The sequence below is a fragment of the Sinorhizobium fredii NGR234 genome (assembly GCF_000018545.1).
Lineage (GTDB): Bacteria > Pseudomonadota > Alphaproteobacteria > Rhizobiales > Rhizobiaceae > Sinorhizobium > Sinorhizobium fredii_A.
The window spans coordinates 1,881,245-2,109,885 of sequence record NC_012586.1; the positions used below are offsets into that span (position 1 = coordinate 1,881,245).

Consider the following 228,641-nt stretch of genomic DNA (forward strand, 5'->3'; position numbering starts at 1 on the left):
GCCGGGCGAACCAACCATAACCGTAGGCGTCACCGGAAAAGTAGGAGTTCGTGTGCGGCTGCCACGAAAGAGCGATCCAGTCCGCCGGCACGATCTGCCGTCCGTCGCCCGTCCGGCCGCCCGTGCGGTATAGTTCCCCAAAGGCGAGCAGCGATCTCGCGCTCATCGCCATCTGATTGCCGCCGAGATAGATGCCTTGCGGATCGCGTTCCCAGGCACCGATTCTGAATCCCTGAAGCGGACCGAGCCAATCCCGTGCGAGAGCGAGCGTCGACTTGCCGCCAACCTTGGTGAGGATCGCCGAAAGCAGATGCGTGGACGCGGTCGAATAGAGCATCCGTCCGCCCGGATCGTCGGCGAAAGGCTGGGCGAGGGCGAAGCGAACCCAATTGCGGCTCGATACCCAGCGGCCGTAGTTCGGCCCCGACAGACGGCCAAGTCCGGCCTGCATCGAGAGCAGGTTGCCGATGGTGATGTCGTTGATCCGCGGATCCGCGGGCGACGGCAGATCTTCCTTCAAAAGCGGGGCGATCTTCTGCTCGGGGCCGTCGAGAAGGCCCTTGTCGATCGCGATTCCGACGAGCGCCGATACGACCGATTTCGATGCGGATTTGATATTGGTCGATTCGCCGGGCGAGTGGCCGCGATATCCCTTTTCGGCAATCGTCTCACCGTCGCGCGCGACGATGACGGTTTTCAACGGCTTCAGTTCCTCTCGGTCGGCAAGCCCGTCCAGCAGGTCCGGAACGGCGCCGGACGGGTCGGCCGCGGCGGGCAAAAACGACAGCAAAAGCGCCAGGACAGTGGCCATCAACCGGATCATGCCTTCGACCTAGTGCGAACACATGGTGAAGTCATCCTTATGATGGAGAACTCACGACGAAGTGAAAATCCGGGCCTCTCCCAGCGGCCTCCGCCCGGACGGTTCCAAGGGAGGCGAGCGCGATTACCGCACATTGAGGTGCCCGGCCGGGCCTTGGACGATGATCGTTCCGAACCGACCGCTTTCGCGCGCAAGCGTTTCGCCTATCCACTCGAGGTCCGTGCCGGAGGGATAGACGAGGCTGAAGCGGTGAGCCCGCAGTGGCACGATATCCAGGGCCGAGAGATCGCCATTTGTCCTGTTGATATCGGCGACGCACATCAGGCGCAAATCGCCTCTGAATTCCGCATGGCCGGAGATGCCCTCATAGTCGTTGATGAAATCGCCGCAGCCATAGAGGATCAGGCGGTTCCGGTAGACTTCGATCGCCTTCGGGTGATGCGAGGAGTGTCCGTGGACGATCGAGACATCCGCTTCGTCGATGAGCGCATGGGCGAATTCTCGCTGGGCGGCACGTACATGATAGCCCCAGTTCGGGCCCCAGTGAACCGATACGACCGCGACATCCCGCGGCCGCTTGCTATGGCGGATATTTTCGACGAGACCGGCAGTGCAAAGCCGGTCGAGAGACGGCAGAAAATTCACTCCTGCCCTGCCACGTCCGGCCGCCCAGCCTGGAGGCACTCCGCTCGTCGGGATCGCAAGCGCGAACAAGAGCACGCGCTGCTCGGCGCCGATATCGAAGGCCGCATGCTTGCTGGCCTCGTCCAGGTCGCGGCCGGCGCCGGCTGTCGTGATCCGCAGGCGATCCAGCGTCGCCAAGGTGTCGAACAGGCCCGCGACCCCCCAGTCCAGAACGTGGTTGTTGGCGAGGACGCAACAGTCGACGCCAAAAGCAGCGAGGCAGGAGGCATTTTCCGGACTCATCCGATAGTTGATGCCTTTTGGAGCGTGGTCCTTGCTGCGAGTGATGGCCGTCTCGAGATTGATGACGCGGAGGTCGGGCTGGGCGCGATCGCATTCGTCGCGCGCCACGCCCCAGACAAGCGCCGGGTCCATCGGCGCAGGAATCGGACCGTTTGCCTTCTCCGCCAGGCGGACATAGTCCCGCGCCGACCGAATGTAATCCTCGTACAATATCGGATCGCTCGGAGCCGGCAGGACCTGATCGATGCCCCGTCCAGTCATGACGTCACCGCACAGGAACAGGCGGATCGTGCCCTCCCTCGGGCTTGCACCGGAGAAACGCTCGCTGGTGGCGGTCATGCTGGCCGGCCTCTCTGCTGGCCATTCTACGGAGCCCGCACCCGCAAGAAAAGGTCGCGCTGCCGCGTGCGGCGGCGGATATCAGCCGCTCCAAAGAAACGCAAGTGCTGCGTCATACACAGTTTGTAGACTGCAGATATCCTGTTTGAAGGCCGGACGCCCCAAGCATTGCCGCAATTTACTGTTCTCACTGAAGGCGCTGGCGACAGCGTTCGGGTAATAGGAGCCGAAATAGCCCCTCAGGACGCGCTACCTTTCCGGCGGCCGCTGCAACTATTGCGTAACATCGGAGGCGACCCAGTTTCTGAAGGTATATGAACGGACGTACCATCTTTCCGCTTGTAAAGCGCCGTTTTGTTGCATAAGCGCCCGCTAACAAAACCGTGACGTGACCAGGACGGCGGCACCTCGGTGGATCGTCAGCCGCGGTGGCAGCTGGTCATATCCTCTATTTCTCTTTGGGAAATTGCGATGCAGGGGCAGAAACAGGGGATGAGACTCTCATATCTCGGCAGCGACGCCGAAGAGATATCCGATGTGCTGACGCGATGCATTGGGCCTGTCAGGGTACAGCAGCCACCGAAGACCGATCTTTCCTATAGCTACGAGTTCGTCGCCGCCGGACGCGTTGCCTTCAGCCGCGTCGCGTCACAGGGCAGTCTCAGTATCGGCCAGAGGGACGAGGTCCCTAAGCTCCTGATCTTGCTCCCACTGCACGGCTCTGCCTGCGTGAAGATCGGAAAGGAAAGCGTAATTTCCAAACCCGGTCACGCAGCGATTCTCGATGGCAACAGGCTGTCCGAACTGCAGGTCGAGAAAGTCCGCAGCCACCTGTCGCTCGTCATCGACCAGAGGGATATCTTCCGCCAGCTCGGCACCGTACTGGAACGACCGGTCTACGGCGCGCTCGACTTCGTGCCCGAGCTCGATCTTGCGGACGGGACGGGCGAAATCATCTTCAAGTTGTCGCAGATCATCGCGGGCTCCCTGGGCTCGGACTCCGGGATACCCGACATGCCCCACGCCCTTTCCTATCTCTCGGGAAGCATCGTCAGTCTGCTCGTCGATACGGTACCGCATCGCTTCTCAGGGGCGTTGAGCCAGGGCGAGTGGCTGCCGTCCCCGAAACATGTGAAACGCGCCGTCGATTTCATGCATGCCAATCTCCGTGCGCCGATTTCGATGAGCGACATTGCAGGGGCGGCCGGCATCGGCGTTCGGTCGCTGCAGGAGGGCTTCAAGCGGTTCAAGGGTACGTCGCCGATCAGCTATCTCGCCCAGTTGCGGATGGAAGCCGCTCACCGCGATCTCCTGGAAGCGGATCAAAGCGTATCGGTGGCGGAGATCGCCCGAAAATGGGGCTTCAGGCACATGGGACGTTTCGCGACCGAGTACCGCAAATGCTATGGTTGCCCACCTTCGGAAGCGCGAAAGGGACGGGCGCCTTCCTAAGACCTCCAGCGCTGCGCGCAACAGGCGCGTGTGCCTTTGTCCTTGAGCGGACGTCGGTCCAAGGAGACATGCAGCAGGAGCCGGGCGACCGGGCACAGGCGAGCGGTGCACCGCACCGCCCGCCCATTCCCTGCATGCGCAACACCGCTGCGTCCTTCAGCTTCCTGGCGCTGGTCGATCTAACGAGACACGCAGTAGCATTAGAACTCGTCCCACACGGCCGCGGCTGTTGCCGCACGACCGCCGAAGGCGCCGGCGATCTTGCGGTTGAGGGCCCGGGCGGGGGAAGCCGCCGGCGCGCTGCCGTGGCCGGCGGCGGCGAGGCGCGCTGCAGCGCCGGCCTCGAGCCGGAAGCGGGCGATCAGTCGGGCGAGATTGGCCGCCTCGTCGGCCAGCCGATTGGTGGCCGCCGTCGATTCCTCGACCATCGCGGCGTTCTGCTGCGTCACCTGGTCCATCTGGTTGACCGCCGTCGAGACCTCCGACAGGCCGGTCGACTGCTCGCGCGCCGCCGTGGCGATCGAATGGACGTGCTCGTTGATCTTGACGACATGCCCCTGGATCAGCGTCAGCGCCGCGCCGGTCGCCGTCACCAGTTTCACCCCGGCGCCGACCTCCTCGCCGGAGCGCGAGATCAGCGCCTTGATGTCCTTGGCCGCATTGGCCGAGCGCTGCGCCAGTTCGCGCACCTCCTGGGCGACGACGGCAAAGCCCTTGCCGGCCTCGCCGGCCCGGGCCGCCTCGACGCCGGCATTGAGCGCCAAAAGGTTGGTCTGGAAGGCGATCTCGTCGATGACGTTGATGATCTGGCCGATCTCGCCGGAGGCCTCTTCGATCCGCCCCATCGCCGACACCGCGTCCTTGACAACGGCGCTCGACTGCTCGGTGCTCTTACGCGCCTCGTCGACCATGTGGCTGGCCTCCGTCGCCCGCTCGGTCGAGCTCTTCACCGCCGCGGTGATCTCCTCGAGCGCCGAGGAGGTCTCTTCCAGCGAGGCGGCCTGCTGCTCGGTGCGCTTCGAGAGATCGCCCGAGGCCTCGCGCATCTCGCTGGCGCCGCCATTGATCGTGTCGATCGCGCTGCGCACCTCGGAAAGCACCGCGCGCAGGTTGGTCATCGTCTGATTGACATTGTCCTTGAGCTCGCCGAAGGCGCCCTGGAACTCGCCGCGCATCGTTTCGGTGAGGTCGCCCTCGGCGAGCGCCGAGATCACCCGCCGAGTCTCGGCGATGCCGCGGTCGACCGAGGTCACCAGTTCGTTCACCTGGGCGGCGAAGCGGTTGAGGTCGGCATTGTCGTAGTCCTTGTTGATGCGGCGGGTGAAATCACCGGCGACGGCGGCCTGGACGACCTCGCCGATGCTCGATTGCAGGTCGGCGCTTTTGGTCTGCAGCGCCGCCTCCTGGGCGTTCAGGTCGCGCACCTTGATGCCGTTCTGCTTGAACACCTCGACGGCCCGGGCCATCTCGCCGATTTCGTCGCGCCGCGCCGTGAACGGCACGTCGACATCAAGGTCGCCGCCGGCCAGCACGTTCATGTTGCCGGTGATCCGGCCGATCGGCCGGGCAATCGCCCGCGAACCGAAGACCGCTGAGACGATCAACAGAAGCACCATGGCCGCCGCCATGCTGTGCTCGACGGTATCCGCAAATTGCTGAGCTTGCTGCCGCTTCAGCAATGTCTCCTCAGCGATCTTTTTGGCAACCGCGACCCCCTCATCGATCAGCGGCGCCATTTCGTCGGCGACCTTCTGCATTTGCCCGACGATCAGCGCAACGTCGGCATCCGATTTCGTCGCGAGCAACCGCTCCAGCTTCGCCGCTGCGGCGTGGTAGCCCTCGACAAGGGCTTTGATCGTAACGACCCGCTGCTTGTTTTTCTCAATCACCAGCGGCGCAAAGGCCAGATCGAGATATTTGACCGCCGAGTCGTGTCGAGCATTCAGAGTGGCGAAGGCGATCTCCAGTTCTTCGGGCGATTTTGCAAGCAGCATGTCGCGGGCCGCCACCTGCATGCCGCGCGACGACGCCTTGGCATCAACAAGATCGCGCGAGACCCCCATCTGGATTTCCCTCCAGGTGATCGCCTCGTCGACGGAATGTTCGATCGACCAACCCCCAATGATGATCGTCAACATCAGGAAAATCCCGGCGCCGGACATGAGGGCGAGCTTGGTACTGATGCGCGAGAAGATCGGCGAGCGTTCCATGATGATGCTCCTCTTACATGAACAGGAAGTCGTCATGGCTCCGGGTGTTCGGTGTGCTTAGGGCTATCCGGCGCGATTCATTCCGCCGGTCGGTAACGGTCGTCAGGCGACGGGGCGCTGACGAATTGTCGCATTTTCTGCGGAAATGGCATTGGAGAACTGCGGCCGTTGCGCAGCGCCCTCGGGAAGTCAGCGAGCGCGATACCCATGGGGTTTCGGCCAACGCAGTGAACAGGAGGTCATAAGCAGATGAAAACGGTACTCAAATGAAAGGCGGTGTGTCGGCAGCGTTTTACTCGGATAAGTTTATTGGCGTGACAATGGCGCAGAATGGTTGATGAATCCTCAACATTGCAAACAGATCGGAAATTCAACTTCTCGATGCCGCCCCAACCGAGAAAGGCGCCTATGATCGACAAAAGCCGCGGCTGATCGACATCCCCGGCTTTGCGCACACGACGCTGCCGCGGCAACGCCCGATCGGTGGCTGGCAAAAAGCGGAACCGTTCTTACGAGGCGATCGTCCTAAACGGATCGCCGTTCATCAATGATAGCCTGCGTCGGCGGCAAAGAGATCGTTCAGCTTGTATGCCACCTCGGTCCGGTTCGTCGCCTTCAGCTTTTTCATGATGTTGCGAATATGAACCTTTACGGTGCTTTCGCGAAGATTGAGCTCGTAGGCAATGATTTTGTTCGCCTTGCCCTTGCGAAGGGCCTGGACGACTTCCGCTTGACGAAGCGTGAACATTCCGGCGAGCGGCGGGGCATCCTGCCTTCCCGTCTCGATCAGGTGTCGGACCGCGAGTACGCTGCTGGCCGGAAGGAAGATCCCGCCGGCGATCGCCAATCCGATCGCTTCAATGCAAACCCCGACGCCGACGGACGTAGGGATATATCCACGCGCACCGCATTCAAGCACCCGCAAGATCTGGCCGAGCTCATCGATGTCGGACAGGACGACGACCGGCACCGGTCGGAACTCCGAGGCGAGCTTTGCAATCTCGGCCGCGACATCGGCGACCTTGCGGGCGCCGATATTGAGCAGAACTGCCCCGACTGGCGGGCAGGTGCCCTTCTTCTCTCGCCATTCATCGACCGAACCAAAGGCGCCGACTTCCATGCCGAGACCATGGGTGGTCAAGGTCCTGGCCAAGCATTCCCGGTCCAAGGCTCTGCTATCGAGGACAAGCAGACACCGCTTGTCTGCCCCTTCCAGCTGCTGCATTTCCCCCTCTTTGGCGAACTGTGGAAGGCTGCTGGTGCCGTGCGGCTCCTGCGCAAACGCCGGCACTTTCTCAAATCTCGAAATCAAAGAACCCATTGGAAAATCCCCTTAAAAAACGGTGTCTTATGGAGACAATTCCCCAGACCGACGGTCCTACCCATAAGAGTTTCTCAAAAATACTATGAATACTTCTTTCTAATTAATACTTTTGGCGTCGCTCTTCTGGACGAAATCTTCTCATCGACACTGCATCATCAGAAATAAACATGTAATGCACGATAGTCTAGTATAACGCCCCCAAAAAAAGAAGGGGGAATACGCACGAAGATCGAATCGTCGCGCTCGTAGGCGACGAAAGCCGCCCGAGTGCGTGGCGCGACGCGGCCGGCCGAGCCAATTCCCCGAAGGAGGTGACGGCGGGCAAGAACAGGCCTGTCCCGAGAGATAGGGGAAGCTGTTTCTCCCCTCGAACGCGCCGTGCCATGAGATCAACCCCCGATCCTTCAGGCGAAGCATCGGATTAAGTGACACGGCGTGGTGTTTGACAATTGACGAAATGGGAGGATGGCTAACCCCTTTGGCTGCAGGCCGGGCATCTATCAATCCGCCTTTCGGAGGGCCCAGAGCCAGCACGCGCCACCAGGCTCGGATCGGCATGGCCTAGCCGGATGTGCTCAGATCGAGGAGCGCAACTCCTTGAGCGCCGATGACCTCCGGTCCTGGAAGCTGCGATATCTGGCCGCTGCCTCGGTCCGGTTGTGAGCTCCCAGCTTGGTGATGATGTTATGCAGGTGGATCTTGACGGTATGTTCCGACAACCGGAATTCAGCGGCAATGAGCTTATTCTGCAAGCCGCGCGAAACCATCTCGAGAATCTGCAATTCGCGAGCCGTCAAATCCGCGACGCCTTCGACCTCTTCACGCGAGGTTGCTGCGACACCGTTATGGGACGGTGAATGGTGATTGCCTCTGCCTGGCTGAAGCATAAGCTCGGGCGGAAAATACGCGCCGCCGCAAAGCATCAGCCGGATCACCGACAGCCATACATCAAGCTTGACGTTCATCGGCAGCAGGCCGCGAATGAGGGGCGACCTCAGAATATCGGCGAAGGCCGGATTGTGGCCCTGTCCATATGGCTCGATGACCGCCGTAAGAGCCTGAGGGTGCAGCCGAAAAATTCGGGTCGAGGCCACCTCAACGTCCTTTACGAGGCCGATGTCGACAAGGATCAGCGACACCGGATGCGAGAAGGCTCGACACGCCGCGTCGACGTCGTCGACCTGGTCAACGAGAACCCATGGAAATTCGCGTTCCATCGCCTCGATCAACCGTTCCGAAACACTTCCGCCGCTCGATACGATCAGAATGACGCGCCGTGGTTCGGCGCGCCGTCTTCCCTCTGCAAAGGCCCCACCCCCGACCTTGCCCTGCTCAGCCACGTTCCGTAACGCCATACCCCTCACCCGCTCTATCGATCGGCAACTGCTGGTCGATCGAAGCTGCGCAATCCACGTCGCTTCGGCAAACTCTAGCCCACGGCGCGCGCAGTCGCGACCACGCAAAAGGTGTGAACCATCCATTGAAAGTTGACCTGGCGGGGGAGCTTTGTTCTGCTCCGCTTCATCCAAATGAATGAGACCTCCACTGCGGCGACATCCATCTTGTGAAGCCTTGCGACGCTCCGCAACTGCAGGTAGGACGGCCGCTACCCCGCGCCCGAGGACGGCAGTACCCTGACTATGCCGGGGCGCATGGACGCGGGGATTGCTTGACGACAGGAAATGCGTTTCGGAAGTCTTCTTCCCCACAAATATAGCGGCCCCCAATCTATTCTTCGCTGCACACACTAAAGCGCGTCACATTCCTGCATATTAATGCGAGGCGCTTTGGGGACCAGGCCGTTGTTTCCGCATATCGTTATCCCGGGCACGAACTGCATCACGAGGAGCGGATATTAAAGGCCCGCCTCAAAAGTGGTACGCAATTTCACACTTGCTTGCCTCAAGAGTACGCATATTTTGCACTGTTCACAAAATTACAAATGACCGATACTTAAGACCATGATCAGTGATATCTCATTTTGAGACGATTTCCGCTGATCTCCATTTTCAGTAAGCCATGCTTTATTTGTTTTTATTTTGTATTTTTTTTGAGGCGAATGTGGTTAGCGAAGCGGGCGTATCAAGTAAATATGCAAAAGCAACCCTCTCGACCGCAACGGACGTTGCACGAGCTGCCGAGGGGCCACGGCCATGAACTCAGCGAGCCCGAGGGATGGCGGGGAAGCCCAAACCAGGCCTGCTCACGAGGAGGCCGGCGATGAACCACTGGCAATGGATTCAGACGTGCGGCCGCTGCAAGAGCGGCCGCTTGTCATCATCGACGGGCGGGCTCTCTGGCGCGACAGCCTTGCGCGAAACATCGCCGCCGACAATCCGGACAGACCCATTCTGACGTTCGAGTCCTCCGAGGAATGGAGGCGGGAGCGCGAGGAGGACACGCCACCCTCGGCAATCCTCTTGAATATCGCCGACAGGAAGATCGACGATCCGGTTGTTGAACAGGAAATCACAATACTCGCATCGGAGCTCGCTCCGGTTCCGGTAATCGTCCTGGCGGACAGGGAAGACCTGACTCAGATCGTGAAAGTACTGGAATGCGGAGCAAAGGGATATATTCCTTCCTCCGTCAGCGTGGACGTCTGTATCGAGGCCGTCTCGCTTTCCCTGGCTGGCGGCATCTTCGTTCCCGCGCGCAGTGTCTTCGCGATGCGTCACCTGTTCGAGACGGGAGGCGTCGCCGAACGACCCCTGGCCGGTTTGTTCACCGATCGTCAGGCGGAGGTCGTGGAGGCCCTGCGGCGCGGAAAGGCGAACAAGGTCATTGCTTACGAGCTCAACCTGCGGGAAAGCACGGTAAAGGTTCACGTCCGCAACATCATGAAGAAGATCAAGGCGGCCAACAGGACCGAGGTCGCCTACAAGATCTACGATCTTTTTCCGGATCACCCCCCGGCACCGGAACCAGACCGGACGAACGACCGAGATTCCGGCTCCGATAACCGTGATTGACGGAAAACCGCTTTGTGCGGCGCCTGCTGCATGTCTTTGTTCTTAAAGTGAGTTCGATCGCAGGTAGATCGCCCCGCCGGCTTCCTGAAACGCAATATCCACTGCGCGCAAATACTGTCCGCATGGCGCCGAGATGTCTTTGCCGTGCAATATTTTTGTAGAGCTTTGAACCTTCCAGAACGACGAATAACGCCATGCGATTCTTGCTTCGCAGAGAATGGCATGGGCGGGATAATTTCACGAACCCGGGATCTGGAAGGTAGGGTAACGCGGCAGCTGCGGCCAGCGGCCCTATGTCAGGTTCGTCTCCGTGGTCAGCCCGCCTCCAGAGGGAGGGAAACCGCGAAGTGGACAGGATTTCTATTACAGCCACGTCGTTTCGCGGCTACGATCCGGACGAACTCGCGACTGTCTTGTCCACACCCGCCTCTCCGATCAAGGTCGAGCGGCTGAGCGGCGAAGCTCTCTCGTTCGACTGCGAATTCTTTTCGACCGGGACGATATCCTTCGGCAGTTGCGCCTATGAAGGCGACCTGCAATGCAAAAGGCAGGCACCAACCGACAAGCTATTGATCTTTCTTCCGACGCGGGGAACCGCCCTGTTCGACCCCGGTACGAAGGAGATCTGGTCGCGGCCCGGTCAAGGCACGATCCTTGACGGGGCGCGCAGCGAAAGCGTCCGGCTGTATAGCTCCCGCCGACACCTCACCCTGTTCATTGACCACCGCAAGATCGCCAACCACCTGATCAACATGCTGGAGCGGACGATCACTGGCAACCTCGAATTCCACCCGCACATCGATCTTGCCGCCGGCCCGGGGCTCGCCTTGGCACAGCTTGTCGAAAACCGCGTGCAACGGCCTGCGTGGAAACGCCCCGCTGCGGCAGTCCCCGTTGGCTCTTGCCTCGCTCGGCGATGCAGTGACCCATCTCCTGCTTGAGGCCGCTCCGCACCGCTACTCGGACCAACTCGGAAGCCCGGTTCCGCTACCGGCGCCGCGGCATGTGAAATGGGCGATCGACTTCATGCATGCGCACATTTCCGAGCCGATCACCATGGCCGATATTGCTGCGGCGGCGAAGGTGAGCGTGCGAACCCTGCAGCAGGGATTTCGACAGTTCCGCATGACCACGCCCATGGCCTATCTGCACGAGTTGCGGCTGACCGCTGCGCACCAGGATCTCATGAACACGCATGAGGCCCAAAGCGTCGCCGATATCGCGCTGAAATGGGGGTTCACGCATCTCGGCCGCTTCGCAGCCGACTACAGGAAGCGCTTCGGGCTCCTGCCTTCGCAAACAATGCGCAGCGGCAAGGGCTGAGACCGGGGTTGGAAAGTGCACCCCCGGGTCGGGCTGCTCTGGAGCCGCCTGTTCCCGAAGGAACCCCAGCGCGGCACAGGGCCAGATAAACAGGAATCACGCCAAATCGACGAACGAAGGCCTGAAACCGATGACGCCCGAACGTTTTACCGAATGTCTCGCCCGTTTGAGGTGGACGACGATCGATATCACATCCGCCCTCCAATGCCAGCTTTCCTGGGTCGAGGCCATGGAAAGCGGTCAGGCAGAGATCCCGGAGGACCTGGCTCGCTGGTTGGAAGGTCTGGCCAGATGCCATGAGGCCGCCGGCACTCCAACCCGCTATCGCGGCCTTGCGAATTTTGACGCGAGGCGCGCGCACTTTGGCGACGCCTGAGGCGCCTCCGCCAGCCTCAGCCGATCCGCGCGCCACTGCTGTCGAAGTACCGCCGCCGGTCGGGCGGTACCGTCAACCATACCGTCGATCCTGACGGAATGTCGTCGCCTTCCCGCAGCTCCACCACGACATTCTGCGCATCGCCGAGCTTGCAATAGACATAGCGCGTGCCGCCGAGATACTCGGTGAATTCCACGGTCGCCTTGACCGCATCCGGCCCGCCGGCGACGATCCGGATATGTTCGGGCCGCATGCCGACGACGATCCTTTCGCCGGCCTGATGCGCGTGCAGGCAGGCCCCGATCTCACTGTCGGCAAGCCGTACCCTTCCCGCGCCTCGCCATTCCGCATCCAGGAGGTTCATGCGTGGCGAACCGATGAAGCCCGCAACGAAGGTGTTGACGGGATTTTCATAGACGTCGCGCGGCGTGCCTGTCTGCTCGATCCTTCCGTCACGCAGGATGACGATCTGGTCGGCGAGCGTCATCGCCTCCGTCTGATCATGCGTCACATAGATCATCGTGTTGCCGAGGTCGCGATGCAGCCGGGCGATCTCGACCCGCATCGAGACGCGCAGCTCGGCATCGAGGTTGGAGAGCGGCTCGTCGAACAGGAAGACGTCCGGCTTGCGCACGATCGCCCGGCCGATCGCGACGCGCTGGCGCTGACCGCCCGACAATTGTCCCGGTCGCCGGTCGAGCAGGTGGTCGATCTTGAGAATTTCGGCGGCCTGCCCGACGCGGCGCTCGGTTTCCGCGCGGTCAGTCCGCGCCATCTTCAGTCCGAAGCCGAGGTTGTCGCGCACGCTCATGTGCGGATAAAGCGCATAGGATTGAAAGACCATGGCGATGCCGCGCTCGGAGGGATCGAGATCGGTCACGTCGCGTCCCTTGATGGCGATTTCGCCGTCGGTCACCTCCTCGAGCCCGGCGATCATGCGCAAGAGCGTCGATTTCCCGCAGCCCGACGGGCCGACGAAGACGACGAAGTCTCCGTCCCGGATCGTCAGATCGATGCCATGAACGACCTGCAGCGCGCCATAGCTCTTGCGCACCCCGTTGAGCGCTACACCAATCCTGTCCTGTTCCGTCATCTAGGCGCCACGCCTTTCGGCCTGCAGCCAGACGAGCATTTCGCCGGCCGCGCGATTGTCCCAGAGGTGGTAGGGCACCAGACGCAGGAGCGCGCCCCTCCTCGCCGCCGGCGCCGCGCGATAGAGCGTGTTGCCCCAGTCGGCCGTGTCCTCGCGCTCGACCGGCAGCTCGACGGCCACCGCCCCTTCGAGGTCCTGCAGGATCGCCGTCTTCGCCTCGGGCAGTTCCTCCGGCACGACGATCGTGTTGAGATCGCCGCCATTGTCGACCTCCTCGGCACAATAGACCAGCGGTCCGCGCATCAGCGCCACGCGGCCGGCATCCTGCCGGACCTTTGGATTGGCGTATTGCGGCCGAAGCCTCAGCGGCAAGTCGAGCGAAATCTCGTCGCCATCGGACCATTCCCTCTCGATCAGGGCATAGCCATCCGTCATCACGCCATCGAGGTCGATACTGCTTCCATTGACCGCGACACGAGCGCCATCCGCCCATTCCGGAATGCGCAGCGACAGCGCGAAATGCCGTGGCTCGTCGAGTTCGATCCTGATCGAAACCGCACCCTCCCACGGATAGTTGGTGACCTGCCGCAACGTGACCTGCGAGCCGCCCAGTTCCAGCCGCACAGTACTCTCCCCATAAAGATGGACGGCGATCTCGTCGGCCGCCACGCCGTACATGTAGGCGCCGACCGAGGCGACGAGCCGGGCGATGTTAGGCGGGCAGCAGGGGCAATTGTGCCACTTCCAGCGATGGTGCTTGCCGGTGCTCTCCAGCGGATTATCGTAGAAGAACGTTTTGCCGTCCAGCGAAAGGCCGCTGATCGCGCCGTTGTAGAGCGCCTGTTCCATGATATCGGCAAAGCGCCGGTTCGGTCCGCGCCCCAGCATGCGGCTTGCCCAGAAGACCAAGGCGACCGAGGCGCAGGTCTCGGCATAGGCCGTGTCATTCGGCAGGTCGTAATAGTCGGTAAAGCCTTCGTTTTTCGCGGAGGGGCCAATGCCGCCCGTCACGTACATCTGCTTCGTCGTCAGGTCGTCCCACAGCGTTTCGAGCGCTTCAGTAAGCGTGTCGTCCTTGTACTCGGTGGCGAGATCGGCCATGCCGGAATACATGTACATGGCGCGGACCGCGTGACCGACGACCTTCTTCTGCCGGCGCACGGGCTCGTGGGACTGGCTGTATTCGTGGGTCTTCTGGATGTAGTCCTTCGGCGAACGCCCATCGCGGATCGCCTCCTCTGTAAAGAAGTGCGGCTCCTGGCCGCGCTCGTCGATGAAGAACTTCGAAAGAGCGAGATATTTCTTCTCCCCGGTGACGCGCGCCAGCTTGACAAGCGCGAGCTCGATCTCCTGATGGCCGCAATAGCCGGGAAGCTGCCCTTCGCCGTGGCCGAATTTGCCGATCATGTAGTCGGCAAAGCGGCACATGACGTCGAGCAGCTTGCGCTTGCCGGTCGCCTGGAAATAGGCGACCGCCGCCTCGATCAGGTGCCCGGCGCAATAGAGCTCGTGATGGTCGCGAAGGTTCGTCCAGCGCCGATCCGGCTGCATCCGCTGGAACCAGGTGTTCAGATAGCCGTCCTTGTCCTGCAGCCGTTCGTACATGTCGATGATCTCATCGGCCCTGTCCTCCAGCCGCGGATTGGGCTGACGGTAGAGCGAATAGGCGATGGTTTCGATCGATTTCGCCAGATCGCTGTCCCAGAACATCTGCGTCGTTCCGCCCCAGGGCTGGATGGGGATGATGATCCCCGGGTTGGGGCGCCTCACATCGAGCGCCTGCAGCATGCCCGCCTCGACGCAACGGTCGAGCAGGATCTCGGCCGTGGCGTTGCAGACGGCATCCTGCCACTTGCCCCAGAATCCCCCGACCCGGACATCCGGTACGGCCACGGGCCTGAACTGACGGTCCTTGTTGCTCATGATGTGCCTTTCTCTGGTTATTTGACCGCGCCGGCCATCAGCCCGCGCATGTAGTAGCGTTGCAGCAGAAGGAAGACGATGAGGCAGGGGACGACCATGACGGCGACACCCGCCTGAACCGCACCCCAGTTGATCGCGCCGAGACGGCCGGCACGCACGGCGGTCATCAGCACCGGGAGGGTATAATTGTCGTTGCTGGAGAGCAGCACGAGGGCCGCAAAGAACTCGTTCCAGGCATTGAGGAAGGCGAAGATCGACACGGTCGCGATGCCGGGCATGACAAGCGGCAGCAGCACCCGGACGAGAAGCCGGAGATCGCGTGCGCCGTCGATCCGGGCGGCTTCCTCGATCTCCTTCGGCACGGCATCGAAGGCATTGCGCATCATGAAGACCGAAAAAGGAAGTTGCAGCGTCACATAGACGAGCATGAGGCCGAAGAGCGAATTGTTGAGGCCGAGGCGCGCCAGAATGATGAAGAGCGGCGTCAGGATCGATTGGAACGGGATCATCAGCGTCGCGATGACCAGCACGAAGAGCACGTTCTTGAACGGGAAGCGGTAGCGCGAGAAGCCATAGCCGGCGAGCACGCTGACGGCGACCGTCAGCAGCACCGTGCCGATCGATACCACCAGCGAATTGAACATGTGCTGCCAGATGCCGGAACCGAAGCCGTCGAGCGCGCGATAGGCATCGAAACTGAGGCCGGAACGCGGCCATGGCGGCAGTGGCGGCGTGACGGATTCGCTGTTCGGGCGGAAGGACGACAGCAGCGTGACCGCGAAGGGCGTCAGGAAGAAGAAGGCCGTGCCGATCCCGATGCCGTGATAGGCAAGCCTGTCCCACATCGCCTTGCGGGCACGGATTTCGCTTCGCGTCCTCATGGGCGGTCGTCTCCCACCTTGAGCAGCCAGAGCTGCACGACGCTGATGGCCACCAGGATCGCCAGCAGCGCGATCGACAGGGCGGCGCCATAGCCCAGATTGAAGGACACGAAGGACTGGTTGAAAATATAGTACACCACGGAGATCATCCGGTTCTGCGGCCCTCCGCTCGTCATGATGTAGAACTGGTCGAAGGCGAGGATGGAGCCCGTGACCGACAGGATCAGCGCCAGCGCCATTGTACGGCGCATCAGCGGCAGCGTGAGGTAGCGGAACCGCTGCCAGCGCCGGGCGCCATCGATGCGGGCAGCTTCGGTAAGCTCGGCCGGTATGGCCTGCAGGCCGGTGACGAGAATGATCATGGTGAAGCCGGCGATCTTCCAGACGACCATGGCGATAATGGTGAGGAAGGCCGCGTCGAATGTTGCAAGCAGGTTGAGGCGGCCGCTGGTCAGCCCGAGCCGCTGCATGAGCGGCGTAAAGAGGCCACTGTCGACATTGGCAAGCCACACCCAAAGCAGCGAGGCCGAGGCCAACCCGACGACCACCGGCAGAAAGATGATCGTTCGATAGACGGAAACCAGCGGCCGTTGTTTCTCGACGAAGATCGCCAGCGGAAAGGCAACGGCGAAGATCGCGATGGTGACGATGATCGTATAATGCGCCGTAAAGCCGAGCGCTGTCATGAAGCGCGCGTCGCTCATCATGCGAACATAGTTGCCGAAACCGATCCAGGCCGGTTGCCCGAGCAGCGGCCACTTATGCAGGCTCATCCAGACGGTGAAGAGCACCGGCAGGACAAAGAACACGATGACCAATGCCATTGCCGGCGCGATGTAGAGAAGACCGCGCCAGCCCGACCGCCGACGCGTGCGCCGCCGCCCTGTACTCGAAGTGAGAGCAGCCGTCGTCATGGTTCTGAGACAATTCGCAATGCCGCAAGCACGCCTGGGTTTGCGGGGACCGAACGGCCGGGTCTCGGGTAGCGCAACATCGCTGGTCGGTCCAGGGTAACACCCCCCTCTGCCCTCCCGGGCATCTCCCCCACAAGGGGGGAGATCGGGGAGGCACCGCTATGCGTCGAGCCTACCAGGCGCAGCGAGATTGACCTTGTCGAGGTGAGGAGGCGAAGAGCTCGCACCCTCGTGTTCTCCCCCCTTGTGGGGGAGATGCCCGGCAGGGCAGAGGGGGGTATCGGCACCCGCTTTTTCGGTTCTCGCCATTCCAATGTGATCGACCCCGAAGAGTTGAAGCGCGGGGCGTGGACGGCGAACCGCGCACGCTCCTCCCACGCGGGCCATCTTACTGGCCCGCGTCGATGATCGACTGCATCTCGGACTGCGCATTCGAGAAAGCGCCGTCGACGTCCTCGCCGTAGATCGCCGCATTGATGAAGGTTGCCCAAGGGCCATTCGACGAGTTGATCAGGTCGTTGAACTGCAGCGTATAGGGCGTCTTGGCGACGGCGATCGCCTCAATGCCGACCTTGAGGCGCGGATCGAGCCCTTCGAGAACCTCACCGGCGATATCGCCGCGGGTCGGCAGGCTGCCGTATTTCGCCATGATCTTCTGGCCTTCCATCGAATAGGTGTATTCGAGGAATTTCTTGACCGTCTCCAGCTTCGGCGTTCCCTTGGTGACGACGAAGTTGTCGCCGCCGGCAAAGGACGAGGGCTTGCCGTCGACCCCGGGGATCAGCGTGACGCCGAAGTCGATCTCCGGATGCTGGGTGACCAGCGTTCCGATGGCGAAGGCACCGATGCTCTGCTGGCCGATCTTGCCGTTGGTGAAGGTCAGGAAGTTGACGCCGTTGTCGCTTGCCGAACCGGCCGGAACCGTGTCCTTGGCAACGAGGTTGCGATAGATGTCGACCGCCTTGCGCATTTCAGGCGTGTCCAGCGTGGCCTTCTTGCTGTCGGCGGAAAGGATGTCGGCACCCGCACCCCAGACCAGCGGCGTGAAGGTGAAGATCATGCAGCCGCCGCAGCCGCCGCCCGAGAAGTAGAAGCCGTAGGTGTCGCCGCCGAGCGCGCGGATCTTCTCGGCATTGGCGCTAATCTCCTCCCAGGTCTTCGGCGCCTTTTCCGGATCGAGGCCGGCCTTGCGGTAGAGTTCCTTGTTCCAGGCGAAGATCGACGTCTCGACCGAAAGCGGCAGGCCGTAGACCTTGTCCTCATAGGTGCCGAGCTTGACATGCGACGGCGACAGCGAGTTGAAATAGGGCAGCGCTTTCGCCCAGTCGGTCAGGTTCTCGAGCTGGCCCGCGGCGGCGAAGGCGGGCGTGTAGATCAGGTCCAGCGACAGCGCGTCCGGCGCCTGTCCGCCGGCGATGGCGGTGGCGTATTTCTGAACGAGTTCGGAAAAGGGAACTTCGGTCAGTTCGACCTTGTCCTCACCTTTTGCATTGTAGGCCTTGACGACTTCCTTGAAGGAGTCGCCGATGCCGGTGCGAACCCACATGCTGATCGTTTCGGCAGAAGCAACGGAGAGCCCGAGCCCGTAGGCAAGCGTCGTTGCGGCAAGCAATCTTTTCAACACTTTCCATTCCTCCTCTTGACCGGAGCCGCTTCCAATGCAGGCTCCTCCTCCTCGTTCCATCGCCCTCGACCGCCACCTCTATTCAGGCCTGGCGGCTCCACCACAGGAGTGCCGGACGACCAGCTTGCAGGGCAATTTGCGCAAACCCGGCTCGGTCGGGCGTCCCTCGGCGAGCGCAAGCACCATCAACCCGGCCTCCCTGCCGAGTTCCTTCAAATTCATGTCGACCGTCGTCAGCGGCGGGCGCGTCTGTTCGGCGAGGATTTCCCAATTGTCGAAGCCGATGACGGAAACGTCGTCCGGCACCTTGACGCCACGCTCCCTCAGGGCATCGATCACGCCGCGGGCGATCTGGTCGTTTCCGCAGAAAATGCCGTCCGGCGGCCCTTCCTCGGCACTCCAGAGTTCGGCGATCGCCTCATGTCCCCAGCGCTCGGACCAGACACCGTAAAGCACCGGCGCATCCTCGCCCGCCTCCCTTGAGAAGGCGGCGGCGCGCTCGCGGACGGAAACGAAATCCTCAGGCCCCGTGATATGCACGAGCCGCAAACGGCCGAGCTTCTTGAGCCAGGCCGTTGCAAGGGCCGCACCCTGCGCGTCGTCCGCCATGAGCGTCACGCTTTCGGGAGCCCCCGCGGTGAAGGCATAGACGACGGGCACCGGCAGGCCAGCGAGATCGACCGGGAGAGACCTGTCGATCCGCTTGCCTGTCGCGATGATGCCATCCACCTGCTTGTCCAGCATGGCGTCGACATGGACCTTGCCGAGGGCCGGATCGTCTTCGATCGCGCATAGGAAGACCGAGACGCCGTGATCGACCAATGCCTCCGAAATGCCCGCCATGACCGGCAGGGTGAACCGGCCATAGGTGTCGTTCGTCAAGAGCCCGATGGTGAACGACCGGCTGGAAAGCAACCCGCGCGCCAGGGCGTTCGGCCGGAAACCTATTTCGGCGGCGATCCGCTTGATCCGCGCCCGGGTCTCGGCGGCCATGCGGCCGTTGTCGTTCAACGCCTTCGACACCGTCGAGACGCTGACGCCGGCTTCCCGTGCCAGATCGTGGATCGTCACGCGTCCGCTTTTGGCCCGCTGCGTCGTCAAATCGGCTCCTCACCCAAGAATAGACATGAGAAAACGTTTTCTCATGTCTACTTATGTTTGCCTGGGGTCGTCAAACTGGTTGAGGTGGATAGGAAGGCCCCGCTCACGACGCCCCACTTTCCTGCATCAGCGCTCTCGGCCCGGAACAACCAGCGCCTCTGGGGCTTCGTCGCCGCAAACTGGATGGATGCGATGCGGACGTGGCCCTTTTCTTCCGCTTCCACTCCCATAGGTATAGCTTCGTATCCCAACGCAACAGGAGCGGAAATACATGTCCTTACTGATCAGCGTGCTTGTGACGTTTCTCGTCGTTATCCTGGTGCTCTACCTCGTCAACCGGCTTCCGCTGGACGGGCGCACCAAGCAGATCGTCCAAGCCATCGTGATCATCATCGGCGTCTTGTCGTTGCTGAGGTATCTGGCGGTTTTCTAGGGGCGTGCTGCGAACGGCAGTCACCCGCGGCGCAGTCCGCCGCGGGTGTCTGCGGACGCGCAGGAGCCTGAATCAGGCAACTGGGTTGCGAATCACCCTGATCAAGGGCGATTATGGCCGCGTCACTGATCTCTGATTGCAAAGCAGACTGGCCGCTCCAATAATCGAGTCGAGACTCGTCAACCGAAGATGGTCTCCAGTATCGGAGGAACTACGCAATGAACAGAAACGTGATCATCGGTATCATAGTGGTCGCGATTGTCATCCTCGCGGTAATTTTCCTGATGCCGGGTGGCACCGAACAGACAGCCGAAACGCCACCGGCACCGGCACCCGCAGAACCTGCACCTGCACCGGCGGAACCTGCGCCTGCGCCTGCGACACCCGAACCGGCAACACCAGCACCAGCAACACCCGCGCCGGCGACACCGGAACCGGCTACCCCGGCGCCAGCCACGCCCGCGCCCGCGACGCCCGCACCGGCGCAATAGTCCGGCGGGCCACCTCGTTTGGGAAACCTCGCGCCCGCCCCGGGCGCGAGTGTTTTCTCCCTCGTTTTCCGAGCGGGCTTGAGAGCTGCGCCCGCGTGGCCGATGTCCTTCGCGAGCGCCGCTGCACGGGCGCCCGTCAGTCCGTCAGGGCGTGGATGCCCAGCATCTGAACGGTCGCCGTCGGCGCCTCTACCGCGATATGACAGGCCTCGATACTGCCGCCTCTCCCCCATTGCGCGGCAAGGCTCATCAGTTCCTCCTGTTCCTTCCGGAGCCGGTGCCAGGCGAGGATATCGTCGGCATGGGGGGCGTTCAGCCGCGGGTCGTAGAAGCGGTCGATTTCTTCATCGGCATCCTTGCGGGCGGCCTCCAGCCGCTGCTTCAAAGCATTCGTCTCGTCCTTCACCAGAAAATACCGGCGCATGACGGCAATCAGCGCAAGATCGTTCGGACTGGCGTTCAAGGGCGTTCCTCCGCGTGTGTTGCTGATAACAATTCCGCCGGAAGGCTCTCCGGGCTCACCGAGGCCTTCGCCCGAAACTGTGACGCTTTTCCGGCAAGGACAGTAGGAAGAAAGATCTAGATCTGGCGCTTGCCCCTGCTCATTCGGGGCCGTCTCCACCGCAAAAGCAAAACGGCCCGGCAGGGATTGCCGGGCCATTTTTTTCTGACAGTCGCGATGAGATCTACGCGTGCAGCCGCCGTTCCGGCTCGCCCGCCATGGTCTCCTCGCGCCGGTTGTGGCGAATCGACGACCAGAGCGACAGGCCGATGAGGCCCGCGCCGCCGAGCCCGGTGATGACTTCCGGAATATGGACCAGCGTCTGGAAGTACATCACCACGGAAAGGACCAGGATCGCATAGAAGGCGCCATGCTCCAGGTAACGGTATTCGCTGAGCGTTCCCTTCTCCACCAGCATCACCGTCATCGAGCGGACGTACATCGCGCCGATGCCAAGGCCGATGGCGATGATGAACAGGTTCTGGGTCAAGGCGAAGGCGCCGATGACGCCGTCGAACGAAAAGCTGGCATCGAGCACTTCCAGATAGAGGAAGGCGCCGAAACCACCCCTGGCCGCAGCGCTCATGGTCTGCTCCGTGGCGTCCAGGAGACCACCGACGATCTCGACCACGAGGAACGTCAGCAGGCCGTAGACCGCCGCATGGACGAAGGCGACCGCCTCTTCTCCCTCGAGCAAGGTCGAAAAGCCGAGAATAAGCGCCAGCACGAAGGCGATCTCGATGCCCCTGATGGTCGCAAAGCGCGCCATCTTGCGCTCGATCCAGGCGATCCAATGCACGTCCTTCTCATGGTCGAAGAAATAGTTGAGCCCAACCATCATCAGGAACGTTCCGCCGAAAGCGGCGATCGGCAGATGCGCATCGTGCATGATGCGGGAGTATTCCTCCGGACGTGCCGCAGCCAGGATGACCGCGTCGATGGGCCCGATATTTGCAGCGATCACCACGATCAACAGCGGAAAGACGATGCGCATCCCGAACACAGCGATGATGATACCCCAGGTGAGGAACCGCTGCTGCCAGACCGGCGTCATGTCCTTGAGCTTGTTGGCATTGACGATGGCATTGTCGAAAGACAGGGAGATTTCGAGAACAGCAAGCACGGCACAGACGAAGAAGACCGTCATCATGCCGCTGAGGGTGCCTGTCGATTGCCAACCGACCCAGGCGCCGAGTATCAGACCGGCAGCCGTGGTGAGAAAAGCCCACTTGAAGTAATCAAGTGTGCTTGATTGCGAGCGCGACTGTGTCATTGGCGCGCCTCCCCTGCCCGCGAATCCGTCGCGTCTGCAAATGGGAGATTGTTGAAAGGAAAAATACGCATGGCCGAACGGCCACATGCGTGCGGCATGAGTCGAATTTTCATGGTAGCGTCTTCCGCCGGCTGATTTGCTGGCGGTACCGACATCACGAGAGCGCCGTAAAAAACTCTCGCCAGAGGGGCCCGGCACCAATGTTCCTCCCGCGATCCGGTGTTTGAGAGCGGGAGCGTTTCTTTACTTAGCGAGATCGTGCTCTGCGTCAAGGGGAGTGGTATCATGCCCGTCCACTCGCCTCCCGCCTGCTGCAAGGGAACCAAACGCCGGCTCGATCAGTTTGACTTCCACCGGCAACCGGCTGCGAGGCAAGGCGTCATGCACTGTTTCTGGTGGGACAAGAGCGTCGATTTGGAGCTCGGCGAAACGGGCGGATATCGGTCCGTGAAAAGTACGCGGGAGGCCGTCGAATGCCTGCTGTTGCGCTGGCCGCAGCAAGATGGCCGCGCCCTCGCCGCCGCCAAACGGACTTGCCTCCAGGCGCTGGACGGCAAGATCAAGAGCGAGAAGGCCCGCAGGGCCTTCATCAAGGCGGCGGAGGAGGCGCACCTATCGATTCGCAGCCAATAGGGGCACCGAACGACGCCTCGACACCGGCCGTCCGTAGGCGGAGCTTAGCATTTGCTGCCTGCTTCCAGAGATCCTAGCCGATTCATGGATGAAAACTTGCAGCGGATCAAAGTGCTACAGCGACCTTTGTGCGCGTGAAAGACGCACTGCGCTGTAGGTACGAAAGGGACAGCCATGCTTGAGATTCCCTGGGATAAGCCGGTCAGCCTCAACATGCTGAACGGCAAATGCCGCACCGTCATCGGGCCGCTCGACGCAGTGAAATGCCTGCAAAGCGAGTGGCCGGTACGGAATGGTGCCTATTACGGCTGCGCGGTGCGCGCCTGCAACGCGGCGCTCAAACACCGAAAGAGACCCGAAGACGCCCGTGCCGCGTTCCTCGCCGCTTCCCGCGAGGCCTTCCTGACCATCGTCGCGGAGACGGGGCAGGACGGCGCTGGCGATAATTATCGCCGCGTCGAGTGAGCACCCGTCCCTAGCGTGCCCATTCTGCCGGTCTTCCTTTCTGGCGACGCGGTGCGACATCCTCCTCCGGGAACTCTTTTTTGGTTTCAGGCATTTACAGCGAGCCGACGTGAAGTGTCCGGCTCCGGCCACGCGCCGGGACAATTCCAAGTACCATCGCAATGTTAAGAGACGGGTCTCTCGGATGGCCAACAGCTTCAGCAGATTTTCAACAGCCGTTTCGGAATATTCCGGCAGGCCAGTCACCTTCGTGATCGCGGTTGCAACGATCGCCCTTTGGGGCATCACCGGACCATTTTTTGGCTTTTCCGAGACATGGCAACTCATCATCAATACCGGCACGACGATTGTCACCTTTCTGATGGTCTTCGTCCTGCAGAATTCGCAGAATCGCGATGGCACCGCGCTCCAGGCGAAGCTGGATGAACTGATCCTGACGAGCGAGGCCGAAAACCGGTTCATCGGGATCGAAAAACTCGATGATCGGGAACTGAAGCGCCTCAGCGAAATCTTGAAGGAGCATGCGGCGAGCGAGGACGATCATGCGCTGCACAGGAAGATCACCGCGGCATCCGGTCGGCAGCCGAAACGGGCCGGCGCCCGCTAGTCTCGCTCCGTGGAACCAAAAACAACCATGACCGTTTGCCTGAAGGCAAAGGACCACAGGAACGCAAGCCGGCCTTCACCCGGTCAATGAATTCGTCATTCGCCCGAGGCTGGAAGCGCGACAGGAGGATGAGCATATGCACGTTGTCGGCACACAGGTTATTCCGGAACAGGGCGGAAGGGCAGGTTTCACCGTCGAATTCGTCGGCGAGGGAGGGGAAATCGTCTCCGTATCGCTCCGCAACGACGCCGGCGGCAGCCTCAACCGTATGAATGCGGTGGAGCGCGCCAAGGAGGTGATGATGGAACTCGCCAACACCGAGACCAATGATCTCGAGAACGGCGAAAGCCCGACAGGCCAACCGAACATGCGCCGCAGCGCTCGCTTCAACAAGGACACCGACGAGATGGAACGGCAGCTCGACGAGGGGCTCGAGGACAGCTTCCCGGCCAGCGATCCCGTTTCGGTGACGGTTTCGACAATCCCGACCGACCGGGCGAAAAAGCACTAGCATGACCGGTCGCCCGTCTGTCGCGCTGGTCACCGGCGCCGGATCCGGCATCGGCAGGGCCACGGCATGCGTGCTCGCTGCACGAGGCACCCAAGTGGGCGTTCTGGGCCGCACCCGGCCCGAACTCGAGGAAGTGGCCGCTGAAATCGATGCGCTGGGCGGAACGGCGCTGGTCCTCGAGGCTGACGTCTCCGAGGAGATCCCCATGCGCGAGGCGGTGGATGAACTCGTCTCCGTCTTCGGCGGTCTCGATATCGTCGTCGCCAACGCCGGCATCAACGGCGTCTGGGCGCCGATCGACGATCTGAAGCCATTCGAATGGGACGAGACGATTGCCGTCAATCTCCGGGGCACATTCCTGACTTTGCACACGACAGTCCCCCATCTGAAACAAAACGGCGGTGGCGCAATCGTGGTCGTCTCGTCGATCAACGGGACGCGAACCTTCACGACACCGGGCGCCACGGCCTATACGGCCACCAAGGCTGCCCAGGTCGCGATGGTCCAGCAACTGGCTTTGGAATTGGCCAGGCACCAAATCCGCGTCAATGCCGTCTGCCCGGGCGAGATCGACACCAGCATTTCGGAGAATACGAGCCTGCGCCATGAAGAGGAAACGGCGATACCGGTCGAGTGGCCGGTCGGACAGGTTCCGATTACCGGGGGCAAGCCCGGACGCAGCGAGGACGTCGCCGAACTCATCCGCTTCCTCGTCTCGGACGAGGCGCGGCATATCACCGGCAGCCCCGTCTGGGTCGATGGCGGACAGGGACTGCTGCGCTAAGGCGCCAAAGATCGCTGTAGTTTTGCTCGTGCGTATGGCGTTGTCCCAAAACCGCTGCGCACTCTCGGGTGACGGACGCTGGAATTTATCACACCGGCCCAACAGGAAGCCCCGCCGGGAGGGGCGGGGCCATACCGCATCAGCGATTGAACGCCCGGAACCGTAGGGGCTTGCGGAGAGGGAACTGTTCCGCGCGTTCCGGGGGTTAAACCGGAAGCGCTCCGAATTGTTCCTGGTGATGAGAAATAATCGCGGCCTGCGCCAGCGCGAAGCCGCTGCTGCAACTTGAAGCGGCCGGGCCGCCCTGCGGCGAAGGAATCGTTAACCATCTTGCCGATAGAGCTTTGCATTAAGCGAGTGCGGGGTGATTCGATGGAAGCTGAAGTCAACGAGCGGACGAGTGTATTCAAGGCCGGCGGGATCGTCGCGTTTCCTCTCGGGGCCCGCACCGGCGAGATCGATCGCTGCGCTCGGGAGCTCGATCGGGTCCACGGAAATGCCGCTCTGCAATTCTGGAAAGCGGAGTGCCGGAAGCTTGCTGACGAACTCTCGATGCTTGGCTTGGGGGAAGAGCAAATCCGCAGCCAGGTCCTTGCCTTCCAGGCGGAAGTCCAGGCCGCCATCGCACGCCGTTACGAGGCGCCCGCCGTCGAACGAAATCGGTCCGACAGCAGGACATGATCATCGATCGGTCTTAATGAAATGCCCGGATCAGGCGCCTTCACTGCCTGTCCAACTGTGGACGGCGAAATGCGCCTCCTCGGCCGCCTTGATGAAGGCAGCGCGGGCGACATCCGGCTCGTCCTGTCCGTCGATCACACGGTCACAGATGGCGATCGCCGCGCGCCTGGCGCTACCATCGCCATCCGGCAACGGCCAATGGTTCTTGAGGCAAAGGAACGCATCGCGCGTGCTTTGCACGCGAAGCACCCGGTTCGGCGCTTCCAGGATCACTGCTTCGCTCCACAGGCGGTCCTGCGTCAGGCCGGGCATGGCGACATTCCTTCAAGCTGTTGATCTGCCGGTTCGTGGGGGCGGGACATGCCCTCAAGCACGAGCTCGCCAAGTTCCGGGCTGACGCGAATGATATCCGCCAGTGCGATGATACCGGCGGCGTGACGCTTTTCATCCACGACCACAAGCTGGCGTATCCTCAGATCGTGCATCTTCTGAGCGGCGAGCAGGATGCTGTCTCCCTCCTCGCAGGATTCCGCCGCCACCGTCATGAACTCGAACACCGCCGTCGATGTCGAAAGGGCCTGGGCCACGACCGAGGTGAGGATGTCGCGATCGGTGACAATCCCCAGGATCGTGCCAACTCCCGGAACCTCCACCGGCAATGCGCCGACACCGGTTTCCTTCATCAGTCGGGCAACGGACTGCGCCGTGTCCGTCGGCGAAACCGTATAGACCTGACGGGACATCACGTCGCGGACACGCATCGCCTTGTCCAAGGGCGCCTTGTCGTCAGGGCCGGCCATCTACAAGGCTCCTGCCGTTGACCGAGGCCGGCACCGCGATTTCCTCATCCGGCGTTTTCTTGAGGGGAAGATCGACCTGGTGCGGGACGGTGACCTGCGGTTGCCATGCGTTGCGCGGCGCCTTTTTGCCGGGATTTGGATTTTCAGGCGGCCGGGCAAATCTCGGACGCATTTTCTTTGCTCGTTGTCGCACGATTCAATCCCTTCTGTTGACGTGGACCTGCGCGGCCGAAACCGCGGACTTTTTGTTAACGCGCCAACAGACAGGGCGGTTCCCCACAAATTTGCTCGGCTTTGCAGTTTATTCACGTCGCCGCCCCTTCCGGATCCTGTGCAGCACGCATCGTGGCCGCCTGCAGGATGGAGGTGATCTCCTCGGTTACGGCATTTTGCCTCGCGAAAGCCTCCGAGGGGACGATCCCGGGATCTTCCTCATGATCCTGGACGATCCGGACTTCGTCCAGAACGCGGTTGATCTCCGGCCATACGTCCTGGTGGCGGGCCAGCGCCGAGAGGAGGGCGATCAGGATTTCCCGATGGGCTGCCAGCTGAAATGCCACATCCTGCATGGTCGCCTCACTGCGTGAACGACGGGAAATGCGGCATGGAGGCAGTCCGCCGTGCCGCATAATCCGGATTTACTGGACGATTTCTACCACCGCGCGGGTCTTGGGATTTATGACCACGCGCTTTTCGTTCACGATCGCATAGCCAAACTCCGGCTGATCGGGAATCGTATGGATCTCGACGGTTTCCGGCAGGGGCTGTCCAACGACGATCTCCCCCTCGTACACGACCGACGGCGTCTGCTGCTCCATGACATAGGTCCTGACTTCGCCCGGCAAGACGACGGTCGTCTGAGCGATCGCCGATGCAGGGAGCATCAGGGCGGCACAAATCAAGGCAAATTTCTTCATGATTTTCTCCTTCCTAAGGCCCACCTAACCGGGTGCGACGGCGTTTGGTTCCCGCAAGCCGTTTGGCCCCTCCTCGCAAACGTCCTTTGTGCCAACCAGAGACATCGGGATTTCTGGCCAACGGGCGATGCCAACGCTGTTCCGATGCCAAACGCCGTGAATTGTCCGCCTCGCTAGGAACCAAAACCGCAGACAGGCATTTTCCTTCGCGTCACCAAAAAATACTCACGGCCAGAAGGGCGATATTTGATATGCCTGCCACCGCCGGTCACGCGTCGCAGCCATTACCGCAAATTGAAGAGCAGGTCGTCGACCTGATACCGGCGTTGCGGGCTTTTGCCCGGACTTTTACGTCGGCGTCATTCGAGGCTGACGATCTCGTGCAGGAAACGCTGCTCCGCGCTCTGCGCAGCATCGATCAGTTTGCGCCGGGCACGAGCCTCAAATCCTGGCTGTTCACGATCATGCGCAACGCGTTCCGCACGCAATACAAGATTCGTACCCGCGAAGGGCCCGGAAGCACCAACTGCGCGGAATTGCCGATCCCGACCGCTCCGTCCCAGGAGTGGTCTGTGCTCAATGGCGAGCTTCGGATAGCCTTGGGATGTCTTTCTCCCGAGCACCGCGAAGTCCTGGTGCTCGTTGCCGGTTTCGGCATGAGCTATAAGGAGGCAGCCGATATTTGCGATTGCGCAATCGGAACGATCAAAAGCAGGTTAAGCCGCGCTCGCGACGAATTGACCGTGCAGATGCACGGGAACCCCTTGAACTAGACGATGGTTTCGCGGCGGTTGCGGTCATTTCTTGCGCGCGTTGAGCGCTTCCTGCAACTGCTGCGCCAGCTCTAGCAGACGTTGCGGCACCGGTTCCTTCTCAATCTTGTTCAACAGGAATGCGATCCGCTCCTCGACGGCCATGTCTGCGTCCGCATCGGTGCTGGCTTTGGCTTCGCTCATTCGTCCGTCCTTCTACCGGGATGCCGAACTTAAAATATGGTCCCCGGTTCCTGGTGTAAATCACCAAAACGAATTCGACACGAAAACCGTATCCCCTTGAATTTACGCCATCTTTTCCGTCACCGGCGTGGCGGATCCTATCCAACCGAAGATTGACGACGCCAGAACCGGAGCGGCAGATAAGGCATCGAGAGCGCTCAAGACTTCGAGACGTGTTCCTTCTTGCCCTTGCGCTTGGTCGACGCCATTTCCTCGAGTTCCTTTTCGCTCATGGACTCGGCCATGCCCTTGGAGGCGCCCTTGAGCTCACTTTTCTTCATGTCGCCACGCTTGGCGGCGAGTGCAGCGCCGGCCGCCTTCTGCTGTGCCTTCGATTTTGCAGGCATCCTGACTTCCTCCGCTTCACGCGAGCCGGACGGCCGCGAGCGTGTCGATCTTGCGACATTCCGCGCCCTGGCCATTCGGTGATTTCGAGGCTTTTGGAACCGGCGAGATCGAATTATGTTCCGCGAACCGCACCGCGTCGGGGGATGTTTATTCCGGCTCGACGAGACTCGTCGCGAGGATCTTGTCTATCCGCCTGCCGTCCATGTCGACGATCTCGAATCGCCAGCCGTCGAACTCGAAGCATTCACCGGCATCGGGCAGATGCCCGAGAATGTGCAGCGCGAAACCGGCGATCGTGTGATAGCCGCCGTCCTGCGGCCGGTCGTGCAGCTTCAGTCTGTCGAAAGCGTCGTGGGCCGACATCATGCCGTCGATGAGGAGAGAGCCGTCCTCGCGTTCTATCACCGCCCGTTCTTCCGCCTCGATGTCCGGCAGTTCGCCGGCGATCGCCTCCAGAAGATCGGTCTGCGTGACGATGCCTTCGAGGCTTCCATATTCGTCGACGATCGTCGCGAGGCGGACGGGCGCGGACTTGAAACGCTCGAGAACGCGGAAAACCGGTGTCGCCTCATGCAGGATCAACGGTTCACGGATAACGCCGAAGGGGTCGACGGGCTTGCCGTCGAGCAATTGATCGAGCAGGTCCTTCTTCAGCACCATGCCTATCGGCTCGTCGATATTGCCCCTGCCGATCAGCAACTGCTCGTGCCGACAGTCCCGGATCGTTCTTAAAACATCCGCCGGCGGGTCGTCGGCATCGATCCAGTCGACATCGACACGCGGGGTCATGAAATCGGAAATCCGGCGATCGCCGATGCTGAAGATACGCTGGACAAGTTCCTGCTGGGCTTCATCGAGGAGGCCGGCCTGGTGGCTCTCCGCAACGATGAGCTTCAGTTCCGCAGGCGAGTGCAGCGAGGCTTCACCTGCGCCCGGCCTCAAGCCGGCGAGACGCAGCACGAGATTGCCAAGGCCATTCAACACCAGGATTGCCGGTCGCAGCAGAAACAGAAACATTCCGAGCGGCCGGACGACGGCGAGCGCCGTGCCCTCGCTGCGCTGCAGCGCCAGGCTCTTCGGCGCCAATTCGCCAAGCACGATATGAAGCGCGGTGATGATCACGAAGGAAACCACCGATGCGATGGCATGCGATCCGGCCGTGGCCCAGAACTGCGGCAGGATCGACAAGAGCGGCTCGATCAGATGGGCGAGAGCGGGCTCGCCGATCCATCCGAGGGCAAGCGACGAGATGGTAATGCCGAGCTGCGTTGCGGCGAGATTGGCGTCGAGGTTATCGACGGCGCGTCGAAGCGCGGTCGCATTCATCCGCTTCTGCGTGACAAGCTCCGCGACGCGGCTGCGCCGAACCGAAACCAGCGAGAATTCGGCCGCAACGAAGAAGCCGTTCGCGGCCACAAGCAAGAACACTGCCATGATTCCGAGGAAATCGAACAGGCTACTGTCAGGGGTGGGCATGTTCTCCCTTTCGGCCCGCAAAAAGGCCCAGCCGTTTCACCGAACCGGGAGTGTAACACGCCGTTTCCGGGCGGGCATGCCGTCAAACCGCCCGCCGCGAGGGCATCAATCGTTGTGGATCTCGAGCGTCTTGCTGAAGATCAGCGCGGCAATGGTGCAGAGGGCGCCGGAAAGCAGGTAGTAGCCCGCAAAAGCCAAGCCGAAACGGCTGGTCAGACCCAGCGCCACCAGCGGCGCGAAGCCCGCACCTATGAGCCACGACAGGTCCGAAGTGAGTGCCGCCCCCGTATAGCGATAGGCCCGGCCGAAGCGCGAGGCGACGGCACCGGCGGCCTGGCCGAAAGACAGGCCCAAAAGGCTGAAGCCCACGATCACGAATGCGTTCCTGCCGGCGACGCCGGCCTCGAGCAGCATCGGAGCGACAAAGCTGAAAATCGCGATCAGCACGGCGCAGACGCCGAGGTGATACCGGCGGCCGATGCGATCGGCGATGAGCCCCGAGGCGACAATCGCGAGGATGCCGCAGATCGCCCCCAGGAACTGCACCATCAGGAATGAGCTGGCGCCATGATCGGTGTAGATCTCCACCCAGCCGAGCGGGAAGACGGTGACGAGATGGAAGAGTGCGAAGCTGGCCAGCGGCACGAAAGCACCGATGAGCACATTGCGCCCATGCAATCGCAGCATTTCGGTGACCCGCCTTGCCTGCAACTCGTGCTCTTCCAGCAAGGTCCCGAATTCCTTGGTCATAACAAGGCGAAGCCGTGTGAACAACGCCACGACATTGATCGCGAAGGCGACGAAGAACGGGTAGCGCCATCCCCAGCCGAGGAAATCGGCCTGCGAAAGCGACATCAGGAAATAGGCAAAGAGCGCACTCGCCAGCATGAAGCCGATCGGCGCGCCGAGCTGCGGGATCATCGCGTACCAGCCGCGATGGTGCTGCGGCGCGTTGAGGGCGAGCAGCGAGGCGAGCCCGTCCCAGGCGCCGCCGAGCGCAAACCCCTGCCCCAGCCGGCAGATCGCCAGCATCACTATCGCCCATGCCCCGAGCGTCTCATAGCCCGGCAGAAAGGCGATCGAGGCAGTCGAGCCGCCGAGAAGGAAGAGGGCGATGGTCAGCTTGACGCCGCGACCGTAGGTCCGGTCGATCGCCATGAAGACGAGCGAGCCGACCGGCCGGGCGACAAAGGCCAGTGCGAATATGGCGAAGGAATAAAGCGTTGCGGTCAACCGGTCGGGCGCAAAGGGAAAGAAAAGCTGCGGGAAGACGACAACCGAGGCAATGCCATAGACGAAGAAGTCGAAAAATTCGGCGGCACGACCGATGACGACGCCGATCGCGATGTTGCCAGCCGAAACGGGCCTGTCGTCGTGCATGCGCCGCGCGTCGCGCTCCATCGAGGAAGACGACGGCCCCAGGGACTGTTGCGACACACTGCTCATAAAAGGCCTCCCATCGCTCGGAGCCGCTTTGCCTTGCGCCTCTCAAGGGGGGATGTTGATCAATCGCCCGATCATATCAAGTGTTGAATTGCGAAATTGCGGTTTGCCGTAGTAAAAATCCCGGTCCTCCGGGACAGGACTACCGGCAGCCGACGTGCCTCGACTTCCCGCCGCAATGCACAAGATTGCTGCGGTGCGACCAAAAACCTCATACCGCTTGATCCACTCCTACTTTAGTCGCAGGGCGATCGTCATCAGAAAGGGCTCAGAGACGTGCCAGGATTTCTGAAGTTAACCCGCCGCATCGCCCTCTTGCCGCCGTTTCTGCTGCTTGCGGGCTGCGACATGGTGGTCATGGCCCCCTCGGGTGACATCGCCGCCCAGCAGCGCGATCTCATCGTCATTTCGACGATCCTCATGCTGCTAATCATCGTGCCGGTGATCTTCCTGACGCTTCTCTTCGCCTGGCGATACCGCCGGGCAAACACGGCCGCGACTTACGATCCGGAATGGCATCATTCGACGGCGCTGGAAGTGGTGATCTGGTCGGCACCGCTCGCCATCATCATCGCGCTCGGCGCCATCACCTGGATCAGCACCCACAAGCTCGATCCCTACCGGCCGCTCGACCGGATCGATGCGGCGCGGCCTATCCCGGCAGACGTCAAGCCGGTGACCGTCGAGGTCGTCGCGCTCGATTGGAAATGGCTGTTCTTCTATCCCGCCCAGGGGATCGCCACGGTCAACGAAGTCGCCGCGCCGGTGGATGTACCGATCAACTTCAAGATCACCGCGTCCTCGGTGATGAACTCGTTCTACATTCCGGCGCTTGCCGGCCAGATCTACGCGATGCCCGGCATGCAAACGAAACTCCATGCCGTCATCAACAAGCCCGGCGAGTACGATGGCTTCTCGGCAAATTACAGCGGCGACGGCTTCTCGCACATGCGTTTCAAGTTCCACGGCGTCGACCAAGAGGGCTTCGATGCCTGGGTGGCACGCGTCAAGTCGCAGGGGACGGCGCTCAATCGCGATGCCTATCTGAAGCTCGAAAAGCCGAGCGAGCGGGAACCGGTGCGCTACTTCGCAACGGTCGAAGCGGGCCTCTACGACGCGATCCTCAACATGTGCGCGACACCCGGCAAGATGTGCATGCACGAGATGATGCACATCGACGCGATGGGCGGGGCGGGCACGGAAAGTGTCGAGAATCGTGACCGTCTCGAATACGACAACAGGCACGCCACGGAAGAAGGCGCGCCGGCGGCAACGTTCCCGGCGACCGGCACGCCTGCGCGCAGCGAGGAGCAGCCGGAAGGCATGGACGAGCCGATGCAGCATGAGACGCCCGGAACGGGAGGACACGAGGGGCACTCGATGCCGGGCATGCAAGAGGGCAGCGACCCGGCCCCGGCGCAGCTTAGAAACTGAACCCGGCGCCTTCGGCGTCGCAAGGACACCAACGAACGGGTTTCCCCATGTTCTCCGATCCATATCTCCTGAAATTCGTCTTCGGCCGGCTGACCCTCGAGGCAATCCCCTACCACGAACCTATCCTCGTCGCGACATTTGCCGCCGTCGTCATCGGTGGTATCGGGCTCCTCGGTCTGATCACCTACTACCGGTTCTGGGGACCGCTCTGGCGCGACTGGCTGACCAGCGTCGACCACAAGAAGATCGGCATCATGTATGTGATCCTCGCGCTGGTGATGCTGCTGCGCGGCTTCGCCGACGCGATCATGATGCGCCTGCAGCAGGCAATGGCCTTCGGCGACTCGGAAGGCTACCTGCCGCCGCATCACTACGACCAGATCTTCACCGCGCACGGCGTCATCATGATCTTCTTCATGGCGATGCCCTTCGTCACCGGGCTCATGAACTTCGTCGTGCCGCTGCAGATCGGCGCCCGCGACGTCTCCTTCCCGTTCCTCAACAATTTCAGCTTCTGGATGACGACCGCCGGCGCGGTCATCATCATGCTGTCGCTTTTCGTCGGCGAATTCGCCCGCACCGGCTGGCTCGCCTATCCGCCGCTCTCCGGAGCGGATTACAGCCCCGGTGTCGGCGTCGACTATTACATATGGGGCCTGCAGGTCGCCGGCATCGGTACGACGCTGTCGGGCATCAACCTCATCGCGACGATCGTGAAAATGCGCGCCCCCGGCATGACGATGATGAAGATGCCGGTCTTCACCTGGACCTCGCTCTGCACCAACGTGCTGATCGTCGCAACCTTCCCGGTGCTGACCGCGACGCTGGCGCTGCTGACGCTCGACCGATACGTCGGCACCAACTTCTTCACCAACGACCTCGGCGGCGACCCGATGATGTATGTCAACCTCATCTGGATCTGGGGCCATCCGGAGGTCTACATTCTGGTACTGCCGGCCTTCGGCATCTTCTCGGAAGTCGTTGCCACCTTCTGCGGCAAGCGGCTCTTCGGCTACGCCTCGATGGTCTATGCGACGGTGGTCATCACCATCCTCTCCTACATCGTCTGGCTGCACCACTTCTTCACCATGGGTTCGGGCGCCAGCGTCAACGCCTTTTTCGGCATCACGACGATGATCATCTCGATCCCGACGGGCGCCAAGATGTTCAATTGGCTCTTCACCATGTATCGCGGCCGCATCCGCTACGAGGTGCCTATGCTGTGGACGGTCGGCTTCATGGTGACCTTCGTCATCGGCGGCATGACCGGCGTGTTGCTCGCCGTGCCGCCGGCCGATTTCGTGCTGCACAACTCGCTGTTCCTGATCGCCCATTTCCACAACGTCATCATCGGCGGCGTCGTCTTCGGGTTGATGGCCGGCGTTGTCTACTGGTTCCCGAAGGCCTTCGGCTTCAGGCTCGATCCGTTCTGGGGCAAGATGTCCTTCTGGTTCTGGCTGACAGGCTTCTACTTCGCCTTCATGCCGCTCTACGTGCTCGGCCTGATGGGCGTCACCCGCCGCGTCAGCCAGTTCGAGGATCCGTCGCTGCAGATCTGGTTCCTGGTCGCCGCCTTCGGCGCCTTCCTCATCGCGCTCGGCATCCTGTCGATGCTCGTCCAGCTCGTCGTCAGCTTCATCAAGCGCGAAGAATTGCGCGATACGACCGGCGACCCCTGGGATGCCCGCACGCTCGAATGGTCGACCTCCTCGCCGCCGCCGGACTATAATTTCGCCTTCACGCCGGTCGTCCACGATCAGGATTCCTGGTGGGACATGAAAAAGCGCGGCGCCAGTCGCCCGATTTCCGGCTTCAAGCCGATCCACATGCCGAAGAACACCGGCACCGGCGTCATCCTCGGCGCAATCAGCGTCGCCTTCGCCTTCGGGATGATCTGGTACATGTGGTGGCTCGCCGGCCTTTCCTTCCTCGCCATGGTCGTTATCGCGATCGCCCACACTTTCAACTACGACCGCGACTTCTACATCCCATCCGACGTCGTCACGCAAACGGAGGGCAAGCGCACCGAACTGCTTGCCAGCGAGGTGTAGGACCATGACCGAGCTTCACGCCGATCAAGCCTTCCAGGAAGGCAAGGCACCGACCTTCTACCTTGAGGAAGAACATCATCCGGAAGGCAGCACGATGCTCGGCTTCTGGCTCTATCTGATGAGCGACTGCCTGATCTTCGCGGTGCTTTTCGCCACCCATGCCGTGGTCGGCCGCAACTACGCGGCCGGACCGTCGCCGGCCGATCTCTTCGACCTGCCGCTCGTCGCCGTGAACACGTCGATGCTGCTGTTCTCGTCGATCACCTACGGCTTCGCCATGCTGGAGATGGAGAAGGCCAAGAAGAGTACGACGCTCGTCTGGATGGCGGTCACCGCCCTCTTCGGAATGGCCTTCGTCGGGCTCGAACTCTACGAGTTCGCGCACATGATCCACGAGGGCGCCGGACCGCAGCGCAGCGCCTTCCTGTCTTCCTTCTTCACGCTCGTCGGCACGCACGGCCTGCACGTGACGTCCGGCATCATCTGGATGTTGGTGCTGATGGCCCAGGTGGCAAAACGCGGGCTGATCCTCGAAAACAAGCGCCGGCTGATGTGCCTGTCGATGTTCTGGCACTTCCTCGACGTCGTCTGGATCGGCGTCTTTTCCTTCGTCTATCTGATGGGAGTCCTCTTGTGAGCACGCACGCACCTTCGCATGAGGATGCCTTTGAGGCCCACCACGGCCATAGCCACGGTCACGAAGCGGGCCATGGTACGCTGAAAAGCTATCTGACTGGCTTTGTCCTCTCCGTCATCCTGACCGCCATTCCCTTCTGGCTGGTGATGGCCGAAGTCCTCGACAGCCCGGTGCTGACGGCCGTCATTATCATGGCGCTCGGCGCCATCCAGATCGTCGTGCACATGATCTTCTTCCTGCACATGAACACGCGATCGGAAGGCGGCTGGACGATGATGGCGCTGATCTTTACCATCGTACTCGTTGTCATCGCGCTGTCCGGCTCGCTCTGGGTCATGCATCATCTCGAAGAGAACATGATGCCGATGAGCCCGCAGATGATGAAGAACATGCCGTGACAAAGGGGCCTCAGCTTCGCCCTCTCCTCGGGTTTAACCCGAGGACCAGCCCTCTCACCGCGAGCGGGGGGCAGGAACGGTGCGGCATATCCCTTCTCCCCGCCTGCGGGGAGAAGGTGGCGGCAGCTGGATGGGGGGCGGCACTGATGCAAGCCGCATGCATTTTCACCTCCCCCCTTTCAGTCGACAACACGCCGTGAGCAACCCCGAAAGTGCGCCTCCGCCGCGTTCCCGGCTGTCGCTCGCGATACTCACCGTCATCGGGCTCCTGCTGGTCGCCGGCCTGCTGGCGCTCGGGACATGGCAGGTCAAGCGCCTCTCCTGGAAGCTCGATCTGGTCGCCAGGGTCGAGGAACGCGTCCACGCAGCGCCCGTCCTTCCACCGTCGCGCAGTGGCTGGGCGGATATCAGTGCGGCACGCGACGAATACCGGCGCGTGCGGGCCCGCGGCCGTTTCCTCAATGAGGAAACGCTGGTCTATGCCGCGACCGAGCTCGGCGCCGGCTACTGGGTGATGACACCGCTGGCGCTTGACGACGGCACGACGGTGCTCGTCAATCGCGGCTTCGTGCCGGCGGACAAGCGCGAGGCATCGACGCGGCCGCAGGGCCGGGTGGAGGGCGATACGGAGGTCACTGGCCTGATGCGCATGGATGAGCCGGAGGATTCGCTGCTGCGCTCCAACAAACCTCAGGAGGAGCGCTGGTACTCCCGCGATGTCGGCGCCATTGCTATGGCACGCGGCCTTTCCGACGTCGCACCCTATTTCATCGACGCGGATGCCACGCCCAACCCCGGCGGTCTACCGGTCGGCGGACTGACGCGCGTCGTCTTTTCCAACAATCACCTCGTCTACGCCGTTACCTGGTACTGCCTGGCTGCAATGAGCGCCGCCATGCTGGTCTTCTTCTGGCGTTCGGCGGGAAGAGACAACCGCGGCGCGTCGTGAGAGAATAGGGAGGGCGCAAGCTCACGGTCGCTGCAACGGAGGGAAGACATCACGAACCCTCCAGTCGATACAACCGTATACCACCGTGATCGCATAGTCGCTGTAACGACTCGCCGCGGAGGCCCGCCAGTTCAATTGACCGAGTTGAGGGTCATCGACGTGCCGGCGGCCGCGACGTTCAGCCCGAGCTGACCGGTGACGCTGACGGTCTGCAGGTGGATCGACCCGGACGTGCCGCCGACGAGCACATTGGCACCCACGCCGGCACCGACGGTCGCCTCGGCGGTGGCGCCCTTGTAGAGACCGCTCAGCGAGCCGTGATGGTAACCGGCCGTCGGCGCGAATACCGCCCAGAGCAGCCGGCTGCGCATGGTAAAGCCGATATCGACGCCGAGCTTGCGGATTTCGCCCGTATAGCGATCCTCGATCTCATCGCCGCCCAGCGACCGGAAGACGCACTCGATCTCCTTCGACGAGCCGAGCACATAGCCGGCGCCGCCGCTGATATCGCATTCGAGATAACCGATCTTGACGCCGTCTTGCTCGTCCAGTGCCGGCGGCGGCGCGGGCTCCCGATAGGGCGCAATATCGGCTGCCTGGGCGGCCATGCCGACGAGAGACAACGACGCTGCGGAAAGAGCCGCGACAAGATTCGTGTTCATGCATACTCCCTTCTCGGACCGGCGACGAGGCTCGCCCTTCCGACAACAAATTCAGCAATAGGTGGCCCGCATCGCCACGGAGGATGGACGACGCGCGCGTGTAACGCCGCCGCACAGTTCAACTCCATTGAGACAATTCGGGGGCGTGTTTGTGGCCGTCACCAGCTTTTTGCGTGTATCTATTGCGGCCTGCCGGACCATGCCTCTTGCCGGAGGAAGTCTCTATCCGCCGTTCACCAGATCGAGGATGAGCCGGTGAATATTGCCGCCGTCGTTGAGTTCCGCACGGTCGAAATCCCGGCTCTGCTGGCGCTGGGCGTTGGACAGCGCCCCCAGCCGCTTGGTCATTTCGGACTTGATCTTCCGGCATTGCGGGTCAGCCGGAACCGTGAGGCCGACAGTGGCAATCTCGATCTTGTTGACCATCTCCTTGATGAAATCGCCATGCACCAGTTCGTGCTTATGGACCCCGGCGATGAACGCCTCCCAGTGTTCCCGTGTGGCGACCGGCAAGGGCATGGCCGGTTTTGGCAGGGTGTAAGTGATGGCAAGCTTCGGCAGAGCCGAAACGAGAACGCAGGCATCGCCCTGCACCTCGTATTTTCGCGACCAGGTGAGCTTGAAGCTCGTATGTGCGATGGCGCGCGTTGGCCCGAGCTTCGGGCCGCGCTCGCCGATCGAGGCGTAGAGTTCCGGGCCGGATTGGCCGGCGATCGTGTAGCTCTTGACCTGCTCGACCGCCCGCCAGTCCGCCTTGGCAGCCGAAGGCGACGATGCCAAACAGGCGAGCAAAAGAATAAATCGGCGCTCTCTCTTCACGCGAACATCCCCGACCGGGCTCAGTTGATTGCGGCCGGAACCTAATGGCGGCGGGCTTGGCTTTCAATCGCCGATTTCGGGAGAACTGGTCAAACGCTGCTCAGCAGCAGGCTGGTTTCGCTGTTGGCCACGCCGTCGATCATCCGCACCTCCCGCAGGATGCGGTCGAATTCGGAAAGGTTCGCGGTGCGAATATTGGCAACCAGATCCCAATTGCCGTTGGTGGTGTGCAGCGTGTGGATTTCCGGGATGCCGCGCAGCTTGCGGATGACCTGGGTCGTCGATTTCCCGACCACCTCGATCATCATCACCGCATGGACGGTGTTGAGGTCGTAGTCCTCGCGGACGCGCACGGTAAAACCCATCAGCGTGCCGGTTTCGATCAGGCGGTCCAGGCGGTTCTGCACGGTGCCGCGCGCGACGCCGAGCACATCTGAAAGCTTGGACAGCGAGGCACGCCCGTCGACGCGCAGGTGCGCGATGATCCGGCGATCCAGGTCATCCGGCGTATACTTCGCAATGATCGTCCCGCTCGATGCCATTTTGGAAAAACTGCACAATCCGACTGGTAAAACTGTTCAAATGGATGACGAAAATAGCACAGCTTTGCCCTTTCGACCAGCAGCGCCCGTCATTAACATCCTGGAATATTCAGCACATGCAGGAGGAACCTCGTTGCTTTCACCGCTCCCGTCCGCCAAGGCCATGGTGCCCTTCGTCAGCGTCGAGAACATGATGCACCTCGTCCACCATCTCGGCGTTGAGACGGTTCTGGCCGAGCTTACGGATGCGATCGAGGCAGATTTCCGCCGCTGGGAGAGCTTCGACAAGACGCCGCGCGTCGCCAGCCATTCGCGTGACGGCGTGATCGAGTTGATGCCGACCTCCGACGGTGCCGTCTACAGCTTTAAATATGTCAACGGCCATCCGAAGAACATCGTCGACGGGCTGCAGACCGTCACCGCCTTCGGCCTGCTTGCCGAAGTCTCGACCGGCTACCCGGTGCTGCTGACCGAAATGACGCTGCTGACGGCGCTTAGAACCGCCGCGACCTCGGCGATGGCGGCGCGTCATCTGGCACCGAAGGGTGCGCGCACCATGGCGATGATCGGCAACGGCGCCCAGGCCGAGTTCCAGGCGCTGGCGATGAAGGCGGTCTGCGGCATCGACACGGTTCGGCTTTACGACATCGATCCCCGCGCCACCGAGAAGACGGCGCGCAACCTTGCGGGGTCCGGCCTCGAGGTCGTCGCCTGTCCATCCGCCCAAGCGGCGATCGAAGGCGCCGAGATCATCACAACCTGTACGGCGGACAAGCAGTTCGCGACCATTCTCACCGACAACATGGTCGGATCAGGCGTCCATATCAACGCGATCGGCGGCGACTGCCCCGGCAAGACGGAGCTGCACCGCGACATCGTGCTCCGCTCGGACGTCTTCGTCGAATATCCGCCGCAGACCCGCATCGAAGGCGAAATCCAGCAGATGGCGCCGGATTTTCCGGTGACCGAGCTCTGGAAGGTCGTGACCGGCGCAGCACCCGGCCGGCGCGACGCAAGACAGATCACGCTTTTCGACAGCGTCGGCTTCGCCATCGAAGACTTTTCGGCGCTCCGCTACGTGCGCGACCGGCTCTCCGGAACCGACTTCTATCAGAATCTGGACATGATCGCCGATCCGGACGATCCGCGCGATCTGTTCGGAATGCTGCAGCGCGCGAAGTAAGCGGGGAAAGCGACGTGCGTGGCCGTACCAGCTATTCCATTCAGGCTCCCGCCGCGGTCGTCATGGTGCGGCCGCACCATTTCACGGTCAACACCGAGACGGCGGCCGACAATCGCTTCCAGGCGGAGTGGGCAGCGGGCGAGGACCTCGGCCCTCTCGCCTTCGCCGAGATCAGCCGCGCCGCCGAGACGCTGAGAAGCCATGGGGTGGACGTCCACCTCTTCGAGGATACGGGCACCGATACGCCGGATTCGGTCTTTCCCAACAACTGGTTCTCGACCCATGCCGGCGGCCACGTGGCAATCTACCCCATGAAGGCCGAAAGCCGCAGGCGTGAGCGGCGCAGCGACGTCGTCGAGATGCTGAAGGCCCGGTACAGGGTGCAGGAAGTCATCGACTATTCCGGCCTCGAACCGGATGGGCTGTTCCTCGAAGGCACCGGTGCCATGGTGCTCGACCACATCGATCGTGTCGCCTATGCGGTGCGCTCCGACCGCACCGACCCGATTGCACTCGAACGCTTTTCGACTCATTTCGGCTTCGAGCCTATGGTGTTCGACGCCCATGACGGCGACGGCGTCCCCGTCTATCACACCAACGTGCTGATGTGCGTCGCCACCGACTTTGCGATGATCGGTCTCGACATGTTGACGGATCCGGCAAGGCGGCGCGAGATCGTCGCCCGGCTGGAGCACTCGGGCCGCCGGGTGATCGCGCTCAGCAACGAGCAGATCGCCCGCTTCGCCGGCAACGCCCTTGAACTCCATGGGCGGCAGGGCCGCATCCTGGCCTTGTCGGCAACGGCGCTTGCCGCCTTGGACGGGGAGCAGATCGCCGCGATCGAGGAAAGCGCGACCCTCGTGGCGCTTGACATTCCGACCATCGAAAGGGCCGGCGGATCGGTCCGCTGCACGCTGGCCGGCGTCCACTTGACGCCGCGGCCGTGAGCCGACCTGGAACGTCGCGCGAGCCCTACTCTACTTGAGCCGCGCCAGCGCTTCTGCCGCCTCCTTGACCAGTGGATGGTCCGGATGGCGGCGGATGAAGCGCTCGTAGGCTTCCACCGTATTCTCCGCCCTGACCCGCTCGAATTCCGCCCGGACGGCCGCCTCGTGATCCGGAGGTTTCTGCATGTCCACCCCGCTTGCCTTTGTCGTGCCTGATGCAGTAGGAGCAAGGCTGATTGCTGCCAGCATCACCGCGGCAAGATACGACAGCAATTTCAGGAACGGCACGATTCTCTCCAATCTTACTGATCTCGTTACGACGATCGTAGGCATTCGGAGCCTAACGTCGCCGCCACGATCTGCGCTTTTTTGAGCCGAGGCAACGCCTGGCGCTCTTATGATGGGAATTTGGGATGAGCGGTACCGGCAAAACCGTACAAACTTTGGATACGACCGGCAATGAGTTGGTCGATGGACTGCTGTCGGGTTACGCTTGGAGCGGCACGATCACCTATGCCTTCCCGACTTCAGCCAGCGCCTACAACTACGGGCCTGAAAAGTATGACGGTTTCAATTCCATATCGCAGGCGCAGATAAATACTGCGCGCTTCGCGATGGTAGTGGGGTACGGTTCAGCCGCGAACGATGGTTTTTCCGTCGAGGGCTTCACCAATGCCAGATTCGCCGCCGGAAGCGCGTCCAGCGCGACAATCCGCTTCGCACAATCGAACGAACCGGACACGGCTTACGCGTACATGCCGGGCAACTATTCCCAGGCCGGTGACATCTGGTTCGGCACTGACTACATCGGCACCGTCGCCGACTACCGCAAGCCGGTCGCCGGAAACTACGCCTGGCACACTCTGCTGCACGAACTCGGCCATGCGCTTGGCCTGAAGCACGGGCACGAGCAAGAGGGAGCCTTCGAGCCCCTTCCTTCCCAGTACGATTCGATCGAATATTCGATCATGACTTACCGCGGCTATGTCGGCGGCTACGGCTACGCCTATGAACAGTACGGCGCGCCGCAGACCTTCATGATGGCCGACATCGCTGCGCTGCAGGAAATGTACGGCGCGGATTTCAGCACCAATAGCGGCAATACGGTCTACAAGTGGACGCCCGGCAGCGGCGCGACGCTCGTGAACGGAGCGGTCGGCATAGCTCCCGGCGCCAACCGAATCTTCGCGACCATATGGGACGGCGGCGGCAGCGATACCTACGACCTCACCGCCTACAAGATCGCCCTCAAGATCGACTTGCGCCCGGGGAAGGTCTCGACCTTCAGTGCCGATCAACTTGCCTGGCTCGGCGGCGGCTCCAACGATGGCTATGCTGCAGGCAACATCTTCAACGCGCTGCTCTATCACGGCGATACGCGATCGCTGATCGAGAACGTCTTGGGAGGCTCCGGCAACGACGCGATTACCGGCAACCAGGCGGCCAACAAACTGTACGGCTATGCCGGCAACGACATTATGAATGGAGACACCGGCCATGACACGCTTTACGGCGGTGTCGGCTCGGACAAGCTTTACGGCAGCAGCGGCAATGACGCCCTCGTGGGCGACGCAGGGAACGACGCGCTCTATGGCGGCACCGGAGCAGATAGGCTCTATGGCGGCTCCGGCAACGATACCTTCGCGTTCCGGTTATTGGCGGAGAGCACCGTCGGCGCAACGGGTCGCGACACGATCTACGATTTCGCCGCCTCCGACAGGATCAATGTTTCCGCCATCGACGCCAACTCGACCGCGAGCGGCGATCAGGCTTTCACCTTCGTCGGAACCGCCGCTTTCAGCGGCAAGAACGGCGAGTTGCGTTACGACCGCGCTGCCTCCGACACCTATATCTATGGCGACGTGAACGGCGACAAAAAGGCCGACTTCGCCATCCGCCTCGATGACGCCGTCACCCTGCAGAAGGGCTACTTCCTTCTCTAGGGCCAGAGGGTAGGGCGCGCGCCCCTATCGCCCGGCTGACGGCCTCCCAAGAAGTAGTCCGGTGCTCCTCGGTGGAACTGTTTCCGCCCGAGTGCGGTTTTCGCCCGCATTCCGCTCCCATCATTCAGAACGATCCGCTTGGACGCCTGATCTGGCGTATCTCTCGCGCGCGCCGCTTCGAATCTCTCTCCCATTCACCTGCAGTTTCCGAGCCGCAAGGCGCAATGGCCTGCAATTGACAAGTGTTGCCTATCGGATTATGACTGACGAAATTCGAAAAACGTCACCAATCATGAATGCGAGCCCATGACCGAACCGGCAGAAAGCAGCATCGACGCCAGCAGACAGGAAAATATCGCCCGGATCCTCGAATCCGCCGAGCGGCTTTTCCGGCATTACGGCTACACCAAAACGAATGTCGCCGACATCGCGCGCGACCTCGGCATGTCGCCCGCCAATATCTACCGCTTCTTTAGCTCCAAGACGGAGATCCATCAGGCGCTTTGCGCGCGGATGCTGGAGGCGAGTTATCAGCAGGCCTACGAGATTGCCCGCCTGCCCCTGAGTGCTCCCGAGCGCCTGCGGCGCTATGTGCTGGCGCAGCACAGGATGACCGTGGAAACCATGCTCGATGAGCAGAAGGTGCACGAGATGGTCGTCGTAGCGATCGAGCAGGAATGGCACGTCATCGAAAAACATCTCGACCGCATCGACAGGCTTCTGGCCGGCATCATTCGCGAGGGTATCGAGGCCGGTGAGTTCGCCGAGCAGGATCCGGAGATCGCCGCCCGATGCTTCGGTGCGAGCATCGTGACGCTCTGCCACCCGCAGATCGTCGCCCAGTGTCTTGCCAAGGAAAACCGCCCCACCCCCGACGAGCTGATCGAATTCGCCGTCAGAGCGCTGAAGAAATAAGAGCCGCCAATAGCGGGATCAGGAGTCCGAACGATGCTTGCACCTTTCAACCGCCCCTTCATTGCCCGTGCGCTGGCCGTGATCGCACTTGCCGTCGCGGTCTCCGGCTGCTCGGAGGAAAAGGCGGAAACGAAAGAGACCATTAGGCCGGTCAAGGTGATCGAAATTGCCGGTACGGGTGAGGCGCGCCGGCTCGACTACGCCGGTTCGGTGAAGGCGCGCACAGAGATGAATCTCGGCTTTCGTGTCGGCGGCAAGATCACCGAGCGGCTCGTCAATGTCGGCGATCGGGTCAAACCGGGCGATCGTCTCGCTCGTATCGACCCGACCGACTATCTGCTTGCCGTGAAGAGCGCCGACGCGACCCTTTTCGCCGCCGAGAAGCAGGTGCAGACGACGTCTTTGACAAAAGAACGGGCAGCGCAGCTCTTTACCAAATCTTTTTCCTCCAAGGCTGAACTCGACCAGGCGACCCTGCTCTACGACCAGGCGATCTCGACGCGCGACGCGGCCGCATCCAGCCTGAGCCAGGCGAAGAACCAGGTGGCCTATGCAGACCTCACGTCGGACCAGAGCGGCATCGTGACCGCGATCAATGCCGATGTCGGCCAGGTCGTCGGCACCGGCACGCCGGTGGTCACCGTCGCTGTCGACGGCGAGAAGGAAATCGAAGTTGCGGTTCCCGAACTGGACATAGCCGAGTTCAAGCCGGGCAAGGCGGTCAGTGCCCGGTTCTGGTCCAACGACATGCTCACCCTCGACGGCCAGGTGCGCGAAGTCTCCGGCAGCGCAGACCGGCAATCCCGGACATTCGCGGTGCGCATCAGCCTGCCCAACGATCCCCGCGTCCTGCTCGGCATGACCGCCACCATCGAGGCGGCTGCCACCAGTTCCGAGAGCCTCGTTTCCGTTCCACTCAGCGCGCTTGCACAGAAGGACGGCAAGGACATCGTCTGGGTGGTCGATCGCAGCGCCTCGACCGTGCACGCCCGCCCCGTCCGGCTCGCCGACTACGCCGGCGACCAGGTGCGCGTTGCCGAAGGGTTGCGGCAGGGCGATCTCGTCGTCGCCGCCGGTACGCAGTTCATGGCCGAGGACCTGAAGGTCAAGCTGCCTCTCGCCGAGCAGCAGTCCGCCCGCGCCGAGACGCGCGAAATCGTCCGCTAGAGCGGGATGAGGAAAAATGTGCGCGGTTTTCCGCCCGCATCCTCTGACCTTTTAGAATCAAAAGCCAATCAAGCAGAACGGAAATAAGCCGATGCACGCCTCCACCGGGGACAAGAAGCCGTTCAATCTGTCGCGCTGGGCGATCGGTCATCCGAGCATCGCGCGGTTCCTGTTCGGACTGATCATCATCACCGGCGCGCTTGGTCTCGTTCGCATGGGGCAGCGCGAAGATCCGGAATTCACCTTCCGCACCATGGTCGTGCAGGCTGTCTGGCCGGGCGCCTCGATCGAAGAGATGCAGGACCAGGTCGTCAACAAGATCGAGCGCAAGCTGCAGGAAACGCCGCATCTCGATTTCGTGCGCTCCTACACCCGCGCCGGCAGCGCCGTCATCACCGTGCAGATCGAGGGCGACACGAACGCCGACGATGTTGCCGATGCCTTCTACCAGGTTCGCAAGAAGGTGGGGGACATTGCCAACGAACTGCCTGACGGCGTCCTCGGCCCGTACTTCAACGACGAATTCGGCGATACGTTCATCACGCTCCACGCGATCAGCGGCAACGGCTATAGCTACCCCGAATTGAAGCGCTTCGCGACCGAAGGCCGCGACATGCTCTTGACGACGCCCGGCGTCGAGAAGGTCGTCATCCTCGGCGATCAGCCGCGGAAGATCTATATCGACGTTTCTTCCAAGCTGCTCGCCGCCCGCGGACTGACGCTCAATGACCTGCGCAACGCCGTCGCCGGACAGAATACGGTCGATCCCGCCGGCACTGTCGAGACGGGCGTCCGCTCGGTTCGCATCTCCGTCGACGGTGACGTCAGGCGTGCCGAGGACATCCGCGAGCTGAGGCTGCGCGCCGGCAACGAGACGATCCGGCTTGGTGACATCGCCACCGTCACCTCGGGCCTCGAAGATCCCTATTCGCGCAAATTCCGCTTCAACGGCCACGACAGCGTGCAGATCGGCGTGGTCATGGCCAAGGGACACAAGGTTACTGACGTCGGCAAGGCGGTGGAGGCAACCTATGAGCGCTTCGAGTCGGCCCTTCCCTACGGCGTATCGGTCGAACAGATCTCCAACCAGCCGGAAGTCGTGACCGAGGCGATCAGCGAATTCAGCCACGCGCTCGTCGAGGCGCTGATCATCGTGCTCATCGTCTCGTTCCTGTCGATCGGCTGGCGCTCGGGCCTGGTGATCGCCATCGCCATCCCGCTGGTGCTCGCCGCCACCTTCGCGATCATGTACGAGCTCGGCATCGACCTGCAGCGCATTTCGCTCGGGGCGCTGATCATCGCGCTCGGCCTGCTCGTCGACGACGCGATGATCGTCGTGGAAATGATGGAGCGGAAGCTCGAGGAAGGGTTGGTGAAAATCGAAGCGGCGAGCTTTGCCTACTCCTCCACGGCCTTTCCGATGCTGACGGGCACGCTGATCACCACGGCCGGCTTCATCCCCGTCGGCTTCGCGGAATCGACTGCGGGCGAATATGTCCGCTCGCTCTTCTACGTCGTTGGCATCGCTCTCGTCGTGTCGTGGTTCGTGGCAGTGTATTTCACGCCTTGGTTCGGTTACATGATCCTGAAGCAGCGCCACCATGCGGGTAGCCATCACGACGCGTTCGACACCCGCTTCTACCGGCGCCTCCGGTCGACCGTCGGCTGGGCCGTGCGCCATCGCGTCATCGTGCTCGTCCTGACGCTGGCAACCTTCATGACGAGCCTCTGGGCCTTCCAGTTCATTCCGAAGAACTTCTTCCCGCAGTCCTCGCGGCCGGAAATCCTCGTCGACCTCTGGCTGCCGGAGGGCACCAGCATCAAGGAAGTCGAAAAGCAGGCCAAGGCGCTCGAGGCGCGCATGATCGATGACGAGGACAAGCGCTTCATCGCCACCTATATCGGCGAAGGCATACCGCGCTTTTTCCTGCCGCTCGACCAGCAGCTCCGCAATCCCAACTTCGCGCAACTCCTCGTCATGGCGAAGGACGAGCCGGCCCGTGAAAGGCTGATCGCCAAGCTGCGCACGATCCTCGCCGAAGACTTCCCCTCGATCCGCGCCAAGGTCGATCGCCTCTTCCTCGGTCCGCCGACCGGCTGGCCCGTGCAGATCCGGGTCATGGGGCCCGATCGCCAGGAGGTACGCGGCATCGCCGATCAGGTGAAGGCGAAATTTCAGGAGAATCCGCTGCTCGGCGCGGTCCATGACGACTGGCTGGAGCCGGTGCCGGCGATGAAGCTGGTGATCGACCAGGATCGCGCCCGGGCGCTGGGCGTCACCTCGCAGCGCATCCGCCAGATGCTGCAGGCGGCGATGTCCGGCGTGCCGCTCGACGATTTCCGCGACGGCGAAGAGACCGTCTCGATCGTGGCCCGCGAGCCGGACGGCAACCGCCAGCTGCTTTCGGCGGTCAACTCCGTCTATGTGCCGACCGACTTCGGCAGCTTCGTGCCGGTGTCCCAGGTGGCCAAAGTGGTTCCGGTCCTGGAGCAAGGCATCGAATGGCGGCGCGATCGCCTGCCGACCATCACCGTGCGCGCAACACTGCCCGACGGCATCCAGCCGAACGACGTGACCCTGCAGATCTACAACGAGCTGCAGGGCCTGCGGGACGGTCTTGCCCCGAGCTACAAGGTCGAGATCCAGGGCGGCGCGGAGGACAGTGCCGAGAGCCAGGCCTCTATCGCCGCCAAGGCGCCGGTCATGCTGGTCGTCATTGTCATCCTGCTGATGGCGCAACTCCAGCACTTCGGCAAGTCGATGCTGGTGCTCGCAACGGGGCCGCTCGGCATCATCGGTGCGGCCGCGGCCTTGCTGATCAGCGGCGCCCCCTTCGGCTTCGTCGCCATCCTCGGCGTCATCGCACTGCTCGGCATCATCATCCGCAATTCGATCATCCTCGTCGATCAGATCGACCAGGATATTGCGGCCGGCATGGAGCGCTCCGAGGCTATCATCGGTGCGGCGGTGCGGCGCTTCCGGCCGATCGTGCTCACGGCGCTGACCGCCGTGCTCGCGCTGATCCCGATCTCGCGCGGCGTGTTCTGGGGACCGCTGGCCTATGCGATGATGGGCGGCATTCTTGTTGCGACGGTGCTGACGATCCTGGTGCTGCCGGCCGGCTACGCGCTGTTCTTCGGCAAAGAGCCCAAGGGGCGCGAAACGGAGGGCGAAACCGCCGAGCCGCACAGGCAGGCGCCTGAGGCCCGCGCCGCCCAACCCACACCGATTGCCGCCGAATGATCCGGACGGCAAGCGGCGCCGCCGCGCGGCGCGTCGCGGCGGCAAGGCCGTTAAGCCAAGCTACTTCATGATTGCTTAAATCGCAGCCGGTTTAAGGATGAAGCATGCAGCAAATCCAAGTGCTGCAGTGTCCTTTGTGCGCAGCCGGTGGCTTTATTCTTCGAAGGCCATCGCTGCGGTCAGTGCGGCTTCCGAAGGTGCCAGGGCCTTGACGAGCGCCACGATCTTCCGCCGGACCTGCGGATCGCTGAGCCGGGCGAAGGCCCGGTTGAGAGCCACACCCTCCTCGGTCGCAAGGAACTGCAGCATCTCGTCGCTGGACGTCACCGCGGCACTCTGCTCGCCGCCGTTCGAGGTCTCGGGGCCGCCTTCGAAGAAATAGGAGACCGACACGCTCAGGACCTCGGCGGCGCGCTGGAGGCGGCTGGCGCCAACGCGGTTCAGGCCCTTTTCGTATTTCTGCACCTGCTGGAAACTGACGTCGAGCGCCTCGCCGAGCTTTGTTTGACTCCAATCCAGGGCCAATCGGCGCAAGCGGATGCGGTTGCCCACATGGATGTCGATTGCACGCGGTTCTTTCTTGTTCGGTCTGACCAGCATTCGTCCTTGTTCCCATCTTTTTGCAGCGTCCTGCGTTCAATGAACGAAAGCGCCATGGTTTGCCTCGCTCGACACCACGCTCAGTAGAGGCCAGCGGCGGCGAGAGTAGTTTTCAACTTAAATTCACGGCTTCCTTGAATATGTCGGACCGCTTACAAAAGACATATGGAAACAAGCTCTTCAGTATCCGCATAGCGCATGGCTTATCCTGAAGACGACGCTTTTCGTCGGCGGGAACGGTCGCGGGGTCGCCATTGATGCTCATCGGATAGGCATGAACCTGCGGCTCCCCGGTTGGCCAGCCCAAATCAATCGGTCTGCCGCGCCGCCTGCAGCGCCCGTCGTAGCGTCGCCTCGCCTTCATCGCTTGGACGCTGCGGTCGATCTTGACCTTGCCGACTGCATGCCGCTGGCGGTTCGGCCCACACACGCTGTCCCGTTGGATGTAGCGGCGCGAAGCTTTCCCAAGGGGCGACGCGCTCGGCAATTCCTGCGAAATCCGGCTTCGATTTTCGCTTTTTGGATATTCGGGCACACATATCCCTTTGCGAGAAAGCTAATATAGGGCTTAATTGTACGACAATTGAAGACGCGGCAAGCGCCCTTGAAAGGGAGGTGACGTGATCCTGATACGCAAAAATGTCCGCCGGGGCGCTGCCCTCGACAGCGTCGGCGTTATTACGGAACTTGAATGAGGTACGTTCCTCATCATCCAGTGTTCCGCATCCTCAAGGCAGATGCCGACGAAATGTCGGAGCATTATGCAAGGACGTTGTCGCCCGCCAAGGTTGAGCCACTGGGTGGGGGGCAGCGGATCTCGGTCGAGGATCGGCACTATTCTGCCGGACCTTTCAGCATCTGGGCCGGCATGTGCCACTCGGGCATGAAAGTCACATTCTCGCAGCCCTCCGATGCCTTCGTGCTCTACCTGCCGCATTCGAGCGTCATGGAGATCGATGTCGGCCGCAAGCGCCTCCTGTCGACCCCGGGAACGGCGATGGTCGGCAATATGGCGCACTTCGAAAGGCTGACCATCCACGAGAATCGCGGCCATATCGGCATCGCCTTCGACAAATCGGCGATGGTCGGCCAGCTCAGTCAACTCCTGGACGCCCCGGTCCTCGGAGATATCGGCCTTTGTGCGACAGTCGAAACGGACTCCGCCATCGGCTCGCGGCTCGCCGCTCTTGGAAGTTTGCTCTGGGATTGTTTCGACGGACCGGGCGGAAACCGTGTCTCGACGACGGCGACCACGCATCTTTTCCAGGCTGCGATGGTCATGATCCTCGAAACGCTTCCCCACAACTACAGCGCGCGACTGCACAAGCCCATGTCCCCTGCCATGCCACGAAACCTGAAACGCGCGATCGAATATATGGTTGCCAATATCGCCGAACCCATGAGCGTCGCCGATATCGCCCGGGAGGCAGGCACGAGCGTGCGGGCCCTGCAGACGGCCTTCCAGCAGTTCAAGGATACGACGCCCTTGAACTATCTGCGCCAGATGCGGCTGGAGGGTGTCCGCAAGACCCTTTGCGACGATGCCAATACGCTGTCGATCGCGCAGGTGGCGCGCGCCTGGGGCTTCACCCATATGGGCCGGTTTTCCGCGGTGTACCACGACGCCTTCGGCCAGACGCCGTCCGAGACCCTCAAGCTTCATAGCCGGCGCGGCATCGGCATTGCGCCGTCAAGCTCCCCCGACGCGAACCGCTAGAAACTGCGCGTTGTTCGGGCAGCAAGCGGCGAACCCGCGCTGCCGGCGGAACGGTCTCGCACCTCAAGAGTCGTTTCTTGCGCTATCCGGATAGCCCCGCGTCAATCGGCTAGCCAAGCACCGCGCTAATTTACATCCGAATAATATTTCCCAAGCACGATCAGCACGCAAAGTAACAGAGCTGGTCACTGAAACATGCATCTTAATTTCGGCTTTTTCCGTCAGCTGATCGCCGGCCGAATGGCAACAATGGTCAGCGACCGGGGCGGCAATGTCGCCCTAACGGTCGCCATCTGTATCATTCCGATGATCCTCGCCGTCGGCGCCGGCCTAGACTATACGCGCGCCTACAACGTCCAGAGCAGGATGCAATCGGATCTCGACGCCGCGCTGGTGGCGGCCATCAAGGAGATCGACGAGTACGACGAGGACGAGATCGCCGAAAAGATCAAGGATTGGTTCGACGCCCAGTCGGAGAAGCAAAGCGCCACCTATGACTTGACGGAAATCACCGTTGACAAGAGCGGCCACACGATCACCGCCAGCGCAAGCGGAACGGTACCGACGACACTCATGACACTGGCCGATATCAAGACCGTTCCGGTCGGCGTCATCAGCGCCATCGAGGGGCCGGCGACGTCCTACCTCGAAGTCTACATCGTCATCGACAAGTCGCCGTCGATGCTGCTCGCGGCAACGAGTGAAGACCAGGCGATGCTGCGCGCTGACGCGAATATCACCTGCGAGTTCGCCTGCCACGACACGAAGGATCCAGTGAAGAAGAACGGCACCGTCATCGCATCGACCTACTACAACTATATTAAGAGCCTCGGTGTAAAGCTCCGAACAGACGTCGCACTCGATGCTGTCGAAGAGGTACTCGACATGGTCGACGCGGCGGATGAGGACCATGCGAGGATCAAGGTCGGTCTCTACAGTCTCGGCGAAACCATTTCCGAAGTCCTCGAGCCGACCTATTCCACCAGCACAGCTCGGAAAAAACTTTCTGACGATAGCAGTGGACTAACCAGCGCGACCTCCATGAGTGCCACCTATTTCCAGACCGCGCTGAAGGCGTTGAAGAAAAAGGTCGGGACAGCCGGAGATGGCACGTCGGCCGCTTCACCGCTCAAACTCGTTCTCCTGCTTACTGATGGCGTCCAGTCGAATCGCGACTGGGTCATCAAGTGGAGTGGAAAATACTGGGGCCGAGTGACGCCGTTGAACCCGGACTGGTGCGACTACCTTAAAGACAACGACGCAACAATGGCCGTTCTCTACACGGAATATCTCGCGATCCCCGCTGACTGGGGCTACAACGCGACGCTTGCCAAATCGATGGGAAATAGCGATTGGACCTCGACCTGGGGCGGCACGCTGCATAGCGGCGTGAGCAGCAGCACCACCAGGCACGACTATATCCCGATCGCGCTGCAGGACTGCGCCTCTTCCTCCGACCTCTTCATCTCCGCCGCCTCCGAAGACGAGATCACCGCCGGGCTCTCCACCCTCTTCAATCAATATCTGACCTCGGTGCGGCTCACCCAATGAGGAAACGCAAGGGATCCACGCTTCTGCGCCGGCTGCTTCGCGACAGGTCGGGCGTCGCCGCCATCGAATTCGCGCTTCTCGCGCTACCGTTGTTCACGATCATCTTCGGCATTCTCGAATGTGCGGCGATGTTCTTCATCGACTCGGCGCTCGATGCGGCGGTTCACAAGGCCGCCCGGCTGATCAGGACCGGCCAGGCGTCGAAAGGCAATATGACCATCACCGGCTTCAAGACGGAGGTCTGCGGCAACCTGCTCTATGTGCTCGACTGCGGCGACAAGCTTCTCGTGGCAGTCGATACGATCACCGACTCTTCCTCTTCCGGCGCGATGAAGGCGCTCAACAGCAGCGGCGCCGTCTCGATCACCGAGGGCTTCGAAATCGGCAAGGGCAGCGACTACGTGATGGTCCAGGCCTTCCTCCCCTGGAAGCCGATCGTCAGCCTCTACTCGCTTTCGAGCTCGACGCTCGCGGACGGCAGCTACCTGATGGGCGCCTCCGTCCTGCTGCGCAACGAACCGTTCTGAGGATCTCCGCATGACCCCGATCGCCAAGAGAATAGTCGCCCTGTCGCGGCAGTGCCTGCGAAGCCGCGACGGCGCTTCCGCGATCGAATTCGCTTTCCTGTTCCCGATCATGCTGCTGCTGCTCGCCGGACTGGTCGATCTCGGCCAGGGCCTGACGGTGCGGAGAAAGATCAATCAGATCGCTTCGACGAGCAGCGAGATCATTGCCATGCAAAGCACCTGGACCGAAGCGAGCGTCGAGTCGATCCTCGACGGGGTCAGCACCATCGTGCAGCCCTATGAAACCGACGACCTCACGATCCTTCTTTGTGTCATCGACGTCGACAGCAAGGGCAAGGCGACCGTGAACTGGTCTGCCGCCTATGGCACGACCGCCCTTTCGGCAGGACAGGACTCACCCGTCGAGGTGCCCGAGGAATTGCGGACCGAGGACGTGCAACTGGTGGTGACGCGTGTCCAGTACAAACTGGATACGATCTTCTCCAGCCTGTTCGAAAGTTTCACCGACGACGGCGCTTACGAATATGACCAACACTTCTTCATCCGGCCCCGGAACGGCAACACGATCACCTACAGTTAAGCCTCATGCAAACCGCGCGTGTCACTTCGTAGCGGATTGGACTCGTTGGGGAATTTGCCTTGCCAACAAGTCATTCGAAACGACGCGGGAGAAGACTTGCGTAATTAGGTGATATCCGTGCGCCACAATACGGACATCAGCAACCCACGTTTGCGCCGCATCGTTGCCGGTCGCGGGCCGAATTGCACGATTTAATACATAAAAGGAAACATTACATCCTCTTGTTGATGTTTTACTATCTGTTTCACACCCGCCCCAGACATTGACGCAATTATGCGTTAACCGTATACCCTCTGCGCAATGCGGATATGGATTTAATCTTCGAACTGTAGCCTAGCGCCGCCCCGTCCGCTTACACTCCTTTTTGTGGGTGCAGGGCAGCCTTGGGCATGATGCCCTGGGTATCGTGCCAGCGGCTTGGCTTGCCGCTGGCACGTGCCGCCGCCTTCCGGCCGCTGGCAAATTGAGCCGCTGACACACTCATGCCGCGCGGCGCGCACGCCCCGCATTCGCCTTCACCTGAAACCGCTCGGCAATCCTGTCGAGATCGAGCACCTCTTCGCTGAGCGCGCGGCAGGCGGCATTCGTCTCCTCGACCATGGCTGCGTTCTGCTGGGTGACCTGGTCCATCTGCTGCAAAGCGGCATTGATGCCGTCGAGTGCGCAGGATTGCTCGTCGGCCGCGGTGACGATGGCGCCGATCAGGCCGCTGACTTGCAGCATATGTCCTTCAATACCGGTCAGCGCCGACCCGGTCTGGTTGACCAATTCGACTCCGTCTGCGACCTCGCGCGCCGAGGTTTCGATGAGTTGCTTGATTTCCTTGGCGGCAGCGGCCGAACGGCCGGCAAGTTCGCGAACCTCCTGCGCGACGACCGCAAAGCCCTTGCCGGCTTCGCCGGCGCGGGCCGCCTCGACCCCTGCATTCAAGGCCAGCAGGTTGGTCTGGAACGCGATCTCGTCGATGACATTGAGGATCTGCCGGATGCGTGTCGAAGAGCCGGCTATCCGCTCCATCGCCGCCACTGCATCGCGGACGACAGCAGCAGAGCGTTCCGCTCCGTCCTTGGCAGTCCGCATCACCAGGCTTGCTTCGCGGGCACGCGCCAGCGAGCTGCGCACCGTCGCAGTGATCTCATCGCAGGCCGTGGCCGTCTGCTCCAGGGACGCCGCCTGGTGCTCGGTGCGCCTTGCCAGATCGTCGGTGGCACCGGCGATCTCCGACGAGCCGGAACGCAGCCGGCCGGTTGCGTCGAGCACGCCTGATATTGCTTCGGCAAGCCGCTGGACGCTGTCGTTGAACTCGGTACGCAGCCGCTCGAACTCGGGAGCAAAGCCGACGTCGATCTGCGCCCCGAGATCGCCGATCGACAGGCGCCCCAGTCCGGCGCTGAGGTGATCGATGACCTTTCGCCGTTCCTTTTCCTCGGCTGCCCGCTGCTCGCGGAGAACTGTCTCCTGCTCTTCGCGCCGGCGACGTTCTTCCTCGGCGCGCTCACGCATGGTGCGACGCTCCATGGCCGCCTCGCGGAAAACGGCGACGGATTTTGCCACCGCGCCAATCTCGTCCGCACGATCGGAGAAGGGGACGGTTCGGCTATAATCGCCCGCCGCCAGCGTCTCCATATAGGACGACATCGTCGCCAACGGCTGAACGGCACGGCGGCGGAAATACCAGAGACCGGCGGCGAGCAGGGCAACCGAGATCACCGAGCTTGTCGTGGCCGCAATGGACAGGCGGTCCGTATCCAAGGCCGCGGCGGCCTCTTCGCCCGCCTGGAAGGCGACGGCCATCTGCACCAGTTCGTTCACGGCAATCTCGTGATGATGGAAGCTGCCCTTCAAGGCGTTCAGCGCCTGGCCGGCGCCGGCAAGGTCGTTCGCCTGCAGCGCAGGAAGAAACTGTTTTTCCAACACCTGCCAAAAGACGTCGGCCCGGGCGAGCACCTCGTCCTCCAGCTTCTTCATCAATGTATCGGGCGCGGCTGAAAGCTTCCAATAGGACCGCCGCTCCTCATAGGCGCGTTTCAGCGCGGCAATCTTTTCCTGGTTCCTGGCAACGAGTTCCGGGCTGGAGATCGCCTCCATTGCCAGCATGTAGGATTCGACCGTGTACAAGGGCGGCGGCAGGATGTCGGCGACGAGATCCTTGCCGTAGACGATCTGCGTATAGACCGGACCATTCACCCGCAATTTGTCGAAAGCGTATGTCTTGATGCCGATCGAGACCAACAGGCCGACCGCAATGATTCCGCCAAACACAATCATGCCGCGTGCAATGTTGAGTTTCATATATTCCCCCCGAATATACTGCCCCCGCAGGGAACCCTCGCAAAAATGCAAAAATCTACTGTCCGCAAGCCGTGATATCGGGCGTCGGCACGTATGAAACAGGTGTCATGTGCAGGAGGAATCCTGCCTGCGCCACACTATTTAGTTGCAGTCCATGATTGCAAAATGGTTAAGAGCGCGGCAGCAGCGGATTAAATCGATACAAAACTGCGTGAAGTGGATATCGCGGAGCATTTCGCAATCTTCCCGAGAGTGCGGGACGGGCCGAGTGCGGTGCGATCAGGCTCCGTTCAGGGCATCGACCAGGAAATCGATCGCCGCGAAGACATCCATCCGCTCCCCGTCCGCCGGGTTGCGGTAGCTCGGATAGAGACCGAGCGCTGCAGCGGCGAGTTGGTCGGTCGTCGGCGTTGCAACGGCACGGCGCGCCAATGCGAATTCTGCTCCGGTGCTCACCCGATCCTCCGTCAGCCCCCAACCGCCGTAGAAGGGCGCCGCGTAGCAGCGCACCGGTATTCCCCTCAACAGCGCATCGAAGCCGACCTGGCTGGAAACGGTCCAGACCTCGTCGACGACGTCGAGGATCGAGGCGACAGACACTTTGTCGGCAAGCAGGATGACGCCGGGAGTCCTGGCGGCGCGTTCCGTCATGTAACCCTTGCGATAGCCCGCCATCACATCCGGATGCGTCCGCACGACGCATTGCGCTCCGCTCGCCAGCGCGTCGTCCAGCATGCGATCGAACGAACGGCGGCTGCCGAGCGCGCACGCCACCGAAACATCGCCGAAAACCTGATCCACGAGCAGGATGCGCCGCCGGCTGCTCGGCTCGATCGACGGTTGGCGATGCGGCAGGTTGTTGTATTTGGAGAGCTTGTGTTCAACCATTCGCTCGCGGATGCGCCGGCCGAACGCGTCATGTCCGCCGCCGGCCGCCTCGGCGATCAACAGCTCGAGCCGCGACGCCCTGCCCCCGTCGACCGGCAATGCCAGATCGTCGGCGATGATCGAGACGGGCGCGGCTCCATCCTTGCCGAGCCCAACCGAACGCAGGAAACCGTCCTCAAGGTGCCAGTGCGGTAGCCGCCGGGCGCGGGCGACCGCCATCGCAGTCTTTGCCGGGATACGCCCGCCCCAGGAAACGACGCCGTCGATCCCCGGCGACAGGGTCGAGGCGAGCGGCCGGCCGCCGAAATAGCGTCCAAGCCACGGAAAGGCCTGGCGCACGAAGAAAGTCGCGCCGAGGCGGCTGCCTTGCCTTGGCCACCAGGTCTTGCCGTCGATTTCGGGCAAGCTATCCATCGTTTCGCGACACTCCATGCGGCTTGACGGCCGATGCGCATCGTTCGACCGCCGCATCGATGGCGACCAAAATCAGTTTGGGCCGGGAAATGCAATCGTTAGAGCCTTTCCTGGTTAAATTGAACCATTCTGTGGAGTGCGTCCCCCGCGGGCCAGCGACGGGGATAAACTCAGCCGTCCTCGAGTTCCAGCAGGAAATAGGTCGTCGGACCATAGGGCGTATCGTTCGAGAGGCGAAAGGCGATCGGACCTGCGCCGCTGCGCACCGGCGGATAGACGGTGCCGTCGAGGCCGACCGGCGATATCGTCCACCTGGCGGCCCCGCGCGAAAGCGCCAGATCGACATGGCCCTTGCGAAGCAGTACCGGCAGGGAACCGAAATCCTCGATGATCTTTTCCTCGCTGTCGCGGAAGACCATGCCACTGTTCCGGGCATCGGTTGCGAAGATCAGCAGCATCCGGCGGCTCTGCGCGAGCGAGGGCTGGCGATTGATTGCGGACAGGGCGACGAGCCCGTTTCCATCCGCCTGCTCGATGCGGAGAACGCCGAGATCGATCGGCTCGCGAAGCGAGGAGAAGGCCGCCGCCTCGGTGGCCGGCGTCGAGACCCGCAACTGCCCGGCGCGGCGATCGAGCCGTATCTGCCCGGTGTCGCTCTCGTAGATGCCGCGTTCCGTGTCGGTCTGATTGTCATGAGGAAGCGAGCCGCTATCGCGAAGAGCAGACAGCACTTCCCCTGCGCCCTGCGTACGCGGCTGCGCGACGCCGACCGCGTCTTCGAAACGATCCGCGGGAACGAGGCCTATGCCGGCGATCAAGGCGAGTTCGGTGAGGCGCTCCGGCTCGCGCGCCTGCATGTCCTCGCCAAGGTCCTCTTCGCCGCGTACGGCAAAGGGAATGCTGATGCCGGAGGCTGCCACGTCGCCGCGCCGGTAAAGCAGGGCCGCCAGCGTTTCGCCGGCCCGCGCCACCGGATCCAGCGCGATCGCATAGGGAAGCATCGCCTTCTTGTGCGGATAGCGTTCGCCATAGGCCAGCACGATCGGTCCGTGCCCGTGCCGGCATAGCACGTCCCAGCCCTGCAGCGACGCATAGGCCGGCATGACGAGCCCCGCCTCGTAACGGTACCGGTTCCAGAACAGGTGATCATGCTCGCTGACGATGAAGGGTTTTCCGAGCCAGCGCGCGGCGGCAATCCTCCGCATGTAGTTGGCACCGTCGGCGATGGAGCTCACCTGCGAGAGGGCGCTGCCCGGCGCGTAGCCGCCGACCCAGTCATGATAGGTGTTCATGGTGACCGCTTCGAGATCGCGCCTGGCGAGCGCCGTCTGGACGGTCGGCCAGTTGTTGTAAGTGCTGATCAGGCCCCGATAGCCGAGATCGCGCAGCACCTTGCTCATCCGGGCGGCCGATACCCCCTCGGCCTCGCTGAAGAATGCCTGCAGATCACGCATGCGGGCGCTGTCGCCGTAGCGATCGGCCGGAAGCCTGACCGTGCCCGTTTCCAGCCGTTCGTCGTCGCCAAGCTCGCCCCAGGTCTGCGCGAGACGGTCGCTCGAGGCGTAGCGCTTCGCGAGCCAGGCGTTGAATGGACCAGCGAGCGCCTGGTCATAGGCGGGTTCGCCCGGGCGCTCGTGCACGACACTGTCGAACTCGATGCCGTTTTCGTTGGCGAGGATCACCAGCGCCAAGGCGTCGTCACGGATCGGGGCGACGCCCGTATAGGGATTGACCCGCCCCAGGAATTTCTCCTGCAGCGTCCGCCAATGGGCGAAAGCCTCTTCGTCCAGATGCAGGCGCAGCTTGAGATCGCCGTTGGCGTCCCAGCGGTCGTCATATCCGCCATAGGCGCCGCGCGGCGACGAAAGCCCGTCGATGATCCAGTAGATGCCGTTGCGCTTCAGCGCCGCGAGCAGGTAGTGGATGCGGTCGAGAGTGTAGGGATTGAAGTCGAAATCCTTCTGCCGCCCGGACATCAGGCTCGCATCGGCGAAATGCAGCCGGGCGATGTTGTAGCCGTGCAGGGCCAGCTGGCGCGCGTAACGCTCCGCGCCTTCATGATCGGGAAAGCCGCCCGAAGCGGGGCTCCAGGCGAGCGAGGCGCAGAGCATCCTGAGCGGCTTGTCCGGCGATTTCGCGTGGGCCAGATGCCCGCCCTCCCCCGTAATCAGGCGGTGATCCGCGTCGATCGCGCCGTTGGGGAGAAAGGCCGAGAAATCCAGTGGACTTCCCGATTGGAACTCGAGCGAGACGTCACGGACAGCCACCCATTGGTCCGAGGCGCCGGCCCACGGCACAAATCCGGCGAGGAAGATCGCCGCAGCCGCAAGCCGTGGACGCATCGTCACGCCGGATTTCCGAGGATACGGCTCTCGATCGGTTCGCCGGGCTGCCTGCGGCTTCCGAGCATTCCGACGGGCAGCGCCGCCGCATGGAAGAACCAGGCGACGACCGTGTAGATCCCCATGCCGAGGCTGCGCTTCTTGATGCTCGCCAGCGCAACGACAGCTGCGACCATGGCCAGGACGGCGCCGATCGCGACAAGCTTGTCAGGCAGGAAGACGATCAGGCACAGGCAGACCAGCCACCAGAGATGCACGAGCCCCCAGAGCCTGAGTTCCGGCAGTTCGCGCAGGAGCTGGAGGAAATAGGGCTTGCCGAGCGAAGCGCGCAGGAGCTCGCCGATGCCATAGAGATATTTGCTCTTCCAGCGACGGACGAGCAGCCGGTAGGAATTGACCGTGTGGCCGAAGTGCTGGACGAACCGCCGATCGAGGCGGTGAAGACCCCAGCCGGCGCTTCTCAGCCGGATGCCGAGATCGAACTCCTCATAGCCGTGCAAATTGCGATCCGAGAGGTAGCCGACATCCTCGATGGCGCTGCGCCTGTAGAGGCCGCCACCATTCATGCGGTCGATCGGCCCGATACGGTTTTCCGGAGCATTGCGGTTGACGCGTCGCGCAAATTCCAGATTGGCGACATGCATCTCCTCGACGTGACCGGTCACGCCGGCGATGCCCGGATTGTCGGCGAGAAAGCGGACGGCTTCGTCGAGAAAGCCGGCATCCAGCAGCATGTCGCCATCAATGAGGCAGACATGCTCGTGACGCGAATATTGAAAGCCGAGTTGCGGCCCGATCCCACAGCTCGGCCGCGCCGGCGGCGCGATCTGCGCTATGACGACCGGATATTGAGCGGCGATCTCGACCGTGGCGTCCGACGATCCGCTGTCGGCGACAATGACTTCGCCGCCGATGCCCCGAAGCGCCGCCAAGGCGCTTTCGATTGTCGCGGCAATACGCTTCTCTTCATTCAAGGTCTTGATAATAACGGATATCGCCAAGGAGGCCCCCAGGAAGGTTACGCCGTGCTTCCGCTCGCCGCGCCCATGCCGCCAGAATGCACTAAGCTGAACTTTCTACCCGCGATGGCTTGAATTTTGGTTTACTTTGCCGGCCCCGCAAACGCCACCAGCGGCCGCTAAACCAGACGGCACCGACCCCGCATGTCGCCCCGGCCATTTTGACGGCAAGGTCCTCCAGGCGCGCGTGGCGATCCGCCGACAGCATCTGCAGCAATTCGAGCCCGACCGCCGCTCCCAGCACCATGGCGAGAACAAGCGTTATGCGCCGCGGAAAGGCCGTCGCGAAGAGCAAGCCCATAAGCCCGTATGCGCCAAACCGCTCGACGTGAACCCACGTGCCGACATGCGGACGCATGCCGATCGGCGACAGCGTCGAGTAGGCGATCAGCGCCAACAGGAGCCATGCGAGCGCCTTGGCCGCGCGCCGCAAATCCATGATCCGCTGCCTCATATCTTCGGCCACCCCGCCGCATTGCGGCGTGCTCATCTGGCGAGCGCTCGATAGACCGCAAGGGTTCTCTGTGCGACGCCCGCCCAGCTGTGGGTCGATTCCACATGAGCGATCTGCGAACGGACCTCGTCGTCACTCGGGGGATTTTCGATCTTCCTGGCAATCGCGTCGGCAAGGGCGTCGATATCGCCGAGCGGGAAATAGTCATCGGCGGGCAAGCCGAGCTCGCGATTGGCAACGATGTCGCTGGCGAGGACCGGCAAGCCGTGGGCCATGGCCTCCAGGAGGGCGATCGGCATCCCTTCATGACTGGAGGGCAGGACGAAGAGCGCCGCATTGGCAAAGAGTTCCGCCAGCCTGTCGCCCGACTGAAAGCCCGTCAGAACGACGCCGGGCACGGCTTCGGCCATCGCCCTCACCTCATTCGCAAAGGGCGTTTCGAACTCGGCGCTCCCCGCCAGGACGAGTTTGACGCCGGTATCGCCGAGGCTCGCGAAAGCCCGGATGAGATCGGTCTGGCGCTTCTCGGGAACGAGTCGCGCAGCAAGCAGAATATAGCCGCGGCTCGTCAGGCCGAACTCGTCGAGTATGCCGGTTCCGGCGCGCCACGGCATAATGGCAACGCCGTTCGGGATGAGGGACACCGGCACGGTGTAACGCTCATCCATCGTCTCCACGATGTCCTTCGAAATGGCGATGCGCCCATGCGCAAGCCGCATGCCCAGGCGCTCTCCGAGTTTCAGCATGCGCTTGGCGAAGGTGCCCCACTTCTGCCGGTCGTAATCATAGCCGTGATGCGTGACCACCACCCTCATGCCCAGGAGCCGCGCCAGGGGAACCAGCAAGGCGGGGCCGATAGCATGAATATGCAGGACGTCCGGCCGGCGCAGCGCGGCGAAACAGACGCCGACGAAGGTGTGGGCAATGGCTTCGAGCGCCATCAATCGCGGCGCCCAGAGCGGGAAGACGCGAACCTCGCCCCAGGAGTAGGAGGAGGATTTTGCGAGATAGCGCCGTCGCCCGATGACATCGACGCTCCAGCCGAGGGCGACCAGTCTGGCGGAGAGCATCTCGACATGTTTCTCCACGCCGCCCTGCACGTCCGGTATGCCGCGCAGTCCCAGCATCATCACACGCGGACGCGCAGCAAGGGACGGGTGAAACCCGTCGCGTTCCTCCGCCGACAATGCCACGCCGCCGAGGCCGAAGGAAGACCCTTCGAGCAGCGCGGCGGTCGCACCGTCCTGCACATGGACCGGGAGCAGCTTTTCGGGAAACCGCTCGACGCCGCCACGAGCGTTGCGCACCGACGCCACCGAACCTCTCGGCTGCTGCGGACCGTCTCGCGAGACTGCGGTCTGACTGCTCATGGTTGTCCTGCCCCGGAAGTTTCCCTTTGGACAGCTTTTACGAGCGGAACACTTTCGCCCGGCGTAAGAAGATCGCTAAACTTTTAAGCGGCTGGCCAAAAACCGAACGTCGGATCAGGCGACGCCGAGCGACGCGTAGAGGTCGAGGGTCCTCGCCCGATAGGCCGCGGCGGAAAATTCGCTGGAGATCCACGAACGCCCCTCGGCCCCCATGCGGCGGCGCGCTGCCGGCGAAAGCGCCGCCATTGCGCGCAGCGCCCTTGCCAGATCTTCCGGCTTCCCGGAGGACGCCAGCAACCCGGTTTCACCTTCCCTCACCATTTCCGGAATGCCACCGATCGCCGCGCCGATGACCGGCCGCTGCAGCGCATAGGTCTCGAGAAGGCTGATCGGCGCATTCTCGTACCATTCCGAAGGAAGCACGAGGGCGCGGGATTCGCCGATGACGCGATGCAGCTTGTCCCCGGAAAGATAACCGGCAAAAGTCACGTCTGCGCCGAGTTCGCCCGCCAATCGACGAAGGCTCGCCTCTTCGGGGCCGGTCCCGGCAACAATCAGCCGCTCTCCCGAAAGGGCGATCGCTCTGATCAGGGTCGCCAGGCCTTTTTCGGGCGCCAGGCGGCCGGCGAAGACAAAATAGTCGCCCTCCTGCCAATCGGTGCGAAAGGTGGAGACATCGACGAAATTAGGCACGTGGACCATCTTCTCGCGCGGCCAACCCCATTCGGCGAGCTTTTCCAGGTAGAAGCGGCTCGGCACGACGAGCCGATCCACCTTGTCGCGGTAGAGGCCGAGCAGCCGATGCAGCATGGTTTCGGCAAGCACCACGGCGCTCAGGGGCACGGAGTCCTTGACGCAGCGATGGCGAAGCACGTTGTAGATCTTCCCGCCGCGACAGTCTTCGCAGACCTTGCCGTCGCGCAGCATCTTGTAGGACGGGCAGGCGAGCTTGAGATCATGAACCGTCATGACCACCGGAATGCCGGCGGATTTCAGGGTGGAGAAAATCGCCGGCGACAGATGGTGGTAGACGTTGTGGGCATGCGCGATCGCCGGGCGCCTGTGCTCGATCAGCCGACCGACGTTGCGTTGGGCCTCGAGCGAATAGATGACGCTTGCCGCCTGCACCGCCTTGCGAAACAGGCCCGTCTGCCGGCCATATTCGATCTCGGAGACGAAATAGTCGGACCAAGGCGTAGGTTCATTGCTGTCGTGCCGCATGGCGAAGGGCACCACGTCCCAGCCGATTTCGGCGAACATGCTCATGTGGTCGAAGAAGACCACCTCCGCTCCGCCGCGGCGATAGAAGTAGTTGTTGATCGCCAGCAGGCGCTTCCCGGCTTTCTCGAGCACCGGCATTTCGGCCTCCTACCAATCGAGCCGGTCGAGGGCCTCATCGACCGGAAGCACGCGGCAGCCCTTTTCAACGGCATAGCGCACGAGGTTGTCGAAGGTTTCCGGCGTGCAGCCATAGGGCGTTGGCCGCGGCGCGACGTCATGCGTGAAGAAGATCAGCCAGCCGGGCTCGGCGACGACGTCGTCGATCCATCGGGTCAGGGTTTGGGCATGCTGCTCGGGCTGGCGGATCTCGACGGCCCTGAGCATCAGCGGATCCACGGGTCCACGGTTGATGGCCTCGCCGCCGGCGCGGCAGGATCGATACCGCCGGCGCAGTTCGGGGCGCGCCAGGGGCCAGGCGGCGTTGTAAGGGAAGGCGAAGTTGCGCGCCGGCCGGGCGACGCCGACGCTCTCCAGATACTCGGCATTTCGGTCGAGATCGGCGGCGAGACCACCGGCGCTACGCACCCGGTGGTGCGCGAAGGTGTGGCAGCCGATCTCGTGGCCGCGCGCCAGCAGTTCCGCGCATCCTTCCGGCGTGATCAGGGTCCGGTCCTTCTCCACTTGTCCGGCGAGACCACCGGCGATGTAGAAGGTTCCGCGAACGTCGTATCGCTCGAGTGTTGCCGCCCCTTCGTGAAGCGCGCTGTCCGGCACGTCGTCGAAGGTGAAGGAGACCAGCGGGAGCTCCGTTTTCAGGGAGCGCCGCGCCCGGGCGAGCCGCCAGATTGCCCGGTTGGCCAGCCGGTCGACAAACGCGCCGATCTTTACTTCCACGTCACGCATGAGCGACACGCTTCCTGTTTTCCGGGACGGCACCTTGCGCCACCACGGCGCTCGATTGCAGGTGCAGTCCGTAGAGGGCAAAGACGAAAGTGAACCAGACAAAGCTTCCGCCTTCGAAGAAGAGGGTTTCGAGACCGGCGTGGAAGATCGTGTAAAGCCAGATGCGGACGTAAAGCCGCGTCAGGGGCGCGTTCTCACGGTCGGACGCGAGGCGCGAAATATCGCGAAGCGGCAGCAGGACGACCCAGATGAGCGTCAGCAGCAGTCCCGGGAACCCGGTGGTCAATGCAATGTCGAGATAGGAATTGTGGCCGTTCGCAGCAGCCACCGCCCAGGTCTCCACCGAGCCGCCGCTGTAGACCAGTTCCTCCGTCTGCCAGAACGCCCGAAAACCGTAACCCGTCAACGGTCGCTCGGCGAGTGCCGAGAAAGCGAACCGCCAGATGTCGGAGCGATTGGTGAATGTCGCATCGATGCCAAGGCCGCTGATGAATTCTCCAAGCGGCCGGAAAACCGCCGAGCCGACGGCGAACAGGTTGAACAGGCCGACACCGCCGATGACGATCAGGGCACGCAGCGGCCGCATCTTTTCGAACAGCCAGCCGAGGACCAGGATGGCCGGCAGCATCGCCGTCGAGGTCTTCCCGCCGGTGTTGACGAGGAACAGGAACGACAGCACGAAGATTGTCAGCCCGGCCATGCGCGACCAGGCGCTCGCGACGAAAAGGCCGAAGAAGGCGGCGAGCACCATCGCCGAGGCCGCGCTGTTCTTGTGCGGAAAATGGCCGCGCCAAAGGCCGGCATTCATCGGCTCGCGCAGTTCGGACGCCTGATGGATGGCGAGCGTCGGCTTGAAGAGAATGCCGTAATAGGCGAATGCCAGCATGATCAGGGTGCCGATCCCGAGCATCTTGGCGAAGTGGCGCTCCGAAGCGGGGAGCAGCAGATAGATGCTGGCATTGACCGTCATCATCGTCGAGAGAACGATGCCCTTGATGCCGAGCATCGGATGAGCGGAGATCAGCGAGACGAGGAGAAACCAAAAGCAGAGAATGGCCAGAAGCAGGCGTGGCTGCAGGATGATATCCCGCATCGGATGGAGCAGCCCATAGCCGAGTATCCCGGCGGACAGCAGCAGCGCCAGGATCTGGTTCAGGCGGTTGGAGTTGCCGGCGGAAGGATCGAGGATCGCCTCTCCCGTCAGATCGACATAGGGCGTGATCGACACCCACAGAAAGAGAAACATCGCCATGAAGAGGAAGGCGCCGACGCGCGCCCTCACAGCGTCCGGCGCACTTGTCTCCCGATAGGCGGCGCTGGTCATTGCCGGCGTAGCTCCTATCCGGCCACGGGCCGCGGGTCGCGGACGTAGCGCCACAGGCCAAGTGCCAGCGCAATCCCGATACCTGCGGCAAGCCCGAACGCGGCACCGGCGATGAGCAGGATCGATGTCGGCGGCGGCCAACTGCGCGCATTCGGCGGCAAGGCGCGCGAAATGACGCGGATATTTGTCGTGTCGATCTGCTGGCGCTCGGTGATCTGCTGGGCACGCGCCAGATGGGTCTCGTAGATCGCTGCCTTGGTGCGGGCATCGCGTTCGAGGTCACGAAGATGGACCTGAGCCTCGTTGTCGGTGAAGACGTTCGACTGTTCGGCGTCGGCCTTGGCCCTCAGGGCGTTGAGCGCCGCGCGTTCCCGATCGGAATCCGCCTTGGCGCGCTCGGCTATGCGGCGCGCTTCCTGGTTGATGGCGGCTTCGAGCGTGGCCCGCTCCGAGCGCGCCGCAGCCAGACGTGGATGCCTTTCGCCATAGGTGAGCTGCATCGCGCCGATCTGCTGCTGCAGGGCGTTGTACTGCTGGCGCAGGTTCGTCATGTCGGCGGATTCGAAGACCGAGGCGCTGGTCGTCTGTCCTTGGGCAATCGCCGCACTCATCTGCTTGTAGCGGGTCTCGGCCTGGATGAAGCGTTGCTGGGCCTCGAGGACCTGGGTGTTGAGTTCGCTCGAGAGTTGATTGCTGACGAGTTCGCCATTGGCGGACAGCAAGCCGTTCTCGCGGCGGAAATCCTCGACTTTCCTTTCGGCCCCGGTGACGTTGCGGCGCAACTCGTCGAGACGCGCATTGAGGTTCTGCGCCACCCGGCCGGCGCTTTCCGCCGCCGATTGGAAGAGTTCCGCTTCGAAGGCGTCGACGATCGCGTCGGAGAGCGTGACGGCCTTTTCCGGCGTCTCGCTCCAGACCTCGAGAACGACGACGAAGGAGCGCTCCTCGCGACGCGCCTCGACCCTTTCCGACAAGGCGCGAATGACAGCCAGTTCCTTGTCGGCCTTGCTGTCTCCGGATGAGAACAGCGAGATCAAGGACGCCAGGGGTGACGGCTTGACGAATTCCCGATCGTTCGTCAGGTCAAGCTTGTCGATGACCCGCTTCAGAACGTTTCGCGAGGTCAGGATTCTGAGCTTGCTTTCGACTTCCAGCAGCTGCGCATCGCGCTGCGGGTTGCTGGTAAAGACGTCGTCGCTGACGACGTTGAGATTGGAGGGGTCCACGACGAGATCGGAATAGACGGTGTAGCGCGGCGTCGCCGTCACTGCATAGACAAAGGCGGCGGCGAGGCAGGCAATGAGCGCAAGGACGATCCATCTTGTCCCGTCACGCAGCCAGAGGATGACGTCATCGATGCCGACGCTGCCGAGATTGTGAAGCTGCGGAAAATACGTCCCGACGATCGCTGGACCGGGCTGGACCACCGGCGCGGCCTGAATAACATCCGGCTGTTTCTGCTCCGGAATTTCCTTCTCTTGCGGTGGACGCGCCGTTTCCTCGTCCATCGCCGGAACGAGGTCCAGCAGCGAGCCGCCCGCGGCGCGCCGCGGGTAACGCGTCTCCAGGCGCAATCCTTGCTCTAAGGGCTCGCTCCGCCGATACATCCGTAATTTTTCCCCACGCATGCCCTTGACGCCACTGAAGAGCACTGCCGCTGCGTTGCCGCACCGCCTGTTAAGAATTAGGAGTGCAGGGTGAATATTCCGTTAAGCGCTGGCTGCGGCTGGTAACCTTCAACCGTTCAAAAATCGGTCAATAGCCGGCTCCAGCTTTCGGACGCGAGGCCGCCGATATAGATGTCGCCGCCGAGCGCCGCTTGCTTGATGTCGGCGTGGCGGGTGACCATGCAGAAATAGCCCCGATGGCGGAAGCACAACCACCGCTGGCGCGAAATCGCATTCATCAGGAATGGCTGCGCCATGCCGGTGGCGAGGGCATAGCCTTCCGCGTCGAGGCAGGCGTACATTGCCGCGGTGACGTCAGCTTCGCGGCCGTCTTCGCAAAGCAGGTTAAGCACGCTCGCCATGCCGTTGGGCCTTCCGAAGAACAGGAAGGCGCCGATCGTGCGACCATCGTCGACAACGACCTTCCTGCATTGCAGCGTCCCGAGGCTCCTGTTCATCGCTGCAAGGTCGACGAGCCAGTCGAACTCGGATTTCGACCAGGTGGGACGGACCGAAAAACGCTCGAGCATCGGTGCCGCGCAACGGAGAAACTCATCCAGGCTTGCTGTCCTCGCCTGGCAGCCCGTCGCGACCGTCGGTTTCGATGACGGGCTCCACCATCGCAGCACGCGGTCGATCAACCCCAGTGCGCCAACGACCGGACGCGCTCTGAAGATCGGGAGGCGCCGGCCGGCGAGAACGGCTGCGGCGGCGAGCGGCCGGAAGAAGCGCTGCCATTCGAGACTCTGGATCGGCAGGATGACGCCCCCGCCGGCAACGCAGTGGTCGGCACTTACCGGCGAGGAGCTATCGGAAAAACACAGGTCCTGGCGAACCGCCCGCACGCTGCGGGCGAGCCGCGCCGCGCCGGCAGCACCCGTCTTGCCATCGACCATGAAGGCGCAAAGTAGACGCGCCACGATCCGGCGGCCATTGACGTCGAACTGCATCGGCACCGAAAGAATGGCGCTGTCGATGTCGCCATTGCCCTTTTCATGCACGATGCTGCCCTGTTCAGGGGTATAAAAAGGGGCACCGAAGAAGACGGTGGCGATGTAGCGGCAAAGGTCCTCCCCGGCCGCGCGGTCGCGCCTGCGAAACACCTTGTTGAACAATCGTCCGATCGCCGGAATATCGGCGCGTCCCATCGGGCGCGTGCCGGCCGGGCATGGCGGCTCCACAATGCCCGCCGGATGAGCCGCAATTTTCCGCAACTCAACTCCCATGCACTATTCCCACCGGAAACTCGCGTGCCGCCCGCTCCCGGTCGCGGCGCACGAAGCGCAGGAAAACGCTCCATGTGGCGACCACCATGGCGATCTCGATGAGATAAAAGGAGACGAAGGTGCCGGCCGGCGGGGCGTACCAGCTCGCCGCGGCAGCAAGCCCGGCCCCGGCGATGCTTCCGAGCCCCATCACGGTGGCCCGGGCGGCATGGTAGCCCGAGGCGCCCAGGGCTTCCACCGCCACCGACCAGATGGCGAGCGGCACGACCACCCATGCGAGGCCGCGCACAAAGCCGACAAGGGAAACATATTCCTGGCCGAACAAATAAGGCAGGACCGGCGCGAGCGCGAAGACCGTCAGGCCCGCTGCAAGGCTGATGCCGGTCGCCGCGCCAAGCACGCGCAGAACCCGTTGCAAGGCGTGGTGCAGGCCGGCCGTCGTCATCCGCGCCGAGCCCGGATAGATGAGGCGGTTGAGCGCCTCGACGGACAGGAAGCTGCTCTCGAGCATCCGCCGCGCCACGCTGTAGCTCGAAACGATCTCGGCCGTGGTGACGAGGCTCAGGACGAGCAGGTCGGCATTCTGCCTGAGCGCGCGCAGAATGAACGGAATGCTGAAATAGAGGCCCTGCGGCAATTCCTCCCGTACGATACGGTAACGCGGCGCGCCGAGGCTCTTGATGGCCCAGAGACAGGCCGCGGCCACCAGAACGTGGCAGATGAACTGCCAGACGGCCCAGGACGCTACGGTCGAAACGCCGAAAGCCAGGCAAGCGAGGGCCGCGGCAACGGTACGCGCCACAGCGAAGCCGACGACGACCTTGTTTGCGGAGGCGAAATCCGAATGGGCGATGAAGATCTGCTCGGCCAGAACGATGACGCGGACGAGGACGATGTTGGTGACGAGCATCAGCGCAATCACCGCAAAATTGGCGAGCGGGTCCGGCGAAAGCGTGAAAAAGAACGGCAACGCGACGGCGCCGGCCAGCATGAGGGCGAGCCCGCTTACCGATGTCAGCAGGATGTTGTGGCCGAGCATTTCCGGATAGATCGTGCGATCCCTCGCGACGCGCCGCACCAGGCATTCCATGGCGCCCAATCCGCAGAGATGCACGGCAATGCTGGCGACTGCGGTGATGGCGACGAAGACGCTGAACTCATCGACGCCGAGAAAACGGGCGAGGATCGCGAAGGTCAGAAGCTGCGCCGCGGAACCGAGCACGAGGCTGCCGCCGGATGCCACATAGGACAGGATCATCGGCAGGAACGGCTTGTAGCCCCGCGATTCCGTTAAGCCTTCCGAAGACATCCGATCTGCCTTGTCGATCTTGCGCCACGGGATCCGGTATCCAAAGGCCATGGCTTGCCGCAGCCTCCCGCCGATCCCCGGGCGCAGACTAAGGCGCAGAGATGATTGGGCGGTTAACATACGCCCAACAATTGAATTTCAGCTTCCGTTTACCCGAGTGCGCTAGTGTCCGCCGGACCGAAAACCATCCCATAGCCGAAGGAGCGTTCGTGCTGCAGCGCGACAATCTTCCCGACGTCAGCCTGGCGAACAGCCCTTTGCCTCGCCTCGTTCGCTTCATGGACATCGAAATCGAACTCGCGCCCGACGTCCTCGTCCCGCGCGAGGAGACGGAACTGCTAGGCCGGAACGCCGTTCAGCGGCTTCGCGACCGGACGGGACCGGTGATGGTCATCGACATGTGCTGCGGCTCGGGGAACCTCGCGCTCGGCATCGCCGCCGCCCTGCCGCTCGCGCAGGTCTTGGGCGCGGACCTCACCGACAGCACCGTCGCGCTCGCCCGCCGCAACGTCGGGCTGCTGTCGCTGCAGCAGCGCGTGTCAATCCGGCAGGGCGACCTGTTTGCGGCGCTCGAAGGCGACGGCCTCGAAGGCGAGATCGACATGATCGTCTGCAATCCGCCCTACATCTCGACGTCCCGTCTCGAAGGCGACAGCGCCCATCTGCTCGACAGCGAGCCGCGCGAGGCCTTCGACGGCGGTCCCTACGGCATTTCCATCCACCAGCGGCTGATCCGCGATGCCGTCGCCTTCCTGAAACCGGGCGGCTGGCTGCTGTTCGAATTCGGCGAAGGACAGGACCGGCAGGCCGCAGCCCTGCTCAGCCGCGCCAAAGCCTACGAGCCAGTGAGCTTCGCCCATGACGCGCAGGGCAAGCCGCGCGTCGCCATCGTGCGCAAGATGGGTGCGTCCGGCGACGAGGGCAGATGAGATGAGCGACATCCGTCCGCTCGTGGATGCCGACATCCCGGCCATTGCCGGCCTGTTTCAAAAGATCTTCCGCAACAGCAACGCGGCCCCGCCGCCCGCGCTGGTCGACTATCTTCGCTACCTGTACCTGGAGGCGCCCGGCTACGACCCGGAGGTCGCGCCGCTCGTCCACGTCAACGACAGCGGTCGCATTTCCGGCTTCGTCGGGGTCAACGCACTGCCGATGCGCTACAAGGGCCGGCACCTGCGCGCCGCCATCTGCGGCTCGCTGATGGTCGAGGGCCGTGAGAGCGACCCGATGGCCGGCGCCCGGCTCCTGAAGGCCTTCCTGGCCGGGCCGCAAGACCTTTCCTTCAGCGAGACGGCGAGCGAGGTCTCGACGCAAATGTGGACGCGGCTGCGTGGCATCGTCCTGCCGCAGTACAGCCTCGATTGGGTCCGCGTCCTGCGCCCCGCCAGCTTCGCGCTCGAGCTTGTCTCGCGCCGGATCGGACCGACTCGCGTCCTTCGCCCGCTGGCCCAGGCTTTCGACGAGCGCCATCGCGGTAAAATGGGACGCGGCGAACTGCGCTGGTCGGCCGTACCCAAAGACGCCGGCCTGCCCGGAGCTCTCCAGATCGCCGACATCGATGCCGGATCCTTTGTCGGGCTCTTCGAAGGCTTGACCAAGCAATTCGCCGTGCAGCCCGCCTGGGCGGACGGCCAGTTCGAGCATATCCTCCAGGACGCAATCGATAAGCCCGAGTTCGGCGAACCGGTCCTCGCTGCCGTCAAGACCCGCGCGGGGGCTGCTGTCGGTGCCTTCTTCTACCACCTCAAACCCGGGGGGACCGCGCGGGTTCTGCAGTTGCTTTCGCTGCCGGGGCAGGCAGGTCCCGTACTCGACTGCCTGATCGATCACGCAGCCGCCCGCGGCGCCGCGGCGCTCCGCGGCCGTACCCAGCCTGCCCTGCTCGAAGCGATGATGGGCCGCCGCATCGGTTTCGTCCACGCGGCCTCGACGGTTGTCCACTCGCGCGATGAGGAACTCGTCGACGCCTTCCGGCACGCGCAGGGATTCGTGAATGGCCTCGTCGGAGAACATTGGAGCCGCCTGATCGGCGGCTCCTTCGATAAATAGATGTAGGGATCGCGGCAGTCTGTCAGGCCGCGCGCACCGCGTTCAGCGGGATTTCGATATCGACTTCCAGCGTCGAGACGGTCTCGCCGCGGTCCATCTTGACGGTCACCTTGTCGCCGTCCACCTGCACGTGCTTGGCGATGACTGCGAGGATTTCCTCGCGAAGCTTGGCCACCAGATCCGAGTGTCCGACAGATGCGCGCTCGTGCGCCAGCAGGACCTGCAGACGCTCGCGCGCCGTCGGCGCCGACGTCTGTTTGCTGAAGAAACGGAATATGCTCATGCTGCCCTCCGTCCGAACAATTTGCCGAGAAAGCCGCGCTTCTCGCCAGGAATGGTCATCGGCACCGTTTCGCCGGCAATCCGGCGGGCGGCGTCGAGATAGGCAAGCGCCGGAGCGCTCCGGCTGTCGGCAAGCGTGACCGGTGCGCCGAGGTTGGAAGCCTTCAGGACGTCGGTGCTCTCCGGTACGATGCCGACCAGCGGGATCGACAGGATCTCGAGGACATCGTCGACCTTCAGCATGTCGCCGCGCTCGGCGCGGGCCTGGTCGTAGCGGGTCAAGAGCAGATGTTTTTCGACCCGCTCGCCGCGCTCGGCCCGTTCGGTCTTGGCGTCGAGCAGGCCGATGATGCGATCGGAGTCGCGCACCGATGAGACTTCCGGATTGGTGACGATGACGGCGATGTCGGCGTGCCGCATCGCAAGCGTCGCGCCGCGTTCGATGCCGGCCGGGCTGTCGCAGATGATCCAGTCGAAGTGCTTCTTGAGCTCGGCCATCACCTTCTCGACACCCTCGGCGGTCAGGCTGTCCTTGTCGCGGGTCTGCGAGGCCGGCAGCAGGAAGAGCGTGTCGAGCCGCTTGTCGCGGATCAGCGCTTGCGGCAGCTTGGCATCCCCCTGGATGACGTTGACGAGATCGTAGACGACCCGCCGCTCGGCGCCCATGACGAGGTCGAGGTTGCGCAGGCCGACGTCGAAATCGACGACGACCGTCTTCTCGTTCCTCTGCGCCAGCGCCGCGCCAAGCGCGGCGGTCGATGTCGTCTTGCCGACGCCACCCTTCCCCGATGTAACAACGATTACTTTCGCCATCTTCCCGCTCCTGTATGCTGGCCGGCCGCCGGCTCAGTTAAGTCTCTCTGCCATGATCGAATCGCCTTCCAGCCAAAGCTGGACGGGCTGCCCGCGAAGGTTGGGGGCCATATCTTCCGCCGTCTTGTAGACGCCATCGATTGCCAGCAGCTCCGCTTCGAGCCGGCGGCAGAAGATGCGCGCCGAAGCGTTGCCCACCGAACCGGCCAGCGCCCGCCCCCGGAGCGTCCCGTAGACATGCACCGATCCGCCGGCGATGATTTCCGCGCCCGAGGCGACCGACCCGACGACGGTGACGTCGCCTTCCGGGAAAATCACCGACTGGCCGGATCGCACCGGCTCGCGGATGACGATCGACGAAATCGCCCGTGCCGCCTGCGGCTCCACCTGTACGCTCGGCGCCGCAGCCTGCGGCGAAGCGGCGCCAACCGGTTCGACGGTCGGCCCGGCCGGAATTTCGAAGTCCGGGGCCGGGCGACCGCCCTTCATGGCCGGCGGCATTCCCGGCTCGAAAAGCGACGGGCGGCCGCCTTCGATACCCATGATCCGAACGTTGCGCTTGCCGAGCTCGTCGATCAGCTTCTTGAGTTCGGCCCGGTCGATTTCGAGGTCAGCGACATCGAGTACGACCGGCCGACCCAGGAAAAACCCGGCCGAGCGCGAGGCCAAGTCATCAAGGCGGGTGAGCCAGGCGTCGAGCGGCGGCTCCGGTGAAAGCACCAGCGCCAGGAACGAGCGGCCCTTGATGCGGATCGAGCGGGTGTCTGTTAGCACTTTGGTCATCTACGTTAATTTTCCGTTGCCAAAGATGTAGGCGAGTCACGGTTAACAAATGGTTAATTTCGCTACCCTGCCCGGGGCTGGAGGCGCGGCTTCAACGGCTTGGAAATTGCGGGGCAGACAGTCGATCAGCGACAAAGTTGGCCCGGAACTTGCGGCATCATGAACCTCGAGGGGGCCGTGAGCGACAGTGGAGCAAGCGGTAGTTGCGGGGCAGTCACCCCCTCTGGCCTGCCGGCCATCTCCCCCACAAGGGGGGAGACGACTCGCGGCACCGACCTCGCTCCCTCGAAGCGTTCCACTTGCTGAAACCGCTGGCTGTGGCGAATCGGCAGCCGCACATATTCTCCCCCCTTGTGGGGGAGATGGCCGGCAGGCCAGAGGGTGTGTTACTTCGGCATCACGCGTGGCCGCGAAAGCCGCCCTTTTTCACTCGCCGATTTCCGCGACCGGCTGCACGAGCTGCGGCCCGAGGTGCAGATAGCGAGTCGCCTTGCGCTTGGCGGCAATGTCCGCCCACACGCGTTCGACCTGCGCTGCGGAAAGGTCAGCGGCGCGGCCCACGTCTTCGGCGCTCAAGCCGTTGTTGAGGCCGTAGAGGCACAGGTCCATCCGATCGTAGGGGAGCGAGAAATAGAACTCCTCCTGCGTCTGCTCGAGCGAATAGGTATCGGTGGTCGGCGGCCGTCGGCGAATCTCCTCGGGAACGCCAAGATAGGCGGCAAGCGCATAGACCTGCGACTTGTAGAGATGGGCGATCGGCTTGACGTCGGCAGCGCCGTCGCCGTTCTTGACGAAGAAGCCCTGGTCGTATTCGAGCCGGTTCGGCGTGCCGAGGACCGCGAAGTTCAGCCGGTCGGCGTGATAATATTCGAGCTGCTTGCGGGTGCGCTGCTTCATATTGGTCGCGGCGACGATACCGAGATAGACGGAAGGCGGCATGCGAAGCTTCGTCTGTTTGCCTTGCGGGTCCTGAACCACCAGCGAGGAGATGTTGTAACCGTCACCCTCCAGCGCATTGGCGATGACGATCTTCGACGCCCAGCCCGGCCCGTAGTCCGGGACCAGTTCGCGAATGAAGGCGTCGCGCCGCGCATAGCAGCCCATGGCGGCAAGCGTCGGCCCGATGTCCTCGACGATTGCCTCGACGCCATAGGTCTCGGCCACCAGCCGGCCGAGCCGGAGGCTTTCGGGATCGGAATCGTTCTCCGGCATGAACAGGCAGAAGACGTTTTTCGCGCCGACGGCGCGCACCGCGAGCGCCACCGAGACGCTCGAATCGATGCCGCCCGAAAGGCCGAGCACAAGCCCGCGCTTGCGCATGCCGCGCAATTGGGCGCGCAAGCCCGCGACGATGCGATCGGTCTCGGCGGCTCCGTCGATCTTCAAGGCATCGGCGGAGAAAGTGAACCTTTCCTGGTCCGGGTGGATGTTCATTCTGCGGCCTCCAATGTTTCGGCCGCCAGCCTGCGGCTCACCTTGCCCGTGTCCGTCTTCGGGAGCTCGGCGCGGAATTCGACGACCTTCGGCACCATGAAGTCCTCGAGGTGACGGGCGCAGTGGCGAATGATGTCCTTCTCTGTAACGGTCGGATCGGAGAGGACAACGAGGGCGCCGATGGCAGCCCCGAGCACCGGGTCGGGAATGCCGATGACGACGGCCTCTGCGATACCCGGATGCGCATGCAGGACGGTCTCGACCTCCTTCGGCGCCACCTTCTCGCCGCGCGTCTTGATGATGTCGTCCTTGCGGCCGACGAAATAGAGGAACCCCTCAGCGTCGGTGCGGAAGAGATCGCCCGTGTAGAGCACCTTTTCCCAGGGGTTGGGCCCGGGGCGCAGCATGCGCTCGGTGGCCGCCTCGTTGCGCCAGTAGCCTTGCATGACATGCGGACCGCGGATCACCAGTTCGCCCGGCACGCCGGGCGGCACGCGCTTGCCGTCGTCATCGACCACGAAGGCTTCGGTGTTGGGAATGGCGATACCGACTGAACCGGGCCGGCGATCGAGCTCCTCCGGCGGCAGATAGGTGCAGCGTTTGCACTCCGTCAGGCCGTACATGGAATAGAGCCGGGCGGAGGGAAAAAGCTCTCGCAGGCGCGCGATATGTGCCGGCGGCAGGGCCGCGGCGGTATTGGAGATATAGCGAAGGCTCGCCAGGAAGCCGGGTTCGAGGTCGCGCATCTGCAGGATCATCGCGGCCATCGTCGGGACCAGCGGGAAGCCGGTGACGCCTTCGGCGCGAATGCGTTCGAAGATCGCCTGCGGGAAGGCGAAGGATTTTTCCAGCACGAGCGTAGCGCCAAGCCGGATCGCCATCAAAAGCTGATAAAGGCCGTAGTCGAAGGCCAGCGGCAGGACGTTGAGGATGACGTCGTCCGGGGTGTTGCGCAAGTAGGTGGTAATCGAGTGAGACGCCGCATCGATATTGCGATGCGTCATCATCACGCCCTTCGGACGGCCCGTCGATCCGGAGGTATAGATCAGCATGGCAAGATCGACGTCGATGCCGCCGTGCAGGACGAGCACCGGCTCGGCCTCCAGGCACGCCTCGAAAGAGGCCGCGCCTTCCGGCGTGCGGCCGCCCGGCGTCGCGGTCGAAGCGACGAAAAGCGGCTTCGCGGACGAAAGCGCCCGCGCCTCCGCGACGATCGGCATCAGTTTCGCCTGGGTCAGAATCGCCGCCGCCTCGCAATCGGTAATGATATAGGCGAGCTTGTCGGCCTTCGTGGAGGCATTGACCGGGCTGAAGGTCGCGCCGGCCTTGAGGATGGCGAAGATCGCCACTGCCGCTTCCCAGCAATTGTCCATGAAGACCAGGACGCGGTCGTTGGCATTCACTCCGCTCGCGGCAAGTGCGGCGGCGAGCCGGGACGAAAGATCGTCCAGTTCGTCGTAGCTCAGCCGCGTGCGATCGGTGACCAGCGCCGTCTTTGTCCCGTACGCCGCGGCGTTCCTGATAAGGAATTGCTCGAACCTCATGCTCGTGAACCCCGCCCCTACCGCCGTTTACGCCGTGACCGGCACGGCTTTTGCCGCGATGAAGGCAGAGATGCGCGCCAGCGAATCGAGATTCGCCGGAACGATATCGGCATCCCCCATCACGATACCGAACTGGTCCTCGATGAAGGCGACGAGTTCGAGGACGCCGGTCGAATCGATGATGTCGTTCTCGATCAGCGAGGCGGTATCGTCGAGGTCGTAGGAGGTGTCGCCGAACAGGAAGTTCTCGATGATGAAGGTCTTGACCTTCTCTTTGATCGCCTGGGTCATATGTTTTCCTTTCCCTGTTTCCGTTTCAGGCCGCTTCCGCCTTGCGGATGCGCGTGCCTGCAAATGTCTGCAGCCAGAGCTGCGTCGAGAGAATGCCGACGAAAGCCGCGTTGTCGCGGAAGCCCGAGGCGGGACGCGAGCGGCATTTCTCGTAGAGCTTCGTCACCGCCTTGGCATTGAAGAGGCCACCCTCGGCCACGGCATCCTCGCTCAGGGCGCCGCGGACGTAATCGAGCTCACCCGGCCCGGTGAAAGAGTGGCTGTCGGGGGCGCGATAGGGCTGCTTCACCCGCCTGCCGATGGCGGGCGGCAGAAGATCCTTCGTTGCCTCGCGCAGGATGTGCTTCTCGGTAAGGCCTTTGAGCTTCATCTCCGGCGGCAGCTTCGCGGCAAACTCGACCAGCCGGTGGTCGAGGAAGGGGAAGCGTCCCTCGATCCCATGGGCCATCGCCATCCGGTCGCCCTGGCTGGAGAGGATGTAGCCCGGCAACAGGAAACGGCTTTCGAGATATTGCGCCTGATGCAACGGATGCCATCGGCGGAAATCCTGCGGGAGCCGGCCGATGAGCTCCGCAGCGGCATCGTAGTCCTTCAGTTCAGCGCGCAGGTCGCCGGAAAAGAACAGTTTCGTCGCAGCGGTGCCCTTGAGGCGCGGCCGATGCGAGAAGAGCGGGTCGTCGAGCGGCGCGTCGCCGGCGCCGAAGAAGGCGGCGAGATATTCCGGCGACTGCTGCTTGAGACCCGGGAGATAAGGATAGAGCTTGCGGAAGAGATGCGGCCGGATGCTCGAGCCCGGCTGTCGCCCGCAGAAACGGCGCACCCGCGCTTCCTTGAAGATGTCGTAGCCCGCGAAGACCTCGTCGGCGCCTTCGCCGGTCAGCACGACCTTAAGCCCGGCCTCGCGCACCAGCCCGGACAATTGGTAGAGCGGGGCTGGCGCCGTGCGGATGATCGGTCTCTCGGTGAAGCGGATGACATCCGGGAAGACCTTGGCGATGTCGCCGGCGCGGCAGGCGATCGCGCTATGCTGCGTGCCGAGTGCTGCGGCCATTTCCAGCTGGAAGGCGCTTTCGTCGTGTTCGGCGCTGTCGAAGGTAACCGAGAAGGTCCGAAGCCCCTGCGGCGTCATGCCGGCCGCCAGCGCCGAGACGATCGACGAATCGAGCCCGCCGGAGAGATACGCGCCGACCGGCACGTCGGCCCGCATGCGGATGCGGGTCGCGTCCGCCAAAAGGGCGCGCAGTTCCTCGGCGGCACTTCCTTCGTGTGTGTAGCCTGAGGGCTGATCCCGGTCCGGGTATTGAAGCTGCCAGTAGGGTCTCGTCGTGACGCCACGCTGGTCGACGATCATCACATTGGCCGGTTCAAGCTCGAGGATATTGCGAAACGGCGTGCGGGGCGCGATCGGCGCCCAGAGGGTAAAGATCTGGTCGAGCGCGATCGGGTCGATCTCCGCCGAAACGCCCGGCACCTGAAGGAGCGCCTTGACCTCGGAGGCGAAATAGAACGTGCCGCCCTGCGCGGTATAGAAAAGCGGGCGCACCCCCATCCGGTCGCGCGCCAGCATCATCCGGCAGCGCCGGGCATCCCAGATCGCGAAGGCAAAATCGCCGTTGAGCAGCGAAACGCAATCCTCGCCCATCTCGTCATAGAGGTGGAGGATGACCTCGGTGTCGCTCGCAGTGCGGAAGCGGCGGCCCTTGGCGCGAAGCTCGTCCCGGAGTTCCACATAGTTGAAGATTTCGCCGTTGAAGGCGATCGTCAGTTCGCCACTCGCATCCGGCATCGGCTGCTGGCCGTCGCCGAGCCCGACGATGGAGAGCCGCACATGACCAAGCCCGGCCTCGGGCACGGTGAAAATGCCCTGTCCGTCCGGGCCCCGATGCGCAATCGCGGCCGTCATGCTTTCGAGAAGCGCCCTTCCGTCCCGTATCGAGCCAAAATAGCCGCCAAAACCACACATATGAAAATCGCTCTCACGCCCCGCAACCGCGCTGAACGTATAGCCTGAATGGGCAGAGCAAGCGTTAACTTGCACAAGCTTTTTTCGATGATGGTAAATTATTCAAAAGAGGGTCATTGACGACGAAAGACGGGAATAAATATCAATACTGGTTTTGTTTAGTATTTTATTAGAATTCACTGGAATTTTTGCGAACTTTATACATAAAAATACCCCGCCAACCTGTGAACGCCTCAACGCTCCGGTCCCATGGGCATCCGCAGAGCACCGGGGGCCTGGCGTGGTTTCCTTTTTATTAAGAAATTCGGTTCAATTTTTGCGATCAAGCGCAATATCGCTCGGAGCGCATGATGAGCTACGATTGGACCGGCGAACGCACGCGCCGAATGAAGATGATGAGATACGGCATTGCCATCGTTCTGACGGTCGGCCTGCTTCTCGCGGCGACGTCCTGGACCTTGCATTCCATCTAACGGGAGCCCGTCGCCCCCTCTGACCTGGCAGCAAGCGGCGCCATCGGGACACCTTTCCCTTTGCCCGATGTAACTTCTAGCTCGAATTGAGTAAGCTCTAAACCTTGACGGGTGGCTCTGCCGGGAGTGGAATCCGTCGTGAGGCGCATGCCTGAGGCCGCCGAATCGCAGTCCGCTGCACGGCGGCCTCACCAGTTCGAGGGGCGATAGGTGGACCCCGCCGCATAACCGATCAGCAGCTGCGCGGTTCACCTATTTGACCGGTATCTGCGGAGATGGCGCGCCAACGATCCGCCGAGATCGCCTGGGAACTGAAATCGCGGATTTGCGTGTTTCCTGACGCAGCGCAAGGAGGTGATATGCAGCCGAGATTCATGTCGACTGAGGCGTTTCTACGCGTCGAGAAGGAATGGCAGCACCTGCGCCGGGCGGCGCACAAATTGGAGATCGAGGCCAACCGGCCTGACGATCAAAACCTCGAAGGCATGGCCGGCTCCGAACTCACGGAGTCACCCGTGGACCGTATTAAATCTTCGTAACCTATTGAAATAACACTGGACGCGACCCCTGCTTCTTCTAGATGCTGTTGCGCTATCGGTGGCCTGCGCGGCCCCCGAATTCCCGCCACAAGGAGCGCGCCTGATGTCTGGCCGGGTCGTCATTGCTGCTGTTGCCGTGGTCTGCACCCTGGCCGGCATCGCCATCGCGCCGCTGGTGACGAAGGTTCCCGGCATCGGGTCGTTCAACTCGACCGTCGACGCCCATACGGACCCCTCCGGAAAATCCACGAGCAAGGCCGCGCATGGTTCCGGCGCGCAGGGCGTCGCAGTCCAGGTCGCCAAAGTCGAGCAGCAAGACTTCCCCGTCGTCATCAGCACCTTCGCCAATGTGCAGGCGCCGGAGACCGTGGAGGTAAACGCACGGATATCGAGCCAGATCGTCGGCATTCACGTCAAGGACGGAGCGATGGTCAAGGCGGGCGACCTGCTGTTTTCCCTCGACGACCGCGCCCTGCAGGCCGAACTCAGCCGCGACGAAGCGATACTGGCGAAGGACACGGCGCTGCTCGCCGACGCGGCAATCGAACTCGACAGGGCCAGGACGCTGCGCGACGACAACACCGGCACGCAGCAGGCCTACGACAGCGCGCTCTCGGCGCAGCAGTCTGCCAAGGCGACCGTTGCGGCCGACCAGGCGACCGTGGAGGCGGACAAGGTCGCCATAGACCTGACGCGCATTCGCGCCCCGATCAGCGGACGCCTCGGCGCCGTCCAGGCGACGGTCGGCGATCTGGTCGGCACCTCCGGCAGCGCTTCACAGACGAGCCTGGTCACCATCACCGCCATCGACCCGATCGAGGTGGCTTTCCATCTGCCCGAAGACCATTTGCAGGCCTTCAAGGCTCGGCTCGGCTCCGGCACCCCACCAACCGTCACGGCACGGCTCAGCGGCACCCCCGAGATCATCGGCACGGGCGTGCTCGACTTCATCGATTCCGCCGTCGATGCGGCAACCGGCACGGTGTTGATGCGCGCCAGGTTCGACAATGCCGGGCAGAAGCTCTGGCCGGGCCAGTATGTCAATGTCGATATCGAGGAAACGACCCTTGCGAAGACGCCGGTTATTCCCGCCGTTGCCGTCCAGGCCGGCCAGAAAGGAGACTTCGTCTACCGGCTGAAAGCCGACGACACGATCGAACTCCGTCCGGTCGTCGTCGCCGCCAATGACGGGCAGGACGCCGCGATCGGTTCGGGGCTGGCGCCCGGCGACCGGGTCGTGACGGAAGGGCAGTTGCATCTCAAGGCCGGCGACAAGGCGCGCGTCGTCCAGTAGCCGGCAAGTCATGGAATACGGTCATGTCGATTTCCGAATTCTGCATTCGCCGCCCGGTCGCAACGCTGCTGATGTCGCTGGCCCTCGTCTTCGCCGGTCTCTTTGCCTATGCGGCCCTTCCCGTCGCGGCGCTGCCGCGGACCGAGTTTCCGGTGATCAACGTCTCGGCGGCTCTCCCCGGCGCTTCGCCGGAGACGATGGCGACCTCCGTCGCAACCCCGCTCATCAAGCAGTTCGACACCATTGCCGGGATCGACAGCATATCGACGAACAACTCGCTCGGCTCGACGTCGATCTCCATTCAGTTCGCGCTCGACCGAGATATCGATGCGGCGGCTGCCGACGTCCAGGCGGCGATTACCCGGACGCTACGAACCCTGCCGCAGGACGTGCCCTCCCCGCCGAGCTTCCGCAAGGTCAACCCGGCCGATGCGCCGGTGCTGCTTCTTGCCCTGAAGAGCGACACCGTGCCGCTCACCAAGCTGGATGCCTTTGCCCAGCAGGTGATCTCGCCGTCGCTTTCCACCCTCGAAGGTGTCGCGGAAGTCTCGATCTTCGGCAGCCAGCAATTTGCCGTGCGGATCGAGCTCGATCCCGACGCGCTCGCCGCGCGCGGCATCTCGCTCGCTGAGCTGCAGAGCGCCATTGCCGCGGCCAACGACAATTCGCCGCTCGGCACGGTGCAGTCGACCGGACGGCAGATGACCATCATTGCCGACACCCAACTGCAGAATGCCGCCGCCTTTTCCAAGGTGATCATCAAGACAGCCGATGGCAAGGCGGTCCGGCTGGGCGACGTCACCAAGGTCATCGACTCGGTCGCCAATACCCAGACGGCGAGCTGGCATGACGGCGCGCGGGCGATCATCCTCGCCATCCAGCGCCAGCCCGATGCCAATACGGTGGCGGTCGTCGACAAGGTCAAGTCGATGCTGCCGACATTCCAGCAATCGCTGCCGGCAGGAGCGTCGCTCGAAACGCTCAACGACCGTTCCGTCTCGGTGCGGGGCGCGGTCGACGACGTCGAATTCACCCTCGGCCTGACGATCGGGCTGGTGATCCTGGTGATCTTCGTCTTCGTGCGCCGCCTGTCGGCGACGCTCATTCCGGCGCTGGCCGTGCCGATCTCGATCATAGCCACCTTCGCGGCGATGTATGCGCTCGGCTTTTCGATCGACAACATCTCGCTGATGGCCCTGACGCTCTCCGTCGGCCTCGTCGTCGACGACGCCATCGTCATGCTGGAGAACATCGTCCGGCATATGGAAGAGACGGGACAGAACGCCTTCGAGGCGGCGATCGCCGCGTCAGGCGAGATCGGTTTCACCATCATCGCCATCTCGCTGTCGCTGGTCGCCGTCTTCATCCCGGTCCTGCTGATGGGCGGCGTGATCGGCAAGATCTTCGACGAGTTCGCGATCGTCGTCACCATCTCGATCCTCGCCTCCGCTTTCGTCTCCCTGACGTTGACGCCGATGCTGGCGGCCCGTTTGCCCCATAAGCCCGCCGAACCGGACGACCGGCACGGCCCCGATGCGCTGCTGGAGCGCGGTTTCGATGTGCTGCTGCGCGGCTACGAGCGGTTGTTGACATTGTGCATCCGCGCTCGCCTTGCCGTGCTCGTCCTGTTCCTGGCGAGCATCGGCGTGACGGTGTATCAGGTCAGCGCCACGCCGAAGGGGTTCTTCCCGCAGGAGGATATCGGCCAGCTTCAGGTGACGACGCAGGCGCGGACGGATATTTCCTTCGCGGCCATGTCGGCCCTGCAGGCCAAGGTCGAAAACGTGTTCGCCCGCTCGCCCTATGTCGCCCACGTGGCAAGCTCGATCGGCTCGGGCGGCGCCGGATCGTCCGCCTTGAACTCCGGAAGGCTCTTCGTAGAATTGAAGCCGAAGAACGAGCGCCCGTCGCTCCCCCGGATTCTTTCCGAACTGCGTCCGGCGCTTGCCAGTATCGCCGGTATCAAGTCTTCCATCACCCCGGTACAGAATCTCTCCGTCGGCGCACGCAGTTCCGCCAGCCAGTATCAACTCGTCGTCCAGGGCCTCGACCAGGCGGCGATGAACGCGTGGGCGAACAAGCTGACCGAGGCGATGCGGGCCGACCGCGCCTTCTTCACCGATGTCAGCACGGACCTCGAGAACAACGCCCCGCAGGCGCGCCTCGTCGTCGACCGCGACAAGGCGGCAGCCCTCGGGATTTCGACGGATGTACTGCGCACGACGCTTTATGGCGGCTTCGGCTCGGAACAGATCTCGACCATCTACACCTCCGGCGACAGCTACGAGGTCATCATGGAAGTCGACCCGGCCAGAAGCTGGTCCGCCGCCTCGCTTGCCGAACTGCAGGTGCCGACCGCCGACAACAGGCTGGTGCCGCTCGGCGCCTTCGCGCGCGTCGATACGGTTCCGGGCCCGCTGACGGTCAACCAACTCGGGCAATTGCCGGCGGTGACCATCTCCTACAACCTGCCGACCGGCGTGGCGCTCGGCAACAGCGTCGAGGAGATCGGCCGCCTGAAGGCCGAGATCAGCATGCCACAAGACGTGACGACCCGGTTCTATGGCACCGCGCAGCTCTTCCAGGATGCCGCTTCCAACCAGGCCTGGCTGATCCTTGGCGCCATCCTGACGATCTATATCGTGCTCGGCATCCTCTATGAGAGCTTCATCCACCCGCTGACGATCCTGTCCGGCCTGCCGTCGGCAGCCTCCGGGGCGCTCGTGGCGATCAGCCTCGGCGGATTCGACCTGTCGATCATCGCGGTGATCGGGCTGTTGATGCTGATCGGCATCGTCAAGAAGAACGCGATCATGATGATCGACGTGGCGCTGTCTCTGCAGCGCAACGGCATGCCTGCCGCGGAGGCGATCCACCGGGCATGTCTGATGCGCTTCCGGCCGATCCTGATGACGTCGCTGGCCGCGCTCATGGGGACACTGCCGATCGCGCTCGGCAGCGGCGCCAGCGCAGAACTGCGCCAGCCGCTGGGCGTCGCCGTCGTCGGCGGCCTGCTCGTCTCGCAGCCGCTGACGCTGTTCGTGACGCCGGTGATCTATCTCTACATGGAGAGCCTCGCCGACGGCATCAAACGGCTGTTCGGCTACAGCGCCGTGCGTCTTATTAGACGCACAAAGGTCGCTGTAGCACTTTGAATTGCTGCATGTTTTTCTCCTTAAATCGGTTGCGATTTAAGGAGAAAAACATGCAGTAGCGGCCGCTGAGCCAGGCCGCCATTCCGTGATCAGCGCAATCCATGGGTGGCGTGCGACAGGGCCCGTTCGATGCCGCGCAGTTCCGCAAGCCCTTTCAGGCGGCCAATCGCCGGGTAGCCGGGCTGGGCGCCGCGGGTGAGATCGTCGAGAATTTCCTGGCCATGGTCCGGCCGCATCGGGATCTGGTGATCCACGCGTCCGGCGGCGCGACGGCGTTTCTCCTCGGTGAGCAATTCGGCGATCACCGCCACCATGTCGGTGTCTCCCTCCAGATGCTCGTCTTCATAGAACGAGCAAGGCGTCCTCTCTTCCTCGCGGCGAACATTGCGGAGATGGATGAAATGGATGCGCGGCGCGAACTGGCGGACCATCGCCGGCAGGTCGTTGGCGGCACGGGCGCCGAGCGATCCGGTGCAGAAGGTGACGCCGTTGGCCGGACTGTCGACCTCCCTGAGCATGAAAGCATAGTCCTCGGCGGACGAGAGAATGCGCGGCAGGCCGAGCAGCGGCCATGGCGGATCGTCCGGATGGGCGCAGATATTGATGCCGACCCGTTCGGCGACTGGCGTCACTTCGGCGAGAAAATCGACGAGGTGGCGCTGCAGTCTGTCACGGCCGATACCGGCATAGGTCTCCAAGTGCGCCCGAAGCTGCGGCAGGCTGTAGCCATCGGCGGAGCCCGGAAGGCCCGCACCGATGTTGCGAGACAGGGCGAGGCGCCGCTCCTCCGTCATGTCGCGGAAGCGCCGACCAGCCGCCTCGCATGTCGCTATGTCGTAGTCTTCGGCGGCGCCCGGCCGCTGCAGCAGATGGAGGTCGAAGGCAACGAAGTCGATCCGGTCGAAGCGCATCGCCTTGGCGCCGTGACGGGCAGTCCAGCGCAGGTCGGTGCGCGTCCAATCGAGCACCGGCATGAAATTGTAGCAGACGGTGCGGATGCCGGCCGCTGCCAGGCGGCGCAACGTTTCCTGCCAGTTGGCAACGTGCTCGCGCCAAGGGCCGGTCTGCGTCTTGATGCTTTCCGACACCGGGACGCTTTCGACGACCTCCCACTCGAGGCCGCCGTCGCGGACCTCTTGCTGCCGCTTCTCGATCTCCTCGACCGGCCAGACGTCACCGGTCGGGATATGATGCAGCGCACTGACGATACCGTGCGCGCCGGCCTGCGCCGCGTCCCGAACGCTTACCCGATCCACCGGTCCGAACCAGCGCCACGTATGTCGCATGTCAACTCCTTCCGAGCGGGATGAGGAAAAGTGTGGGCGGTTTTCCGCCCGCATCCCGCTCCATTAGAACTAGGAATGAAATGTCAGCTGCACCTTGCAGGCTCGCGAACGGTCGCCGGCCTGCTCGAAGGCCTCGACCGCCTGATCGACCGGGAAGGCATGCGAAATGATCGGCCGGACATCGATCCGGCGCGCGGCGATGAGTTCGACAGCGCGGGCGAATTCATCGTCGAAGCGCTGCGATCCGATCCACCGCAGCTCCTTGCCGACGAGCGCATTGAGCGGCAGGTTAATATCGCCGGTCACCCCGACCTGTACGATCAGGCCACGCGGCCTGACCGCCGCGATGGCGCTGCGCAGCGCCGGTTCGGCGGCCGAGCATTCGAACACGACGTCGAACTGGCCCTTGTCGGCCTCATACTGGGCCAGACCCGCCGGCTCGCGGCGGACGTTGACCACCCGCGTCGCGCCCATGGCCTTGGCTCGATAGAGCGCCGCGTCGGCGAGATCGGTGACCACGATCGTCTCAGCCCGCGCGTGGCGCGCCGCCGCAACGACGAGCGCGCCGATCGGCCCCGCTCCGGTGACGAGCACCTGCTTCCCGACGAGATCTCCTGCCTGAGCAACCGCATGGAGGCACACCGCCAGCGGCTCCGCACAGGCCGCCTCGCCGGCGCCGACCAACGTGCCCGCCGCGAAGCACTGGCTGGCCGGAACGACGAGCCAGTCGCGGAACATGCCCTGCGCGTGGGGCAGCCGCATGGCGCTACCCATGAACTGCATGTTCAGGCAATGGATTGCGAGCCCTTCCCTGCAGAAGCGGCAGGCGCCGCAAGGCTGGCTTGGATTGACCGCCACGAGTTCGCCGATCGTAAGTCCGGAGACGCCGGCGCCGAGCGCCGCTACATGGCCCGAAGCTTCGTGACCCGGGATGATCGGCTCCCGCACCCGGACGGGGCCGAAGCCGCCGTCCTGGTAGTAGTGGAGGTCGGAACCGCAGATGCCGCCGGTCGCCATCTTCAAGAGAACCTCGCCCTCGCCGGGCTCGGCGACCTCCGCGATCTCCATCCGGAGGTCGCGCCGTCCGTAAAGCCGGGCGACGCGCGCCCGTCTTGCCACTCCCGCCATCATCGGATCAGCCCGACTGCACTCGGCAGCCACAGCGTGACCGCCGGGACGAAGGTGATGAGGATGAGCGCGATGAAGAGCGGCAGGAGCCAGGGCAGGATCGCCATCGTCGTCCGCTCGACAGAGAGCTTCGCGACGCGCGACAGCACGAAGAGCACCATGCCGAGCGGCGGGTGCAGCAGGCCGATCATCAGGTTGAGGGTCATGATCAGGCCGAAATGCACCGGATCGATGCCGAACTGGGCCGTCAGCGGCAACAGGATCGGCACGAGGATGGTGATCGCCGCGATCGTATCCAGGAAGCAGCCGACGAACAGCATCAGCAGGTTCACCAGGATCAGGAACACCCATTTGTTGTCGGTGATCGTCAGGATCGCCCCCGAGAGCAGCTGGGCCGCCTGGCTAACCGTTAGCAGCCAGGCGAAGATCGAGGCGGCCGTGACGATGAACAGCACCGAGGCGGTCGTCTCGATCGTGTCGAAGGTCGCCCGCGCCAGCGTCGACATCGTCATCGTCCGATAGCGCACCAGGCCGAGAAACAACGACCAGAGGACTGCGGCGACGGCGGCTTCGGTCGGCGTGAACCAGCCCATCGTCATGCCGCCGATCAGGATGACCGGTGTCATCAGCGCCATGACCGCAGAGAAATCGAAATACCAGTCGAGCGCGAGGAGCGCGACAAGCGCCAGGCCGACGGCGACGTTCATCGACAGTCCGGCCGCCATCAGGAGATAGATGAGAACCGGCACCGCAAGCACGACGACCACTTCCAGCGAAGCGGAAAGCAGCCGCTTGATTTCGAAAGGCGTGTCGGAGCCCCAGCCGCGGCGATAGGCGAAAATCGCGACCGTCAGCATCATCAGCACCGTCATCACCACGCCCGGTACGATGCCGGCCATGAACAGCGCGCCGATCGAAACATTGGCCATCATGCCGTAGATGACGAAGGGCAGCGACGGCGGGAAGATCGGCCCAAGCGTCGCCGATGCGGCGGTGACGCCGACGGCGGTCTCCACCGGATAACCGTGGTCCTTCATCGCCTTGATCTCGATCGTGCCGATGCCGGCGGCATCGGCAAGCGCCGTGCCCGACATGCCGGAAAAGATCACCGAGCCGATGATGTTGACCTGCGCCAGGCCGCCCTTCATCCAACCGACGAGGGCGACGGCGAAGGAATAGATGCGGCCGGTGACGCCGGCGGAATTCATCAGATTGCCGGCGAGGATGAAGAACGGCACCGCCAAGAGCGGGAAGCTCTCGACGCCGGCGATCATCCGCTGCGCCGCGATGATATCCGGCGCGACGTTGTAGAACACCAGATAGAGGACCGACGCCACGGCCATGGAAATGGCGACGGGCACGCCGACCACCATCAGCACCAGAAACGAACCAACGAGCAGGAGCATGGATCAGCCCTCCACCTTCTGGAATTCCTCGGGCTTTTCGAGAACCGAATAGCCGCGGCGTTGATTGGCGATAAAGACCTGGATCGAGCGGACGAACATCAGCACGAAGCCGGCCAAAACGCTGTAGAAGACGATGTTGCGCGGCAGGTCGACGGTCACCATGCGTTCATGGGCGACGATCGCCACGTAACGCCACATCAGCCAGCAGGCATAGGCAAAGAAGCCGATGCGCACGAGATCGACGAAGATCGCCATCGCCCGTGCCATCGGCCGCGGGAAATAGTGATAGAGCACGTCGACCTGGATGTGCCGCGAGACGCGCACGCACATGACGGAGCCCAGGAACACGACGCCGATCAGGCAATTGGTGGCGATCTCCTCCGTCCAGGCGTAGGAATCGTTGAGCACGTAGCGGGTGAAGAACTGCAGGAAAACGCACCCCGTCATCACCCAGAAGATGGCGAGCGTCACCCAATCCTCGACGGCGTAGGCGGAAACGTCCGCGGTTGGCGGAGCCTCGTCGAAGGTATGGGCGATTTCCTCCGGCGTCGTCTGCAAATGGACTTCCTGGGACATGGCGTTTATCCGACGGTTTGGGAAACGGATGCCGGCCCGCCGTCGCAGGCAAGCCGGCATGAGCGGTTCACTTGACGGCGCGGATGGCCTCCCAGTCTTCCTTCTTGTAGCCGAAGTCCTCGAGCGCCACCTTGTCCATGACGGTGGTTTCGAAATCGGCCTTGTCGACCTCGGCGACGTCGATGCCGCGCTCCTTGAAGGTCGAGACGAGCGCCTTCTCACGCTCCTCGATGATCTTGGTGGCGCGCTCGGCGGCCTCCTGCATCACCTCGGTGAAGATCTGCTTGTCGGCATCGGAGAGCTGCGACCACAGCGACTTCGAGACGACGGTGTTCAGGTGATCGACGATGTGGCCGGTCAGCACGATGTGCTTCTGCACTTCGAAGAACTTTTTCGCCTCGATCGTCGTCAGCGGGTTCTCCTGGGCCTCGACCGTGCCGTTCTGCAAGGCGAGATAGACCTCGGCAAAAGCAATGGGCGTCGTGTTGGCGCCGCAGGCGCGCGGCATGGCGAGATAGGCCGGGACATCGGGAACACGCATCTTCAGCCCCTGCATGTCGGCGCATTTGGCGATCGGCCGGTTCGACGTGGTGTGGCGCGTGCCGTAATAGGTAACCGCGGTGATGTGGTTGCCGGACGCCTCCTCATAGCCCGCCGCCAGCCGCTTGAAGACGTCGCTCCTGGTATAGGCGATCAGATGGGCGGGGTCGCGGAAGGTGTAGGGGAAATAGGTGACGCCGATCGGCGCATATTCGCGCGCCGCGAAGCTAGAGCCGGAAATGATGATGTCGACCGTGCCGAGCTTCAGGCCCTGGTTGAGATCCGCTTCCTTGCCGAGCTGCGAGGCCGGAAAGACATCGACCTTGTAGCGTCCCTCGGTGCGCTTGCCGATCTCCTCGGCGGCCCAGACGGATTCGGTATGGAACGGCTCCGAGGTCTCGTAGACATGCGCCCATTTCAGCGCCGTCTGCGCTTGTGCGGCCAGGGCCGAGCCCAGAATAACCGCGGTTGCACCGAGTAGCATTAACAGTCTGACCTTCATCTTCTTTCTCCTCCCAAAGTGAAGTCACTGCATCCTTTACGAACTGCTGTTTTCGGCACGCCTCCATGCGGCCGGTATCGTGCTGTCGGACGGCTCCTCCCCGAAGCTCGCCGACAGGCGAAGCTGAGATTGATCGAGATGCGCACGCATCGCGGCCCGTGCGGCGGCCGGATCGCCGGCGGCGATCGCGTCGCGGATGGCGCGATGCTCCTCCATCGCAGCCCGCCAGGTGTCGGTGTTTTCGAAATAGCTGGCGAGCTTTTCGAAATAGGGTGTCATGCGCATGTCGTGGATGCTCCCGACGAAGCGGTTCAGGGTCTGGTTGGCGATGATGCTCGAGACGATGACGTGGAATTCGCGATCGATCGCCAGCGCCTGGCGCCGGTCCTCGAGCGCGGCGGCCATGCGCGCCAGGTTGTCGTCGAGGATTTCTATGTGCTCGGGCCGCGCCAGCCGCGCCGCTTCCTCGGCGATCGCACATTCGACGACCGCCCGCGCCCTCAGCAATTCGAACGGGCCCTCGAAATCCTCCGGGGGCATATCGGCCGCCGGCGCGTGGCGCGCCGTGACATAGATGCCCGAGCCCATGCGGATATCGATGAAGCCTTCGACCTCGAGCACGATCAGCGCTTCCCGCACCGTCGGGCGCGACACGCCGAGCTTCTGCGCAAGTTCCCGCTCGGCCGGAAGCCGCGAGCCGGGAGCCAATTCGCCCCGCTCGATGAGGCCTCGCATCTGGTCCGCCACCTGCCGATAGAGGCGGCGCGATTCCACGGCAGAGAACATCATATCCTCACTGCAGGCCACAGGATTGCACTACGGCTGGTGGCCAAGTGGTCATACCAATTCGGCCAGAATACGCTCAAGAATTACGAAGTCAACAACTGTTGAAAGCAACGAGGTTTGGCCGGCGGCAACGAATTTGGCCGCTAAATGCAGTCAAAGATGGCCCGCGCTTCGCTATTTAAGGAAATCAGAGCGTTATCGGCTACCGAAACAGGTCAGCTGTTTTCACCGGATAGAACGGAAACGAAGCGCCGCCCGAAAGATGAAACCCGCACGGTTTAGCGACGCACGGGGGAGAAGAGCGCCTGCTGCTTGCTACCGTGAGAGTGCTGACGAAGCGTCTTTACAGCATCCTGATCATCAGCGGGAATAATCACGGGGCTCTAGTTGTCTTTAGCGCTGTCGCGCTGACTGAGGAGAATGCGCCATGCCGGTTCAAACTCCAATTGCCCTTCACGATGTCGACATGCTTAGCGCGGTGTTCGAGGAGCTGTTGCAGGACCATCACGTCCCCCGCAACAGCGGTGCCGCAGAGGGTATCCTCTCGCGCATAATCTTCACCTATAACCTCGGCGTCCACGATCCAGCGTTGCTGAAGGTGCTTGCCGTGCCCTTCTTGGGGCAACGATCGTCGGGAACGCAGTGAACACGACCGATGCGCTGCAAAACTCCTTTCTGGCCCAGCGTCCTGGCTTAAACCATACGTGTCGTGCCGAGCGCCGAACAGGCGAAGCATCGCAGTTGCGTGGCTGGAAAATGAATCGCTCATCCTCGACGCGCCGTAGCGTGCGGCCGCGGCGTTGCGGGAAAACGTTCCCGGCTGATCCGAACCTTAAGAGATCAGGTGTTCGTTTTCGTTACCCCAGTTGACAGCATCGGTGCGAGCTTCGCGCCCTACCGATTGGGTTGAGCGACGGCACTCGTGATCCTATGCATTTCACGCATGGGAGAGCTGTAATCTGAGCGCTGCAATACGCAAACGCCATCAATTATATGATGCTCATCGAAGCAAACGAGGCACCACGGACTGGTTGCCAAGCTTCGAATCCCAGGAAAGGGGGATCAAAGTGAACGTAGCTCGCTCTTTTAACAATTGGCGCAAATACCGTCAGACGGTCGCCGAACTGGGCCGCATGTCGACCCGCGAACTTCATGATCTCGGCATCGACCGTGCCGACATCCAGCGCGTTGCCCGGGCTGCCGTCAGCCGCTGAGGCCTGACAAGCTGTCGAGCACCGGCAGACAAATGTTTAAGCGAGCGCCTGCGAACCGCGGGCGCTTTTGGTTTTAGCCCGGCGAAGATGCGCTGGAAACAGCCGCTCCCTGCTTACCGGTCACCATTCTTGGTCAGTTACCCTATCGACGGAGTGATCCACAAAATGGATCGATCGAACCAGTTATTGGTTCAACGATAAGTTGGTGGCAGTTCTTACCGAATTCCAGATTTTTGCGTTAAACGATTACTTCGACCACCAGCAACGCCGACAATTGAGCGTCCCGAAGTCGTGACGGCTAGCGGGGCCTATGCGTCGATTCTTGCAGAGCCGGACATTGCCGATATCGCCTTCCTCACACTTCAAGTGGGAGATTATATCTGGGGATTTACGGGCCCCTACAGCCGGAGCGCTGACCGCACGGCACAGCTCCACCAAAGATCAAGCATCCGCGTCCACGGCTTCTCCACCCGCGTAGATGTCGAGCAGAAGCTCCGGGTTCGTGCCCTCGCCGCGGAGCTCATCAAGCGTTTGCTCCAGAATGCGACCGAACTTCGCCAAGGGCCGGCCCCGCCCCGGACGACGCAAATCTGCCAGCGTCTTTTCGACGCTCCGCGCGAGCTTGTCCGCCAATAGGTCCTGCCCCGCTACGAGGGCAAAAGGTTCGTCGAAGATCACGAGGTCGAAAAGGCCGTCGCTGAGTGGCAGGCGGCGCGGAGCGCCAAGGATAGAGGCAAGCCACAGAGGACGGCGCGCTACCACTTCGGTCGCAAGCGCCGGGGGCAGCGGGCCAGCCAGGCGCGCGAGTTCAAGGTTGGCGAGCTCTTCGCCCAGCCTGACCCGATCGTCTTCTGTAAGCGATATGCGAGATGCAAGAACGCGGGGGAGATGCTGGCGGACCATCTCGCCAATCTCGGTTGTCAGCGCGATCGGATCATCGTTCTCCCGGGGCAGGAGATGGTCGCCAATGGGTGATCTCCAGCGCCGGAGTTCACGAGCGCCGGACGCTTGACGAGCAAGCCAACGGGGCTGAGAGAAGAGCTACAAAGGCGATGATCAACGAAGAAACTGGAGGATTTGAGCTGCGGTTCAAGCGCTTGTTGGACGCGCCGCGTGCGAATGTTTGGCGCTGCTGGACAGAACCCAAGCTGCTGGAGCAATGGTTTCACCCCCCGTCCTGGACGACCGAGGTGAAGCGCTTGGAGCCGCGTCCCGGCGGCGCGTCGCATATCATCATGCGCAGCCCGGATGGCGAGGTGTCCGATGGCGTCGGCGTGTTCCTGGAAGCGGTTCCCGAGCGGCGGCTGGTGTTCACCAATGGCTTCACGTCGGGCTGGATCCCATCCGACCAACCATCTGCACCCCCGCTGATGACCACAATCATCGAGATGTCCGACGAAGGCGGCAAGACCCGCTACGTCGTCCGCGCCCTGCACTGGACCGAAGAGGCGAGGAAACGGCATGAGGAGATGGGCTTCCATGACGGCTGGAAGCAGACGACAGGCCACCTCGAAGCGCTCGCCCGGATGCTCTGAAGCGGCGCGCCGACGCCCTCACCGATCGCGCGCCATGAGGTCGTTGCAGCCGGCATGTGGGAGTGCGGGGTCAGCACAGGCAAGGGTCCTCGAGGGCTTGAAACGACATTCGCCCCATTATGAAAACGTGGCGAAGGGTACGCCGGCATCCTCAGCCCGCGTTAATCGCGATGCTCGCCGTTCGGGTTCGGCGCCGGCGTCTCTCTTGTATCTCGCGTCGGATGTTCGCGATCGTCAGGCTCCGGTGGCGCTTCCTTGTCGCGGGGACGGCGGACAGGCTGGTCTTTTGGGACGACTGTCTTCGGCGGGGGTACAATTTTCTTGGGCATGCCCAGTTCCTCTAGCTTCTAGGGACAGGAACCGGGTGGCAGGACTGAAGGTTCCGAGGCCGCCAGGTAGCGTGAATGAAGCCCAAATGTCGCGTAACCGCGCGGAGCCAACTGTCATGAGGACAGCGCAACCACCCCATCGGCCAAGCGACAAGGGACGGACAGTCGGCAGCGATCCCGCGGCCCCGTCGAGGCCCGTCGCCATGTTGGAGGAATCTGAACCAAAGACCCTGTAAATGGGCGCGTGCGTGAGCGTGATCGGACTGTCCATCCCTGATTACGCCGCGGCTGGAATGACTGCTAAACGCCAGCGTAAACCTGCAGCGAAGCCGGTCCCGCGAATGGAACAGAGGCTCCGCTGAAGGCGGCTGAAAACGCTTCGATCCCGGCAATCGGCGCAGGGAACCTAAGCTCATATCCGGAGTTCAAAGTGTGCGCTGGGCGGCTTCGCTTCCACAGTGCTGCCGGTCCCACGCGGATTAGGGGGCCCGGAGCCACTTCCCCGGCTCCCCTGCCCCAAGGAGGTAAATCATGGCACGAAATCCCTTATCCCCCTTCCGGCCCGGTGGCTTGACCGAGCGCGGCTTCGGCGACCCTTTTCTCTCCCTGCATCAAGAAATGAACCGTCTGTTCGACGATGTCCTGCGCGGCAGGCTGGGTGGCCCCTTGCAGCGCGGCACCCAAGAGGGCGGCATGATGATGCCGGACATCGACGTGAGCGAAACGGAGAACGAGGTGCGTATATGCGCCGAGCTGCCCGGAGTGAAAGATGAAGACGTCGACGTGTCGCTAAATGACGATACGCTCACCATCCGGGCCGAGAAGAAATTCGAGCGCAAGGACGAGAAGGAGAACTACCACTTCATGGAACGCTCCTATGGCACGTTCCAGCGTTCGTTGCGGCTGCCCTACTCGGTCGATGCCGACAAGATCCGGGCGGACTTTGCCGACGGGGTGCTGACCGTGACATTGCCCAAAGGGCCGGAGCAAGAAAAACGTAGGAAGATTCAAGTGCAGCACGGCGGCCGCCTGGAGCCCACCTCAACTACTGGCTCGCGCTCCAAGCAGTCCGAAGGGCAGCAACCTGGCAAATCCGGAAAAACATGAGGGAGCGGCGGCAAGGGCTCCGAGCGTTTCTGATCTGGTGGGACGAGACTCGTCGGCGGGGAAGCCACCCTAACGGCTCGCCGTCTTATCTGCGACTGGCTTGCAAGTCGGCGCGGCGGAGCCGATGATTGAGGCCTAGCGAGTTCCGACAATTTGGTCGTTCAAAACCGCAGATCCATACCGGCCTAAGAAGGACCAAGCCTGGCAGGCGAGTCAGCGCTTACCGTCGGTGGAAACGGCCAGCACGTTGTCGGGATCGGCATTGATTTCCTGATGCGGCACAAAAGGGTGGTGCGTAGACGAAGTCGCCCGCCCGCTTTCGCGACGGAGTCGAGCTTGTCGCCTCAGCGCATGCGCGCCTTGCCGCGAAGCCCTGAGTTAGTTGGTCATTGATCAGCGCATATATTCGATTTTCGATGATCAGGACCGGGCCCAAAGGCAATCCATGCAGACCCAAACCGCATTTGGGTTGTTCGATAGCTGGCCGAGCGCCAAAATCCGCACCTTGGCGTACAGAGGTCACTCAGCGCCATCCCAATGAATTTCGGTTATTCACCCTTCGATGACGGATGGGAACCGGAAAGATCGACCCATTGCGGACCACCAAGCCCGTCGGACCGATGTCCCTAATGTGGCGGCAAAGCGTTCTTAGCTAAATGAAAGACCCTTTGCCTTGGCGTACGGCTGCATCGCCACTATTCCACTCCTGCCCTGCCTACGAGTTTCAAGGCCCGAAGCCGACGTGACTGCCCGGCGGGGTAGATTTTTAGTAGTCCCGCAGCCGGACAATCACAAGCCGATCAAGGTTGCGACGTGAACTGGCCCCCCAGGCAAATTCCAAATTGAATTCGCGCTTGCCACTGCGCTCCTCCTCGGAGCGCGCATGCTACTCGCCCTCGCTAGGGGCTCGCGCCGTGGGTACTGCGGAAGTTTCGGCACAACCGAGTTTTTCCCGATGGAGCAGATAGAGCCCTTCGGCAGTCCATGATCAACGCCGTGCAAGATGCTTGCGTGAAGCAAGGGCCACTCAGGCGTTCAGCACTTTGCAGTAGGCGTCGAGCACGCTTTCCTTCATCATTTCCGAGAGCGTCGGATGCGGGAAGATCGTGTGCATCAGCTCTTCCTCGGTGGTCTCCAGATTCATGGCGATGACGAAGCCCTGGATGAGCTCGGTGACTTCGGCGCCGACCATGTGCGCACCCAGAAGCTCGCCGGTCTTCTTGTCGAAGATCGTCTTGATCATGCCCTGGTCCTCGCCGAGCGCGATCGCCTTGCCGTTGGCGCCGAAACTGTAGCGGCCGACACGAATGTCGCGGCCGAGCTCCTTGGCCTTCGCTTCGGTAAGGCCGACCGAGGCCACCTGCGGGTCGCAATAGGTGCAGCCCGGGACCTTGCTCTTGTCGAGCGCATGGACGCCAGGAACGCCGGCGATCTTTTCGACGCAGATCACGCCTTCATGCTCGGCCTTGTGCGCCAGCATCGGCGGGCCGGCGACATCGCCGATCGCATAGACACCGGCGACGTTCGTCTTGCCGTAGCCGTCGGTGACGATGCAGCCGCGATCGGTCTTGATGCCGAGCGCCTCGAGCCCGAGGTTTTCGGTATTGCCCTGCACGCCGACGGCGGAGATCAGACGGTCCGCCTTGATCGGCGTTGTCTTGCCGTCCTTCGTCTCGACATGGGCCGTGACGTCGTTGGCGCCCTTCTCGACCTTCGTGACCTTGGCGTCTGTGAAGATCTTCATGCCGCGCTTCTCGAGCTGCTTGCGTGCGAGGGCGGAAATCTCGGCGTCCTCGACCGGCATCACCTGCGGCAGGAGCTCGATGACGGTCACATCGACGCCCATCGAGAGGTAGAAGCTTGCGAATTCGATGCCGATCGCGCCGGAGCCCATGACGACCATCGACTTCGGCAGTTCTTCGGGCTTCATCGCCTCGAAATAGGTCCAGATCAGCTTGCCGTCCGGCTCGATGCCGGGCAGCGCGCGCGGCCGGGCGCCGGTCGCGATGATGATGTGCTTGGCCGTATAGGTGCCCTCGCCCTTGACGCCCTTCGGAACCGGATTCTGCGGCTGGACGGCCGGCTTCGACGGCGCACCGACGACGATCTCGCCGGGCTTCGTCAGCTTGGCCTCGCCCCAGATCACATCGATCTTGTTCTTCTTCATCAGGAAGGCGACGCCGCCGTTCAGCCGCGCCGAAACGCCGCGCGAGCGGGCGACGACATCCTTGACATTGGCTGTCATCTTGCCTTCGAGCGTCAGGCCGTAATTCTTGGCGTGATTGGCATGGTCGAGGATTTCGGCGGAGCGCAGCAGCGCCTTGGTCGGGATGCAGCCCCAGTTGAGGCAGATGCCGCCCAGGTGCTCGCGCTCGACGATCGCCGTCTTCAAGCCCAGTTGCGCCGAGCGGATGGCGGTGACATAGCCGCCCGGGCCCGAACCGATAACGATGACGTCGTAGGACATGAGCAATCCTTAAAAAAATTGGGGGACGCGCCTCGGCTCGACTGCGCCGCGGTAGCGATCCCCCATAGTTGCGGGAGGAAACTAGACCAGTATGCTCAATGGGTTCTCGATGAGCGCGCGGAACTTCGCGAGAAGCTCTGCGCCAAGCGCACCATCCACGGCACGATGGTCCGTGGACAGCGTCACGCTCATAACAGTAGCAACGCCCAACTCCCCCTCTGCGGTTACCATCGGCCGCTTTTCTCCGGCGCCGACCGCCAGAATCGTGGAGTGTGGGGGATTGATGATCGCGGCGAACTCCTTCACGCCGTACATTCCGAGGTTTGACACCGCTCCCGTACCGCCCTGGTATTCGTTCGGCTTCAGCTTTCCTGCCTTGGCACGCAGGGCCAAGTCCTTCATCTCGTTCGAAATGGTCGACAGGCTCTTTTGCTCCGCCTGGCGGATGATCGGGGTGATAAGTCCACCGGGAACGGAAACCGCGACTCCGACATCCGAGTGGCTGTGGCGCACCAGATGCTCGTCCGTCCACGACACGTTAGCGTCCGGAACACCGATCAGGGCTAGCGCGTAGGCCTTGATGACGAGGTCGTTCACCGAGAGCTTGTAGGCCGGTACGCTCTCTACCAGCGGCGCCGCAGCATTAAGCTCCGCACGCAATTTCAGGAGCGCATCGAGACGGCAGTCTGCCGAAAGGTAGAAGTGCGGAACAGTGCTCTTGGCCTCGACGAGCCGCCGGGCGATTGTCCGACGCATGGAGGTGTGCGCCTGAAGTTCGTAGGACCCATCGGGAAAATGCCGAAGCGTGTTCTCGCCTACGATGTTATTGCCGGCCTCCGATCTACCCGATGTCCGGGTGGGCTCCGCCTGTACCCAGGCATCAGCAACGGTGTTGGAGGCCGCCAGCACATCGGCACTGACGACGCGGCCATGAGGGCCGCTCGCCGCCAGGGTGGAAAGATCCAGTCCGCGTTCCCGTGCGAGGCGCCGTGCGAGCGGCGTGGCGCGGACTGCGCCTCCAGCGTTCCGTTCGACTGCGACCTCTGCGGCCGACGTCTTCGTTTCGGACACCGGGAGCGAGCTTTGGACGGCGTCCGACGCCGTCAGAGGGACGGCCGTCTCGTTAACGGCCTCCCCCTCGGCATAGATCCACGCGACGGCCGAGCCGACGGGGATATCCACACCCTCCTTACCGGTCACGTTATGCAGGACTCCGCTCGCGGGTGCGTCGATTTCCATAGCCGCCTTGTCGGTCTCGATCTCGAAAAGGACGTCGCCTTCTTTGACGGCATCGCCCTCGCCGAAGAACCACTTTGAGATCTTGCCCGTCGCCATGTCCATGTCGACCTTCGGCAAAATGACTTCGGTCGCCATACCTATCGCACTCCCCTCGCAAGGCCGCGGGCCGCATCGATTATGTCCGGCACCTGCGGGACGGCAGCCTTTTCCAGCTCGGGATTGTAGGGGATCGGGGTCTCGGACCCGCCGAGGCGCAAAATCGGAGCATCTAGATAGTCGAACGCCTCGCTTTCGGCAATCATCGCGCTGATCTCCGCGCCGACACCAAGCGTTTTCACGCCTTCATAGACGCAGATCAGCCGGGAGGTCTTCTTGACGCTGGCGACCACCGTTTCCCCGTCGATCGGGCGGATCGAGCGAAGATCGATCACTTCCGCGCTCACACCCTCGCCGACAAGCACTTCCGCAGCCTCCAGGGCCTTGTGAACCATGATCGAGGTTGCGACGATCGAAACGTCGCTCCCTTCCCTGCGGACCTCCGCCTTGTTGAGCGGCACCGTGTAATGTCCTTCGGGAACCGGCCCCTTCATCTTGTAGAGCAGCTTGTGCTCGAAGATCATCACGGGATCCGGATCGGCCACGGCAGCAAGGAGCATTCCTTTCACATCATGCGGCGTCGCCGGCTGAATGACCTTCAGCCCCGGCACGTGGCCGAGCCATGCTTCCAGACTCTGGCTGTGCTGTGCGGCTGCCCCGGTTCCAGAGCCGGCGGGGAAACGCATGACGAGTGGAACGGACACCGCACCGCCAAGCATGTAGCGCATCTTGGCCGCCTGGTTGACGATCTGCTCCATTGCGAGCGCGGCGAAATCGGAAAACTGGAACTCGAAGATGGGCCGCAAGCCGGTGAGCGCTGCGCCGACGGCGACACCTGCGCCGCCAAGCTCGGAAATGGGAGTATCCATGACGCGGTCGGGGCCGAAGCGGTCAATCAGATCGCCCGTCACCTGGAAGGCGCCGCCATAGACGCCGATGTCCTCGCCCATGAGGATTACGCGCTCATCCGCTTCCATGGCGATCGCCATGGCTTCCTGAATGGCTTGGGAGTAGCTGATTTCTCTGACTGGCGCGTTCATGTCATGCCTCGAACGTGTAGACGTTGTCAGCGAGGCCATCGATAGACGGCATCGGGCTTGCCTTCGCGAACTCGATACCAGCCTCGATTTCCTGCTGCACACTGCCGCGGACCGCCTCTAGCTCGTCCGACGTCGCGATCCCGAACTCGATCAGCTGGGCTTCGTAGCGCTTGATTGGATCCCGATTGGTCATCCAGTCGTCGATCTCATCCCTGGTGCGATAGCGATTGCGATCACTTTTGGAATGTCCGCGATACCGGTAGGTCTTGCATTCGATGAGTGTCGGTCCGTCGCCGCGGCGGGCCCTTTCAACCGCCTCATGCGAGGCCTCCGCGACGTCCGACAATACGTTGCCGTCAACGATCACACCCGGCATGGAGTAGGCGGCCGCGCGATCGGCGACGTTGGCGACCGCCGTCGAGCGGGCGGTCGAAGTCGACATGCCGTAGCCGTTGTTTTCGCACACGAAAATGACCGGCAGCTTCCAGATGGTCGCCATATTCAGCGCCTCGTGGAAGGCACCCTCGTTGTTCGCACCGTCACCGAAGAAGCAGACGACGACCTTGCCCGTGCGAAGCCGCTTTGCCGTGAGCGCCGCGCCGACAGCGATCGGAAGCCCGCCCCCGACGATCCCGTTCGCGCCGAGATTCCCGGTCGACACATCGGCAATGTGCATTGAGCCGCCGCGGCCCGCGCAATATCCGGTAGTCTTGCCAAAGAACTCTGCGAACATCCGCTTCACATCGGCGTCCTTGGCGATGCAGTGGCCGTGTCCGCGGTGGGTGGAGGTTATCTGGTCCTCGTTGACAAGAGGCATGCAGATTCCCATCGCGCTCGCTTCCTGGCCGATGGAAAGATGCATCGTCCCGTGAATAAGTCCGCGCATGTAGCACTCTTCGGCGCCTTCCTCGAACCGCCGAATGAGGTGCATCTTTCGAAGCGCATCGAGAAGTTGCTCGCGATTGTACTGGCGGTAGATGAAAGGCAGATTGCTGGTGTCCGATTCCACTTGCATCGCCCGGGCGGGTCCCGACATGATCAAGCCTCCCTTCCATATACGAGCGCATCCTGCCGCGCGCGGAGTTCCGCAATGCGCGAGCCTGGCGCAACCGACGCGTTCTGATAGGTAATAAGCTCTCCTTTAAGGATCGGCCGCGTGATGGTACCACCCTGAAGGAGCCCGCACGGGATGGCCGAGGAGGACCGAGCCTCCGGCGCCGTCATGATCCAGGCCCGGTAACAGTACTCGCCGATGGCGTCGAGCGTTTCGCCGGGTGCAAGGTCCTTCTTGGCGACCGCGCAGACTTCGGCGACCGGAGTCGAGAGCGGCACCATGTCCGGCTTACCGTAAAGCACGACACGCGCACAGGTGAGCGGGACCTCGAGCGAGGTGAGGTGATAGGGGCGATGGAAGGTGAAGTAGGGGCCCTTGCCCATCTTGAGATCTTCCATGCGCTCGGAAATGCGCGGATGCGACATGTCGGCTACCACGAAAACGCCCGGCGCCACACCCTTGCCGACGGAGTAGTCGACCACACCCGCCTTCGAGAGGACGCCACCGTCTTTCTTCGGGATCAGGACGGAGGAAAGCTTGTCCAGCGTAGCCGCTGGGCCGTGCATGCCAGGCTTGTCGGGGACCAGTCCCGTGGCATTTGCGATCGCGGCCATTTCAACCATTGTCTTGGAACCGTCGACGAACTCCACGAGCATCCGGACATTCATGTTCCGGCGCGCGGCCTCCTCGGCATAGTCGTCTGGAACAGCAGCGACGTTCAGCGGATTGTTCTTGCCCTTCCCGGCCGCAACGATCGGATGACCCATGGAAGACACGAACTCGATGAGCTCAATGCATGAAGACGGTTCGTCACCTGCCCCGAGCGAGTAGGTCACGCCAAGACGCTCGGCTTCGCTCTTGAGATAGGCGCCGATCGTCACATCGGCCTCAACATTCATCATCACTAGGTGCTTGCCGTGCTCCATGGCAGCAAGACCGATCTCCGCGCCGACTGCCGGCACGCCGGTAGCATCGATCACCACGTCGATGAGGCCGCTGTTGAGAATGTTCGCCGAATCTGCGGTGATCGCGACCTTTCCGCTCTCGATGGCGGCGTTCAGGTCCACCGAATTGGCCGCGTCTTGATAATGGCCGTCAGATTGGTAGGCGATGTCCACTGCAGATCGCGCGCGGCCGACGTTCAGATCGCAAATCGCTCCAATTTCGATGCCTGGCATGTGGGCGACACGTGTCACGATGTCAGTGCCCATTTCTCCACTGCCTATGAGGCCTATGCGGATGGGCCTTCCTCCCTCCTCGCGTCGCATGAGGTCCCGCGTAAGGCCTGTTGGCGCAACATTGATGGGCATTTCAGTCCTCCCGATATCCACCGTCAGCAATGTAGGTATTGTACATTTGTACTTTCGTCAACATATTTGTTCGACATTGACGGTTCATCGTGACAGCGCCGGGGAACGCATTGGTGGCGAAGATGGATATTTCAAGGAGCTAGACTTTGAGCTCGGGAATTCTCACCTGCTCCTTTTTGCGGAAGGCATAAAGGGTTGAGCAGACAGGCTCCGGGAGGCCGGCGGCCAAGCTGCAGGCGTTCTACAGGCCTGGTATCGCTGAGCTTTCGTCAAGCTTCGCTTGGAAATGGGAATGCTGTGATCGCCCACCGCGGTGCGAGCGTTTGCTGAACGCCGGAACGCCAATACAAGGACGCTAACCCTGAAGCCATCAGGACAGCAAACAGAACAAACAATATACACTTATAAACAATGTTCGAATGAGTGCCGCCGAAGCGTTACGCCAATTGGACGCTACGCCTCCTCGGAGACCTCTATGTGTCAGTCTGCTCAGCCGCCGACAGCAACGACTTTGCCGTTTGCTCATCCGTTACGAAAGTGGTCGGCTTTATGGTAGTGAGGGAGGCGAGAAGCGCGTGCAGTTTTTCCGGACCGCCCGAGATCAGCACACGTTCGGGCGTGCGACGCAAGCGATCAAGATTTACCGAGATCACGCGGGAATTAACCTCGTGATCAATCACGTTACCCTGCTTGTCGATGAAGTTGTAAAGGACGTCGCCGACTGCGCCCGCGTCTATGAGGGAGCGGCGGTCAGCCTCGCTCAGATAGCCGGTGCGATAGCTTGTTGTAAGGGCCGAAATCCCGCCGACGGACAACAAGGCGACGTCGAGTTTGTCCGCCATCTCAAAAATTGCCGCAAGCCCGCACCTCTCGAGCAGCGCATGCTTGGTTTCCGGGCTGTCGACCACAGCCGGCGCGGGAACCAGGAATCCCTCCCCCATGAATAGTTCCGCGAACTGCCAGGCAAATTCGGCTGGATTGAAACGCCGCGCCGCAGAAATGCCCCCCAACAATGAGACGACACGAAAGTCTTCGAGGGTGGCCCCGGCAATGAAGGGAAGCGTATTGTAAAGGGTTCGCCCCCAGCCCACGCCGACCACCATCCCCGGTTTCATCATCCCGGATATGAGCGTTCCGGCGGCAGCGGCGATAACTTTCGTAGGGTCTCCGTCGGGATCACTGAATGGCGCGACAATTGCCCGCGTGACCCCGAAGGCGATCTCAAGGTCCCTTTCGAGCGCCACCATGTCGGAGAGCGGTGACGAAATCGAAACGCGGACTTCATTGCGGCGCCGCGCCTCCGCCAAGAGTCGGACAACCATCACGCGATTGATGCCGAGCTGTTTGGCAATGTCGTTCTGTGTGTAGTTCTCCACGTGATACAGCCACACGACGCGAGCTCGCAGTCTCTCAGACTCACTCTGAGCCATCACAACTGGAGACGTGATCTGCATTTTGCTTTCCTCATGGGTTCTACAGGCGTAGCGGTCGATAGCACACTGCCGTCGCGTTTTCACCTCCTCCTGCCGAGCGAACACGAACGGCAAAGGCACAGGACACACACCCTATCGCCTGTCGCGGGCCTATTCGCCTGCCATTTGGTTCCGCAACAGAGAGAAAATATTCGCACACATTATCGTCAGCTACCACCGATGTTCATCAGTGAACGGTCAACATTGCCGTAAAAGGGGTTGACATTGCGCAGATTGTGAACACATTGTATTTTTGGTTGGCAAATGTTCTCGCGCTTATGAAGCGGGGATCGCCGCCGCAATGGCACGGAATGGAGGCCGCGCCAAAACAGTCTTGCCTCCATGGGCATTCAACTGATTAGTTTACATTGGGGAGGAACAGCTAATGACTATCTTGACTACGGGTGTGTCGCGCCGCAGGTTTCTGCGGCAGACCGCAGTGTTGGGCCTGGCCGCCGGTGCGGCCTCCAGCCTGAGGGTACCGGCCTTCGCCCAGTCCGATCTTCCGGATATCCAATCCATTCTCGACAAAATATCGGTTAAGGACTACGTGCGGGAGGACTACCGCAAGCTATACTCGATGTCGGACGAGCCGTTGTGGGATCCGGCAAAAGACTGGATCAGAACGGTCAATTGGGAGCAGGTACGGTCGGAGCAAGCAGGCAAAACCGTCCGCTTCGCAGTCGGAGCAGCAGACCAGGAGTCGGCGGCTGAGGGTCTGAAGCCGTTCGAACAGTTGTCCGGCATTAAGGTGGAGCTTGTTCCGATCCCGGACGACAGCTTCTACGACAAGGCCGTTTCCGAATTCATTTCAGGCAATGCTTCCTTCGATGCGCTGCAATTCTTCTCGCCGTGGCTGGGTGATTTTGCCGGCCCGGGCTTCCTGTACGATGATCTCGGCGAGTTTGTCGAAAAGTGGAAGCTTCCGCTGGACGACTTCTACGACACATACCGCCTCAATTACGGCTATTTCGGCGGAAAGCTCGTCGGCATTCCGTTCGACTGCGATATTCAGATGGTGCACCTTCGTAAATCGATCATGGAGAAGATCCTTGGCGGACCGATCGATCGTGCGAACTCCGTTCCGAGTTATGACGAGCTCATCCGCATCACCGCCGAAGCGAATAAACTCGGCGGTGGCGTATCGGGCGTCGGCCTGATGGCGGCGCGTGGCTTCTGGGCCACCTATACTTGGGAGCACATCGCCGCGCAGGCCGGATTGAAGCTCTTCGACGACCAGTGGAACCCCCAATTGACGAGCGATGCGGGGATGAAGGCCATGGAAATCATCATGGCGCTTCAGAAGAACGCCATCGAAGGCGTCTCGGGCGCCGGCTGGGGCGAAAACCGTGCCGCTTGGCTCGGCGGCCAGGTTGCTGCCAATATCAGCTGGCAGGACAGCGGCACGCAGGCCATGCGCCCGGACCAGTCGAAAATCGTCGATGATTTCGTGACGATCTATGAGCCGCGGATTTCGGGCGGTGTGTTTGCTCCGCCAAACATTGCCGGCTCGACATCTTGCGTCGCTGCTACCTCGCAGAACCCCGAAGGCGCGTTCCTGATGCTCGCCTTCCTTACGACGTCCTCGATCATGGCCATGAATGAGGCCAACGCCAACGGCGTGGCCCCCGGCTATCGCTCCGTCTTGGCGAATGAGCGGTTACGCGCGGTCAGCCAGCCGGCAAAGGTATGGGCGGACAGCCTTGAACACGCTTGGTGCGCGCCCCGTCTTCCGGGCATGTTCGAGATGGAACAGGCCCTCGGTAACGAGATTAACCGCGCAGTTACTGGCCAGATCTCCGCCAAGGAGGCTCTTGAGAACGGCCAAAAGGCTTGGAAGAGTATCATGGAGAAGAACGGCTTCTCAGGCGGAAACGGCCCCGTCGCTTATGCGGACGTGGCACCAGGCATGTATGTTGGTGGCGGCAAGGCTTTGCCGTTCTAAGTCCATGGCACATCTATCTCAAAGACTTGAAAAGGGGGCGGCAAAAGCCGCTCCCGCTGCGGCGGTGTACTCGGCCCGCCGCCCTCGCTCGGCGACCGCTAAGAAGATGTTTCCCTATCTTCTTGTCGGACCCGCGGTCCTGTACTTGCTTGCGATCACGCTCTACCCTGGCCTGTTTGCGATGTATCAGAGCCTTTTCGTCGTCAAGTTCGTGAACTGGTCGTGGGCCGGCCTCGGTAACTACACGCGCATCATCCAGGATCGGGAATTCTGGGCTGCACTGGGCAACACTGCAATTATCGGTGGCCTATCGTTGTCCCTCCAGACAATCATAGCAATGACAGTTGCGTTCTTTTGCTACCGCGATCCATTTGTACGCGGCTGGCGGATAGTGTTCCTGATGCCCATGCTGTTCATGCCGTCTGCGGTAGCTTTCATCTGGAAGCTCGCCTTCAACGACGGCCGCGTGATTTCCGATCTGCTGATGTCGGTCGGATTGGCGTCGAACAATGTCGATTGGCTGTCGTCCGTATGGCTGGCGCGGCTCACCCTCATCGTTGCCGATGTCTGGCAGTGGACGCCATTCCTCTTCATCATCTTTGTCGGTGCCCTCCAGGGACAGGATGAGGAAATTGAAGAAGCCGCTCGGCTCGATGGGGCGAGCTGGTCGAGCATTTTCTGGAACATCTCGCTTCCGATGATGCGGCCGATAATCGTCGTCGCGGTAACGTTGCGGGGCATCGATATCACGACGATGTTCACCAACGTCTACATTATGACCCAGGGCACACCTGGCGGCGCGACAGAGACAATGAGCTACTTCATCTATCGGCAGGGATTCCGGATGTTCAACTTCGGTTATGCATCCGCCGCCTCTGTCCTGATGCTCCTCATCACGATTGTGATCGCCCAAACGATCGTCAGGCGTGCATTCAAGTCAGGAAAGTCGTGACATGGCCAGCGTTCGCAAATCAGGCGGCGATAACCTTCTCGTCCGCTACATCATCCTCGTGAGTTGGGCGTTGGTCTGCGTGGTGCCAATCCTGTGGTTCCTGACGATCGGCTTCCGCCCGCGCACCGAGATCATCGTTCCCGAACCCATCTATTGGCCGACCTGGAGCCTGGACGCATGGCGCCTCCTTGCAAGCGACTGGCCCATTGCGCTCTACCTGCGAAACTCCATTCTGGCTGTAGCAGGGTCCGTCGTCATCGACCTCGTCTTAGCGATCCCCGCAGCGTTTGCGCTTGCCCGATACGAGTTCAAGGGGCGCGAGGACATCGGCTTCTACATCCTTTCTACACGGATGATGGCACCGGCGATCGTCGCTGTACCGATCTTCTTCCTGTTCAAGAACATCGGCCTGCTCGACTCCGTCTGGGCGCTCATGCTCATATACGCGGCCATCAATCTTAGCCTCGTGACCTGGATCATCCGCAGCTATATGCTGGATATCCCCAAGGAGCTCGAGGACGCGGCGCGGACAGACGGCGCCGGCGACCTGACCATTCTCTGGGAGATCATGATCCCGGCTTGTCTGCCCGGCATCATCACCGCGGCGGTCATCGCGGCCATTTTCGCCATCAATGAGTTTCTCTTCACACTCCTCATCGCCTCGACGTCGAAAGCCTATACGATGTCCGTTGCCCTCGCCAACTTTACCGGCGGCTCCGATGGGGTGATCTACAACGCAATCGCACTTGTGTCGTTCATCGCCTTCGCGCCGATCCTGATCCTCGTGATCCTGATCCAAAAACATCTTTCGCGCGGGCTGACGATGGGTGCCGTGAAAGGATAAGCCATGGCTTCTATTCTACTCAACAACGTCGTCAAGAGCTTCGGCTCGTTCGTCGGCGTACAGGACATGAACCTCGACGTTGTCGATGAAGAGTTCCTGGTACTTCTGGGCCCATCCGGTTGCGGAAAAACGACGACCATGCGGATGATTGCGGGACTTGAACACCCGACGGAGGGCGAGATTCGGATCGGCGGTGCGCTGATGAACGACATCGACGCCCGCGATCGGGACGTAGCCATGGTCTTTCAGGGATATGCCCTTTATCCGAACATGTCGATCTACGAGAACATCCGCTTCCCGTTGAGGATGCGTCAGGTGCCGAAGGCAAAGCACGACGACCTCATCCGCCGCGCGGCGGAAATGGTCGAACTGGGTCCTTTCCTTGATCGCAAGCCCGGCGCGCTTTCCGGAGGACAACGGCAGCGCGCGGCGCTCGCGCGTGCGATCGTACGCCAGCCGCAGGTGTTCCTAATGGACGAGCCCCTGTCCAATCTGGACGCGAAGCTGCGCGCCAGCATGCGCGTCCAGATCAAGCATATGCAGCGGGAACTGAAGGTGACCACAGTCTACGTCACCCACGACCAGATCGAGGCGATGACGCTGGCTGATCGCATCGTTATCATGAACAAAGGCGTCATTCAGCAGATCGGGACGCCGGACGACATCTACTCGAACCCGGCCAACACCTTCGTGGCGGGCTTTATCGGTTCGCCGCCGATGAATCTCATCGCCGGCACGGCACAGAACGGCACCTTCTCAGCCGCGGGCGTTAAGGTTCCCTGCCCTGCAAGTCTCTCCGGAAACATCACGCTTGGCATCCGTCCGGAGGACTGTCAGGTTGGAGGAGACCACCTTCAGGGGCAGGTCTACGGGGTGGAGCCGACGGGCGACATCACCTACCTCACGGTGCGCACAGCGAACAAGAACATCGAGATCAAGGCGGGGCGTGAATTCCGCGCCGCAATCGACAGCGCCATAGCGGTGGGTTTCGACACTAGCCGCCTCTACTTCTTCGGCGAAGACGACTCTCGCGTGGGGGTGAACTGATGTCGACGACATTCGATCTCAGCTGCGTCGGCTTCTACACCTTCGACGCTCTCTGCCGGCCCGTCACCGAGATACCGCCAGGGGGCCAGACATGCTTCGTGGAGGACTATACACTCGCGGTCTCAGGCGCGGCCGGGTCAGCCGCCATCGTCGCAGCCAAATACGGCCTGCGCGTTCAGGCGGTCGGAGGTGTCGGTTACGACGACATGGGAGATTGGGTCCGCAACAAGCTCAAATCATACGGCGTGGACATACGTATGATGCAGCGCTGCGAGGGCTTCTCGACCTCTTCCTCGATCGTTACCACGCGTCCGGACGGCACGCGACCGGCCCTGCACAAACGGGGCGCCACGGACGCATTCTACGTATCAGACTCGGACATCGATGGATTGCTGGACACAAAAATCCTGCACATCGGCGGCGTTGGCCTCATGAACCGCATGGATGACACCGGCCGGACGGCGGAACTGATGTCCGAGGCGCGTCGCCGGGGCGTGGTCACCACTCTTGACGTTTTCGCTTCGACGCCGGAAGACCTGCCGAAGGTTGAGGCCCTCCTTCCCTATACCGACTATTTCCTTCCGTCCGAAGAGGAGGCAAAGGCGCTATCCGGATTGACGGAAAACCGCGACCTTGCCCACTTCCTGCTGAGCAGGGGAGCCGGATGCGTCATCCTGACGCTTGGTGCCGATGGGGCCTATTATCTCGACCAGACGGGCTTGGAGCTCCATTCTCCAGCCTTTCAGGTTGAGGTGAAATGTACGTGCGGATGTGGAGATTGCTTCAATGGCGGATTTGCCGCTGGCCTCGTCAAAGGGCTTTCTCCCTACTATGCCGTCGAGCTCGGCCAAGCGTCTTCGGCACTGAACGCGACCGGTTTGGGAAGCCAGGCGGGCGTTGTAAGTTACGATGCGACGCGACGATTTATAGAGTCCACACCGAAACGCGGAGGAGCTATGTTGGCGGCAGCCGACGTAGCTAACGCGATGCAATAATGTCATGGGGGGTAAGTCATGGGCATGCGGCCACAATTCGCTCCAGACGCAGCGCAACTGAAGGACGCGCTGCGCGGCTTGCGGTATGTATTCAGGAGGGGATGTGACGCTGTGCAGGCGACGGCGCCGACGAAGCTTCCTCCCCCAGCTTCCAGGATAGCGTTGACAGCGATTCGGGAAATGGGGCTGCTCGCCCGCAATGTGGACCAGATCGTAAGCAGCGTAGTGCACACGGTTTTCGGCGAGGTGACGCTTGGATCCCACAAGCTCCAGGACATGGTGGCCCCCGGCGGACTATCAGAAGAATTTTCCGCTGTATTCTACGAGACGATGAAAATCGTCTTAAGCCAGTTGGGCGCCAGCAGGGCACTGGTTAGCCAGAGCGCCGGCCGGAAGGCCTTTGCCCAGGTAATGTCGTGCGATGCGCCTGAGCATTTCGCAGCGCAACTCACCCTCCAGCTTCTCCGTGAGGAGCCTGTCAGGATCGATTATCTAGACGCCCATTCACCCGTCTCGAAGGAAACCGTCGCGCAGGTCGCCGTCTTTTCCGTCTTGCTGTATCTGCTTTCGGACCGCGACAACGAAGACTACGCGAAGATGATCCAAGCGGCGACCAATCTAGCAACCGCGCTTCAGGATGAGATTGCGCAAGCCTGCCGGACGCAGGACGGCGCGGTGCTGTCTTCGCTCTTTGCGAGGTACGCGGCCCATGTTTGATCTTTGCCAATTGATTTCGCATTTGCCGCCGACGAACAAGCCTCTCCGCATCGCTGCCAGACAGCTTCACTGGTTTAGAACGGCATTCGAGGCGCACGCAGCATTGTGCGGCGAACTTATAGGGCATCGCTTTCAGATCGACGAACTGAAACTTGCGCGCGCCTTTGTCCGTTGGCTGAAAAACATCGAGCAACAGCGGCCGGCGAATAAAACAGAGCGCCGCGAGTTCTTCGAATTTGCGCCGTCGCTCATGCTACGCGAACTCATCGCTGAGATGCCGTTAAGGACGACGAAGTCTCCACAACAGGTAGTTCAAGGGTCCGCCCCCGAGTTCTGGCCCGAAGGCTATGTCGCCACGACGTTCTGCCTAACGGTGTTCGCCGCAACGATGGACCAAGAGTTCCACGCGAAAGTCGAAATTGACCAGATGGTCGACGACCTGCGCAGCTGGTGGTCTTTCCGGGAGAACGCCAACGAGGATACGAGCTATGCGGCGGGATTCTTCCAGAAGGTCTTGGGCAACGAGCCGAACTGGTCGATGCCCGGTAACTTCAGCGCTCGTTATCGCCGCACCTGATCTAAGGAGCCCTCCGAATTTCGCCCCTCCCCGCCTATGGGGCGCCTGACCGCTCGGCTCCAGAGCGCCCCGGAGATTTCGTTCGCAATCAGAATGACGCGACGTGCAAGCCCCGCGGCGCGGGCGACCGGCATGCGCACGGCCGGACCCAATCACAAAATCGCGGCTTTTAGAGCCAGGGAGTCGTGACGAAGCTACCCGCTAAGATATTTGCCGTTCGACGTGTTTGCGACATGATCGCATGGCATATTTCTCGGCACCCGCCGCTCTGCTCAATGCGCGAGCCTTGTTGCAGCAAATCGTTGCACGACCCCTTGCATAGAATCGCCGGCTTCGGGCCGACCACCGATGACCCTGGAGGCCCCTTTTGACCGCAGCCGTGTCGCCAAACATATGCATCATCATCGCAGCAAAGAATGCCGCCGATACAATTGCGAGAGCCATAGCATCTGCGCTTGCCGAGCCCGAAACAGCAGAAGTTATCGTCATTGATGACGGTTCGACCGATGATACCGCGGCCGTTGCCCGCGCCGCGGATGATGGGACCGATCGACTTAATGTTACCCGCTTCGAAGTGAACCGCGGGCCCTCTGCAGCGCGCAATCATGCGATTTCAATCTCGCAATCCCCGCTTCTCGCCGTGCTGGACGCGGACGACTTCTTTTTTCCCGGCCGACTGCGGCAACTGCTTTCTCACGATGGTTGGGACTTGATTGCTGACAACATCGCCTTCATCGATGCCGCCCAAGTAGCGAGCGCCGGTGGCAAGCTCGAGCAGTTCGCGCCGAGTCCACGCCTCATTGATCTTGTCGGTTTCATCGAAGGAAACATTTCGCGGCGCGGCGCCCGCCGCGGGGAAATCGGCTTCCTGAAACCTATTATCCGACGCGCCTTTCTCGACCAACACGGGCTTCGTTACGATGAGACGCTGCGCCTCGGCGAAGACTACAACCTTTATGCACGAGCGCTCGCACGAGACGCGCGCTACAAGATCATCAAAAGCTGCGGCTACGCTGCGGTCGTGCGCGGCAGCTCGCTCAGCGGCAGCCACCGCACGATCGACTTAAAGCGTCTGTACGAGGCCGACCGGGCAATGATTGCTGAGGCCCCGCTTGGGGACGACGCCGAGGCCTCGCTGCGTCGGCACGAACGCCATGTGCGGGACCGCTATGAACTGCGGCATTTTCTCGACCTCAAGAACCAGGGCGGCTTCAGGAGCGCAATCGGCTATGCCATGAAGCATCCTGCCGCCCTGCCGGCGATCGTCGGCGGTATCCTGGCCGACAAGGCCGAGCGCTTTCGGCAACCACGGTCGCCGGCGCCGGTCGCCCTCGGCGGCACCGGAGAGATTCGCTACCTGCTTCGAGAATAGTTCAAGTGAACGCAGAGTTTATGTTCGAATACCGCACCGAAGGAAAAGCACTGCCGCATGTTGCCTGCTGGCGCGGATGAAACAAATCGCCGACTTGCCGAACTCGGGGTCGGTAAATCCCGATTGGGACGAGGGCGTGCATCGCGCGTCCTCCTCATGACCAATCGGGAAGCCGTCAGCCGAGGCTCCTAACTAACTATACAGCCAACAGCTTCTTCTCACGTGCCGCCCTCAGCCGGGCGAAACCGTCGCCGGCATGGTGCGACGAACGGGTCAGCGGGCTCGATGCGACCATCAGGAAGCCCTTGGTATAGGCGACGGTCTCGTAGGACTTGAACTCCTCGGGCGTCACGAAGTTCTCGACCTTGTGGTGCTTGCGGGTCGGCTGCAGGTACTGGCCGATGGTCAGGAAGTCGACGTCGGCGGTGCGCAGGTCGTCCATCAGCTGCAGCACCTCGTTCCGCTCCTCGCCGAGGCCGACCATGATGCCGGACTTGGTGAACATCGTCGGATCGAGTTCCTTGACCCGCTGCAGCAGGCGGACGGAGTGGAAGTAGCGCGCCCCCGGACGAACCGTGAGGTAGTTGCCCGGCACGGTTTCGAGATTGTGGTTGAAGACGTCCGGCTTGGCGGCGACGACGCGCTCCAGCGCGCCCGGCTTCTTCAGGAAGTCCGGCGTCAGGATCTCGATGGTGGTCGTCGGCGAGGCCTCGCGGATCGCCCAGATGACCTTCTCGAAGTGCTCGGCGCCACCGTCCTCGAGGTCGTCACGGTCGACCGAGGTGATGACGACGTGGCTGAGCCCCATCTGCTTGACCGCCTTGGCGACGTTTTCGGGCTCTTCGAGGTCGAGCGCGTTCGGCTTGCCGGTCGCCACATTGCAGAAGGCGCAGGCCCGCGTACAGATCTCGCCCATGATCATGAAGGTGGCGTGCTTCTTGTCCCAACATTCGCCGATGTTCGGGCAGCCGGCCTCCTCGCAGACGGTGACGAGCTTGTTGCTCTTCACGATCGACCGGGTCTCCTGGTAGCCCTTCGAGGTCGGCGCCTTGACGCGGATCCAGTCCGGTTTGCGCAGCACTTCCGTGTCCGGCCTGTGGGCCTTTTCCGGGTGTCGAACGCGTTGAGCCCGATCCGAGACCGCATCGAAAACCGTTACCATCTGTCTTCCTTCATTGCGTCGAGCGGTCGCTCCAAGGCCCGAAGCTTTAAAGCACGGGTGCCTCTGCCCTATTTGTCCGCCGACCGAACAACTCTGATTGCGTTCAGAGTGCGACAGGATGGCCTAGAAATCCACCTCGATCGCCGTCCCTCTTGAGAGGGCGAGCTCGACCGCAGCTGATGCCACCGCTAGATCCTGCAGGGCGACCCCTGTTCCATCAAACAGTGTTATCTCTTCTGGCGAAGAACGGCCTGGATGGCGCCCCGTGATGACGGCACCGAGCTCGATGATGTCGTCCCGGGTGATTAGCCCCTTCTCAAAGGCATGTTGGCATTCACCGATTGTGACGGCTTGAGCGACTTCGTCGGCGAACACCGTCGCTCCAGCGACCAAGTCAGCATCCATCTCCTGTTTGCCTTTCGTGTCGGTCCCCATGCACGCGAGATGCGTGCCGGGACGAACTTGGGAGGCCTTGAGAATTGGGGCGAACGACGAGGTGATCGAGATGATGACGTCCGCTTCAGCACCCAGACGATCGAGATCGACGGTCTCGAAAGGAAGTTCCAGTTCCTTCGCGACGTCTTCGAGGCGGCTCAGCATCTCGGGGTGAAAATTCCACGCGAGGACTTTCTCAAAAGGCCTCTGCTCCACCGCGGCGCGCAACTGGTACGTCGACTGGTGACCTGCGCCTATCATCCCAAGCACCTTCGCGTCCTGACGGGCAAGGTACTTGATCGAAACAGCCGAGGCTGCCGCCGTCCGAAGCGCGGTGAGCAGATTGCCGCCAACAATAGCGCGGCACTTGCCGGTATCGGCGTCAAACAGGAAGACTGTCGATTGATGGTTCGCCAACCCTTTGTGAATGTTGTTGGGCCAGAACCCCCCTGATTTAAGACCGAGGGCCAGACTCTCGCGGTCGAATCCCGACTTGAAGCCATAGAGCGCGTCGGCGTGACCAATTGCCTCGCGGATGACGGGAAAATTGTACGCCGACTGCTTCGACATGGAGGCGAAGACGTCTTCGACTGCAACAAAGCAATCAGCCGACGTAACCAGCGCGGGAATTTGGCTCTCGGGAACGATGATCATTTTACCTTCCGATTGGTTACAAGAGGGGCGGTGCCCCTCTTTGGTTAGTACGCCTTGCCCCGAGCCGAGACAGGCCACAGCGTTTCAACCTTGCCGTTACGCACACCCACATACCAGTCGTGCACATTGCAGGTCGGGTCACAGTGGCCGGGAACCAAACGAAGCTTCTCATTGATCTTCAGGACACCGTTAGGATCCTCGATGACGCCGTGTTCATCCGTGCATTTCACGTATTTGACGTCATCGCGACCGTAGACAAACGGCAGCCCAGAATCGACGGACTGGGACTTCAATCCCGCGTCGCAAACGGCTTTGCCCGGCTTGGCGTGGCTCATGACGCTGGTGAGGATGAACAGCGCGTTTTCCCATTCGCCCTTGTCAATCCTGGTGCCAGCCTTGTCGAGGATGCGGCCATAATCGGCATCCATGAACGCGTAGCTGCCGCATTGCAGTTCGTTGTAAACGCCGGAATGGCTCTCGAAATAGTAGCTGCCGGTGCCGCCTCCGCTCACCAGTTCCGGCTCCAAGCCTTCAGCCTTCAAGGCCTCGATCGCTTCCTTGACCTGTGCAATTGCGATGTCGAGCTTGGCCTTGCGGTCTTCGTACTTGTCGATGTGCTGCATGGCGCCTTGATAGGCCTGAATGCCTGCGAACGTGAGACCCGGTGCACCATTGACCGCGTCGGCAAGCGCCACAACCGCCGAGATACTGGTCACGCCGCAGCGTCCGGCACCACAATCGATCTCGACAAAGCACTCGAGCGTTGCTCCATGCTTCTGCGTTGCGGCAGACAGCTCGGCAACATTGGCCAGGTCGTCGACACAAACGATGATCCGTGCGTCCTGCTTGGCGAGGCGAGCGAGACGATCGATCTTCAGCGGATCGCGGACCTGGTTCGAAACCAGCACATCCTTGATGCCCCCGCGCACAAATACTTCTGCCTCGGATACCTTCTGGCAGCACACACCAATCGCACCGCCCAGTTCTTGCTGGAGTCTAAGAACGTCGACCGATTTGTGCATCTTGCCGTGTGCCCTGTGGCGCATGTTGTGCGCCTTGGCATAGTCGCCCATTTTTCGGATGTTGCGTTCGAGAGCATCGAGATCAAGGATCAGGCACGGCGTCTGGATTTCATCAATACTCATTCCGGGAAGAGCCGGTACGTCGTAGCCGACTTCCATGCCCTCAAACTTCGTTTCCATGTTCATCTCTCTTTCTCTCCCTTATTGCCAAGGCAATTTGTCTAGGTCGACGTTGCCGCCCGTGACGATGACGCCGACGCGCTTGCCGGCAAACAGATCCTTGTTCTTCAGGATGGTCGCCAGCGGCACGGCGCTGGAAGGCTCCATCACGATTTTCATCCGTTTCCAGATGAGCTTCATCGCGTCGATGATCTCTTCCTCCGAGGCCGTGAGGATGTCGGTGACGTGGTTTTTGACGAAGTGCCACGTCAGATCCTTGAGAGGCACTTTTAGCCCGTCGGCAACAGTGTCCGGCGCGTCGTCGGCGATGATGTGCCCTGCTTTGAAACTCCGGTATGCGTCGTCCGCCTGCTCCGGCTCGGCCGCGTAGATGGCGATATGCGATGCCAGATTGGACAGTGCGAGGCAGGTGCCCGACACCATACCGCCGCCGCCAATGGGCGCGATCACGGCGTCTAGACCGTCCACCTGCTCAATCAGTTCTTTCGAGCAGGTTGCCTGACCGGCGATGACACGGGGATCGTTGTAGGGATGCACGAATTCCGCGCCACTCTCAGCGACCACTTCTGCAAAGACCGCTTCTCGGGAAGACGTTGATGGCTCACACTCAACAACCTTGCCACCGTAGCCGCGGACAGCATCTTTTTTGGCTTGCGGCGCGGTGCGGGGCATGACGACCGTGCAAGGTATTCCGCGCTGCCCCGCCGCGTATGAAAGGCAGGTTCCATGATTGCCCGAGGAGTGAGTGGCGACGCCCTTCGCTGCCTGTTTGTCGCTCAGGCCAAAAACTGCGTTGGACGCGCCACGAGCCTTGAAGGCGCCGGCCTTCTGAAAATTCTCGCACTTGAAATAGAGCTCCGCTCCTGCAAGCGAGTTAATGAAGCTCGAGGTGAGAACTGGCGTGCGATGAATATGCGGCTTGATCCGTTCATGCGCGTCAATCACGTCGGAAAGCGTCGGGATATACATTGTCATGGCTTTTCAGGCGGCTCCCTGGCCTGCAGGAACATGGCTGCTTCGATAAAATTCCTGAGCGGCGGCAACCCCCGACCCGAGCTTGATAGCGAGGCCAAGATCGGCCATGACCATCTCGGCCGTCGCGATGCCTAAAAGGGCCATCACGTCCGTCAGGCTGCCGAGGTGTCCAATCCGGAACACCTTGCCGGCGACCTCTCCCAACCCGACGCCGAAGGCGACGTCGTACTTCTTCGCCGCGTGAGTAACGACCGACGTTGCATCGAACCCCTCAGGCGTACGAATTGCGCTGACGGTGTCAGAGTAAAGGTCCTCGCTTGTTGCACAGAGTTCCAGCCCCCATGCGCGAACAGCAGCACGAACCCCGGACGCTATACGCTTGTGCCGCGCGAACACGTTTTCGAGCCCTTCCGCCAGCAGGATTTCCGTCGAGACCTTCAGGCCGTTGAGGAGTCCCACCGCCGGTGTGTAGGGATAGGCGTTGTTCTCATAGCTCTTCGACATATCGCGGACATCGAAGAAAGTGCGTGGGAGCTTCGCTGTTTCGAGCGCAGCCAATGCCTTGGGCGAGAATGCAGTGATCGCCAGTCCGGCAGGCAGCATGAATCCTTTTTGCGAGCCTGTGACCGCAATATCGACTCCCCACTCGTCCATACGAAAGTCCATGGACGCGATCGAGCTTACCCCGTCGACGAACAGCATGGCGGGATGACGAGCTGCATCAATGGCACGTCGAACTGCCGCAATGTCCGACCTGACGCCCGTTGCGGTTTCGTTGTGCGTGACGAGGACGGCCTTGATCTCATGCGCTTTGTCGGCGGCGAGTATTTCCTCATACCGGTCCGCCGGAGCACCACTCCCCCAAGACGCCAGTATGATTTCGACGTTAAGGCCATGTCGCTGGCACATGTCGATCCAACGATGGCTGAACATTCCGTTCCGAGCCGCCAACACACGGTCGCCGGGACTAAGGGTGTTTGTGATGGCTGTCTCCCATCCGCCCGTTCCCGTTGCTGGAAAGACGAAGATCGAAGCAGCTTCGGACTTCAGAACCTTTTTCACGCCCGCAAGACCGGGACGCAGAATCTCACCGAACATGGGGGAGCGATGGTCGATGGTTGGCATATCCGAGGCCTTCCGCAGGACCTCGGGCATATTCGTCGGACCTGGAATGAAAACCGGGTTCTGCTGGTGCATTTCGACGTCCTCCTAGAGCCTAGAGGATTGGTAGCACGCCTCCATACTTCGGTAAATTTTTTTGAAAGTGTTTTTCATAAATGCACGATTTACTATTTTGTGCTTTGAAACCAATGATATAGATTTTTTCATTGTATAATTTGATTTTTCACACGAAGGTGAACTTCCGAGAGCGCTTTCCACAGGTGAGAGAAATGCAGGTTGCCAATCGCCGGAGAGGCCGTCCGAAATCGTTTAATGGCCCACAGTCGCAAAGCGTCATTCAATCCCTTGACCGTGCACTGGACGTCCTTGAGGCGCTGGCGCTGCCCGAAGGGATGACGCTCTCCGAGCTTGCCGCCCATCTCGGTCAATCGCCAGCCACAATGCACCGCGTACTCTCCACGCTCGAACGTCGTGAGCTCGTCGAGATCAGCCCCGACCGACAGGTCTGGCACATTGGCCCCGAAGCTTATCGGCTCGGTTCCGCGTTTCTTCGCCGAACCAACATTATTGAACGCAGCCGCCCGATCATGCGGGACCTGATGCTCGAGACGGGAGAAACCTCAAATCTCGGAATTGAGAAGGATGGCAATGTCCTCTTCGTCAGCCAGGTCGAGACCCATGAGTCTATCAGGGCATTCTTTCCGCCCGGAACCCTGTCTCCCCTTCACGCATCGGGAATCGGCAAGGCGCTGCTCAGCACATATGACGACAACCGTCTCGTTTCGCTTTTCAAGAAAACCACCCTTGAGCGCTTCACTGAAAACACGGTCCGGTCGCTCGCCCAGCTGGAAGACGAGCTTCGCGTGACAAGGGACCGAGGCTATGCACTCGATGATGAGGAGCGAACCAAGGGAATGCGTTGCGTTGCAGCCCCGATCTTGAACGTGCATGGCGAAGCAGTGGCGGGCATTTCCGTCTCGGGCCCAACCCACAGAATGCCGGACAGACAAGTGCACCAAATCGGCGAACGAGTGCGGGATGCTGCGAAAATGGTGTCGCGGCGTTTGGGAGCGCCATAGCCTGCAACCTTCAATGCCCACTGGTGTCTTCCTGCATGTTCACCGTGGCACGGTGGCGATGCTCCGCGGTTTCGGGCCACCTGTGGCCCAGTCGAGTAATTCGACGGTGTGAACGACAGGTATGTGGGTGCCGGAGCCTATCTGCATCATGCAGCCGATATTGCCGGCACTGATCACCTGAGGATGAGTGCCGTCGATCGCCGCTAATTTGCGAGCCTTGAGTTCAGACGATATCGCCGGCTGCATGAGATTATACGTCCCGGCGGATCCGCAGCAGATATGACTGTCGCGGGGCTCCACGACCTCGAAGCCTGCCGCCCGAAGCAGGTCCTTCGGGGCAGAACGGATCTGCTGGCCGTGCTGGAGCGAACACGCGGCATGATAAGCCACGCGCAGCGGATCGGCGTGGAGCGGGTCGTTCAGACCGAGGTCGGCCAAGACTTCGGTGACATCTTTGGCGAGAACCGCGACACGAGCAGCATCATCAGCGATCGGATCGTCTCGCAACATATGGGCATAATCCTTCACGGTCGTCCCGCAGCCTGACGTGTTTATGACCACGGCATCAAGGCCTTCGCCATCGAGTTCGCCAAGAATTGCGCGAATGTTAGCCGTGGCCATCGCATGGCTTTCTTGGACCTTACCCATGTGGTGTGTAAGGGCGCCGCAGCAGCCCATCCCCTTGGGAATTACGACCTCGCAGCCGTGACGGCGTAGCAGTCTAATCGTGGCATCGTTGATATCGTTGTTTAGGGCGCGCTGCGCACAACCTATGAGCAGAGCGACGCGTTTGCGCCGCGCGCCGACCGCGGAGAACTTTTGCGGCCTGTCATTCTCGCTGGCCCGTGGGATACGATCGGGCGCCATCTCCAACATGGCCCTCAGGCGGGCGTCCGGGAGAAGTTTTCTCAAAGGGCGCGCGAGCCTTGCGGCGATCAGCGCAAGTCGAAACCGGCGTGGATATGGCAGAATTTTCGCCAACAGCCATCGCAGAGCTCTTTCGTCCCATCGGCGTTTGTAGGTCTTTTCGACATATTCACGCGCATGATCGATCAGATGCATGTAGTGAACGCCCGAGGGGCAGGTCGTCATGCAGCTCAGGCAACTTAGGCAGCGGTCGATATGCGTTACCGTTCTTTCGTCAGGGACCTTGTTGTTTTCCAACATGTCCTTGATCAGATAGATACGACCGCGCGGACTGTCGAGTTCGTCGCCAAGCACCTTGTAAGTCGGGCAAGTCGCTGTGCAGAAGCCGCAATGGACGCAAGACCGCAGAATTTCATTCGAACGCTGTGTGGCCGGATCGGCAAGCTGTCTCTCTGTGAAGTTTGTCTGCATCTCATTTGTCCATCAATCCGGGATTGAGAATGCCAGCGGGATCAAATGTCCTGCGCAGCGCAGCTGAGAGCTGCGCAATAGCGGGCTCTTCGGGCGGGAAGCTGCCACAGTCGCACAGCGCACCGCGGCGCAGCAGCATTGCCTGCCCCATGCCAGCTGCGCGGCGAACTGCAGATCCGCTGGCACTGCCCTGAAACCAAATCAATCCGCCACCCCAGTCCAGCGACACCTCCCCGCCGAGTGCATGCAACGCCGCAACCACCGCCGGAGCGTCGCTCGGCTTGACGAGAATGCGCCAAAGCGGTTCACTTGAGGCCGAGAAATGGTGCAGATCGCGCAGTCCTCGCCAGAGGTTCCGGCTATCAGCCTCGCCCACTATTTCAAGCTCTCGATCGCGAAAGAGGGTGGACAACCGTTCGCGACGATAGTCGACTTGCGCCGAAAACCCTTCGATCCTCAGCCAGGCAGTGCCGGAGCGAAAGGCGGCGCCAGAAACCTCGTAGGGAGTGGCGAGTGCCCGCGCGAAAATCTCCGTTGCATCTCCTACGGAAATGCCGTGGAAGGCGATCGTCTGCTGGGTTTCCGCAGCCGGCAACGTCTTCAACGCCACTTCCGTCAAGACACCGAGCGTCCCGTGCGAACCGCAGAGCAGTTTACTGAGGTCGAGGCCGGTGACGTTCTTCATTACCCGCCCGCCGTTTTTTATGATCCGGCCCCTGCCATCGACGAAACGCACGCCAAGAAGATGATCCCTGCAGGCGCCGGCATTTACACGACGCGGGCCCGACACATTGCCGGCAACCATGCCGCCGACCGTTGGAGCGCCGGTGACGCGAAGCACCACTCTATGGTCCATCGGTTCGAACGCGAACGCCTGCTGCTCGCTCGCAAGTGCTGCTTCGATTTCCTCCATGGGAGTTCCAGAGCGCGCAATCAGCGTTAGAGCGCCCGGTTCATAGGTCACAATGCCACTAAGCGATCGTGACGTCAGGGTCTGGGCAGCTGCAACCGTTCCGGGCTGGAGACGGGTGCCTCCACCGACGACACACATGGGGGCGGTTCGCGCATAGCTTTCGGCAATAAAGCCAGCCAATTCCGCTTCATTGGTCGGGGAAATGACTGTCGCGGCGAGATCGGTTTCGCTGTCATTGCTTCTCATGGGCATCTCGCCGCCGCGTCACGATGTGCCTGACTAAGCTCGAGTGGGAAAACCTTGGCTGGATTAAGCAGCCAGCCGGGATCGAAGACATCCTTGATTTCCATCTGAATGGCCATGTCCTCGGCCGTATATTGCTTGGTCATGAGGTCGCGTTTTTCGATTCCGACCCCATGCTCGCCGGTGAGGCAGCCTCCAACGTCCACGCACAGCCGAAGAATGTCCGCGCCGAAGGCTTCGGCCCGCTCAAGCTCGCCGGGCGCGTTTGCATTGAAGAGGATCAACGGGTGCATATTGCCATCGCCGGCGTGAAAAACGTTGGCGACTTCCAGGCCATACTCCTTTGATAGCTCACCGATGCGCTTGAGCGTGTGGGGGAGCCTGGAGACCGGCACGGTTCCATCGAGACACAGATAATCACCGAGCCGGCCCATTGCCCCGAACGCGGATTTACGCCCCTTCCAGATCGCCAAGGACTCCTCAGCAGTTCGGCTGCTACGGAACTCGACCGGATCAAGCTCCTCGGCGATCGAACGGATGCGCTCGATTTGATGGTCGATTTCCGCCTCGGAGCCTTCCACCTCGACAATCAGTACGGCTGCGCAATTCGGATAGCCCGCTTTGACGAAGGCCTCGACCGCACGCAGGCAAACGTCGTCCATATATTCGATCGCGACCGGCAACAGACCCGAGCGGATGATGCGCGCCACGCATTCGCCAGCCGTTTCGGCGCTGTCGAACCCGATTAACATTGGCCGCGCACCTTCCGGCTTCGGGACGATCCGGAGGGTCGCTTCGGTAACAATGGCGAGTTGACCCTCCGATCCGCAAATCAGGCCAAGAAGGTCTAACCCTGGCGTACCCAGGAGGGGGCCGCCAATTTCAATGATGTCGCCGGTGGCCATGACCATCCGGACTCCCAAGAGATTGTTCGTCGTGACCCCGTATTTGAGGCAGTGCGCGCCACCGGAATTCATCGCGATATTGCCTGCGATCGTGCAAGCAAGCTGTGACGAGGGGTCCGGTGCGTAGAAGAAGCCCTCGGCTTCCAATTCAGCGCTAACCGAGAGATTCGTGACGCCCGTCTGCACACGAATGAAACGGTTGGCGGTGTCGATCTCCAATGTGTCGCGCAAACGCATGGTGCCAATGACCACGCTGTCAGCAGTCGGCAGAGCGCCGCCGGCCAGCGACGTGCCTGCCCCACGCGGCACGACGGGTACGCTCCACACATGGCAGATGCGCATGGCAACCGCCACTTCCTCGGTTGTGCGCGGCAGAACGACGGCAAGAGGCGGGCAACGATACGCTGTCAGCGCGTCGCATTCGTAGGCACGCGTTTCCTCCGGGCTTGAGATGACAGCACCGGCCGGTAGCGCAGCCTCAAGCGCCGCTACGATATGCGGTGCTCTCGCAAGGATATCGGCGTTTGGTTCGGGCATAGCTATGGATGACATGAGGAGTTCTCCTCCGTGACGGAAATGGTGAAGCACGGAGGTTGAGGCCCCCTCGCCCGCTTGTTGCAATGCGCCATCGTTGTGAAAAGAGCCTGGCGATCACGAGAACGGCGCCACTCGAAGCCGCTTGCAGGGCCAAGCTCGCAGCCAGCGCGGGTTGCGAGCTTGGCTGGCCTCAGTCGATCGTCGCCAGCTCCGCGCCAAGACCGACGACCACACTCGCTTCGACCTTGATGCTGATGCGGCCCGCCCGCGGTGCAAGGATACGCGTTTCCATCTTCATCGCTTCGATAAGGGCAACAACGTCACCTTCTGCGACTTCCGAGCCGTTCTCGACCAGCCATTGCTGCAACGTCCCGGGGATCGGCGCGGTGACCGAGCCATCGCTGGCCGGGTGTACCACTGGCCTTACGAGCTGCGGCGTGCCGAGTCCCGAGAAAAGCGCCGCGGGCAGGCCCAGTGCATGGCGCTTGCCGTCGATCTCTATGAAGCTCCTCAGAAGGCCGCTTTCAACTGGATCGACGCGGCAAGAAGGCTCAACGCCGCGGAACTGCGTCTCGATCCAGTTGGTGAAGACGCGGAAGCCGTCCTCGCCGGTAAAGTCGCGCTCTTCCAATACCGCACGGTGGAAGGGCAGCACGGAGGCAACCCCTTCGATAGAGAACTCGGCGAGTGCCCTGCGGGCACGGATCAGCGCTTCCTCGCGGGTGGCCCCCGTGACGATCAGCTTCGCCATCATCGAATCGTAGAGGCCGGGGATTTCCGAACCCGTCTCCACGCCGGCATCGATGCGCACACCTGGCCCTGCGGGAGCGCGGAAGCGGGTGATGAGGCCCGGGGTCGGGAGGAAGCCTCGCCCAGGGTCTTCTGCATTGATGCGGAATTCGAAGGCGTGGCCGCGTGGCTCGGGCGTCTGCGTGACCGAGAGCGGCAGACCGTCGGCAATGCGCAATTGCTCGATGACGATGTCGACGCCGGTCGTCTCCTCGGTCACCGGATGCTCGACCTGGAGACGCGTGTTCACCTCGAGGAAGGAAATCACGCCGTTCTGCGATAGCAGGAATTCCACGGTTCCTGCTCCGGTATAGCCGGCCTCCGCGCAGATGGCGTGGGCGGCATCGTGGATGCGCCCTCGCTGTTCGTCGGTGATGAACGGGGCCGGAGCCTCTTCCACGAGCTTCTGGTTGCGGCGCTGCAGCGAGCAGTCGCGCGTACCCAGAACAACGGTGTTGCCGTGACTGTCGGCGATGACCTGCGCCTCGATGTGGCGGGGTCGGTCGAGGAACTGCTCGGCATAGCATTCACCGCGGCCAAACGCTTCCTTCGCCTCACGCACGGCTGAATCAAACAGTTCACCGACCTCTTCCAGCCGCCGCGCGACCTTCATGCCGCGTCCGCCGCCGCCAAAGGCGGCCTTGATGGCGAGCGGCAGGCCGGCCTGCGTGGCGAAGGTAACCGCCTCGGCGGCCGAAGCGAGTGGACCGTCCGAACCTTTGACCAGCGGCGCGCCGACCTTGGCGGCGATGCGCCGGGCCTCGACCTTGTCGCCGAGCGCGGTTATCACCTCGGGAGCCGGCCCGACCCAGGTAAGGCCTGCGTCGATCACGGCCTTCGCGAATTCGGCGCGTTCCGACAGGAAGCCATAGCCGGGATGGACAGCATCGGCGCCGGCGCGGCGGGCGATATCGAGAATCTTTTCGATATTGAGATAGGTCTCGGCCGGTCGGCCGGGACCGAGGCCGTATGCCTCGTCGGCAAGCTCGGCATGCAGCGAATTCGCATCAGCATCCGAGTAGATTGCGACCGAGGTCACGCCGTAATCGCGCGCAGCGCGGACGATGCGGATGGCGATTTCGCCGCGATTGGCGATGAGCAGCTTTTTCATCGGTCAATTTCCTTAACATGCGGGTCAAACGCGGCGATCGAATTGAAACGGATGAGCGCCCCAATCGGGATCTGGCCGGCCAGGTCCAGGTGATAAGCGGCCACAACGCCAATAACGGGATAGCCACCAGTCAGTGGATGGTCGGCGAGGAAAAGCACCGGCTGACCGCTGTGCGGCACCTGAATAGAGCCGAGCGCCGTGCCTTCGGAGGGAAGCTCCGCTGCGTCCCGCCGCTCCAGCGGCGCGGAACCGGAGAGGCGCATTCCCACGCGGCTCGATTCGGCCGTGACCTGCCAGTCCTGTGAGAGAAGCATCTCCACACCCTTGTCCGTGAACCAGTCGGTGCGCGGGCCAAGCACTACGTCGAGCGTAACTGCCTCCTCCGCACGCGGCAGGCGCTCCGGTGCGGGACGATCCGGATCGACGGCGCTGGCCGGCTCGCCGGCCGGAACGAGTACGTCGCCCGCCGCAATCGGCGGGGGGCCTATCTTCGCCAGCGTATCGGTCGAGGCTGAGTCGAGGACCCGATTGACGATGAAGCCGCCACGTAGTGCCAGATAGCTGCGCATTCCTTCACTCGGCGCGCCGAGCGTCAGCTCATCCCCCGCGTCAAGCGCGAAGGGACGGGCAAAGGGGGCCGGCACATCACATCCATCAGCAGTGCGGATCACCAGCGGGCATGGCGCCCCCGTCACGGCGAGCGTGACGGGGCGGTCGGCCCGTACCGCGAAGCCGCCGAATGTGATCTCGACTGCGGGCACCTCGCGCGAATTGCCGACGCAGAGATTGGCCTCGCGGAGTGAGGCGCGATCGAGCGCGCCGGATTCCGAAACGCCCTGATCTGCCCGTCCCGGACGACCGAGGTCCTGATAGAGCGCCGGCCGGTCTGCGCGGATGACGCAAAGACCCTCCGCTGGCGGCGCGGTGTCCGCCGGCGGCATGTGCATTGGGGCCGGGACGGTGGCTCCCTTGGCAATATTGCGGAACCGCACGCGATCGCCGGGGGCAAGTAGCGCTGCCCGGGCACGGGCCGTATCCCACATACGAAGCGGTGTTGTGCCGAGGAGCTGCCAGCCGCCAGGGCTGTCGGTGGGATAGATGCCGCCGAATTTGCCAGCGATGGCGACGGAACCGGCGGGAATGCGCACACGCGGACTCTTGCGGCGCGGCACGTCGAACGCCGGATCATCACAGGTCATGTAGGCAAAGCCAGGCGCGAAGCCGGTGAATGCCACGGTATAGGTCGCCTCGGTATGGCGACGGATGAGCTCCGCCACAGACCAGCCGAGGAATTCGGCAACATCGCCGAGGTCCTCACCGTCATAGGTCACGGGAATGTCGAACGTCTCGCCCTGTCGCGCGCTGCGCTGAGACAGGTCCATCCGCGAGACAAACGCCGCTAGCGCAGCGCGATTGGTAACGAGCGGATCGAAGCGGATCATCACGGTTCGGGCCGCGGGAACAAGCTCCCTCACCCCTTCCGGCCGCGCGGCAAGCAAACCGTCGAGTAGCGTGAGAGTCGTTTCCAGATCGTCGAGTTCGACGAGGAAGCTATCACTGCCGGCCGGCAGGAAACGTAGGCGCTCAGGCATCGCCCGCACCTCGGATCGTTTCGGAAAAGGACTTAAGCTCGACGCCGCCTGCGAGTAGCCTGTCGCGCACTGTACGGGCGATGGCAACGGCAGCGGGCGTGTCGCCGTGAATGCAGATCGAGTCTGCCTCGATCGCAATATCTGTGCCGTCGACCGCGGTGATCCGACGCTCCTCGACCATCCGCAGCATCCGTTCGGCGATAGCTGCCGGATCATGAATGACCGCGCCGGGCAAACGACGGCTGACGAGGCTGCCGTCAGCGTTATAGGCACGGTCGGCAAAGGCTTCGCACACGACCGTCAAACCGGCTGCGCGCGCCTGTTCCACGACAGGAGCGCCGGCAAGCGCCATCAGGATCAGCGAAGGGTCCAGCGCCTTGATGCCGGCGATCACGTCCGCTGCCTGAAGTGCGTCACTGGCAATGGTGTTGTAGAGGGCTCCGTGTGGCTTGACGTAACTGACCGTAGTGCCGGCGGCCCTAGCCAGCCCCTGCAGCGCGCCGATCTGGTAGATCGTGTCGCCGATGAGTTCTGCGCTGGAAGGGTCCATGTTGCGTCGCCCGAAGCCGACCAGATCGCGATAGCCGATATGTGCGCCGACTGAGACGCGGCGTCGCGCGGCTTCCCTCAGAACGGCAAGGATGCCTGCCGGATCGCCGGCATGGAAACCGCAGGCGATGTTGGCGCTGGTGACGATGCCAAGCATTGAGACATCGTCACCCATCGGCCAAGGGCCGAAGCTTTCTCCGAGGTCGCTATTGAGGTCGATGCTTACCATGTCACAGCCTGTTCGAGTATTAATGCGATGTATTGACGTCAGAGCTCACAAACTGCGCCTAAGGGTTCGGGGACGTTTGACAGGGCAGACCCTTGTTGCGGGAGTGCAGGTAACAGTCTCTGCGCATCACAGTTTCGGCGCAGACTTCGCTGTCTCAACCGCGCTGTCTACGTCGCCATCACTGCGCTGCAAGCTCCATGATCTTGACCTGATCGGCTTCGACGCGATCCAGAATGCCGGACAAGCGGCCCTGACGTATAGTCATGACGCGGTCGCTCATCCCAAGGATTTCCGGCATCTCCGAAGAGATCATGATCACCGCTAGACCTTCGCCGGCAAGATTTGAGATCATGCGATGGATCTCCGCCTTGGCCCCGACATCGATGCCGCGGGTAGGCTCGTCGAGAATGAGGATACGCGGCTTCGTCAGCAGCCAGCGGGCGATGAGCACTTTCTGCTGGTTGCCGCCGGAGAGGTTCAGGATCAACTCCTCCATGTTTGGGGTTTTGACCCTCAGCGCGCTTGTCATGGCATCACAGTCGCGGGACAGCCGTTTTTGGTCGACGAAGCCGCGCCGGACATAGCCGCTACGCAGCGCCGCCATCTGCATGTTCTCTTGGATGTTGAGAAGCAGAAAACAGCCGGACTCCTTGCGTTCCTCGGTGAGGAACGCCATGCCATGTTGCATGGCGACAGCAGGCGAATCCACAACCACCTTCTCACCAGCAATTTCGATGCTGCCCGAGGTAGCCGGAATGACGCCAAAGATCGTCTCGGCAATATTGGAGCGACCCGAACCAACCAAGCCGGCGATGCCCAGGATCTCGCCGGCCCGCAAGTCGAAGGAGATGTCGTCGAACACCCCGGCGAGCCCGAGATTGCGGACTTTCAGCACGACATCACCGATCGGGGCAGGTGTCTTCGGGAACATCTGCGAGAGCTCGCGCCCCACCATCATCCGGATCACCTCGTCGCGAGTGACCTCGTTGGCGGCTTTAGTCGCGATGTGCTTGCCGTCACGAAAGATCGAGACCTCATCGGCGATTTCGAAAAGCTCGTTCATCTTGTGCGTTATATAGATGATCCCCTTACCCGCTTCCCTAAGTGTTCGGATGATCCGGAAAAGGTGCTCCACCTCACGCTCGGTCAGAGTCGAGGTCGGCTCGTCCATGATCAGGACGTCTGATTCATATGAAACCGCTTTTGCGATCTCGACCATTTGTCGGCTGGCGACGGAGAGCTTTCCGACTTGCTCGTCCGGGTCGATATCGATCCCGAGCCGGTCGAAGAGCTCCAGCGTGCGGCGGCGCAACTCGTCGTGGTCGATAAAGCCAAACCGGTTCTTCGGCTCGCGGCGAATCCATACATTCTCCGAGACCGTCATCGGCGCCATCAGGTTGAGCTCCTGGTGGATCATCGCAATGCCGTTGTCGAGCGCGTCGAGCGGGCTGTTCAGCCTGATCGACTGGCCGCGCCACTTAAACTCCCCGGCATCCGGCGTGTAGATGCCGGCAATGATCTTCATCAATGTCGACTTGCCCGCGCCATTCTCGCCCATGAGCGCATGCACACTGCCGCGGCGGACGCGGAAAGAAACATTGTCGAGCGCAACGACGCCGGCGAATTCCTTGCGGACGTTGTCGACCTCCAAGAGATACTCGGAATTCGGCAGCGCACCGGTTTCGCGAACGACCTTGATGGTAGATGGTGACAGCATGCTGTTAGCCTTTCACGCTCCGCTCTTCGGCGTTGGACTTGATGGAAGTGACGCGCCGCAACTTCGGTACCCGCCGAAGACCGATCGGCAGGCTAATGATGTTTTCATTTGGATTCATTTTCTTCTTTCCCCCTCTGCATTTGGTCTCGGCCAGCGTCCTGTTTGATCCGGACCACCCCTTGGGCCATGTTGTTGTTCTAAGCAGACTGCCGGATCGTCAGTGAAAATGGCAGGATGACGGTCCGGCTGTGCTCCTTCGTGGCGGGTGGCTCGTTGATCAGCTCCGCAATGGCAGGGCCGAAGTCGAATGCCGGAACCTTGACGGTCGTCAGCCAGGGAGCGAGCCAGTCGTTCACGCGATTGTCGTCGAATCCAAAGATCATCACGTCATCAGGAATCCGCATGTTCTTCTCCATGGCGGCCCGGTAAACACCGTAGGCGATCATGTCATTGGCGCAGAAGACTGCGTACCGACGGCTGCGGTCAGCCAGAAGAAGCGAACCCTGTCGGTAGCCGGCCTCCATCGTGAAAGCGCACTCGAACTGTTGGACCTGGCGCATCTCGCCGACACCGGCGAGAAAACCCTCAAGGCGTCGACTGCTTCCCGGATAGTGTCGCGGCCCGTGGATTGCGACGCAGTTCTCGTAGCCTTTCTCGATGAAATAGCGCCCTACCGCGAAGCCGGCGGCGAAATTATCAATCCCAACATAGGGAGCGATAATGCCGGGCGCGGGTCGGCGGTTAACAAATATCAGGTTGCTTTGCCGTTCGGCCATCTCACGCAAGCGCGGCGTATCCATTGCGCCCTGCAGAACAATAGCTCGCGCCCGCAGGCCCTGCGCATCGGCGAGCAGGCCGTCCTGCTTTTCAGCGTTTTCGGCCGTATTCGCAAGCACCAAGGAAAGGCCAATGCCTTTGAGTGCATTCTCGACCGACGCTGCAACGTCGGCGGTAAAAAGGTTGGTGGCATCGGGCACCAGCATCACCACGACGCGGCTGCTTGCCAAGCGCAGCGAGCGCCCAATCTCCGACGGAGTATAACCGAGCTTCTCCGCGGCGCTGCGGACGCTCTCGATCGTTTCAGGAGAAATTGCATTCGTCTTCCCCGTGAAGAAACGCGACACCGTGGCCGTCGAAACTCCGGAAAGGCGCGCTACATCGCGGATGGTCGGCGGCTTAGCCATTTCAATTGCCCAGATCTAAGGATGTGCACGGCACTTCAGGCGACTTGCATGTTATCGTTTACATGATGCTGTGGGAGCATGTCAACGTTTACATTGCAGTTTCTCTTTGACTCTGGGCCCAAGACTTTTATCAAGCGCGAGCGGCAGCAGGCACCTGTTGTGTCGCTGGCTTATTGCGGATTCGGTGTCGCTTGCAAAAAGGACGAGCTTAGATACCGAGTTTCCGAACTGTCTAGGCAGACGTCCGAGTCATCATCGTAAACGGGAGAATAACGTTCCTGTCTTGGTCATTCGTGGCGATCGGCGCATTGATCAGCTTTGCAATGGCGGGCCCGAATTCGAATGCTGGAACCTTCACTGTCGAGAGCCAGGGAGCGAGCCACTCGTTCAACCGGTTATCGTCGAAGCCAAAAATGACCAGATCCTCGGGCACGCGGATGTCTTTCTCCAGCGCCGCCCGGTATACGCCGTAGGCGATCATGTCGTTGCCACAAAAGACTGCGTACCGGCGGCTGCGGTCAGCGAGGAGCAACTGGCCCTGCCGGTAGCCCGCCTCCATTGTGTACGGGCTCTCAAATTGAAGCACGGGACGCATCTCTCCGAGGCCTGCGAGAAAGCCGTCGAGCCGCTCGGTGCTGCCCGAGTAATGTCTCGGGCCGTGGATTGCAACGTAGTTCTCGTAACCGCGATCTACGAAGTACTTGCCGACCGCGAAGCCTGCCGCGAAGTTATCAATGCCTACGTAGGGAGCGACAATCCCTGGAGCCGGCCGGCGGTTGACAAAGATTAGGTTGTCCTGACGCGATGCCATGTCACGCAGCCGCGGCGTATCGATCGCGCCCTGGAGGACGATTGCCCGAGCCCGCAGGCCCTGAGCGTCGGCCAGCAGCCGATCCTGCTGTTCGGCGTTTTCAGAAGCATTCGCCAACACCATCGATAGGCCATACTCTTTGAGCGCCTGTTCGACCGACGCCGCAACGTCGGCGGTAAATGGATTGGTCGCATCGGGTACCAACATTACGACAACCCGACTGCGCGCCAAGCGAAGAGAGCGGCCGATCTCTGACGGCGTGTAACCGAGAACCTTCGCGGCGTTGCGCACATTCTCGATCGTTTCGGGCGAAATCGCATCCGTCTTTCCGGTGAAATAGCGCGACACGGTGGCGGTTGATACGCCGGAAAGGCGTGCTACGTCGCGGATGGTCGGCGGCTTACTCATACACAGCTCAATTCGATCGATCTCGGCCCGCGGCCAATTGCGAAGCCTCCACAAACGGGGCCTCTCCATCATGAAATTATTTGATCAAGTAGAATTGCCGGCGTCAATGATGACGTACCGCCTGAATTTCGATCGCCAGCACGTTCGCTGCACGACAACTCGAGCAAGCGGACCAACGCTGGCGCCATTGTCATCAGTCGTAGATCGCTGGACGCGAGCCGACGGAAAAGTGCGTCTTGGCGTCAAAGGCCATCGTGGCGACAATCTGCTCCGCGATGGCTGTCGTAAGATAGCCGTCCCATGCGCTGGCACCGTCGGTGGGCACGCCGGTTTTCACAGCCTTCACCCAAGCGTTCATCTGCCTGACATAAGCCTCGCGAAAGCGCGGCACCCAGTTGTCTGGGTAGGACGAGTTGTGCTGTCCTGAAACATTCCTGAGGGTGATGCCCGGCGAGGCGGTCTCGATGGTTCCGTTGATGCCTACGAGTTGCGCATGTACATGGTAACCGTAGCCGCAGTTCATGAAGACCTCGGTTGAAACGATCTCTCCTTGGTCGGTTTCCATCGTGATCATGAGCGGGTCAGCACCCGGCGCCGCATGAACCCTCGCCGATACCATCTCGGAGCCGAGTAACCATCGGCTCACGTCGATTTCGTGCACAAATGCGTTCGTCACTGACATATGCCCGCTGAACCACTCAGGAGCGACTGGATTGCGGTGGACATTGTGCAGGATGACGGGTCTCCCAACCCCTCCAACCTCGCGCACACGCTTCATCTCGATATAGGGCGGATCGAAGCGGCGCATGTAACCGACCTGAACAAGTCTTTGCCCCTTGGCGACCTCGGCTTCAACGACCTCGAAGGCTTCAGCCGTAGTGACGGCAAGAGGTTTTTCGCAGAGCACCGGCTTGCCCGTTTCGATGCAAGCCAGTACCAGGCTTCCGTGCACAGCATCTGGCGCGGCGATCACGACTGCTTCGACCTGATCCGAGTTTATGAGTGCCAGCGCATCCGTGAACACTCGATTTTCGCCTGCGGCCGCTCGCGCGCGGTCTTCGCTCGCATCGCAGACGGCCGCAAGATGTGCTCCGACAGTCTCCTCGCGAAGAATGCGGACATGTTCGGAGCCCATAACCCCGGTTCCGATTACGCCAACTGCGACGCTCATTTTCGCACCCATCGCCAATGTTAAGAGTGTCGCCCGATGGGACCCAGTCGGATCGCCATACCAACTTCCGTCCGGCGGGTTGTCTGAGGCCCGGGCGCCTTCCTAAAGCTCTACACTCATCGGCCTATGATAACGTATACATCATGGACAGGAAGGCATGTCAACGATAACATCGCAAGCTCCTAGCGAATTGAAGGGGCCGGTGCCTGGGGCGGGTAAAATGTTCACCTTAAGAAGCCTGGAAGTTTTCTATTGGGCCGCTTGCTTGCGCAGCTTCTCTCGGGCAGCCGAGAAGCTTAACACCACCCAACCGGCGATCTCACAGCGGATCGGGGCGATGGAGGAGGCAATCGGCGAGCCGCTGTTCAATCGAGCGACAAAGCCCCTCGTCTTGACACCGGTGGGACGAACTCTCTTTGGGCATGCGGAATTGGTCTTGCGACAGGTCGCCGAAATGGAGCGCGACCTTGAACTCAACCGACGCATGCATGGCACGATACGCCTTGGCGTTTCAGAGACAATTGTTCAGACTTGGCTTTCACGATTTCTCAAGCATTCCTCACGTCGCTTTCCGAGCACAGACTTCGACATCACTGTCGATGTCACGCCATCCATGCTGAACGCCTTGGAAAGCGGCGAAATCGACATTGCTCTAATGCTGGGGCCCGCTGTCCTCGAAGGTTTCGCCTGCGTAAAACTAAGGGACTATCGTCTGCAGTTCTACGCCGTTCCCGGCGTTCTCCCGGGGGCACAATTCACATACGAAAACGCGTCCTCCATCCCAATTCTAACCTATCCACGCAATACATACCCGTTTGATCACCTCCGCGAGTTGCTGTTTCAGAAAACTGGTCGAGCCCCCCGAATCTTTACAAACTCATCAATCTCGACAATCGAAAGGCTCGCGCTTCAGGGAATAGGCATCGCACTTGTCGCGGAAGGAACCCTTGGCGTCACGACGGGCAACAGCATTCTCAAGGCTGTTCCAAGCGAAATCGCCCTCCCCCCGTTGAGCTTTTATGCATTCTATCCGCTCGGCTTCGGCAGCGAGGTGTTGGAAGAACTTGCGGCTATTGCGCAGCGCGTTGCGAGCGACGTGCTTCAAAACGGTGAGGACGCGATCGAGCAGTATTCGCTTTCCTTATGAAAATGGATCACGCAATATAATTTTACATTACGCCACTGCCGAGTTTCACTTCAAGCACAACACGCTTGGAGCTTGATGTGGCAGTTCATTCCCCTTCTGACCATTTTGAACCTACGGCAGATTCAATCCATGCCGCGCGAGAGCGCATTGCCAAATATGCGGTACGGACACCTATTCTGGAAAGCGATGCGCTGAACGTCTTGGTCGGAGCGCGTGTTTTCATCAAGCCTGAGAATCTGCAACGTTCGGGTTCCTTCAAACTTCGAGGCGCCCTAAACAGAGCGTTGCAGCTTGGCACGGCAGAGCGTGAGGGCGGCATTGTTGCGTGGTCGTCCGGCAATCACGGGTTGGCTATCTCGTTTGTTGCCAAAGAGCTTGGCATCAAAGCAACAGTCCTGATGCCCCATGATGCGCCCAAAACAAAGATCGAGGGGGTCAGGCAAAACGGTGCGGCCGTTCGCCTATATGGCAAGACAAAGGAAAACCGCGAAGAGATCGGCGCACAAATCGCGGCTGAGAGCGGGGCTGCCATCGTACCACCATATGACGATCCGTATGTCATCACCGGCCAGGCAACACTCGGGGCGGAACTCGCTGAGCAGGTCGCCGAAATGGGTGGGTCACTCGACATCGCGTTGTTTCCCTGTTCCGGAGGCGGGCTTGTCTCGGGTGCGGCCTGTGGCGTGCATACTCTTATGCCACGGACTGCGATTTATAGTGTTGAGCCGGCTGGTTTCCACGGGATGGCGCTTTCTCTCGCCGCTGGTGAGCCGCGAACAGCTCCCGCGAATGGCAGCTCTATTTGTGATGCGCTTCTGGTTCCCACTCCCGGAAAACTGACATTCCCGATCGGCCGAGAGCGTCTCACCGGCGGGCTTTCCGTCGAAGACGATGAAGTTAGAGAGGCTATCCGTTTCGCCTATCGAGAGTTGAAGCTGGTGATCGAGCCGGGCGGCGCCGTAGCGCTGGCCGCCCTGTTGGCCGGCAAGGCCGATATCACCGGAAAAACTGTGGCAATCCTGCTCAGCGGCGGCAACGTCGATGCCGAGAAGTTTGCTGCCTACATCGCCACCCCCTCGAATACCGGACACTGACAAATGCTTGATCTAGAAAGTGCAAGAGGCAAGAATATCGCCCAGGCGATCGAGAATTTCATGACGCTCGATCTCACTGGCGTCGGACTGATAGGCAAAATTTATCACGCCCTTCAGAGGCGTCAGCCTGGTCCGGCTTGTATGACGGCCGCCAAGTTGATTTGCGAACGGGTACGAGATCGCGGTGGCCCCATCGTCATTGCCACTGGCTTCCCCGAAGGGGCAGGTGTACCGGAAACCGATGGACCGGTCGGGGCCGCTCTCCTGGCACGCGCCTTGTTCCTGGGATTGGGTATCGAGACCGTTATCCTGACGGATGACGACTGGGTCGAGATGATGGTTGGAACCTGCCGCGGAGCCGGGCTCGCCCCGCTTGCGTTCCCCACGGACGGTGTGGTTAAGCCGATTGACTTTATTCGACCGGTCTATATCCGCAGCGTCCCTAAGGACGAGGCGGGTTGTCGAGCTATTACAGATTCCCTGCTCGATGTGACCAACCCATCGCTTGTCATCTCAATCGAGCGCCCAGGGAGAAATGACCGTGGTCTGTATCACGGCCTTGGCGGGCGACCCCTCGACGGCCTCGTCGCCGATCTTGATCAATTCTTCCTTCGCGCACAGTCCAAAGGCGTTCCGTTCGTCGCGATCGGCGACGGAGGGAACGAGCTGGGGATGGGTGTTATCGCCGATGAGCTCAAATCCTTCTCCCCGAAGGCCAAAGACAGCGGGCACCCTGGACGTGGTGGAGTGGCGGCCGCTACCGCAGCGGATCATCTGATAGTCTCAAACGTCTCCAACTGGGGTGCAACGGGCCTTATTGCTGCGCTTTCGGCACTGCTCGATAAACCTTCGGTTTTCCACGACGGCGAGCTTGAGCGGCGGTGTATCGAACAATGCGTCTCGTTCGGTGGTGTCGACGGGATGTTCATGGGGCCGGAACCGGCAGTGGATGGTATTTCCGCCATCGAATGGGCCGGTCTCGTAACCACAATGCGCAATACGCTTGATCGCCTCGCCGGCCGGGTCGTCGGTTGGAAAGGCGATAGCGGCGACTGGCGTCAGTTGAAGTGAAAACGAGGCAAAGTATGGGCATTATCAATGCGCGATTGGCCCGCCTTGGTCTTGAGCTCCCGGAAACAAATCCTCCGCAGGGCAACTATCTTCCCTTTGTCCAATCGGGCTTTCTTGTGTTCGTCGCCGGCCAGGGCCCGCGTAAAGGTGGCCAGCTTGTCTATAAGGGCGTCGTTGGCGGCGATTTGACGGTGGCGGATGGCCAGGCGGCCGCCCGCCTTTGTGCACTGAATATCCTGGGGCAACTGCGCTCTGCCTGCAGCGGAGACTTTGATCGCATCGTTCGTCTCATCCGACTGGCGGGGCTGGTGCGTTGCACGCCTGACTTCGAGGACCAAGCAAAGGTCCTCAACGCAGCCTCAGATCTGATGTGCGATGTTCTGGGCGAGCCAGGCAGGCACGCCCGCATTGCTTCGGGTACCCACGCACTTCCATCCGGCATGGCGGTGGAAATTGAAGCCGTAGCGGAAATTCGATAGTCGAGCGCGATAGATGAAATTTTGGCCGCCGGCATCGGCCGGCGGAACTCGCTGGACTTCGGAAATCGATAGGAACGTCCCGCGCTCTCCAAGATAACAACGCTTCTCCCGACGCGATGTTCACCCGCGCTGGAATGTCTCCAGGATGGCGTCGTTGACGGCGGACGATGCCTCCATCTGCGGCATGTGGCCGACGTCCGGGATGATGCGCAGCCGCGCGTTGGCGGGCACCTCGGTGGACTGCGGGAGCGGCACGATCTCGTCCCGGTCGCCCCAAAGGATCGTCACCGGGCACGGCAGGTCCTTGAGCTGGCCGCCGATCGACTGCACCTGGCCGCTGTCGTCGGCGATCGTATCGGCGATGGCCGACAGCGCCTCCGGCACGCCCTCGAGGCGCTTGAAGCGAAGCGTGCCTTCGACCATGTCGCTGGTGATCTTCGACGGATCGGCAAATAGCCGCTCCAGCACGCTCGACAGCTGACGGCGGCGCTCCGCCGCAATGAAGTCGACAAGGAAATCCCGGCTCATCTGCCGGCTCAGCCCGATCGGCGCGATCAGCGTCAGCGAACCCACGCGCGACGGCCGGTTGGTGGCGATCGCCGCTGCGACGGCACCGCCGAAGGAATGCGCGACGAGGTGAAGCTTGCCGGGGGCAACGGCGTCGACCGCCGCTTCAACGGCAGCGACGATCTTCAAAAAGACATCCTCGCCGGCGATCGGCGACGAGGCGCCGTGTCCGGGCAGATCGACCGCCACCACCCGCATCTTGTCGGCAAGCGCCGTCTGGTTGAACAGCCAGGTCGACAGGTCGCCGCCAAAGCCGTGCAAGAGCACCACCGTCTCGTCGCTCTCCGGCCCGGCTTCGAGGACGTTGACGGTGCCGCCGTCGACCGTGATCGTCCGCGGCACGGAGGCGCCGCCCTCGCCTTCGTCGCCCGAACCAAGCCGGTCGGCATAGCTCGCGATGAAGGCATCGATCTCCTCCGGTGTGGCCGCTTCGTCGGCGATCACCCCGGCCAGCGCACCGACCGGCGCCGTCGTTCCCTCATTGAGGACGATGCGTCGCAGCGTTCCGGTCGCGGCGGCTTCGACGACATTGGTGACCTTGGTGGTTTCGATCTCGAGGATTTCCTGACCCCGCGTGACAGGGCCGCCCTCGCCGACCATCCACTGGGTGATCTTGCCCTCGGTCATCGTCATTCCCCATTTGGGAACCGTGACTGCCTCGATTGACGACATGGTGGTCTACCTCTTAACGATGGAGGTCGCGGCCTTCACCACGGCATCAGCCGAGGGGATGTAGGCGTCCTCGAGATTGGGGGCGTAGGGAACCGGCGCATGCGGCGCCGTCACCAGCTTGATCGGCGCCTTCAGCGCGTCGAAGCACTTGTCGGCAAGCAGCGCCGAGATATCGGTCGCGACGCTGCAGCGCGGATTGGCTTCGTCGACGATGACGACGCGGCCGATCGTCTCGGTGAAGTCGAGCAGCGTGTCCTCGTCGAGCGGCGAGGTGGTGCGCGGATCGATGATTGCGGCGGAGATGCCTTCGGACGCCAGTTTGCGGGCCGCCTCTTCGGCGACCTGGACCATGCGGCCGATGGCGATGATCAGCACGTCCTTGCCGTCGCGCGCCACCCGCGCCTCGCCGAAGGGGATCGTATAGGCGCCGTCCGGCACGTCCCCGACCGTGTCGTAGAGCATCTTGTGCTCGAGGAAGATCACCGGGTCGTCGTCGCGGATCGCCTGCAGCAGCAGCCCCTTGGCGTCATAGGGGGTCGACGGAATGACCACCTTGAGACCGGGAATGTGGGTGAAGATCGGATAGAGCGCCTGGGTGTGCTGCGACCCGGAGCGGCTGCCGGCGCCATAGGTGGCGCGGATGACGAGCGGCGTCTTGGCGCGGCCGCCGAACATGTAGCGGAACTTCGCCGCCTGGTTCATGATCTGGTCGAGGCAGACGCCGGCGAAATCGACGAACATGATTTCGGCGATCGGCCGCAGGCCGGTCAGCGCCGCGCCCGCCGCCGCGCCGATAAACGCCGCCTCGCTGATCGGCGTGTCGCGAATGCGCTCCGGCCCGAAGGCGTCGAGCAGGCCACGGGTGACGCCGAAGGGACCACCCCAGGCATCCTTCACACCGTTGGCACCGGCGCCGCCGGTCAGATCCTCGCCCATCATGATGACGCGCGGATCGCGCCCCATCTCGAAGTGAAGCGCCTCGTTCAGGGCTTGCCGAAAAGACTTCTGTGCCATGGGTCCGGCTCCTTACAAATACTTCACATAGACATCGGTGGTGAGCGCCGACGTCGGCGGGAACGGCGCCGCCCTGGCTGCACTGACGGCCCGGCCGATCGCCGCTTCGACCTGCTCGTCGACGGCATCGAGCTCGGCCGTCTCGACCAGCGACACCTCCTTGACGCGCTGGCGGAAATTGCTGAGGCAGTCGCGCTCGCGGCGCATCGCCGCCTTCTCTTCGGGGGTGCGGTAGGTGTCGGGGTCACCGCTGTAGTGGCCGTAGTAGCGCGGCACATGCACATGCAGCATCGTCGGGCCGCCGCCTGCCCGGGCCCGCTCCACCGCCTCGCCGGCTGCCGCATAGACGCTGAAGACGTCGGTTCCGTCGACCTCGATGGTCGGGATGTCATAGCTTTCGGCGCGGCGGGTAAAGCTGCCGGCCGAAACGAAGGCATTCGCCGTCGCCTCGCCGAAGCCGTTGTCCTCGATGACGAAGATGATCGGCAGCATCCAGATCTTGGCGAGGTTGAAGCTTTCCGACATCACCCCTTCGTTCATGGCGCCGTCGCCGGCAAAAGCGACCGCCACCTGCCCGGTCCCGAGCAGTTTGGCGCTCAACGCCGCGCCGCAGGTGATCGGCGCCCCGGCCGCGACGATGCCGTTGGCGCCAAGCATCCCCTTGCGCAAATCGGCAATGTGCATCGATCCGCCCTTGCCGCCGCAGGTGCCGCTGGCACGGCCGAACAGCTCGGCCATCATGCTGTCGATGTCGACACCTTTGGCGATGCTGTGCCCATGGCCGCGATGCGTCGAGGAAATGTAGTCGTCGTCGCGAAGCTGCAGACAGACGCCGACGGCACTGGCCTCCTGCCCGGCATAAAGATGGGTGTTGCCGGGGATGTCGCCGGTCGCCATTTCCTCCATCACCCGCTCTTCGAACCGGCGGATCGTCCGCATGGTTCGATAGACGTCGACAAGTTCTTCGCGTGAAAATTGTAGCACCGACATTTCGATCTCCCCTTGTTTTATGGTTTTGCTCTCAGAGCTGCCTCTCGTCGCATGCGCGAGATTGCGCCGGTTCTGGTCCCTCGGCTGCGGCTGACCACAAAAGCGATCAACCGCAGCCAGTGGAATCCACCCGTCTTGGGAAGGTGGACCGCCGTACCTCTACGCGCGCGCCAGCATTCAGTTGAAGAAGCCCTGCAGCTCGCGCGCGAGCGCGTCAGGCTGCTCTTCCGCCAAATAATGGCCGCAGGACGCAATTGCCGTACCCCGAACATTGGTTGCTATCTTCTGCAATTGTGCGACGAGATCCCGCATCGACCCCTGATCGGCTCGCACCGCGAGGACCGGCATTTCCAGCTTTCCTTTGGCGCTGAGTTCCCGGTTTTGCTGCGCCGACAACGATACCGCACGGTAATAGGCAAGCCCGCCCTTGAGGCCGCTGTAGAGGAATACGCGGAGATATTCCTCGAAGTCGGCATCGGAAAACACTTGCGGATTGGCTGCCTTGCGTTGCAGGAACCAGTTGAGGTAGGTGCGCTCTCGGCCCTCGATAAGCGCCTCCGGCAGATCAGGAACGTTGTGGAACGCGACATGCCATGTCCGCCATGCCACGTCGGAAGACCAAGGCAGCGCGTCGGGAAGGCTTATTCCAGGGATTCCCGTATCCAGAATCGCCAGCCCTCGAACGCTGCTTCCGTAAAGCGCTGCGTAGGGATACGCGACCCAGGCGCCGATATCGTGGGCGACAAGGAAGTGTCGGTCGACACCCAGTTTCTGGACAAGCCCGCGGGCGATCTTCGCAATGTTCATCGTATCACACCCGGAAATCGGACGATCGGAATCGCCCTGTCCAGGCAGATCAGGCGCGATGATCCTGTAGCGGGCCCCGAGGATCGGCAAGATTTTGCGCCAGGCGTACCAACTTTGTGGGAAGCCGGCGAACAGGAGAATGACTTCGCCGTCTGCTCGCCCACCGCTGACATAGTGCAACCTGACGCCGTCCACCGTTGCGTAGCCGCGTTCGAAACCCTCGATCCCCGTTTCGGGCCATTCATGTCTTCCAACCATTGCAGTCTCCCACTCTTTAAATTTTTTTGCCTCAAACGCGATCGTTGCGCCCAAGCTCACCGGCTGCTTTTCCACCCACCCGGCTACGCCAGAATTTTCCGAGGCGGGAACCCGTGGGCAGCGAGCAAGGAGGCCCCTGCCTCATTGACGAAACGCGAAACCGCCGTGGCTCCCCGAAGGCCCCATTACGCTCAGAACGGGTCGCGCGCGGCGGTCAGCCAGCCGCCATCCATCACGTAGGCGCTACCATGGACGTAGTCGGCATCGTCGCTTCCGAGGAAGGCCGCGAGCTTGGCGATTTCCTGAGGCTGGCACCAACGCCTGGCGGGCACCTTGCTGATCGCCAGGTCCATGTCCGGGGAGGCCGCGTTGTGTTCGGGCAAGGCCAGGGGAGTGGCTGTTGCGCCTGGGCAGATGCAGTTGACCCTGATGCCCTGGGCGCCGTACTCAAAGGTGAGCTGCCGCGTCAAACCTACGACACCATGCTTGGAGGCAGTGTAGGCCGATCCGCCGCCGGCGGCGCTAAAGCCCGACGTCGAGGCCGTGTTGATGATGGCGCCTTTGCCTTGCGCCAACATCTGCGGAATTACAGCCCGCGACATCAGGAACGGACCGGTGAGATTCACCGCCATGACCCTGTTCCACTCGTCGAGGCTAACTTCGTGTGCCGGAGCATGCCCATCGAGAACGCCCGCATTGTTGCAGAGAAGGTCAATGCGCCCCCACGTCGCAATGATCGCTTCCACGCCGTTCTGCACGCTTTTTGGATCACTGACGTCGACCTGCAGCGCGAACGCCATATCTGGCTTTTCCAGATTTTCGACAGTCTCGACGGCCCGATCCAGATTGACATCGAGAGCGGCGACACGCGCGCCCCTGGACACAAACTCGCCAACCATGGCCCGACCCATCCCGGACCCTGCGCCTGTTACGACGACTACCCGACCATCATAGCTATTCACGGCAATCTTCCTCTTGTTGATTACTGTTGGCGCCTCGTTTTCAATCGAGGCCACAGTGTGCGTTCATTTCGGCAGGCCCATGCGGTCCTCTGCACCTGGACCTGTCTTCGCTCGATACTCAGACACCAGAGGCGGTGGATCGGACCTCAATGTGCCGCCCGAATGCGCTTGTGAGCGTTTCGCCAGGTCGCCAACGTGACGACCAGCAAGCATGCAAGCAGGAGCAGGGAGAACACCGCATTGACCGAAGGAGTGAACCCAAATCGCATTTGGTTGAACACCCAGATCGGCAGAGTCGGTGAGCCACCTGACAAGAACAGAGTTACCATGACGTCATCGGCCGAAAGCGTGAGGCCGAGAAACGCGCTGGCGACAATCGTCCCCCTGATCATCGGAAACAGAACATGGACAAAGCTTTGCCACCGGTTGGCACCGAGATCCAACGAAGCTTCCATGAGGCTCGGGTCGATGCGCCGCAGCCGCACCAGCAATAGCAGCAGGGTGACCGGCATTACGAAGCTCATCTGGCCAACGACGATGCGCATAATGCCAGACGGAATGCCAAACAGTTCCGTTCCGAGCACCATTTCGATCCCGAGGACAACGCCCGGAGTCGCGATTGGAAGGGCGAACGCCATTTCATAGAAACGCGCCCCCTTCAGTCTGGCGTAATGCACGATAAGGGCAAAAGCCGTGCCGACGACAACTGAAACCGACACGACACAAGCTGCAACCGCAACAGAGCGCTGCGCAGCTTCGATCAGAGATTGGTCCCGAAGGAGTTCGTAGTACCAATTCAGTGTCACCCCCTGCAGCGGAAACGTCTGCAAGTTTGCCGAATTGAAGGAAAACAGCACGATGATCGCTAGCGGCGCATAGAGGTAGGCAATCACCGCGGCAAACCCGGCCGCGCCAAGACGGCGGCCTAAGCGGCTCGCCGAGGTTGACGCGGGAGCCACCGGTTGATCGGATTCTCCGCCGACCATGACGCCCTTGGCGGGGCACAGAGAGATAATCACCCCGAGGACCAAACCAACGCTCAGCATCAGCGCAACCGCGACAGCCGCGCCATAAGGCCAGTTGTTTGCAAAACCAAATTGTGTGGAGACGACCACCCCAAGGGTCGTGCCATCAATCCCACCGATCATCGCCGGAGTGACAAAATCGCCAACAGTCACGAGAAACGCCAGTGAAAATCCTATCGCCAGGTTTCTGCGAGTAAGCGGCCAAACAAGATGGACGAAGGTCTGAAAGGCGGTAGCGCCGGAGTCTTCGGATGCCTCGAAGAGGTCTCGCGGGATCTTCTCGAAAGCTCCCATTGTCGAGATGAAGATGAACGGGACCGAGATGTAGGCGAAGACGATAACAACTGCAGTCGGGCTGTAGAGAAACGCCTCCGATGGCGCGTCCAGAATTCCGCTGGACACCAGTGCCGCGTTCAGTACTCCCGACTGGCCGAGGATCACCCGCCATGCAAAAATCCGCATGAGGAGGCTGATCCACAGCGGGATTACTATAAGCATTGTCAGCAGGGCCTTATTCCGCCCCACGACCCGGCCAACATAGAAGGCTAGCGGATATGCAATCACCGTTGCGAACACGCAGGCTATGAAACTGTACGACAGCGTGCGCCACAGCAAGGCCCAGAAGCCTGCCGAATTCCAGATCCGCGCGTAGTTCGTCAGTGAGGGTTCAAAGACGATGACACCCGCCGACGACTTGAGAAAGCTCGTTCCTATGAGGAGAAGGTTCGGCAGGATGACGATGAGGAACAGCCAGGCGACCACAGGAACGCTTGCGAAACTGAAATTCAGCGGCAAGCGTTGCCGGAACATCTTGCGGTCCAGAGAAATTGTCGCGACGCTATCAGTCATAAAACACCTGCGTGTTTACGAGATCGAAGGCGACCTGCACCGGTTGGCCTATTGAGAAGGTTGAATCTCGGGCGGCCGGCACGGTTCCGATCAAACTGAGGCCACCGCAACGGACGTTGACCTCGCAATTCGTCCCCAGGAAAAGGACGTCTTCGACAACTCCCGGGATTGCGTCGGGCGAACGCCCTGCTCCGTTCATCGCCTTTACGTGCACCGCCTCGTACCTGATCGCCATGCGCGCCGTTCCGCCTCTATCGGAGGTGAGGCCGGCAATTCTGGTCCCCTCAATCGTACCGGCGTAGCCATCGCCCGTCGGTTCGAAACGAACATGAACGAGGTTCGACCGCCCGACGAATCTGGAGACGAACTCGTTTTGCGGCGCAAAATAGATTTCACGCGGCGTACCCAGCTGGGCGATCTTGCCGTCATGCAGGACGACGACGCGGTCAGACATGGACAGCGCCTCGCCCTGATCGTGCGTGACATACATGAAGGCGATTCCGAGTTCTTTCTGCAGGGCAACCAATGTGTGCTGCATCTGCTGGCGCAGGCGCAGGTCAAGAGCGGCAAGGGGCTCGTCCAGAAGAAGAAGCTTGGGCCGTGAAACGATGGAGCGCGCCAGAGCCGCTCGCTGACGTTGCCCCCCTGAAAGTTGATGCGGCAGGCGGTCCGCAAAGGTCGACAGTTCGACAAGGGAAAGCGTTTCCTCGGCCTTCTTCCGGCGGTTTGCCTTGTGCTCGCCCTGCATCCGTAGGGGATACTCGACATTTTCCCGCACCGTGAGGTGCGGGAACAATGCATAGCTCTGGAATACAGTGCGAACGTCCCGCTTGAAGGGCGGAACGGCATTCATCACCTCTCCGTCCATCGCGATCTGCCCGTCGTCAGGCCTTTCGAAGCCAGCGACGGTTCTAAGGATGGTGGTTTTACCTGATCCGCTTGGCCCAAGTATCGAGAAAAACTCTCCGGGCTTCACCGAGAATGATACCTTTTCGAGCGCCGGCTTTTGGGCGCCCTCGTAGGTTTTAGATACGCCGACAAGCGAAAGTACCGGGCCGGTTTCACGTGTTCCCATGGCCAGTCTCCAGAGCTGTTCGAGCCGGTGTCAAAGGGTGCCGGCCAGGAAATCATTCCAGATCTGGATTCGACGCTCGACGTCTTCAGGCTCTCGTAAGAACACGAGGTTGTCCTTGAAATTGGGATCCTCGGAATCCGGGATGTTCGTGTTCTGCAGCTCTTCCTCAGTAAGCCCGGCCTTGAGAGCGTCTGCGCCAGTGAGAATGCCGTTGCTTCCGGAGAATTTCATGAATCTCGCCTGCCAAGGCAGCGACATGGTATCGTTTAGGAATTTGTAGACGATGTCGCGCTGCCCCTTGGGGGTCACGAACGTGCCTTCAATCCAGGAAGGCGTGCCTTCCTTGGGCAGCGAATACTTGGAGTTGATCCCCTTCTTCTTGAGCGAGTTCACAACAGCGACATTGTGGCAGTAGCCGATCAACGCCTCGCCGGATGCATAGAGGGTGGCCGCATCATCAAAGCCCCGCGTAACGACCCGGACCTGCTGCCTCAGCGCACGAAGTGCATCGGTAACGAGCGTAAATTCTTCCTCAGTCAGGTTGAACGGATCCTTGGCGCCAACATAGAGCGCGACCATCGGAAGGTTGACGGTAGCGTCATCGAACGTCGTCACCTTACCCTTATAGGTTTCGTCCCACAGGTCGCCCCAGGTCGTCGGTGGCTCTTTGATCTGATCGGCATTGTACTGAAGTGGCTGCGTGCCCCAGTGAAGCGGGATGCCCATCAGAGTGCCATCGACGGAGAGGGGCTCCTTCCAATTCAGCCCTGGGAGGATATTTGCAACGTTTGGAACTTTCGAGATGTCGAATGGGCCGATCTGGCCAGCCTTCTTGAGGCGTCCGGCAGTGGAAGCTTCGGAATAGACGACGTCCGGCTTTACAGCGCCGGATTGAAGTTGTGCGAATACTTCATCGAGCGAAGAGATCACGACGGGCTTTATCTTTACGCCGCCGTTAGCCGCTTCCCACTCTGCTACCCAATCAGGCTCATGATAGGTCTCCCAGGTGAGCAGGGTGATTGGTTCCTCCTCGGCCCATGCGTTGCGAATTATGGCCGGCGCCAAGAGCGAGGTGGCTGCCAAGGCACCACCAGCCTTCAGGATCGTGCGGCGTGTAGCTGACTGCGACATCTTTTCGGACATTTGCTAGATCCCCTGTTTTGTGTTATCTAACTAACGTTAGTTATATGGCTCCAGATTGCCTCGTGAGTCAACCATTTTCTGGCTTGTTATCGTTTACACGGCAGTCGGCAGGTCCGGCCACCGATGGAACCGAATAGAATGGATGGTGATTACAGCCCTTAGCGCCGTTCGCAGCATCCACCTGCTGCTGCCTGCGTCAGAAAAAGGAAGCGGCTTCGTGAGCGCTCTCCGACAAGTTGGGTTGCGCGAGGCTGCGGTGTCGAAGATCCGTCAAACGTGCGGCGCCAGCGTGGGATCTCTTAAGATTGCAAGAGCACATACATACATATAGAGGAAGGCTAAGCAGCCTTGTTACTAGGACCCAGTGTATGACCCTGCCGCCTCGAGTTCAGCAAGCGTGTGATCAAATGCGCCGCCACCTCGATCAATTTGACTGGACCAAATTGACCAACGGGCGCCGCCAAGTTCTTGAAACCTTTCTCGAACTTGCAACAACGCAAGGCTTCACGGGCGTGACCATGAGAGGACTTGCCAAGGCGCTCGATGTGAAGGCGTCCAGCATTTATTTCCATTTTCCGGATGGGCGAGATGAAATCGTCGCCCAGTCGCTGAGGTGGCATTATCACAACTGGGGTACGGCAATCCTAAGTGCTGTCGAGAACAGCGCCGGCGCGAGCGAATTTTGGGACAGCATGGTACGGACGCATGTAAAGCGTCAGCTCGAGCTTCCAGAAAGCGATCTGTGGGACATACTTGTTGCCACGGATCGTATTTGCGGTTTCCTACAGCCCGAAATCCGTCGAGAAATTGAGGACTGGCTGCATCTTTGCACGCAGATGTACGAGGCAGCGGCGTGCGAAATGGGTTACAAAAACTGTGCCGCTTCCGCGCGCGCCGTCATGAAGCTGCTGGATGGAGTCCGGTCATGGTGCGACTGGCCGGGACCAGGTAGCGATCTTGAAGACTGTACCGCAAGCGCCATTGTGATATCGCGCGCAATATTATCATCGCAGTCTGATCATCTCGATCTTTCGCCGGAGCGGGCGAAGACGGGGAAGACGCGCGCGGTCTAGTCTAAAGCGCCGCGCGTCGCAAAACTCGTTCAAACCTTATCGAAATGTGCTGTCGCGCGGCACCTCCCTGAATACGTCCCGCGAGTTTCGGACGCTACCCCGCAGTCGTGCCGCCATCGATACTCAGCATGCTGCCAGTTGCAAATCTGGCCTGCATTGCGACGAAGAGGACGAATTGTGCGATTTCATCCGGACTCGCGAACCGCTTCATCGGAACCTGAGCAATCGCACTCTCTCGTACTTCGGACGACCCTCCGAACCACTCTAGTTCAGCTTCCATCATGGGGGTGTCGACCGGGCCGGGGCAAACGCAATTCACCCTGACCTGAGGCGCGAGTTCAAGTGCGAGCGCCTTGCAAAGGCCGGCAAGACCGGCCTTGGACGCGCAGTAGTGAGCAAAGTTGGGCATTCCCATGAAGGAAAGGTTGGAAGCGATGGCCACGATGCTGCCTTGCCCGCGTTCTCGCATCCTCAATGCACAATTGCGGATGATGTAGAAAGCGCCCGACAGGTTGACATCGATGTGTCGACGCCACAGCTCCGGAGAGAGCTCTTCAAGTGCTGCCGGCGTGACTATGCCGGCCGCGTGCACCAGATAGTCGATACCATTGAAGCCTTCCCAGGCCGCATCGACTGCTGCGGCTGCGCTGCTTTCATCCGAGATGTCGGCGACGATGGGAATGGCACCGACTCCCAACCTTTGTGCGACGTCTTTCAGCAGATCCGCGCGGCGGCCGCATACCGCCACCCTGACGCCTGAACTGGCCAACTGCTGGGCACAGGCCAGTCCAATTCCCGAGGTTGCTCCAGTCACAAGCGCCGTTTTCCGTTCCATCGCGTATTTCCACTTTGCTGCTACCAAGAAGATGCCGCTATTTGCCGACATGTGCCGACTATCGGCGCGCAAGGAGTACTCAACCAGAGTGTAGACGTGCGCGGCCGGATCTCGACAATCGCCCCATCACTGCATCCTGCGCCAAGACACGAGCCACCCGCACACTCGTCCCTGGAGGCGGGTCACTCGTCCTCAAACCTGCGAAAATCCGAATGCCGCTGCAGCGCCCGCGGCAACGGGGCCGGATCTGCCTTCGGCACGACAAAACTGGAGGCGGCAAGAATAGCCTTCAGTGCTATCGGCCGATAATAGGCAGCGAGATCCAGTTCTTCTTTTCGATCCTTCTCAATACTGCGTTTCATCAGAGCGCCCCTCAAGAGTCGCGTTTACAGCGAAGTCACGTGATCTAGATGTGCTCAAGATGCAAGGCGCGAGGCGAGCGATCGCCGTGAAGTGCTCCCACCATGGCAGATTTGCCAGCGCACCACATCGCAAGCTCACGAGATACGCTTGAACTTGTTGAGTGTAACCGACTGAATCCACTGCCCCGCTTTTGCACCGAATGCCTTCATGGAATCGGTGTTGTTGTGCAGTTCCAGCGACTGCTCATCTTCCCAGATCTCGTAAAAGACGAACTCTCCGGGGCGCTCGAGCGAAACGTGCAGATCATATTGAACGAAGCCTGGCTCGGTTTTCGCAAAGGAAACCAGACCCAGCAACGCTTCTCGAAGGTGGTCCTCTTTGTCTGGATGGGCGACGACGGTGGCAATGACGACAAGCTTTTCTTTCATGTTTCACCTGTTTCTTCAGAGGAATTTCGCCGGATAATTCGGCTCAAGCATCAGCTAACTGCGGTTGCGGTTCGATGGATACTTTTGACCGAATTGAATTTGCGATGAAGCATCCCTTGTGTGCGCGGTGATGCAATCGAGCCAAGGTCTCACGATCCGGCTGCTTCTCCGAGCTGAAGGATACCCTGGGTCGAAGGGTGATCGACGATACCCAGTGGAAGCCGACGGGGCTTTTCGCGACGGTGCCGATTGCGTCGTCCGCATAGGCGCTGACTTTGTACCCGCTCGCCTCGCAGATCGCGAGGAAATACAGCATGTGGCAACTAGCGAGCGCAGAAACGAGCAACTGTTCCGGATCGGCCAGTTCGCTGTTGCCCAGATAATCCGGGGCTGCCGAAACAGGAATGCTTACCTTTGGGCTGATGATCGAATGATGGTCGCGGCTGTACGTGCCAGGTTGTTTGCTATGCTCAGTCGCAATCCATTCAACGCGAACGGTGTGTTCAGACATGCTGTGCTCCTCTATGCGACGTTTCCAAGATGTGGCAGGCCAATTGCCTGGGGCTCCTTCACCTGACGGATTGGGTGTCCGCTGGAAGATCGGTAACCAGCATGAAACCCGGCTCATGCGTGATCGCCAGATCGAGTTTCGCCTGCTGGAGCGCCAGTTGCGGCGTCACTCCGCAGGCCCAGAAGCCAAGTATGTCACCCGGTTCGATGACCGGCGGGTCGCCGTAATCCGGCCTGTTGATCTCCTTGATGCCAATCTCGGCGGGGTCTCCTATGTGGACCGGGGCGCCGTGGGCGAGCGGGTAACGTTCGGACAAGATTATCGCCTGGATGGCATCGGCCGGCCGGAATGCCCGCATCGACACCACCGTCGAACCGGCAAACGGTCCTGCAGGGCTGGTCGGCAGGTTCGTGGCGTACATCGGAACGTTGCGATTGGCACTGATGTGACGAATATCGATCCCGGCGCGAAGGATCGCGCTCTCGAACGAGAACGAGCATCCAAGCGCAAAGGTGACAAGATCGTCTCGCCAAATGTCACTGAGATTTTCTACCGTCTCCACGTGCGTGCCAGATCGGTAGACACGGTATCGTGCGACATCTGTGCGGATGTCGATCGAGCCTAATTCAGGCAAGCCCGGAACTCCCGGCTCGCCAACGCCGAGCAACGGGCAACTCTTCGGATTACGCTCACAAAACAGTCGGAAGTCGGACGCATGTCGTTCAGGCAAGATCACGAGATTGGCTTGCATGAAGCCCTCGGCAAAGCCGGTAGTCGGAACGCGAAGGCGCCCCTGGCGGATCATTTTTCGGACTTCGGCGGCCGACATGGATCCTCTTGCTGCAACTGACTCCATTGACATGCGAACCTCGTAGGCAGGGGCGGACAATATAGGACCTAGTGCTGCTGCAGTGCGGACACCATCACCTCAGCGATCGCCAGGTCTGCATCCACCGGCCCTCCCGAAGCGCCAACGCCTCCGATGACAGTTTTGCCATCGTGGACCGGCAATCCGCCCCCGAAGACGACGAATGGCCTGCGTCCGCCGAGCGCGTCCAGCCCGTAGAGCGCTGCGCCCGGCTGCACGATTTCGAGCCAGTTTCCGGAAGGCGAGCGCAGTGCCAGAGCGGTGTATGCCTTGCCTTGCGCGATCTCGACAGTCGAAAGCGCCGCGTCGTCGACGCGCAAGAACGCCATCAGGTTGCCGCCGGCGTCGACAATCGCAAGAGAAGAAGGCTCCCCAAGCTCCCGTGCTTTCGCCGCGCCGAGCTCAATGGCTTTGAGCGCGGATTCATGGGTAATCATCTTCGCCATTTTCGTACCCTCGCCGTTGACCGTTAGTTATAAATGCCGCCGTCGACATTGATCGACTGAGCAGTGACATACGAAGCCTCATCCGAGGCGAGATAGACGAACAACGGCGCAACCTCTTGCGGCGTGGCTTGTCGTCCGAGCGGGATGACTGTCGGAACCAGGGATTCCTGCTTGTCCCTGCCGCCAAGATAGTCGATGGCCGGCTGGTTGAACGGAGTATCGATCCACCCCGGGCAAACAGCGTTTACACGGATTCCGTCACGGGCCAATTCGAGTGCAAGGGTCGTCGTCAACCCGATGACAGCGGCCTTCGAAGCCGAATAGGCGAGCAATCCGGGTGCGCCGCGTTTGCCGGCAAGTGACGACATCATGACGATCGAGGCCTTGCCAGCGTCACGGAGATGTTTCACGGACTCGCGCGCGAAGATGAAGTTCGCCCGGACGTTAATCGTGAAAACCTTGTCCCAATTGCTCGTACTAAAGTCTTCCATCTTGCCGGAGAGTTGGATGCCTGCATTCAGGCACAATGTGTCCAACCCCTTCATCCAGGCGACCGATTGAGCGATCGCGTTCTTGATCTCATCTTCCTGCGAGATATCCGCTTTGAAGAACCGGACCCGTTCTCCAAAGCGCTTCTCGACGTCGCTGCCTTTGGCTGCATCGATGTCAACCACAGAAACGATTGCGCCTTCGGCCACGAATGCCTCAACTATGGCAAGACCGATATTTGCTACGCCTCCCGTCAAGAGAACGCGTTTTCCTGACAAACGTCCGGACATGGATTTGCTCCCAATTAGATCGTTACCCATCAGTTCACTTCACGTTTTCAGGCGCCGGCCCGACGCGATGTTCACCCGCGCTGGAATGTCTCCAGGATGGCGTCGTTGACGGCGGACGATGCCTCCATCTGCGGCATGTGGCCGACGTCCGGGATGATGCGCAGCCGCGCGTTGGCGGGCACCTCGGTGGACTGCGGGAGCGGCACGATCTCGTCCCGGTCGCCCCAAAGGATCGTCACCGGGCACGGCAGGTCCTTGAGCTGGCCGCCGATCGACTGCACCTGGCCGCTGTCGTCGGCGATCGTATCGGCGATGGCCGACAGCGCCTCCGGCACGCCCTCGAGGCGCTTGAAGCGAAGCGTGCCTTCGACCATGTCGCTGGTGATCTTCGACGGATCGGCAAATAGCCGCTCCAGCACGCTCGACAGCTGACGGCGGCGCTCCGCCGCAATGAAGTCGACAAGGAAATCCCGGCTCATCTGCCGGCTCAGCCCGATCGGCGCGATCAGCGTCAGCGAACCCACGCGCGACGGCCGGTTGGTGGCGATCGCCGCTGCGACGGCACCGCCGAAGGAGTGTGCGACGAGGTGAAGCTTGCCGGGGGCAACGGCGTCGACCGCCGCTTCAACGGCAGCGACGATCTTCAAAAAGACATCCTCGCCGGCGATCGGCGACGAGGCGCCGTGTCCGGGCAGATCGACCGCCACCACCCGCATCTTCTCGGCGAGCGCCGACTGGTTGAACAGCCAGGTCGACAGGTCGCCGCCAAAGCCGTGCAAGAGCACCACCGTCTCGTCGCTCTCCGGCCCGGCTTCGAGGACGTTGACGGTGCCGCCGTCGACCGTGATCGTCCGCGGCACGGAGGCGCCGCCCTCGCCTTCGTCGCCCGAACCAAGCCGGTCGGCATAGCTCGCGATGAAGGCATCGATCTCCTCCGGTGTGGCCGCTTCGTCGGCGATCACCCCGGCCAGCGCACCGACCGGCGCCGTCGTTCCCTCATTGAGGACGATGCGTCGCAGCGTTCCGGTCGCGGCGGCTTCGACGACATTGGTGACCTTGGTGGTTTCGATCTCGAGGATTTCCTGACCCCGCGTGACAGGGCCGCCCTCGCCGACCATCCACTGGGTGATCTTGCCCTCGGTCATCGTCATTCCCCATTTGGGAACCGTGACTGCCTCGATTGACGACATGGTGGTCTACCTCTTAACGATGGAGGTCGCGGCCTTCACCACGGCATCAGCCGAGGGGATGTAGGCGTCCTCGAGATTGGGGGCGTAGGGAACCGGCGCATGCGGCGCCGTCACCAGCTTGATCGGCGCCTTCAGCGCGTCGAAGCACTTGTCGGCAAGCAGCGCCGAGATATCGGTCGCGACGCTGCAGCGCGGATTGGCTTCGTCGACGATGACGACGCGGCCGATCGTCTCGGTGAAGTCGAGCAGCGTGTCCTCGTCGAGCGGCGAGGTGGTGCGCGGATCGATGATTGCGGCGGAGATGCCTTCGGACGCCAGTTTGCGGGCCGCCTCTTCGGCGACCTGGACCATGCGGCCGATGGCGATGATCAGCACGTCCTTGCCGTCGCGCGCCACCCGCGCCTCGCCGAAGGGGATCGTATAGGCGCCGTCCGGCACGTCCCCGACCGTGTCGTAGAGCATCTTGTGCTCGAGGAAGATCACCGGGTCGTCGTCGCGGATCGCCTGCAGCAGCAGCCCCTTGGCGTCATAGGGGGTCGACGGAATGACCACCTTGAGACCGGGAATGTGGGTGAAGATCGGATAGAGCGCCTGGGTGTGCTGCGACCCGGAGCGGCTGCCGGCGCCATAGGTGGCGCGGATGACGAGCGGCGTCTTGGCGCGGCCGCCGAACATGTAGCGGAACTTCGCCGCCTGGTTCATGATCTGGTCGAGGCAGACGCCGGCGAAATCGACGAACATGATCTCCGCGATCGGCCGCAGGCCGGTCAGCGCCGCCCCGGCAGCCGCGCCGATAAACGCCGCCTCGCTGATCGGCGTGTCGCGAATGCGCTCCGGCCCGAAGGCGTCGAGCAGGCCGCGGGTGACGCCGAAGGGACCACCCCAGGCATCCTTCACACCGTTGGCACCGGCGCCGCCGGTCAGATCCTCGCCCATCATGATGACGCGCGGATCGCGCCCCATCTCGAAGTGAAGCGCCTCGTTCAGGGCTTGCCGAAAAGACTTCTGTGCCATGGGTCCGGCTCCTTACAAATACTTCACATAGACATCGGTGGTGAGCGCCGACGTCGGCGGGAACGGCGCCGCCCTGGCTGCACTGACGGCCCGGCCGATCGCCGCTTCGACCTGCTCGTCGACGGCATCGAGCTCGGCCGTCTCGACCAGCGACACCTCCTTGACGCGCTGGCGGAAATTGCTGAGGCAGTCGCGCTCGCGGCGCATCGCCGCCTTCTCTTCGGGGGTGCGGTAGGTGTCGGGGTCACCGCTGTAGTGGCCGTAGTAGCGCGGCACATGCACATGCAGCATCGTCGGGCCGCCGCCTGCCCGGGCCCGCTCCACCGCCTCGCCGGCTGCCGCATAGACGCTGAAGACGTCGGTTCCGTCGACCTCGATGGTCGGGATGTCATAGCTTTCGGCGCGGCGGGTAAAGCTGCCGGCCGAAACGAAGGCATTCGCCGTCGCCTCGCCGAAGCCGTTGTCCTCGATGACGAAGATGATCGGCAGCATCCAGATCTTGGCGAGGTTGAAGCTTTCCGACATCACCCCTTCGTTCATGGCGCCGTCGCCGGCAAAAGCGACCGCCACCTGCCCGGTCCCGAGCAGCTTGGCGCTCAGCGCCGCGCCGCAGGTGATCGGCGCCCCGGCCGCGACGATGCCGTTGGCGCCGAGCATCCCCTTGCGCAGATCGGCAATGTGTTGCGAACCGCCCTTGCCGCCGCAGGTGCCGCTGGCACGGCCGAACAGCTCGGCCATCATGCTGTCGATGTCGACGCCTTTGGCGATGCTGTGCCCGTGGCCGCGATGCGTCGAGGAAATGTAGTCGTCGTCGCGAAGCTGCAGGCAGACGCCGACGGCACTGGCCTCCTGGCCGGCATAAAGATGGGTGTTGCCGGGAATGTCGCCGGTCGCCATTTCCTGCATCACCCGCTCCTCGAACCGGCGGATCGTCCGCATGGTTCGATAGACGTTGACGAGCTCATCATGTGAAAGCTGCAAAGCAGACATTAGTCCCTCACTGTATTTTCGTTCCGGCAACGCGAGTTACAAACCGATCTTCCGCCGTGGGCACGCATCTGGCGTGGGGTCGCTTCGGGTCAGTTCACACCCTTGCTTTTCGCGAGCGCCTGTACTGATCGATGATGACGGCGACGACGATGATCATCCCCTTGATGATTTCCTGGTAGTAGGAGCCGATCTTAAGGAAGGTGAAGCCTGAGGTGATGACGCCGAGAATGATGGTGCCGATCACTGTGCCGGTTATGCGACCGACGCCGCCGGCAAGCGATGTGCCGCCAATCACCGCGGCCGCGATGGCATCCAGCTCGTAGGCAACCCCCATGGTGGGCTGAGCGGAGGCCGCACGCGCCGCGGTCACAACTCCGGCAAGGCCGGAAAGCAGGCCCGCGATGGCATAGACCTTGATGAGATGCGAGCCGATATCAATGCCTGAGACTCGCGCAGCCTGAGGATTAGCGCCGATCGCATAGGTGAATTTGCCATAGCGTGTATATCGCAGAGCGATATGCGAGATGATCGCAACGGCAATGAAAATGATTACCGGCAGCGGCAAGGGGAAGCCCAAGATGAAAAAGCTCTTGCCGAGCCAGGTGAAGTTGGGATTCAGCAGTCCGATAGGCTGACCAAGCGTGTACCACTTGGCAACGCCGCGGGCGCAGACCATCATTCCCAAGGTGGCGATGAAGGGCGGAATGTTGGTCTTCGCGATGATCAAGCCATTGATCAGACCGGCAAGTAAGCCAACCAAGAGCCCCGCCAGAATCGGCCAGATCGGAAGCAGGTCCGTCAGGGCAGGATAAAGGGCGCGCACATCTGTCGAGCTTTGAGCAAGCGAAGCAGCCACCATGGCAGCCAGGCCAATCACGGAGCCCGATGAAAGATCGATGCCACTCGTGATAATGACCTGCGTCACGCCAACGGCAAGAATACCGATGACGGAGACCTGAAGAATAATGATCGACAGCCGCTGCTGGTTGCCGAGGAATGAACTTCCCACAAAGATCCAGCCTAGGATCTCGAAGACGAGGGCAATCCCGACGAGCACAACAGCCGTCGACATTTCGTTCCCAAGCTTTCTTTTCATGGCCGGCCTTTTTGCCACGGCCGTGGCTCCAGAGGGCGTTGTCATTGCGAAGGAACCTCCGCCTTAAGAGTCGTTGGAGATAGCCTGCGCGGATGTGCCGCCGTTTGCGGCACATCCGCAGTCAGCGGCGATCAGTTCTTGTTGAGGTAAGTGTCGACGTTAGCCGCATTCACCAGTTCAAACGGAATCCAGACCGGGGATTCGACCTTCTCGCCCTTGGCAAGCTTGATGGCGGCATCGACGGAACCGGCGCCCTGCCCCACCGCATCCTGGAAGACGGTGGCGTCGAGATCACCAGTCTTCACGTAATGCATCGCTTCCTTGGTGGCATCGATGCCGGCGACGATGACGTCCTTCATCTCCCAACCGGCCGCCTTGAGCGAGTTGACAGCGCCCAGCGCCATGTCGTCGTTGTTGGAGAGGACCGCGACCGGCTTGTGGCCCGCCGTGATCCAGTTGGTCATCAGATCCTGCGCCTTAACCGGATCCCACTGTGCCGTCTGCTCGTCGATGATCTTCATGAAGTTGCATTCCGGCGTGGCAACGACGTCATGGACCGCCTTGCTCCGCTGTTCAGCAGCGTGTTGGGCGAGAACACCCTGAATGATCAGAATGCCGGCATCCTCGGTCTTGCCCTCTTCCTTCAAGACGCGGCAGACTTCCTTGGCCTGCAGCGTGCCGGCATCGATCTCCTGCGAGCCGATGAAGGCCGCCTTCGGGCCGAGCTGGTCGAGATCGCTCGGCGTGTTGTTGACATAGACCAACGGAATACCCGCGTCGGCCGCCATTTTCGTGATCGTCGGCGTAGCAGTGCTTTCCACGACGTTCACAATGATGGCGTCGACCTTGGCGGCAATGAAATTCTGGATCTGCGAAAGCTGTTTGTTGACGTCGGCGTCGGCGAACTCGACCTGCAGAGGCTGGTTGGTCTTAGCGGCTTCGTCCTTCATCGCCTGAACCATCACCGCCAGGAACGTGTCGTTGGAAGCAATGGTAACCCCGATGTCGCCTGCATAAGCAGACGACGCCGCGAGAAACATCGCCGTTGTTCCAATGATCATTCGCTTCATATCACACTCCCCTTTTCTTAGACGGGTGTCCGGTCAGCACCCACTTCCTCCGGACCGTCCTCCTCGGACGGATTCTTTAATGTCAACGTTTACATCACACGATCGCGTGGCGACGGTGACGCCCAACTTAGCGGGGCGCCGCGGCGTTGGCCGCATCGACCAGCGGCTTGAGGTATTCGAGAGAGACGCGTGCCACCCAGTCCGGCTCGATGCCGCGTTGGTGGAAGCCGCATTCCATCGACAGATAGCCGTCGAAGCCAGTTTCTTTCAGCGCGTCGATGAGCGCCGGGAAATCGCCCCTGCCCATGCCTGGTGGCAGTCGGTTGTTGTCCGAAGCGTGGATATGGACCAAGTCTTTCCCCATCGCGTACACGTAGTCGCTCATCACTTCTTTTTCCGTGATGACGTGGTGGCTATCGAACATCAGCCGGACGTTCGGCTCACCGACGTCCTTCATCATGTCGATGGTGTTGTCGCAGGTGTTGACGATGTTGCTGTCTTCGGGCGTAGGCTCGATGACGATTTCGACGCCGAAGTCCTGCGCGAAGCGGGCGATTTCCCGAATAGCCTGTGCCGCCCAGTCCCAAGCCTGCCGATACGTCGTACCGAAGATGTACCAGCCCGGCAGACAGATCAGCCGCTTACCGCCCCAGTCCGCGGTGAGCTGGACCATGTCTTTGTAATGATCGATCGCCCAACGACGCTCCTCGGGGATCGGCGAGGCGACATTGTTGCCGGGCCCGCCGCCATGGGCCGGCAGCATCGCTGCCAGCTCCAGTTCATAATCCTTGAGCATCTTGCCGAGATCCTTGCGCCTTTGCGCGCTCAGCGTCGGCGGGAAGACATGCGGGCTGGCCGCACCGATTTCGATCGCGTCGTACCCGATCTTCTTGACCCGCTTGATCGTTTCCTCAAGCGTATAGGCCGGCAACCATGTCGGGTTGCTTGCGTATGGCCAGGTGTGCATTGCGAGCTTGATCGTCATGGGACCACTCCTCAGGCAGCAGACTGCTCGATATCTTCCCAAGCGCCCTTCTCTCCCGAGACGAGAATGGCTTCGGCAATGCGCTCGATCTGCACGCCGTCCTTGAAGTCAGGCGACGCCGGCTTATTCTCGGCAATGGCCTTGAGGAAGTTGAACCATTCGATCGATTTGATATCGATATAGCCCTGCCCCATGCCTGCAACCGGCCACAGTTTGTCGCCGAACGGCTGGTTCGGCCCTGAATAGATCGTACGGAAGCCGAAGGCGTCGGCCGGGTCGTCGGCAAAGGCTACGCGAAGCTCATTGAGGCGCTGGTAATCGAAGGCGATTGAGCCTTTCGTGCCGTGGATTTCGAAGCCAAGCTGGTTATGGTGGCCCCAGGAATTGCGCGTCACTTCGATGCTGCCGTGCGCGCCGTTGGTAAACTTGATCAGGGTGAGCGCGGTATCATCGACATCGACCTTGCCCTTTTCCGAGGAGGCAGCACCACTTTGGCCAAAGAACCGCCCGAGAGGCAAGGGCCGTTCCGGAATGAAGGTCTTGACGATAGCGTTGACCGAGGCGAACTCGCCGACCAGAAGGCGCGCCGCATCGATCACATGCGTCCCGATGTCCCCGAGCGTACCTGATCCGGCCTTTGCCTTGTTGAAGCGCCAAGACAGAGGGGCATTCGGATCAGCGCCCCAATCCTGTAGGTAGTAGCCCCGGAAAGTAAGGATGTCGCCAATGCGCCCCTCGTCAATCAGGCGCTTGGCCATCTGCAGGGCCGGCGTGTGACGATAGTTGTAGGAGACCATCGTCACTACGCCAGTCTCGTTTGCCGCAGCAAGCATCGCCTCCGCTTCCGCAACCGTCATCGACATCGGCTTTTCGCACATCACGTGCTTGCCGGCCTTGGCGGCTGCGATCGCGATCTCGGCGTGCGTATCATTCGGAGTGCAGATATCGACGATATCGATGTCGGGGCGCGAGACGACCTCGCGCCAGTCGGTCGCATATTCTGCAAACCCATACTGTTTGGATGCCTTCTGCGCCATCTCCTCGTCGATGTCGACGATGACCTTGCGTTCGATCTCGATCGGCGCACCGAAGAGAATTGGCACCACCGCGGTGGCAATCGAATGGGCCTTGCCCATGAAGCCTGTACCAATCAATGCAACGTTCAGCTTTTTCAAACCCTTTGCCTCCATTCGAGCCGGCTGCGCGCCAGACTAATGCCGAGTAGGCGACCGAAAAATTTTCGCCCGAAGTCCATGTAAACGTGTACATCATAAAATAATTGCCGTGTCAACGATTACATGATAGAAACTTTACATGAAAGTGCAGATGGGCGTCGACTTGCCTGTGGGGGACACTCGGAATTTCGTCGCAGGTCACCGACGTACAGTTATGAGGGAGAGGACTGATGCATCAACGACACCATGTTCGCCTTCGACGAAGCGTACCGGCTTTCGGTGTAGCGCTCCTTTTGCTTTTGCTCGGTGCGTTCGTGAATCTTCATCCGGCGGCAACAGTCGTCTCCCATGAACTGGTTCGAATGAGCGAGATGAGAACGCAACTGGCCGAAGCAAAGCTGTCTGCCTTCAAGCAATATTTCAACTTTTCGCACTAGAAAATGCGCCTCCTGGCGCGAAAAGTGCGTTTCGTCTCGATACAGCACCCGAGGCCGCTCACCGATTGCTTATCACCGCGCCGCCGCTCATGCATGCCCTGTGTTGCTGGAAAATACTTCACGCCGAGATGACTTTTGTCGCCCGTTGCAATATCGAAGGCATGGCGAAATCGATCGGTTTGCCCTTATGTTCCGATCTCAGCAGCAGCCACCCCACCGAGCGGAATAGTTCCCTCTTCGTTGAGGTTCCCCGCAATGTAATCGTTGCCATTTGTGGTGGAGCGCGACTGTATACGTTACCATCTTGGCTAAGGGCGTTGTCAGCTCTGATTTTCGACGTAGCCCATGCGAACAAAATACCTGATGCGCGACTTGCCCATGATGATACCGTAGGACGGTCGTGTCGACTCGTCTGTGCCGGTGTCAACGTCCGTTTCCCTAGGGCGAACCAGACCTCAATCAAGGGACAGCCAAACCTCCGCTCTCCACCCGCTAGCGCCATCGAGAGCAGCGGAGCTAAAGGTCGTCTTTGGCGCCAATTTCAGACCTTGGCATCGGGCGGCCATGTGTCCGGTTTTCGTGTTGCACCTTCTAGCAGCGGACGGTCGGTAGTCGGCCCCGAGACTGACGGGCCGGTTCCAGCTTGAGCAGCCTGTCAGCAACGCGTCCTCATCTCCGCCGTTCCGATGAGCAGTTGGTTATCCCAAAAGCGGCCGTCAATCTGCAGCATCGGTTCGGACACTTGACAGCGCGCACTTCACGAAACGGTCCGCCGCGTCGCCGAGGAAGATCTGGTTGACGTAGTGCCCGGTCGCCTCAGCATGCGAACGCGCCAGCCGGGGCAGTTCCGTCACCGCACGCTCGACGTCGTCGAGGCCGATGGGATTTTCCGATTCCGGAGGATCGATGCGGACGACGTTCTGCTTGCCGACGAGAAGGTACGCCTGGCCAAGGGCGTTGTGAGACTGGGCCTTCGCCGCCGCGCGAAAGATCATCGGCGCCTTGCCCGATCCCGGAAAGATCCAGCGCAGGAGCCCACCGTTTCGGACGCCTTCGTCCAGCCCTAGGACCTCGTCTCCCGTGCCAATCGACAAAACACGGATGCTCTCCCGCGGAAGATCGTAGCAGGCAAGCACATCGACCACGGCGTTCATGACGGGGTTGTTCGCCCAGATGCCCCCGTCGATCATAATATGGCCGTCATTCTCCACCCCCGGATAGTAGCCCGGAGCAGCCGACGTATGGAGCGCGACGTGCGCGGCCTTCGCGTGTCGGTCCTTCTTGTAGTCCGGGTGGTGCGGGGTCTTGTAGATATAGGGCTCGCCATAGCGCCCCTCGAAGCTCGGTATGACCAGACGCGTCGTCGCGTCATCGAGCAGGCGGTCACCGAAGACCTTGAGCAATTCATCCTTCAGGACGCTCTGATCGTGCTTGGGGCGCCGCAGCCAGTGCGGGAGATCGAAGATCCTGTTGCCCTTCGGAAAGATCAGGGATCCACGCTCGGTGTAGATCTCGGCAGCCTGTCGGGCCGTCATCCCGGCGCCCAGTGCCAGGGCGATGATGCCGCCGGTCGACGTGCCGGTGATCATGTCGAAGTGACCCGCAATCGACTGCCCGTCCAGAAAACGCCGTTCGATCTCGGCGAGGTAGGATGCGCTAAAGATGCCCTTGATGCCGCCACCGTCGATCGACAGGATGCGGAAGATCCGGCCTTCAGGCCACGGCTCCTTCTTTCGCGTCTGCTGAAGGGTGCCGTCTGAACGGCGAGGCGGCTGGTAGGTCATAATGCAACTCCTGCTGCGCGAGGGATCGGGTGACGCCCGCCGCCGGTCCAGCGCCCGGTCATGAGCCACAACTCATAGCAGGCGAGCCAATCGGCGCTCCAGGGGACAATCGTCCGGGATAGGTGCATGGTTGCATCCCACTCGTCCGCCGCCGGGTCGCAGAGGCACAGCCTCGGGTCGCCGTCACGGTCGTAGACATGGATCCAGCGGCAGATGCGGATCAGCATGTCCGACAGCTTCATGTCGGGAAGCGCCGCCGCGCCGCCGAAATACGACAGCATGAACGACGGCGGAATGCGGCCGCTATAATTCGCGTAGCGAACGTTGCGATAGCGCTTCAGCAGCTGCAACGCGACGGTCGCCATGTTCTTCACGACGAACTCGGTCTGATCGGGAACTTCGTCGACTTCGGCCTCGGCGCGGATGCTGAGGCGCTGGTCACCGAACCAGCGGTCCTTGAAGGCTTCGATCACACGCTCCTCATTCGGTGTGCGGCGCCTTGTACCATTCGGCATGCCCGTAGGCATTCATCGAAACCATACAGTCGTTGTTGGACGGCAGCGGCCCCTTCGCATGGGTAATCGCCGACTGACGGTCGGTGGTACCGTAATCGCGAAGCGCCGGTGTCACGTCGAGATGCATGTTATCAGCGTAGAACAGCGTCACGCAGCGGGTCTGCTGGACGATCTTTTGAACCGGATAGTCACGCAGGGCGGCGGCGAGCGCGTGCAGGATCGCGAGCGGCGTCATGTTGCGATAGCGACCGCCAAGCTGGGCGACGATGTCGATGTCGTACTCGTCGTCGGTGCCGCGCGTGGAGATCGTCGCGTCGATGGCCATCGATCCCTGGGCATAGAAATGCTCGATCTGATCCTTGAACTCGGTCGAGCCTTCCAGATACTCGCGCACGGTTTTGTAGCGCTGGCAGGCCTTGGCATGGAGGGACGGAGGCAACTGAACGCTGATGGCGATTTCAGCCAGGATGCGATCAAGCGGATCTTCGAAGGGGTTCTTACCCCTGTATGCGGATGTAGTCATAGTCATGTTCCTGAATTCGAAGGTTTCGGCGCGGCTTGGGAGGGCCCCTAAGAGGAAAGCGCGGGATTTCGAGATTCAGACAATTTTAATTTTTGTCTGAATCGGGTTTGCTGCGCGCATGACATTCGGGAGGAGAGTCGACGGGATGTTGTGGGAGATGTCGAATGGATGCCGAAGCCGGCTCTAAGCGCGTACCTTGCTCGGAAGAGGAGGTAAGCGAGTTCTTCGACCGGATGACGTCCGCGCAGAAGCGGGACGCCTATCGCTTTGCCGTCAAGTGCGCGACGGCATGCCTTGCCGATGCCGACGAACTGATCAGCGAAGCCTACGTCAGGATGTGTGACGGACGCCGCACGCGTCTTTCCGACACTGACGACCTCTTCCCAGTGCTGTTGGGCACGATTAAGAGCCTGGCTTCTGACGTTCAGTTCATCACGGAACGCACACGCATCCGGCGGATGGGTTCCGGGAAGGAAAAGGGCAAGTATCGCGTCATCGAACGCGATGCTGATCATGGGACCATTGCGGTCGACGAGGCCAGCGCCGATGCCGGCGACGTCGTGGACCGGATGGATCCGGACGAGTACCTGAAACCCTGCTTGGCGATCAAGAAGGGAGGGAACTGCGGCACCGTTCCATTCTTCACAAGGATGGAACTCGAGCGTTTTCGCGATGACCTGAGGCAGCGGATTACTGTGCAGGAAGCCTCTCCTTGGCTCTCGCCCATCGAACGCGCTAGCCGGAAAGCGCATCGCCCCACCAAGGATGTGATCCGTCTGCTGCTCGAAGGAAAATTGAAGACGGTTGCATATAGCAGGAGCGAGCACGGCTATGCCGCTCTGCTCGTCGACCCGGCTGAAATCCGCATGAAGATTCGGCGGAAAAGGCGCAATACCGACAGGATGACCGCGCAATCAATTGCAAAGGAACTGAACGCTACTCCCGGCACAGTCGCAGCGCTCGTCGACCACGGGCATATCCCTGCGTCGGCGGTGAAGCTTCAGCCGGATGGCAGAAAAGTTCGCTCCGTGGCCCGCGCCGATTTCGACGCGTTCAGGTCGACATACCAGTCGGTCTTCCATCTCGCGAAAGAACTTGGAACAAGCCCGACGCGGCTATTCCGCGAACTGGCATTGCTCGGCGTCCAACCGGCTTTTGATCGGAGCGTATTCTATGCCGCGTACTACCGGCGTGCTGACATTGAATCACACCGCTCAAACGTCGTTGCTCGCGTGGCCCAGTCAATACGAAGGGATACGAAAGCAGTGGCCGGAGAGCCGTCGAGTGATCACGTTTCGACGGCAACGTGAGTCGCCATCAAATCGAATAATCATGCGCAGGACCGGGCGATTGCCCGGTTTTTTTGTGCCTGAAAACGCCCGTCGCGCTATTCGCTGGGCCATTTTTGACTGGATTTAGGGCCAAGAGAGATTGCTTTTTCCGAATTCGTGCCTAACGAAATCAATAGCTTACAAAAGCGGCAGGCCAAACGTTGCTGCTTTTTACAACAACAACTGGAAGCTCAAAGAAGAGGTCTTGGGCCGCGGCAGCAAGGATGGCCGCGACGGCAGCAACACTGGACATGAACCGGATTGCCCAGCGAGCGACCGATGGGGCGCAGCGCTTTCCGCGGCACGACTCCCGGCGCGATCAGCCGTCTCCAGCGGTTGGCGGCCTCAAAGCTGAATCCAGGCGGTCTTCAGGTCGCCATACTTGTCGAGCGCATGGAGCGACTTGTCATGGCCGTTGCCGGATTGCTTGACGCCGCCGAGCGGCACGGTGTTGTCAGCGCCGCCATAGGTGTTGACATGGACGACGCCGGCGCGGATGCCGCGGATCATGCGGTGGGCGCGAGAGAGGTTCGCGGTCCAGACGGCAGAGGCTAGGCCGTAATCGCTGGCATTGGCGATACGCAACGCCTCCGCTTCGTCCTCGAAGGGAATGACCGACAGGATGGGGCCGAAGACCTCTTCCTTGGCGAGAGTCATCCCGGGCTCGACGTCGAAGACGGTCGGCTGCATGTAGAAACCGCCGGTCTCCTCGCGGATCCGCCTGCCGCCGGTGCGCAGCGTCGCACCTTCGGCCATCGCCTGCTCCGCAAAATCGAGGTTCTTCCTGAGCTGCACTTCACTCGAAATCGCCCCGGCCTCGGTGGAGAGTTGCAAGGGGTCTCCAACTCTCATCCCGGCGGCGATGGCCGCGACTTTCCGTGAAAACTCTTCATGGATCGATTTCTCGACGAGCAGACGCGAACCGGCAACGCAAACCTGGCCGGAGTTGCGGAAGATGCCATAGGCGGAGATCCGGGCCGCCTGCTCGAGATCCGGCGCATCCGCAAAGACGATATTCGGTGACTTGCCGCCGAGTTCGAGATAGACGCGCTTGAGGTTGGAGCGCGCCGAATATTCAAGCAGCCGACGCCCGACGCCGCCGGAGCCGGTGAAGGCCAGCACGTCGATATCCCAATGCAGGCCGATCGCCTCGCCCGTGGTCGCGCCCCGTCCGGTGACGACGTTGAGCACGCCCTCCGGAAGCCCCGCCTCGGCGCAGAGGGACGCCAGCTTCAAGAGGGTCAGGGATGCGCCCTCGGCGGGCTTCAGCACGACGGAATTGCCCGCGGCAAGCGCCGGTGCGATCTTCCAGGCGCCGATCATCATCGGGAAATTCCACGGAACGATCGCCGCTACAACGCCGACAGGCTCGCGGTGCACGAGGCCTAGGACGTTTTCGGCGGTCGGGGCGATCTCGCCATACACCTTGTCGATCGCCTCGGCATAGTAGCGGAAGGTGCCGGCGGCGCTGCCAGGCTCGGCCTTGAGCGCCATCGAAATCTCGGTGCCGTTGTCGCGCACGCCGAGCACTGCGAGTTCCAAGGCGTTCCTGTCGATCAGCTCGGCGATCTTCAGAAGGACTTTCTTGCGCTCGGCGGGGACGGCTTTCGACCAGATGCCCTTTTCGAAGGCGCCGCGCGCCGCTTCGACGGCAAGATCGACATCCTCCGCACCGGCATCGGCGATGGTCGTCAGCTTGCGGCCGTCGATCGGAGAGATGACGTCAAGGACGGCGTCGCCGATCGGTTCTCGCCATGCGCCGCCGATGAACAGGGACTGCGGCGCGACGGGCAGTGTCCGGAGTTGATCGATCTTGTCCTGCATGGCTCGGCTTCCTTGGAAAGACATGGCGGACAAGACGCCCGCCATCATAGTTCGGTCTCTAAAGCGCGTCGTGTTCAAAACGTACACACGGCACGCTTCAGGTCTTTGTTTTCTAATAAGCTAGAGCGGAATGCGGGCGGAAAACCGCACACACTTTTCCATCATCCCGCTCTAGGCTTCCTGCCCGGCGCCCAGACGGGCAAAACCCACCGCATCGGCAGACTTCAGGCGCGCCGCGGCGACGATGCCGATGAGCGCGGCAATCACGACGAGGCCCGGCAGCAGCACGGCGAGCGCGCCGTTGGCGCCGGCGATCGCACCGAAGTTCATAGCGATGTAGTAAACCAGGCCGAGCAGGATCACGCCGGTCACGACCGGCAGGACCTTGGTCGCCAGCACGTTGCTTTCGAGGCCCGGATTGCGGCCGAAGAAGGCGACGATCGCGAAGGCGGTGAAAGCCATCAGCAGGATAATTGCCAACGTGCCGACATTGGTGAGCCAGGAAAACAGCCCCAGAACCGGGTCCTGGCCGGTGAAGGCGAAGAGCGCCACGACGAGTATGGCGATGACGGTCTGGATCATCGAACCGACATGCGGGCTCTGGAACACCGGATGGGTGACGCCGACCGATTTCGGCAGCAGACCTTCGCGGCCGGCCACATACATGTAGCGCGCCACGCCGTTGTGGAAGGCGAGCACACCGGCAAACAGGCTGGTGATGAAGAGAAGGCTCATAACGACGGTGATCCCGTGGCCGACATAGCGCTCGGCGAGACCGAAGAGGAAGGTCGTCGGATCGGCAAGGCCCTGCAGTTGCGGAACGAGCTTGTCGACGCCCGCGCCGTTCACCATCAGCCAGGAGGTCAGCATGTAGAAGAGGCCGATGACGATCACGGAGATATAGGTGGCACGCGGCACGGTCTTCCCCGGTTCGCGGGCTTCCTCGCTATAGATGGTCGTCGCCTCGAAGCCGATGAAGGCGGCGAAGCAGAACAGGATGCCGACGGCCGGCGTGCCGCTCCAGAAGGCGGTTGGCGTGAACGGCGCCGCCGAGATGCCGCTGTCGCCGCCCTTGAAGAAGATGGCAGCGTCGATCACCAGCACCACCAGGTATTCAAGGACGACGAGCACCGTCAGCACCTTGGCCGAGAGGTCGACGCGGCGGTAGCCGAATACGGCGACGATGGCGATGCCGATATAGGTCCAGACCCACCACGGAAGAGCGAGGCCCAGTTGCTCCGCGAAGAACCCCGAGGTTGCCGCGCCGAACAGGCCGAAGACGCCGATCTGCATGGCATTGTAGGCGAGGATGGCGATGAGCGCGGCCGCGCCCCCCATCAGACCGCCAAGACCTTGCGCCGTATAGGCATAAAAGGCGCCGGCATTGCGGATGTGGCGCGCCATGGCGACATAGCCGACGGCAAAGAGCAGCAGGATCGCGGTCACCAGAAGGAAGGCCAGCGGGATGCCCGCACCATTGCCGAGCAGCATGGAAAGCGGCACGCCGCCGGCCACCGCCGTCAGCGGCGCGGCGGCGGAGACCACGAGGAATGTCACGGCGCCGACGCCGAGACTGTTCTTGCGCAGCTGGTTCGCCCCTGCGCCCTGGGAGCTTTGTGTAGTCATATGCGTTCGTTCCCCTTGATCTTGAGACTATCCGAAACGCCGCGGCTTTTCCGCATGCGTCCTCCACGACACCGGACTGACGGGCGACGCTTGGTGCTTTTTGTTGATCGCACGCCCTTCAGCGCATATGGTTCAATATGTGAACCTTTGCTTCAAATATAGACTTGCAAACAAAGCTGGCGTCTGTCAAGTTATTTCGCGTGTTAAGTATCTTGGGCCTCCCGCATCGCGTTGCGGCACAAGGTTCGCGGACTGACTTGGGACGGAATGAACGCAGGCCGAAGCTGAAAACCGGCACGATCCGAACCCGAGAGGAGGAACAATGAGCACGATCGGCAAGGCGCTATCACTGCTGGACACGGTGTCGCGACTCGACAGGGAAGCCGGGCTGACGGACATTGCCCGCCGCTGTGCGCTCGACAAGGCGACGGCACGCCGCTTTCTCGTCGAACTGGAAAGACACGGTTTCGTCGAGCAGGATCCGGAGACGCGCAAATATCGCATCGGCTCGGCGCCAGTCCGCCTGGCACGCATCCGCGAGGCGCGCTACCCGTTCCTGCGCGTCGCCGTTCCCTTCATCAAGGCGCTGGCGGAATCCACGACCGAAACGGTGCATCTCTCGGAATATTCCGGCGGCCGTCTTTCGACCATCCATGTCGAGGATTCGCCGCGCGCACACCGCGTCAATGTCGATGTCGGGACCCTGCTGCCTTTCCATGCGACGGCCTCCGGGCTTGCCTATCTTGCCTTCTGCTCCCCGGCTGAGATCGACGCGGTGCTGTCAAAGCCGCTTGAAAGATTCACCGATCATACGATCGCCGACCCGGCGGCGGTGCGCAGCCTTCTCGATGAAACCACGGCGCGCGGCTTTTCCATAGGCAACCAGGGCATCGAGGCCGGCGTCGTCAGCACGGCCGCGCCGATCCGCGCACCCGGCGGCCGCCCGATCGGCTGCGTCGCCATCGCGGCGCCGATGGTCAGGGCCGACCAGGCGGCGCTTATGGATTTCGGCGCTGAAGTCGCCGCCGCGGCCAGCGCGATCTCGGAAAAATACTACGGGTCGGAAAGACCCACGGGAACCAGTGCACAGATCAGGAGGACAGGCTGATGGGCTCTGCGGCGCCATTGCCAAGGATACTCGTCATCGGAACCGGTGACACAAAATGCGACGAACTCCAGTTCATGGCGTTCGTCATCGACGAAGCGGGCGGACTGCCGGTCATGGTCGATGTCAGCATCCTGGGCGATCCCCCCTATAAACCCGATTACTCGAGGCACGACATCGCCGAAGCGGCCGGAACATCCATCGAAGCGATCGTCGCCAGCGGCGACGAGAACAGTGCCATGGCCCTCATGGCGAAGGGTGCAGCCACTCTCACGCGCGACCTCCACAATGCGGGACAGATGGACGGCGTGATCATGCTGGGCGGCTCCATGGGAACGGACTTAGCCCTCGACGTTGCCGCAGCGCTGCCGCTCGGCGTACCGAAATTCGTCGTCTCGACGATCGCCTATTCCCACCTCGTTCCGCCGGAGCGCATCGCGCCGGATCTGATGATGATCCTCTGGGCAGGCGGTCTCTATGGTCTGAACGGCATCTGCCGGTCCGTCCTGTCGCAAGCCTGCGGTGCGGTGGTCGGAGCGGCGAAACACGGCACCAAGCCGGAGGGCGAGCGGCCGCTGATCGGCATGACGTCGCTCGGTTCCTCCTGCCTCAAATATATGAAGCATCTCAAGCCGGAGCTCGAGAAGCGAGGCTACGACGTTGCCGTCTTCCATGCGACCGGCATGGGCGGGCGCGCTTTCGAGGCGATCGCCGCACAGAACGGTTTCGCGGCGGTTTTCGACCTCTGCATCCAGGAAGTCAGCAATCACCACTACGGCACCGTCGTCACCTCCGGACCGGATCGACTGGAAAATGCCGGACGCGCCGGCATTCCGCAGATCGTCGCTCCCGGAGCCGTGGACATGGTCGATCTTCAGGCGTGGCAGGACCTGCCTGCCATCCTTGCGGACCGCCCCTACCACGCCCATAACCGGTTGATCGGATCGGTCACCAGCTCGCCCCAAGGTCGACGCGAGATTGCCCGGCTCGTGGGGCGAAAACTCGCGACCGCCAAAGCGAAGGTCGCATTCCTGTTGCCGGTTGGGGGCCTGCAGGAATGGGATAGGCCCGAAGAGCCGCTCCACGATCCAGCGGGGCTCGACGCCTTCCTGGACGAAATTCGCCAGGCGCTGCCGGCGACCGTCGCCCTGCAAGAGATCGAGGCGCATATCAACGCCCCGGCATTCTCCGAAAAAGCACTTGAAATATTCGACACCTGGGTGGCTGAAGGCATCATCCCGGAAGGACGGCCATGACCGGCGACCGCGCACTCATCCTCGACTTCGGCGGCGTGGTGACCCGCACGCTGTTCGAGACCCACGACATTACCGAGCGTACCCTCGGCCTGCCGCCGGGGTCGCTCACCTGGCGCGGTCCATTCGATCCGTCGACCGATCCGCTCTGGGTGGCGATGCAGAACCGAGAGATCACCGAACGCGACTATTGGCTCGCCCGCACAAGCGAGGTCGGCCGGATGCTCGGCGAGGAATGGACCGAGATGCAGACCTTCGTGCGCCGCGCCCGCGGCGCCGAGCCGGAACTGGTGCTGCGTCCCGAGGCTCGCGATGCGATCCTTCGGGTCAAGGCCGCCGGGCTGAAGCTTGCCATCCTGTCGAACGAACTCGACCTCTTCTACGGATTTGAATTTCGCCGGCGCTTTCCCTTGATCGAGCTGTTCGACGTCATCGTCGATGCAACCTACACGAAGATGCTGAAGCCCGATCCGCGCGCCTACGGGCTCGTCCTTTCCGAGCTTTCCCTGCCGAGCGAAGCCTGCGTCTTCGTCGACGACCAGAAGAAGAACATCGAGGGCGCCGAGGCGGTGCGCCTGCCTTACGTGCATTTCGACGTCACCCAGCCCGCCGAGGGCTATGCCCGCGCGCTTGCCATGCTTGGGCTCTGAACAAAGAGGAACTACCGATGCGTGAGACCAACTTCCTGATCGAGAACAATGCCCGCCACCTGTGGCACCCGATGGCGCATCCGGCAGAGATGCAGGCCTGTCCGCCGCGCATCGTCAATGCGGCCGAAGGCGTCGAGATCGTCGACATCCACGGCAAGAAGGTGCTGGATGCGGTCGGAGGGCTATGGAACGTCAATCTCGGCTATTCCTCAGACCCGGTGAAAAAGGCGATCCGCGACCAGCTGGATGAGCTGCCCTACTATTCGACGTTCCGGGGCACGACCAACTCGCCGCTGATCGAGCTCTCCTGCGAGCTTGCCGAATGGTTCAAGGAGGACGGGCTGACCCGCTCCTTCTTCACCTCCGGCGGTTCGGACTCGGTCGAAACCTGCCTGCGCCTGGCGCGGCAATACCACAAGATCAACGGCCAGCCCGAGCGCACCAAGTTCGTCGCGCTGAAAAAGGGCTATCACGGCACCCATTTTGGCGGCGCATCGGTCAACGGCAACCAGAATTTCCGCCGCAACTACGAGCCGCTGCTGCCGGGCGTCTTTCATCTGCCGGCACCCTGGGCCTACCGCAATCCGTTCGGCACCAGCGACGGCGCGGAGATCGCCGCGGCGATCGGGCGCCTCTTCGAGGAGGAGATCGCCTTCCAGGGCGCCGACACGATCGCGGCCTTGATCGTCGAACCGGTGCTCGGCGCCGGCGGCGTCATCGTCCCGCACGCGACCTTCCTGCCGTTGATGCGCGAAATCTGCGACCGGCACGGCATCCTGCTGATCGCCGACGAGGTCATCACCGCCTTCGGCCGGACGGGGGCCTGGACCGGGTCGCGACTCTGGGGTGTGAAGCCCGACCTGATGTCCACCGCCAAGGCGATCACCAACGGCTATTATCCCTTCGGCGCGGTGATGATCGCCGACAAGGTCGCCGAAGTGTTCGAAAGCAGCAAGAGCGGTGTCGGCACGATCGGTCACGGCTATACCTATTCCGGCCATCCGGTCGGCGCGGCCGCAGCGCTTGCGACGCTGAAGGAAACAATGCGGCTGAATGTTGCTGGCAACGCCGCGGCGCGTGGCGAAGAGCTGCTGCACGGCCTCAAGACTCTCGAGAACCGGCACGAGCTTGTCGGCGACGTGCGCGGCAAGGGGCTGATGTGCGCGCTCGAACTGGTCAGCGATCGGGCGAAGAAGACCCCGGCCTCGAAGGAGGTCCTGCAGACGGTTCAGGATGCCGCCTACGAGGCCGGTGTCCTCGTGCGTACCTCGGGGCCGAATGTCATCCTGTCGCCGCCGCTCGTCATCACCACGCAGGACGTGGCTCGCATCGTCGACGCCCTCGATGCGGGTCTTGCCGCCGCTGAGGGCCGATGAGATGCCTGACAACGCCGCTCTCATCGCCCGCCGCGAGCGTCTGCTTGGCCGCAACATGTCGCTCTTCTATCAGGATCCGGTCCACCTCGTACGCGGCAAAGGCGTCTGGCTCTGGGATGCCGATGGAAGGCGCTATCTCGATTGCTACAACAACGTGCCGCATGTCGGCCATTGTCACCCGCGCGTCGTCGAGGCGATCGCCCGGCAGGCCTCGACGCTCAACACCCACACGCGTTATCTGCACGAGGGCATTCTCGACTATGTCGAGCGCCTGACGGCGACTTTCGATAGGACGCTCAATGCGGCGGTCCTGACCTGCACCGGCAGCGAGGCGAACGACATCGCGCTGCGCATGGCGCAGGCGGTAACCGGCAAGACGGGCGTGATCGCCACGAACCACACCTATCACGGCAATACGGCCGCGGTGTCGCAGCTCTCTACCCGCATGCCGCCGGTCGGCGGCTATGGTGGCCATGTGCGGCATGTGCCGGCGCCGGACAGCTACCGGCCGCTCGGCGGTGTTCCGGGCGAGTCCTTTGCGGCCGCCTTCGCCGCGGAGGTGGAAAAGGCGATCGCCTCGCTCGAGGAAAGCCCGCACGGCTTCTCCTCCCTGATCATCGATCCCTTCTTCGCCAACGAGGGCTTTCCCGATCTGCCGTCCGGCTTCCTCGACAAGGCCGTCGCCGCCGTGCGCAAGGCCGGCGGCCTCGTCATCGCCGACGAGGTCCAGCCGGGTTTCGGCCGCACCGGTTCGCATATGTGGGGCCATCAGCGCGCCGGCATCGTTCCGGATGTCGTGACGCTCGGCAAGCCGATGGCCAACGGCCATCCGGTCGGCGGCGTCGTGGCGAACATCGACACACTCAACACCTTCCGCAAGGCGTTCCGCTATTTCAACACCTTCGGCGGCAATCCGGTCTCCTGCGCCGCGGCGATGGCCGTGCTCGACGTGATCGAAGACGAGAAGCTCATCGAGAATGCGTGGCACGTCGGCGAATACACCCGGGCCGCCTTCAAGAAACTCGCCGAGAAACATTCGGTCATCGGCGACGTTCGCGGCAGCGGTCTTTTCATGGGCACCGAATTCGTCCTCGAGCGGGGGACGAAAAAGCCGGCACCAGAACTGGCAACCAGGATCGTAAACGCGATGCGCGAGCGCGGCGTGCTGATGGGCAAGATCGGCGTGCACGAGTGCAGCACCAAGATCAGGCCTCCGATGCCGTTCTCGACGGAGCATGCCGACCTGATGCTGTCGACCTTCGACGACGTCTTGTTTGGCCTGTGAGCGGCGCGATGGACGAGCACAGCATCGCTTTGCCGATGGCCGCCCTCCACGGACGAGCACAGGAGGCACTTCGCCATTGGGGGCTGGCCGACCAGTCTCCCGTCCTCCTGAAATTCCGCGAGAACGCGGTGTTCCGGGTCCGCCTGGCAGACGGCGCGCCGGCCGCCCTTCGGCTGCATCGCCCCGGTTACCACGACGATCGCGCACTGGCTTCCGAGCTGCAGTGGATGGCGGCGCTCAAGGCCGGCGGGCTGCATGTTCCGGCGCCGATCCCAACCCTTGACGGCAGCGATCTCGTCACTTTGCCGTCCACCCCGGATTTCGCGCCCCAGCATGCCGACATCGTCAGCTGGATGCATGGTGAAGAGCTAGGCCGCTCCGGCGAGCCGCTCCGCCACCCGCCCGAACGGCTCGCTACGATTTTTGGACAACTCGGCGAGGCGATGGCCGAGCTACACGATGTCTCCGACCGCTGGACACCGGCGGCATCCTTCGCCCGTCCGGCATGGGACTTCGACGGATTGCTCGGGGAAACGCCGCTCTGGGGGCGTTTCTGGGATTGCCAGGGACTGACGCCGGATGCGGCAAGGCAGCTCGCGGCGCTGCGGCCACGGCTCACAGAGAAATTGAGGGCGGCGGACCATGCCGGGCTCGACTACGGCCTCATCCATGCGGACCTGGTGCGCGAGAACGTCCTTGTTGGACCTGCTCATGTCGAACTCATCGATTTCGACGATGCCGGTTACGGCTGGCGGATGTTCGACATCGCCACGACACTTCTCCGCAACCGGCGCGAGCCGCATTTCGAGCTGATCCGGGCGTCGCTCATCGCCGGATACCGCCGACGGCGGCCGCTGCCGGAAGCGGCCCTCGAAACACTGCCGCTCTTCCTGCTCATCAGAAGCCTCACCTATATCGGCTGGATCGGCGCGCGGCCGGCCACTCCGGATGCGGAACAACGGCTGGCGCGATACGTCAGGGAAGCACTCGAACTCGCCAAACCATTTCTTCGGGAGGGTTGGGGCTGAAGCCGGGCGGCTTCCTGCACCTTCAGCCGTTGGCCTCCAGCTGCCGCCTGCGCCAGGCTGCCGGCGCTTCGCCGGTGCGCTTGCGGAAGAAACGCGAGAAATACGCCGGGTCGTCGAAGCCGATCTCACGGCCGATATCCTCCACCGGGCGAATAGTGAACTTCAGCAACCGCTTGGCTTCGAGAAGCCGCCGGTCGAGCAGCATATCCTTGACCGTTTGCCCGAACACCTCGCGGGCCGCCTTGTCGAGCAGATGCGGGGTCGTCGCCAGAAAGTGCACATAGCGGCCGACCGGCCAATCTTCCTTGTAGTGGCGGTCGATGGCGCGGCGGAGCGCCATGCCCAACGAGACCGTCGGCGGCGCAGCGTCAAGGCCGCCGGTTCCGCCGAGCCGGGCCATCAGCGAAAGGACGACGGATATCAGCCCGACGAGCACCTTCTCGCTGGCGCTCGCGCCGGCGCGGTACTCATCGGCAATCATCTCCAGAAGCGCGCCGATCCTCGCCCAGTTCGTGTCGAGCGTCTCTCCCGTCAGCAGAACCGGCACATCGAGTCCCAGGTCCACCTGCTGCGCCATTGCCCGCAGGAGATCGTCCGATATCGAAACGACGATCGCATCCGACTGCTCGCCGACATCGAAACCATGGACCACGCTGCTCGGCACGAAACTGATGGCGGGAGCCGAAAAATTCCAAGTCTCCTCCTCGATCCGATACGTGCCTCCTCCCTGAAACCAATAGGTTATCTGTCCCATCTGCGGGTGCTGGTGCGGGGCGACATGGCCGAGATGGAGGCTTTTGCGCTCCATCACGGTCTCGACGTGCAGGAAGCCGACGTCGAGTTCGCGGCTGGGCTCGCCATAGACGAAGAAGGAGGGGACGTCATTTCTCGTAGGCATACCCGAAAAAGTACCAGCGAATCGCCTTCTTTGTCCATGGCCTGCCGGCCGCCGCCGTCTTAGCTTTTGTCAACATTTCAAGGGAGGAATTTCAAGATGCGATCCGAAGATCACCGCGCCGACAAGACCCGTCCGTTTACCGGCGCCGAATATCTGGCGAGCCTGCGCGACGGGCGTGAGGTCTATATCAACGGCGAGCGCATCGCGGACGTCACGGCCCATCCCTCGATGCGCAACTCGGCTCGTTCGATCGCCCGGATGTATGATGCGCTGCACGACGAGAAGACGAAGGACCGCCTGACGGCGCCGACCGACACCGGATCGGGCGGCTACACCCACAAATATTTCCGCGTCGCGAAATCCTCCGCCGAGCTCGCCGCGCAGCAGGGCGCGATCGCCGACTGGGCGCGCATGTCCTATGGCTGGATGGGCCGTACCGCCGACTACAAGGCGGCGCTGATGAACACGCTCGGGGCGAATGCCGACTGGTACGGCCCCTTCAAGGAGAACGCACTTTCCTGGCACAAGCGGGCACAGGAATCCGTTCTCTTCATGAACCACGCCATCGTCAATCCGCCGATCGACCGCCACAAGCCGGCCGACGCGGTGAAGGATGTGTTCGTCCACATCACCAAGGAAACCGACGCCGGGATCTATGTATCGGGCGCCAAGGTGGTCGCGACCTCGTCGGCGCTGACGCACTACAATTTCCTCGCCCAGAGCTCGGCGACGGTCACCGAGGACCCGTCACTCTCGGTGATGTTCATCGTCCCGATGAATGCGCCGGGCATCAAGATGTTCTGCCGCGTCTCCTACGAGCAGACCGCCAACAGCGCCGGCCATCCCTTCGACTATCCGCTCTCGTCGCGCTTCGACGAGAACGACGCGATCCTGGTCCTCGACAACGTCTTCGTGCCCTGGGAGGACGTGCTGGTGCTGCGCGATGCGGCGAAGATTCTTTCCTTCCACCCGGCCTCGGGCTTCATGCATGGCTATTGCTTCCAGGGCTGCACGCGTTTTGCCGTGAAGCTCGACTTCCTCGCCGGGCTGCTTGCCAAGGCCCTGCGGGCCACCGGCGGCGATGCCTTCCGCGGCAATCAGGCGGCACTCGGCGAGGTGATCGCCTTGCGGCACATGTTCTGGAGCTTTTCCAATGCGATGGCCCATAACCCCATTCCCTGGGCCAATGGCGCCGTTCTGCCGAATCTCGAAGCGGCGCTCTCCTACCGCACCTTCATGTCGGAAGCCTATCCGCGGGTCATCGAAACGGTCCGCAAGGTCGTCGCCTCCGGCCTTATCTATCTGCCCTCCTCGGCGAAGGACTTCGCCAATCCGGAGATAGACCGCTATCTGGCCCAATATGTCCGCGGCTCGAACGACATGGGTCATATCGAGCGCATCAAGATCATGAAGCTGCTCTGGGATGCGACCGGCACCGAATTCGGCGGGCGCCATGCGCTCTACGAACTGAACTATGCCGGCGCGCCGGAAGAGGTTCGGCTGCAGGTGCTGAAGGGCGCCGAGCGTGGCGGGCGGCTCAAAGAGATGGAGGCGCTGGTCGACCGGTGCATGGCCGACTACGACGAGAACGGCTGGACGGGAGACACCTGGCTGCCGCCGCTCGACGACGCCTCCGCCATCCGCAACGCGGCCGAATGAGGGGGCAGTCATGGAAGCTCCCGTCACGAAGACCGAATTCCGTGACGCGATGGCGCGGGTCTGCGCCCCCGTCAACGTCATCACCACCAACGGATCCGCCGGGCGCGGCGGGTTCACCGCCACCGCCATGTGCTCTGTCACCGACGAGCCGCCGACACTGCTCGTCTGCATGAACAGCCGCTCGGCCCAGACCGGCCTTTTTGTCGAGAACCGCCGTTTCTGCGTCAACGTGCTGACCGGCGAGCACAAGGACCTCGCCGCCTGTTTTGCAGGCCAGCAGGCCGACATGGAAGCCCGCTATGCAACTGCCGAATGGAACGAACTGAGGTCCGGCAGCCAGGCGCTCGCCGATGCGATCGTCTCCTTCGACTGCCGCATGGTCGAGGCCCGCCTGGTCGGCACGCACAACATCTTCATCGGCGAGGTGGTCGAAATCCGCACCCGCAAGGACGGACACGCGCTGCTTTATTTCGACCGCAACTACGTGCATGTGCCGACCCAGGCCGGCAGCTTTGGCGGCTGACAGGCGGCCGTCGAACGGGCGGTCTGCAAAATGCCGCTTGACATCCGCCTATATATTTAACATGTTAATCAAATAGAACGGCGCCTGGGAGGACCGATGCCGCATCTCACTGTGGAATATTCCGCCAATCTCGACGGCCGGGCCGACATCGGAGCGCTCTGCCGCGGGTTGCTGAAGGGCGTGCTGTCGACCGGGCTCTTCGAAATCGGCGCCGTGCGCGTCCGGGCGGTCCGTTGCGAAGATTATGCTATCGCCGATCAGCTGCCGGAAAATGCCTTCGTCGACCTGAACTTTCGCATCGGCACCGGCCGCTCACCGGAGGAAAAGAAGCGCGCCGGCGAGGCAATCTTCGCCGCGGCGAGCGAGGCGCTCGCGCCTTTGTTCGAGACCCCGCACTTCGCACTCTCACTCGAAATCCGCGAGATCGATCCGGACCTGAGTTGGAAGAGGAACGCGATCCATCCGCGCCTTCGCGGCCGATAGCCAACAGGCGGCCGGCACAAAAGAAACACCAGGGATCAGATAATGTCCAAACTGCAGGAAAACATCGCCAAGGCGGAGGACTACCTCGCCCGGTTCAAGAAGCAGGGTGTCCTGAACCGCATCGGCGGCGAGGATGTCGCGGCCGCCGATGGCTCGACTTACGAGACCATCTCGCCCGTCGATCTGAAGCCACTGGCATCGGTCGCGCGCGGCAATGCCGAGGACATCGATCGCGCCGCCAAGTCCGCCAAGGCCGCATTCGCCGAGTGGGCGGCGATGCCCGGGGAGGCGCGCAAGAAGCTGCTGCACAAGGTCGCTGATGCGATCGTCGCCCGCGCCGAGGAAATCGCCTTCGTCGAATGCATGGATACCGGCCAGTCGCTGAAATTCATGGCCAAGGCGGCGCTGCGCGGCGCGGAAAACTTCCGCTTCTTCGCCGATCGCGCCCCGGAGGCCCGCGACGGCAAGTCGCTGCGCGCCGACGGCCAGGTCAACCTGACGACCCGGGTGCCGATCGGCCCAGTCGGCGTAATCACGCCCTGGAACACGCCGTTCATGCTGTCGACCTGGAAGATCGCACCGGCGCTCGCGGCGGGCTGCACGATAGTCCACAAGCCGGCGGAATTCTCGCCGCTGACGGCCCGCCTGCTGGTCGAGATCGCCGAGGAGGCCGGCCTGCCGAAGGGCGTCTGGAACCTTGTCAACGGCTTCGGCGAGGATGCCGGCAAGGCGCTTACCGAGCATCCGCTGATCAAGGCGATCGGTTTCGTCGGCGAAAGCCGTACCGGTTCTATGATCATGCGTCAGGGAGCGGAGACGCTGAAGCGCGTGCATTTCGAGCTCGGCGGCAAGAACCCTGTCATCGTCTTTGCCGATGCCGATCTCGAGCGCGCCGCCGATGCCGCCGTCTTCATGATCTATTCGCTGAACGGCGAGCGCTGCACCTCGTCATCGCGACTGCTGGTCGAGGAAACGATCTACGAGAAATTCACCGCGCTGGTCGCCGAGAAGGCGAGCCGCATCAAGGTTGGACATCCGCTCGATCCGGAAACGGTCGTCGGCCCGCTCATCCATCCGGTGCACGAGAAGAAGGTGCTCGAATATATCGCCATCGGCCGCTCCGAAGGCGCCAGGGTGGCCGCCGGCGGTGCCAAGTTCGACGGTCCGGGCGGCGGCTGCTATGTGTCGCCGACGCTCTTCACTGGGGCCAGCAACAAGATGCGCATCGCCCAGGAGGAAATCTTCGGTCCGGTGCTGACCGCCATCCCGTTCAAGGAAGAGGACGAGGCGCTGGCGCTTGCCAACGACGTCCAGTACGGCCTGACCGGCTATCTCTGGACCGCGGACGTCACCCGCGCCTTCCGCTTCACCGATCGCCTCGAGGCGGGGATGATCTGGGTGAACTCCGAAAATGTGCGCCACCTGCCGACGCCCTTCGGCGGGGTGAAGAACTCCGGCATCGGCCGCGACGGCGGCGACTGGTCCTTCGACTTCTACATGGAGACGAAGAACGTCGCCTTCGCGACCAGGCCGCACGCCATCCAGAAACTTGGCGGCTGACACAGCAACCGTGAATGAATTGCCCGCAGTCCCTTTGGGACGCGGGCCGGAGGAGGACCGATGCCGATACCCAATGCCAATCTCTACCCGCCCTTCAACATCGTGCGGCTTTCTCATGTCGAGCTCGGGGTGACCGACCTTGCCAGGTCGCGCGCCTTCTACGTCGACACGCTCGGACTGCAGGTCACCGACGAAACATCTGACTCGATATACCTGCGCGCCATGGAAGAGCGCGGCCATCATTGCATCGTCCTGAAGAAAGCGGAGAAAGCGGAGGCCCGCGACCTCGGCTTCAAAGTGTTCGGCGACGAAGACCTCGACAAGGCGGCGCATTTCTTCAAGAGCAAGGACCTGCCGGTCGAATGGGTGGAGCGTCCCTATCAGGCGCACACCTTCCGCACCCGCGATCCGCACGGCATCCCGCTCGAATTCTATTCGAAGATGGACCGCCTGCCGCCGATCCACCAGCAATACGCGCTCTACAGGGGTGTGAAGCCGCTCAGGATCGACCACTTCAACTGCTTCTCGCCGAATGTCGATGAATCGGTCGCCTTCTACAACGAGCTCGGTTTCCGGGTGACCGAATACACCGAGGACGAGGAAACTGGCCGCCTCTGGGCCGCCTGGACGCATCGCAAGGGCGGCGTCCACGACATCGCCTTCACCAACGGCCGCGGCCCGCGCCTGCACCACACCGCCTTTTGGGTGCCGACGCCGCTCAACATCATCGACCTTCTGGACCTGATGTCGACCACCGGCTGGGTCTCGAATATCGAGCGCGGCCCCGGCCGCCACGGCATCTCCAACGCCTTCTTCCTCTATATCCTCGACCCGGACGGCCACCGCGTCGAGATCTACTGCTCGGATTACCAGACGGTCGATCCGGATCTCGAGCCGATCAAGTGGGATCTCAAGGATCCGCAGCGCCAGACGCTGTGGGGGGCGCCCGCCCCGAAGTCCTGGTTCGAGCATGGCAGTCTCTTCGCCGGAACGCCTGTGACGGACTCCGTGCTGAAGGCGCAGCCGATCATCGCGCCCTGACGATCGGACGCGTACAACAAATGTCCTCGAGGAGACCGAGAGATGGATGAAGCCACGTTCGCCAAATGGTCGAGAAAGGCCGCAGACTGGGGAGCCGCTTACCGCGCTTCGCTTCGCGACCGGCCGGTGCGCGCGCAAACGGCGCCCGGCGACATCACCGCTGAGATACCAGCCTCCCCGCCGCAGACCGGCGAGAGCATGGAGGCGATCTTTGCCGATTTCGAGAAAATCATCGTTCCGGGGATGACGCACTGGCAGCACCCGCGCTTCTTCGCCTATTTCCCGGCCAATGCCGCGCCGGTTTCCGTCGTCGCCGAGTATCTGGTGACGGCGATGGCCGCCCAGTGCATGCTCTGGCAGACGTCACCTGCCGCAACCGAGCTCGAAACGAGGGTGCTCGACTGGCTGCGCCAGGCGATCGGCCTGCCGGGAGGTTTCGCCGGCGTAATCCAGGATTCGGCCTCCTCCGCCACCCTGTCGGCCGTCCTCGTCATGCGCGAGCGCGCGCTGGCCTGGAACGGCAACAAGGCGGGGCTTAGCGCCAATCCGAGACTGCGCGTCTATTCCTCGGATCAGGTTCACACGTCGATCGACCGCGCCATCTGGGTCTCCGGCGTCGGCGAGGACAATCTCGTACGTATCCCGGTTCAGGGTGAACACCGTTCGATGGATTGTGCGGCGCTGGAAGCGGCGATCCTCCGCGACAAGGCAGCCGGCTACGTGCCCGCCGGCGTCATCGCCTGTACAGGCGGCACGAGCACCGGCGCCTGCGACAATATCGCTGACGTCGTTCGGGTCGCCCGCGCCCATGACCTTTACGTGCATGTGGACGCGGCCTGGGCCGGCTCGGCGATGATCTGCGAGGAATTCCGGCCCCTCTGGGCCGGCGTCGAGGAAGCCGATTCCGTCGTCTTCAACCCGCACAAGTGGCTCGGCGCCCAGTTCGACTGCTCGGCGCATTTCATCCGAAGCCCGGACGACCTGGTCCGTACGCTGGCGATCAAGCCGGAATATTTGAAGACCCACGGCAAGGACGGCATCATAAACTATTCCGAATGGACGGTGCCGCTTGGCCGGCGCTTCCGGGCGCTCAAGCTCTGGTTCCTCCTGCGGTTCCATGGCCTGGAAGGGCTGAAAGGAATGATCCGCAACCACGTCGCCTGGGCGGAGACGCTTGCCGAGCGGCTCGGCCGGGAGGACGGGTTCGAGATCGTCACGAAACCGATCTTCTCGCTCTTCTCCTTCCGGCACTTGGGCAGCGGCGACCTCGACGCCCACAATCTCGCCCTCGTCAACGCCATCAACGATGACGGGCGGATCTACCTGACCCAGACCCGCGTCGATGGACGGGTGGTGATCCGTTTCCAGGCCGGGCAGTTCGATATGACTGAGCAGGACGCCGACACGGCCTTCGAGGTCATCACCGAAATCGCCAACAGCCTTGGCGCCGCCCGAAGGTAGACCCCATGTCCCGTCCGAAATTTGTCAACTTTACCCGCAATAGCAGTCAAGGCTACGGCCTTCTGACGGAAGAAGGCATCGTCAACCTCTCGGCCCGCCACGGCGCACGCTGGCCGACGCTTCGCGAAGTCATCGAAGACGGCGCACTTTCCACACTCGCCGCCGAAAGCGCATCCTTGCCGCCGGACTTCCCGGTCGAAGACATCCGCTTCGAGATTCCGATCCCGTCGCCGGAAAAGATCGTCTGCGTCGGCGTCAACTTTCCCGACCGCAACGAGGAATACAAGGACGGACAGGCTGCCCCCGCCAACCCGTCGCTGTTCATCCGCTTCCCGCGCTCCTTCACCGGTCACGACGAGCCGCTGATCCGGCCACCGGAGAGCCCGCAACTCGACTACGAGGGCGAGATCGTCATCGTCATCGGCAAGGGCGGCCGCCGCATTCCTGAATCTGAGGCGCTGAACCACATCGCGGCGCTGTCGCTCTCAAACGAAGGGACGATCCGCGACTGGGTGCGCCATGCCAAGTTCAACGTCACCCAGGGCAAGAATTTCGACCGGACCGGCTCGATCGGCCCATGGCTCGTGCCGTTCACCGACGAAAGCCAGCTCGCCGATATCAAGCTCAAAACCCGGGTCAATGGCGAGGTGCGCCAGAGCGACCGGACGAGCCGGATGATCTTCCCGTTCCGCAAGATCATCAATTACATCTCCACCTTCACGACACTGGTTCCGGGCGACGTGATCGTCACCGGCACGCCGACCGGCGCCGGCGCCCGTTTCGATCCGCCGATCTGGCTGAAGCCCGGCGATGTCGTCGAGGTCGAAGCGGACGGCATCGGCATTTTGAGAAACACGATCGCCGACGAGATGTGAGCCATGCTGACCAGAGACCAGATCGAAGCCGCCGCTGAAAGCCTCGACCAGGCCGAGCGCACCCGCATCCAGACGGGCCTTCTGTCGCTGAAATACGCCGAGATCGACATGGACGACGCCTATGCGATCCAGGGCGCCTGGGTGAAGAAGAAGATCGCTTCCGGCCGCAAGGTGATCGGCTGGAAGATCGGCCTCACCTCCAAGGCGATGCAATATGCATTGAACATCGATATTCCCGATTCCGGCGTGCTGTTCGACGACATGGTCTTCGAGGACGGCGCGACGGTCCCGGCCGACCGCTTCATCCAGCCGCGCATCGAAGCGGAGATCGCCTTCGTGATGAAGGCACCGCTGAAGGGACCGGGCGCCACCGTCTTCGACGTGCTGAACGCCACCGGCTACGTGACGCCTGCGCTGGAAATCCTCGACACGCGCATCCTTCGCGTCGATCCCGAGACGAAGAAGACGCGCAATGTCTTCGACACGATTTCCGATAATGCGGCTAATGCCGGCATTGTCACCGGCGGGCGCGCCGTTCGGCCCGATCAGATCGACATCCGCTGGATGGGCGCGATCGTCAGCCGCAATTCCGAGGTCGAGGAAACCGGGCTCGGCGCCGGCGTACTGAACCAGCCGGCGCGTGGCGTCGCCTGGCTCGCCAACCGGCTGGCGCAGTACGGCGACGGCATCGAGGCCGGGCAGATCGTTCTTGCCGGCTCGTTCATCCGGCCGATCGAGGCGCGGCACGGCGACACGATCGTCGCCGATTTCGGCGCTTACGGCTCTGTCAGTCTCTATTTTGCCTGAGGGCGTTCTCATGCCGGCTCCCACGAACCTCTTCAAACAGGCCCTCAGGGAGGGCCGCGCCCAGATCGGCCTCTGGCAGGCGCTCGCCAATCCCTATACGGTCGAGATCTGCGCCGGCGCCGGCTACGACTGGCTATTGCTCGATGCCGAGCACGCCCCAAACGACATCCCGTTACTGGTCTCGCAGCTGCAGGCGATGAAGGGCACCGCCAGCAACGCGGTGATCCGTCCGCCGATCGGCGAGACTTACATCGTCAAGCAGTTGCTCGACATCGGCGCCCACACCCTGTTGATCCCCATGGTCGACAGCAAGGAACTGGCCGAAACCATGGTGAAAGCCGTGCGTTATCCGCCGCAGGGCGTGCGCGGCATCGGCGCCGCACTCGCCCGCGCCTCCGCCTTCAACCGGATTCCCGACTATCTGCAGACGGCCAATGACGAGATCTGCCTCCTGCTGCAGGTCGAAAGCCGGGCCGGGCTTGCCGCCCTCGACTCTATCGCCTCTACCGACGGCGTCGACGGCGTCTTCATCGGCCCGGCCGATCTTGCCGCCGACATGGGTTTCCTCGGAAAGCCCGGCGCGCCAGAGGTGCAGGCGGCGGTGGAGGCGTCCCTGCTTCGCATCCAATCCCACGGCAAGGCAGCCGGCATCCTGACCGGCGATTTGGCACTCGCCAAGCGCTATCTCGAGCTTGGCGCGACCTTCGTGGCGATCGGCAACGACGTGACCCTGCTCGCCAATGCGACGAGCCAATTGCTCCGTGATTTCGAGGAGGCGAGCCCCGCAAGCGGCGCAGCGAGTGGCAGGGTCTATTGAGTGCCTTACTCTTCGCCGCCTGAACCGCCTTCGAGTTTCAGGCTCGCCAGTTCCTCGAGCATGTCGATGAGTTGCTCGACCCGTTCCGCCCCGAAGCGGGCGTCGATATCGCCATAGGCCCTGAGGCTTTCGGGCATGACGTCCTCGATCACCGCCTGCCCGGCGGGCGTCACCTTGAGCAGCACCCGCCGGCCATCCGCCTTGTCCTTGTGCTTGGTGATGAAGCCACGCTCCTCGAGCGAGCGGATCATGCGCGTGAGACTCGGGGCCAGGATGGAGGCCTTGTCCGCCACCTCGGTCGCGTCGAGCATCCCCTCCTCGGCGAGAACGCGGATGACACGCCATTGCTGCTCGGTGACGTCGTGAGCCGCGAGGATCGGCCGGAAATGGCTCATCACCGCCTCGCGGGCGCGCAGCAAACCCATGGCCAATGAGCGCCGGCGCTGCTTCGTTTCTGTTGCGGCAACGGTCGGATGCGCATCTGCCGCTTCCCCAGCCTGTCGGTTCTTCATCGTCGATCCATCATCCACTATCCCGCATCCACGCTTTCGATAATCAAGGGCAGACCGGGTGGCAAATTTCACCAATGCAAATTGCTTAACGCGAAAACTATCTGGCGCCAGATCACTTCGCAACCGGCGAAATCAACATTGAACTGGGGGCACCACCCGGGCTCCGTCACCATGCCGCCTGCTCGGAACGAAGGAACTCCAACGGCCCACCGTCGTTTTCCTCCCGGGGACCACCTCACGGGTTCAGAAATGGAGGATCAGCAATGGCACAGGAAAAATCAATCGGTTCCGCTGTCCCGCGCGGCGTCGTCGACACGAAAAGCGGCACGGTCGGCGTTCCGAACCAGAAGACGATGGAGGAAGAAGTCCGGTGGCTTCGTGATCAGGTCAATGCGCTGAAGGAGACGCTCGCCGATCTCGGCATTCCCTCCGGCAGGGCTGTGGCAAACACGGTGAAAGATACGGGTCGCAAGGCCGGAGAAATGGCACGAGAGCATCCCGCCTGGACGGCCCTGGCACTGGTCGGTCTCGTCGGCCTGATCCTGGCAAGCACCAGCCGTCCATACTGGTCCACGCGGCGTTCTTCGCGCACAGAGGATGTCATCTCCGATATCGAGGATCGCTTGAGCGAATTGAAGGACCGTTACTGGTCGAGCGGCTGGCGGCCCTGGTGACGGGAACTTCCTCCAGCGACCAAAGCACAGTTCGCGGGCAGCGGCTTCATCTCCATAGTGCTTTTTTTTCGGCCCGACCTGTCGGATGGGGGCGGGGCGGCACGTCTTCATGTCATTGGACATGACAAAGGAGTTCATCCATGCCCAAGATCGTCTCTCACCTCTGGTTCGCGGAGCAGGCTCGCCGAGCCGTCGACTTCTACGTCTCGATCATTCCGAACTCGGCCATATCAGGCGAAACAACCGTGCCGGCGGAAACCCCGAGCGGCCCTCCAGGCAGCGTCAAGGTGATCGAATTCACCCTGGACGGCCAGAATTTCACCGCGCTGGAAGCCGGGCCTTTCGATGCCTTCAACCACGCCTTCTCTATTCAGGTGCAGTGCGACAGCCAGGAGGAGATCGACCGTATATGGGATGCCTTCCTTGCCAATGGCGGCGGAGCGGAACAATGCGGCTGGCTGAAGGACCGCTGGGGTCTCTCGTGGCAGATCGTGCCGCGCGCCTTGGGCGAGATGATGTCCAGCCCCGATCGCGACCGGGCCAAGCGGGCAGCGAAAGCCATGCTCGGCATGGTGAAGCTCGACATTGCCGCGCTCAAGCGCGCCTTTGACGCTGCAGGCTGACCGGCGGGTTCGATCCCGCACATTCACCGCTTCGGGGCTGCAGAGCGGCCCCGCCGGGGGTATTATGTCGCTGCCGGAACCAAGCTTGCAAAGCTTCGAACGGAAGGGAGCGACCGATGACCGTCACGCGGCGCACAATCGTTCAGGCGCTTGGCCTCGGCCTATCGCTGCCGCTCATGCCGCGGCTGGCAGCGGGCCAGGCTGGCGACATGATCACCAAAACCATTCCGAAAACCGGCGAGCCCTTGCCTGCGATCGGCCTCGGCACCTGGATCACCTTCAATGTCGGGGACGATCCCCTCCTGAAGGACGAATGCGCCGCCGTGATCGCCACCTTCTTCGAAGGCGGCGGCCGCATGATCGACTCCTCGCCGATGTACGGCTCCTCCCAGCCGACGATCGGCTACGGCCTTCGCAAGCTCGGCCATCCCGACCGGCTGTTTTCGGCGGAGAAGGTCTGGATCTCTGACCCCGCAAGCGGCGCCGCCCAGATCAAGGCGTCGCGTGACCATTGGGGCGTCGGCAGATTCGATCTCATGCAGGTCCACAATCTGGTCTCCTGGGAGGAGCATTTGCCCGCTCTCCTCGACATGAAGGCGGCCGGGCAGTTGCGCTATGTCGGCATCACCACCTCCGAAGGGCGCCGTCATCGCGAGATCGCGCGCGTCATGGCGGAGCAGCCGATCGATTTCGTGCAGCTCACCTACAACATCCTCGATCGGGAAGCGGAGGACCGCATCCTGCCGCTGGCGCGGGAGAAGGGCATCGCGGTCATCGCCAACCGCCCGTTCCGGCAGGGCGACCTCATCCGGCAGGTCGAGGACGCGCCATTGCCGGACTGGCTTGCCGAGACGGGCGCCGGCAACTGGGCGCAGTTCCTGCTGAAATTCATCATCTCGCATCCGGAGGTGACCTGTGCGATCCCCGCCACCACCCGCGCGGACCATGTCCGGGAGAACCTCGGCGCGGCAAGGGGCGTCCTGCCCGACGAGGCAACGCGCCGGCGCATGGTCGACTATGTGGAAGCGCTGTGAGTGCGCCCCGACCTGATGCGGATTGCATCTGATGTCCGATTGGGCGACCTATACGCTTCAAGATCTGCTGCTGTTCTCGCCGCGGGTCTATTTCCGGCTGATCGAACGGTACAATCAGGACTTCTGGCCCCTTCAGATCGTGCTCATCGCGGCCGCGCTTGCCGTGCTCGTTCCGGCCGCCATACACGTTCGCCGCGTCCGGCTGGCAGTTCTTCCTTTGCTCGCCCTGGCATGGGCCTTCTGCGCCTGGCAGTTCCTGTGGGCGCGCTATGCCGGGATCAACCGGGCGATGCCTTACGCGGCGGCCGCCTTCTGGATCCAGGCGGCATTGCTGGTTCTCGTCGGCCTGATGGCACGCGATCCCGCGCCTGCAGGCCGCCTGCGCCACTATGGCGGAATTGGTCTTTCAGTGTTCGGTCTGCTCGCCTACCCGTTTATTGCCTGGCTTGCAGGCCGCTCCCCCGTCTCGGCCGAAACCTTCGGCATGATGCCCGATCCGACGGTTGCAACGACGTTCGGCGCCATGCTGATGCTGGGTCAGAGGAAACTGGGGCTGCTTCTGCCGATTCCGGTTGCATGGTCACTTTACAGCGGCCTGACCCTTTGGGCGATGCGAGATCCAGGCGCCTTGGGACCGCTTGCCGCCTGCGCCGCATTCTCCGTATTTCTGGTTGCCGGCAGACGATGAGCATCACTCCTTGACCGCGCCCGTCATCGACGAGACGTAGTAGTCGACGAAGAACGAATAGAGGATGACGACCGGCAGCGAACCGAACAGCGCGCCGGCCATCAGCGCGCCCCATTCGAAGACGTCGCCGCGCACCAGCTCCGTCAGCACGCCGACCGGCACCGTCTTGTTCTCCGATGATTGGATGAAGGTCAGCGCATAGATGAACTCGTTCCAGGACAGCGTGAAGGCGAAGATGCCGGCCGAAATCAGGCCCGGCACGGCGAGCGGCAGGATGATCCGGATAAGGATCTGCCAGCGCGTCGCCCCGTCCACCAGGGCGCTTTCCTCCAGCTCGAACGGGATGGAGCGGAAATAGCCCATCAGCAGCCAGGTGCAGAAGGGAATGAGGAATGTTGGATAAGTGAAGATCAGCGCCAGCTTAGAATCGTAGATGCCGAACTTGAAGACGATGAAGGCGAGCGGGATGAACAGGATCGACGGCGGTACCAGATAGGCGAGGAAGATCATCAGCCCGACCGGGCGCGAACCGGTGAAGCGCACCCGCTCGATCGCATAGGCCGCGAAGATCGACGCAGCCAGCGACAGGATCGTCGAGCCGAGGGCGACGAGCATCGTGTTCCATAGCCAGCCCGGATAGGAGGTCTCGAAGAGCAGATACTTGATGTGATCGAGCGTCGGCCCCACGACCCAGAAGGGGCTGTAATTGTTGTAGTCGGTGAGCTGCGAATTCGGCTTCACCGCCGTGATCGCCATCCAGTAGAACGGGAACAGCAGCACGAAGACGAAGACCGCCATGGGCAGGTAAAGGGTGACGATCCGGCGCGGCAGGCGGTTGAGATAGCTCATCCCCTCGGCGGTATCGGTGAGGACCTCGTCTTCTATTTTCGTGGTCGTGTTCATCTTGTCTCTCCCGATCTCAGTCCTGTCCGCCCTGCTGCCATTTGCGCCGCTGCAGGCCGAAGAAGCTGAACATGATGGCGGCGAGCAGGAAGGGGATCATGGCGACGGCGATCGCCGCCCCCTCGCCGAGCTGGCCGCCCGGAATGCCGCGCTGGAACGAAAGCGTCGCCATCAGATGCGTGGCGTTCACCGGTCCGCCCTTGGTCAGCACGTAGATGAGCTGGAAATCGGTGAAGGTGAACAGCACCGAGAAGGTCATTACGACGGCGATGATCGGCGTCAGCATCGGCAGGGTCACATAGCGGAAACGCTGCCAGCTGGTGGCGCCGTCGAGCGAGGCGGCTTCCTGCAGCGACGCCGGGATCGTCTGCAGACCGGCAAGCAGCGAGATCGCCACGAAGGGAATGCCACGCCAGACATTGGCGGCGATGACCGAGGCGCGCGCGTTGGTCGGATCGCCGAGGAAGTTGATCGGCCCGTCGATGACCCCGAGCTCCATCAGCGACCAGGAAATAATCGAGAACTGCGAATCGTAGATCCACCAGAAGGCGAGCGCCGAAAGCACCGTCGGCACGACCCAGGGAAGCAGCACGATGGCGCGGAAAAAGGACTTGAACGGCAGGTTTTCGTTGAGCAGCAAGGCCAGCCACAGGCCGAGCGCAAACTTCAGGATCGACGCCACGAATGTATAGAGCAGCGTGTTGAAGACCGAGAGCCAGAAGACCGAATCGCGTGCCAGGAACTCGTAGTTCTCAAGCCCGATGAAGATGCCGTCGCGGCCAATGCGCGTGTCGGTGAAGCCGAGCCAGACGCCGAGCCCCAGCGGGTAGGTAAGGAAGCAGATGAGAAAAATGGCGGCCGGCAGCATGAACAGCAGGCCGAGCACGTTGTTGTTCTGCATCAGCGATGCCATGGCGGATGGCGGCTTTCCGGACGACGTGATCGACATCGAATTTCTCCGGCCTAGAATGGGTTCAGATATTGAGCCGGCGGCCCGGGCCGCCGGCCTCGTCGATGGACGTGGCGGCCGACAGGCCGCCACGGAAAATCACACGCGGTAGTAGCGGTTTGCCCGCCGTTCGGCCTCGACGACGGCATCCTCGGGCGTCATCTGGCCGGTTACTGCCGTCGCGAACATGTCGACCAGCACGTAGTCGGCCATGACCCCGGCCGAGGCGTAGCCGAGCGGACCGGCATAGCCGTTCGGCCGCAGCGTCTCGGAGGCCTTGGCATAGGGCGCGTGGATCGGGTCGGCGGTCCAGACCGGGTTGTTGGCGAAGGCCTTCAGCGGCTGGCAGCAATAGGCGCTCGAGCCTTGGATCCAGGCATTCATCTGCTCGGCTTCCATCATGAACTTGATGTAGGCCTTGGCCGCTTCCGGATATTTGCTGTGGTTGAAGAGCAGGATCGAACTCGTCTGGTGCAGCTCGACGCTCTGGCCGACCGGGCCGATCGGGAAGTTGGTGGTGCGGATATCCGCCGCCAGCTCGGCGAGCGCCGCATCCTTCTTGGCGGCATAATAGAGCGAGACGCCGTTCGCCGTCAGCGAGACCTGTCCGGCGAGGAAGGCGCGGTTGTTGTTGATGTCGAGCCAGCTTTCCGTGCCCGGAATGAAGGTCTCGTAGAGCTGCTTGGCGTAGTTGATAGCCGCCAGCGTCTCCGGGCTGTTGATGGTCACCTTGCCGCCTTCGTCGACCATCTTGCCGCCATGGCTCCAAAGCAGCCAGTGGGCGTAGTTGTTGCCGTCGCCGACCGCCTTGCCGTGCGGGAAACCGGCCGGCGTGCCCTTCGCCTTCATCGCCTTGCAGAGCTCGAGGAAGCCCGCCGTATCCTTCGGAAATTCACTGAAGCCGGCCGCCTTCATGTGGCTGTCGCGGTAGCAGACGGCGTTGCCGATCGCCGTCAGCGGCATGGCGATGAACTTGCCGTCGTGGGTCGCGTAACCCTTCACGCCATCGTACCAGCCGCCATATTTGCCGCCGAGGTAATTGGCGAGTTCGGTGACGTCGACGAGCTTGTCCGGATACTGATGCGCGTCATCGAACCAGCACATCACCATGTCCGGGCCGGAGCCGACATTCGCGGCAACGGCCGCCTTCGGGCGAATGTCCTCCCAGCTTTCCTTGTCGATGCGGACCTCGACGCCGGTTGCCTCGGTGAACTTCTTGGTATTGGCAAGCCAGGCATCCTCGTCACCCTTGACGAAAGGCGTCCATCGCAAAAGCCTGAGGCTCGCGCCTTCCTCCGGCTTGTAGCTCGGTTCGGCCTGCGCGAAGGTCGGGCGGATGCCAAGACCCACGGCGCCGGCAAGGGCGGCGGAGGTTGCGAGGAAATCACGTCTCTTTATCGGCATTGGTACTCCTCCTTGAAACAGCGGGAGCAAATCTTCCCGGCATTCGCCGTCCCGCTTGGCGAATGCTGCGACCCCGATGCCGGCGGTTGCCCGGCATCGCCCGCGCGGCGAGGAAGGCTCCTCCCCTTCCTCCTCCCGGACGGGCGTCAGTCGAACAATCGCTGTCCGGTCTCAGCGTCGAACAGATGAACATGCGCGCCGTCGATCTTGAGGCGGATCGTCTCGCCGGGCTTGGCAGTCACCCGCTCGCGGAAGACACAGGTCACGTCGTTGCCGCCGAGCCTGGCGATCATCTGCGTTTCGTAGCCGGTCGGCTCGGTCACCACGACCTCGGCGGGCAGACCGTTCGGGTCGAGCGACATATATTCGGGCCTGAGGCCGTAGACGAGGTCGCGACCCCGGGCGGCTGCACTCGGCCGGGCGACGGGAAGCGCCGTGCCGTCCGCGGTCATGAAGGCCGTCGGATCCTCCGGGTGTAGCCGGCCGCGGATCATGTTCATGGCCGGCGAGCCGATGAAGCCGGCGACGAAGAGATTGGCCGGGTGGTCGTAGAGCTCGAGCGGCGCGCCGATCTGCTCGACGATGCCGTCATGCATGACGACGATCTTGTCGGCCATCGTCATCGCCTCGATCTGGTCATGGGTGACATAGACCGTCGTCGTCTTCAGCCGCTGGTGCAATTCCTTGATCTCGGCGCGCATGGCGACGCGCAGCTTGGCGTCGAGGTTCGAGAGCGGTTCGTCGAACAGGAACACCTGCGGGTCGCGCACGATCGCCCGGCCCATGGCGACGCGCTGGCGCTGGCCGCCGGACAGCTGGCGCGGATAGCGGTCGAGCAGCTTCGAGAGCCCGAGGATTTCCGCCGCAACACCGACCCGTTTGTCGATCTCCGCCTTCGGCGTGCTTGCCAGCATCAGCGAGAAGGCCATGTTGTCGGCGACCGTCATATGCGGATAGAGCGCATAGTTCTGGAACACCATGGCGATGTCGCGATCCTTCGGCGGCAGCCGGTTGACGACGCGGTCGCCGATGCGGATTTCTCCCGCCGTGATGTTCTCGAGCCCCGCCAGCATCCGCAGCAAGGTCGATTTTCCGCAGCCGGACGGGCCCACGAGAATGACGAACTCGCCGTCGTCGATTTCGATATTCACGCCCTTGATGATGGGAACAGCCCCGAAGGATTTCCGGACATCGACAAAATCCACGCCTGCCATTTGCGTTCCTCCCAGAACTCATTCCTGCCTCCGCCCCATCCTCCAGTGGATGGGCAAAGGCTTTGATCCTATCCGCGGCCGACCAGCGGCATCTTCGTCGCCATCACCGTCATCGTCAGCACATTGGCCGTCAGCGGCAGGCTCGCCATGTAGACGACGGCATCGGCGACATGCTCGACCGGAATCGTCGGCTCCGCTGCGATCTCGCCGTTGGCCTGCAGCACGCCGCTGCTCATCTTCTGCGTCATGTCGGTTGCGGCGTTGCCGATATCGATCTGCCCACAGGCAATATCGAAGGGTCGCCCGTCGAGTGCCGTCGCCTTGGTGAGCCCGGTGATCGCATGCTTGGTTGACGTGTAGGGTGCCGAGTTGGGCCGGGGCGTCGTCGCCGAAATCGAGCCGTTGTTGATGATCCGGCCGCCGCGCGGGTCCTGTGCCTTCATCAGCCGAAAGGCCTGCTGGGTGCAGAGGAAGGCGCCGGTCAGGTTCGCGGCAAGAATTCCACTCCATTGCTCGAAGGTGACCTCCTCGAGCGGAACAGGCGGCACGGTCGAGCCGGCATTGTTGACGAGCAGGTCGAGCCTGCCGAACTCGCTCCGGATCGCATCGAAAAGGGCCACAACCTGCCCGGGATCGCCGACATCGCAGGCAATTGCCCGGACGCTGCCGCCGGTTTCCGCAGCGATGTCCGTCGCCGCGCGCTGCAATACGTCGGCGCGGCGCCCGGTAATGACAAGGAGATAGCCCTCGGCACCCAGTCGCCTGGCGATGCCGCGGCCGACGCCGGACCCGCCGCCCGTCACCAGCGCGATCTTGCCCTCGCCCGATCTCTTGCCCTCTGTCATGTCAGATCTTCCCTCCGAGTTCGTCCTCGATATGGATGCGGATGATCTCGTCGAAGCTGCTCTCGGCCGTGAAGCCCAGTTCACGAGCGCGGCGCGCATCGAAATTCGTCGGCCAGCCGGCGACGATCGCACCGATGACCGGGTCCGGTTCGCGGCGGATGAGGCCGGCGGCCTTCGGCCCGGCAACGCGCTTCAGCGCCTCGATCTCCTCGCCGACCAGCGCCGACAAGCCCGGCATGGTCAGGTTGCGCCGCGGCCCGATCCGGCTTGTCTCCATCCGCGCCGCGTGAACGAAGAAGCCGACGGCCGAGCGCGGGCTGGCGAACCAGTGCCGGACGTTTTCATCGACCGGCAGGACGGCCTCCTGGCCGGCCAGCGGCTCGCGCAGGATGTTGGAGAAGAAGCCGGACGCCGCCTTGTTCGGCTTGCCCGGCCGGATGCAGATGGTCGGCAGGCGGATGCCGATGCCGTCGAAGAAGCCGCGCCGCGAATAGTCGGCCAGCAGCAGTTCGCAGATCGCCTTCTGCGTGCCGTAGCTCGTCAGCGGCGTCGTAAAGAACTCGTCACCGATCTTTTCCGGGAACGGCTGGCCGAAGACGGCGATCGAGGAGGCGAAGACGAGGCGCGGCGAATAGGGCTCGCGCCGACCCTCCTGGCGGATCGCCTCGAAGAGCGCCCGCGTCCCGTCGAGATTGACGCCGTAGCCCTTGTCGAAATCGGCCTCCGCCTCGCCCGAGACGATCGCCGCGAGATGGTAGATGACGTCCGGCCGTGTCGCGACAAGCTGCTCGCCGCTGCCTTCCCGCGACAGATCGAGCGCCAGCGCCGTCGAGATTGCCGAATAGGCCGCGGGAATCGGCGGCTCAATCACGTCCACCAGGCTCAGCCGGCCGATCTCATAGCCGAGGGCGCCCGGCTCGGCCGCCAGTTTCTCGACGAGTTTCCGGCCGATCATGCCGGCCGCACCGATGATCATGACATGCATTCGCGGCGAACCTCCTCCGTTCGGCCACATCCGGATCATTCCGGATTGCGCGTGCCCTTCTGTTTCTGTTTCCTGCCGTTTCCGTCAACGAGCAGTTCCTTCGTCGTCCGATAGATGCGCATCAGATGCTCGTGAAAGGCCGCGACGACCGCTTCACGGTCGCGCCGCCGCAGCGCCTCGACGATTTCGCTGTGATCCTTGTAGCTCGCCTCGATCGCACCCGGGCGCGACATGGCGCTGCGCCGGTAGTCCATCATGTAAGTATAGAGGTCTGTGACGAAGTCCGAGAGCAGCGGATTGCCGCAGGCCCGGTAGATCGCCACGTGGAATTCGCGGTCGCAGATCAGGAAGCGCATCGCGTCGTCGCTGCAGAGCTTCTGTGCCTCGAGCAGGCTTTCAAGCTTCTTCAGTGCCTCGTCGTCCATGTTGGCGGCGGCATCGCCCACCACCTTCAGCTCTATGTGCAGCCTCGCCGCATGGACATCCTCGAGATCGTAGCTGTCGATGGCATTCGGCGAGGCGATCGTCACCGTGACGTCGCTGAGATCGACATCGGCAACACGGCTGCGGCTTCCCTGCGACACCTCGATGATGCCGCGCGCCGCCAGCGTCTGAATGGCACCGCGCACCGTCTCGCGGCTGACATGGAGGACGTTGGCGAGTTCTCGCTCCCCCGGCAGTTCGTCGCCGGGCCTCAGCATGTTGGTGGCGACCAGCACCATCAGCTTGTCGGCAATCAACTCACGCGCCGTGCGCCGGTCAAGGCTCCGCCCCACCTTCGGCATCTGCGTGAGTATCGGACTGCCAGTCATCGGCGCCACTCCTCCACTGATCCACTGGTTGGTCCACCGGATCAGTCATACGAATAGAGGCGGGAAGTGCGCTTCGGTCAAGGCCAGTTCGTCGCGGCAGCGCAGCAAAAATACAAAGCGCCATTGTGCAGCGCATGCAGATCAGAAGAGAGCGTTCACGGGGAACGCCAGCAACAGGTAGCTCCCTGACACCAAAACGCGCATTTGTGTTTGGTCGGCCCCTCATCCGCCTGCCGGCACCTTCTCCCCGCAAGCGGTCCGCAAGCGGGGCGAAGGGGTATGCCGCACCGCCTTAGTTCCCCTCGCCCCGAGTGAAAGGGGGATTGAGCGGGCGCGACACGCCCCTTCGCCCCGCTTGCGGGGAGAAGGTCGCGGCAGCGGGATGAGGGGCGGGCGCGACAGCTCAGCCGTGATCATGTCCCTCGTGATCATCGAGCAACGGCAGTTCGAGACCGAAGGTCTTGACGAGATCGCTCACCTGATCCGGGGTCAGATAGCGCGGGTTGAGGTTGCGCAGGAGCAGGTAGAGCTTCGCCGTCTCCTCCAGCTCCTCGGTAGCGAAGACCGCCGCCTCGAGGCTGTCGCCGGCGACCACGGGGCCGTGATTGGCCAGCAGCACCGACGAATATTTGCCGGCAAGGCCGCGGATCGCATCTGCAACCGCCGGGTCGCCGGGGCGGTAATAGGGCACCAGCGCCGTCTCGCCGGCGCGCATGAGATAGTAAGGGGTCATCGGCGGCAGCGCGGCGCGCGGATCGATCTCGGGCAGCATGGTGAGCGCCACCGCGTGGGTCGAATGGAGATGCACGATGGCACGGGCGCTGCCGCGCGACTCGTAGAGGGCGGCGTGCAGTGGGATCTCCTTCGTCGGCTTGTCGCCCGCAACGAGCTTGCCCTTGGAGTCGAGCCGCGAGATGCGGGTCGGGTCGAGGAAGCCGAGCGAGGCATTGGTCGGCGTCACCAGCCAGCCGCCGTCGTCAAGCCGAAGCGAGATGTTTCCGGAGGAGCCGGGCGTAAGCCCGCGCTCGAACAGCGATCGTCCGTAGCGGCAGATTTCCTCGCGCAGACGGCTCTCGGACATGGGCAGATCCTTTCAGTTCAGGCGGTTGCGCCTTCGACCAGTTCGAAGCCGAGATCGACCACTTGCGGCGGCGCGTTGGTGACGACGAATTCCGCCGCCAGTTGCCCCGTGGCAACGCGCGGGGTGCGAATGGTCGACAAGGGCTGCGGCGTCACTCGCCCGATATCGAGGCCGTTGTAACCGAAGATCGCCAGTTGCGAGGGAATCGAGATGCCGCGCGCCAGGCAGTGGAAATAGCCGCCGATTGCCATGTCGTCGTTCGAGAAATAGACCGCGTCGAGATCGGCATGCCTATCCAGCAGACGCTCCAGGCCAAGCCGTCCGCTTTCCACTGACGAGGCGCCGGAGCAGATCTCCCGATCGACCAGGGGAGAGCCGGCGGAGGCGAGCGTTTCGCCGAAGGCGGCAAAGCGCTTGCCGGCGCGGGTATCGCGATCGATGTCGTGCCCGACATAGCCGATGCGGCGATAGCCGCGCTTCAGCAGGAATTCGGCGCTTGCCTGGCCAGCGGCTCGATTGGAAAAACCGACCGCCAGATCGAGCGCCGCGCCGTCCACATCGAGCACTTCGACCACCCGGCAGCCGCTTGCGCGCAGCATCTTCAGCGTGCCTTGCGTATGTTCGAAGCCGGCGAGCATCACCGCCGTCGGCCGCCAGGCGAGCATAGCGGCGACAAGCGCCTCCTCGCGCTCTAGGTCGTAGTCGGTCACGGAAAAGACAGCCTGGTGCCTGTTCTGCTCCAAAACGCCGCTTGCCCCGCGCAGCACGTCGGGGAAGACGATGTTGGAGAGCGAGGGAACCACGAAGGCGACGAGGCGCGACCCGGCGGAAGCGAGCGTTCCGGCAATCCGGTTCGGCACATAGCCGAGCCGCTCGACCGCCTCCAGCACCCGCTCCCTCGCCTTGCGCGAAAACGACCCTTCGTTTCTCAGCACGCGCGAAACGGTGCTCTCGCCGACGCCGGCGGCTTCGGCGACCTCGGCAAGCGTCACGGCACCCTGCTGCTTGAAATCGAAATCCACGTTCGACCCTGTCTCTCTGGCTGCGTCCGGCCGCCGCAACGCCCCGGCGCCGGCTCGCCGCCTTCAAATTCCAGATACCCCAGTTTTTTTGGCAGCGCTACCAATTTTGACTTGGCAGCGCTGCCAAACTGACATAAAGGATAATGGCAGCGCTGCCATCTGGCACCGCGTCGTCGGGAAAATTTCAAGGAGGCCCCGGCGGAACTACTGGAGGAGGAAATCATGACCCTGGAGACCCCGGCGCCGATCGGTGGCGTCTACTCAGACCGGTCGGTGGAGGATCGCGCTTATAGCAAGGTGTTTTGGAGAATTATTCCGTTCCTGATGCTTTGCTACGTGGTCGCCTATCTCGATCGCGTCAACGTCGGTTTCGCGAAATTGCAGATGTCGAGCGAGCTCGGCCTGTCGGAAGCGGCCTACGGCATCGGTGCCGGCATCTTCTTCATCGGCTATTTCCTGTTCGAGGTGCCGAGCAACGTCATCCTCAACAAGGTCGGCGCCCGGGTCTGGATCGCCCGCATCATGATCACCTGGGGTATCATCTCCGCCGCCTTCATGTTCACCACCTCGGAAACCGTGTTCTACATCCTGCGTTTCCTGCTGGGTGTGGCCGAGGCAGGGTTCTTCCCCGGCATCATCCTTTACCTGACCACCTGGTATCCGGCGCATCGCCGTGCCAAGATCATCACCACCTTCATGTCGGCGATCCCGATCTCGTCGATCTTCGGCAATCCGCTTTCCGGCCTGCTGATGGACAGCTTCCACGGCACGCATGGCCTTTCCGGCTGGCAGTGGATGTTCCTCATCGAAGCCATTCCTGCGATCCTCTTCGGCGTTGCCACCTTCTTCTATCTCGACGACACGATCGGCCACGCGAAGTGGCTGACAAAGGAGGAAAAGAAGGTGCTGGCAGCCAATATCGAGGCCGAGAACCGAGCCAAATCGTCGAGCCCGCACAGCATCAGGGGAACCCTGACCGACCGCCGCGTCTGGCTGATGTGCCTGATCTATTTCTGCTTCGTGCTCGGACAATACGGCCTGAATTTCTGGATGCCGACGCTGGTGAAGGCGACCGGCGTCACCGGAAACCTGAACATCGGGCTGATTTCCGCGATCCCCTATATCTGCACCTTCGTCGCCATGCTGGCGCTCGGACGCTCCTCGGATCGCTTGTGCGAACGGCGTTGGCATCTCGTCGTACCGGCCGTCATCGCTGCCGGCGGCTTCATCGCGGCGACCATGGCGACAAGCACCACGCTGGCGATCGTCTGCCTCTCGCTCGCTGCCGCCGGCGCCATCAGTTGCGCACCGCTCTTCTGGTCGCTCCCGACGGCATTTCTCGCCGGGACAGGGGCCGCGGCCGGCATCGCCTGGATCAACTCGGTCGGCAATCTCGCCGGTTTCCTCGGGCCCTTCCTGGTCGGCTATCTCAAGGACTTCACCGGCAGCAACAGCGCCGGCATGTATCTCCTGGCCGCCGCTCTTGTCATCGGCTCGCTGGCCGTTCTGGCTGTTCCCGCGAAGACCGTGAACCGGTAAGCTTCCAAGTCGGCACCGCCGGGTCCCCTCGGCCCGGCGGTGCTCCCTTGCCCTGTCAGAGCTGGAGAATCTCTTCATGTCATTGCATGCTGAAAGTCCGGGACGCGCGCCCACCGCGGCTGTGATCGGTCTCGGTTCCATGGGCTTCGGAATGGCCCAGTCCATGAAGCGCGACGGCCTCGAGGTCGTCGGCTACGACATTACCCCGGCGGCCGCGGAACGCTTCGCCGCCGAGGGCGGCCGCGCCGCCGCTACGCTGCGGGAGGCCGTGCACGATGCCGATGTCGTCGTCTCGGTGGTCGTGAATGCCGCCCAGACCGAGGCCGTCCTGTTCGGCGCAGACGGCGTCGCCGCGGCGATGAAGCCGGGTGCAGTTTTCGTCTCCTCGGCGACCATGGATCCGGCCATTGCACGGCGCCTGTCCGAGCAGGTCGAGGCGCTTGGCCTCCATTACCTCGACGCGCCGATTTCCGGCGGCGCCGCGCGCGCCGCAAAGGGCGAACTGACGATCATGGGGTCGGGCTCGCCGCAAGCCTTCGCCGCCGCCCGCCCGGCGCTCGATGCGATGGCCGCCAAGGTCTACGAGCTTGGCGACGCCGCCGGAACCGGAGCGGCCTTCAAGATGATCAACCAGCTTCTGGCCGGCGTGCACATCGCCGCCGCCTGCGAGGCGATCACCTTCGCCGCCAAGCAGGGCCTCGATCTCGAAAAGGTCTACGAGGTGATCACCGCCTCGGCCGGCAATTCCTGGATGTTCGAAAACCGCGTCCCGCATGTGCTTGCGGGCGACTACACGCCGCTCAGCGCCATCGAGATCTTCGTCAAGGACCTCGGCATCGTCCAGGACATGGCGCGCTCCGAGCGCTATCCGGTGCCACTGGTTGCAGCTGCCCTGCAGATGTATCTCGCCGCTTCCGGCGCCGGCATGGGGCGCGACGACGATTCCTCGCTGGCGCGGCTCTATGCGCAGCTTTCCGGCGCCAAGTTGCCCGGCCAAAACAAAGAGCCGGACAAGGCGTAGAGGAGGTTCAAGATGCCCGTTTTCGCCGCCAATCTGACGATGATGTTCAACGAGTGGCCGTTCCTAGACCGCTTCGACGCCGCCGCGGAAGCCGGGTTCACGGCCGTCGAGTATCTCTTCCCCTATGAGGCACCGCCCGAGGCGATCGCCGAACGGCTCGCGCGTAACAAGCTTGAACAGGCACTCTTCAACCTGCCGCCCGGCGACTGGGCGGCGGGCGAGCGCGGCATCGCCGCCCTTCCCGGCCGCTTCGAGGAGTTGAAAGCCGATGTCGAACGCGCGCTCGACTATGCCGCCGCGACCGGTGTCAAGCGCCTGCATCTGATGGCGGGACTGGCCGACCCCTCCGATCCAGAAGCGGCAGATTGCTACCGGCGCGCCGTCGCCTATGCTGCCGAGCGCCTTGCCGAAAAAGGGCTCGACCTCCTGCTCGAGCCGATCAACGGCCGCAACATGCCCAGCTATTTTCTCAATGACTTCGGCGCCGCCGAGCGGCTGATCGCCGATCTCGGGCTTGCCAACCTGAAGCTCCAGTTCGACATCTACCATCGCCAGATCATCCATGGCGACGTCACCATGGCGCTCCGCCGCCTAATGCCGGTCACCGGGCACATCCAGATCGCCAGCGTGCCTTCGCGACAGGAGCCGGACGGCGAAGAACTGAATTATCCCTATCTCTTCGCCGAGATCGACCGCCTCGGCTATGCCGGTTTCGTCGGCTGCGAATATTCCCCAAGTAGAGGGACGCTTGAAGGCCTTGCCTGGTTCAAACCCTTTGCACGGAGCTGAACGATGACAATCCTGCTCGGATCGATCGCCGACGACTACACGGGCGCCTCCGATCTCGCCAATACGCTGACCAAGAACGGACTCCGGACCGTGCAGACGGTCGGCATCCCCGACCCGTCGCTTGTATTGCCGGATGTCGATGCGGTCGTCGTCTCCCTGAAGATCCGCTCTGTCGCCGCCGAGGAGGCCGTCGCTGCGGCGAGCAAGGCGGAGCGGTGGTTGCGCGATCGCGGCGCGGCCCATGTGCTCTACAAGATCTGTTCGACCTTCGATTCCACCGATCAAGGCAATATCGGTCCGGTGACGGAGGCGCTCAGTCGAGCCGCCGGCGGCGGCATCGTGCTGGTCACCCCGGCCTTTCCGGAAACCGGCCGGACGGTCTATCTCGGCCATCTCTTCGTCAATGGCCAGCCGCTCAACGAAAGCCCGCTCAAGGATCACCCGCTCAACCCGATGCACGACGCCAATCTGGTGCGCGTCATGGCTCGGCAGTCGAAGGGAAGCGTCGGCCTCGTCGACCTGCCAACCGTGGCAGCCGGACCTGAGGCAGTCAGGGCGCGGCTCGATGCCTTGCGCGCCGAGGGCGTGGCCGCGGCGATCGCCGATGCGACTTCAGAGCGCGATCTCGAAACGCTCGGCGAAGTGGCGTTGCAGACGCCGGTGTCGACCGGCGCCTCCGGCCTCGGACTCGGCCTGGCGCGCGCCATCGCATGCTCCGGTCGCGCCGCTGCGGCAAGAGCCGACACGTCGGATGCTGTCCGACCGGTCGGTGGCCTTGCCGCGATCGTCGCCGGCAGTTGCTCGGCGGCGACGCTGCGGCAGCTCGAGGTGGCCGAACGGTCGATGCCGGTGCTGCGGCTCGACACCGAGAGATTGCTCAAGGGATTCGACGCGATTTCCGCGGCGATTGCCTGGGCCGGCGAGCGGATTTCCGCGGGCCCGGTCGTCATTGCCGCAAGCGCCTCGCCCGATGTGGTTTCACGCCTGCAATCCCAATACGGTCGCGAGGCATCCGGCCACGCCATCGAAACCGCGACCGCGACGATCGCCGGCGAACTGGTGGCGCGCGGCGTCAAGCGCCTCGTCGTCGCCGGCGGCGAGACGTCAGGCGCGACCGTCGACAGGCTCGCTATCCCCGCCTTCCTGATCGGCCCCGAGATCGCCCCCGGCGTGCCGGTGCTTCGCACCGTCGGCAACGCCCAGGGCGACATGCTGCTGGCGCTGAAATCGGGGAACTTCGGAGGCGAAGACTTCTTCAGCGCGGCGTTGGCGATGATGGGCTGAAGGTCAAAACCAGAGCACGTCAACGATTGCCCCTCTCCTCGAGTTTAACCCGACGACTAGCCTGAATATCTCAAAGTAAGAGGTGCATCGGGCCCGCGAATCTGAGAAACTTCTTTTGCTACAAAGGGTTATCAGATTCGTTGAGGGGGTCCGATGCAAACACACTGTATCGCCGAGCAGCTCGAATTTGAAGGCTTCGACGGTCACAAAGTGGTCGCTGGTTTCGACGGCGGAGCGATCACCTCGGATGCCGGCGCCCTGCTGCTTCGCCATGTCGATGGGATCATCGGACTGTTCGACCGGGTGGCCGCTTGCTTCGTTGATGACCGCGATCCGACGTGCACGGTCCACAGCGTGCGCACGCTGGTCGGGCAGCGCGTTGCGGCGATCGCGCTGGGCTACGAGGATGTCGATGACCACGACAGGCTGCGCCACGACCCGGTGCTCGCGCTTCTGTCGGAGCGGCTGACGCCGAAGCGGCAAGACTGTGCGGTGCTTGCCGGCAAATCCACCTTGAACCGGCTGGAGCACGGCCGTCTCGGCCAGCCGACGCGCTATCACAAGATCGCTTACGACAGGCAAGCGCTGGAAGCGCTGTTCATCGAGCTGTTCCTGGACGCGCACGACAGCCCGCCTGAGGAAATCGTGCTCGATCTCGACGCCACCGATGATCCGCTGCACGGTCACCAGGAGGGTCGGTTCTTTCACGGCTATTACAACTGCTATTGCTATCTGCCGCTGTACATCTTCTGCGGCCGCCACCTGCTTTCGGCCAAGCTACGGCGTTCGAACATCGACGCCAGCGCAGGCTCGGTCGCCGAAATCGATCGTATCATCGGGCAGATCCGCCAAAGCTGGCCAAACGTGCGCATCATCCTGCGCGCCGATTCCGGCTTCGCCCGCGACGAACTGATGGACTGGTGCGAGACCAACAAGGTCGACTATGTCTTTGGCCTTGCTCGCAACCCGCGGCTGGAAAGGCAAATCGCGCCGGCCATGGAGGAAGCAAGCCTGTTATCCCAGGCAAGCGCCCAGGCGACCCGCGTCTTCCGCGACTTCCTGTGGTCGACCAAGGACAGCTGGACACGACGACGGCGGGTCGTTGGAAAAGCGGAATGGACGCTGCTGGGCGCCAATCCGCGCTTCATCGTCACCTCCCTTAAGCCAGAGCGCTGGGCGGCACAGACGCTTTACGAGGATCTCTACTGCGCCCGCGGTGACATGGAGAACCGCATCAAAGAATGCCAGCTCGATCTCTACGCCGACCGCACCAGCGCCCACACCATGCACGCCAATCAACTGCGCCTCTGGTTCGCCTCGTTGGCCTACGTGCTGATCTGCGCCCTGCGCCGCCTTGGCCTTGCCCATACGCGGCTCGCCGAGGCGACCTGCGGCACCATCCGGCTGAAGCTGTTAAAGATCGGCGCCCAGGTCCGCGTCTCGGTGCGTCGCATCAAAATCGCGATGGCATCCGCCTGTCCCTATGCCGACGAATTTGCACTGGCACACGCCCGAATACGTGCCGCGGCCCGCTGATGCCGCCGGCCTGAAACCCTTCCGCAACCAGAACAGGAGACATCGCCGAACCCAGACCCGCCGCTCACAGTGGCGCCGACTCCGTTCGTCTTCGAAGCCGGAGCGCCAAACAGGCGTCCCGGCGGGCCGAGTTGCGCCACCGGCGCTAAAGGCGGTGAGAGAAGCGGGCTAGCCCTCTCCCCGCAGGCGACGCAGGCGGGGAGAGGGACTTAGGTTGGCGCCGCGAGTCTCCTTCGCCCCGCTTGCGGGGAGAAGGTGGCCGGCAGGCCGAATGAGGGGCGGCCACTGGAGAAAAGCTCACTCCTTCGGCAGTTGGCGCAAGCCCCACTCGCTTTTCGGAATTGCACCGCCGATGGCGAAGCTGAAGGAGGCGACCGACGTCGTCTCCGAGTTGACTTCGCATTTGAAGTCGATGCCGTACCATTTCCCCCGGCTGCGATAGGCGCCACCGTTGGCGCTGAGGCCGGAAGCCGAAACCATCCCGCCGACGGGACCGAACGGGACCAGCATGTCCGGGAAAGCATCGGGCCTTGCTCGGCGCACCTGTTCCAACGCCTCGATCGTGCAGAGCTGCACGATGCGCCGCTTCGGCGGCAGCCTGCCGATTGCCTGTTTGACCCGTGGATCGGACAGGGCGTCCCGCGAATAGAGTTGTTTCGCTTCCACCAACTCGCTTGACTGCTGGTCCGCGGCCGCCTCCGCCGGCTCCTGGGCCACGTCCGCCTTGGCTTCCTCTGCCACGGGCTTCTCCTTGGGAACAGGCGCATTTTGCGGCGTCGGCTCGGCATCCCCCGCCTTGCTCACCGCGTCTTCGCCCTCGACCCGCAACTCGGCCAGTGCCTTGCTTGCTTCGGCCGGCTTGTCGGCGCTCTCCGTCTTTGCCGGGGCGGGCTTTGCTTGCGCATCGGGTGATTTCGGTTTGTCGGTCCGGCTTGGCCCGGCAGGCGGCAATTGCGGCTGTGGCGGCTTTTCCCTGTCGACCTCAGCCGAAGCAGATTCGAAGACCTGCGGCGGCGATCGGGAAGGCTCGGGCTTTGCCTCCTTCGGCTTGTCTTGCGGCTTCGGCTCAGGCTTCGGCGGCGAAACGAGCGCGACATTGATGCTCTCATCCTTTGCCGGCGGAGCGTGCTCGGGCAGCCGAACCAGCAAGATGAACGCCAGCGCCAGATGCAGGGCGACCGAGGTCGGCATGCCCCACCCGGTATCCCCCCACATTTTCCTCGCCGACTGCAGCATTGCTCAATAGATCACGGACTCGATGGCCCGAAACTAAGAGCTCGATGGCCTCGCAACAAGGGCGGAAGCCACAATGTCGGTCAGACGTATTCGACGCGATACGGTATGTCGAAGAAATGTTCCTCCAGATTGCAGCCTTCGCCGCCGCGATCGACGACGACGAAATCGGATACGCCATTGAGCGGCGTCAGGATGCCGTGCCAGACATTGCGGGCGATGTTGACGCCCTGGCCGGGCGCGGTCTCGAAGGCGATCGGCTCGCCCGGTCTGCCGTCCTCATCCGGCGCGACGACGACAAGGAAGGCGTTCTCCGTCAGCGGCACGAACGCCTGGCTGCCGAGCGGATGGCGCTCCACCATCTTGAGCGGCAGCGGAATTTCGTAAGGTTCGCCGCGCAGCAGGCTGATCAGGGCGCGCCCCGCGGGCCCCGTCGTCTCGACCGTCGCGAGGTCGTGGTAGCGGACGCATTTGCCGGCGTTGATGGGGAAGCTTTTTGCCTCGTCGAGTTCGATCACGTCGCCGAAGGGGGCGAATTCGACCCGCGACAGGGGCCGGATCGGCAGGGATTTCATCGGGTTTCCTTCCGTCTGTTGGCGTCTGTCCCGGCTACGCTTACTGGATCAGCATCGCCCGGAAATCGTTGACGTTCGTGCCGGTCGGCCCCGGCTTGAAAATGTCGCCGAGCGCATCGAAGGCAGCCCAGCTGTCGTTGCGCTGCAAGAGTGCCGCCGCGTCGAGACGCTGCCCGAGCAGCCGGGCGATCGTCGTGTCGTCGGCGAAGGCGCCGGCGTTGTCTTCCGAGCCGTCGATACCGTCGGTGTCGGCGGCCAAGGCGGAGATGCCCGAGACGCCGTCGATGCCGAGCGCGAGCGACAGCAGGAACTCGCTGTTGCGGCCGCCCCTGCCGGCGCCGTTCACCGTCACGGTGGTTTCGCCGCCGGATAGCACGACGACGGGCTTGTTGAAGGGACGGCTGCGGTTCGCGACCTCCCGCGCGATCGCGGCGTGAACCAGCCCGACATCGCGTGCCTCGCCTTCGATCGAATCCGAAAGAATGATCGCCTCGACGCCACCCGCCCGCGCCTCGGCCGCGGCAGCCTCCAGCGAGACGCCGGCCGATGCGATCAGCCGCACTTCGTTTCGGGCAAAGCACGGATCGTCGGGCCTTGGCGCATCCGCCGCCTCGCTTGCCATCCAAGCCAGGACGCTTTCCGGCAGCGCCAGGCGGTAGCGCTCGACGACCCTCAAGGCATCGGCGCGCGTACTCTCGTCGGCAATCGTCGGGCCGGAGGCGACAAGTGCCGGATCGTCGCCGGGGACGTCGGAAACGACGAGCGACACGACCCGCGCCGGATAAGCTGCGGCGGCCAACCGTCCGCCCTTGATGGTCGAGACATGCTTGCGCACGGCATTCATCGCCCGGATCGGCGCTCCCGAGGCCAGCAATGCGCGGTTGACGGCAATCTCGTCCTCGAGCGACAGCCTTTTCGGCGGCGCCGGCAGCAGCGCCGAACCGCCGCCGCAGATCAGCGCCACAACCAGATCATCCGGCGTCAAGCCGCTGACCTCGGCGAGCAGACGTTTCGAGGCCCGTAGCCCGCCGCCATCCGGCAAGGGATGCGAGGCCTCAAGCACTTCTATGTGCCTGCAGGGAACGCCGAAGCCGTAGCGCGTCGCGACGGCACCGCTGATCGGCCCCGGCCACAGCGTTTCGAAGGCCTGCGCCATCTGCGCTGCACCCTTGCCGGCACCGATGACGACGGTGCGGCCCTTCGGCCGCTCCGGCAGGTTGGCGGTGAGGACGCGCATCGGATCGGCGGCAGCGACCGCCGAGTCGAACAACGACTCCAGGAATTGACGCGGATCGGCGATGGCGACCATTTTTCCTCCCGTTGGCAAAAGGCCCGGGCGACGGCTCCTCCTTCCGCCGCCCGGTTGCATGATTGCCGCAGTGGATGGGGACGCCCGCCCGGCCGATCATGCGGATCTTCGAAGCTTTAAGCGACCTCGTGGTTCGCCATGCGCTCGAGCGCCCGGACCAGACCGGAATGGTCGAGCCCGCTGTCGCCATTGGCGGCGCAGTTGTTGAAGAGCTCCTGCGTCGCCGCCGTGTTCGGCAGCGAGATGCCGAGGCTCTTCGCCCCTTGCAGCGCCAGGTTCAGGTCCTTCTGGTGCAGCGAGATGCGGAAGCCCGGCTCGAAGGTGCGCTTGATCATCCGCTCGCCGTGAACCTCGAGAATGCGTGAGGAGGCAAAGCCGCCCATCAGCGCCTCGCGGACGCGGGCCGGATCGGCGCCCGCCTTCGAGGCGAAGACCAGCGCCTCGGATACCGCCTCGATCGTCAGCGCGACGATGATCTGGTTGGCAACCTTGGTGACCTGACCGTCGCCGCAATCGCCGACGAGCGTGATGTTCTTGCCCATCAGCTTGAAGAGCGGCAAGGCGCGCTCGAAGGAGCCCGGCGTGCCGCCGGCCATGATGCTGAGCGTGGCATTCTTCGCCCCGACCTCGCCGCCGGAAACCGGCGCGTCGATGTATTCGGCGCCCGTTTGGCGGATCTTTCTGGCGAACTCCTTCGTCTCGATCGGCGAGATCGAGCTCATGTCGATGACCAGCTTGCCCTTGCCGAGACCCAGAGAGACGCCGTTCTCGCCGAAGAGAACGTCCTTCACTTCCGGCGTGTCCGGCAGCATCAGGATGACAATGTCGACGGTCTCGGCCAGCGCCTTCGGCGTCTCGACGAACTGCAGGCCGTGATCAAGCAGTTCCTGACGCGGCGGGATGGCGAATTTCGAGGTGATGATGGTGTGACCGGCATCCTGCAGGTGGCGCGCCATCGGCGTGCCCATGATACCCAGTCCGATAAAACCGATAGATGCCATTGTGCTTTAGCTCCTGATCTTGATGATGTCTGCGGATTGGCTGCGCTTGCGCTCAGCGCCCAGCCAGCCGAGCCCTTCCGCGGTCGTCGTCAGCGGCTTGTACTCGCAACCGATCCAGCCCGCGTAACCGGCCCCTTCCAACGCGTCGAAGACGAAGGGATAGTTGATCTCGCCGGTGCCCGGCTCGTTGCGGCCGGGATTGTCGGCAAGCTGGACATGGGCAATCCGGTCGCAATTGCGTTTGTAAGTGCCGATCAGTTCGCCTTCGGTGCGCTGCTGGTGGTAGAGATCGTACTGGACGAACAGGTTGTCGCTGCCGACCTCCTCGATGATCGCGGCCGCCTCGCCGACAGTGTTGAGATAGAAGCCCGGAATGTCGAAGCGGTTGATCGGCTCGATCAACAGGCGGATGCCGTGCTTGCCGAGTTCCGTCGCCGCGAGCTTCAGATTGGCGACGAGCGTGGTGCGCAGCACGCTGTCCGGCACGCCATCGGGTGTTATGCCGACGAGACAGTTGACCTGTTTGCAGTCGAGCGCCGTCGCATAGTCGATAGCCGTTGCTACCCCCTTGCGGAATTCGTCGACCCGGTCCGGCAGGATGGCGATGCCGCGCTCGCCGCGCGCCCAGTCGCCGGCCGGCAGGTTGTGAAGTACCTGCGTCAGGCCGTAGCGCTCGAGGGTGGCGCGGAGCGCCATCTTCTCGAACTCATAGGGAAAGAGATATTCCACGCCTTCGAAACCGGCCTTCGCGGCAAGAGCAAAGCGGTCGAGGAACGGCGCCTCGTTGAACAGCATGGTCAGGTTTGCCGCAAATCTCGGCATGCGGTTACTCCTCTTGGAAAGGTGAAGCAGGAGGCGGGCGGAAAGACGCTCTTTCCATCCCGCGCTCTTTGATGGTTTTCAGTCGAGCAGGGCGGCGATCGCGGTCGGCGCGTCCTCGCCGCGTGCGGCAAGCTCCTCGAACTCGACCACCGCGTTGATGTCGGCGCCCATGGCGATGTTGGTGACACGCTCGAGGATGAACTCGATGACGACCGGCACCCGGTGTTCCTCCATCAGCGCCTGCGCCCGCTCGAAGGCATCGGCGAATTCGTTGGGGCTCTTGACGCGGATCGCCTTGCAGCCGAGGCCTTCGGCGACCGCCACGTGGTCGACGCCGTAGCCCTTCTCCGCGTCGCCGCTCGCATTGATGTTGTCGAAGGCGAGGCTCACCTCGAAATCCATCTCGAAGCCGCGCTGGGCCTGGCGGATCAGGCCGAGATAGGAATTGTTGACGACGACATGCAGGTAGGGGAGCTTGTGCTGCGCCCCGACGGCAAGCTCCTCGATCAGGAACTGGAAGTCGTAGTCACCGGAAAGCGCGACGATCGGCCGGTTGGGATCGGCGGCGCGGACCCCGAGCGCTGCCGGCAGGGTCCAGCCGAGCGGACCGGCCTGGCCGCAATTGATCCAATTGCGCGGTCGATAGACATGCAGGAACTGCGCGCCGGCGATCTGGCTGAGGCCGATGGTCGAAACGAAGCAGGTGTCGCGGCCGAAGGCCTTGTTCATTTCTTCATAGACGCGCTGCGGTTTCAGCGGCGTCTGGTCGAAATGCGTCTTGCGCAGCATGGTGCGCTTGCGCTCGCGGCACTCATCGGCCCAGGCCGACCAATCGCGCAGCTTGCCGGCGGTCTTCCATTCGGTCGCGACGTCGAGAAAGAGCTTGAGCGCTGCCGCCGCATCCGAGACGATGCCGAAATCCGGCGCGAAAACGCGGCCGATCTGGGTCGGCTCGATATCGACATGGATGAATTTGCGACCCTCCGTATAGGTCGGGACGTTGCCGGTGTGGCGGTTGGCCCAGCGGTTGCCGATGCCGAAGACGAAGTCGGAGGCAAGCAGCGTTGCATTGCCGTAGCGGTGCGAGGTCTGCAGGCCGCACATCCCGGCCATCAGCGGATGGTCGTCGGGGATCGTGCCCCAGCCCATCAGCGTCGGGATGACCGGAACGCCGGTGATCTCGGCGAATTCGGTGAGGAGATCCGAGGCATCCGCATTGATGATGCCGCCGCCCGCGACGATCAGTGGCCGCTCCGACGCGTTCAGCATGGCGAGCGCCTTTTCCGCCTGGGCGCGCGTCGCGGCGGGCTTATAAGGCGCCAGCGGCTCGTAGGTCTCCGGATCGAATTCGATTTCGGCCAGTTGGACGTCGACCGGCAGGTCGATCAGCACCGGGCCGGGACGACCCGAGCGCATCAGGTGGAACGCCTTCTGGAAGACGAAGGGGACGAGCGCCGGCTCCATGACCGTGACCGCCCACTTCGTGACCGGCCCGGCGATCGCCGCGATGTCGACGGCCTGGAAATCCTCCTTGTCGAGGCGGGCGCGCGGCGCCTGGCCGGTGATGCAGAGGATCGGGATCGAATCGGCCGAGGCCGAGTAGAGGCCGGTGATCATGTCGGTGCCGGCCGGGCCTGACGTACCGATGCAGATGCCAATATTGCCGTGCTTTGCCCGCGTATAGCCCTCCGCCATATGCGAGGCGCCTTCGACATGTCGGGCAAGGACATGGCGGATCGATCCGCGCGCCCGGAGTGCCGAATAGAGCGGATTGATCGCCGCACCCGGAACGCCGAAAGCGCAATCCACCCCCTCCTTTTCCAGAACATGAACCGCTGCATCGACAGCACGCATCTTGGCCATGAGAACTCCTCCTGTTCGATGGAACCATAATCCATAATTAGCGATCGTCAACACAAAAATGGAATTAATTGCCATTGTATGGAAATTAGAGAGGGCGCGATCAGACGCGGCACTGGTCAAAGCCGCGTGTCGCCGCTATTGGCTAGTGAGAGAGTCGTGACGGGGTATTTGGCGGTGGCGGTCGTGTCGGAACAGACAAAAGGCAAGCGGGGCCGGAAGGCGGGCGCCAATTCGACACCTTCCTCGGTTCAGGTGCTGGACCGCAGCCTGGCACTCTTCAGCCTCGTGGCAGATCGCGACGGCTCGACCTTGACCGACCTGGCGGACGAAACAGGGCTGGCGCCATCGACGATCCATCGCCTGCTGACATCGCTTTCCAGTCACGGCATGGTTGCTCATGATCCCGACACGGGGGAGTGGACGATCGGTGTGAGGGCCTTCGAGATCGGCAACGCCTTCCTGCGGTTCCGCAAACTCGGCACGATCAGCCGGCCCTTCCTGAAACGCCTGATGGAGGAAAGCGGCGAAACCGCCAATATCGGCATCGAGGACGACGGCGATGTCGTGTTCATCTCGCAGGTCGAAAGCCATGCGCCGATGCGTGCCTTCTTCCGCCCCGGACGGCGTGGCCCCAGCCACGCCTCCGGCATCGGCAAGGCGATCCTTTCCACCTGGTCGGATACCGAGATCGCCAAGACGCTCGGCGGCAAGACGCTGATGCATTTCACCGGCCGGACGCTCGACACGGTACCGGCGCTGATCAGGAACATCCAGGAAATCCGCAATCGCGGCTGGTCGATCGACGACGAGGAGCACACGCTCGGCATGCGCTGCATCGCCGCGCCGCTGTTCAACGAATATGGCGAGGCGATCGGCGGCATATCGATCTCCGGGCCGTCGGTCCGCATCGATGACGACAGGCTCGAAACGCTCGGCTCTCTCGTGCGCCGGACAGCCGACGAACTGACCCGAGCTATCGGCGGCCACCGGCCGGGAGACGGCTGAAGCTCGGCTACCCGAACATCGCCGCGGTCGCTTCCAGGAAGCTCGCGACCACCGGGCCGTGGTTCGGCCGGCTGAGAACGTAGACATCCGCTTCCGGCGCGGGATCCGCAAGCGGACGATAGACGACACCGGGACGCGAAAGATTGCGGATGCATTCCGGAACGAGCGCCACGCCGAGACCGGCGGAGACCAGGCTGGTCAGCGAGTAGGATTCCACCACCTCATTGGTGATGTTCGGGACGAAGCCTGCCGCGACGCAGCAGTCGTGCAGATAGCGGGCGAAGCGGGAGTCCGCCAGTCGGAGGAAGACGAAGCTTTCCTGGCGCAGCGCGCCGAGCTCCACCGTTTGATGGCGGGCAAGCGGGTGATCTGCCGGCAGGGCGACGCCAACCCTTTCCTGCCAGGCGACCTTGCCGACGAGTTCGGCATTGTGGCGAGGCTTGCGCACGAAGCTGAGGTCGGTTCGGTGCGACAGCAGCGCCAGTTCCTGGGCCTGCGGGTCCATTTCATGAATGCGGACGAAGACGCCCGGCCAACGCTCCCGGAATCTCGCAATCAAGGTCGACAACTGCCCGAGCAGGACCGAACCGGTAGTGCCTATATTGAGCATGCCCACCTGGCCGGAGCCGATGGCGCGCGCCTGATGCGTGGCGTGCTCCACCTGCCCGAGGATCATTCGCGCCTGGTCGAGAAAGCTGACACCGGCCTCGGTGAGTTCGACATGCCGGCTGGAACGCTCGAACAAGCGCGTGCCGACCTCTTCCTCCAGATCCTTGATCTGCTGGCTCAAGGGCGGCTGCGAGATGTTCAAGTTTTTCGCCGCCGCCGTGAAACTCGCCGCCTCGGCAACGGCGATGAAATAGCGCAGATGTCGTAGCTCCATCGCGGCCTCCATTCTCGATAGATCGATATGATACACATATTGATCAAGTTAAACAATATATTGGACATATCGCCATCCTTCTGTTCCCATCGTCAGGGATGGGCCGGACGTCGCACGAGGAGGGTGCACGTCGTCAGAAGCGGTCCAAGTCCAGGAGCGGGCGGCGGCAGCAGACCGCGCAATGGCTTCAGCACGAGCCATCGCCCCAGTCGCAGCGCCCGGCTCACAGCGTTCTTGGGAGGAACACATGTCCAGGTTTAGCAGGTCCTTGTTCGGACAGGTCATCATCGCACTCGTGCTTGGTATCCTTGTCGGCGTTTTCTGGCCGCAGTTTGCGGCACAGCTGAAACCGCTGGGAGACGGCTTCATCAAGCTGATCAAGATGGTGATCGCGCCGCTCGTCTTCGGCGTGGTCGTCCACGGCATCGTCGGTGCCGGGGACCTGAGGAAGGTCGGACGGGTCGGCCTCAAGTCGCTCCTCTATTTCGAGGCCGTGACGACGCTGGCGCTCGCGCTGGGACTGATCGCCGCCTATGTCTTCGGCCCCGGTCACGGGATGAATGTCGATCCGGCAACGCTCGATGCAAGCGCCTTGGGCGCCTACACCGAAAAGGTCTCGCAGGTCACCGGCACGGTCGACTTCCTGATGCGCATCATCCCGACGACGGTCCTCGACGCCTTCGCCAAGGGCGACGTTTTGCAGGTGCTGCTGTTCGCAGTCCTGTTCGGGTCGGGCCTTGCCCTCGTCGGCGAGCGCGGCAGGCAGGTCGCCGAACTGATCGACCAGACGACGCAGGTGCTTTTCAAGGTGATCGGCTTCATCGTCCGGCTCGCTCCGATCGGCGTCTTCGGCGCGATCGCCTATACGGTCGGAAAATACGGCATCGGCTCGCTGCAGCAACTCGGCTACCTGGTCGTTCTGCTCTATGCGACGATTGCCCTTTTCGTCTTCGGTGTCCTCGGGCTGATCATGAGGATCGCCGGCTTCAGCATCTTCAAGTTGCTCGGCTATTTGCGCGAGGAGTTGATGATCGTCCTGGCGACGGCTTCCTCCGACAGCGTTCTGCCGCAGGTGATGCGCAAACTCGAACGGCTCGGGATCAAGGATTCGACGGTCGGCCTCGTCATTCCGACCGGCTATTCGTTCAACCTCGACGCCTTCTCGATCTATCTGACGCTCGCCGCCGTGTTCATCGCCCAGGCGACCAATACGCCGCTGGCGCCCGGCGACCTGTTGCTGATCCTCGGCGTGGCATTGTTGACCTCGAAGGGGGCGCACGGCATTCCTGGTTCCGCCATCGTCGTGCTGGCGGCAACGCTTTCGGCCATTCCGGTCATTCCAGCCATCGGTCTTGTGCTGGTCCTTTCGGTCGACTGGTTCGTCGGCATTGCCCGGGCACTCGGAAACCTGATAGGCAATTGCGTGGCCGCCGTGGTTATCGCCGCCTGGGAGGGCGACATCGATCGCGAGCAGGCACACCGGGTGCTCGATGGCGACGAGGCTCTAAGCCCCAAACCCGCACCTGTATTCCAAAGCTCCGCGGCCAGCGATGTCGTCCCGAACTCGGCCATCGCCCACCCCGTCAACGGCCGCTAGTCCGGTTCGAACAGACTCTTCAACAGGTAACGAAAAATGCAGAGCAACTACTATTTCCCCCAAGGCGGCCACCCGCCGCAATCGAACCTGCTGACGGATCGGGCGGTTTTCACCGAGGCCTATGCGATCATTCCCAAGGGCGTGATGCGCGACATCGTCACCAGCTATCTGCCGCACTGGACGAACACGCGCCTCTGGGTGCTCTCGCGACCGCTGTCAGGCTTCGCCGAGACATTCTCGCAATACATCATGGAGGTCGGGCCATCGGGAGGAAGCGACCGGCCCGAGAGCGATCCCCGCGCCGAAGCCGTGCTCTTCGTGGTCGATGGCGGGTTCCGCCTGACGATCGGCGGCGAAACCCATAGGATGCAGCCCGGTGGCTACGCCTTCATCCCGCCCGGCGCGGAATGGAGCCTCCATAATGACGGCTCCACGCCGACCCGCTTCCACTGGTTCCGCAAGGCCTACGAGAGGGTCGATGGAATCCCCCTGCCCGAACCGATCGTCACCAACGAACGCGAGATCGCGCCCACGCCGATGCCCGATACGGACGGTCGCTGGGCGACGACCCGCTTCGTCGATCCTTCGGACATGCGGCACGACATGCATGTGACGATCGTCACCTTCGAACCCGGCGGCGTCATCCCCTTCATGGAAACCCATGTGATGGAACACGGCCTCTACGTTCTCGAGGGCAAGGCCGTCTATCGCCTCAACGCCGACTGGGTCGAGGTCGAAGCCGGCGACTATATGTGGCTCAGGGCCTTCTGCCCGCAGGCCTGCTATGCCGGCGGGCCGGGCAAGTTCCGTTACCTGCTCTACAAAGACGTCAACCGCCATATGGCCCTCGGCGTTCCGGGCCGGTTCGCCTGAGACGGAGCCTTGAGCCGGAACGCCTCGTTCCGGCTCGCATCAACCGATATTGCGGCGCGCGCGGATCGGCCTTAGCCTTCAGGCATGGCGACGACGAAGCTTGAGACCTACCGCAAGAAGCGCAATTTTTCGAAGACGCCGGAACCGGCCGGCACCCTTGCCGGCGGCGGCAACCGTTTCGTCGTGCACAAGCATCATGCGACCGCGGACCATTATGATCTCAGACTTGAGGTCGGCGGCGTGCTGAAGAGCTGGGCCGTGCCCAAGGGCCCCTCGGTCAACCCGGCCGACAAGCGCCTGGCGGTCGAGACCGAAGATCATCCGATCGAATATATCGACTTCGAGGGCGTCATCCCGGAGGGCGAATACGGCGCCGGCCCGATGATCGTCTGGGACGCCGGCGTCTGGGCGCCGATGGACGACGTCGAGGAGAGCCTGCGCAAGGGCGCCTTCAAGTTCCGCCTCGCCGGAGAAAAGCTCAACGGCGGCTGGATGCTGACACGCCTGAAGCCGCGGCCGGGCGAAGAGGACCATCGCCACTGGCTTCTTTTCAAGGAGCGCGACCCGGCTGCCGACCCCTCCACCGACATTCTCGCCGCCCGGCCGGAAAGCGTCAAATCCGGCCGGCGGATCGAGGAGCTCGTCGAAAAGCCGAAGCCTGCGGCCAAGCCGGCAAAACTCAAGCCGGGCGCCCTTCCCGGCGCGGCAAAGGCGACGATGCCGACACGCATAGAGCCTCAGCTTGCGACGCAGACGGCGATTCCGCCGGGCAGCGCCCCGGGGCGCGAAGTCTGGCTGCATGAGATCAAGTTTGACGGCTACCGCACCATGGCGCATCTCACCGACGGCGAGGTGCGGCTGATCACCCGCGGCGGCCTCGACTGGACGAAGCGCTACGGCGACCTGCCGGAAGCCTTCCGGCGGCTGCCGTGCCGCGTTGCCGTCATCGACGGCGAAATCGTCATGCTCGACGCGGAGGGCATCAGCCGCTTTGCGCTTCTCCAGGAGGCGCTTTCCACTGGTGCGGGCAACAGGCTGGTGTTCTATGCCTTCGATCTTCTCCATCTCGATGGCTGGAACCTCACGCATGTTCCGCTCGAGAAACGCAAGGCGCTGCTCAAGCAACTGCTGGCGGCGCAACTATCCAGCCGCTCCGCCCTCCAGTTCAGCGATCATGTCGTCGGCGACGGGCGTCCGTTTTACCAGCATGCGTCGGAACTGGGGCTCGAGGGGATAATTTCCAAACGTGCCTCGGCCCCCTATCAAAGCGGTCGCTCCAAGACCTGGACGAAGACCAAGGCGCTGAAGGCCGAAGATTTCGTGATCGCCGGCTATACCATATCCGAAGCCGCAGAAGGCCTCGCCGCGCTGGCGCTCGGCGAATGGATCGACGGCGAGCTGCAATATCGCGGCAAGGTCGGAACCGGCTTCGACGCCGAAACGCTGAAACAGTTGCTGGCGCGTCTGGAGCCGCTCCGGGCTGGCGCGGCGAAGCTCGAAGGTGCGCCGAAGGAGATCATCTGGGTGCGACCGGTCTTGCGGGCGCGTATTCACTACGGGAACCGAACGGCGGACAACATCCTCCGCCATGCGGTGTTCCGGGGGCTGCGCGACGTCGATCTTTCGACGCCGGCGTCCCCGCAGCGAAAGCGGCTGATCTCCGACGCCGACCTCGCCAGCATCTCGATCACCAATCCGACCCGGCGTCTGTTCGGCAAGTCCGGGCCGACAAAGCTCGATCTCGCCCTCTATTACGCCATGGTCGGCGATTTCATGCTGCCGCATATCCTCGGCCGCCCGGTCTCGCTCGTCCGCTGCCCGACGGGAAAGTTCGAGGATTGCTTCTTCCAGCGCCATCCCTTTACCGGCATGCCGCCCTCGGTGACAGGTTTCGACGCGATGAGTTCGGAGGGCGAGGCGAAGCGCTATCTTTCGGTCGAGGATGCCAAAGGCTACCTGGCGCTGGCGCAATTCGGCGTCGTCGAATTCCACTCCTGGGGCTCGACGCGGGCGCAGCTCGAGAAACCCGACCGCGTCGTCTTCGACCTCGACCCCGGCGAGGGCATCGGCTGGCGCGAAGTGATCGAAGCGGCAATTCACATCAAGGCCGAACTCGAGGCGCTCGGCCTCGTCCCCTTCGTCAAGACGTCGGGGGGCAAGGGCGTCCATGTGGTCGTGCCGATCCGGCCGAAGCGCGACTGGAAGAAGGTGCACAAGGCGACCGGCGACCTTGCTTCGCATCTGGCGGCGACGGCTCCCGAGAGCTTCGTGACCACGATGGGCAAGGACAAGCGCGTCAAGCGCATCTTCATCGACTTCCACCGCAACGCCCGCGGCCACACCGCCGCGGCGCCCTATTCGCTGCGCGCTCGCACGAATCTCCCGGCCTCAACGCCTTTAAGCTGGGCCGATCTTGAGACTATCGACGCTCCCGAGGATTTAAATTATTCTTCGTTGCCTGGCCTCTTGGCCACGTCCGGCGATCCCTGGGCCGATATCGACGACAGTGCACGGGATTTGCCAGTACTTTCCAATGCGGAGAAGTAACCGGGTAGACCGCGCAGGAGACGACTATGGCACCCAGGGCAAGTTGGAAGGGTTATCTGAGGCTGAGCCTCGTGAGCTGTCCTGTACGGCTCTATCCCGCCACGACGACGAGCGAACGCATTACCTTCAATCAATTGCACAAAGACACCCACAACCGGATTAACATGAAGCCGGTTGACCCGGAACTCGGCCTGGTCGAGCGATCCGACCTGGTGAAGGGCTATGAATACGAGGACAAGAAATACATCGTCATCGACGAGGCTGACCTCGAAAGCGTCAAGATCGAATCCAACCACACGATGAACATCGAGGCCTTCGTCGACGAAGGCTCGGTGGACGTGATCTACCAGGATGCGCCCTATTACCTGGCGCCGGACGGCGCGATGGCCGAAGAAACTTTCATCGTCTTGCGCGAGGCCCTGCGGCGGAGCGGCAAGCTTGCCATCGCCCGCCTTGTGCTGTCGAGCCGCGAACGGGTGATCGCCATCGGTCCGCGTGAGACCGGCATGTTCGTCTGCACGCTCCGCAACCCCAATGAAGTGCGCGGCACGGCCGAATACTTTGGCAATATCCCGGTCGGCAATGCCGAGCCGGAAATGCTGCAACTCGCCGAAGCCCTCATTCAGCAAAAGACCACGACCTTTGATCCAAAAAACTACGAGGATCGCTACGAAATCGCCCTGTTGCAGATGATCCGCGAGAAGCTCAAGGGCCACAAGCCGATCATCGCGGCCCCGCCTGACCGCGGCAACGTCATCAACCTGATGGACGCATTGAAGGCAAGCCTGTCGCAGGCGAAGCCGCCGGCGAAAAGCAAGAGCAAGGTGGAGCCGGCCGCAAAACCTGCAGCGAAGAGTGCCGCCGCCAAACCCGCCGCGGCAAAGAAGACCACCACGCAGAAGAAGGCCTGATGGCGGTCGCCGGCAAGACATTCGGCATCCTCGGCGCGCTTTCAGCCTTTCCGCGGCGGCTGATCGCCCGCGAAGTCGAGCGCCAGGGCGGGCACCTGCGGCGCGGCGTGACGCGACAGACCGCCTATGTGGTCTTCGGCCGCGGCTTGCTCCTGAAGGCGACCGACGCGGAGATCGAAACCCGTTTCGAGCGGGAGGCCGGCTGCGGGCGGCGCCTGCTCAGCGAGAACGGCTTCCTGCGGCGATTGGGGCTTGCGACCGCGCCGGAGACATCTGCGTTGCCGCGGCAATCGCTGATCGATCAGGCAAGGATCGCACCGCGCCTCTTCGATCTCCTGTCGCTGTTCGACGCTTTCGAGCACGACACCGAACCCTATTCATTCCGCGACGTGATCCTCGCCCGCAAATATGCGGGCCTGATCGCCAGCGGCGCTGGCTGGGGAGCGATCGCTCGTTCCGTCCATCGCTCCAGCCACGTCGCCTCGCTGACGGCACTGTCCCTCCACCACGAAGGCTCGAAGTCGATCTATGCGCGGCGCGCCGAAGGCCTGAGCGAGCTCGACGGACAATTGCTGCTCGATCTCGGGGCGGTCGAGGAGGCGGAACTCGAAGAGCTCTTCGCGCGAGCCGAGGAGGCCGAGGAGGAAGGCGAATACGACGAAGCGGCCGCAATATACCAGCGCTACCTCGCCATCGACCGCACCGACTCGGTGGCCGCCTTCAACCGGGCCAATTGCCTCCGGGCGGCCGGCCTTGAGCTGGAGGCCGCGCATGACTACGCCCGGGCGCTGAAGCTCGATCCCTCCTTCGCCGAAGCCTGGTTCAACCTTGCCGGGCTGATGGGCGAGCGCGGCCGCATCGACACCGCCCGCCGGCACCTGCAGAAAGCGATCGACATCGACAACGACTATGCCGATGCGGTCTTCAATCTGGCAAAACTCGAATTCGATACTGGCAACCTTGGCGAGGCGCGCTGCTGGTGGAAGCGTTACCTCGAACTCGACAGGGAATCCGAATGGGCCCGGACCGCCGAGCGCGGCGTGCAGTTCGTGAACCTCCAGCTTCTGCCCACCGCGCCGCGCGCGTAACGGCAACGCAAAGCGTCGCTGCAGCACTTTGACTTGCCGGATCATGTATCTTCGCATCATACCGATCGAGAGAATCACGCAGGACGGCGGGCTGAAAGATGAACGGAAAATTCCTTTTCGACGGACCGGAGGACGCGCCGGTCACCCTTCTTCTCGCGCATGGCGCCGGTGCGCCGATGGATTCGGCTTCGCTGTCGGCGACGGCCAAGGCGCTCGCTGGCGTGGGCTTTCGCGTCGCCCGGTTCGAGTTCGGCTACATGGCGGCGCGGCGCAGGGGCGAGCGCAAACCCCCGCCCCGCGCCGAGACGCTCAATCCGGAATATCGGGCGGCCATCGCGGAACTCGGCGCGACAGGACCGCTCATCATCGGCGGCAAGTCGATGGGCGGGCGCGTCGCCAGCATGATTGCCGACGAGCTTCACGCCAGCGGAAAGATCGCCGGGCTCCTCTGCCTCGGCTACCCGTTCCACCCGCCGGCCAAACCCGAACAGCTCCGTACCAGGCATCTCGCCGGCCTTCAGACGCCGACGCTGATCTGCCAGGGAACTCGCGACGAATTCGGCACGCGCGATGAGGTCCGGGGGTATCCGCTGTCCGACCGGATCGAAATTCTCTGGCTCGAGGACGGCGACCACGACCTGAAGCCGCGCAAGAGTATCTCCGGCTTTTCGGCCGCCGATCACCTGAAGACGGTCGCCGAAACCGTGCGGCGGTGGGTTAGTGGCTTGGACCGGTGAGCCGGAATGAAGATCGCCACCTTCAACATCAACGGTGTGAACAAACGGCTCGAAAATCTTCTGGCCTGGCTCGACGCGGCCGAGCCCGATGTCGTCTGCCTCCAGGAACTCAAGGCGACGGACGGGCAATTTCCGAAATCGGCGATCGAAGCCGCCGGCTACGGTGCGGTCTGGCGCGGGCAGTCCGCCTGGAACGGCGTCGCCATTCTCGCCCGCGACAGCGAGCCTGTCCTGACCCGGACGGAACTGCCCGGCGACCCCTCCGACACACAGAGCCGATATATCGAGGCGGCCGTGAACGGCATTCTGATCGCCGCGCTCTACGCCCCCAACGGCAATCCGCAGCCGGGGCCGAAATTCGACTACAAGCTCGCCTGGCACCGGCGTCTTGCCGGCCACGCCGCAGAGCTTCTCGAGACCGGCCTGCCGGTCGTGCTTGCCGGCGACTACAACATCGTTCCCGAACCCCGCGACATCTATCCGACCCGCTCCTACGACGACAATGCCCTGGTGCAGCCGGAAAGCCGCGCCGCCTTCCGGCAGTTGCTCGACCAGGGCTGGCTCGATGCGCTGCGCAAAGTCTACCCGGACGAAGAGCTCTTCACCTTCTGGGACTATCGCCGTAACCGCTGGCAGCGCAACGCCGGTCTGCGCCTCGACCATATTCTGCTCAGCCGCAAACTTGCCCGCCGCCTGACCGGTGGCGGCATCGACCGGGATGTCCGCGGGCAGGAGAATGCCAGCGACCACGCGCCGGTATGGATCGCCCTCGAAGATTAGACACCAGCCGGGGCCGAATGGGCAGAATTCCGGTCTGGCGATCCCGCGGCATTCGTGCACGATAGCGTCAACCAGGGAGGCGAGCATGACGAAAGCGAATGTAGGTTTCATCGGGCTCGGGCTGATGGGCCAGGGCATGGCTGCGAACATTCTGAAGAAAGGGTGGCCGCTCTCGGTCATGGCGCACCGCAACCGGGCACCGGTCGAAGCGCTTGTCGCAGCCGGCGCGGAAGAAGTGAAGACACCGCGCCAGATGGCGGAACGGTGCGAGGTCATCGTGCTCTGCGTCACCGGTTCGCCGGAGGTGGTTTCGGTTGTCGAAGGCGCAGACGGCATCGCCGCCGCCGGCAAGCCGATCACCATCGTCGATTGCTCGACGTCCGATCCCTCGGTCACGACGAAGCTCGCCGCGGATCTCGTCCGCAAGGGCATCACGCTGATCGATGCGCCGCTCAGCCGCACCCCGGCGGACGCAGCCGCCGGTACGCTCGATGTCATGGTCGGCGGCGCCGAAGACGACGTCCGCCGCGTGTGGCCGGTGCTCGAATGTTTCGCCGGCCGCATCGTCCACACGGGCCCGACCGGCACCGGCCACACGATGAAGCTGCTCAACAACTTCCTGTCGATGGGCTATGCGGCGCTCTACTCCGAGGCACTGATGCTCGGGCGGAAGGCCGGCCTCACGCCTGAGATCTTCGACAGCGTCGTCCGCGGCGGCCGCATGGACTGCCCGTTTTATCAGACCTTCTTCCGATGGGTGCTGGAGCGTGACCCGAATGCCCACAAGTTCGCCATCCGCAACGGCTTCAAGGACATGAGCTATCTTGCCGCCTTCGCCAATGCCAGCGGCGCTGCGAACCCGATCGGGGCGGCCGTCAGAAACTCCTTCGCACAGGCCGTCGGGGCCGGGCGCGGCGAGGACTATGTGCCGATGCTGTCGGATTTCATTGCCGAGGCCAACGGGGTCAAGTGATCGAAACGGCGCAGTCTCTTCCTGCTTGGCCTTTAACGGTCTATATTATGGTCAAGCAGGAGCTATGGCATGAAACTGTCCGAACAGGTCAAACCTATCAGCTATCTCAAGGCACATGCGCCCGAGGTCATCCGGAAGCTGGGCGAGGACCGGCAGCCGGTCGTCATCACTTTGCATGGCGAAGCCAAGGCCGTTCTGCAGGATTTGACGCAATACGAGGAGACACAGGAGACGCTGGCGCTCCTGAAAATCCTGGCCCTGACCAATAAGCAAGTGCAGGACGGCAAGGTCGACACTGCAGGGAACGCGTTCGAGCGCATACGAAACAGGCTCGCGAAAAAGACCTGATGCGCTATCAGGTTTTCCTCGCCCATGACGCTCAACAGGACATCGAGGACCTCTACCGTTACCTGGCGGCGCGCGACGGCGAACCAACGGCGAGCCGCATTCTCGAGGATATCGAGGCGGCGTGCGCCAATCTCTCCGAATTCCCGGAGCGGGGCAACATTCCAAAAGAACTCGCGGCCCTCGGCATCGCAGACTATCGCGAACTGCACCATAAGCCTTGGCGAATGATCTACCGGATTTTCGAAGGGAGGTTGATCGTCTATTGCGTCGTCGACGGCCGGCGCGACATGCAGAACTTCCTCGAGCGAAGGCTCATGCGCTGACGATGCATCCCTCGGCGCGAAGGTGCATCGGGTGGCACGCGCCATGACAGAATTCCATCATCGTCGCCACGCATTCTTGCAGGAATGCGATACTCTTGCCCGTCTATGGCTTTGACGGAAAGCGTCTAACTGGTGAATGTGGTCGTCGACCGGAAATGGAACAAACGTTCCGAACAGCCGCGACAACCATTCCAAACATTCCCGGAGGACCTTTCCATGACCGCCCTTCCCTTCGCCCTCAACCACATGGCTGCTCCGGGCCTGCCGCTCGATGCCTTCTTCGCCCTTGCCAAGTCGCTCGGAACCTCGGCGGTAGAGATCCGCAACGACCTGTCCGGCAATGCCATCCTCGACGGCACGAAGCCCGACGAGGTGAAGGCGCTTGCCGAGGAACACGGCCTGACGATCATCTCGATCAATGCGCTGCAGCGCTTCAACGAATGGAACGAGGCGCGGGATGCGGAAGCGCGCGAGCTTATTTCTTATGCGCGCGACTGCGGCGCGAAGGCGCTGGTGCTGGTGCCCGTCAATGACGGCAGCGGCCAGAAGGACGGCGAGCGCCAGGCGAACCTGCGCGGAGCCCTGAGAGCCCTGAAGCCGCTGCTCGATGCAGCCGGCATCGTCGGCCTCGTGGAACCGCTCGGCTTCGAAATCTGCTCGCTGCGCTCCAAAGCGGAAGCCGCAGAAGCGATCCGGGAAATCGGCGGAGAGACCTTCCGGCTCGTCCATGACACGTTCCACCATCATCTCGCCGGCGAGGACGCCTTCTTCCCCGATCTTACCGGCCTCGTCCACATCTCCGGCGTCAGCGACGAGGCGGTTGCCGTCTCCGAGATGCGCGACCCCCATAGGATCCTGGTCGATGCCGCAGACCGGCTCGACAACGCAGCGCAGATTCGCCGGCTGCGCGCGCAAGGCTATGAGGGTCCCTTGTCGTTCGAGCCTTTCGCGCCTTCCGTCCACGCCCTCAGCGATCCGGCCAAGGCCATTCGCGACAGCATGGACTACCTGCAATCGCGCACCTGATCGCTGACGCGGATCAATGAGCGGAAATCCGCCCGGGCGCCGCAAGATGCACTTGACGGCGTCCGGATAAAATGGAATACATATTCCGTAATGGCAAACAACTGGTTTGTTTGTTCCGTTTTCATCGGAGGCGCATCGGGAGTGCCGCGTCCGGCGAGCAATGAGCTCGATCAGAGAAAGTCGAGTTTCCGGCATGAGAGGGTGTGGCCGGCACCAAAAGTGGAGGAGAAAGTAGACATGAAGAAATTCATTCTGGGCACCGCGATGGCTGTCATGATGTCGACGGCTGCGCATGCAGAGACGATCGGTGTCTCGATGGCGCTGTTCGACGACAACTTCCTGACCGTCCTGCGCAATGGCATGCAGGACTATGCCAAGACGCTGAACGGCGTCGAGCTGCAGATCGAAGACGCTCAGAACGACGTCGCCAAGCAGCAGAGCCAGATTCAGAACTTCATCGCTGCCGGTGTCGACGCCATCATCGTCAACCCGGTCGACACGGACGCAACCGCCGCCATGTCGAAGATCGCCGCGGACGCCGGCATCCCGCTGGTCTACGTCAACCGCGAGCCCGTGAACATCGACTCGCTTCCCGAGAAGCAGGCCTTCGTCGCCTCGAACGAAATGGAATCCGGCACGCTGGAGACGCAGGAAGTCTGCAAGCTGCTCGGCGGCAAGGGCAAGGCCGTCGTCATGATGGGCGAGCTTTCCAACCAGGCTGCCCGCATGCGCACCAAGGACATCCACGACGTTCTCGCCACCGACGCCTGCAAGGGCATCGAGATCATCGAGGAGCAGACCGCCAACTGGTCGCGCACCCAGGGTGCCGACCTCGTCACCAACTGGCTTTCCGCCGGCCTCGAGTTCGACGCCGTGATCGCCAACAACGACGAAATGGCGATCGGCGCCATCCAGGCGCTGAAGGCGGCCGGCCGGTCGATGGACTCGGTCGTCATCGGCGGTGTCGACGCCACGCAGGACGCGCTTGCCGCCATGGCGGCCGGCGACCTCGACGTGACCGTGTTCCAGAACGCCGCCGGCCAGGGCCAGGGCTCGGTCGACACCGCGCTCAAGCTCGCCAAGGGCGAGACGGTCGAGAAGAAGGTCTACATCCCCTTCGAACTCGTCACGAAGGAAAACCTGGATAAGTACCAGGCCAAGAACTGATCGTTCCTCTTGGGAGCGCGGCCGCCGCGCTCCCATTCGAAGCAAGTCCCGCCTGAAGTCCCGCCTGGGGCTGTAGAGGGCTGTTCCGCCCGCCGCGTGGACGTTCCGGCCGATGCCGGAAAATGGGGAGGCAATGACAATGACGCTCAGTCCCACGACGATGGCAGCCGTGCGCGCCAGCGGTGCCGTACCCAATGCCGAATATCTGCTGACCGCCGAGGGCGTGCGCAAGGAATTCCCCGGCGTCGTCGCGCTCGACGACGTCGAGTTCAGGCTGAAGCGCGGCACGGTGCATGCGCTGATGGGCGAAAACGGCGCCGGCAAGTCGACGCTGATGAAGATCCTCGCCGGCATCTACCACCCGGACCAGGGCGAGGTGAAGCTCAAGGGTGTCGGCATCCAGCTGAAGTCGCCGCTCGACGCGCTGGAGAACGGCATCGCCATGATCCATCAGGAACTGAACCTGATGCCGTTCATGACGGTCGCTGAGAACATCTGGATCCGCCGCGAACCGAAGAACCGCTTCGGCTTCGTCGACCATGGCGAGATGCGCCGCATGACGGCGAAGCTTTTCGAGCGATTGAAGATCGACATCGACCCCGAGATCGAGGTTCGCCATCTTTCGGTCGCAAGCCGTCAGATGGTCGAGATCGCCAAGGCGGTCTCCTACGAATCCGACGTGCTTATCATGGACGAGCCGACCTCGGCGCTGACCGAACGCGAGGTCGCGCATCTCTTCGAGATCATCCGGGATCTCCGCTCCCAGGGCATCGGCATCGTCTATATCACCCACAAGATGAATGAGCTGTTCGAGATCGCCGACGAATTCTCGGTGTTCCGCGACGGCAAATATATCGGCACGCACGCTTCCAGCCAGGTCACCCGCGACGACATCATCCGCATGATGGTCGGCCGCGAGATCACCCAGATGTTCCCGAAGGAGGACGTGCCGATCGGCGATGTCGTGCTGTCGGTGAAGAACCTGACGCTCAACGGCGTCTTCCAGGACGTTTCCTTCGATGTGCGCGCCGGCGAGATCCTCGGCGTTGCAGGCCTCGTCGGTTCCGGCCGCTCGAACGTCGCCGAGACGTTGTTCGGCGTGACGCCGGCAAGTTCCGGCACGATCGCGATCGACGGCAAGGAACTGGTCATCGACAACCCCAACACGGCGATCAAGAACCGCATGGCCTTCCTGACGGAGGACCGCAAGGACACCGGCTGCCTGCTGATCCTCGACATTCTGGAGAACATGCAGGTCGCCGTGCTGCAGGACAGGTTCGTCAAGCGCGGCTTCGTCTCCGAGAAGGAGATCACCGCAGCCTGCGAGGAGATGAGCCGCAAGCTGCGCGTCAAGACGCCGAATCTGCAGGAGCGCATCGAGAATCTCTCGGGCGGCAACCAGCAGAAGGTGCTGATCGGCCGCTGGCTGCTCACCAACCCGCATATTCTCATCCTCGACGAACCGACACGCGGCATCGACGTCGGCGCCAAGGCCGAGATTCACCGTCTGGTGACCGAACTCGCCCGCAACGGCGTCGCCGTCATCATGATCTCGTCGGAGATGCCCGAGGTGCTCGGCATGAGCGACCGGATCATGGTCATGCACGAAGGCCGCGTCACCGGCTTTCTCGACAGGGCGGAAGCCACCCAAATCAAGGTCATGGAACTTGCCGCGCGCTAACGCGCGAATGCCGACCGCAGGGAGGAAAGACAATGGAAACCAATATCGCTGCACAGGGCACGAGTTCGGCCCTCGCCGGGTCGAGGCGGCGCTTGCCGCCCGAGCTCAATATCTTCCTGGTGTTGATCGGGATCGCGCTTGTCTATGAAATCCTCGGCTGGCTCTTCGTCGGCCAGAGCTTCCTGATGAATTCCCAGCGCCTGACGATCATGATCCTGCAGGTGTCGGTGATCGGCATCATCGCCGTCGGCGTGACGCAGGTGATCATCACCGGCGGCATCGATCTCTCGTCCGGTTCCGTGGTCGGCATGACAGCGATGATCTCGGCGAGCGTCGCGCAAGCTTCCACCTGGCCACGGGCGCTCTATCCTTCCCTGACCGACCTGCCGGCCATCGTGCCGATCGGGCTTGGCGTCGGCATCGGCCTCGTCGCCGGCTACATCAACGGGCAGCTGATCGCCAAGACCAAGATCCCGCCCTTCATCGCCACCCTCGGCATGATGGTGTCGGCCCGCGGTATCTCCAAGTGGTACACCAAGGGCCAGCCGGTCTCCGGCCTCACCGACCAGTTCAACTTCATCGGCACGGGCATCTGGCCGGTCATCGTCTTCCTGGTCGTCGCGCTGATCTTCCATATCGCGCTTCGCTACACCCGCTACGGCAAGTTCACCTATGCGATCGGCGCCAACGTCCAGGCGGCGCGCGTTTCGGGCATCAATGTCGAGGCGCACCTGATCAAGGTCTATGCCATTGCCGGCATGCTGGCTGGCCTCGCCGGCGTCGTCACCGCGGCCCGCGCCCAGACCGCCCAGGCCGGCATGGGCGTCATGTACGAACTCGATGCCATCGCCGCGACCGTCATCGGCGGCACTTCGCTGACGGGCGGCGTCGGCCGCATCACAGGCACCGTCATCGGCACCATCATCCTCGGCGTGATGACTTCCGGCTTCACCTTCCTCCGGGTCGATGCCTACTACCAGGAGATCGTCAAGGGCGTCATCATCGTTGCCGCGGTCGTTGTCGACGTCTATCGCCAGAAGGGCCGCAAGAAGACTTAAGGAACACTGCTCTCCCAGTGAAGTGCCTCGCCGGGGTGAAGAAATTCATCCCGGCTTTTTTGTTCTTTTCCTACCGTTGCCAGACGATATTCTTGCCGCTCGACATATGCTTGCCCTGCAAGGCAGCCCGGTCGACTCCGCCGTGGCAATCTCGGTGCCGATAGACTATATGACGGGCATCCAAACCTACCGGAGATTAATCATGTCATCGCAGCGCAAGCCTGCGAACCAGGTTCAATCGCGTTTCGCACGCCAGCTCTGGAACGAACTGCTTCGGGTCCAGACACGCGACGCCGCATCTCTTCTCGAGGGGCGCGACCGCGACGACGATCAGGATCGTACGTAACGCATAGCGGCTACGACCGGTCAGTCGGCCGAGGCCGACTGACCTTGGGGCTTTCGCTCCCCTTCATCCCGCCGGAAACGTCACCGCCACCCTCAACCCTCGGCCACCCTCGCCGTCCTCGAGCCGCATCGTGCCGCCGTAGAGCGCGGCGATTTCCTCGACGATCGGCAGGCCGAGGCCCGTGCCGGGCGCCTCGTTGCCGCCGCGGCGGAAGCGCTTCAGCACGGCCTCGCGCAGCTCCGGCCTGATGCCCGGTCCGTTGTCCTCGACCTCGAGCGCCACCCCCTCGTCCAACGCTGAGACGCGCACCGTCACCTCCGCCCCCCGTCCCGCATAGAGCAGCGCATTGCCGATGAGGTTCTTCAGCAGCTCCCCGACGAGCAGCGGCTCGGCCCGGATCCAATATTCCCCTTCGCCGGCGAAACCGAGATCGATCCCGACCTCGCCGGCCGCCGGCACCTGCTCGGCGGTGACGCTGCGCGCCAGCCGGGCGAGTTCGATCCGCTCCGATCCGCGCGCCTCCTCCTTCGCCGCCGCATCGATCTTCGCCATCAGCAGCAATTGCGCGAGGATTCGCTCGGCGTTGGCGACCGCCTCATCCGCCTTCAGGGCAGCGGCCCGCGCCTCGTCGACCGTCGCCGCCCGGCGGGCGAGCGCCAGCTGCGTCCGGATGATGGCGAGCGGCGTGCGCAACTGATGGCTGGCATTGCCGGTGAAATGACGAAGCGCATCGAGCGCCGACTGCAGGCGCACCATGAAGGAATTGACCGTGTCGACCAGCCCCTGAACCTCGCTCGGCACACGTTCGCCGATCGGGTGAAGGTCGTCGGGACTGCGCTCGGCAATCGCGTCGCCGAGCCGATAGAGCGGCCTCAGTGAAAAGGTCACAGCCACCCAGACGATCAGCGCCGCACCGGCGATCATCAATGCGAGACGGAGCGCCGAATGCAGCAGGATTGTCTGCGTCAGCTGGCGCCTGGCGATCGTCGTCTCGGCAACGGTGACGACGAAGGGAACGGAATTGACACCGGTAGAGGCGGAGCGGCGAAGCACCGCGAGGCGGATCGGCTCGCCGCGGAAGACCGCATCGGCAAAGCTCGTCGACTGGCCGGCGACCTCGGGAAGCGATGGCAGCGTCTGGTAGCCGGTGATGAACGCACCCGGCGGCCCGTCCACCCGGTAGAAGACGCGATCCTGCGCAGCCGAGGTCAGCATTTCGAGCGCCACATAGGGAATGTCGACCTGCAGCGTGCCGTCCTCGGCGACGACCACGCGCTCGGCGATCGCCAGCGCCGAGCCCGCGAGGACCCGGTCCGAGACGACATTCGCCGTCTTGACGGCTTCCCGATAGGTATCCATCAGCGCGACCACGCCGATCACTGCGGTCGAGATCAACAACCAGCCGAGCAGCCTGCGTCGCAGCGAATAGACGACGGTCCTCATTGGGGGTTGGCCGCCTTGTCGAGGTAGTAGCCGATGCCGCGGGCGGTGCGCACCGTCAGGCCGTAGGGCGCCAGCCGCTTGCGCAGCCGGCTGACATATTGCTCGATCGCATTGGGGCTGAGGTCGTCGTCGAGGCCGGTCAGCGATTGCACGATCGCGTCCTTGGCAACCACCTTGCCGGCGCGCATGAAGAGAAGCTCGAGAAGCCCCAGTTCGCGCGCCGGAATCTCGATCGGCACGCCGCCGGCGGAAAAGCTGCGGGCGGTGAGATCCAGCGAGACATTGCCATAGCTGACGATCGAACTGCGCAACCCGGCCTGGCGCCGGAGCAGGACCCGCACGCGCGCCTCGAACTCGCCGATGTCGAAAGGCTTGATCAGGTAGTCGTCAGCCCCGAGATCGAGGCCCTTTACCCTTTCTTCCGGGGATCCCCGCGCCGTCAGGATCAGGACGGCCGCCCGGTTCTGCCGGGCCCGCATGGCACGCAGCACGTCGAGCCCGTCCATTTCCGGCAGGTTCAGATCCAGGATGACCAGATCGAAGCTCTCGGCCGCGGCGACGGCATGCGCCGAAGCGCCGTCGTTCACCACGTCGACGGCGTAGCCGCTGTCACGCAACAGGGTCGAGAGACCCTCTGCCAGGGCCTGATTGTCTTCAACGAGCAAGATTCGCAATTTTTACGTCTCCCCGCCCCACAGCTTATCGGTCGCGACCTTGCTTGTGAACGGCGTCGGGCTCAGGCATTGTGCAAATATGCGCTTGTTGATTTCTTTCGCTTTTTGGTTGCTTTTGGCTCGGCTCGCGTGTGCCGCCCCAGTGCTGTTCCCGGCCGCTTCGGGCGATACGGCCGCCCCGGTTCTCGTCGTCTATTCCTCGCTCGACGAGCCCTTGGCGCGGCCGATGATCGTCGGTTTCCAGAAGGCCAATCCGAATGTCGCGGTCCGCTACGAGGATATGCTCACCGGCGAGATCTACGACCGGATCGTCAAGGAAACCGATGCGGGTCAGAGGACGGCCGATTTCGCCTTCTCTTCCGCCATGGACCTGCAGGTGAAGCTCAGCAACGACGGGTACGCGCAGCG

General features: G+C 62.3%; 215 protein-coding genes and 1 pseudogene (2 of these 216 running past the window's edge). 94 read left to right on the plus strand and 122 right to left on the minus strand.

Annotated elements, in window-relative coordinates:
• Both NGR_RS08855 and NGR_RS08860 read right to left on the minus strand, forming a co-directional pair.
• Nucleotides 1–823, minus strand: partial view of a serine hydrolase domain-containing protein gene (locus tag NGR_RS08855; protein WP_015887915.1) — the 5' portion only. It extends 185 nt beyond the left edge of the window; the window shows 823 of its 1,008 coding nt (coding positions 1–823); it begins with the start codon at nt 821–823; the stop codon falls past the left edge of the window.
• A gap of 123 nt (nt 824–946) precedes the next feature.
• Nucleotides 947–2,089, minus strand: a complete 1,143-nt coding sequence (locus NGR_RS08860; RefSeq protein WP_015887916.1) for a CapA family protein — start codon at nt 2,087–2,089, stop codon at nt 947–949.
• A 492-nt stretch (nt 2,090–2,581) separates the two neighbouring features.
• On the opposite strand from NGR_RS08860, the gene NGR_RS08865 reads away from it, so the two are divergent.
• On the plus strand, nt 2,582–3,541 hold the full coding sequence (locus NGR_RS08865; protein WP_240545074.1) for an AraC family transcriptional regulator: 960 nt from the start codon (nt 2,582–2,584) through the stop codon (nt 3,539–3,541).
• A gap of 200 nt (nt 3,542–3,741) precedes the next feature.
• Here the strand turns inward: NGR_RS08865 and NGR_RS08870 are convergent, their stop codons facing one another.
• The 3 genes from NGR_RS08870 to NGR_RS08880 all read right to left on the minus strand — a co-directional run bounded on the left by NGR_RS08870 (nt 3,742) and on the right by NGR_RS08880 (nt 8,430).
• Nucleotides 3,742–5,751 (minus strand): methyl-accepting chemotaxis protein, encoded by a 2,010-nt coding sequence (locus NGR_RS08870; protein WP_015887918.1) that lies wholly within the window; start codon nt 5,749–5,751, stop codon nt 3,742–3,744.
• A gap of 544 nt (nt 5,752–6,295) precedes the next feature.
• On the minus strand, nt 6,296–7,072 hold the full coding sequence (locus tag NGR_RS08875) for a response regulator transcription factor (RefSeq protein WP_164923970.1): 777 nt from the start codon (nt 7,070–7,072) through the stop codon (nt 6,296–6,298).
• A 578-nt stretch (nt 7,073–7,650) separates the two neighbouring features.
• Nucleotides 7,651–8,430 carry a response regulator transcription factor gene (locus tag NGR_RS08880; protein WP_015887921.1) on the minus strand — a complete coding sequence of 260 codons (780 nt, stop codon included), beginning with the start codon at nt 8,428–8,430 and terminating at the stop codon, nt 7,651–7,653.
• Nucleotides 8,431–9,228: 798 nt separating this feature from the next.
• Between NGR_RS08880 and NGR_RS08885 the strand changes: the two genes are divergently transcribed.
• The 4 genes from NGR_RS08885 to NGR_RS08895 all read left to right on the plus strand — a co-directional run bounded on the left by NGR_RS08885 (nt 9,229) and on the right by NGR_RS08895 (nt 11,746).
• Nucleotides 9,229–10,047 (plus strand): response regulator transcription factor, encoded by an 819-nt coding sequence (locus NGR_RS08885; protein WP_015887922.1) that lies wholly within the window; start codon nt 9,229–9,231, stop codon nt 10,045–10,047.
• Between the two features lie 347 nt (nt 10,048–10,394).
• Nucleotides 10,395–10,988: a cupin domain-containing protein gene (locus NGR_RS33075; RefSeq protein WP_015887923.1), complete on the plus strand. Its 594-nt coding sequence runs from the start codon at nt 10,395–10,397 to the stop codon at nt 10,986–10,988.
• Nucleotides 10,969–11,370, plus strand: coding sequence for a helix-turn-helix transcriptional regulator (locus NGR_RS33080; protein WP_240545076.1), 402 nt, complete (start codon nt 10,969–10,971; stop codon nt 11,368–11,370). Before NGR_RS33075 ends, NGR_RS33080 begins: the two co-directional genes overlap by 20 nt.
• Nucleotides 11,371–11,500: 130 nt before the next feature.
• Nucleotides 11,501–11,746 (plus strand): hypothetical protein, encoded by a 246-nt coding sequence (locus NGR_RS08895; RefSeq protein WP_015887925.1) that lies wholly within the window; start codon nt 11,501–11,503, stop codon nt 11,744–11,746.
• Nucleotides 11,747–11,762: 16 nt separating this feature from the next.
• Here the strand turns inward: NGR_RS08895 and NGR_RS08900 are convergent, their stop codons facing one another.
• The 6 genes from NGR_RS08900 to NGR_RS08925 form a co-directional block, all read right to left on the minus strand.
• Nucleotides 11,763–12,839 (minus strand): ABC transporter ATP-binding protein, encoded by a 1,077-nt coding sequence (locus NGR_RS08900; RefSeq protein ID WP_015887926.1) that lies wholly within the window; start codon nt 12,837–12,839, stop codon nt 11,763–11,765.
• Nucleotides 12,840–14,762 (minus strand): glycoside hydrolase family 127 protein, encoded by a 1,923-nt coding sequence (locus NGR_RS08905; protein ID WP_015887927.1) that lies wholly within the window; start codon nt 14,760–14,762, stop codon nt 12,840–12,842.
• A gap of 17 nt (nt 14,763–14,779) precedes the next feature.
• Nucleotides 14,780–15,643, minus strand: coding sequence for a carbohydrate ABC transporter permease (locus NGR_RS08910; protein WP_015887928.1), 864 nt, complete (start codon nt 15,641–15,643; stop codon nt 14,780–14,782).
• Nucleotides 15,640–16,557 carry a carbohydrate ABC transporter permease gene (locus NGR_RS08915; RefSeq protein WP_015887929.1) on the minus strand — a complete coding sequence of 306 codons (918 nt, stop codon included), beginning with the start codon at nt 16,555–16,557 and terminating at the stop codon, nt 15,640–15,642. Before NGR_RS08915 ends, NGR_RS08910 begins: the two co-directional genes overlap by 4 nt.
• Before the next feature lie 388 nt (nt 16,558–16,945).
• A complete protein-coding gene (locus NGR_RS08920; protein ID WP_015887930.1) occupies nt 16,946–18,181 on the minus strand; it encodes an ABC transporter substrate-binding protein in 1,236 nt (411 codons plus the stop codon).
• A gap of 78 nt (nt 18,182–18,259) precedes the next feature.
• Nucleotides 18,260–19,282 (minus strand): LacI family DNA-binding transcriptional regulator, encoded by a 1,023-nt coding sequence (locus NGR_RS08925; protein ID WP_015887931.1) that lies wholly within the window; start codon nt 19,280–19,282, stop codon nt 18,260–18,262.
• 271 nt (nt 19,283–19,553) lie between these two features.
• On the opposite strand from NGR_RS08925, the gene NGR_RS32270 reads away from it, so the two are divergent.
• Entirely contained in the window at nt 19,554–19,715 is a 162-nt protein-coding gene (locus NGR_RS32270) for a Thivi_2564 family membrane protein (RefSeq protein ID WP_014331478.1), read from the plus strand.
• 627 nt (nt 19,716–20,342) lie between these two features.
• On the opposite strand, the gene NGR_RS08930 is transcribed toward NGR_RS32270, so the two are convergent.
• Both NGR_RS08930 and NGR_RS08935 read right to left on the minus strand, forming a co-directional pair.
• The gene (locus tag NGR_RS08930; protein WP_015887932.1) at nt 20,343–20,669 is read right to left on the minus strand and encodes a hypothetical protein; all 327 of its coding nucleotides are present in this window, start codon (nt 20,667–20,669) and stop codon (nt 20,343–20,345) included.
• A 223-nt stretch (nt 20,670–20,892) separates the two neighbouring features.
• On the minus strand, nt 20,893–21,981 hold the full coding sequence (locus tag NGR_RS08935; RefSeq protein ID WP_015887933.1) for a DUF475 domain-containing protein: 1,089 nt from the start codon (nt 21,979–21,981) through the stop codon (nt 20,893–20,895).
• A gap of 381 nt (nt 21,982–22,362) precedes the next feature.
• Between NGR_RS08935 and NGR_RS08940 the strand changes: the two genes are divergently transcribed.
• From NGR_RS08940 to NGR_RS08965, 6 genes are all read left to right on the plus strand, one after another.
• Nucleotides 22,363–22,614 carry a DUF982 domain-containing protein gene (locus NGR_RS08940; protein WP_164924112.1) on the plus strand — a complete coding sequence of 84 codons (252 nt, stop codon included), beginning with the start codon at nt 22,363–22,365 and terminating at the stop codon, nt 22,612–22,614.
• Between the two features lie 174 nt (nt 22,615–22,788).
• Nucleotides 22,789–23,079: a DUF982 domain-containing protein gene (locus NGR_RS08945; protein WP_015887935.1), complete on the plus strand. Its 291-nt coding sequence runs from the start codon at nt 22,789–22,791 to the stop codon at nt 23,077–23,079.
• A 184-nt stretch (nt 23,080–23,263) separates the two neighbouring features.
• A complete protein-coding gene (locus NGR_RS08950; RefSeq protein ID WP_015887936.1) occupies nt 23,264–23,686 on the plus strand; it encodes a low affinity iron permease family protein in 423 nt (140 codons plus the stop codon).
• 136 nt (nt 23,687–23,822) lie between these two features.
• Complete coding sequence (locus NGR_RS08955; RefSeq protein ID WP_015887937.1) at nt 23,823–24,197, plus strand: hypothetical protein; 375 nt, start codon at nt 23,823–23,825, stop codon at nt 24,195–24,197.
• Between the two features lies 1 nt (nt 24,198).
• Nucleotides 24,199–24,981, plus strand: coding sequence for an SDR family oxidoreductase (locus tag NGR_RS08960; protein WP_015887938.1), 783 nt, complete (start codon nt 24,199–24,201; stop codon nt 24,979–24,981).
• A gap of 372 nt (nt 24,982–25,353) precedes the next feature.
• Complete coding sequence (locus tag NGR_RS08965) at nt 25,354–25,662, plus strand: DUF6074 family protein (RefSeq protein WP_015887939.1); 309 nt, start codon at nt 25,354–25,356, stop codon at nt 25,660–25,662.
• A 30-nt stretch (nt 25,663–25,692) separates the two neighbouring features.
• Here the strand turns inward: NGR_RS08965 and NGR_RS08970 are convergent, their stop codons facing one another.
• The 4 genes from NGR_RS08970 to NGR_RS08985 all read right to left on the minus strand — a co-directional run bounded on the left by NGR_RS08970 (nt 25,693) and on the right by NGR_RS08985 (nt 27,379).
• Nucleotides 25,693–25,974, minus strand: a complete 282-nt coding sequence (locus NGR_RS08970; RefSeq protein ID WP_015887940.1) for a DUF982 domain-containing protein — start codon at nt 25,972–25,974, stop codon at nt 25,693–25,695.
• Nucleotides 25,962–26,462: a CBS domain-containing protein gene (locus tag NGR_RS08975; RefSeq protein ID WP_015887941.1), complete on the minus strand. Its 501-nt coding sequence runs from the start codon at nt 26,460–26,462 to the stop codon at nt 25,962–25,964. Before NGR_RS08975 ends, NGR_RS08970 begins: the two co-directional genes overlap by 13 nt.
• Nucleotides 26,463–26,767: 305 nt before the next feature.
• Nucleotides 26,768–27,031, minus strand: coding sequence for a hypothetical protein (locus NGR_RS08980; RefSeq protein ID WP_015887942.1), 264 nt, complete (start codon nt 27,029–27,031; stop codon nt 26,768–26,770).
• 69 nt (nt 27,032–27,100) lie between these two features.
• A complete protein-coding gene (locus NGR_RS08985) occupies nt 27,101–27,379 on the minus strand; it encodes a DUF1236 domain-containing protein (RefSeq protein ID WP_015887943.1) in 279 nt (92 codons plus the stop codon).
• Between the two features lie 251 nt (nt 27,380–27,630).
• Here NGR_RS08985 and NGR_RS08990 point away from each other — a divergent pair, with 251 nt between their 5' ends.
• Nucleotides 27,631–28,152 (plus strand): sigma-70 family RNA polymerase sigma factor, encoded by a 522-nt coding sequence (locus NGR_RS08990; protein WP_015887944.1) that lies wholly within the window; start codon nt 27,631–27,633, stop codon nt 28,150–28,152.
• 24 nt (nt 28,153–28,176) lie between these two features.
• Here NGR_RS08990 and NGR_RS32280 read toward each other — a convergent pair whose 3' ends face one another.
• The 4 genes from NGR_RS32280 to NGR_RS09005 form a co-directional block, all read right to left on the minus strand.
• Entirely contained in the window at nt 28,177–28,335 is a 159-nt protein-coding gene (locus NGR_RS32280) for a hypothetical protein (protein ID WP_015887945.1), read from the minus strand.
• Between the two features lie 197 nt (nt 28,336–28,532).
• Nucleotides 28,533–28,721 (minus strand): DUF3008 family protein, encoded by a 189-nt coding sequence (locus NGR_RS08995; RefSeq protein WP_014762197.1) that lies wholly within the window; start codon nt 28,719–28,721, stop codon nt 28,533–28,535.
• Nucleotides 28,722–28,869: 148 nt separating this feature from the next.
• Entirely contained in the window at nt 28,870–30,198 is a 1,329-nt protein-coding gene (locus NGR_RS09000) for a hemolysin family protein (protein ID WP_015887946.1), read from the minus strand.
• 105 nt (nt 30,199–30,303) lie between these two features.
• Nucleotides 30,304–31,644, minus strand: a complete 1,341-nt coding sequence (locus NGR_RS09005) for an MFS transporter (protein WP_015887947.1) — start codon at nt 31,642–31,644, stop codon at nt 30,304–30,306.
• Nucleotides 31,645–31,917: 273 nt separating this feature from the next.
• On the opposite strand from NGR_RS09005, the gene cyoA reads away from it, so the two are divergent.
• From cyoA to NGR_RS09030, 5 genes are all read left to right on the plus strand, one after another.
• Nucleotides 31,918–33,075 carry a ubiquinol oxidase subunit II gene (gene cyoA / locus NGR_RS09010; protein ID WP_015887948.1) on the plus strand — a complete coding sequence of 386 codons (1,158 nt, stop codon included), beginning with the start codon at nt 31,918–31,920 and terminating at the stop codon, nt 33,073–33,075.
• A 47-nt stretch (nt 33,076–33,122) separates the two neighbouring features.
• Nucleotides 33,123–35,126, plus strand: coding sequence for a cytochrome o ubiquinol oxidase subunit I (cyoB, locus tag NGR_RS09015; protein WP_015887949.1), 2,004 nt, complete (start codon nt 33,123–33,125; stop codon nt 35,124–35,126).
• 4 nt (nt 35,127–35,130) lie between these two features.
• Nucleotides 35,131–35,763: a cytochrome o ubiquinol oxidase subunit III gene (gene cyoC, locus NGR_RS09020; protein ID WP_015887950.1), complete on the plus strand. Its 633-nt coding sequence runs from the start codon at nt 35,131–35,133 to the stop codon at nt 35,761–35,763.
• A complete protein-coding gene (gene cyoD, locus NGR_RS09025; RefSeq protein WP_015887951.1) occupies nt 35,760–36,161 on the plus strand; it encodes a cytochrome o ubiquinol oxidase subunit IV in 402 nt (133 codons plus the stop codon). The genes cyoC and cyoD overlap by 4 nt, the downstream gene beginning before the upstream one ends.
• A 196-nt stretch (nt 36,162–36,357) precedes the next feature.
• Complete coding sequence (locus tag NGR_RS09030; protein ID WP_240545077.1) at nt 36,358–37,110, plus strand: SURF1 family protein; 753 nt, start codon at nt 36,358–36,360, stop codon at nt 37,108–37,110.
• A gap of 131 nt (nt 37,111–37,241) precedes the next feature.
• Here the strand turns inward: NGR_RS09030 and NGR_RS09035 are convergent, their stop codons facing one another.
• From NGR_RS09035 to NGR_RS09045, 3 genes are all read right to left on the minus strand, one after another.
• Nucleotides 37,242–37,772 (minus strand): DUF992 domain-containing protein, encoded by a 531-nt coding sequence (locus NGR_RS09035; RefSeq protein WP_015887953.1) that lies wholly within the window; start codon nt 37,770–37,772, stop codon nt 37,242–37,244.
• Nucleotides 37,773–37,994: 222 nt separating this feature from the next.
• Nucleotides 37,995–38,591: a DUF922 domain-containing Zn-dependent protease gene (locus NGR_RS09040; protein ID WP_015887954.1), complete on the minus strand. Its 597-nt coding sequence runs from the start codon at nt 38,589–38,591 to the stop codon at nt 37,995–37,997.
• A gap of 89 nt (nt 38,592–38,680) precedes the next feature.
• Nucleotides 38,681–39,133 carry an Lrp/AsnC family transcriptional regulator gene (locus NGR_RS09045; protein ID WP_015887955.1) on the minus strand — a complete coding sequence of 151 codons (453 nt, stop codon included), beginning with the start codon at nt 39,131–39,133 and terminating at the stop codon, nt 38,681–38,683.
• A gap of 133 nt (nt 39,134–39,266) precedes the next feature.
• On the opposite strand from NGR_RS09045, the gene NGR_RS09050 reads away from it, so the two are divergent.
• Nucleotides 39,267–40,316 carry an ornithine cyclodeaminase gene (locus NGR_RS09050; protein ID WP_164923972.1) on the plus strand — a complete coding sequence of 350 codons (1,050 nt, stop codon included), beginning with the start codon at nt 39,267–39,269 and terminating at the stop codon, nt 40,314–40,316.
• Between the two features lie 62 nt (nt 40,317–40,378).
• Nucleotides 40,379–41,263, plus strand: a complete 885-nt coding sequence (ctlX, locus tag NGR_RS09055; RefSeq protein WP_164924113.1) for a citrulline utilization hydrolase CtlX — start codon at nt 40,379–40,381, stop codon at nt 41,261–41,263.
• Nucleotides 41,264–41,293: 30 nt separating this feature from the next.
• On the opposite strand, the gene NGR_RS09060 is transcribed toward ctlX, so the two are convergent.
• A complete protein-coding gene (locus NGR_RS09060; protein ID WP_164923767.1) occupies nt 41,294–41,551 on the minus strand; it encodes a hypothetical protein in 258 nt (85 codons plus the stop codon).
• 125 nt (nt 41,552–41,676) lie between these two features.
• On the opposite strand from NGR_RS09060, the gene NGR_RS09065 reads away from it, so the two are divergent.
• From NGR_RS09065 to NGR_RS09080, 4 genes are all read left to right on the plus strand, one after another.
• A complete protein-coding gene (locus NGR_RS09065; protein WP_015887959.1) occupies nt 41,677–43,206 on the plus strand; it encodes a M10 family metallopeptidase C-terminal domain-containing protein in 1,530 nt (509 codons plus the stop codon).
• A 306-nt stretch (nt 43,207–43,512) separates the two neighbouring features.
• Entirely contained in the window at nt 43,513–44,121 is a 609-nt protein-coding gene (locus tag NGR_RS09070) for a TetR family transcriptional regulator (protein WP_015887960.1), read from the plus strand.
• A gap of 33 nt (nt 44,122–44,154) precedes the next feature.
• Nucleotides 44,155–45,288 (plus strand): efflux RND transporter periplasmic adaptor subunit, encoded by a 1,134-nt coding sequence (locus NGR_RS09075; RefSeq protein ID WP_015887961.1) that lies wholly within the window; start codon nt 44,155–44,157, stop codon nt 45,286–45,288.
• Nucleotides 45,289–45,379: 91 nt separating this feature from the next.
• A complete protein-coding gene (locus NGR_RS09080) occupies nt 45,380–48,532 on the plus strand; it encodes an efflux RND transporter permease subunit (protein WP_015887962.1) in 3,153 nt (1,050 codons plus the stop codon).
• Nucleotides 48,533–48,685: 153 nt separating this feature from the next.
• Here NGR_RS09080 and NGR_RS09085 read toward each other — a convergent pair whose 3' ends face one another.
• Both NGR_RS09085 and NGR_RS09090 read right to left on the minus strand, forming a co-directional pair.
• Nucleotides 48,686–49,132, minus strand: a complete 447-nt coding sequence (locus NGR_RS09085) for a helix-turn-helix domain-containing protein (protein ID WP_015887963.1) — start codon at nt 49,130–49,132, stop codon at nt 48,686–48,688.
• 112 nt (nt 49,133–49,244) lie between these two features.
• A complete protein-coding gene (locus NGR_RS09090) occupies nt 49,245–49,667 on the minus strand; it encodes a hypothetical protein (protein ID WP_015887964.1) in 423 nt (140 codons plus the stop codon).
• A 156-nt stretch (nt 49,668–49,823) separates the two neighbouring features.
• On the opposite strand from NGR_RS09090, the gene NGR_RS09095 reads away from it, so the two are divergent.
• From NGR_RS09095 to NGR_RS09110, 4 genes are all read left to right on the plus strand, one after another.
• Nucleotides 49,824–50,849, plus strand: a complete 1,026-nt coding sequence (locus tag NGR_RS09095; protein ID WP_015887965.1) for a helix-turn-helix transcriptional regulator — start codon at nt 49,824–49,826, stop codon at nt 50,847–50,849.
• Between the two features lie 195 nt (nt 50,850–51,044).
• On the plus strand, nt 51,045–52,400 hold the full coding sequence (locus NGR_RS09100) for a TadE/TadG family type IV pilus assembly protein (RefSeq protein WP_015887966.1): 1,356 nt from the start codon (nt 51,045–51,047) through the stop codon (nt 52,398–52,400).
• Entirely contained in the window at nt 52,397–52,927 is a 531-nt protein-coding gene (locus tag NGR_RS09105) for a TadE/TadG family type IV pilus assembly protein (RefSeq protein WP_015887967.1), read from the plus strand. Before NGR_RS09100 ends, NGR_RS09105 begins: the two co-directional genes overlap by 4 nt.
• Before the next feature lie 10 nt (nt 52,928–52,937).
• Complete coding sequence (locus tag NGR_RS09110) at nt 52,938–53,507, plus strand: TadE/TadG family type IV pilus assembly protein (protein WP_015887968.1); 570 nt, start codon at nt 52,938–52,940, stop codon at nt 53,505–53,507.
• Nucleotides 53,508–53,987: 480 nt separating this feature from the next.
• On the opposite strand, the gene NGR_RS09115 is transcribed toward NGR_RS09110, so the two are convergent.
• The 12 genes from NGR_RS09115 to NGR_RS09170 form a co-directional block, all read right to left on the minus strand.
• Nucleotides 53,988–55,799 (minus strand): methyl-accepting chemotaxis protein, encoded by a 1,812-nt coding sequence (locus NGR_RS09115; RefSeq protein WP_015887969.1) that lies wholly within the window; start codon nt 55,797–55,799, stop codon nt 53,988–53,990.
• Between the two features lie 279 nt (nt 55,800–56,078).
• Entirely contained in the window at nt 56,079–57,101 is a 1,023-nt protein-coding gene (locus NGR_RS09120) for a capsular polysaccharide biosynthesis protein (RefSeq protein WP_015887970.1), read from the minus strand.
• Nucleotides 57,102–57,271: 170 nt separating this feature from the next.
• Nucleotides 57,272–59,443: a hypothetical protein gene (locus tag NGR_RS09125; RefSeq protein ID WP_015887971.1), complete on the minus strand. Its 2,172-nt coding sequence runs from the start codon at nt 59,441–59,443 to the stop codon at nt 57,272–57,274.
• A gap of 2 nt (nt 59,444–59,445) precedes the next feature.
• Nucleotides 59,446–60,444, minus strand: a complete 999-nt coding sequence (locus tag NGR_RS09130) for a glycosyltransferase family 2 protein (RefSeq protein WP_015887972.1) — start codon at nt 60,442–60,444, stop codon at nt 59,446–59,448.
• Nucleotides 60,445–60,505: 61 nt separating this feature from the next.
• Nucleotides 60,506–60,901 carry a VanZ family protein gene (locus NGR_RS09135; protein ID WP_164923973.1) on the minus strand — a complete coding sequence of 132 codons (396 nt, stop codon included), beginning with the start codon at nt 60,899–60,901 and terminating at the stop codon, nt 60,506–60,508.
• A 47-nt stretch (nt 60,902–60,948) separates the two neighbouring features.
• A complete protein-coding gene (locus NGR_RS09140; protein ID WP_015887974.1) occupies nt 60,949–62,286 on the minus strand; it encodes a glycosyltransferase family 4 protein in 1,338 nt (445 codons plus the stop codon).
• Between the two features lie 114 nt (nt 62,287–62,400).
• A complete protein-coding gene (locus NGR_RS09145; RefSeq protein ID WP_015887975.1) occupies nt 62,401–63,645 on the minus strand; it encodes a glycosyltransferase family 4 protein in 1,245 nt (414 codons plus the stop codon).
• A 9-nt stretch (nt 63,646–63,654) separates the two neighbouring features.
• The gene (locus NGR_RS09150) at nt 63,655–64,410 is read right to left on the minus strand and encodes a polysaccharide deacetylase family protein (RefSeq protein WP_015887976.1); all 756 of its coding nucleotides are present in this window, start codon (nt 64,408–64,410) and stop codon (nt 63,655–63,657) included.
• Nucleotides 64,403–65,734, minus strand: a complete 1,332-nt coding sequence (locus NGR_RS09155; protein WP_015887977.1) for an O-antigen ligase family protein — start codon at nt 65,732–65,734, stop codon at nt 64,403–64,405. Before NGR_RS09155 ends, NGR_RS09150 begins: the two co-directional genes overlap by 8 nt.
• A gap of 14 nt (nt 65,735–65,748) precedes the next feature.
• On the minus strand, nt 65,749–67,341 hold the full coding sequence (locus tag NGR_RS09160) for a GumC family protein (protein WP_015887978.1): 1,593 nt from the start codon (nt 67,339–67,341) through the stop codon (nt 65,749–65,751).
• A gap of 137 nt (nt 67,342–67,478) precedes the next feature.
• A complete protein-coding gene (locus NGR_RS09165) occupies nt 67,479–68,627 on the minus strand; it encodes a hypothetical protein (protein WP_015887979.1) in 1,149 nt (382 codons plus the stop codon).
• Nucleotides 68,617–69,936 carry a lipopolysaccharide biosynthesis protein gene (locus NGR_RS09170; protein ID WP_164924114.1) on the minus strand — a complete coding sequence of 440 codons (1,320 nt, stop codon included), beginning with the start codon at nt 69,934–69,936 and terminating at the stop codon, nt 68,617–68,619. The genes NGR_RS09165 and NGR_RS09170 overlap by 11 nt, the downstream gene beginning before the upstream one ends.
• A gap of 101 nt (nt 69,937–70,037) precedes the next feature.
• Between NGR_RS09170 and NGR_RS09175 the strand changes: the two genes are divergently transcribed.
• Nucleotides 70,038–70,865: a N5-glutamine methyltransferase family protein gene (locus NGR_RS09175; protein WP_015887981.1), complete on the plus strand. Its 828-nt coding sequence runs from the start codon at nt 70,038–70,040 to the stop codon at nt 70,863–70,865.
• Nucleotide 70,866: 1 nt separating this feature from the next.
• On the plus strand, nt 70,867–71,985 hold the full coding sequence (locus NGR_RS09180; RefSeq protein WP_015887982.1) for a hypothetical protein: 1,119 nt from the start codon (nt 70,867–70,869) through the stop codon (nt 71,983–71,985).
• Between the two features lie 22 nt (nt 71,986–72,007).
• Here the strand turns inward: NGR_RS09180 and minE are convergent, their stop codons facing one another.
• From minE to asnB, 7 genes are all read right to left on the minus strand, one after another.
• Nucleotides 72,008–72,268, minus strand: a complete 261-nt coding sequence (gene minE / locus NGR_RS09185; protein WP_015887983.1) for a cell division topological specificity factor MinE — start codon at nt 72,266–72,268, stop codon at nt 72,008–72,010.
• A complete protein-coding gene (minD, locus tag NGR_RS09190; RefSeq protein WP_015887984.1) occupies nt 72,265–73,080 on the minus strand; it encodes a septum site-determining protein MinD in 816 nt (271 codons plus the stop codon). The genes minE and minD overlap by 4 nt, the downstream gene beginning before the upstream one ends.
• A gap of 33 nt (nt 73,081–73,113) precedes the next feature.
• Nucleotides 73,114–73,863 carry a septum site-determining protein MinC gene (gene minC, locus NGR_RS09195; RefSeq protein WP_015887985.1) on the minus strand — a complete coding sequence of 250 codons (750 nt, stop codon included), beginning with the start codon at nt 73,861–73,863 and terminating at the stop codon, nt 73,114–73,116.
• A gap of 426 nt (nt 73,864–74,289) precedes the next feature.
• Nucleotides 74,290–75,297 carry an NAD(+) synthase gene (nadE, locus tag NGR_RS09200; protein ID WP_015887986.1) on the minus strand — a complete coding sequence of 336 codons (1,008 nt, stop codon included), beginning with the start codon at nt 75,295–75,297 and terminating at the stop codon, nt 74,290–74,292.
• Entirely contained in the window at nt 75,294–76,841 is a 1,548-nt protein-coding gene (locus NGR_RS09205; RefSeq protein WP_015887987.1) for a class I adenylate-forming enzyme family protein, read from the minus strand. Before NGR_RS09205 ends, nadE begins: the two co-directional genes overlap by 4 nt.
• Before the next feature lie 27 nt (nt 76,842–76,868).
• Complete coding sequence (locus tag NGR_RS09210; RefSeq protein ID WP_015887988.1) at nt 76,869–77,132, minus strand: acyl carrier protein; 264 nt, start codon at nt 77,130–77,132, stop codon at nt 76,869–76,871.
• A gap of 25 nt (nt 77,133–77,157) precedes the next feature.
• A complete protein-coding gene (asnB, locus tag NGR_RS09215) occupies nt 77,158–79,095 on the minus strand; it encodes an asparagine synthase (glutamine-hydrolyzing) (RefSeq protein WP_164923974.1) in 1,938 nt (645 codons plus the stop codon).
• A gap of 350 nt (nt 79,096–79,445) precedes the next feature.
• Between asnB and NGR_RS33560 the strand changes: the two genes are divergently transcribed.
• The 4 genes from NGR_RS33560 to NGR_RS09230 all read left to right on the plus strand — a co-directional run bounded on the left by NGR_RS33560 (nt 79,446) and on the right by NGR_RS09230 (nt 84,556).
• Nucleotides 79,446–79,568: a hypothetical protein gene (locus NGR_RS33560; protein ID WP_015887990.1), complete on the plus strand. Its 123-nt coding sequence runs from the start codon at nt 79,446–79,448 to the stop codon at nt 79,566–79,568.
• A gap of 359 nt (nt 79,569–79,927) precedes the next feature.
• Complete coding sequence (locus NGR_RS09220; RefSeq protein WP_164923975.1) at nt 79,928–80,107, plus strand: hypothetical protein; 180 nt, start codon at nt 79,928–79,930, stop codon at nt 80,105–80,107.
• A 103-nt stretch (nt 80,108–80,210) separates the two neighbouring features.
• On the plus strand, nt 80,211–81,401 hold the full coding sequence (locus NGR_RS09225; RefSeq protein WP_015887992.1) for an efflux RND transporter periplasmic adaptor subunit: 1,191 nt from the start codon (nt 80,211–80,213) through the stop codon (nt 81,399–81,401).
• A 23-nt stretch (nt 81,402–81,424) separates the two neighbouring features.
• Nucleotides 81,425–84,556: an efflux RND transporter permease subunit gene (locus tag NGR_RS09230; protein WP_015887993.1), complete on the plus strand. Its 3,132-nt coding sequence runs from the start codon at nt 81,425–81,427 to the stop codon at nt 84,554–84,556.
• Nucleotides 84,557–84,645: 89 nt separating this feature from the next.
• Here the strand turns inward: NGR_RS09230 and uxuA are convergent, their stop codons facing one another.
• The 6 genes from uxuA to NGR_RS09260 form a co-directional block, all read right to left on the minus strand.
• On the minus strand, nt 84,646–85,842 hold the full coding sequence (uxuA, locus tag NGR_RS09235; RefSeq protein ID WP_015887994.1) for a mannonate dehydratase: 1,197 nt from the start codon (nt 85,840–85,842) through the stop codon (nt 84,646–84,648).
• 69 nt (nt 85,843–85,911) lie between these two features.
• Nucleotides 85,912–86,973, minus strand: a complete 1,062-nt coding sequence (locus tag NGR_RS09240) for an L-idonate 5-dehydrogenase (RefSeq protein WP_432654007.1) — start codon at nt 86,971–86,973, stop codon at nt 85,912–85,914.
• A complete protein-coding gene (locus tag NGR_RS09245; RefSeq protein ID WP_015887996.1) occupies nt 86,970–88,376 on the minus strand; it encodes a TRAP transporter large permease in 1,407 nt (468 codons plus the stop codon). The genes NGR_RS09240 and NGR_RS09245 overlap by 4 nt, the downstream gene beginning before the upstream one ends.
• Before the next feature lie 3 nt (nt 88,377–88,379).
• Nucleotides 88,380–88,952 (minus strand): TRAP transporter small permease, encoded by a 573-nt coding sequence (locus tag NGR_RS09250; RefSeq protein WP_164923976.1) that lies wholly within the window; start codon nt 88,950–88,952, stop codon nt 88,380–88,382.
• Nucleotides 88,953–89,019: 67 nt separating this feature from the next.
• Nucleotides 89,020–89,994, minus strand: coding sequence for a sialic acid TRAP transporter substrate-binding protein SiaP (locus NGR_RS09255; RefSeq protein WP_015887998.1), 975 nt, complete (start codon nt 89,992–89,994; stop codon nt 89,020–89,022).
• Between the two features lie 36 nt (nt 89,995–90,030).
• Nucleotides 90,031–90,780, minus strand: a complete 750-nt coding sequence (locus tag NGR_RS09260) for a FadR/GntR family transcriptional regulator (protein WP_015887999.1) — start codon at nt 90,778–90,780, stop codon at nt 90,031–90,033.
• 427 nt (nt 90,781–91,207) lie between these two features.
• Between NGR_RS09260 and NGR_RS09265 the strand changes: the two genes are divergently transcribed.
• Both NGR_RS09265 and NGR_RS09270 read left to right on the plus strand, forming a co-directional pair.
• On the plus strand, nt 91,208–91,426 hold the full coding sequence (locus tag NGR_RS09265; protein WP_015888000.1) for a hypothetical protein: 219 nt from the start codon (nt 91,208–91,210) through the stop codon (nt 91,424–91,426).
• A 421-nt stretch (nt 91,427–91,847) separates the two neighbouring features.
• Nucleotides 91,848–91,994, plus strand: coding sequence for a DUF1127 domain-containing protein (locus tag NGR_RS09270; protein WP_015888001.1), 147 nt, complete (start codon nt 91,848–91,850; stop codon nt 91,992–91,994).
• A 441-nt stretch (nt 91,995–92,435) separates the two neighbouring features.
• Here the strand turns inward: NGR_RS09270 and NGR_RS09275 are convergent, their stop codons facing one another.
• Complete coding sequence (locus tag NGR_RS09275) at nt 92,436–92,897, minus strand: hypothetical protein (protein ID WP_015888002.1); 462 nt, start codon at nt 92,895–92,897, stop codon at nt 92,436–92,438.
• Nucleotides 92,898–93,046: 149 nt separating this feature from the next.
• On the opposite strand from NGR_RS09275, the gene NGR_RS09280 reads away from it, so the two are divergent.
• Nucleotides 93,047–93,529 (plus strand): SRPBCC family protein, encoded by a 483-nt coding sequence (locus NGR_RS09280; protein WP_164923977.1) that lies wholly within the window; start codon nt 93,047–93,049, stop codon nt 93,527–93,529.
• 860 nt (nt 93,530–94,389) lie between these two features.
• Nucleotides 94,390–94,965: an Hsp20/alpha crystallin family protein gene (locus NGR_RS09285; RefSeq protein ID WP_015888004.1), complete on the plus strand. Its 576-nt coding sequence runs from the start codon at nt 94,390–94,392 to the stop codon at nt 94,963–94,965.
• Nucleotides 94,966–95,205: 240 nt separating this feature from the next.
• Here NGR_RS09285 and NGR_RS33660 read toward each other — a convergent pair.
• From NGR_RS33660 to NGR_RS09315, 7 genes and pseudogenes are all read right to left on the minus strand, one after another.
• Nucleotides 95,206–95,336 (minus strand): annotated as a pseudogene (locus NGR_RS33660) (cupin domain-containing protein); the annotation flags it as partial.
• A 656-nt stretch (nt 95,337–95,992) separates the two neighbouring features.
• Nucleotides 95,993–97,438, minus strand: a complete 1,446-nt coding sequence (lpdA, locus tag NGR_RS09290) for a dihydrolipoyl dehydrogenase (protein ID WP_164923978.1) — start codon at nt 97,436–97,438, stop codon at nt 95,993–95,995.
• A gap of 75 nt (nt 97,439–97,513) precedes the next feature.
• A complete protein-coding gene (locus NGR_RS09295) occupies nt 97,514–98,806 on the minus strand; it encodes a 2-oxo acid dehydrogenase subunit E2 (protein ID WP_015888006.1) in 1,293 nt (430 codons plus the stop codon).
• 2 nt (nt 98,807–98,808) lie between these two features.
• Nucleotides 98,809–99,807, minus strand: a complete 999-nt coding sequence (locus NGR_RS09300) for an alpha-ketoacid dehydrogenase subunit beta (protein ID WP_015888007.1) — start codon at nt 99,805–99,807, stop codon at nt 98,809–98,811.
• A 1-nt stretch (nt 99,808) separates the two neighbouring features.
• Nucleotides 99,809–100,843 (minus strand): thiamine pyrophosphate-dependent dehydrogenase E1 component subunit alpha, encoded by a 1,035-nt coding sequence (locus NGR_RS09305; protein ID WP_015888008.1) that lies wholly within the window; start codon nt 100,841–100,843, stop codon nt 99,809–99,811.
• Nucleotides 100,844–100,845: 2 nt separating this feature from the next.
• Nucleotides 100,846–102,171, minus strand: coding sequence for an NAD(P)H-dependent oxidoreductase (locus NGR_RS09310; RefSeq protein WP_015888009.1), 1,326 nt, complete (start codon nt 102,169–102,171; stop codon nt 100,846–100,848).
• Between the two features lie 473 nt (nt 102,172–102,644).
• Nucleotides 102,645–103,625: a sugar-binding transcriptional regulator gene (locus NGR_RS09315; RefSeq protein WP_015888010.1), complete on the minus strand. Its 981-nt coding sequence runs from the start codon at nt 103,623–103,625 to the stop codon at nt 102,645–102,647.
• Between the two features lie 403 nt (nt 103,626–104,028).
• On the opposite strand from NGR_RS09315, the gene NGR_RS09320 reads away from it, so the two are divergent.
• The 8 genes from NGR_RS09320 (at nt 104,029) to NGR_RS09355 (ending at nt 112,092) form a co-directional block, all read left to right on the plus strand.
• Nucleotides 104,029–105,588 carry an ABC transporter substrate-binding protein gene (locus NGR_RS09320; protein WP_015888011.1) on the plus strand — a complete coding sequence of 520 codons (1,560 nt, stop codon included), beginning with the start codon at nt 104,029–104,031 and terminating at the stop codon, nt 105,586–105,588.
• Between the two features lie 4 nt (nt 105,589–105,592).
• Entirely contained in the window at nt 105,593–106,540 is a 948-nt protein-coding gene (locus NGR_RS09325) for a carbohydrate ABC transporter permease (RefSeq protein WP_164924115.1), read from the plus strand.
• Between the two features lies 1 nt (nt 106,541).
• Nucleotides 106,542–107,384 carry a carbohydrate ABC transporter permease gene (locus NGR_RS09330; protein WP_015888013.1) on the plus strand — a complete coding sequence of 281 codons (843 nt, stop codon included), beginning with the start codon at nt 106,542–106,544 and terminating at the stop codon, nt 107,382–107,384.
• Between the two features lie 3 nt (nt 107,385–107,387).
• Nucleotides 107,388–108,431, plus strand: a complete 1,044-nt coding sequence (locus NGR_RS09335; protein WP_015888014.1) for an ABC transporter ATP-binding protein — start codon at nt 107,388–107,390, stop codon at nt 108,429–108,431.
• Nucleotides 108,431–109,426 (plus strand): carbohydrate kinase family protein, encoded by a 996-nt coding sequence (locus NGR_RS09340; RefSeq protein ID WP_015888015.1) that lies wholly within the window; start codon nt 108,431–108,433, stop codon nt 109,424–109,426. Before NGR_RS09335 ends, NGR_RS09340 begins: the two co-directional genes overlap by 1 nt.
• Nucleotides 109,427–109,444: 18 nt before the next feature.
• Nucleotides 109,445–110,143 (plus strand): hypothetical protein, encoded by a 699-nt coding sequence (locus NGR_RS09345; protein WP_015888016.1) that lies wholly within the window; start codon nt 109,445–109,447, stop codon nt 110,141–110,143.
• A complete protein-coding gene (locus tag NGR_RS09350) occupies nt 110,136–110,720 on the plus strand; it encodes a hypothetical protein (RefSeq protein WP_015888017.1) in 585 nt (194 codons plus the stop codon). Before NGR_RS09345 ends, NGR_RS09350 begins: the two co-directional genes overlap by 8 nt.
• Before the next feature lie 367 nt (nt 110,721–111,087).
• Nucleotides 111,088–112,092: a glycosyltransferase family 2 protein gene (locus tag NGR_RS09355; protein ID WP_015888018.1), complete on the plus strand. Its 1,005-nt coding sequence runs from the start codon at nt 111,088–111,090 to the stop codon at nt 112,090–112,092.
• A gap of 196 nt (nt 112,093–112,288) precedes the next feature.
• Here the strand turns inward: NGR_RS09355 and lipA are convergent, their stop codons facing one another.
• The 5 genes from lipA to bhcA all read right to left on the minus strand — a co-directional run bounded on the left by lipA (nt 112,289) and on the right by bhcA (nt 117,717).
• Complete coding sequence (gene lipA / locus NGR_RS09360) at nt 112,289–113,254, minus strand: lipoyl synthase (protein WP_015888019.1); 966 nt, start codon at nt 113,252–113,254, stop codon at nt 112,289–112,291.
• A 123-nt stretch (nt 113,255–113,377) separates the two neighbouring features.
• Nucleotides 113,378–114,343 (minus strand): iminosuccinate reductase BhcD, encoded by a 966-nt coding sequence (gene bhcD, locus NGR_RS09365; protein WP_164923979.1) that lies wholly within the window; start codon nt 114,341–114,343, stop codon nt 113,378–113,380.
• A 44-nt stretch (nt 114,344–114,387) separates the two neighbouring features.
• Complete coding sequence (bhcC, locus tag NGR_RS09370) at nt 114,388–115,551, minus strand: 3-hydroxy-D-aspartate aldolase BhcC (RefSeq protein ID WP_015888021.1); 1,164 nt, start codon at nt 115,549–115,551, stop codon at nt 114,388–114,390.
• Nucleotides 115,552–115,566: 15 nt separating this feature from the next.
• Nucleotides 115,567–116,514 (minus strand): beta-hydroxyaspartate dehydratase BhcB, encoded by a 948-nt coding sequence (gene bhcB, locus NGR_RS09375; RefSeq protein WP_164924116.1) that lies wholly within the window; start codon nt 116,512–116,514, stop codon nt 115,567–115,569.
• A 12-nt stretch (nt 116,515–116,526) separates the two neighbouring features.
• Complete coding sequence (gene bhcA, locus NGR_RS09380; protein WP_015888023.1) at nt 116,527–117,717, minus strand: L-aspartate--glyoxylate aminotransferase BhcA; 1,191 nt, start codon at nt 117,715–117,717, stop codon at nt 116,527–116,529.
• Nucleotides 117,718–117,911: 194 nt separating this feature from the next.
• Here bhcA and bhcR point away from each other — a divergent pair, with 194 nt between their 5' ends.
• Complete coding sequence (gene bhcR / locus NGR_RS09385) at nt 117,912–118,721, plus strand: HTH-type transcriptional regulator BhcR (protein WP_015888024.1); 810 nt, start codon at nt 117,912–117,914, stop codon at nt 118,719–118,721.
• A gap of 39 nt (nt 118,722–118,760) precedes the next feature.
• On the opposite strand, the gene glcF is transcribed toward bhcR, so the two are convergent.
• The 10 genes from glcF to NGR_RS09435 form a co-directional block, all read right to left on the minus strand.
• Entirely contained in the window at nt 118,761–120,059 is a 1,299-nt protein-coding gene (glcF, locus tag NGR_RS09390) for a glycolate oxidase subunit GlcF (RefSeq protein WP_015888025.1), read from the minus strand.
• 1 nt (nt 120,060) lies between these two features.
• Nucleotides 120,061–121,224, minus strand: coding sequence for an FAD-binding protein (locus NGR_RS09395; RefSeq protein WP_015888026.1), 1,164 nt, complete (start codon nt 121,222–121,224; stop codon nt 120,061–120,063).
• Nucleotides 121,215–122,672 carry an FAD-linked oxidase C-terminal domain-containing protein gene (locus NGR_RS09400; RefSeq protein ID WP_015888027.1) on the minus strand — a complete coding sequence of 486 codons (1,458 nt, stop codon included), beginning with the start codon at nt 122,670–122,672 and terminating at the stop codon, nt 121,215–121,217. Before NGR_RS09400 ends, NGR_RS09395 begins: the two co-directional genes overlap by 10 nt.
• 175 nt (nt 122,673–122,847) lie before the next feature.
• Nucleotides 122,848–124,557: an acetyl/propionyl/methylcrotonyl-CoA carboxylase subunit alpha gene (locus tag NGR_RS09405; RefSeq protein ID WP_015888028.1), complete on the minus strand. Its 1,710-nt coding sequence runs from the start codon at nt 124,555–124,557 to the stop codon at nt 122,848–122,850.
• Nucleotides 124,554–126,149 (minus strand): urea amidolyase family protein, encoded by a 1,596-nt coding sequence (locus NGR_RS09410; RefSeq protein WP_015888029.1) that lies wholly within the window; start codon nt 126,147–126,149, stop codon nt 124,554–124,556. Before NGR_RS09410 ends, NGR_RS09405 begins: the two co-directional genes overlap by 4 nt.
• Nucleotides 126,142–126,927, minus strand: a complete 786-nt coding sequence (locus NGR_RS09415; RefSeq protein WP_015888030.1) for a LamB/YcsF family protein — start codon at nt 126,925–126,927, stop codon at nt 126,142–126,144. The genes NGR_RS09410 and NGR_RS09415 overlap by 8 nt, the downstream gene beginning before the upstream one ends.
• 178 nt (nt 126,928–127,105) lie before the next feature.
• On the minus strand, nt 127,106–128,644 hold the full coding sequence (locus NGR_RS09420; protein ID WP_015888031.1) for a sugar ABC transporter ATP-binding protein: 1,539 nt from the start codon (nt 128,642–128,644) through the stop codon (nt 127,106–127,108).
• 197 nt (nt 128,645–128,841) lie between these two features.
• A complete protein-coding gene (locus NGR_RS09425; protein WP_015888032.1) occupies nt 128,842–129,828 on the minus strand; it encodes a LacI family DNA-binding transcriptional regulator in 987 nt (328 codons plus the stop codon).
• 232 nt (nt 129,829–130,060) lie between these two features.
• Entirely contained in the window at nt 130,061–131,047 is a 987-nt protein-coding gene (locus NGR_RS09430) for a LacI family DNA-binding transcriptional regulator (RefSeq protein ID WP_164923980.1), read from the minus strand.
• A 193-nt stretch (nt 131,048–131,240) separates the two neighbouring features.
• Entirely contained in the window at nt 131,241–132,218 is a 978-nt protein-coding gene (locus tag NGR_RS09435) for a Gfo/Idh/MocA family protein (protein ID WP_015888034.1), read from the minus strand.
• 157 nt (nt 132,219–132,375) lie between these two features.
• Here NGR_RS09435 and NGR_RS09440 point away from each other — a divergent pair, with 157 nt between their 5' ends.
• The 4 genes from NGR_RS09440 to NGR_RS09455 all read left to right on the plus strand — a co-directional run bounded on the left by NGR_RS09440 (nt 132,376) and on the right by NGR_RS09455 (nt 136,009).
• A complete protein-coding gene (locus NGR_RS09440) occupies nt 132,376–133,365 on the plus strand; it encodes a LysR family transcriptional regulator (RefSeq protein WP_240545078.1) in 990 nt (329 codons plus the stop codon).
• Between the two features lie 77 nt (nt 133,366–133,442).
• Entirely contained in the window at nt 133,443–134,459 is a 1,017-nt protein-coding gene (locus NGR_RS09445; protein ID WP_015888036.1) for a threonine ammonia-lyase, read from the plus strand.
• A gap of 3 nt (nt 134,460–134,462) precedes the next feature.
• Complete coding sequence (locus tag NGR_RS09450; protein WP_015888037.1) at nt 134,463–135,530, plus strand: glutamate cyclase domain-containing protein; 1,068 nt, start codon at nt 134,463–134,465, stop codon at nt 135,528–135,530.
• A gap of 14 nt (nt 135,531–135,544) precedes the next feature.
• Nucleotides 135,545–136,009, plus strand: coding sequence for a RidA family protein (locus NGR_RS09455; RefSeq protein WP_015888038.1), 465 nt, complete (start codon nt 135,545–135,547; stop codon nt 136,007–136,009).
• A gap of 120 nt (nt 136,010–136,129) precedes the next feature.
• On the opposite strand, the gene NGR_RS09460 is transcribed toward NGR_RS09455, so the two are convergent.
• From NGR_RS09460 to NGR_RS09495, 8 genes are all read right to left on the minus strand, one after another.
• Nucleotides 136,130–137,248 carry an acetoin dehydrogenase dihydrolipoyllysine-residue acetyltransferase subunit gene (locus NGR_RS09460; RefSeq protein WP_015888039.1) on the minus strand — a complete coding sequence of 373 codons (1,119 nt, stop codon included), beginning with the start codon at nt 137,246–137,248 and terminating at the stop codon, nt 136,130–136,132.
• A 6-nt stretch (nt 137,249–137,254) separates the two neighbouring features.
• Nucleotides 137,255–138,262 (minus strand): alpha-ketoacid dehydrogenase subunit beta, encoded by a 1,008-nt coding sequence (locus tag NGR_RS09465; protein WP_015888040.1) that lies wholly within the window; start codon nt 138,260–138,262, stop codon nt 137,255–137,257.
• Between the two features lie 12 nt (nt 138,263–138,274).
• Nucleotides 138,275–139,252 carry a thiamine pyrophosphate-dependent dehydrogenase E1 component subunit alpha gene (locus NGR_RS09470; protein WP_015888041.1) on the minus strand — a complete coding sequence of 326 codons (978 nt, stop codon included), beginning with the start codon at nt 139,250–139,252 and terminating at the stop codon, nt 138,275–138,277.
• Between the two features lie 177 nt (nt 139,253–139,429).
• Nucleotides 139,430–140,317 (minus strand): alpha/beta fold hydrolase, encoded by an 888-nt coding sequence (locus NGR_RS09475; protein ID WP_015888042.1) that lies wholly within the window; start codon nt 140,315–140,317, stop codon nt 139,430–139,432.
• Between the two features lie 191 nt (nt 140,318–140,508).
• Complete coding sequence (locus NGR_RS09480) at nt 140,509–141,279, minus strand: SDR family NAD(P)-dependent oxidoreductase (protein WP_164923981.1); 771 nt, start codon at nt 141,277–141,279, stop codon at nt 140,509–140,511.
• 146 nt (nt 141,280–141,425) lie between these two features.
• Nucleotides 141,426–143,153 (minus strand): ABC transporter permease subunit, encoded by a 1,728-nt coding sequence (locus NGR_RS09485; protein WP_015888044.1) that lies wholly within the window; start codon nt 143,151–143,153, stop codon nt 141,426–141,428.
• The gene (locus tag NGR_RS09490; protein WP_015888045.1) at nt 143,146–144,228 is read right to left on the minus strand and encodes an ABC transporter ATP-binding protein; all 1,083 of its coding nucleotides are present in this window, start codon (nt 144,226–144,228) and stop codon (nt 143,146–143,148) included. The genes NGR_RS09485 and NGR_RS09490 overlap by 8 nt, the downstream gene beginning before the upstream one ends.
• 30 nt (nt 144,229–144,258) lie before the next feature.
• The gene (locus NGR_RS09495; RefSeq protein WP_015888046.1) at nt 144,259–145,371 is read right to left on the minus strand and encodes an extracellular solute-binding protein; all 1,113 of its coding nucleotides are present in this window, start codon (nt 145,369–145,371) and stop codon (nt 144,259–144,261) included.
• A 368-nt stretch (nt 145,372–145,739) separates the two neighbouring features.
• On the opposite strand from NGR_RS09495, the gene NGR_RS09500 reads away from it, so the two are divergent.
• Nucleotides 145,740–146,444 (plus strand): TetR/AcrR family transcriptional regulator, encoded by a 705-nt coding sequence (locus NGR_RS09500; protein ID WP_015888048.1) that lies wholly within the window; start codon nt 145,740–145,742, stop codon nt 146,442–146,444.
• Between the two features lie 94 nt (nt 146,445–146,538).
• Here NGR_RS09500 and NGR_RS09505 read toward each other — a convergent pair whose 3' ends face one another.
• The 17 genes from NGR_RS09505 to NGR_RS09580 all read right to left on the minus strand — a co-directional run bounded on the left by NGR_RS09505 (nt 146,539) and on the right by NGR_RS09580 (nt 161,453).
• Nucleotides 146,539–147,330 carry an SDR family NAD(P)-dependent oxidoreductase gene (locus tag NGR_RS09505; protein ID WP_015888049.1) on the minus strand — a complete coding sequence of 264 codons (792 nt, stop codon included), beginning with the start codon at nt 147,328–147,330 and terminating at the stop codon, nt 146,539–146,541.
• A gap of 131 nt (nt 147,331–147,461) precedes the next feature.
• Entirely contained in the window at nt 147,462–147,641 is a 180-nt protein-coding gene (locus tag NGR_RS09510; protein WP_015888050.1) for a hypothetical protein, read from the minus strand.
• A gap of 135 nt (nt 147,642–147,776) precedes the next feature.
• A complete protein-coding gene (locus tag NGR_RS09515) occupies nt 147,777–148,070 on the minus strand; it encodes a putative quinol monooxygenase (RefSeq protein WP_015888051.1) in 294 nt (97 codons plus the stop codon).
• 43 nt (nt 148,071–148,113) lie between these two features.
• A complete protein-coding gene (locus tag NGR_RS09520) occupies nt 148,114–148,581 on the minus strand; it encodes an OsmC family protein (protein WP_015888052.1) in 468 nt (155 codons plus the stop codon).
• A 58-nt stretch (nt 148,582–148,639) separates the two neighbouring features.
• Nucleotides 148,640–149,443, minus strand: a complete 804-nt coding sequence (locus NGR_RS09525) for a putative hydro-lyase (RefSeq protein WP_015888053.1) — start codon at nt 149,441–149,443, stop codon at nt 148,640–148,642.
• A 35-nt stretch (nt 149,444–149,478) separates the two neighbouring features.
• The gene (locus NGR_RS09530) at nt 149,479–149,895 is read right to left on the minus strand and encodes a GlcG/HbpS family heme-binding protein (protein WP_015888054.1); all 417 of its coding nucleotides are present in this window, start codon (nt 149,893–149,895) and stop codon (nt 149,479–149,481) included.
• A 23-nt stretch (nt 149,896–149,918) separates the two neighbouring features.
• A complete protein-coding gene (locus tag NGR_RS09535) occupies nt 149,919–150,674 on the minus strand; it encodes an SDR family NAD(P)-dependent oxidoreductase (RefSeq protein ID WP_015888055.1) in 756 nt (251 codons plus the stop codon).
• A gap of 71 nt (nt 150,675–150,745) precedes the next feature.
• The gene (locus NGR_RS09540; RefSeq protein WP_015888056.1) at nt 150,746–151,864 is read right to left on the minus strand and encodes an acetoin dehydrogenase dihydrolipoyllysine-residue acetyltransferase subunit; all 1,119 of its coding nucleotides are present in this window, start codon (nt 151,862–151,864) and stop codon (nt 150,746–150,748) included.
• Nucleotides 151,865–151,870: 6 nt separating this feature from the next.
• Entirely contained in the window at nt 151,871–152,878 is a 1,008-nt protein-coding gene (locus NGR_RS09545) for an alpha-ketoacid dehydrogenase subunit beta (protein ID WP_015888040.1), read from the minus strand.
• Nucleotides 152,879–152,890: 12 nt separating this feature from the next.
• Entirely contained in the window at nt 152,891–153,868 is a 978-nt protein-coding gene (locus NGR_RS09550) for a thiamine pyrophosphate-dependent dehydrogenase E1 component subunit alpha (protein WP_015888057.1), read from the minus strand.
• Between the two features lie 94 nt (nt 153,869–153,962).
• Nucleotides 153,963–155,009 (minus strand): ABC transporter permease, encoded by a 1,047-nt coding sequence (locus tag NGR_RS09555; RefSeq protein ID WP_015888058.1) that lies wholly within the window; start codon nt 155,007–155,009, stop codon nt 153,963–153,965.
• An 86-nt stretch (nt 155,010–155,095) separates the two neighbouring features.
• The gene (locus NGR_RS09560; RefSeq protein WP_015888059.1) at nt 155,096–156,034 is read right to left on the minus strand and encodes a substrate-binding domain-containing protein; all 939 of its coding nucleotides are present in this window, start codon (nt 156,032–156,034) and stop codon (nt 155,096–155,098) included.
• A 127-nt stretch (nt 156,035–156,161) separates the two neighbouring features.
• Complete coding sequence (locus tag NGR_RS09565) at nt 156,162–157,019, minus strand: sugar phosphate isomerase/epimerase family protein (protein WP_015888060.1); 858 nt, start codon at nt 157,017–157,019, stop codon at nt 156,162–156,164.
• A gap of 11 nt (nt 157,020–157,030) precedes the next feature.
• A complete protein-coding gene (locus NGR_RS09570) occupies nt 157,031–158,194 on the minus strand; it encodes a Gfo/Idh/MocA family protein (protein WP_164923983.1) in 1,164 nt (387 codons plus the stop codon).
• Between the two features lie 1,153 nt (nt 158,195–159,347).
• On the minus strand, nt 159,348–160,415 hold the full coding sequence (locus NGR_RS09575) for a CBASS cGAMP-activated phospholipase (protein WP_015888063.1): 1,068 nt from the start codon (nt 160,413–160,415) through the stop codon (nt 159,348–159,350).
• Nucleotides 160,412–160,888, minus strand: a complete 477-nt coding sequence (locus NGR_RS33085; protein WP_015888064.1) for a hypothetical protein — start codon at nt 160,886–160,888, stop codon at nt 160,412–160,414. The genes NGR_RS09575 and NGR_RS33085 overlap by 4 nt, the downstream gene beginning before the upstream one ends.
• Nucleotides 160,889–160,895: 7 nt before the next feature.
• Nucleotides 160,896–161,453, minus strand: a complete 558-nt coding sequence (locus NGR_RS09580; protein ID WP_015888065.1) for an SMODS domain-containing nucleotidyltransferase — start codon at nt 161,451–161,453, stop codon at nt 160,896–160,898.
• A gap of 164 nt (nt 161,454–161,617) precedes the next feature.
• On the opposite strand from NGR_RS09580, the gene NGR_RS09585 reads away from it, so the two are divergent.
• Nucleotides 161,618–162,763: a hypothetical protein gene (locus tag NGR_RS09585; protein WP_015888066.1), complete on the plus strand. Its 1,146-nt coding sequence runs from the start codon at nt 161,618–161,620 to the stop codon at nt 162,761–162,763.
• 366 nt (nt 162,764–163,129) lie between these two features.
• On the opposite strand, the gene NGR_RS09590 is transcribed toward NGR_RS09585, so the two are convergent.
• The gene (locus NGR_RS09590) at nt 163,130–164,608 is read right to left on the minus strand and encodes an aldehyde dehydrogenase (RefSeq protein ID WP_015888067.1); all 1,479 of its coding nucleotides are present in this window, start codon (nt 164,606–164,608) and stop codon (nt 163,130–163,132) included.
• A gap of 171 nt (nt 164,609–164,779) precedes the next feature.
• Nucleotides 164,780–166,234: an APC family permease gene (locus NGR_RS09595; protein ID WP_015888068.1), complete on the minus strand. Its 1,455-nt coding sequence runs from the start codon at nt 166,232–166,234 to the stop codon at nt 164,780–164,782.
• 322 nt (nt 166,235–166,556) lie between these two features.
• Here NGR_RS09595 and NGR_RS09600 point away from each other — a divergent pair, with 322 nt between their 5' ends.
• The 6 genes from NGR_RS09600 to NGR_RS09625 are packed head-to-tail and all read left to right on the plus strand — an operon-like array spanning nt 166,557 to nt 172,931.
• A complete protein-coding gene (locus tag NGR_RS09600; protein ID WP_015888069.1) occupies nt 166,557–167,342 on the plus strand; it encodes an IclR family transcriptional regulator in 786 nt (261 codons plus the stop codon).
• Nucleotides 167,342–168,595 (plus strand): Tm-1-like ATP-binding domain-containing protein, encoded by a 1,254-nt coding sequence (locus NGR_RS09605; protein ID WP_015888070.1) that lies wholly within the window; start codon nt 167,342–167,344, stop codon nt 168,593–168,595. The genes NGR_RS09600 and NGR_RS09605 overlap by 1 nt, the downstream gene beginning before the upstream one ends.
• Nucleotides 168,592–169,242 carry an HAD-IA family hydrolase gene (locus NGR_RS09610; RefSeq protein ID WP_015888071.1) on the plus strand — a complete coding sequence of 217 codons (651 nt, stop codon included), beginning with the start codon at nt 168,592–168,594 and terminating at the stop codon, nt 169,240–169,242. Before NGR_RS09605 ends, NGR_RS09610 begins: the two co-directional genes overlap by 4 nt.
• 17 nt (nt 169,243–169,259) lie before the next feature.
• A complete protein-coding gene (locus tag NGR_RS09615; RefSeq protein WP_015888072.1) occupies nt 169,260–170,618 on the plus strand; it encodes an aspartate aminotransferase family protein in 1,359 nt (452 codons plus the stop codon).
• A 1-nt stretch (nt 170,619) separates the two neighbouring features.
• Nucleotides 170,620–171,903: an aspartate aminotransferase family protein gene (locus NGR_RS09620; protein WP_015888073.1), complete on the plus strand. Its 1,284-nt coding sequence runs from the start codon at nt 170,620–170,622 to the stop codon at nt 171,901–171,903.
• A gap of 8 nt (nt 171,904–171,911) precedes the next feature.
• Nucleotides 171,912–172,931: a phosphotransferase enzyme family protein gene (locus NGR_RS09625; RefSeq protein WP_015888074.1), complete on the plus strand. Its 1,020-nt coding sequence runs from the start codon at nt 171,912–171,914 to the stop codon at nt 172,929–172,931.
• A 22-nt stretch (nt 172,932–172,953) separates the two neighbouring features.
• Here the strand turns inward: NGR_RS09625 and NGR_RS09630 are convergent, their stop codons facing one another.
• Nucleotides 172,954–173,829: a helix-turn-helix domain-containing protein gene (locus tag NGR_RS09630; protein WP_015888075.1), complete on the minus strand. Its 876-nt coding sequence runs from the start codon at nt 173,827–173,829 to the stop codon at nt 172,954–172,956.
• Between the two features lie 96 nt (nt 173,830–173,925).
• Between NGR_RS09630 and NGR_RS09635 the strand changes: the two genes are divergently transcribed.
• From NGR_RS09635 to hpaI, 9 genes are all read left to right on the plus strand, one after another.
• Nucleotides 173,926–175,488 (plus strand): 4-hydroxyphenylacetate 3-hydroxylase N-terminal domain-containing protein, encoded by a 1,563-nt coding sequence (locus NGR_RS09635; protein ID WP_015888076.1) that lies wholly within the window; start codon nt 173,926–173,928, stop codon nt 175,486–175,488.
• Nucleotides 175,489–175,498: 10 nt separating this feature from the next.
• Entirely contained in the window at nt 175,499–176,011 is a 513-nt protein-coding gene (locus NGR_RS09640; protein ID WP_015888077.1) for a flavin reductase, read from the plus strand.
• 96 nt (nt 176,012–176,107) lie between these two features.
• Complete coding sequence (locus NGR_RS09645; protein ID WP_015888078.1) at nt 176,108–176,494, plus strand: 5-carboxymethyl-2-hydroxymuconate Delta-isomerase; 387 nt, start codon at nt 176,108–176,110, stop codon at nt 176,492–176,494.
• Nucleotides 176,495–176,536: 42 nt separating this feature from the next.
• Nucleotides 176,537–178,054: a 5-carboxymethyl-2-hydroxymuconate semialdehyde dehydrogenase gene (hpaE, locus tag NGR_RS09650; protein WP_015888079.1), complete on the plus strand. Its 1,518-nt coding sequence runs from the start codon at nt 176,537–176,539 to the stop codon at nt 178,052–178,054.
• 60 nt (nt 178,055–178,114) lie between these two features.
• Nucleotides 178,115–179,095, plus strand: a complete 981-nt coding sequence (gene hpaD, locus NGR_RS09655) for a 3,4-dihydroxyphenylacetate 2,3-dioxygenase (protein ID WP_015888080.1) — start codon at nt 178,115–178,117, stop codon at nt 179,093–179,095.
• A gap of 42 nt (nt 179,096–179,137) precedes the next feature.
• Nucleotides 179,138–180,556: a pyridoxal phosphate-dependent decarboxylase family protein gene (locus tag NGR_RS09660; protein WP_015888081.1), complete on the plus strand. Its 1,419-nt coding sequence runs from the start codon at nt 179,138–179,140 to the stop codon at nt 180,554–180,556.
• Between the two features lie 5 nt (nt 180,557–180,561).
• On the plus strand, nt 180,562–181,431 hold the full coding sequence (locus NGR_RS09665) for a fumarylacetoacetate hydrolase family protein (RefSeq protein ID WP_015888082.1): 870 nt from the start codon (nt 180,562–180,564) through the stop codon (nt 181,429–181,431).
• Between the two features lie 3 nt (nt 181,432–181,434).
• On the plus strand, nt 181,435–182,238 hold the full coding sequence (gene hpaH / locus NGR_RS09670; protein WP_015888083.1) for a 2-oxo-hept-4-ene-1,7-dioate hydratase: 804 nt from the start codon (nt 181,435–181,437) through the stop codon (nt 182,236–182,238).
• A 10-nt stretch (nt 182,239–182,248) separates the two neighbouring features.
• Nucleotides 182,249–183,055: a 4-hydroxy-2-oxoheptanedioate aldolase gene (gene hpaI, locus NGR_RS09675; protein WP_015888084.1), complete on the plus strand. Its 807-nt coding sequence runs from the start codon at nt 182,249–182,251 to the stop codon at nt 183,053–183,055.
• 5 nt (nt 183,056–183,060) lie between these two features.
• On the opposite strand, the gene hpaR is transcribed toward hpaI, so the two are convergent.
• Nucleotides 183,061–183,480 (minus strand): homoprotocatechuate degradation operon regulator HpaR, encoded by a 420-nt coding sequence (gene hpaR, locus NGR_RS09680; protein WP_165447139.1) that lies wholly within the window; start codon nt 183,478–183,480, stop codon nt 183,061–183,063.
• A 350-nt stretch (nt 183,481–183,830) separates the two neighbouring features.
• Between hpaR and NGR_RS09685 the strand changes: the two genes are divergently transcribed.
• The 4 genes from NGR_RS09685 (at nt 183,831) to NGR_RS09700 (ending at nt 186,586) form a co-directional block, all read left to right on the plus strand.
• Nucleotides 183,831–184,241 carry a hypothetical protein gene (locus NGR_RS09685; protein WP_015888086.1) on the plus strand — a complete coding sequence of 137 codons (411 nt, stop codon included), beginning with the start codon at nt 183,831–183,833 and terminating at the stop codon, nt 184,239–184,241.
• A gap of 140 nt (nt 184,242–184,381) precedes the next feature.
• Nucleotides 184,382–184,864, plus strand: a complete 483-nt coding sequence (locus tag NGR_RS09690) for a VOC family protein (RefSeq protein WP_015888087.1) — start codon at nt 184,382–184,384, stop codon at nt 184,862–184,864.
• Between the two features lie 116 nt (nt 184,865–184,980).
• Complete coding sequence (locus tag NGR_RS09695; protein WP_015888088.1) at nt 184,981–185,898, plus strand: aldo/keto reductase; 918 nt, start codon at nt 184,981–184,983, stop codon at nt 185,896–185,898.
• A gap of 31 nt (nt 185,899–185,929) precedes the next feature.
• Complete coding sequence (locus NGR_RS09700; protein ID WP_015888089.1) at nt 185,930–186,586, plus strand: DUF6064 family protein; 657 nt, start codon at nt 185,930–185,932, stop codon at nt 186,584–186,586.
• A gap of 3 nt (nt 186,587–186,589) precedes the next feature.
• Here NGR_RS09700 and NGR_RS09705 read toward each other — a convergent pair whose 3' ends face one another.
• The 9 genes from NGR_RS09705 to NGR_RS09745 all read right to left on the minus strand — a co-directional run bounded on the left by NGR_RS09705 (nt 186,590) and on the right by NGR_RS09745 (nt 195,801).
• Complete coding sequence (locus tag NGR_RS09705) at nt 186,590–187,489, minus strand: carbohydrate ABC transporter permease (protein ID WP_015888090.1); 900 nt, start codon at nt 187,487–187,489, stop codon at nt 186,590–186,592.
• Nucleotides 187,490–187,505: 16 nt separating this feature from the next.
• A complete protein-coding gene (locus NGR_RS09710) occupies nt 187,506–188,438 on the minus strand; it encodes a carbohydrate ABC transporter permease (protein ID WP_015888091.1) in 933 nt (310 codons plus the stop codon).
• Between the two features lie 99 nt (nt 188,439–188,537).
• Nucleotides 188,538–189,842, minus strand: a complete 1,305-nt coding sequence (locus NGR_RS09715; RefSeq protein WP_015888092.1) for an ABC transporter substrate-binding protein — start codon at nt 189,840–189,842, stop codon at nt 188,538–188,540.
• A gap of 146 nt (nt 189,843–189,988) precedes the next feature.
• The gene (locus tag NGR_RS09720; RefSeq protein WP_015888093.1) at nt 189,989–191,056 is read right to left on the minus strand and encodes an ABC transporter ATP-binding protein; all 1,068 of its coding nucleotides are present in this window, start codon (nt 191,054–191,056) and stop codon (nt 189,989–189,991) included.
• Nucleotides 191,057–191,124: 68 nt separating this feature from the next.
• Entirely contained in the window at nt 191,125–191,901 is a 777-nt protein-coding gene (locus NGR_RS09725; RefSeq protein ID WP_015888094.1) for an SDR family oxidoreductase, read from the minus strand.
• Between the two features lies 1 nt (nt 191,902).
• A complete protein-coding gene (denD, locus tag NGR_RS09730; protein ID WP_015888095.1) occupies nt 191,903–192,886 on the minus strand; it encodes a D-erythronate dehydrogenase in 984 nt (327 codons plus the stop codon).
• A gap of 35 nt (nt 192,887–192,921) precedes the next feature.
• Nucleotides 192,922–193,698: a FadR/GntR family transcriptional regulator gene (locus tag NGR_RS09735; RefSeq protein WP_015888096.1), complete on the minus strand. Its 777-nt coding sequence runs from the start codon at nt 193,696–193,698 to the stop codon at nt 192,922–192,924.
• 403 nt (nt 193,699–194,101) lie between these two features.
• Nucleotides 194,102–194,779 (minus strand): aldolase, encoded by a 678-nt coding sequence (locus tag NGR_RS09740; protein WP_015888097.1) that lies wholly within the window; start codon nt 194,777–194,779, stop codon nt 194,102–194,104.
• Between the two features lie 17 nt (nt 194,780–194,796).
• Nucleotides 194,797–195,801, minus strand: a complete 1,005-nt coding sequence (locus NGR_RS09745) for a LacI family DNA-binding transcriptional regulator (RefSeq protein WP_015888098.1) — start codon at nt 195,799–195,801, stop codon at nt 194,797–194,799.
• 222 nt (nt 195,802–196,023) lie between these two features.
• On the opposite strand from NGR_RS09745, the gene NGR_RS09750 reads away from it, so the two are divergent.
• The 5 genes from NGR_RS09750 to NGR_RS09770 all read left to right on the plus strand — a co-directional run bounded on the left by NGR_RS09750 (nt 196,024) and on the right by NGR_RS09770 (nt 201,970).
• Nucleotides 196,024–197,340: an MFS transporter gene (locus NGR_RS09750; RefSeq protein ID WP_015888099.1), complete on the plus strand. Its 1,317-nt coding sequence runs from the start codon at nt 196,024–196,026 to the stop codon at nt 197,338–197,340.
• A gap of 76 nt (nt 197,341–197,416) precedes the next feature.
• Nucleotides 197,417–198,361 (plus strand): L-threonate dehydrogenase, encoded by a 945-nt coding sequence (gene ltnD, locus NGR_RS09755; RefSeq protein WP_015888100.1) that lies wholly within the window; start codon nt 197,417–197,419, stop codon nt 198,359–198,361.
• Between the two features lie 12 nt (nt 198,362–198,373).
• The gene (otnI, locus tag NGR_RS09760; RefSeq protein ID WP_015888101.1) at nt 198,374–199,150 is read left to right on the plus strand and encodes a 2-oxo-tetronate isomerase; all 777 of its coding nucleotides are present in this window, start codon (nt 198,374–198,376) and stop codon (nt 199,148–199,150) included.
• 3 nt (nt 199,151–199,153) lie between these two features.
• Complete coding sequence (gene otnK, locus NGR_RS09765) at nt 199,154–200,434, plus strand: 3-oxo-tetronate kinase (RefSeq protein ID WP_015888102.1); 1,281 nt, start codon at nt 199,154–199,156, stop codon at nt 200,432–200,434.
• Between the two features lie 153 nt (nt 200,435–200,587).
• Nucleotides 200,588–201,970 carry an IS1380-like element ISRsp7 family transposase gene (locus NGR_RS09770; protein ID WP_015888103.1) on the plus strand — a complete coding sequence of 461 codons (1,383 nt, stop codon included), beginning with the start codon at nt 200,588–200,590 and terminating at the stop codon, nt 201,968–201,970.
• 297 nt (nt 201,971–202,267) lie between these two features.
• On the opposite strand, the gene NGR_RS09775 is transcribed toward NGR_RS09770, so the two are convergent.
• The 6 genes from NGR_RS09775 to gcl form a co-directional block, all read right to left on the minus strand.
• Nucleotides 202,268–203,206: a DUF930 domain-containing protein gene (locus NGR_RS09775; RefSeq protein WP_015888104.1), complete on the minus strand. Its 939-nt coding sequence runs from the start codon at nt 203,204–203,206 to the stop codon at nt 202,268–202,270.
• 80 nt (nt 203,207–203,286) lie between these two features.
• Entirely contained in the window at nt 203,287–203,778 is a 492-nt protein-coding gene (locus NGR_RS09780; RefSeq protein ID WP_015888105.1) for an ureidoglycolate lyase, read from the minus strand.
• A gap of 40 nt (nt 203,779–203,818) precedes the next feature.
• Nucleotides 203,819–205,087, minus strand: coding sequence for a glycerate kinase type-2 family protein (locus NGR_RS09785; protein WP_015888106.1), 1,269 nt, complete (start codon nt 205,085–205,087; stop codon nt 203,819–203,821).
• Between the two features lie 116 nt (nt 205,088–205,203).
• Nucleotides 205,204–206,088 carry a 2-hydroxy-3-oxopropionate reductase gene (gene glxR / locus NGR_RS09790; RefSeq protein WP_015888107.1) on the minus strand — a complete coding sequence of 295 codons (885 nt, stop codon included), beginning with the start codon at nt 206,086–206,088 and terminating at the stop codon, nt 205,204–205,206.
• A gap of 6 nt (nt 206,089–206,094) precedes the next feature.
• The gene (hyi, locus tag NGR_RS09795; RefSeq protein WP_015888108.1) at nt 206,095–206,910 is read right to left on the minus strand and encodes a hydroxypyruvate isomerase; all 816 of its coding nucleotides are present in this window, start codon (nt 206,908–206,910) and stop codon (nt 206,095–206,097) included.
• A 78-nt stretch (nt 206,911–206,988) separates the two neighbouring features.
• A complete protein-coding gene (gene gcl / locus NGR_RS09800) occupies nt 206,989–208,773 on the minus strand; it encodes a glyoxylate carboligase (protein WP_015888109.1) in 1,785 nt (594 codons plus the stop codon).
• 156 nt (nt 208,774–208,929) lie between these two features.
• On the opposite strand from gcl, the gene NGR_RS09805 reads away from it, so the two are divergent.
• A complete protein-coding gene (locus tag NGR_RS09805; protein ID WP_240545081.1) occupies nt 208,930–209,778 on the plus strand; it encodes an IclR family transcriptional regulator in 849 nt (282 codons plus the stop codon).
• Nucleotides 209,779–209,785: 7 nt separating this feature from the next.
• Here the strand turns inward: NGR_RS09805 and NGR_RS09810 are convergent, their stop codons facing one another.
• Complete coding sequence (locus NGR_RS09810; RefSeq protein ID WP_015888111.1) at nt 209,786–210,661, minus strand: LysR substrate-binding domain-containing protein; 876 nt, start codon at nt 210,659–210,661, stop codon at nt 209,786–209,788.
• Nucleotides 210,662–210,908: 247 nt separating this feature from the next.
• Between NGR_RS09810 and NGR_RS09815 the strand changes: the two genes are divergently transcribed.
• The 15 genes from NGR_RS09815 to NGR_RS32285 all read left to right on the plus strand — a co-directional run bounded on the left by NGR_RS09815 (nt 210,909) and on the right by NGR_RS32285 (nt 226,116).
• Nucleotides 210,909–212,258 (plus strand): C4-dicarboxylate transporter DctA, encoded by a 1,350-nt coding sequence (locus NGR_RS09815; protein ID WP_015888112.1) that lies wholly within the window; start codon nt 210,909–210,911, stop codon nt 212,256–212,258.
• A 36-nt stretch (nt 212,259–212,294) separates the two neighbouring features.
• Nucleotides 212,295–213,131 (plus strand): bifunctional allantoicase/(S)-ureidoglycine aminohydrolase, encoded by an 837-nt coding sequence (locus NGR_RS09820; protein ID WP_015888113.1) that lies wholly within the window; start codon nt 212,295–212,297, stop codon nt 213,129–213,131.
• Between the two features lie 84 nt (nt 213,132–213,215).
• Nucleotides 213,216–215,678, plus strand: coding sequence for a DNA ligase D (gene ligD / locus NGR_RS09825; RefSeq protein WP_015888114.1), 2,463 nt, complete (start codon nt 213,216–213,218; stop codon nt 215,676–215,678).
• A gap of 26 nt (nt 215,679–215,704) precedes the next feature.
• Nucleotides 215,705–216,589 (plus strand): Ku protein, encoded by an 885-nt coding sequence (locus NGR_RS09830; protein ID WP_015888115.1) that lies wholly within the window; start codon nt 215,705–215,707, stop codon nt 216,587–216,589.
• Complete coding sequence (locus NGR_RS09835) at nt 216,589–217,677, plus strand: tetratricopeptide repeat protein (protein WP_015888116.1); 1,089 nt, start codon at nt 216,589–216,591, stop codon at nt 217,675–217,677. Before NGR_RS09830 ends, NGR_RS09835 begins: the two co-directional genes overlap by 1 nt.
• 98 nt (nt 217,678–217,775) lie before the next feature.
• A complete protein-coding gene (locus tag NGR_RS09840) occupies nt 217,776–218,414 on the plus strand; it encodes an alpha/beta hydrolase family protein (protein WP_015888117.1) in 639 nt (212 codons plus the stop codon).
• Between the two features lie 6 nt (nt 218,415–218,420).
• Nucleotides 218,421–219,194: an exodeoxyribonuclease III gene (gene xth / locus NGR_RS09845; protein ID WP_015888118.1), complete on the plus strand. Its 774-nt coding sequence runs from the start codon at nt 218,421–218,423 to the stop codon at nt 219,192–219,194.
• Nucleotides 219,195–219,279: 85 nt separating this feature from the next.
• A complete protein-coding gene (locus NGR_RS09850) occupies nt 219,280–220,167 on the plus strand; it encodes an NAD(P)-dependent oxidoreductase (RefSeq protein ID WP_015888119.1) in 888 nt (295 codons plus the stop codon).
• A 69-nt stretch (nt 220,168–220,236) separates the two neighbouring features.
• Nucleotides 220,237–220,515, plus strand: coding sequence for a type II toxin-antitoxin system Phd/YefM family antitoxin (locus NGR_RS09855; RefSeq protein WP_015888120.1), 279 nt, complete (start codon nt 220,237–220,239; stop codon nt 220,513–220,515).
• Nucleotides 220,515–220,838 (plus strand): type II toxin-antitoxin system RelE/ParE family toxin, encoded by a 324-nt coding sequence (locus tag NGR_RS09860; protein ID WP_015888121.1) that lies wholly within the window; start codon nt 220,515–220,517, stop codon nt 220,836–220,838. The genes NGR_RS09855 and NGR_RS09860 overlap by 1 nt, the downstream gene beginning before the upstream one ends.
• Nucleotides 220,839–221,054: 216 nt before the next feature.
• Complete coding sequence (locus NGR_RS09865) at nt 221,055–221,864, plus strand: TIM barrel protein (protein ID WP_015888122.1); 810 nt, start codon at nt 221,055–221,057, stop codon at nt 221,862–221,864.
• Between the two features lie 237 nt (nt 221,865–222,101).
• Complete coding sequence (locus tag NGR_RS09870) at nt 222,102–223,031, plus strand: sugar ABC transporter substrate-binding protein (RefSeq protein ID WP_015888123.1); 930 nt, start codon at nt 222,102–222,104, stop codon at nt 223,029–223,031.
• A 139-nt stretch (nt 223,032–223,170) separates the two neighbouring features.
• Nucleotides 223,171–224,712, plus strand: a complete 1,542-nt coding sequence (locus tag NGR_RS09875; protein WP_164923984.1) for a sugar ABC transporter ATP-binding protein — start codon at nt 223,171–223,173, stop codon at nt 224,710–224,712.
• Between the two features lie 32 nt (nt 224,713–224,744).
• A complete protein-coding gene (locus NGR_RS09880) occupies nt 224,745–225,770 on the plus strand; it encodes an ABC transporter permease (protein ID WP_015888125.1) in 1,026 nt (341 codons plus the stop codon).
• Between the two features lie 202 nt (nt 225,771–225,972).
• Entirely contained in the window at nt 225,973–226,116 is a 144-nt protein-coding gene (locus NGR_RS32285; RefSeq protein WP_165447123.1) for a hypothetical protein, read from the plus strand.
• 63 nt (nt 226,117–226,179) lie between these two features.
• Here the strand turns inward: NGR_RS32285 and NGR_RS09885 are convergent, their stop codons facing one another.
• The gene (locus tag NGR_RS09885) at nt 226,180–227,559 is read right to left on the minus strand and encodes a sensor histidine kinase (RefSeq protein ID WP_015888126.1); all 1,380 of its coding nucleotides are present in this window, start codon (nt 227,557–227,559) and stop codon (nt 226,180–226,182) included.
• Nucleotides 227,556–228,233 (minus strand): response regulator transcription factor, encoded by a 678-nt coding sequence (locus NGR_RS09890; protein ID WP_015888127.1) that lies wholly within the window; start codon nt 228,231–228,233, stop codon nt 227,556–227,558. The genes NGR_RS09885 and NGR_RS09890 overlap by 4 nt, the downstream gene beginning before the upstream one ends.
• 79 nt (nt 228,234–228,312) lie before the next feature.
• On the opposite strand from NGR_RS09890, the gene NGR_RS09895 reads away from it, so the two are divergent.
• Nucleotides 228,313–228,641: the beginning of an ABC transporter substrate-binding protein gene (locus NGR_RS09895; RefSeq protein WP_164923985.1), read on the plus strand. Its footprint extends 739 nt past the window's final position; the window shows 329 of its 1,068 coding nt (coding positions 1–329); it begins with the start codon at nt 228,313–228,315; the stop codon falls past the right edge of the window.

Excerpts from the sequence above, each read along its gene's own strand:
- minE (WP_015887983.1), bottom strand. The coding sequence starts at position 72,268 with ATGAGCATATTCCGTTTCTTCAGCAAACAGACGTCGGCGCCGACGGCG.
- hpaH (WP_015888083.1), top strand. The coding sequence starts at position 181,435 with ATGCTGACCAGAGACCAGATCGAAGCCGCCGCTGAAAGCCTCGACCAG.
- NGR_RS09830 (WP_015888115.1), top strand. The coding sequence starts at position 215,705 with ATGGCACCCAGGGCAAGTTGGAAGGGTTATCTGAGGCTGAGCCTCGTG.
- NGR_RS08935 (WP_015887933.1), bottom strand. The coding sequence starts at position 21,981 with ATGACACAGTCGCGCTCGCAATCAAGCACACTTGATTACTTCAAGTGG.
- NGR_RS09455 (WP_015888038.1), top strand. The coding sequence starts at position 135,545 with ATGGGCATTATCAATGCGCGATTGGCCCGCCTTGGTCTTGAGCTCCCG.
- NGR_RS09500 (WP_015888048.1), top strand. The coding sequence starts at position 145,740 with ATGACCCTGCCGCCTCGAGTTCAGCAAGCGTGTGATCAAATGCGCCGC.
- NGR_RS09265 (WP_015888000.1), top strand. The coding sequence starts at position 91,208 with ATGCCGGTTCAAACTCCAATTGCCCTTCACGATGTCGACATGCTTAGC.
- NGR_RS09240 (WP_432654007.1), bottom strand. The coding sequence starts at position 86,973 with ATGATGGCGGGAGTGGCAAGACGGGCGCGCGTCGCCCGGCTTTACGGA.
- NGR_RS09170 (WP_164924114.1), bottom strand. The coding sequence starts at position 69,936 with ATGTCTTCGGAAGGCTTAACGGAATCGCGGGGCTACAAGCCGTTCCTG.
- NGR_RS09485 (WP_015888044.1), bottom strand. The coding sequence starts at position 143,153 with ATGACTGATAGCGTCGCGACAATTTCTCTGGACCGCAAGATGTTCCGG.
- ctlX (WP_164924113.1), top strand. The coding sequence starts at position 40,379 with ATGGTGCGGCCGCACCATTTCACGGTCAACACCGAGACGGCGGCCGAC.
- NGR_RS09155 (WP_015887977.1), bottom strand. The coding sequence starts at position 65,734 with ATGACCAGCGCCGCCTATCGGGAGACAAGTGCGCCGGACGCTGTGAGG.
- NGR_RS09590 (WP_015888067.1), bottom strand. The coding sequence starts at position 164,608 with ATGCAGGACAAGATCGATCAACTCCGGACACTGCCCGTCGCGCCGCAG.
- NGR_RS09530 (WP_015888054.1), bottom strand. The coding sequence starts at position 149,895 with ATGGCGAAGATGATTACCCATGAATCCGCGCTCAAAGCCATTGAGCTC.
- xth (WP_015888118.1), top strand. The coding sequence starts at position 218,421 with ATGAAGATCGCCACCTTCAACATCAACGGTGTGAACAAACGGCTCGAA.
- NGR_RS09865 (WP_015888122.1), top strand. The coding sequence starts at position 221,055 with ATGACCGCCCTTCCCTTCGCCCTCAACCACATGGCTGCTCCGGGCCTG.
- NGR_RS09545 (WP_015888040.1), bottom strand. The coding sequence starts at position 152,878 with ATGGCACAGAAGTCTTTTCGGCAAGCCCTGAACGAGGCGCTTCACTTC.
- NGR_RS09440 (WP_240545078.1), top strand. The coding sequence starts at position 132,376 with ATGTCAACGATAACATCGCAAGCTCCTAGCGAATTGAAGGGGCCGGTG.
- NGR_RS09860 (WP_015888121.1), top strand. The coding sequence starts at position 220,515 with ATGCGCTATCAGGTTTTCCTCGCCCATGACGCTCAACAGGACATCGAG.
- NGR_RS08875 (WP_164923970.1), bottom strand. The coding sequence starts at position 7,072 with ATGGGTTCTTTGATTTCGAGATTTGAGAAAGTGCCGGCGTTTGCGCAG.
- NGR_RS09520 (WP_015888052.1), bottom strand. The coding sequence starts at position 148,581 with ATGTCTGAACACACCGTTCGCGTTGAATGGATTGCGACTGAGCATAGC.
- NGR_RS09490 (WP_015888045.1), bottom strand. The coding sequence starts at position 144,228 with ATGGGAACACGTGAAACCGGCCCGGTACTTTCGCTTGTCGGCGTATCT.
- NGR_RS08985 (WP_015887943.1), bottom strand. The coding sequence starts at position 27,379 with ATGAAGAAATTTGCCTTGATTTGTGCCGCCCTGATGCTCCCTGCATCG.
- NGR_RS09095 (WP_015887965.1), top strand. The coding sequence starts at position 49,824 with ATGAGGTACGTTCCTCATCATCCAGTGTTCCGCATCCTCAAGGCAGAT.
- NGR_RS09850 (WP_015888119.1), top strand. The coding sequence starts at position 219,280 with ATGACGAAAGCGAATGTAGGTTTCATCGGGCTCGGGCTGATGGGCCAG.
- NGR_RS09175 (WP_015887981.1), top strand. The coding sequence starts at position 70,038 with ATGATTGGGCGGTTAACATACGCCCAACAATTGAATTTCAGCTTCCGT.
- NGR_RS09725 (WP_015888094.1), bottom strand. The coding sequence starts at position 191,901 with ATGACAGAGGGCAAGAGATCGGGCGAGGGCAAGATCGCGCTGGTGACG.
- NGR_RS09065 (WP_015887959.1), top strand. The coding sequence starts at position 41,677 with ATGAGCGGTACCGGCAAAACCGTACAAACTTTGGATACGACCGGCAAT.
- NGR_RS09625 (WP_015888074.1), top strand. The coding sequence starts at position 171,912 with ATGGACGAGCACAGCATCGCTTTGCCGATGGCCGCCCTCCACGGACGA.
- bhcA (WP_015888023.1), bottom strand. The coding sequence starts at position 117,717 with ATGCACCAGCAGAACCCGGTTTTCATTCCAGGTCCGACGAATATGCCC.
- NGR_RS09610 (WP_015888071.1), top strand. The coding sequence starts at position 168,592 with ATGACCGGCGACCGCGCACTCATCCTCGACTTCGGCGGCGTGGTGACC.
- NGR_RS32280 (WP_015887945.1), bottom strand. The coding sequence starts at position 28,335 with ATGAGCGAAGCCAAAGCCAGCACCGATGCGGACGCAGACATGGCCGTC.
- NGR_RS09585 (WP_015888066.1), top strand. The coding sequence starts at position 161,618 with ATGGATGCCGAAGCCGGCTCTAAGCGCGTACCTTGCTCGGAAGAGGAG.
- NGR_RS09110 (WP_015887968.1), top strand. The coding sequence starts at position 52,938 with ATGACCCCGATCGCCAAGAGAATAGTCGCCCTGTCGCGGCAGTGCCTG.
- NGR_RS09555 (WP_015888058.1), bottom strand. The coding sequence starts at position 155,009 with ATGACAACGCCCTCTGGAGCCACGGCCGTGGCAAAAAGGCCGGCCATG.
- NGR_RS09550 (WP_015888057.1), bottom strand. The coding sequence starts at position 153,868 with ATGTCTGCTTTGCAGCTTTCACATGATGAGCTCGTCAACGTCTATCGA.
- NGR_RS09435 (WP_015888034.1), bottom strand. The coding sequence starts at position 132,218 with ATGAGCGTCGCAGTTGGCGTAATCGGAACCGGGGTTATGGGCTCCGAA.
- NGR_RS09250 (WP_164923976.1), bottom strand. The coding sequence starts at position 88,952 with ATGTCCCAGGAAGTCCATTTGCAGACGACGCCGGAGGAAATCGCCCAT.
- NGR_RS08860 (WP_015887916.1), bottom strand. The coding sequence starts at position 2,089 with ATGACCGCCACCAGCGAGCGTTTCTCCGGTGCAAGCCCGAGGGAGGGC.
- NGR_RS08895 (WP_015887925.1), top strand. The coding sequence starts at position 11,501 with ATGACGCCCGAACGTTTTACCGAATGTCTCGCCCGTTTGAGGTGGACG.
- NGR_RS09275 (WP_015888002.1), bottom strand. The coding sequence starts at position 92,897 with ATGGTCCGCCAGCATCTCCCCCGCGTTCTTGCATCTCGCATATCGCTT.
- NGR_RS09515 (WP_015888051.1), bottom strand. The coding sequence starts at position 148,070 with ATGAAAGAAAAGCTTGTCGTCATTGCCACCGTCGTCGCCCATCCAGAC.
- NGR_RS09295 (WP_015888006.1), bottom strand. The coding sequence starts at position 98,806 with ATGGCGACCGAAGTCATTTTGCCGAAGGTCGACATGGACATGGCGACG.
- NGR_RS09165 (WP_015887979.1), bottom strand. The coding sequence starts at position 68,627 with ATGGGAGTTGAGTTGCGGAAAATTGCGGCTCATCCGGCGGGCATTGTG.
- NGR_RS09560 (WP_015888059.1), bottom strand. The coding sequence starts at position 156,034 with ATGAAGCGAATGATCATTGGAACAACGGCGATGTTTCTCGCGGCGTCG.
- otnI (WP_015888101.1), top strand. The coding sequence starts at position 198,374 with ATGCCCGTTTTCGCCGCCAATCTGACGATGATGTTCAACGAGTGGCCG.
- NGR_RS09710 (WP_015888091.1), bottom strand. The coding sequence starts at position 188,438 with ATGTCGATCACGTCGTCCGGAAAGCCGCCATCCGCCATGGCATCGCTG.
- NGR_RS09525 (WP_015888053.1), bottom strand. The coding sequence starts at position 149,443 with ATGTCAATGGAGTCAGTTGCAGCAAGAGGATCCATGTCGGCCGCCGAA.
- NGR_RS09885 (WP_015888126.1), bottom strand. The coding sequence starts at position 227,559 with ATGAGGACCGTCGTCTATTCGCTGCGACGCAGGCTGCTCGGCTGGTTG.
- NGR_RS09220 (WP_164923975.1), top strand. The coding sequence starts at position 79,928 with ATGCAGCCGAGATTCATGTCGACTGAGGCGTTTCTACGCGTCGAGAAG.
- NGR_RS08995 (WP_014762197.1), bottom strand. The coding sequence starts at position 28,721 with ATGCCTGCAAAATCGAAGGCACAGCAGAAGGCGGCCGGCGCTGCACTC.
- NGR_RS09285 (WP_015888004.1), top strand. The coding sequence starts at position 94,390 with ATGGCACGAAATCCCTTATCCCCCTTCCGGCCCGGTGGCTTGACCGAG.
- NGR_RS09080 (WP_015887962.1), top strand. The coding sequence starts at position 45,380 with ATGCACGCCTCCACCGGGGACAAGAAGCCGTTCAATCTGTCGCGCTGG.
- ligD (WP_015888114.1), top strand. The coding sequence starts at position 213,216 with ATGGCGACGACGAAGCTTGAGACCTACCGCAAGAAGCGCAATTTTTCG.
- NGR_RS09210 (WP_015887988.1), bottom strand. The coding sequence starts at position 77,132 with ATGACCCAGGCGATCAAAGAGAAGGTCAAGACCTTCATCATCGAGAAC.
- bhcC (WP_015888021.1), bottom strand. The coding sequence starts at position 115,551 with ATGAACATGGAAACGAAGTTTGAGGGCATGGAAGTCGGCTACGACGTA.
- NGR_RS09400 (WP_015888027.1), bottom strand. The coding sequence starts at position 122,672 with ATGTCATCCATAGCTATGCCCGAACCAAACGCCGATATCCTTGCGAGA.
- NGR_RS09335 (WP_015888014.1), top strand. The coding sequence starts at position 107,388 with ATGGCTTCTATTCTACTCAACAACGTCGTCAAGAGCTTCGGCTCGTTC.
- NGR_RS09205 (WP_015887987.1), bottom strand. The coding sequence starts at position 76,841 with ATGAGGTTCGAGCAATTCCTTATCAGGAACGCCGCGGCGTACGGGACA.
- NGR_RS08950 (WP_015887936.1), top strand. The coding sequence starts at position 23,264 with ATGGCCAACAGCTTCAGCAGATTTTCAACAGCCGTTTCGGAATATTCC.
- NGR_RS09495 (WP_015888046.1), bottom strand. The coding sequence starts at position 145,371 with ATGTCCGAAAAGATGTCGCAGTCAGCTACACGCCGCACGATCCTGAAG.
- hpaE (WP_015888079.1), top strand. The coding sequence starts at position 176,537 with ATGTCCAAACTGCAGGAAAACATCGCCAAGGCGGAGGACTACCTCGCC.
- NGR_RS09535 (WP_015888055.1), bottom strand. The coding sequence starts at position 150,674 with ATGTCCGGACGTTTGTCAGGAAAACGCGTTCTCTTGACGGGAGGCGTA.
- NGR_RS09085 (WP_015887963.1), bottom strand. The coding sequence starts at position 49,132 with ATGCTGGTCAGACCGAACAAGAAAGAACCGCGTGCAATCGACATCCAT.
- NGR_RS09750 (WP_015888099.1), top strand. The coding sequence starts at position 196,024 with ATGACCCTGGAGACCCCGGCGCCGATCGGTGGCGTCTACTCAGACCGG.
- NGR_RS08975 (WP_015887941.1), bottom strand. The coding sequence starts at position 26,462 with ATGGCCGGCCCTGACGACAAGGCGCCCTTGGACAAGGCGATGCGTGTC.
- NGR_RS09620 (WP_015888073.1), top strand. The coding sequence starts at position 170,620 with ATGCCTGACAACGCCGCTCTCATCGCCCGCCGCGAGCGTCTGCTTGGC.
- NGR_RS09005 (WP_015887947.1), bottom strand. The coding sequence starts at position 31,644 with ATGAGCAGTGTGTCGCAACAGTCCCTGGGGCCGTCGTCTTCCTCGATG.
- NGR_RS08965 (WP_015887939.1), top strand. The coding sequence starts at position 25,354 with ATGGAAGCTGAAGTCAACGAGCGGACGAGTGTATTCAAGGCCGGCGGG.
- NGR_RS08940 (WP_164924112.1), top strand. The coding sequence starts at position 22,363 with ATGCACTGTTTCTGGTGGGACAAGAGCGTCGATTTGGAGCTCGGCGAA.
- NGR_RS09600 (WP_015888069.1), top strand. The coding sequence starts at position 166,557 with ATGAGCACGATCGGCAAGGCGCTATCACTGCTGGACACGGTGTCGCGA.
- NGR_RS09100 (WP_015887966.1), top strand. The coding sequence starts at position 51,045 with ATGCATCTTAATTTCGGCTTTTTCCGTCAGCTGATCGCCGGCCGAATG.
- NGR_RS08905 (WP_015887927.1), bottom strand. The coding sequence starts at position 14,762 with ATGAGCAACAAGGACCGTCAGTTCAGGCCCGTGGCCGTACCGGATGTC.
- NGR_RS09840 (WP_015888117.1), top strand. The coding sequence starts at position 217,776 with ATGAACGGAAAATTCCTTTTCGACGGACCGGAGGACGCGCCGGTCACC.
- bhcB (WP_164924116.1), bottom strand. The coding sequence starts at position 116,514 with ATGTATATCCCGACGCTTTCCGACGTGATTGACGCGCATGAACGGATC.
- NGR_RS09120 (WP_015887970.1), bottom strand. The coding sequence starts at position 57,101 with ATGGATAGCTTGCCCGAAATCGACGGCAAGACCTGGTGGCCAAGGCAA.
- NGR_RS09770 (WP_015888103.1), top strand. The coding sequence starts at position 200,588 with ATGCAAACACACTGTATCGCCGAGCAGCTCGAATTTGAAGGCTTCGAC.
- NGR_RS09465 (WP_015888040.1), bottom strand. The coding sequence starts at position 138,262 with ATGGCACAGAAGTCTTTTCGGCAAGCCCTGAACGAGGCGCTTCACTTC.
- hpaI (WP_015888084.1), top strand. The coding sequence starts at position 182,249 with ATGCCGGCTCCCACGAACCTCTTCAAACAGGCCCTCAGGGAGGGCCGC.
- NGR_RS09635 (WP_015888076.1), top strand. The coding sequence starts at position 173,926 with ATGCGATCCGAAGATCACCGCGCCGACAAGACCCGTCCGTTTACCGGC.
- ltnD (WP_015888100.1), top strand. The coding sequence starts at position 197,417 with ATGTCATTGCATGCTGAAAGTCCGGGACGCGCGCCCACCGCGGCTGTG.
- NGR_RS09835 (WP_015888116.1), top strand. The coding sequence starts at position 216,589 with ATGGCGGTCGCCGGCAAGACATTCGGCATCCTCGGCGCGCTTTCAGCC.
- NGR_RS09125 (WP_015887971.1), bottom strand. The coding sequence starts at position 59,443 with ATGCGTCCACGGCTTGCGGCTGCGGCGATCTTCCTCGCCGGATTTGTG.
- NGR_RS09315 (WP_015888010.1), bottom strand. The coding sequence starts at position 103,625 with ATGCAGATCACGTCTCCAGTTGTGATGGCTCAGAGTGAGTCTGAGAGA.
- hyi (WP_015888108.1), bottom strand. The coding sequence starts at position 206,910 with ATGCCGAGATTTGCGGCAAACCTGACCATGCTGTTCAACGAGGCGCCG.
- NGR_RS09810 (WP_015888111.1), bottom strand. The coding sequence starts at position 210,661 with ATGGAGCTACGACATCTGCGCTATTTCATCGCCGTTGCCGAGGCGGCG.
- NGR_RS09035 (WP_015887953.1), bottom strand. The coding sequence starts at position 37,772 with ATGAACACGAATCTTGTCGCGGCTCTTTCCGCAGCGTCGTTGTCTCTC.
- glxR (WP_015888107.1), bottom strand. The coding sequence starts at position 206,088 with ATGGCATCTATCGGTTTTATCGGACTGGGTATCATGGGCACGCCGATG.
- minC (WP_015887985.1), bottom strand. The coding sequence starts at position 73,863 with ATGACCAAAGTGCTAACAGACACCCGCTCGATCCGCATCAAGGGCCGC.
- NGR_RS09415 (WP_015888030.1), bottom strand. The coding sequence starts at position 126,927 with ATGGTAAGCATCGACCTCAATAGCGACCTCGGAGAAAGCTTCGGCCCT.
- NGR_RS09230 (WP_015887993.1), top strand. The coding sequence starts at position 81,425 with ATGTCGATTTCCGAATTCTGCATTCGCCGCCCGGTCGCAACGCTGCTG.
- NGR_RS09510 (WP_015888050.1), bottom strand. The coding sequence starts at position 147,641 with ATGAAACGCAGTATTGAGAAGGATCGAAAAGAAGAACTGGATCTCGCT.
- NGR_RS09870 (WP_015888123.1), top strand. The coding sequence starts at position 222,102 with ATGAAGAAATTCATTCTGGGCACCGCGATGGCTGTCATGATGTCGACG.
- NGR_RS09430 (WP_164923980.1), bottom strand. The coding sequence starts at position 131,047 with ATGAGTAAGCCGCCGACCATCCGCGACGTAGCACGCCTTTCCGGCGTA.
- NGR_RS09605 (WP_015888070.1), top strand. The coding sequence starts at position 167,342 with ATGGGCTCTGCGGCGCCATTGCCAAGGATACTCGTCATCGGAACCGGT.
- glcF (WP_015888025.1), bottom strand. The coding sequence starts at position 120,059 with ATGCAGACAAACTTCACAGAGAGACAGCTTGCCGATCCGGCCACACAG.
- NGR_RS09820 (WP_015888113.1), top strand. The coding sequence starts at position 212,295 with ATGCAGAGCAACTACTATTTCCCCCAAGGCGGCCACCCGCCGCAATCG.
- NGR_RS09045 (WP_015887955.1), bottom strand. The coding sequence starts at position 39,133 with ATGGCATCGAGCGGGACGATCATTGCGAAGTATACGCCGGATGACCTG.
- asnB (WP_164923974.1), bottom strand. The coding sequence starts at position 79,095 with ATGTGTGGTTTTGGCGGCTATTTTGGCTCGATACGGGACGGAAGGGCG.
- NGR_RS09260 (WP_015887999.1), bottom strand. The coding sequence starts at position 90,780 with ATGTTCTCTGCCGTGGAATCGCGCCGCCTCTATCGGCAGGTGGCGGAC.
- NGR_RS09420 (WP_015888031.1), bottom strand. The coding sequence starts at position 128,644 with ATGCTGTCACCATCTACCATCAAGGTCGTTCGCGAAACCGGTGCGCTG.
- NGR_RS09345 (WP_015888016.1), top strand. The coding sequence starts at position 109,445 with ATGGGCATGCGGCCACAATTCGCTCCAGACGCAGCGCAACTGAAGGAC.
- NGR_RS09660 (WP_015888081.1), top strand. The coding sequence starts at position 179,138 with ATGGATGAAGCCACGTTCGCCAAATGGTCGAGAAAGGCCGCAGACTGG.
- NGR_RS09665 (WP_015888082.1), top strand. The coding sequence starts at position 180,562 with ATGTCCCGTCCGAAATTTGTCAACTTTACCCGCAATAGCAGTCAAGGC.
- NGR_RS08880 (WP_015887921.1), bottom strand. The coding sequence starts at position 8,430 with ATGGCGTTACGGAACGTGGCTGAGCAGGGCAAGGTCGGGGGTGGGGCC.
- NGR_RS09395 (WP_015888026.1), bottom strand. The coding sequence starts at position 121,224 with ATGCCCATGAGAAGCAATGACAGCGAAACCGATCTCGCCGCGACAGTC.
- NGR_RS09740 (WP_015888097.1), bottom strand. The coding sequence starts at position 194,779 with ATGTCCGAGAGCCGTCTGCGCGAGGAAATCTGCCGCTACGGACGATCG.
- NGR_RS09075 (WP_015887961.1), top strand. The coding sequence starts at position 44,155 with ATGCTTGCACCTTTCAACCGCCCCTTCATTGCCCGTGCGCTGGCCGTG.
- NGR_RS09115 (WP_015887969.1), bottom strand. The coding sequence starts at position 55,799 with ATGAAACTCAACATTGCACGCGGCATGATTGTGTTTGGCGGAATCATT.
- hpaR (WP_165447139.1), bottom strand. The coding sequence starts at position 183,480 with ATGGGTTTGCTGCGCGCCCGCGAGGCGGTGATGAGCCATTTCCGGCCG.
- NGR_RS09150 (WP_015887976.1), bottom strand. The coding sequence starts at position 64,410 with ATGCGTGACGTGGAAGTAAAGATCGGCGCGTTTGTCGACCGGCTGGCC.
- NGR_RS32270 (WP_014331478.1), top strand. The coding sequence starts at position 19,554 with ATGTCCTTACTGATCAGCGTGCTTGTGACGTTTCTCGTCGTTATCCTG.
- NGR_RS09000 (WP_015887946.1), bottom strand. The coding sequence starts at position 30,198 with ATGCCCACCCCTGACAGTAGCCTGTTCGATTTCCTCGGAATCATGGCA.
- NGR_RS09580 (WP_015888065.1), bottom strand. The coding sequence starts at position 161,453 with ATGACTACATCCGCATACAGGGGTAAGAACCCCTTCGAAGATCCGCTT.
- NGR_RS09475 (WP_015888042.1), bottom strand. The coding sequence starts at position 140,317 with ATGGTTGGAAGACATGAATGGCCCGAAACGGGGATCGAGGGTTTCGAA.
- NGR_RS08960 (WP_015887938.1), top strand. The coding sequence starts at position 24,199 with ATGACCGGTCGCCCGTCTGTCGCGCTGGTCACCGGCGCCGGATCCGGC.
- NGR_RS08885 (WP_015887922.1), top strand. The coding sequence starts at position 9,229 with ATGAACTCAGCGAGCCCGAGGGATGGCGGGGAAGCCCAAACCAGGCCT.
- NGR_RS09320 (WP_015888011.1), top strand. The coding sequence starts at position 104,029 with ATGACTATCTTGACTACGGGTGTGTCGCGCCGCAGGTTTCTGCGGCAG.
- uxuA (WP_015887994.1), bottom strand. The coding sequence starts at position 85,842 with ATGCGACATACGTGGCGCTGGTTCGGACCGGTGGATCGGGTAAGCGTT.
- NGR_RS08955 (WP_015887937.1), top strand. The coding sequence starts at position 23,823 with ATGCACGTTGTCGGCACACAGGTTATTCCGGAACAGGGCGGAAGGGCA.
- NGR_RS09720 (WP_015888093.1), bottom strand. The coding sequence starts at position 191,056 with ATGGCAGGCGTGGATTTTGTCGATGTCCGGAAATCCTTCGGGGCTGTT.
- minD (WP_015887984.1), bottom strand. The coding sequence starts at position 73,080 with ATGGCGAAAGTAATCGTTGTTACATCGGGGAAGGGTGGCGTCGGCAAG.
- NGR_RS09180 (WP_015887982.1), top strand. The coding sequence starts at position 70,867 with ATGAGCGACATCCGTCCGCTCGTGGATGCCGACATCCCGGCCATTGCC.
- NGR_RS09615 (WP_015888072.1), top strand. The coding sequence starts at position 169,260 with ATGCGTGAGACCAACTTCCTGATCGAGAACAATGCCCGCCACCTGTGG.
- cyoC (WP_015887950.1), top strand. The coding sequence starts at position 35,131 with ATGACCGAGCTTCACGCCGATCAAGCCTTCCAGGAAGGCAAGGCACCG.
- NGR_RS09450 (WP_015888037.1), top strand. The coding sequence starts at position 134,463 with ATGCTTGATCTAGAAAGTGCAAGAGGCAAGAATATCGCCCAGGCGATC.
- gcl (WP_015888109.1), bottom strand. The coding sequence starts at position 208,773 with ATGGCCAAGATGCGTGCTGTCGATGCAGCGGTTCATGTTCTGGAAAAG.
- NGR_RS09105 (WP_015887967.1), top strand. The coding sequence starts at position 52,397 with ATGAGGAAACGCAAGGGATCCACGCTTCTGCGCCGGCTGCTTCGCGAC.
- nadE (WP_015887986.1), bottom strand. The coding sequence starts at position 75,297 with ATGAACATCCACCCGGACCAGGAAAGGTTCACTTTCTCCGCCGATGCC.
- NGR_RS09160 (WP_015887978.1), bottom strand. The coding sequence starts at position 67,341 with ATGTATCGGCGGAGCGAGCCCTTAGAGCAAGGATTGCGCCTGGAGACG.
- otnK (WP_015888102.1), top strand. The coding sequence starts at position 199,154 with ATGACAATCCTGCTCGGATCGATCGCCGACGACTACACGGGCGCCTCC.
- NGR_RS09705 (WP_015888090.1), bottom strand. The coding sequence starts at position 187,489 with ATGAACACGACCACGAAAATAGAAGACGAGGTCCTCACCGATACCGCC.
- NGR_RS09685 (WP_015888086.1), top strand. The coding sequence starts at position 183,831 with ATGGCACAGGAAAAATCAATCGGTTCCGCTGTCCCGCGCGGCGTCGTC.
- NGR_RS09310 (WP_015888009.1), bottom strand. The coding sequence starts at position 102,171 with ATGCCCATCAATGTTGCGCCAACAGGCCTTACGCGGGACCTCATGCGA.
- NGR_RS09540 (WP_015888056.1), bottom strand. The coding sequence starts at position 151,864 with ATGTCGTCAATCGAGGCAGTCACGGTTCCCAAATGGGGAATGACGATG.
- NGR_RS09325 (WP_164924115.1), top strand. The coding sequence starts at position 105,593 with ATGGCACATCTATCTCAAAGACTTGAAAAGGGGGCGGCAAAAGCCGCT.
- NGR_RS09715 (WP_015888092.1), bottom strand. The coding sequence starts at position 189,842 with ATGCCGATAAAGAGACGTGATTTCCTCGCAACCTCCGCCGCCCTTGCC.
- NGR_RS09145 (WP_015887975.1), bottom strand. The coding sequence starts at position 63,645 with ATGCCGGTGCTCGAGAAAGCCGGGAAGCGCCTGCTGGCGATCAACAAC.
- NGR_RS09070 (WP_015887960.1), top strand. The coding sequence starts at position 43,513 with ATGACCGAACCGGCAGAAAGCAGCATCGACGCCAGCAGACAGGAAAAT.
- NGR_RS09695 (WP_015888088.1), top strand. The coding sequence starts at position 184,981 with ATGACCGTCACGCGGCGCACAATCGTTCAGGCGCTTGGCCTCGGCCTA.
- NGR_RS33560 (WP_015887990.1), top strand. The coding sequence starts at position 79,446 with ATGAGCTACGATTGGACCGGCGAACGCACGCGCCGAATGAAGATGATG.
- NGR_RS09470 (WP_015888041.1), bottom strand. The coding sequence starts at position 139,252 with ATGTCGGTGCTACAATTTTCACGCGAAGAACTTGTCGACGTCTATCGA.
- NGR_RS09255 (WP_015887998.1), bottom strand. The coding sequence starts at position 89,994 with ATGAAGGTCAGACTGTTAATGCTACTCGGTGCAACCGCGGTTATTCTG.
- NGR_RS08970 (WP_015887940.1), bottom strand. The coding sequence starts at position 25,974 with ATGCCCGGCCTGACGCAGGACCGCCTGTGGAGCGAAGCAGTGATCCTG.
- NGR_RS09875 (WP_164923984.1), top strand. The coding sequence starts at position 223,171 with ATGACGCTCAGTCCCACGACGATGGCAGCCGTGCGCGCCAGCGGTGCC.
- cyoB (WP_015887949.1), top strand. The coding sequence starts at position 33,123 with ATGTTCTCCGATCCATATCTCCTGAAATTCGTCTTCGGCCGGCTGACC.
- NGR_RS09405 (WP_015888028.1), bottom strand. The coding sequence starts at position 124,557 with ATGAAAAAGCTGCTCATCGCCAATCGCGGCGAAATCGCCATCCGCATC.
- NGR_RS09700 (WP_015888089.1), top strand. The coding sequence starts at position 185,930 with ATGTCCGATTGGGCGACCTATACGCTTCAAGATCTGCTGCTGTTCTCG.
- NGR_RS09340 (WP_015888015.1), top strand. The coding sequence starts at position 108,431 with ATGTCGACGACATTCGATCTCAGCTGCGTCGGCTTCTACACCTTCGAC.
- NGR_RS09140 (WP_015887974.1), bottom strand. The coding sequence starts at position 62,286 with ATGAGCAGTCAGACCGCAGTCTCGCGAGACGGTCCGCAGCAGCCGAGA.
- NGR_RS09565 (WP_015888060.1), bottom strand. The coding sequence starts at position 157,019 with ATGACGATCAAGCTCGCAATGCACACCTGGCCATACGCAAGCAACCCG.
- NGR_RS09135 (WP_164923973.1), bottom strand. The coding sequence starts at position 60,901 with ATGGATTTGCGGCGCGCGGCCAAGGCGCTCGCATGGCTCCTGTTGGCG.
- NGR_RS09595 (WP_015888068.1), bottom strand. The coding sequence starts at position 166,234 with ATGACTACACAAAGCTCCCAGGGCGCAGGGGCGAACCAGCTGCGCAAG.
- denD (WP_015888095.1), bottom strand. The coding sequence starts at position 192,886 with ATGCATGTCATGATCATCGGTGCGGCCGGCATGATCGGCCGGAAACTC.
- NGR_RS09815 (WP_015888112.1), top strand. The coding sequence starts at position 210,909 with ATGTCCAGGTTTAGCAGGTCCTTGTTCGGACAGGTCATCATCGCACTC.
- NGR_RS09735 (WP_015888096.1), bottom strand. The coding sequence starts at position 193,698 with ATGACTGGCAGTCCGATACTCACGCAGATGCCGAAGGTGGGGCGGAGC.
- NGR_RS09245 (WP_015887996.1), bottom strand. The coding sequence starts at position 88,376 with ATGCTCCTGCTCGTTGGTTCGTTTCTGGTGCTGATGGTGGTCGGCGTG.
- NGR_RS09690 (WP_015888087.1), top strand. The coding sequence starts at position 184,382 with ATGCCCAAGATCGTCTCTCACCTCTGGTTCGCGGAGCAGGCTCGCCGA.
- NGR_RS32285 (WP_165447123.1), top strand. The coding sequence starts at position 225,973 with ATGTCATCGCAGCGCAAGCCTGCGAACCAGGTTCAATCGCGTTTCGCA.
- NGR_RS08870 (WP_015887918.1), bottom strand. The coding sequence starts at position 5,751 with ATGGAACGCTCGCCGATCTTCTCGCGCATCAGTACCAAGCTCGCCCTC.
- NGR_RS09880 (WP_015888125.1), top strand. The coding sequence starts at position 224,745 with ATGGAAACCAATATCGCTGCACAGGGCACGAGTTCGGCCCTCGCCGGG.
- NGR_RS08990 (WP_015887944.1), top strand. The coding sequence starts at position 27,631 with ATGCCTGCCACCGCCGGTCACGCGTCGCAGCCATTACCGCAAATTGAA.
- NGR_RS09505 (WP_015888049.1), bottom strand. The coding sequence starts at position 147,330 with ATGTCGGCAAATAGCGGCATCTTCTTGGTAGCAGCAAAGTGGAAATAC.
- NGR_RS09645 (WP_015888078.1), top strand. The coding sequence starts at position 176,108 with ATGCCGCATCTCACTGTGGAATATTCCGCCAATCTCGACGGCCGGGCC.
- NGR_RS09410 (WP_015888029.1), bottom strand. The coding sequence starts at position 126,149 with ATGCCTGAGCGCCTACGTTTCCTGCCGGCCGGCAGTGATAGCTTCCTC.
- hpaD (WP_015888080.1), top strand. The coding sequence starts at position 178,115 with ATGCCGATACCCAATGCCAATCTCTACCCGCCCTTCAACATCGTGCGG.
- NGR_RS09280 (WP_164923977.1), top strand. The coding sequence starts at position 93,047 with ATGATCAACGAAGAAACTGGAGGATTTGAGCTGCGGTTCAAGCGCTTG.
- NGR_RS09780 (WP_015888105.1), bottom strand. The coding sequence starts at position 203,778 with ATGAAATCCCTGCCGATCCGGCCCCTGTCGCGGGTCGAATTCGCCCCC.
- NGR_RS09305 (WP_015888008.1), bottom strand. The coding sequence starts at position 100,843 with ATGTCGGGACCCGCCCGGGCGATGCAAGTGGAATCGGACACCAGCAAT.
- NGR_RS09630 (WP_015888075.1), bottom strand. The coding sequence starts at position 173,829 with ATGCCTACGAGAAATGACGTCCCCTCCTTCTTCGTCTATGGCGAGCCC.
- NGR_RS09330 (WP_015888013.1), top strand. The coding sequence starts at position 106,542 with ATGGCCAGCGTTCGCAAATCAGGCGGCGATAACCTTCTCGTCCGCTAC.
- NGR_RS09775 (WP_015888104.1), bottom strand. The coding sequence starts at position 203,206 with ATGCTGCAGTCGGCGAGGAAAATGTGGGGGGATACCGGGTGGGGCATG.
- NGR_RS08900 (WP_015887926.1), bottom strand. The coding sequence starts at position 12,839 with ATGACGGAACAGGACAGGATTGGTGTAGCGCTCAACGGGGTGCGCAAG.
- NGR_RS09300 (WP_015888007.1), bottom strand. The coding sequence starts at position 99,807 with ATGAACGCGCCAGTCAGAGAAATCAGCTACTCCCAAGCCATTCAGGAA.
- NGR_RS09575 (WP_015888063.1), bottom strand. The coding sequence starts at position 160,415 with ATGACCTACCAGCCGCCTCGCCGTTCAGACGGCACCCTTCAGCAGACG.
- NGR_RS09425 (WP_015888032.1), bottom strand. The coding sequence starts at position 129,828 with ATGGCTAAGCCGCCGACCATCCGCGATGTAGCGCGCCTTTCCGGAGTT.
- NGR_RS08910 (WP_015887928.1), bottom strand. The coding sequence starts at position 15,643 with ATGAGGACGCGAAGCGAAATCCGTGCCCGCAAGGCGATGTGGGACAGG.
- NGR_RS09350 (WP_015888017.1), top strand. The coding sequence starts at position 110,136 with ATGTTTGATCTTTGCCAATTGATTTCGCATTTGCCGCCGACGAACAAG.
- NGR_RS08915 (WP_015887929.1), bottom strand. The coding sequence starts at position 16,557 with ATGACGACGGCTGCTCTCACTTCGAGTACAGGGCGGCGGCGCACGCGT.
- lipA (WP_015888019.1), bottom strand. The coding sequence starts at position 113,254 with ATGGTAACGGTTTTCGATGCGGTCTCGGATCGGGCTCAACGCGTTCGA.
- NGR_RS08865 (WP_240545074.1), top strand. The coding sequence starts at position 2,582 with ATGAGACTCTCATATCTCGGCAGCGACGCCGAAGAGATATCCGATGTG.
- NGR_RS09640 (WP_015888077.1), top strand. The coding sequence starts at position 175,499 with ATGGAAGCTCCCGTCACGAAGACCGAATTCCGTGACGCGATGGCGCGG.
- NGR_RS09785 (WP_015888106.1), bottom strand. The coding sequence starts at position 205,087 with ATGGTCGCCATCGCCGATCCGCGTCAATTCCTGGAGTCGTTGTTCGAC.
- NGR_RS09460 (WP_015888039.1), bottom strand. The coding sequence starts at position 137,248 with ATGTCGTCAATCGAGGCAGTCACGGTTCCCAAATGGGGAATGACGATG.
- NGR_RS09225 (WP_015887992.1), top strand. The coding sequence starts at position 80,211 with ATGTCTGGCCGGGTCGTCATTGCTGCTGTTGCCGTGGTCTGCACCCTG.
- NGR_RS08980 (WP_015887942.1), bottom strand. The coding sequence starts at position 27,031 with ATGCAGGATGTGGCATTTCAGCTGGCAGCCCATCGGGAAATCCTGATC.
- NGR_RS08945 (WP_015887935.1), top strand. The coding sequence starts at position 22,789 with ATGCTTGAGATTCCCTGGGATAAGCCGGTCAGCCTCAACATGCTGAAC.
- bhcR (WP_015888024.1), top strand. The coding sequence starts at position 117,912 with ATGCAGGTTGCCAATCGCCGGAGAGGCCGTCCGAAATCGTTTAATGGC.
- NGR_RS09855 (WP_015888120.1), top strand. The coding sequence starts at position 220,237 with ATGAAACTGTCCGAACAGGTCAAACCTATCAGCTATCTCAAGGCACAT.
- bhcD (WP_164923979.1), bottom strand. The coding sequence starts at position 114,343 with ATGATCATCGTTCCCGAGAGCCAAATTCCCGCGCTGGTTACGTCGGCT.